Source organism: Hwangdonia seohaensis, assembly GCF_031932625.1.
In the GTDB taxonomy this organism is placed as follows: domain Bacteria; phylum Bacteroidota; class Bacteroidia; order Flavobacteriales; family Flavobacteriaceae; genus Hwangdonia; species Hwangdonia seohaensis.
The window spans coordinates 173,014-382,480 of record NZ_JAVSCK010000005.1; the positions used below are offsets into that span (position 1 = coordinate 173,014).

The 209,467-nt window shown below is 36.3% G+C and carries 173 protein-coding genes, 1 other RNA gene and 1 pseudogene (1 of these 175 cut by a window edge); 94 read left to right on the forward strand and 81 right to left on the reverse strand.

Annotation, left to right across the window (positions count from 1 at the left end):
• Together RNZ47_RS15355 and RNZ47_RS15360 are read left to right on the forward strand one after the other, a co-directional pair.
• Positions 1 to 366, forward strand: the 3' end of a protein-coding gene (locus RNZ47_RS15355) for an arylsulfatase (protein ID WP_311942371.1). 1,203 nt of this gene lie to the left of the window's left edge; only the last 366 of its 1,569 coding nucleotides appear in the window; its start codon lies off the left edge, out of view; it ends in the stop codon at positions 364 to 366.
• A 14-nt stretch (positions 367 to 380) separates the two neighbouring features.
• Positions 381 to 1,979, forward strand: a complete 1,599-nt coding sequence (locus tag RNZ47_RS15360; RefSeq protein ID WP_311942374.1) for a sulfatase family protein — start codon at positions 381 to 383, stop codon at positions 1,977 to 1,979.
• Between the two features lie 182 nt (positions 1,980 to 2,161).
• Here RNZ47_RS15360 and RNZ47_RS15365 read toward each other — a convergent pair whose 3' ends face one another.
• Together RNZ47_RS15365 and RNZ47_RS15370 are read right to left on the reverse strand one after the other, a co-directional pair.
• Positions 2,162 to 4,354 carry a beta-N-acetylglucosaminidase gene (locus RNZ47_RS15365; RefSeq protein ID WP_311942377.1) on the reverse strand — a complete coding sequence of 731 codons (2,193 nt, stop codon included), beginning with the start codon at positions 4,352 to 4,354 and terminating at the stop codon, positions 2,162 to 2,164.
• Positions 4,355 to 4,411: 57 nt separating this feature from the next.
• Positions 4,412 to 6,037, reverse strand: coding sequence for a beta-N-acetylhexosaminidase (locus RNZ47_RS15370; RefSeq protein WP_311942381.1), 1,626 nt, complete (start codon positions 6,035 to 6,037; stop codon positions 4,412 to 4,414).
• A gap of 420 nt (positions 6,038 to 6,457) precedes the next feature.
• Between RNZ47_RS15370 and RNZ47_RS15375 the strand changes: the two genes are divergently transcribed.
• From RNZ47_RS15375 to RNZ47_RS15535, 33 genes are all read left to right on the forward strand, one after another.
• The gene (locus tag RNZ47_RS15375; protein WP_311942384.1) at positions 6,458 to 9,067 is read left to right on the forward strand and encodes a sodium:solute symporter family protein; all 2,610 of its coding nucleotides are present in this window, start codon (positions 6,458 to 6,460) and stop codon (positions 9,065 to 9,067) included.
• 417 nt (positions 9,068 to 9,484) lie between these two features.
• Positions 9,485 to 9,610 (forward strand): hypothetical protein, encoded by a 126-nt coding sequence (locus tag RNZ47_RS15380; protein WP_311942387.1) that lies wholly within the window; start codon positions 9,485 to 9,487, stop codon positions 9,608 to 9,610.
• A complete protein-coding gene (locus RNZ47_RS15385; RefSeq protein ID WP_311942390.1) occupies positions 9,603 to 14,981 on the forward strand; it encodes a DUF7379 domain-containing protein in 5,379 nt (1,792 codons plus the stop codon). The genes RNZ47_RS15380 and RNZ47_RS15385 overlap by 8 nt, the downstream gene beginning before the upstream one ends.
• A gap of 4 nt (positions 14,982 to 14,985) precedes the next feature.
• Positions 14,986 to 16,221 carry a peptidoglycan-binding domain-containing protein gene (locus tag RNZ47_RS15390; RefSeq protein ID WP_311942393.1) on the forward strand — a complete coding sequence of 412 codons (1,236 nt, stop codon included), beginning with the start codon at positions 14,986 to 14,988 and terminating at the stop codon, positions 16,219 to 16,221.
• 39 nt (positions 16,222 to 16,260) lie between these two features.
• Positions 16,261 to 16,611, forward strand: a complete 351-nt coding sequence (locus RNZ47_RS15395; RefSeq protein ID WP_311942396.1) for a hypothetical protein — start codon at positions 16,261 to 16,263, stop codon at positions 16,609 to 16,611.
• 4 nt (positions 16,612 to 16,615) lie between these two features.
• Positions 16,616 to 18,220: an FAD-linked oxidase gene (locus tag RNZ47_RS15400; RefSeq protein WP_311942399.1), complete on the forward strand. Its 1,605-nt coding sequence runs from the start codon at positions 16,616 to 16,618 to the stop codon at positions 18,218 to 18,220.
• A 10-nt stretch (positions 18,221 to 18,230) separates the two neighbouring features.
• Complete coding sequence (locus RNZ47_RS15405; RefSeq protein WP_311942402.1) at positions 18,231 to 18,872, forward strand: hypothetical protein; 642 nt, start codon at positions 18,231 to 18,233, stop codon at positions 18,870 to 18,872.
• Positions 18,873 to 18,894: 22 nt separating this feature from the next.
• Positions 18,895 to 19,929 (forward strand): hypothetical protein, encoded by a 1,035-nt coding sequence (locus tag RNZ47_RS15410; protein WP_311942405.1) that lies wholly within the window; start codon positions 18,895 to 18,897, stop codon positions 19,927 to 19,929.
• 21 nt (positions 19,930 to 19,950) lie between these two features.
• Positions 19,951 to 20,361 (forward strand): hypothetical protein, encoded by a 411-nt coding sequence (locus RNZ47_RS15415; RefSeq protein ID WP_311942408.1) that lies wholly within the window; start codon positions 19,951 to 19,953, stop codon positions 20,359 to 20,361.
• A 28-nt stretch (positions 20,362 to 20,389) separates the two neighbouring features.
• Positions 20,390 to 21,427: a patatin-like phospholipase family protein gene (locus tag RNZ47_RS15420; protein WP_311942413.1), complete on the forward strand. Its 1,038-nt coding sequence runs from the start codon at positions 20,390 to 20,392 to the stop codon at positions 21,425 to 21,427.
• Positions 21,428 to 21,706: 279 nt separating this feature from the next.
• A complete protein-coding gene (locus RNZ47_RS15425) occupies positions 21,707 to 22,288 on the forward strand; it encodes a contractile injection system cap protein (protein ID WP_311942417.1) in 582 nt (193 codons plus the stop codon).
• Positions 22,288 to 23,112: a hypothetical protein gene (locus RNZ47_RS15430; protein WP_311942421.1), complete on the forward strand. Its 825-nt coding sequence runs from the start codon at positions 22,288 to 22,290 to the stop codon at positions 23,110 to 23,112. Before RNZ47_RS15425 ends, RNZ47_RS15430 begins: the two co-directional genes overlap by 1 nt.
• Before the next feature lie 11 nt (positions 23,113 to 23,123).
• Positions 23,124 to 24,551, forward strand: coding sequence for a contractile injection system sheath protein (locus tag RNZ47_RS15435; RefSeq protein ID WP_311942425.1), 1,428 nt, complete (start codon positions 23,124 to 23,126; stop codon positions 24,549 to 24,551).
• Positions 24,552 to 24,589: 38 nt separating this feature from the next.
• Positions 24,590 to 25,021 carry a phage tail protein gene (locus RNZ47_RS15440; protein WP_311942429.1) on the forward strand — a complete coding sequence of 144 codons (432 nt, stop codon included), beginning with the start codon at positions 24,590 to 24,592 and terminating at the stop codon, positions 25,019 to 25,021.
• A 2-nt stretch (positions 25,022 to 25,023) separates the two neighbouring features.
• On the forward strand, positions 25,024 to 25,485 hold the full coding sequence (locus RNZ47_RS15445) for a phage tail protein (protein WP_311942433.1): 462 nt from the start codon (positions 25,024 to 25,026) through the stop codon (positions 25,483 to 25,485).
• Positions 25,486 to 25,497: 12 nt separating this feature from the next.
• Positions 25,498 to 25,659 (forward strand): DUF5908 family protein, encoded by a 162-nt coding sequence (locus RNZ47_RS15450; protein WP_311942437.1) that lies wholly within the window; start codon positions 25,498 to 25,500, stop codon positions 25,657 to 25,659.
• A gap of 3 nt (positions 25,660 to 25,662) precedes the next feature.
• Positions 25,663 to 26,352 (forward strand): CIS tube protein, encoded by a 690-nt coding sequence (locus RNZ47_RS15455; protein WP_311942441.1) that lies wholly within the window; start codon positions 25,663 to 25,665, stop codon positions 26,350 to 26,352.
• Between the two features lie 3 nt (positions 26,353 to 26,355).
• Positions 26,356 to 28,101, forward strand: coding sequence for a type VI secretion system tip protein VgrG (gene vgrG, locus RNZ47_RS15460; RefSeq protein ID WP_311942444.1), 1,746 nt, complete (start codon positions 26,356 to 26,358; stop codon positions 28,099 to 28,101).
• Positions 28,102 to 28,163: 62 nt separating this feature from the next.
• Positions 28,164 to 28,451 (forward strand): PAAR domain-containing contractile injection system baseplate protein, encoded by a 288-nt coding sequence (locus RNZ47_RS15465; protein ID WP_311942447.1) that lies wholly within the window; start codon positions 28,164 to 28,166, stop codon positions 28,449 to 28,451.
• 2 nt (positions 28,452 to 28,453) lie between these two features.
• Entirely contained in the window at positions 28,454 to 28,864 is a 411-nt protein-coding gene (locus tag RNZ47_RS15470) for a gp25 family contractile injection system sheath assembly initiator (RefSeq protein ID WP_311942450.1), read from the forward strand.
• Between the two features lie 15 nt (positions 28,865 to 28,879).
• Positions 28,880 to 32,257, forward strand: a complete 3,378-nt coding sequence (locus tag RNZ47_RS15475) for a baseplate J/gp47 family protein (protein WP_311942453.1) — start codon at positions 28,880 to 28,882, stop codon at positions 32,255 to 32,257.
• Between the two features lie 12 nt (positions 32,258 to 32,269).
• Positions 32,270 to 35,101, forward strand: a complete 2,832-nt coding sequence (locus RNZ47_RS15480; RefSeq protein WP_311942455.1) for a contractile injection system baseplate wedge protein — start codon at positions 32,270 to 32,272, stop codon at positions 35,099 to 35,101.
• Positions 35,102 to 35,112: 11 nt separating this feature from the next.
• Positions 35,113 to 39,066 carry a PKD domain-containing protein gene (locus tag RNZ47_RS15485; protein ID WP_311942458.1) on the forward strand — a complete coding sequence of 1,318 codons (3,954 nt, stop codon included), beginning with the start codon at positions 35,113 to 35,115 and terminating at the stop codon, positions 39,064 to 39,066.
• A 6-nt stretch (positions 39,067 to 39,072) separates the two neighbouring features.
• The gene (locus RNZ47_RS15490; RefSeq protein WP_311942461.1) at positions 39,073 to 40,467 is read left to right on the forward strand and encodes a contractile injection system tape measure protein; all 1,395 of its coding nucleotides are present in this window, start codon (positions 39,073 to 39,075) and stop codon (positions 40,465 to 40,467) included.
• A gap of 13 nt (positions 40,468 to 40,480) precedes the next feature.
• A complete protein-coding gene (locus tag RNZ47_RS15495; protein WP_311942464.1) occupies positions 40,481 to 41,575 on the forward strand; it encodes an eCIS core domain-containing protein in 1,095 nt (364 codons plus the stop codon).
• 31 nt (positions 41,576 to 41,606) lie between these two features.
• Complete coding sequence (locus tag RNZ47_RS15500; RefSeq protein ID WP_311942467.1) at positions 41,607 to 42,284, forward strand: hypothetical protein; 678 nt, start codon at positions 41,607 to 41,609, stop codon at positions 42,282 to 42,284.
• Positions 42,285 to 42,290: 6 nt separating this feature from the next.
• Positions 42,291 to 42,740 (forward strand): hypothetical protein, encoded by a 450-nt coding sequence (locus RNZ47_RS15505; RefSeq protein ID WP_311942470.1) that lies wholly within the window; start codon positions 42,291 to 42,293, stop codon positions 42,738 to 42,740.
• Positions 42,741 to 42,744: 4 nt separating this feature from the next.
• Positions 42,745 to 43,071, forward strand: coding sequence for a hypothetical protein (locus tag RNZ47_RS15510; protein WP_311942473.1), 327 nt, complete (start codon positions 42,745 to 42,747; stop codon positions 43,069 to 43,071).
• Positions 43,072 to 43,081: 10 nt separating this feature from the next.
• Complete coding sequence (locus RNZ47_RS15515) at positions 43,082 to 44,782, forward strand: eCIS core domain-containing protein (RefSeq protein WP_311942477.1); 1,701 nt, start codon at positions 43,082 to 43,084, stop codon at positions 44,780 to 44,782.
• A gap of 4 nt (positions 44,783 to 44,786) precedes the next feature.
• The gene (locus tag RNZ47_RS15520; protein ID WP_311942481.1) at positions 44,787 to 49,472 is read left to right on the forward strand and encodes an eCIS core domain-containing protein; all 4,686 of its coding nucleotides are present in this window, start codon (positions 44,787 to 44,789) and stop codon (positions 49,470 to 49,472) included.
• On the forward strand, positions 49,469 to 50,773 hold the full coding sequence (locus RNZ47_RS15525; RefSeq protein WP_311942484.1) for a hypothetical protein: 1,305 nt from the start codon (positions 49,469 to 49,471) through the stop codon (positions 50,771 to 50,773). The genes RNZ47_RS15520 and RNZ47_RS15525 overlap by 4 nt, the downstream gene beginning before the upstream one ends.
• 27 nt (positions 50,774 to 50,800) lie before the next feature.
• The gene (locus RNZ47_RS15530; protein ID WP_311942487.1) at positions 50,801 to 52,129 is read left to right on the forward strand and encodes an ATP-binding protein; all 1,329 of its coding nucleotides are present in this window, start codon (positions 50,801 to 50,803) and stop codon (positions 52,127 to 52,129) included.
• A 229-nt stretch (positions 52,130 to 52,358) separates the two neighbouring features.
• A complete protein-coding gene (locus RNZ47_RS15535) occupies positions 52,359 to 53,045 on the forward strand; it encodes a LuxR C-terminal-related transcriptional regulator (protein ID WP_311942490.1) in 687 nt (228 codons plus the stop codon).
• A gap of 187 nt (positions 53,046 to 53,232) precedes the next feature.
• Here the strand turns inward: RNZ47_RS15535 and RNZ47_RS15540 are convergent, their stop codons facing one another.
• The 9 genes from RNZ47_RS15540 to RNZ47_RS15580 form a co-directional block, all read right to left on the reverse strand.
• A complete protein-coding gene (locus tag RNZ47_RS15540; RefSeq protein WP_311942494.1) occupies positions 53,233 to 54,891 on the reverse strand; it encodes an alpha-amylase family glycosyl hydrolase in 1,659 nt (552 codons plus the stop codon).
• 38 nt (positions 54,892 to 54,929) lie between these two features.
• On the reverse strand, positions 54,930 to 56,810 hold the full coding sequence (locus RNZ47_RS15545; protein WP_311942497.1) for an alpha-amylase family protein: 1,881 nt from the start codon (positions 56,808 to 56,810) through the stop codon (positions 54,930 to 54,932).
• Positions 56,811 to 56,879: 69 nt separating this feature from the next.
• Complete coding sequence (locus RNZ47_RS15550; protein ID WP_311942500.1) at positions 56,880 to 58,049, reverse strand: alpha/beta hydrolase; 1,170 nt, start codon at positions 58,047 to 58,049, stop codon at positions 56,880 to 56,882.
• Positions 58,050 to 58,106: 57 nt separating this feature from the next.
• Entirely contained in the window at positions 58,107 to 60,059 is a 1,953-nt protein-coding gene (locus RNZ47_RS15555) for a glycoside hydrolase family 13 protein (protein WP_311942503.1), read from the reverse strand.
• A 30-nt stretch (positions 60,060 to 60,089) separates the two neighbouring features.
• The gene (locus tag RNZ47_RS15560; RefSeq protein WP_311942506.1) at positions 60,090 to 62,207 is read right to left on the reverse strand and encodes a glycoside hydrolase family 97 protein; all 2,118 of its coding nucleotides are present in this window, start codon (positions 62,205 to 62,207) and stop codon (positions 60,090 to 60,092) included.
• A gap of 37 nt (positions 62,208 to 62,244) precedes the next feature.
• The gene (gene mdxK, locus RNZ47_RS15565) at positions 62,245 to 64,551 is read right to left on the reverse strand and encodes a maltose phosphorylase MdxK (protein WP_311942509.1); all 2,307 of its coding nucleotides are present in this window, start codon (positions 64,549 to 64,551) and stop codon (positions 62,245 to 62,247) included.
• 80 nt (positions 64,552 to 64,631) lie between these two features.
• Entirely contained in the window at positions 64,632 to 65,330 is a 699-nt protein-coding gene (gene pgmB, locus RNZ47_RS15570; RefSeq protein ID WP_311942512.1) for a beta-phosphoglucomutase, read from the reverse strand.
• A gap of 3 nt (positions 65,331 to 65,333) precedes the next feature.
• Entirely contained in the window at positions 65,334 to 66,695 is a 1,362-nt protein-coding gene (locus RNZ47_RS15575) for an MFS transporter (RefSeq protein WP_311942515.1), read from the reverse strand.
• A 154-nt stretch (positions 66,696 to 66,849) separates the two neighbouring features.
• A complete protein-coding gene (locus tag RNZ47_RS15580; RefSeq protein ID WP_311942518.1) occupies positions 66,850 to 67,923 on the reverse strand; it encodes a LacI family DNA-binding transcriptional regulator in 1,074 nt (357 codons plus the stop codon).
• 251 nt (positions 67,924 to 68,174) lie between these two features.
• Here RNZ47_RS15580 and RNZ47_RS15585 point away from each other — a divergent pair, with 251 nt between their 5' ends.
• From RNZ47_RS15585 to RNZ47_RS15605, 5 genes are all read left to right on the forward strand, one after another.
• A complete protein-coding gene (locus tag RNZ47_RS15585; RefSeq protein ID WP_311942521.1) occupies positions 68,175 to 71,087 on the forward strand; it encodes a SusC/RagA family TonB-linked outer membrane protein in 2,913 nt (970 codons plus the stop codon).
• 11 nt (positions 71,088 to 71,098) lie between these two features.
• Positions 71,099 to 72,700 (forward strand): RagB/SusD family nutrient uptake outer membrane protein, encoded by a 1,602-nt coding sequence (locus tag RNZ47_RS15590; RefSeq protein ID WP_311942523.1) that lies wholly within the window; start codon positions 71,099 to 71,101, stop codon positions 72,698 to 72,700.
• A 21-nt stretch (positions 72,701 to 72,721) separates the two neighbouring features.
• Positions 72,722 to 73,849, forward strand: a complete 1,128-nt coding sequence (locus RNZ47_RS15595; RefSeq protein ID WP_311942526.1) for a SusE domain-containing protein — start codon at positions 72,722 to 72,724, stop codon at positions 73,847 to 73,849.
• 17 nt (positions 73,850 to 73,866) lie between these two features.
• Entirely contained in the window at positions 73,867 to 75,543 is a 1,677-nt protein-coding gene (locus RNZ47_RS15600) for a SusE domain-containing protein (RefSeq protein ID WP_311942529.1), read from the forward strand.
• A gap of 66 nt (positions 75,544 to 75,609) precedes the next feature.
• Positions 75,610 to 78,381 carry an alpha-amylase family glycosyl hydrolase gene (locus RNZ47_RS15605; RefSeq protein ID WP_311942532.1) on the forward strand — a complete coding sequence of 924 codons (2,772 nt, stop codon included), beginning with the start codon at positions 75,610 to 75,612 and terminating at the stop codon, positions 78,379 to 78,381.
• Positions 78,382 to 78,484: 103 nt separating this feature from the next.
• Here RNZ47_RS15605 and ssrA read toward each other — a convergent pair.
• Positions 78,485 to 78,880, reverse strand: a transfer-messenger RNA (tmRNA) gene (ssrA, locus tag RNZ47_RS15610).
• Between the two features lie 297 nt (positions 78,881 to 79,177).
• On the opposite strand from ssrA, the gene RNZ47_RS15615 reads away from it, so the two are divergent.
• Complete coding sequence (locus RNZ47_RS15615; RefSeq protein WP_311942970.1) at positions 79,178 to 80,383, forward strand: NAD(P)-dependent oxidoreductase; 1,206 nt, start codon at positions 79,178 to 79,180, stop codon at positions 80,381 to 80,383.
• A 3-nt stretch (positions 80,384 to 80,386) separates the two neighbouring features.
• On the opposite strand, the gene RNZ47_RS15620 is transcribed toward RNZ47_RS15615, so the two are convergent.
• From RNZ47_RS15620 to RNZ47_RS15650, 7 genes are all read right to left on the reverse strand, one after another.
• On the reverse strand, positions 80,387 to 81,277 hold the full coding sequence (locus RNZ47_RS15620) for a hypothetical protein (protein ID WP_311942536.1): 891 nt from the start codon (positions 81,275 to 81,277) through the stop codon (positions 80,387 to 80,389).
• A 46-nt stretch (positions 81,278 to 81,323) separates the two neighbouring features.
• Entirely contained in the window at positions 81,324 to 81,995 is a 672-nt protein-coding gene (locus RNZ47_RS15625; RefSeq protein WP_311942538.1) for a DUF1361 domain-containing protein, read from the reverse strand.
• Positions 81,996 to 82,222: 227 nt separating this feature from the next.
• Positions 82,223 to 82,633: a ribosomal maturation YjgA family protein gene (locus RNZ47_RS15630; RefSeq protein WP_311942542.1), complete on the reverse strand. Its 411-nt coding sequence runs from the start codon at positions 82,631 to 82,633 to the stop codon at positions 82,223 to 82,225.
• Between the two features lie 532 nt (positions 82,634 to 83,165).
• Positions 83,166 to 84,545, reverse strand: coding sequence for a cell envelope integrity protein CreD (gene creD / locus RNZ47_RS15635; RefSeq protein ID WP_311942545.1), 1,380 nt, complete (start codon positions 84,543 to 84,545; stop codon positions 83,166 to 83,168).
• Positions 84,546 to 84,647: 102 nt separating this feature from the next.
• Positions 84,648 to 85,409, reverse strand: coding sequence for an oxygenase MpaB family protein (locus RNZ47_RS15640; RefSeq protein ID WP_311942547.1), 762 nt, complete (start codon positions 85,407 to 85,409; stop codon positions 84,648 to 84,650).
• A 22-nt stretch (positions 85,410 to 85,431) separates the two neighbouring features.
• Positions 85,432 to 85,725 carry a winged helix-turn-helix domain-containing protein gene (locus RNZ47_RS15645; protein WP_311942550.1) on the reverse strand — a complete coding sequence of 98 codons (294 nt, stop codon included), beginning with the start codon at positions 85,723 to 85,725 and terminating at the stop codon, positions 85,432 to 85,434.
• Between the two features lie 70 nt (positions 85,726 to 85,795).
• Positions 85,796 to 86,404: a hypothetical protein gene (locus RNZ47_RS15650; RefSeq protein WP_311942552.1), complete on the reverse strand. Its 609-nt coding sequence runs from the start codon at positions 86,402 to 86,404 to the stop codon at positions 85,796 to 85,798.
• 160 nt (positions 86,405 to 86,564) lie between these two features.
• On the opposite strand from RNZ47_RS15650, the gene RNZ47_RS15655 reads away from it, so the two are divergent.
• Together RNZ47_RS15655 and RNZ47_RS15660 are read left to right on the forward strand one after the other, a co-directional pair.
• Complete coding sequence (locus RNZ47_RS15655) at positions 86,565 to 87,299, forward strand: slipin family protein (RefSeq protein WP_311942555.1); 735 nt, start codon at positions 86,565 to 86,567, stop codon at positions 87,297 to 87,299.
• 179 nt (positions 87,300 to 87,478) lie between these two features.
• A complete protein-coding gene (locus tag RNZ47_RS15660; protein WP_311942558.1) occupies positions 87,479 to 87,847 on the forward strand; it encodes a DUF1801 domain-containing protein in 369 nt (122 codons plus the stop codon).
• A 1-nt stretch (position 87,848) separates the two neighbouring features.
• On the opposite strand, the gene kdsA is transcribed toward RNZ47_RS15660, so the two are convergent.
• On the reverse strand, positions 87,849 to 88,667 hold the full coding sequence (kdsA, locus tag RNZ47_RS15665) for a 3-deoxy-8-phosphooctulonate synthase (RefSeq protein ID WP_311942561.1): 819 nt from the start codon (positions 88,665 to 88,667) through the stop codon (positions 87,849 to 87,851).
• Positions 88,668 to 88,814: 147 nt separating this feature from the next.
• Here kdsA and typA point away from each other — a divergent pair, with 147 nt between their 5' ends.
• The 7 genes from typA to RNZ47_RS15700 all read left to right on the forward strand — a co-directional run bounded on the left by typA (position 88,815) and on the right by RNZ47_RS15700 (position 96,999).
• On the forward strand, positions 88,815 to 90,614 hold the full coding sequence (typA, locus tag RNZ47_RS15670; protein ID WP_311942564.1) for a translational GTPase TypA: 1,800 nt from the start codon (positions 88,815 to 88,817) through the stop codon (positions 90,612 to 90,614).
• Between the two features lie 343 nt (positions 90,615 to 90,957).
• Complete coding sequence (locus tag RNZ47_RS15675) at positions 90,958 to 92,256, forward strand: O-antigen translocase (protein WP_311942568.1); 1,299 nt, start codon at positions 90,958 to 90,960, stop codon at positions 92,254 to 92,256.
• Between the two features lie 38 nt (positions 92,257 to 92,294).
• A complete protein-coding gene (locus tag RNZ47_RS15680) occupies positions 92,295 to 93,263 on the forward strand; it encodes a GNAT family N-acetyltransferase (RefSeq protein WP_311942571.1) in 969 nt (322 codons plus the stop codon).
• Entirely contained in the window at positions 93,260 to 94,360 is a 1,101-nt protein-coding gene (locus RNZ47_RS15685) for a DegT/DnrJ/EryC1/StrS family aminotransferase (RefSeq protein WP_311942574.1), read from the forward strand. Before RNZ47_RS15680 ends, RNZ47_RS15685 begins: the two co-directional genes overlap by 4 nt.
• A 6-nt stretch (positions 94,361 to 94,366) precedes the next feature.
• Positions 94,367 to 95,851, forward strand: coding sequence for an oligosaccharide flippase family protein (locus RNZ47_RS15690; protein ID WP_311942577.1), 1,485 nt, complete (start codon positions 94,367 to 94,369; stop codon positions 95,849 to 95,851).
• Complete coding sequence (locus tag RNZ47_RS15695; protein ID WP_311942579.1) at positions 95,852 to 96,592, forward strand: acyltransferase; 741 nt, start codon at positions 95,852 to 95,854, stop codon at positions 96,590 to 96,592.
• 5 nt (positions 96,593 to 96,597) lie between these two features.
• Positions 96,598 to 96,999 (forward strand): sugar 3,4-ketoisomerase, encoded by a 402-nt coding sequence (locus tag RNZ47_RS15700; RefSeq protein ID WP_311942582.1) that lies wholly within the window; start codon positions 96,598 to 96,600, stop codon positions 96,997 to 96,999.
• Between the two features lie 6 nt (positions 97,000 to 97,005).
• On the opposite strand, the gene RNZ47_RS15705 is transcribed toward RNZ47_RS15700, so the two are convergent.
• Positions 97,006 to 97,935, reverse strand: a complete 930-nt coding sequence (locus RNZ47_RS15705) for a glycosyltransferase family 2 protein (protein ID WP_311942585.1) — start codon at positions 97,933 to 97,935, stop codon at positions 97,006 to 97,008.
• 96 nt (positions 97,936 to 98,031) lie between these two features.
• Between RNZ47_RS15705 and RNZ47_RS15710 the strand changes: the two genes are divergently transcribed.
• Both RNZ47_RS15710 and RNZ47_RS15715 read left to right on the forward strand, forming a co-directional pair.
• Positions 98,032 to 99,126: a glycosyltransferase gene (locus RNZ47_RS15710; protein ID WP_311942588.1), complete on the forward strand. Its 1,095-nt coding sequence runs from the start codon at positions 98,032 to 98,034 to the stop codon at positions 99,124 to 99,126.
• A 4-nt stretch (positions 99,127 to 99,130) separates the two neighbouring features.
• Positions 99,131 to 100,210 carry a glycosyltransferase gene (locus tag RNZ47_RS15715; RefSeq protein ID WP_311942591.1) on the forward strand — a complete coding sequence of 360 codons (1,080 nt, stop codon included), beginning with the start codon at positions 99,131 to 99,133 and terminating at the stop codon, positions 100,208 to 100,210.
• A gap of 1 nt (position 100,211) precedes the next feature.
• Here the strand turns inward: RNZ47_RS15715 and RNZ47_RS15720 are convergent, their stop codons facing one another.
• The gene (locus tag RNZ47_RS15720) at positions 100,212 to 101,105 is read right to left on the reverse strand and encodes a glycosyltransferase family 2 protein (RefSeq protein ID WP_311942594.1); all 894 of its coding nucleotides are present in this window, start codon (positions 101,103 to 101,105) and stop codon (positions 100,212 to 100,214) included.
• 2 nt (positions 101,106 to 101,107) lie between these two features.
• Positions 101,108 to 101,791: a cell division ATP-binding protein FtsE gene (locus RNZ47_RS15725; RefSeq protein WP_311942596.1), complete on the reverse strand. Its 684-nt coding sequence runs from the start codon at positions 101,789 to 101,791 to the stop codon at positions 101,108 to 101,110.
• 228 nt (positions 101,792 to 102,019) lie between these two features.
• On the opposite strand from RNZ47_RS15725, the gene RNZ47_RS15730 reads away from it, so the two are divergent.
• The 5 genes from RNZ47_RS15730 to RNZ47_RS15750 all read left to right on the forward strand — a co-directional run bounded on the left by RNZ47_RS15730 (position 102,020) and on the right by RNZ47_RS15750 (position 110,076).
• Positions 102,020 to 105,061 (forward strand): tetratricopeptide repeat protein, encoded by a 3,042-nt coding sequence (locus RNZ47_RS15730; protein ID WP_311942599.1) that lies wholly within the window; start codon positions 102,020 to 102,022, stop codon positions 105,059 to 105,061.
• A 98-nt stretch (positions 105,062 to 105,159) separates the two neighbouring features.
• Positions 105,160 to 106,887 carry a TonB-dependent receptor gene (locus tag RNZ47_RS15735; protein WP_311942604.1) on the forward strand — a complete coding sequence of 576 codons (1,728 nt, stop codon included), beginning with the start codon at positions 105,160 to 105,162 and terminating at the stop codon, positions 106,885 to 106,887.
• Between the two features lie 56 nt (positions 106,888 to 106,943).
• Positions 106,944 to 107,522: a DUF1287 domain-containing protein gene (locus RNZ47_RS15740; RefSeq protein WP_311942607.1), complete on the forward strand. Its 579-nt coding sequence runs from the start codon at positions 106,944 to 106,946 to the stop codon at positions 107,520 to 107,522.
• Between the two features lie 70 nt (positions 107,523 to 107,592).
• Positions 107,593 to 109,206: an amidohydrolase gene (locus RNZ47_RS15745; RefSeq protein ID WP_311942610.1), complete on the forward strand. Its 1,614-nt coding sequence runs from the start codon at positions 107,593 to 107,595 to the stop codon at positions 109,204 to 109,206.
• 69 nt (positions 109,207 to 109,275) lie between these two features.
• A complete protein-coding gene (locus RNZ47_RS15750) occupies positions 109,276 to 110,076 on the forward strand; it encodes a hypothetical protein (RefSeq protein ID WP_311942613.1) in 801 nt (266 codons plus the stop codon).
• On the opposite strand, the gene RNZ47_RS15755 is transcribed toward RNZ47_RS15750, so the two are convergent.
• Complete coding sequence (locus tag RNZ47_RS15755; RefSeq protein ID WP_311942616.1) at positions 110,073 to 110,774, reverse strand: class I SAM-dependent methyltransferase; 702 nt, start codon at positions 110,772 to 110,774, stop codon at positions 110,073 to 110,075. The genes RNZ47_RS15750 and RNZ47_RS15755 overlap by 4 nt on opposite strands.
• 73 nt (positions 110,775 to 110,847) lie before the next feature.
• On the opposite strand from RNZ47_RS15755, the gene RNZ47_RS15760 reads away from it, so the two are divergent.
• From RNZ47_RS15760 to RNZ47_RS15780, 5 genes are all read left to right on the forward strand, one after another.
• Positions 110,848 to 111,342 carry a YkgJ family cysteine cluster protein gene (locus RNZ47_RS15760; protein ID WP_311942973.1) on the forward strand — a complete coding sequence of 165 codons (495 nt, stop codon included), beginning with the start codon at positions 110,848 to 110,850 and terminating at the stop codon, positions 111,340 to 111,342.
• Positions 111,343 to 111,383: 41 nt separating this feature from the next.
• Positions 111,384 to 112,220, forward strand: coding sequence for a sterol desaturase family protein (locus tag RNZ47_RS15765; RefSeq protein ID WP_311942619.1), 837 nt, complete (start codon positions 111,384 to 111,386; stop codon positions 112,218 to 112,220).
• 43 nt (positions 112,221 to 112,263) lie between these two features.
• Positions 112,264 to 113,091 carry a glycerophosphodiester phosphodiesterase family protein gene (locus RNZ47_RS15770; protein WP_311942622.1) on the forward strand — a complete coding sequence of 276 codons (828 nt, stop codon included), beginning with the start codon at positions 112,264 to 112,266 and terminating at the stop codon, positions 113,089 to 113,091.
• A 161-nt stretch (positions 113,092 to 113,252) separates the two neighbouring features.
• The gene (locus tag RNZ47_RS15775; protein WP_311942625.1) at positions 113,253 to 114,488 is read left to right on the forward strand and encodes an ABC transporter permease; all 1,236 of its coding nucleotides are present in this window, start codon (positions 113,253 to 113,255) and stop codon (positions 114,486 to 114,488) included.
• 275 nt (positions 114,489 to 114,763) lie between these two features.
• Positions 114,764 to 116,122: a pyridoxal-phosphate dependent enzyme gene (locus RNZ47_RS15780; protein WP_311942630.1), complete on the forward strand. Its 1,359-nt coding sequence runs from the start codon at positions 114,764 to 114,766 to the stop codon at positions 116,120 to 116,122.
• Positions 116,123 to 116,225: 103 nt separating this feature from the next.
• Here the strand turns inward: RNZ47_RS15780 and RNZ47_RS15785 are convergent, their stop codons facing one another.
• The 4 genes from RNZ47_RS15785 to RNZ47_RS15800 all read right to left on the reverse strand — a co-directional run bounded on the left by RNZ47_RS15785 (position 116,226) and on the right by RNZ47_RS15800 (position 120,674).
• On the reverse strand, positions 116,226 to 118,583 hold the full coding sequence (locus RNZ47_RS15785) for a TonB-dependent receptor plug domain-containing protein (protein WP_311942634.1): 2,358 nt from the start codon (positions 118,581 to 118,583) through the stop codon (positions 116,226 to 116,228).
• Positions 118,576 to 119,472 carry a FecR family protein gene (locus RNZ47_RS15790; RefSeq protein WP_311942639.1) on the reverse strand — a complete coding sequence of 299 codons (897 nt, stop codon included), beginning with the start codon at positions 119,470 to 119,472 and terminating at the stop codon, positions 118,576 to 118,578. The genes RNZ47_RS15785 and RNZ47_RS15790 overlap by 8 nt, the downstream gene beginning before the upstream one ends.
• Positions 119,473 to 119,647: 175 nt before the next feature.
• Complete coding sequence (locus tag RNZ47_RS15795) at positions 119,648 to 120,148, reverse strand: hypothetical protein (protein ID WP_311942643.1); 501 nt, start codon at positions 120,146 to 120,148, stop codon at positions 119,648 to 119,650.
• A 10-nt stretch (positions 120,149 to 120,158) separates the two neighbouring features.
• Positions 120,159 to 120,674, reverse strand: coding sequence for an RNA polymerase sigma factor (locus tag RNZ47_RS15800; RefSeq protein WP_311942648.1), 516 nt, complete (start codon positions 120,672 to 120,674; stop codon positions 120,159 to 120,161).
• A 147-nt stretch (positions 120,675 to 120,821) separates the two neighbouring features.
• On the opposite strand from RNZ47_RS15800, the gene RNZ47_RS15805 reads away from it, so the two are divergent.
• The 4 genes from RNZ47_RS15805 (at position 120,822) to RNZ47_RS15820 (ending at position 126,243) form a co-directional block, all read left to right on the forward strand.
• Positions 120,822 to 122,573, forward strand: coding sequence for a hypothetical protein (locus RNZ47_RS15805; protein WP_311942651.1), 1,752 nt, complete (start codon positions 120,822 to 120,824; stop codon positions 122,571 to 122,573).
• Positions 122,574 to 123,119: 546 nt separating this feature from the next.
• Complete coding sequence (gene ffh / locus RNZ47_RS15810) at positions 123,120 to 124,448, forward strand: signal recognition particle protein (protein ID WP_311942655.1); 1,329 nt, start codon at positions 123,120 to 123,122, stop codon at positions 124,446 to 124,448.
• A gap of 123 nt (positions 124,449 to 124,571) precedes the next feature.
• Positions 124,572 to 125,444: a bifunctional 5,10-methylenetetrahydrofolate dehydrogenase/5,10-methenyltetrahydrofolate cyclohydrolase gene (locus RNZ47_RS15815; RefSeq protein ID WP_311942659.1), complete on the forward strand. Its 873-nt coding sequence runs from the start codon at positions 124,572 to 124,574 to the stop codon at positions 125,442 to 125,444.
• Positions 125,445 to 125,478: 34 nt separating this feature from the next.
• A complete protein-coding gene (locus tag RNZ47_RS15820) occupies positions 125,479 to 126,243 on the forward strand; it encodes a YwaF family protein (RefSeq protein ID WP_311942663.1) in 765 nt (254 codons plus the stop codon).
• Here the strand turns inward: RNZ47_RS15820 and RNZ47_RS15825 are convergent.
• The 10 genes from RNZ47_RS15825 to RNZ47_RS15870 form a co-directional block, all read right to left on the reverse strand.
• Positions 126,212 to 126,628: a VOC family protein gene (locus RNZ47_RS15825; RefSeq protein WP_311942667.1), complete on the reverse strand. Its 417-nt coding sequence runs from the start codon at positions 126,626 to 126,628 to the stop codon at positions 126,212 to 126,214. The two genes, RNZ47_RS15820 and RNZ47_RS15825, sit on opposite strands and share 32 nt — an antisense overlap.
• Positions 126,629 to 126,665: 37 nt before the next feature.
• Complete coding sequence (locus tag RNZ47_RS15830; protein ID WP_311942669.1) at positions 126,666 to 127,226, reverse strand: hypothetical protein; 561 nt, start codon at positions 127,224 to 127,226, stop codon at positions 126,666 to 126,668.
• Positions 127,227 to 127,302: 76 nt separating this feature from the next.
• Positions 127,303 to 128,055: a pseudouridine synthase gene (locus tag RNZ47_RS15835; protein WP_311942673.1), complete on the reverse strand. Its 753-nt coding sequence runs from the start codon at positions 128,053 to 128,055 to the stop codon at positions 127,303 to 127,305.
• A gap of 19 nt (positions 128,056 to 128,074) precedes the next feature.
• A complete protein-coding gene (locus RNZ47_RS15840) occupies positions 128,075 to 128,914 on the reverse strand; it encodes an alpha/beta hydrolase (RefSeq protein WP_311942676.1) in 840 nt (279 codons plus the stop codon).
• Between the two features lie 2 nt (positions 128,915 to 128,916).
• The gene (locus RNZ47_RS15845; protein WP_311942680.1) at positions 128,917 to 129,285 is read right to left on the reverse strand and encodes a cupin domain-containing protein; all 369 of its coding nucleotides are present in this window, start codon (positions 129,283 to 129,285) and stop codon (positions 128,917 to 128,919) included.
• Positions 129,286 to 129,303: 18 nt separating this feature from the next.
• Positions 129,304 to 130,278, reverse strand: a complete 975-nt coding sequence (locus tag RNZ47_RS15850; RefSeq protein ID WP_311942686.1) for a YitT family protein — start codon at positions 130,276 to 130,278, stop codon at positions 129,304 to 129,306.
• Positions 130,279 to 130,304: 26 nt separating this feature from the next.
• On the reverse strand, positions 130,305 to 130,865 hold the full coding sequence (locus RNZ47_RS15855) for a hypothetical protein (RefSeq protein ID WP_311942691.1): 561 nt from the start codon (positions 130,863 to 130,865) through the stop codon (positions 130,305 to 130,307).
• 67 nt (positions 130,866 to 130,932) lie between these two features.
• The gene (locus tag RNZ47_RS15860) at positions 130,933 to 132,474 is read right to left on the reverse strand and encodes a helicase HerA-like domain-containing protein (protein ID WP_311942694.1); all 1,542 of its coding nucleotides are present in this window, start codon (positions 132,472 to 132,474) and stop codon (positions 130,933 to 130,935) included.
• 71 nt (positions 132,475 to 132,545) lie between these two features.
• Positions 132,546 to 133,271, reverse strand: coding sequence for a phage tail-like protein (locus RNZ47_RS15865; RefSeq protein WP_311942700.1), 726 nt, complete (start codon positions 133,269 to 133,271; stop codon positions 132,546 to 132,548).
• A 47-nt stretch (positions 133,272 to 133,318) separates the two neighbouring features.
• On the reverse strand, positions 133,319 to 134,095 hold the full coding sequence (locus tag RNZ47_RS15870; protein ID WP_311942705.1) for a phage tail-like protein: 777 nt from the start codon (positions 134,093 to 134,095) through the stop codon (positions 133,319 to 133,321).
• 140 nt (positions 134,096 to 134,235) lie between these two features.
• Between RNZ47_RS15870 and RNZ47_RS15875 the strand changes: the two genes are divergently transcribed.
• Positions 134,236 to 134,865 carry a 7-carboxy-7-deazaguanine synthase QueE gene (locus tag RNZ47_RS15875; RefSeq protein ID WP_311942711.1) on the forward strand — a complete coding sequence of 210 codons (630 nt, stop codon included), beginning with the start codon at positions 134,236 to 134,238 and terminating at the stop codon, positions 134,863 to 134,865.
• Positions 134,866 to 134,945: 80 nt separating this feature from the next.
• Here the strand turns inward: RNZ47_RS15875 and RNZ47_RS15880 are convergent, their stop codons facing one another.
• Positions 134,946 to 135,488 (reverse strand): DUF2911 domain-containing protein, encoded by a 543-nt coding sequence (locus RNZ47_RS15880; protein WP_311942716.1) that lies wholly within the window; start codon positions 135,486 to 135,488, stop codon positions 134,946 to 134,948.
• Positions 135,489 to 135,756: 268 nt separating this feature from the next.
• Here RNZ47_RS15880 and asnB point away from each other — a divergent pair, with 268 nt between their 5' ends.
• Positions 135,757 to 137,421 carry an asparagine synthase B gene (gene asnB, locus RNZ47_RS15885; protein WP_311942719.1) on the forward strand — a complete coding sequence of 555 codons (1,665 nt, stop codon included), beginning with the start codon at positions 135,757 to 135,759 and terminating at the stop codon, positions 137,419 to 137,421.
• 336 nt (positions 137,422 to 137,757) lie between these two features.
• Positions 137,758 to 139,707, forward strand: a complete 1,950-nt coding sequence (gyrB, locus tag RNZ47_RS15890) for a DNA topoisomerase (ATP-hydrolyzing) subunit B (protein WP_311942722.1) — start codon at positions 137,758 to 137,760, stop codon at positions 139,705 to 139,707.
• A gap of 96 nt (positions 139,708 to 139,803) precedes the next feature.
• On the opposite strand, the gene RNZ47_RS15895 is transcribed toward gyrB, so the two are convergent.
• The 5 genes from RNZ47_RS15895 to RNZ47_RS15915 form a co-directional block, all read right to left on the reverse strand.
• Positions 139,804 to 140,262 (reverse strand): hypothetical protein, encoded by a 459-nt coding sequence (locus RNZ47_RS15895; protein ID WP_311942726.1) that lies wholly within the window; start codon positions 140,260 to 140,262, stop codon positions 139,804 to 139,806.
• Between the two features lie 163 nt (positions 140,263 to 140,425).
• Positions 140,426 to 141,019 carry a porin family protein gene (locus RNZ47_RS15900; RefSeq protein ID WP_311942731.1) on the reverse strand — a complete coding sequence of 198 codons (594 nt, stop codon included), beginning with the start codon at positions 141,017 to 141,019 and terminating at the stop codon, positions 140,426 to 140,428.
• Between the two features lie 31 nt (positions 141,020 to 141,050).
• A complete protein-coding gene (locus RNZ47_RS15905; protein WP_311942735.1) occupies positions 141,051 to 141,836 on the reverse strand; it encodes a zinc metalloprotease in 786 nt (261 codons plus the stop codon).
• Positions 141,837 to 141,928: 92 nt separating this feature from the next.
• A complete protein-coding gene (locus RNZ47_RS15910; RefSeq protein WP_311942738.1) occupies positions 141,929 to 142,981 on the reverse strand; it encodes a hypothetical protein in 1,053 nt (350 codons plus the stop codon).
• A 207-nt stretch (positions 142,982 to 143,188) separates the two neighbouring features.
• Positions 143,189 to 144,241: a hypothetical protein gene (locus RNZ47_RS15915; RefSeq protein ID WP_311942741.1), complete on the reverse strand. Its 1,053-nt coding sequence runs from the start codon at positions 144,239 to 144,241 to the stop codon at positions 143,189 to 143,191.
• 245 nt (positions 144,242 to 144,486) lie between these two features.
• On the opposite strand from RNZ47_RS15915, the gene RNZ47_RS15920 reads away from it, so the two are divergent.
• The 7 genes from RNZ47_RS15920 (at position 144,487) to secDF (ending at position 154,790) form a co-directional block, all read left to right on the forward strand.
• On the forward strand, positions 144,487 to 145,002 hold the full coding sequence (locus RNZ47_RS15920) for an RNA polymerase sigma factor (RefSeq protein WP_311942744.1): 516 nt from the start codon (positions 144,487 to 144,489) through the stop codon (positions 145,000 to 145,002).
• A gap of 53 nt (positions 145,003 to 145,055) precedes the next feature.
• Complete coding sequence (locus RNZ47_RS15925; RefSeq protein ID WP_311942747.1) at positions 145,056 to 145,970, forward strand: FecR family protein; 915 nt, start codon at positions 145,056 to 145,058, stop codon at positions 145,968 to 145,970.
• Positions 145,957 to 148,503, forward strand: a complete 2,547-nt coding sequence (locus tag RNZ47_RS15930; protein ID WP_311942750.1) for a TonB-dependent receptor plug domain-containing protein — start codon at positions 145,957 to 145,959, stop codon at positions 148,501 to 148,503. Before RNZ47_RS15925 ends, RNZ47_RS15930 begins: the two co-directional genes overlap by 14 nt.
• 108 nt (positions 148,504 to 148,611) lie before the next feature.
• Positions 148,612 to 149,649, forward strand: a complete 1,038-nt coding sequence (locus RNZ47_RS15935) for a DUF6588 family protein (protein ID WP_311942753.1) — start codon at positions 148,612 to 148,614, stop codon at positions 149,647 to 149,649.
• A gap of 262 nt (positions 149,650 to 149,911) precedes the next feature.
• Positions 149,912 to 150,838 (forward strand): malate dehydrogenase, encoded by a 927-nt coding sequence (gene mdh / locus RNZ47_RS15940; RefSeq protein ID WP_311942757.1) that lies wholly within the window; start codon positions 149,912 to 149,914, stop codon positions 150,836 to 150,838.
• Positions 150,839 to 150,910: 72 nt separating this feature from the next.
• A complete protein-coding gene (locus RNZ47_RS15945; RefSeq protein ID WP_311942761.1) occupies positions 150,911 to 151,525 on the forward strand; it encodes a hypothetical protein in 615 nt (204 codons plus the stop codon).
• A 271-nt stretch (positions 151,526 to 151,796) separates the two neighbouring features.
• Complete coding sequence (gene secDF, locus RNZ47_RS15950) at positions 151,797 to 154,790, forward strand: protein translocase subunit SecDF (RefSeq protein WP_311942765.1); 2,994 nt, start codon at positions 151,797 to 151,799, stop codon at positions 154,788 to 154,790.
• Between the two features lie 124 nt (positions 154,791 to 154,914).
• Here the strand turns inward: secDF and RNZ47_RS15955 are convergent, their stop codons facing one another.
• From RNZ47_RS15955 to RNZ47_RS16000, 10 genes are all read right to left on the reverse strand, one after another.
• Entirely contained in the window at positions 154,915 to 156,015 is a 1,101-nt protein-coding gene (locus tag RNZ47_RS15955; protein WP_311942768.1) for a DUF6920 family protein, read from the reverse strand.
• Positions 156,016 to 156,105: 90 nt separating this feature from the next.
• Positions 156,106 to 157,146 (reverse strand): zinc-dependent alcohol dehydrogenase family protein, encoded by a 1,041-nt coding sequence (locus RNZ47_RS15960; protein WP_311942771.1) that lies wholly within the window; start codon positions 157,144 to 157,146, stop codon positions 156,106 to 156,108.
• 91 nt (positions 157,147 to 157,237) lie between these two features.
• A complete protein-coding gene (locus RNZ47_RS15965; protein WP_311942775.1) occupies positions 157,238 to 157,693 on the reverse strand; it encodes a pyridoxamine 5'-phosphate oxidase family protein in 456 nt (151 codons plus the stop codon).
• A 76-nt stretch (positions 157,694 to 157,769) separates the two neighbouring features.
• A complete protein-coding gene (locus RNZ47_RS15970) occupies positions 157,770 to 158,987 on the reverse strand; it encodes a metallophosphoesterase (protein ID WP_311942778.1) in 1,218 nt (405 codons plus the stop codon).
• Positions 158,987 to 159,595, reverse strand: coding sequence for a CDP-alcohol phosphatidyltransferase family protein (locus tag RNZ47_RS15975; RefSeq protein WP_311942781.1), 609 nt, complete (start codon positions 159,593 to 159,595; stop codon positions 158,987 to 158,989). The genes RNZ47_RS15970 and RNZ47_RS15975 overlap by 1 nt, the downstream gene beginning before the upstream one ends.
• 113 nt (positions 159,596 to 159,708) lie before the next feature.
• Positions 159,709 to 161,676 carry a heavy metal translocating P-type ATPase gene (locus RNZ47_RS15980; protein WP_311942785.1) on the reverse strand — a complete coding sequence of 656 codons (1,968 nt, stop codon included), beginning with the start codon at positions 161,674 to 161,676 and terminating at the stop codon, positions 159,709 to 159,711.
• A gap of 116 nt (positions 161,677 to 161,792) precedes the next feature.
• Complete coding sequence (locus RNZ47_RS15985) at positions 161,793 to 162,704, reverse strand: mechanosensitive ion channel family protein (protein ID WP_311942788.1); 912 nt, start codon at positions 162,702 to 162,704, stop codon at positions 161,793 to 161,795.
• 8 nt (positions 162,705 to 162,712) lie between these two features.
• Entirely contained in the window at positions 162,713 to 163,009 is a 297-nt protein-coding gene (locus RNZ47_RS15990) for a chaperone modulator CbpM (RefSeq protein WP_311942791.1), read from the reverse strand.
• Positions 163,009 to 163,902 carry a DnaJ C-terminal domain-containing protein gene (locus RNZ47_RS15995; RefSeq protein ID WP_311942794.1) on the reverse strand — a complete coding sequence of 298 codons (894 nt, stop codon included), beginning with the start codon at positions 163,900 to 163,902 and terminating at the stop codon, positions 163,009 to 163,011. The genes RNZ47_RS15990 and RNZ47_RS15995 overlap by 1 nt, the downstream gene beginning before the upstream one ends.
• A gap of 169 nt (positions 163,903 to 164,071) precedes the next feature.
• Positions 164,072 to 164,479 carry a hypothetical protein gene (locus RNZ47_RS16000; protein ID WP_311942798.1) on the reverse strand — a complete coding sequence of 136 codons (408 nt, stop codon included), beginning with the start codon at positions 164,477 to 164,479 and terminating at the stop codon, positions 164,072 to 164,074.
• Between the two features lie 137 nt (positions 164,480 to 164,616).
• Between RNZ47_RS16000 and RNZ47_RS16005 the strand changes: the two genes are divergently transcribed.
• The 15 genes from RNZ47_RS16005 to RNZ47_RS16075 all read left to right on the forward strand — a co-directional run bounded on the left by RNZ47_RS16005 (position 164,617) and on the right by RNZ47_RS16075 (position 181,610).
• Entirely contained in the window at positions 164,617 to 165,732 is a 1,116-nt protein-coding gene (locus tag RNZ47_RS16005) for a PAS domain-containing sensor histidine kinase (protein ID WP_311942802.1), read from the forward strand.
• A 100-nt stretch (positions 165,733 to 165,832) separates the two neighbouring features.
• A complete protein-coding gene (locus RNZ47_RS16010; protein ID WP_311942806.1) occupies positions 165,833 to 166,894 on the forward strand; it encodes a response regulator in 1,062 nt (353 codons plus the stop codon).
• An 84-nt stretch (positions 166,895 to 166,978) separates the two neighbouring features.
• Complete coding sequence (locus RNZ47_RS16015) at positions 166,979 to 167,827, forward strand: universal stress protein (protein WP_311942809.1); 849 nt, start codon at positions 166,979 to 166,981, stop codon at positions 167,825 to 167,827.
• Between the two features lie 6 nt (positions 167,828 to 167,833).
• Positions 167,834 to 168,220, forward strand: coding sequence for a hypothetical protein (locus RNZ47_RS16020; RefSeq protein ID WP_311942813.1), 387 nt, complete (start codon positions 167,834 to 167,836; stop codon positions 168,218 to 168,220).
• Positions 168,221 to 168,835: 615 nt separating this feature from the next.
• Entirely contained in the window at positions 168,836 to 169,684 is an 849-nt protein-coding gene (locus RNZ47_RS16025) for a universal stress protein (protein ID WP_311942818.1), read from the forward strand.
• Between the two features lie 24 nt (positions 169,685 to 169,708).
• Positions 169,709 to 170,563 carry a universal stress protein gene (locus RNZ47_RS16030; RefSeq protein WP_311942821.1) on the forward strand — a complete coding sequence of 285 codons (855 nt, stop codon included), beginning with the start codon at positions 169,709 to 169,711 and terminating at the stop codon, positions 170,561 to 170,563.
• 11 nt (positions 170,564 to 170,574) lie between these two features.
• Complete coding sequence (locus RNZ47_RS16035) at positions 170,575 to 171,405, forward strand: universal stress protein (protein ID WP_311942823.1); 831 nt, start codon at positions 170,575 to 170,577, stop codon at positions 171,403 to 171,405.
• A 77-nt stretch (positions 171,406 to 171,482) separates the two neighbouring features.
• On the forward strand, positions 171,483 to 172,325 hold the full coding sequence (locus RNZ47_RS16040; RefSeq protein WP_311942826.1) for an ATP cone domain-containing protein: 843 nt from the start codon (positions 171,483 to 171,485) through the stop codon (positions 172,323 to 172,325).
• Between the two features lie 5 nt (positions 172,326 to 172,330).
• Positions 172,331 to 173,704, forward strand: a complete 1,374-nt coding sequence (locus RNZ47_RS16045) for an MBL fold metallo-hydrolase RNA specificity domain-containing protein (RefSeq protein ID WP_311942829.1) — start codon at positions 172,331 to 172,333, stop codon at positions 173,702 to 173,704.
• Positions 173,705 to 173,724: 20 nt separating this feature from the next.
• Positions 173,725 to 174,138, forward strand: a complete 414-nt coding sequence (locus tag RNZ47_RS16050; protein WP_311942835.1) for a hypothetical protein — start codon at positions 173,725 to 173,727, stop codon at positions 174,136 to 174,138.
• A gap of 119 nt (positions 174,139 to 174,257) precedes the next feature.
• Positions 174,258 to 174,776, forward strand: a complete 519-nt coding sequence (locus RNZ47_RS16055; RefSeq protein ID WP_311942840.1) for an Hsp20/alpha crystallin family protein — start codon at positions 174,258 to 174,260, stop codon at positions 174,774 to 174,776.
• 74 nt (positions 174,777 to 174,850) lie between these two features.
• Positions 174,851 to 175,519 (forward strand): hypothetical protein, encoded by a 669-nt coding sequence (locus RNZ47_RS16060; RefSeq protein ID WP_311942843.1) that lies wholly within the window; start codon positions 174,851 to 174,853, stop codon positions 175,517 to 175,519.
• A gap of 124 nt (positions 175,520 to 175,643) precedes the next feature.
• On the forward strand, positions 175,644 to 176,042 hold the full coding sequence (locus RNZ47_RS16065; protein ID WP_311942847.1) for a hypothetical protein: 399 nt from the start codon (positions 175,644 to 175,646) through the stop codon (positions 176,040 to 176,042).
• Positions 176,043 to 176,125: 83 nt separating this feature from the next.
• The gene (locus RNZ47_RS16070; RefSeq protein ID WP_311942853.1) at positions 176,126 to 180,454 is read left to right on the forward strand and encodes a CusA/CzcA family heavy metal efflux RND transporter; all 4,329 of its coding nucleotides are present in this window, start codon (positions 176,126 to 176,128) and stop codon (positions 180,452 to 180,454) included.
• Positions 180,455 to 180,464: 10 nt separating this feature from the next.
• A complete protein-coding gene (locus RNZ47_RS16075; protein WP_311942859.1) occupies positions 180,465 to 181,610 on the forward strand; it encodes an efflux RND transporter periplasmic adaptor subunit in 1,146 nt (381 codons plus the stop codon).
• A 132-nt stretch (positions 181,611 to 181,742) separates the two neighbouring features.
• Here the strand turns inward: RNZ47_RS16075 and RNZ47_RS16080 are convergent, their stop codons facing one another.
• From RNZ47_RS16080 to RNZ47_RS16150, 15 genes are all read right to left on the reverse strand, one after another.
• Positions 181,743 to 181,967, reverse strand: a complete 225-nt coding sequence (locus RNZ47_RS16080; protein ID WP_311942865.1) for a YgaP family membrane protein — start codon at positions 181,965 to 181,967, stop codon at positions 181,743 to 181,745.
• A gap of 32 nt (positions 181,968 to 181,999) precedes the next feature.
• Positions 182,000 to 182,305, reverse strand: a complete 306-nt coding sequence (locus tag RNZ47_RS16085; RefSeq protein ID WP_311942869.1) for a hypothetical protein — start codon at positions 182,303 to 182,305, stop codon at positions 182,000 to 182,002.
• Positions 182,306 to 182,396: 91 nt separating this feature from the next.
• Positions 182,397 to 185,591, reverse strand: a complete 3,195-nt coding sequence (locus RNZ47_RS16090; protein WP_311942872.1) for an efflux RND transporter permease subunit — start codon at positions 185,589 to 185,591, stop codon at positions 182,397 to 182,399.
• Between the two features lie 239 nt (positions 185,592 to 185,830).
• On the reverse strand, positions 185,831 to 186,907 hold the full coding sequence (locus RNZ47_RS16095; RefSeq protein ID WP_311942878.1) for an efflux RND transporter periplasmic adaptor subunit: 1,077 nt from the start codon (positions 186,905 to 186,907) through the stop codon (positions 185,831 to 185,833).
• 107 nt (positions 186,908 to 187,014) lie between these two features.
• Complete coding sequence (locus tag RNZ47_RS16100; RefSeq protein WP_311942882.1) at positions 187,015 to 188,322, reverse strand: TolC family protein; 1,308 nt, start codon at positions 188,320 to 188,322, stop codon at positions 187,015 to 187,017.
• Positions 188,323 to 188,454: 132 nt separating this feature from the next.
• Positions 188,455 to 189,576 (reverse strand): ABC transporter permease, encoded by a 1,122-nt coding sequence (locus RNZ47_RS16105; protein ID WP_311942887.1) that lies wholly within the window; start codon positions 189,574 to 189,576, stop codon positions 188,455 to 188,457.
• On the reverse strand, positions 189,576 to 190,682 hold the full coding sequence (locus RNZ47_RS16110) for an ABC transporter permease (protein ID WP_311942890.1): 1,107 nt from the start codon (positions 190,680 to 190,682) through the stop codon (positions 189,576 to 189,578). Before RNZ47_RS16110 ends, RNZ47_RS16105 begins: the two co-directional genes overlap by 1 nt.
• A 43-nt stretch (positions 190,683 to 190,725) precedes the next feature.
• Complete coding sequence (locus RNZ47_RS16115; protein ID WP_311942892.1) at positions 190,726 to 191,112, reverse strand: GxxExxY protein; 387 nt, start codon at positions 191,110 to 191,112, stop codon at positions 190,726 to 190,728.
• Between the two features lie 106 nt (positions 191,113 to 191,218).
• Positions 191,219 to 191,947 carry an ABC transporter ATP-binding protein gene (locus RNZ47_RS16120; RefSeq protein ID WP_311942895.1) on the reverse strand — a complete coding sequence of 243 codons (729 nt, stop codon included), beginning with the start codon at positions 191,945 to 191,947 and terminating at the stop codon, positions 191,219 to 191,221.
• Positions 191,947 to 192,849: an ABC transporter ATP-binding protein gene (locus tag RNZ47_RS16125; protein ID WP_311942898.1), complete on the reverse strand. Its 903-nt coding sequence runs from the start codon at positions 192,847 to 192,849 to the stop codon at positions 191,947 to 191,949. Before RNZ47_RS16125 ends, RNZ47_RS16120 begins: the two co-directional genes overlap by 1 nt.
• Positions 192,850 to 193,338, reverse strand: coding sequence for a hypothetical protein (locus RNZ47_RS16130; protein WP_311942902.1), 489 nt, complete (start codon positions 193,336 to 193,338; stop codon positions 192,850 to 192,852).
• 12 nt (positions 193,339 to 193,350) lie between these two features.
• Positions 193,351 to 194,256, reverse strand: coding sequence for an HlyD family secretion protein (locus RNZ47_RS16135; protein ID WP_311942905.1), 906 nt, complete (start codon positions 194,254 to 194,256; stop codon positions 193,351 to 193,353).
• Positions 194,257 to 194,266: 10 nt separating this feature from the next.
• Entirely contained in the window at positions 194,267 to 195,517 is a 1,251-nt protein-coding gene (locus RNZ47_RS16140) for a TolC family protein (protein ID WP_311942909.1), read from the reverse strand.
• 2 nt (positions 195,518 to 195,519) lie between these two features.
• Positions 195,520 to 196,134 (reverse strand): TetR/AcrR family transcriptional regulator, encoded by a 615-nt coding sequence (locus RNZ47_RS16145; protein ID WP_311942912.1) that lies wholly within the window; start codon positions 196,132 to 196,134, stop codon positions 195,520 to 195,522.
• A gap of 143 nt (positions 196,135 to 196,277) precedes the next feature.
• On the reverse strand, positions 196,278 to 197,621 hold the full coding sequence (locus RNZ47_RS16150; RefSeq protein WP_311942914.1) for a rhodanese-like domain-containing protein: 1,344 nt from the start codon (positions 197,619 to 197,621) through the stop codon (positions 196,278 to 196,280).
• A gap of 172 nt (positions 197,622 to 197,793) precedes the next feature.
• On the opposite strand from RNZ47_RS16150, the gene RNZ47_RS16155 reads away from it, so the two are divergent.
• Both RNZ47_RS16155 and RNZ47_RS16160 read left to right on the forward strand, forming a co-directional pair.
• Positions 197,794 to 198,195 (forward strand): hypothetical protein, encoded by a 402-nt coding sequence (locus RNZ47_RS16155; protein ID WP_311942917.1) that lies wholly within the window; start codon positions 197,794 to 197,796, stop codon positions 198,193 to 198,195.
• A gap of 66 nt (positions 198,196 to 198,261) precedes the next feature.
• The gene (locus RNZ47_RS16160; protein ID WP_311942920.1) at positions 198,262 to 200,364 is read left to right on the forward strand and encodes a TonB-dependent receptor; all 2,103 of its coding nucleotides are present in this window, start codon (positions 198,262 to 198,264) and stop codon (positions 200,362 to 200,364) included.
• Between the two features lie 72 nt (positions 200,365 to 200,436).
• Here the strand turns inward: RNZ47_RS16160 and RNZ47_RS16165 are convergent, their stop codons facing one another.
• The 4 genes from RNZ47_RS16165 to RNZ47_RS16180 all read right to left on the reverse strand — a co-directional run bounded on the left by RNZ47_RS16165 (position 200,437) and on the right by RNZ47_RS16180 (position 203,259).
• A complete protein-coding gene (locus tag RNZ47_RS16165) occupies positions 200,437 to 201,024 on the reverse strand; it encodes a methyltransferase domain-containing protein (protein ID WP_311942923.1) in 588 nt (195 codons plus the stop codon).
• Positions 201,024 to 201,320: a thioredoxin gene (trxA, locus tag RNZ47_RS16170; protein ID WP_311942926.1), complete on the reverse strand. Its 297-nt coding sequence runs from the start codon at positions 201,318 to 201,320 to the stop codon at positions 201,024 to 201,026. The genes RNZ47_RS16165 and trxA overlap by 1 nt, the downstream gene beginning before the upstream one ends.
• A gap of 11 nt (positions 201,321 to 201,331) precedes the next feature.
• Entirely contained in the window at positions 201,332 to 201,928 is a 597-nt protein-coding gene (locus RNZ47_RS16175; RefSeq protein ID WP_311942928.1) for a Tll0287-like domain-containing protein, read from the reverse strand.
• 188 nt (positions 201,929 to 202,116) lie between these two features.
• Positions 202,117 to 203,259, reverse strand: coding sequence for a saccharopine dehydrogenase family protein (locus RNZ47_RS16180; RefSeq protein ID WP_311942933.1), 1,143 nt, complete (start codon positions 203,257 to 203,259; stop codon positions 202,117 to 202,119).
• A gap of 247 nt (positions 203,260 to 203,506) precedes the next feature.
• Between RNZ47_RS16180 and RNZ47_RS16185 the strand changes: the two genes are divergently transcribed.
• The gene (locus RNZ47_RS16185; RefSeq protein WP_311942937.1) at positions 203,507 to 203,866 is read left to right on the forward strand and encodes an immunoglobulin domain-containing protein; all 360 of its coding nucleotides are present in this window, start codon (positions 203,507 to 203,509) and stop codon (positions 203,864 to 203,866) included.
• Positions 203,867 to 203,943: 77 nt separating this feature from the next.
• Here RNZ47_RS16185 and RNZ47_RS16190 read toward each other — a convergent pair whose 3' ends face one another.
• The 8 genes and pseudogenes from RNZ47_RS16190 to RNZ47_RS16220 all read right to left on the reverse strand — a co-directional run bounded on the left by RNZ47_RS16190 (position 203,944) and on the right by RNZ47_RS16220 (position 209,157).
• On the reverse strand, positions 203,944 to 204,066 hold the full coding sequence (locus tag RNZ47_RS16190; protein WP_311942939.1) for a hypothetical protein: 123 nt from the start codon (positions 204,064 to 204,066) through the stop codon (positions 203,944 to 203,946).
• Between the two features lie 36 nt (positions 204,067 to 204,102).
• Positions 204,103 to 204,258, reverse strand: a pseudogene (locus RNZ47_RS16300) (exonuclease domain-containing protein); the annotation flags it as partial.
• A gap of 834 nt (positions 204,259 to 205,092) precedes the next feature.
• The gene (locus RNZ47_RS16195; protein ID WP_311942942.1) at positions 205,093 to 206,253 is read right to left on the reverse strand and encodes an iron-containing alcohol dehydrogenase; all 1,161 of its coding nucleotides are present in this window, start codon (positions 206,251 to 206,253) and stop codon (positions 205,093 to 205,095) included.
• A 36-nt stretch (positions 206,254 to 206,289) separates the two neighbouring features.
• On the reverse strand, positions 206,290 to 206,922 hold the full coding sequence (locus tag RNZ47_RS16200; protein WP_311942946.1) for an NAD(P)H-dependent oxidoreductase: 633 nt from the start codon (positions 206,920 to 206,922) through the stop codon (positions 206,290 to 206,292).
• A gap of 12 nt (positions 206,923 to 206,934) precedes the next feature.
• A complete protein-coding gene (locus tag RNZ47_RS16205) occupies positions 206,935 to 207,381 on the reverse strand; it encodes a DoxX family protein (protein WP_311942949.1) in 447 nt (148 codons plus the stop codon).
• 6 nt (positions 207,382 to 207,387) lie between these two features.
• Positions 207,388 to 208,062, reverse strand: a complete 675-nt coding sequence (locus tag RNZ47_RS16210; protein WP_311942952.1) for an NAD(P)H-binding protein — start codon at positions 208,060 to 208,062, stop codon at positions 207,388 to 207,390.
• A 2-nt stretch (positions 208,063 to 208,064) separates the two neighbouring features.
• Positions 208,065 to 208,643 (reverse strand): TetR/AcrR family transcriptional regulator, encoded by a 579-nt coding sequence (locus tag RNZ47_RS16215; RefSeq protein ID WP_311942955.1) that lies wholly within the window; start codon positions 208,641 to 208,643, stop codon positions 208,065 to 208,067.
• Positions 208,644 to 208,785: 142 nt separating this feature from the next.
• Complete coding sequence (locus RNZ47_RS16220; protein ID WP_311942959.1) at positions 208,786 to 209,157, reverse strand: transposase; 372 nt, start codon at positions 209,155 to 209,157, stop codon at positions 208,786 to 208,788.
• Positions 209,158 to 209,467 lie beyond the last annotated feature (310 nt).

Here is a 209,467-nt window from a genome sequence, read left to right on the forward strand (position 1 = left end):
ACATTCAATGAGATTGCAAACGTAGAAACCGATTACAAAAGTGATGGCATTAGTTTTTATAATGCCCTTACAAATCCCGATAAACAAAAAGAACACAACTATCTGTATTGGGAATTTGCAGGTTACCAAGGGCAAGTAGCCGTAAGAATGGGCAAGTGGAAAATGATTTGGAAAAACATTAAAACAGGCAATAAAGAGGTTGAGTTGTATGATTTAGATGCTGATATAAAAGAGGAAAACAACATGATGGACAAGCACCCGGAAATGCTTGAAAAATTCATTGAAATCGTTAAAAAAGAACATCAAACACCCGAAAACGAATCCTTTGTGATTGAAGCTGTAGAAAACCTTGTTAATCAAAAATAAATAACAATCATATTATGAAATTATTAAACCATTTGGCTATAATCGGTTGCATCTTTTTGCTTGTCGGATGTAAAGACAAAGCAACTTCAAAGGAAACTGATAAAAAACCCAACATTGTTTTTATCATGTCCGATGACCATGCCTATCAAGCCATTAGTGCTTATAGTGATAAGCTGATACAAACCCCAAACATCGATCGTATTGCCACCGAAGGCATGCTATTTACCAATGCCACGGTTACTAACTCGATTTGCGCACCATCGCGAGCTGTAATATTAACCGGTAAACACAGTCATATAAACGGTAAAATTGACAACTTAAGTAAGTTTGATACTACTAATGTGACCTTTCCCCAAATGCTTCAAAAAGCGGGTTATCAAACAGCAATGTTCGGTAAGCTTCATTTTGGAAACAATCCAAAAGGCTTTGATGAATTCAAAATTTTACCCGGACAAGGAAGTTATTACAACCCGAGGTTTATCACCCAAAAAGGCGACACGATCATAAAGGGGTACGTCACCGATATTACTACGGATTTAACCTTGGATTGGATGAAAAACCGCAGGGACCCCAACAAACCTTTCATGCTCATGTATTTGCACAAGGCGCCACATCGTGCGTGGTTGCCCAACAAAAAGTATTATACAGAATTTACCAAAAAAACATTCCCGTTACCGGAAACCCTGTTTGACGATTATAAAACACGGGGAGCGGCTGCCAAAACTGCCGAAATGGGTGTTTTTAAACACATGTCGTTAATTAACGATGTTAAGCTTAGGCCGGAAACCGTAAAAGAACTCGGTATTGAACAATGGAGCAAATTGGGGCAAAGCATTGGTAGATTAGATTCGGTGCAGCGTGCCGATTGGGATGCGGTTTATAACCCTATTGATGAAGATTTCAAAAAAAGATACCCAACCATGAACGACTCCACTTTTACGGTTTGGAAATACCAACGTTATATGCAGGATTATTTAGGCACCATTGCATCGGTTGATGATAATGTGGGACGCGTATTGGATTATTTAGATGAAGAAAAACTCGCTGATAACACTATTGTAATTTATACCTCCGACCAAGGGTTTTACCTCGGCGAACACGGTTGGTTCGATAAGCGTTTTATGTATAATGAATCTTTTAAAACCCCACTTTTAATCAAATGGCCAAATAAAATTACCGCGGGCATTACTGAAGATGAAATGGTGCAGAATCTGGATTTTGCACAAACCTTTCTGGAAGTTGCAGGTGTAAAAGCACCAAAAGAAATGCAAGGTGAAAGCTTAGTGCCTTTGTTAACAGGAAAAAAAGAGGCTTGGGATAGAGAGGCTGTATATTATCATTATTATGAATATCCCGCAGAACACGCCGTAAAAAGGCATTATGGCATTGCAACCAAAGATTATAAATTGATACATTTTTATCACGATGTAAACGAATGGGAACTCTACGATAGTAAAAATGATCCTAACGAGGTAAACAACGTGTACAACGACCCTAATTACGCAGATGTGGTTAAAGAGATGACCCAAAAACTAAAAGATATTAGGGAAAAATACAAAGATTCTGAAACCTTGGATAATCACTATATAGAGCTTTATAACAAGAAAAAGTAGTTTAATTAACAGATGTAAAGCATGATTATTAATTAAAAATTTTCTGAATATAGATTAAATAAAAAATCCCGTTTGGTTTATTTTTAACCACACGGGATTTTTTATAACACGCTTTAAAACTAGTTTTGATAGGTTTTTGAAACTATTATTCTACTTTAAAACGAACTGTTTTTCCTTTTGATTTACTTAATTTTAACCGTAAATTTTTCAATTTTAAGGCTTAGAGTTTCGCTTGTTGTGTTTTTAATACGAATGTATTTTACAATGGTGTTTATAGATGCTTGTAATGATGCGTCTTTTTGTTCTGTTTTTATAGCTGTCCAATCGTTTCCATTTACTGAAACTTCCAATTCCAAATTGCTATAACCGGAAACTGGAGAGAGTTTAAAATGTAATTTACTGGCACGAGTGGTACTTTGCAATTCAAATCCAAAATAGGCTTGTGGCGATATGTGAATGACTTCCAACGGCGGATTTAGTGCCAGTGTTCTATCTCTCAAAGTGATTTGTTGATTTTTTAACTGGGCTATGTTGGTAAAAAGTTTATGCGGATTGTAATTGGCTTCTACTTCCAGGTTTTTACCAAACGCTTTATTATAGGCTTGGGTTAAATGCTCAAAACTTTTATCGATTAAAGGTGTGATTACCAAAGTTGCCGTTTTGATCCCCGGTTGATACGGGTTTTGATTTTCTTGACGATCAATGCTGTACATTTCTACTTTAATGGCTTTCAGTGCATGATAGCTTCGTTCAAAACCATCATTGTCTTTCTCTTTTAAGGCAGTGTGCATGTTTAACATGGCTAATCCCGATTGCCCCAATAATTTAAACTGCTCAACCCAAGGGCGGATTTCATCTAAAAGCACAGGATTGTCTGTGCTATGCAATAAAATATAAGAAGCTTCAACCATGGCTTGAAATTCTTTTTGCACCGTATCGAAATTTTCAATAGTGCTGTCGGCTTCTAGATCTTTTAAAAATGCATCCGCTTTTGGTGCAAAACTAACAGATTCACTTCTTCTGTAACGGTGCCCGTTTGGTCCTAAATCACTGTTATGTGTCGCAAAAATTTCCAAAGCTTTATAACTTTTGGGCATCACAACCTGTAGTGCTTTTTTCCAATTACTTTCGGGTTGATATTCAGACATATTCCAAGTATAATCGGCAACACCGTAAATGGCAATTTTAGAGGCTTCGGCATGCTCCATTGGGTTTGATACAAATCCAGATACATCTTGGGCAATATCTGTTCCATTACCATAAGCTGGCCCTAAAAGCATGTGGTTTCTAACATAATCTGAAACGGGAAAATTCCACCAAATAAAGGCATTACGATTTATTTTCGTGTTAATCCAATTCATGGTTTCCTTATCGATATCAGCCACTACGGTGTTGCCGGTCCACATAATTCTTACGGATGGATGCAGTTCTTTCCCTAAAGTTTCTAAATAGCCACCTTCGGGTTTAGACCAACCTTTGTTATATTCCGTAGGGCACATAATTAAAGGTTTAACATCTGTTCTCTTTTTGATAAATTCAGCATGTAAAAAATTCAATAATTCGGCTTGTTGCTTGGGATTGGTGCCTTCTCCAGAAATATCATCAAAAAATACGGCATAAGCGCGTACGCCTAAATCGTACATCAATTCAAATTTATGGAGTAGAGCTTTTCGGTCTTCATTATGCCATTTAATATCCTTTCCTGGATGAATGGCCCAAACAAAATCTACGTGGTTTAATGCTGCTCTATCAATTAATTTTTTTAGTTGTGCTGCTTCATTTTCAGGATAGGGTTTTCTCCAATGTGGAGAGCTGTGGTACGGATCGTCTTTAGGGCCGTAAATGTATGTGTTCAGCTTATTTTCACCATAAAAATCTATTTGACGCATACGATGCTTAAAACTCCATGGGGTGCCATAAAACCCTTCAACGGTGCCACGAGCAGCTATATCTGGGTAGTCTGAAATGTATCCTAAAGGAATTGTCTCATTTTTTAGTAGCGCCATTAAGGTTCTAACGCCATAATAAGCGCCTCTGGCATCACGACCAATAACCGAAATCTGTTTTTTGGATATATTAATATGATAGCTTTCAGCCTTTTTTGGCACCTTGTTTTTTAGTTTTTTGGGAAATCTATCATTGACGTTGCCTATTTGAATTGAAAAGCCTTTGTTTGAGATGTTATCATTTGTAAAATAGGTAGATAACAAATTTTGTGTGGCTTTATCCGTGCTTTTTTGCTGAATATGAAATAGGGCAGGCGTATCAAAATAGTCGCCAATAACCACATGCTGAGGTTTGGGATTGATGTTTATATTTTGTGCAAAACCAAATCCAACGGTTAAAATTAGAAGTATAAAAAATGAATGACGCATGGTTGTAAGCCTTTGTTTATATGAATATATTAGGGTTAATAATAGTAGAATTTTGTTTTATTTATAATCCTTGTAATAGTTAATGCCCAAAGCGTCCCAATGGGTTTGTATTTTTTTTAGGGCTATTTTAAAACTGTTGTAATCTTTGTTTTCAAGCGGTGTCCAGCCTACTTCGGCATATGCCGCAATTCTTGGGAAACTTTGTCGTTCAACATCTGCATTTGTTGGTGTCCATTCGCTCCACATTTGGCAACCAAGGCCGTAAATATTATCGTGGTATTGCGCATCTAAACCGTCGGGAATTGGGTTAAAATTATAAGCTTTTTCTAGCGGGATGCTTTTGTAGCTATAATCTAGATAAGTACTGCTATGTAGTGAGTTAACGATACTATAGCCTTTTTTTGCGGCATCCGTCAATAATTCTAAATCGCCTTTCCAGAAATGCACAATCACGTTTTTAGCGAGTTCGGTTTCAGCCTCTTTGTCGTTTTTCTTTTCACCAAAATCTTTATGGATATTTTTACCTAAAATTTCGTTCCAGCCCATCATACGCCGGCCGTTTTCTTCTATAAATTTAGATATTTTATTGGTAAAATCTACTTGTAAATCGGCTGGTGTTTTAATGTTGTTTTCTTTCATGTATTTTTGAACAGATTTGGATTTTTCCCATACCTCGTAACCCACTTCATCACCTCCAATATGTATCACTTCCGATGGGAACAATTCAAACAATTCCATTAAGACATCTTTAATAAAAGTAATGACTTCGGGTTTTGTGACATCGTAGTTATCATATAAACGCCCAAATTTAACAGGTACGTCAATATCAACCCCTGCAGTACCCAACCATGTGTAGGCGGCAATGGCGGCGCTGGAGTGCCCGGGCATTTCAAATTCCGGAACTATATTTATATGTCTTTCGGCGGCATACGCCACAATGTCTTTTATCTGCTTTTGGGTATAGAATCCGCCATGGGGTTCGCCTGAAGTTTTTCCACTTTTCCAAGTGCCTATTTCGCTGTCTTTTCTAAAGGCGCCGACTTCGGTCAATAACGGATATTTTTTTATTTCCACGCGCCAACCGGCATCGTCAATTAAATGCCAATGGAAGGTGTTCATTTTAAGTAATGCCATTTGGTCCAGCATTTGCTTAACGAATTCCTCGCCATGAAAATAGCGCGATTCGTCCAACATGTAAGCACGCCATTTAAAACGCGGATTATCGTTTATGGTAACAGAGGGCACCAAGTATTTTGTGGTGTTTGTGGTTTCGGAGGTTTCGTTGGAAATTAACTGTTTTATGGTTTGTACGGCGTAAAAATATCCCGCGTCATGATTGGCGTAAACCGTTATGTTTTCAGGCGTAACAACCAATTCGTAGGCTTCTTTATCCAATCCTTCCTTTTGTTGAAAGACGATTGATGCATTTTTATCGCTGCTTGTTTTCAGTTTAAAACCCGTGGATTCATCAACAAAATCTTGAAGGTATTTTGCTGCGGCTTGTTGTGCTTTGGTATCGGCAAAAATCTGTTGGCCGTCTTTAAGGGCAAAAGAGGCTTCGGACAAATCCATTGATGCCGGTTTTGGCAGTAGTGCAATTTCGGATGTCGTAAAGGTTTTGTTTTTTTCTGTACAACTAGTCAATGAAATAAGTCCGATTAAAGTATAGATAAAGAATTTCATTTTGAATATTTTAAGGGTTTTAATGATTGATAAAAATAGTTAAATAAAGCGTTTTAAATAATGAATGCCTTCCCGATTTTTTGAATTGAACAGATTTTTAAGGTTTCTTTGGAAAAGCAAGATTTAAAGATGAATTTTGAAATAAATAACCAGTATATTTATAATTTTAATAGTTTTTTGAGGCTACTAATTTTATTTAGGAATCTAATTTCCTTATTGTCCTTAATATAAAATACAAAGGTAACCAATAAATTATTATGTTATACATAATACATATAACTTATTTTTACTAACTTAGTCGCAAAATTTTATTTTAAGAAATCTAATAGTTTGATTTTAAAGTCATAGTATTTCAGAAAATAAAGCTTGATAGAATTTTAATTTGGAACAAAAAAGTCTCTTATTTAAACGTATTTTAAAATGAAGAAAATCCAGAATGCCGTCATATTAATACTTATAGTTTTAACGTTTATTCCGTCTTTTGGTCAAGAAATTTCCAAATTAAGTACTTCGGACTTACCTAGTTTACCAGCAGAAAAACCAAACATTGAATCGCTTGGTTTTGCGGGCATGTTAGGAGGGGCACACAATGGTGCGATCATTGCGGCAGGTGGTGCAAATTTTCCTAACGGCTTGCCTTGGGAGGGGGGCAATAAAGTATGGAGCACAGATATCTATATTTTTGAAAACGACCAATGGCGTTTATCAGAAACGCAATTGCCCATGCCACTTGGATATTCGGCTTCGGTATCAACGGATAAAGGCATTTTGTGTATTGGCGGCAATAATGAGACTATGGTAAGCGATAAGGTTTTGCTTTTGGCCTATGATGCATCTTCGAAAAAAATAAATATATCTGAATACCCGGTTTTGCCAGAACCTTTAGCATTTTCATCTGCCGTTGTAAGCGATGATTTTGTATATGTTGTGGGCGGTAAAAACACAAAACAGAGTACCAATTCATTTTACAGGTTAAACCTAAAAGACCCTAAGGGTTGGGAGAAATTAACCGATTTCCCTGGGCCTCCAAGAGCGCTCCATTGTATTGCAACCCAAGAAACGCAAACCAATAAAAAGTTGTTTGTAATTGGAGGTAGGAATGAAGTGTCCGGGAAAAAATCCGAAACGCTCACTACATATTTATCTTACGATTTTAAAAACAAAACCTGGCAAGACGAGGGCAACCTTGAAATAGATGGTAAAACCAGAGTATTAATGGGAGCTTCGGCAGAAACCATGGGTTCCATGCACATTATGGTTTACGGCGGGAGCGATGAGCTGCTTTTTGATGAGTTGGAACATATTGGTTTGCAATTGCGAACGGTACAAAACGATTCTATAACCACCGCACTTACAAATAGGAGAGATGACATTTTAAATGAACACCCCGGTTTCTCAAAAGAAATTTTGGCTTATAATTCCATAACCAAAAAGTGGTTTGTTTACGATTCCCTTTCAACAAAAATTCCCGTTACGGCATTATCATTTAAAAACAAGGACGAGTTTTTTATTGTTTCGGGCGAGGTTTCACCCGGTATCCGCACACCCAAAGTACAAAACTTTAAAATCGCAGATGCGGCACATCCATTCGGAATTATAAACTATAGTGTACTTGCGTTATATCTTTTAGTATCGGTTTTAATCGGAATTTATTTTGCCCGTAAACAGAAATCTACGGCAGACTATTTTACCGGAGGCGGAAGAATACCTTGGTGGGCTTCGGGTTTAAGTGTTTTTGGTACGCTGTTAAGTGCCATAACATTCATGGCGATTCCGGCAAAGGCTTTTATAACTGATTGGTCTTTCTTTTTTCTTAACATAACCGCCATTTTAATAACACCCGTTATTGCTTTTATTTTCATTCCGTTCTTCAACAAATTAAAAATAAAAACGGCTTACGAATATCTTGAAGACCGTTTTAACTATACCGCCCGTGCTTTCGGGAGTTTGTCTTTTATTTTGTTTCAATTGGGGCGTATAGGCATTGTGTTGTTGTTGCCCTCGTTGGCCATTTCAATTGTAACGGGAATTCCTGTGGAAACCAGTATTCTTATTATGGGCGTACTGTGTATATTTTATACCACTTTTGGAGGGATTGAAGCAGTAATTTGGACAGACGTTATGCAGGTTATAGTGCTTCTTGGTGGAAGCATTTTGGCCGTAGTATGGATTATGCTACATACCGAAGCCTCATTTGGCGAGATGATAACTTATGCCTCCGAAAGGGATAAGTTTAATATCACCAACATGGAGCTTAACTTTACAGAATCTACATTTTGGGTGGTCTTTATTGGTGGGCTCGCCTCTGCGATGGTAACACAAGGTACAGACCAAACCATTGTACAACGGTTTTTAACGAGTTCCAGCATTAAGGATTCTCAAAAAACCCTTTATACCAATGCGGTACTTACTTTACCGGCCACCATTATATTTTTTGGTTTAGGGACGCTTTTGTTTATATTCTATACCGAAATGCCTAACGAACTTTCTCCTGCCATTTCCAATAATGATTCGATTTTTCCGTGGTATATTGTTCGTGAATTGCCTATAGGGGTTTCCGGTTTGTTGGTTGCAGGTATTTTTTCTGCGGCCATGTCCAGCATCAGTAGTAGTTTAAATTCAGTTTCAACAGCGTATTGCAACGATTTTCATGCACATTTTAAGCCCCAAGTGGCCGATGTGAAGTTATTACGTATTGCACGATTGGTAACCATGATAACCGGTATTCTTGGAGTTTTGTTGGCGCTTTGGATGGCAAGTTCCAATATTAAATCGCTTTGGGATCAGTTTTATCGTTTCCTAGGCCTTTTTACAGGTGGTTTAGGTGGTATGTTCCTTTTGGGAATGCTTACCAAAAAAGCCAATGCCAAAGGCACTTTATTAGGCTTGTTGGTTAGTGCCGTCTTAATATGGTACATCAGTGTTTTCACCGATATTAGCTTTTTGATGTACTCCTTTTTTGGTGTTGCTTCATGTTTTATTTTTGGATATATTTTTAGTTTATTGTTTCCTTCAAAGGAAAAAGCATAAAATGCGGATTGATTCATTTGTTGGCACGACCCGTACTTTATTCTAAAATCTTAACATCCAAAAGCATTTATAATGCTTGGAAACCATTCTAGTTTTGATAGAAATACGGTGTCCTAAAACCTCGTATACTTCAGAATAATATACATTATCGGTTTTGCGTATATTTACATATTTAAACGTAACCGTTTGATTGTTAGTTATTTTTTGTTAACTTTATAAATTATATTAATGTCTCTTACGCAGCATTAATCTCCCTATTGAATTTTTTTATTAGTATTTATATACCCTAAATCATCCATTTAAAAGGAGCGGTTTTTATAATCATTCAATGTTATAAACCACCCTTTTAATTTGAAGATGATGTACGTAGGTGTATTTGGTAAGTATTTTATTTCATCACAATAAAACCTAAATACTATGATTCTCAAACACGCTACCCATACTCCGCTAAACGAAGCTGCATTTACGGCCTTGGCTTTAAATGATGCAGATGCACATAATTACACTGAAGGTTCCATCACCAAAACCATAAACCATGACTAAAAAAGCCAAAATAATAGGTGTAGAGCGAGAAGTTGCAAACATAGATTACATTGTACCAAACACCTTGGGCCAAAAATTCGAATTAAAATCTTATATCGAAGTGTCTTCGAAGCGCTCAAAAAACACATTGAATACGGTAGTTTTTGAAGAGAACGATTTGGTGGCCTTGCAATTTACCGATAATACGGAGTGGATAGGGCACCCCGAGGATGTTCAGGCCATTTACGATAAAAAAACATTATCAAAACGTTCGCTTTCCAGTGAAGATTATGTTTTTGATATTCAAATCATTTCTGAAGATGCCAATCGTGGTTTCATTAAACGTGCCATGGTAAAGGTTTTTAGTGTTTTTAAACCCATAGCAAAAGCTAAAAATTCGGTCGAAATCGGGATTCATAAATTGGCGGAATCTTATGATAATCGGATGCAATCGCATCCGGGATTGTACCAGATTAACGACAAATTCACCAGAATAGAATACACAAAAAACCTTGATACAACCCGCCCTATTTTACTCCTTTTACACGGTACTTTATCAACCACCAACGATGCGTTTTTTAAGCTTAACGACAATAACGATACCTGGAACGACATAGTGTCGATTTACGATAATCAAATTTTGGCCTTGGAGCACTATACGCTGTCTGTAAGCCCGTTGCAAAACGCATTGGACTTTTTAAAGGATTGCCCCAAAGGCTGTAATTTAGATATTTTAAGTCATTCCCGTGGCGGTTTGGTAGCCGATATTTTAGCGAAATGCGACCATCGGAACCCTATTATTGGCTTTAGTAAAAATGAAATAGGAATATTAGGTTCTGACGAGGGTGAAGCGGGCAATCAAGAATTGATGGATGCTATCAATAAACTGGCCAAGACAAAGAAAATTACAGTAAATAAAGTGGTTCGGGTAGCGGCACCCGCCAGCGGAACAACCATTTTATCGCGTCGTGTAGACCACTTTTTCAATCTGTTTTTAAACGCTGTGTCTTTGGCATTTGGTATTGGCAATCCTATTTACCATGCCGTTAAAGCCTTTTTATTGGAATTGGTAAGCCAAAAGGAAAACCCCGAAGTATTGCCCGGTTTAAATGCGATGATGCCCGAATCGCTGTTCCAAAAAATGATGAATGCTTCAGATACCTCGGTGGTCAGCGATTTATACAACATTGCTGGCGATGCCGATATTGGTGGCATTAATTTTAACTCGTTAAAGGTTATTTTGGCGAATCTGTTTTATAAAGCCGACAACGATTTGGTAGTCGATACCAAACGTATGGAGCACGGTGTAAAACGAAAAGAAGGCATTTATAAATTTTTGGCGGAAGGAAGCAGCACCAACCACTTTAATTATTTTTCTGCCGATAATTCCAGTGCCGCCATTATTGAAGCTTTAAGGGCCAACGAAAACAATCCCACTACATTATTTACCAAACACGTTTACACCGAAGGTGAACGCGGTATATTATTAGATGCGCTGTCTTTAGAAGGGGTAAGCCTAAAACCAAAAATTGAAGGTATTACCAAGGATATTGTAATTATCGTGCCAGGAATTATGGGCTCCACGCTTACCAATAATAAGGAAGACCAGTGGGTAGATATGCGCGAATTGAATCGGGGAGCTATTGTTAAAAAACTCAATATCGAAGCCAAAAAAGTGGATGCCAGTGGTGTTATAAAAAAATATTATTACCAATTGGCAGAACATTTATCTGAAAAATATGATGTGATTACGTTTGAGTTCGATTGGCGAAAATCGGTGCAAGAGGCTGCCAAACAATTGCAAACACAGCTTGAAGATTACATGCAATCTACCAGTGGTAAAATTCATATTATTGCACACTCCATGGGCGGTTTGGTAGTACGCCAGTGCATGATCGACCATGCCGATACTTGGTCTAAATTCAAAGAAAACGTACAAAACCGATTCGTTATGTTGGGCACACCTTGGTTGGGTTCGTATTTAATTATGGAAGTGCTCACCGGTCATAGCAAACGCGTTAAGCAATTGGCATTTATTGATTTTAAGCACAACCGTAATGAACTGTTAAAGGTTTTTTGGAAATTCCCAGGGGTTTTTGAATTATTACCTATTGAAAATGATGATGTAAAACGACCATTTTGGCAACAAAACTTTTGGAAATCGATTGATTCGAAAACCAATTTAAAGCACATGCCGGAGCCCAAGGATAACGCCCAATCGCTAAAAGATTTTAAGGCTTACCGCGATAACGTTAAAAAGTTTTTGGAAGAAGATTTAACCAACGACCATTTTAGGAATATTTATTACATCTGTGGCCAATCAGACCAAACGGTTTTTGATTACGAATTCAAGAATCGTTTTCTGTCGAAATATGAAAAACTGGTTTATAAAGCCACGTCTCACGGCGATGGAAGTGTCACCTGGAAAACAGGCATTCCAAAGCAATTGCTAAACACTTCTAATTTATATTATACACATACTTCTCATGGCGATTTGGCCAACGAAGCTTACATATTCCACGGTATTTCAGACATTTTGGAAACCGGTAGCACCAACAGATTGAGCAACCAACAGCCCGCATCGCGAAGCGGAGAAATTATTTCGGAAGTTTTTGAATCTCCAGAACCGCTTTACGATTCAAAGGCCGTTGTTGAAGCACTTTTCGGTACCCATAAAAAAAGCGAGCCAGAAACGGAATTCTTCAATGTAAAAGTAATCCACGGCGATTTAAAAATGTCGGCTTACCCCGTTATGGTTGGCCATTTCTTTATGGATCTAATTTTAAGTGCGGAAAAAGCTTTAGATGGCTATTTGGACAACCGATTGTCGCAACGTTTAGGTATTGGCTATTACCCCGGCGAAATAGGCGAGAGCGAAGTGTTTTTCAACCTTAAAACACAACCCAAAGGGGCTATTGTTTGTGGCTTGGGCAGCACAAACGGTTTAACGTCTTATGTCCTTTCCAAAACGGTAAAGCAGGCAGTACTTAAATACGCCATGTTTATGCGCGACAATTACACCTTGCCACAAGCCAAAAAGTACGCCACCGGAATTTCGTTTGTTTTAATGGGAATAGGTTACGGTAAATTGCCCATTGAAGATTCCATAAAAGGTATTTTATTGGGTGTTGCAGAAGCCAATAAGCAAATTAAAATAACAGGAGAAGGCTTAAAGCTAATCGAGAATATTGAAATTGTAAACTACTACGAATCCATTGCAAGTGAAGCCTATTTTAGCTTAACCAGACTGTACAATATCGATAACCGCGTGGCATTTAATTACACCAAAGGCATTTCGAGGCGTCCCGGAGCAAAGAAGAGAAAAATATTTCAAGATGAAGCTTACGAGAGATGGTTTAATCTTCAGATAACCAGTATTTTGGATACCGATGAAAACATAAAGGACACCGAAACGGTAACAGGGTTTAAGTATGATGCATCCTATGGATTGGCAAGGGTTGAACAAGAAATGGTTAATGTTGGTTTACATAAAATAAACCATTTATTGGAAGAAATGTCAGTCAGTTCAAGTTGGGACCAAAGGTTATCTAAATCCCTTTTCGAGATGTTGATTCCGAATGATTTTAAAAACACCTTCAGAAATCAAAATAACTTGGTTTTAAAACTGGATAAATGTGCTGCTCAAATTCCATGGGAATTACTGCACGATTACCATATTACCGATGTCCCTGCTTCGGTAGACTCTAGTTTTATTAGGCAATTGGTTACCGAAGACACCACGCGTTTTAACCAGGTGGCGTTAAACAATATAGAGGCTTTTGTAGTGGGCGACCCTATTTACAATCAAGAAAATTTGCAACAACTTCCTGCCGCAAAAGCAGAATCTGAGTGGGTATCAAATCAACTGGCAAAAGATGGGTATCATGTTAATGTGCTTTTAAATTCCAACGCAAAACATATTATGATGGAGTTGTTTAGCAAACATTATAAGATGATGCACTTTGCAGGTCACGGCATTTACGATCCCGAAAATAATAACGTAGGCATTGCCATAGGTGGCGGTATTTGTATTGACCCAGCTATGATAAATCAAATAGGCTATGTGCCCGAGTTTGTGTTTATAAACTGTTGTTTCTCAGGTGTTGTTGATGCCCAAGACGATAAATACAGTCAAAACCGATACCGTCTTGCGGCCAATATAGGCACCCAGCTTATCGAAATGGGCGTAAAAGCTATTGTAATAGCTGGTTGGGCTGTTGATGATGCGGCTGCCAAGGTATTTTCAGAAACGTTTTATAAGTGCATGTTAAAGGGTTGCGATTTTGGTAGCGCCGTAAAATCCGCGAGGTTTGAATGTTATCAAGAACACAAACACAGCAATACTTGGGGCGCTTACCAATGTTATGGTAATCAGTTTTATAAGTTCGATACCAGACAAAAATCGAATAGACAACATCAAGAATACGTGGTGTCTTCTCAGGTACACACCGATTTAGATAATTTACTGATTTCCATTCGGGATAAAAAAGTAGATGAAAAAACGGCACTTATCAAATTGGATGCCTTTATCGACAAAGCCGAAGCCTCCAACCTGTTAGATGCGATGGTGTTGGAAAAAGAAGCCCTTATTTATGATGAATTGGGCAATACCGAAGTGGCGTTTCAAAAGTATAAAGGCCTATTTGAGTTTGATAACGGCAACTACTCCATAAAAGCCTTGGAGCAATATTGTTTAGTACAATCGTACAGGTTAGAAAGTATTATTGAATCTATTATGGAATCAGATGGAAAAGACGGGGTTGCCAAGGCCGTTAACACATATCTTGACGAAATACGGTTGCTCACCTTGGCCGGTAGAAATGCCAGCAGGCTAAACATAGTAGGAAATGCCTATAAAATTTCTGCGAAATATTTAGATGGTGCAAAGAAAACCGATCAATTAAAAACGGCTTATGCTTATTATAACGAAGCTATGGAAATGGCATCAGATAAGCACAGCGGGCAGTATTTAAATGCGCTATCAAACATGTTGTTTGTTGGTTTTATCCTCGAAAAGTTGGGTGGTGAAAAGCTTTTGGACCGCTTGCAAACCAATAAAGCTTTCGAAAAAGTAACCGATTTATCAAAGTACTTAAAAGATTTCCGTCAAGAATTAGATGATTTTGATAAGGAAGACCTGGATATTTCAGTGCTCATTGGAATGACCGAAATAAGCTATGCTATTTTACTGGTTTCTGAAAACAATGATGACCACCAAGACCAACAAATATTACGATGGTATAAAGATATTTTCAATCAAATATACAGTCCGCGCTATATAAACATTGAAATCTCCCAAATCGATTTCTTGTTGGAATATATTGAAAATCAAGATATTGTAGAGTGTTTGGGCATTATTAAAACCGAATTAAAAAACCTTTTAAAACAATAAACTTATGGCTGTATTATATTTAGGAAGTTGTGATGCTGGAAAAACACCTAGTAGCAGGAAAGATTTTCTTAAACCGTATCATATCGATGGTTTGCTTATCAATAAAGTGTCCTTTAGAGATGACGACAGAACCAAATGGCGTTCCTTTCGAGAAGGCACAGGTGATGATGTGTTGAAGCTTCAGCGATTTTTGTTCAATGCCGGTTTTATGCCTCGCAGTGCTTTTGATGGTGTTTTTGGTTATGTTACCCAAGCTGCGGTAAGGCTGTTTCAAGAGTATGTGCGTTCCATGGAAGGCGTTACCAATATGGTGCCCGATGGTATGGTGGGCAGCGGTACGATGGATCACATAACGCGTTGGGAGAGAGAAAACAAGGTTTCAGACTGGGGGAAAATGTCCAGTCAAAATCCATCTAAATCATATTCAGATTGGATGCAATTGTTGCAACAAGCCAAACAACATTACACGAATAATCCGGGACCTATTTTACAGCATTTGAATAAGTTGACAAATACCTATTCAACAAAAAAACCTGCCGATTGGACGTTTAACACTAGCGATATTCATCTTATAGGCATCCGAAGAAAACAAACCGAAAGTGCCGTTAGACGGGAAAATGATGATTTGTTTGTCTTGCTCATCAATGGGATGGCGTTTACCTTTTGGGGTTCCACCGATGCCAGCGTAAATATGGCAAAACGGAAAGACGAAGCCTTTTTAATAGAAGGACAACATCTTTATCGTTTCGGGTGGCATAAAATATCGGTTGAAAGTAAAATTTACCGCGCTTTAAAACCTAAAAATCCTAAAGGTGTTATGATTATTAGGGATTGGGATAATGACAATGCCTACACCGACAAAGACATACAAGTTAAAGACAACCAAGGTAATGTAAAAGGCTTGCGCGTAAATCCGTCCATTAATATCCATTGGACCGGGATAGGGCGCTCAAATTTCTCGGCAGGCTGTCAGGTAATCGCTGGTAAAAGCTATCTAAACCATAAAAACGAATTACAGGATTGTTCCAAATTTGCTTCAAGTAGTTATAGCGGATTAACGACTTCAAACAAAAAAACCAAGGGCGCTTACAATGTGTTTACCGATTTAATATTGTGTTACGCGCCAAAACAGGTTACGCATTTGTATTATACGCTGGGGCGCGAAGCTTCATTGGATTTGTCGCATAATTTTGGAAGCCAATATGCCGAAGAGGTGCTAAATAGATTAAAATCTGTTTAAGTTTTTTTAAATGAATATCAAATCAAACTTAAAAAAATCATGAAAAACACAATCAAAATAATCACTTTAATAAGTATGTGCCTGTTTTTTGCATCTTGTTATTCCGTAAGGCTCCGAAGCATAAATGGCGCGCCGCAACCAGATCCGTTAATGTTGGGTGACGATTATTATCGCGGTATGGAAGTGGTAACGCTCGATACCGTAATTAAAATTGATATTACCTCAAAAGATTTTACATATCTGATAAAAGAAACCGATAAATGCAAATCGGGCAAGCTGCACACCGTAGAATTTAAAAACACCTTTGGCGGTTCGCTTTTAAGTTTGGTAACTTTTGGAAGAAAACGCAAAATGAAAGTAAAATACGTTTGTATGAAACCAACAAATTAAAGTTATGGCAACCACAAGAACACATGCATTAAAAGAATGGGATACGCTGCACAACAATGGCCCGTTTCCGTTAAAAACGCTTTATGTAACCGAGTTGGAAGGCGATGGAAACATACCCGATAAAATAGATCGTTATAACGATGCCGCCACAGAAATTCAAAGACTTATAAAAGAAACGAACACAGACAACCAAGGGTTTCGAGCTTATGGGTCGGCCTGGTCCATGAACCATATTGCACATCATAAAGACCGAATGCACTACAATGGGTTTATGAATATTCATGTGCCAATGGTTGCAGAGCATCTTCACACAAACACCCGTTTTGATGCCTCAAACTTATTTTTATTTGAGTGCGGAACGATTATTAAACGGGTATCCGAAGTGCTTTCGACTCATGGTAAATCATTAAAAACTACGGGTGCCAGTAATGGGCAAACCATTGCGGGCTGTATTTCTACGGGTGTTCACGGTTCGGCATTACAGGTTGGCGCCGTACAGGATTATGTGGTGGGGCTTAATTTGATTATTGGTCCTAACGAAAACGACATCGTTTATTTAGAGCGCCACACAGACCCCGCATTAAACGATAATTTTGCGAAAAGAATAAGTAAAAGAATCATCCGTAACGATAAACTGTTTAACGCCGCATTAGTAGGTTTAGGGTCGTTTGGGTTTATTCATGGTATTGTGATGGAGGCAGAGCCCCGATTTTTGTTAAAGCGTTACGTTAAAAGAATAAATAAAAATATGGCACTTCAATTAGCCGATACCTTAGACTTTAAAAATTCATCATTTAAAATCCCCGAAGAAACCGATGCCCAAGGCTTTGGTCTTACACCTTATCATTACAAAGTATTTATCAATCAATATAGCAACGAACAAAATTATGTGGTAGAATTAATGTATAAGAAGCCTTATAAAGCTGATTATAAAGATCCATTTCCCATCATCAAACAATCCTTGTATCGCGATTTAATTCACTTATTTACCAAAATGGCCGAACATTTCCCCAAAAGTATTCCTTGGTTGGTAAAACGATTGCGAAAAACCATATTACCAAAAGTAGATGAAGAATTAACGGGAACACTTCCAGAAATTTTTTGGGATGCGCCATACCAAGGGCCAGCCTATGCCTGTTCGGTTGGGGTAGACCATAAAAATTCATCAAAGGCTTTAAAACTGCTTGCCGATTTAACAAACAACGAAGGGCCTATTCCCGGGATATTCGCCATGCGCTTTGTAAAACAAACAAAGGCAACTTTGGGTTTTACAAAATTCCCCGTAACCTGTATGCTGGAAATTGATGGCGTGCTTTGGAATAAAACCAGAAAAATTATGAGCCTCACAGAATTTTCCAGACGCATTATTGAGGTTTTAAAAGAAAACGACATTCCGTTTACCATACATTGGGGAAAAAATAGCGATTGGGCGTTTCCGGGTTTGGTAAACCACATGTTCGATGCCGATAAAATTAATGAATGGAAAGCGTGCAGAAGTGCATTGTTGAGTGACGATATGGCGGAATTATTCTCAAATGAATTTTTAAAAACCATTGGGTTGGCCGATAAAGAATTACCCATAAATGAGGATTTAATAGCATCATTATAAAACAAAAACCATGGAAGCCAAACCAAATTTTCCGTTCAAAACATTAATCTGGGCCGTATTTGCTGTATTGGCCATTTTAATGTTCAGAACCGAACTGAGACAACTTATTACCAATACGGAAGAATTCAGCCTTTTTGGTGTGGAATTAAAGGCGAGTGAAGAAAAAGCAAATAAACTGAATGATTCCATTCAGAATTTTGAGACTACAATTGCCGAATTATCAACCCAATTAATCAGCCAACAAAATAAAATCAACGATTTGGATAACCTTAAAGCGCAATTGCAAAAAGATTTAGAGAATTGTCCGGATGCTCAAGCAGCTTCAATGAAATTTAATGCGCAGGTTACCAAAATATTTAATACCAATAAAGATTTAAAATATAAATCGGATAAATTGATAAATACAAAAATCTTAAAAGGCATAAGCTATAGTGTCAAGCTGATTGTGCCCTCAAATATGGTAAACGCTGATGTTTTTGTAGATGGAAAGCAAGCGAATATTGTAAGCAAATCGGGAATTTTTATAACCGTTAGCGTCGTTAAGAAAAATAGCAGTCACCGTTTTGAGTTAAAAGATGGAACCAAACGCTGTGTTACCAACCAGTTGATTACAAAAAACGAAACAGAGTTACCAATGGTTTGTAATTCTTAAATCTGATTTAAAAGTTTGAATAATGAAATTAAAACCCATGAGAAATAATGTTAACATGTTCATTAAAAGCTTAGGCCTTATACTAATTGTGGCAACCCAGTTGGTTGTTACGGTACAAGCTCAAAATTCAAAAACTAACGTGTACGTATGGGATTTTAAAACCGGCGACGAAACCATTGAAAAATATGCCGAAAAATTCACAGACGACTTTGAAACCGAACTTATTAAGTTGGATAAATACACCGTATTGCAACGTCGGAATCACAATTTGGTTTTGGCCCACCGAAACATGGAAAACGCTATTTCCAACGTTAAAAATTTGCCCACCGAAACAGTTGACAAATTAAAAACCATAAAAGCGGAAATGGTGGTTTTTGGCGAATTAATGGAAGATACGGATAGCGGCATTTACGAAGTCACGGTGTTTTTCCAAAATTTAGGCAACGGCGAAATTCCGAAAAAAGAAAGTGTCATCATTCAAAAAGCTTTGATAAAAAGCAATACGCACCGAAAGGATTATATGAAAAATTTAATAGGAAAACTTCATGCAAAAGAAATTATAGAAGCGAAAAACAAACAGTTCGGTTTTATTTCAAAAAAAATGGACACTTATATGATTAGGGTTAAGGATGTTCAAACAGCGTTTGATGATACTATCGTTAATGCTTTAGATTATGAAGAATACTTTAAAGATTTAGAAAACACGATAAAAGCGTACAACAGCATTTTTTCTGATTTAAATGATAATGGTGAAAAATACCTTTTGGATTTTGAATCGGTTTTCGGAAAAGCCTATGGAAAGGATTTTGAATCAGTTTATAAAGGCATTATAGACAATATTCATAAAAAACACATCCTTAAACTAAATGACATCAGAAAAAAAATATGGGATTATCAAAAAAAACAGAACAACAAAAAAGAACGTGAAAGGATAAAGAAAGACATAATAAGAGATTCAAAAAATTCAACCATAGGATTAAATACGGCAATTGATAATGTTGAAAACGACATGGACAAGCTTTTTTCTAAAATAAAAGAAGACTTGAGAGAATCATAAAATTAACTAAAACGCACAAACATGGAAACGCTTAATGTAATTAAAAAATCAATCGTAATTACCTTTGCAAGTATTATTTTGGCTTGTGGTGCAGAAACCCTAGCAGCTATTGTTTTTATTCCAGCCTTTACCGCAGGATGGCCAGTTGTTGGAGTTCCTGATTACACTATTAATTTGCAGAGCGATGATGAAGGCTTAGAATCGGGCGTTATTTTTGGCGATGAATCAAATCACCCAACAGATGCCGATAAACAATTCAATACATTGGATGGCAGTTTTAATGGACTTAATATCGAATTTACCATTAATAGACCAAATGATGTGAAAATGAAATATACTGGTAAAATGATACCTATTAGCGATGAGAACCATACCATAATACGAATGGAATTAAATTCATCTGAAGGTGCATTGGTTTTGGGTTCCGAATAAAAAGCACTGCTTTAACCACTAATTATATATGAAAAAAATACGTATTCTATCTATAGATGGCGGCGGTATAAGAGGCATTGTTCCCGGTATTATCCTATCTTATATTGAAACCCAATTAAAGGAAAAAACAGGCGACCCCAAGGCATCGGTTGGTGCGTATTTCGATTTTATTGCTGGAACAAGCACTGGAGGCATTTTATCTTTACTATATGTGTGCCCCGATAAAAATGGAAATTTTAAATACGGGGCCAAAGACGCTCTTGGTATTTATTTGGATTTAGGAGATGACATTTTTGAGTTGTCCTTAATGAAACAAATACAAAGTGTAGGAGGTATTACTGATGAAAAATATTCAGAAGTGGAGCTCGAACATGCTTTGGATTTGTTTCTAGGAAACACAACCCTAGGTAAAGCATTGCGACCTTGCCTGATAACAAGCTACGATATTGGCAACCGAAAAAGCTTTTTCTTTTCAAGTATTAATGCCAAAGATGAGGTCTGCGATTTTTTAATGCGCGATGTTGGAAGGGCAACTTCGGCAGCTCCAACTTTTTTTGAGGCGGCAAGAATTAAATCGGTTTTTGGTGGCCCTTACGCACTTGTTGACGGTGGCGTGTTTGCCAATAATCCCTCGTTGTGCGCTTATGCAGAGGCCAGAACCATTAATTTTTCTGAAGTATTGAACAACCCTGAAAAGCCCGATAAACCAAGCGCTAAGAACATGCTAATTGTGTCCATTGGGACGGGCTCAGTAAAACGGCCCTATACATACGACGAGTTTAAAGATGCAGGCATGGTAAAATGGATTAGGCCGCTAATTGATATTATGATGAGCGGCAATGCCGAAACGGTAGATTACCAATTAAAAAAAATATTTGAAACCTTGCCCAAAAAGCACTGTCAGGATTATTATCGCATTCAACCAAAATTGATAAATTCCAATCCGGAAATGGATAAAGCCGATAAAGAAAACATCATAGCACTGCAAGAAGATGGTTTTTTAGCCGTAGCCGATAATAAAATACTGCTCGACGAGATTGTTGATAAGCTTATTGCTAATGAGTAGCCTTTACTCATAAAATTTTTCGTTCAATACAATAGTCATTTGAGACTTGAATATATTGGTGATTTAGCCATGAAAACTGAAAAATAATAGGTTGATAAAAATCATTCCTTTATAATATCTTTTTATTCGTATTAAATACACAATTCCCTCTCCACTTATAGCATAACAACCCCATAAATCCCTAAAAATGGGGATTGATAAACTTACTTTTAATAAATACCTTTCAAGGAGTGAAAAAAATGCTTTGTTCCAGCGTATTCGCATGTAAAATCTAACGCAATGATTTTTGAAGTACTACAAATTATAACTGAAGATGTTAATAATTTTTTTGGAGACAGTCCCGTGTCGCTCGATAATATTGCGTCGGTAGCTTCAGAGCAAGGCGATAATACGGGAGCTTCATCAGATATCATTTTATCCCTACTTAATTTACAGGAAGAAGCTACGCTTAAAAACAAACCCAATTACGCGGTTGAAGGCACGCGGATTTCCTATAAAAACAACATTGTAAACCTTAATCTCTATGTCCTTTTCAGTGCCACTAACGATAAATATGATGAGGCTCTAAAAAACCTATCGAAGATTATTGAGTTTTTTCAAGGAAAAAAGGTGTTCACCCAAGGCAATACCGTTTATAATAGAGATGATGTGTCGATGAGTAAAATCACCAATTTTAGGTTTGTGGTCGATTTGTTTACCCCAACTTTTGAGGAGCTCAATTTTGTTTGGGGCACATTGGGCGGCAAGCAAATACCGTCCGTAATGTACAAAGTGAGTCTGGTTGAAATAGAACGAGAAGCCATTTTGGGCAAAGGCGGTTTAATAAGTCAGGTAAATGGCGATTTAACACACAAAAACTAATGGCATTTAGTACCACATATAAACCGTTGTTTGAAGTGGAGTTACTGCATGATTATTTTTTGAATGATGGCACTACGGCTTTTTCAACATTAAGTGATGCCGACAAAAAAAAGCGCCTGAAATTAATCGATATTTCAGAGTTTATTGAGATTGTCCCGTCTCAAGGCACCCTTGATAAAATGGCTGGTCACAAGATCGTTTTTAAAAAACATAAAAGCGGATTGTCGGCCTATTGTAAACTGGTGAACGCATCGCAAAACACACCATTTATACCGATACCGAGCGACTTTAAATTAACTTTTATAATTAGGGTTGCCGACTCGTTTTTTGGCAACTATACCGAACTTACTGTTGGCGGTACTAATATTTTCTTTTTTGGAAACACAAAACCAAGTACCGAAGGAGCAGGTTTCGAGTACATCGCTAAAAGCACCGATAGCACTCATGTAACAGATGCTTACCAATTATCTGCCGCAGGGACAACGGCACTATTGGAAAAATTAAAAGACCAAAATAAAATAGGGGTTTTCGGGATTATTGAGTTAACCATGACCGGTGATAACAGCGATTTAAGCATCTTAACCACACTTGGCGATTTAAGAAGCCAATTGCCCACATTTAAAATTCATTTTAAAAACAGAGAGACGTTTTGGCGTTACAAACGCGTTTCAGACGATTCGGAAATTTTCACAACGGCTACGACAAATCCATTGACCAAATACGGTTTTATTGAGGTGAATCATGCCGGTGATAAATTTCCGAATCCAAGCGCCAATCATCTCATTCCAGATAATAATAACTTTTTTTCAGAAATATACATTTAAATTAAGAAACCATGGCAAAAACGTACAGAACACCAGGAGTTTACGTCGAGGAAATTTCAATATTTCCTCCGTCGGTAGCTCAAGTAGAGACCGCAATACCTGCATTTATTGGCTACACAGAAAAAGCAGATAAAGATACCAATAGCTTAGTGCTAAAACCCACAAGAATAACGTCGCTTCTGGAGTACGAAACGTACTTTGGCAAAGCGTTAAACGAAGCCAATATAACCGTAACTATTGACGATGAAATTGATAGCACCGGACCAACACTGCTCAATCGCAGAATAAGTGTCGCCGAAGGTGCTACCCAACCGTATTTAATGCACTACGCCATGCGTATGTATTTTGATAATGGCGGTGGCCCATGTTATATAACCTCTGTAGGAGATTATACGGCAAGCATTAGCTTAACCGATTTAACCAATGGGCTTAATGCCGTTAAAGCATTCGACGAGCCCACGTTATTTGTTTTTCCAGATGCCATTAATCTTGGTACGGCTGCGAACTATTATACCTTAATTAATAGGGCCATGACCCAATGTGTCGATTTAGGTGATCGCTTTACCATTATAGATATGTATGGAAACGATAGTGCTAATTTAAGAAGCAGCAATACCTTGGGTAGCGGCACCGACCTTTTAAAGTACGGCGCTTCGTACCATCCCTTCCTTAAAACGGTATATAATTTTGTTTTTGATGGAGCCGATGTTACCATATCGCATAACACGGTTGATGAAACTGCAACTGCCGGAACGGGACAATTTGATGGCGGCAATTTAAGCGATTTGGAAGATAGCACTTCGGCGTCTTTTGATTTGGTAGCCTTCAATCAAATTAAGTTGGAAATCAACAAAAAAACAGTCACTTTACCACCAAGTTGCGCTATGGCCGGTATTTACGCTAAAGTAGACAGCAATCGCGGTGTTTGGAAAGCACCCGCAAATGTTTCGGTAAGTTCCTGTTTAGAGCCCACCATAAAAATCACACACGAGCAACAAGAAGGTTTGAATATTGATACCTCGGGCAAATCCATTAATGCCATCCGCACCTTTGCAGGAAAAGGCGTTATTGTTTGGGGCGCGAGAACACTAGCAGGTAACGACAACGAATGGCGATACGTACCCGTAAGACGCTTTTTTAACATGGTTGAAGAATCTGTAAAAAAAGCCACCGAGCAATTTGTTTTCGAGCCAAACGATGCCAATACATGGATTAAGGTACGGGCAATGATCGAGAATTTTTTAACCCTACAATGGCGCGCGGGTGCTTTGGCCGGTGCAAAACCCGAGCAGGCTTTTTACGTTCGTGTTGCTTTGGGTGAAACCATGACGGCACTCGATATTTTGGAAGGCCGCATGAATGTTGAAATAGGAATGGCCGTTGTGCGTCCAGCAGAATTCATCATTCTTAAGTTCTCTCATAAAATGCAAGAAGCATAATTTTTAATACATCATAATAATTTAAAAAATACAAAATCATGGCAGATTATCCGTTAGCAAAGTTTCATTTCTCAGTAGATTGGGGAGGAACAAAAATAGGTTTCACCGAAGTTTCAGGACTGGATGTAGAAACAGAAGTCATCGAATATAGAGAAGGCTCAAGTCCTGAATACAGTAAAATAAAAATGCCCGGGATGCAGAAATTTTCAAATATTACTTTAAAACGAGGTACGTTTAATAGTGATAACGAATATTTTGACTGGTGGAACACCGTAAAATTAAATACCATTGAAAGACGAGACATCACCATCAATCTTCTAAATGAAGAGCACGAACCAGTGGTTACATGGAAAGTAAAAAATGCATGGCCTACAAAAGTACAATCCACAGACCTAAAAGCCGATGGCAATGAAACCGCTATAGAATCGGTAGAAGTTGTGCACGAAGGCTTGGTTATCCAAAATGATTAAATATGGGATTGTTACCGCCTATTACGAGCTTTCATTTTTCGGTGATTTTTCTCGATTTACAGCCTAATATCGAAATTGGTTTCCAATCCGTTAGCGGACTTTCGGGTACTATTGAAACAGAAACGGTTGCCGAAGGTGGAGAAAACCGATTTAAGCATCAGCTTCCAACCGGCATTACGTTTCCTAATTTGGTGCTAAAACGAAGTTTGCAAATAAGTTCAAGCGTTACGACTTGGTGCGAAGATGCTATCGAAAAATTCATCTTTAAACCCATCGATCTGTTGGTTATTCTTCATAACGAGCAACACTTGCCGTTGTATTCATGGAAAGTTGTACATGCCATTCCGGTGAGTTGGTCGGTGTCCGATTTTAACGCGGAGAACAGCGAATTGGCCATTGAAAGTTTAGAGCTTAAATACCAATATTATCAGTCCATTTCAGCAAACGACGTTATACCATTTTAAGTTTTCAAAATTATGCCCATTGAAATTAAAGAATTACATGTTAAGATTAATGTCGATAACGATGTCGATAAAAAGTCAAATACCAGAGCGAATCCAAACGGTAATAAAGAACAAATCGTTGCAGAATGTGTGGATCAGGTTATGCAAATCATATCAAATTTTAAAGAACGATAAACCATGTTTTCTACAGGCGAACTTACAAAATTGAAAATCATTGCTTATAGCGACGACACGTTTGAAAACGAGGTTAGCGATGGCGAATTTACCACGCTAATCAATCCGGAAAAATACGCCTTTAATTATAAAATTGAACAAAACGAAGACCAAGCACAGGGCACCAGCGCAACTGCGCCAAGGTTTAACAAAATTCTGCCAGAGCATCTCGATATTAATTTTGTTTTCGACCGCACGGGTGCTATAAAAACCTCCGAAGCCTCAGAAGATGGTGTTATTGAGGACATCGAGCAATTTAAAAAAGTGGTGTTCGATTATAATGGCGAGCAGCACAAACCCAATTATTTAAAAATTGCGTGGGGCACGTTGCTTTTTAAAGGAAGCTTAACCGAAATGAGTATTGAATACAAGCTCTTTAATCCGGATGGCACACCAATTAGAGCTATGGCCAATGTTAAGTTTCAGGGTACGGCCGAAGAAGATTTACGATTGGCAAAAGAAAACAACCAATCGCCGGATTTAACACATCTAAGGACTGTAAAGGACGGCGACACCTTGCCGTTGATGTCCTACAGGATATATGGCGATTCCAAATACTATTTGGAAGTAGCAAAAGCTAACGGTATTACCAATTTTAGGCAATTAACCATTGGGCAGCAACTTGTTTTTCCGCCGATACAGAAAACCTCGTAAATTATGAACAACAGCAGAACCATACAAACCTCAAAAAGTCCCGACCTTATCACGTTTAAAGTGCTTGTTGAGGGCGAGGAGCTTTCAAAAAAGTATCAGGTTAAACACATTCTGGTCAATAAAGAAGTGAACAGAATTGCGTCTGCAACAATAACCTTGATTGATGGTGATGCGGCAAAACAAGACTTCGAATTAAGTAATGAAGATTTGTTGATTCCAGGAAAAAAAATAGAGATTACTGCGGGGTATCATTCTGATGAAGAAACCATTTTCAAAGGTCTGGTCATAAAACATAATTTAAAAATCAGAGCCAATTCCTCGTTGCTCATAATTGAATGTAAAGACGAAGCCGTTAAACTAACCATTGGTAGAAAAAGCAAATATTATTACGAGAATACAGATAGCGATATTTTCGAAACCATTATAGATACGTATGGTTTGGAAAAGGATGTAGAAACCACCAACCAAACACATAAAGAACTTGTACAATACCATACTTCCGATTGGGATTTTATGGTGTCGCGAGCACAAGCCAACGGTAAATTGTGTTTTACTGATGATGGTAAAATAACGATTATGAAACCCAAGGTGGATGACGAAGAGATTGAAACCATTAGCTTCGGGGCAACTTTATTGGATTTTGATGCCGAAATCGATGCCAGAAGCCAAGTAAAAAAAGTGTCGAGTTATGGTTGGAATCCTTCCGATCAGGAAATCATTGAAATTGAAGCCAACGATCCAAACATTCAACTTAATGGCAACCTGTCGTCGTCAGATTTGGCATCTATTATAGATTTAGACAATTTAGAATTAAGGCACGGTGGCGAGGTAAGCGATGTTGAGTTGCAAGATTGGGCAGATGCCAAAATGCTGTTTCAACAACTGGCAAAGGTTCGGGGCAAAGTAAAATTTCAAGGTATTCCTGCCGTAAAACCAGGAACCTTGTTAAAGCTTGAAGGTGTGGGCGACCGTTTTAACGGAAAAGTATATGTAACGGCCGTAAGGCATCAAATTGCAGAAGGCAATTGGACTGTCGATGCGCAATTTGGATTAAACCCAGAGTGGTTTTCCGAAACTTTTGACATCAGTCCGCAACCCGCATCGGGCATTATTTCAGCAATCAACGGACTGCAAGTGGGCATCGTTTCCCAATTGCAGGACGACCCCAATGGCGAAGATCGCATTTTAGTACAATTGCCCATAATCAATAACGAAGAACAGGGCATTTGGTGTAGAGTATCCTCGTTAGATGCGGGTGATTCCAGGGGGGCATTTTTCAGACCCGAAATAAGCGATGAAGTGATTGTGGGTTTTATAAACGACGATCCTAACGATGCCATTGTTTTAGGCATGCTTCACAGTAGCGCGAAACCAGCGCCCATTGTAGCATCGGATGATAATCACGAAAAAGGATTTGTATCGCGCAGCGACATGAAAATTATGTTTAACGACGATATAAAATCAATCACCATTGAAACTCCGGCAGGTAAAAAAATTACCATGGATGAAGACGCGGGAAGCATTATTATTGAAGATGATAACTCCAATATACTCACTATGGATTCCAGCGGTATTGCCATGGAAAGTGCTGGGGATATTCAAATAAAAGCGAGTGGCGATGTTAATATAGAAGGTAGCAATGTTAGTGCCAAAGCGAACATTCAATTTAAGGCAGAAGGCTCTGCGGGTGTTGAAATGTCGTCTAGCGCAACAGCCGTTTTAAAAGGCTCATTGGTGCAAATTAATTGATGCCTCAAACCTATAAATAAAAGACATAGAAAATATAGAATAACAATAAACAATAAAAATATATGCCAGCAGCAGCAAGAATAGGAGATATGCACACTTGCCCTATGGTAACGGGGACAGTGCCACATGTTGGCGGTCCCATTTTACCAGCGGGCGCACCCACTGTACTTATTGGTGGTATGCCCGCAGCACGGGTTGGCGATATGGCAGTTTGCGTTGGCCCACCGGATACCATTATTGCGGGGTCTGCAACGGTACTTATTGGTGGTATGCCGGCCGCACGCATGGGAGATTCTACCGCGCATGGCGGTGTAATAGTATTGGGCTTACCCACGGTTTTAATAGGATAATTATGGATAATAATAAATCATTTTTAGGGACAGGTTGGAGTTTTCCTCCAGAATTTGACAAGGCTAAAAAAACAGTGGTCATGACTTCGGACGAGATAGATATTAAAAAAAGCCTCGAAATTCTATTGGCTACAAGATTGGGCGAACGCATCATGCAACCCACTTATGGCTGCAACCTCGAAGAATTGATGTTTAAACCTTTAAATACCACCTTAAAAACATTTGTTGTCGATTTGATTAAGACCGCTATCCTGTACCACGAACCTCGAATTGATGTTGAAAAAATAGATATCGATCCCACCAACGAATTACAGGGCGAACTGCTAATTGTAATAGATTATCGCGTAAGAGCCACAAATTCCAGAGCCAATTTGGTGTATCCGTTTTACAAAGCCGAAGGTACTGAAACCTAAAACCCAAAATAACCTATGAGTAAAGATTGCAACCATAACAACATCCTTTTAAAGCGAAACGGAACCAGCCAGAGCCAAAGGCATATTAATGCGCTCAGTCCGGACTCCGCAAAGCTTCACGATCTCAGCATCGAGGATTGGATGGCGTTTGCTCATGCGTTTGCAGAACACGTTAATTATTTTGATACCGAAACCCATACCACGGATGGAAATTGGCAGCGATTCTTTGTTGAGAAAGAGGCTATTCAAAATCTTTTGCTCGACACCGAAACGAACAAAGATTTAAATCCGCATCTCACATTATTCGTTTGCTTTTTAAGACTGATTGAATTAAGCCAAGACCGATTAAATAACCTCTCTAAACGGCATTTGGATTTTTATTATAAAGAAGTCCTTAAACTCAGTAATAAAGAGGCTGTGCCCGATAAAGTACACCTGCTTTTTGAATTGGCTAAAAATGCTTCGGATGTTAGGGTTAAAGAAGGCATTGCAACCGATGCCGGAAAAGACGCCAATGGTAACAAAAGAATTTATAAAACACAAAACGAACTCATTGTTAACAGCGCTAAAGTAACCGCGTTAAAAAACGTATTACATAAAAAAGGTACGGGTGTAAAATATTCCGAAATCGCCAATTCCTTTGATGGATTGGGAGGCGATTTTCCGGACGATAATATAAAATGGTGGCCATTCGGTCATCCTAATTTTAAAGATTCAGAGGGTATTCCCAACCTCCCCAATGCAAAACTGGGTTTTGCCATGGCATCGCCCATATTGCTTTTAAAAGAAGGTATTCGAACCATTACCTTCAGCATAACTTTCGGTTCTAAATTGCCATCAACGCCATCAAATAAAATACCGGATAATGTTTTTGATGTGTTGCTAAGCGGTGAAAAAGAATGGATTTCGGCTCAAATAAACACGGTTACTTCTTCCGTAGTAAACAATACATTAAAATTGGTTGTTGAAATTCCGGAAGCAACCGATCCCATTGTGCCTTATGATAAAACCGTTCTGCTGGAAAATTTTACTTCCACAAACCCCATAGCGCGTTTTTTATTTAAAACCGGCGATGATGATTTGGGCTATAATTTTTATGAGTTTTTAAGTGGTGCCATTGTAACATCAATTAAAATAGATGTGGACGTTAAAAACATGCAGGATGTTCTGCTTGAAAACGATTTGGGCCGATTGGATGTATCCAAACCTTTTTTTCCGTTTGGGCCGCAACCCGTAAGGGATTCCAAATTTTATATTGGCTGTCAGGAAGCATTGAACAAGCCGTGGACAGAGGTTAAGGTAAACCTACAATGGAAGGACACTCCGTTTTACGAAAACGCTTCTGAAAACGACCATTTTAGAGAGCATTATTTGGCGTATCGAAAAAGTCATCTACAAAATCTATCAAAGGATAGTTACAAGCTTGATACCAATCCGCCAGAAGATCCTGTTGATGATAGCGACTTAATTGTCCCGGATTCAAACGTTTTTAAAATTGATTTAGAAGTGCTTGCGGATAAGAATTGGGAGCCAAAGATAACTGGAGGCGCATTATTTAACCAAAACGAAATCGGCAGCTACAGTTCTAATTTTACAATTTCGAATACACAGAATGCCAGTACAAGTTCTAGGGTTCCAAAAACTTCTTCAAAGTCAAAAAAAACAAGTGGAGGCAGTTTTATGGAACGTATTGCTGGATTCAACAAATTGCGAAACAATACTATTTATAACGATGTTTTAAAGGTTTACAACAATTCATTTTTCGATTTTAGGGATGCCATTTCCGAAGGTGTATCAGGACTTTTTGATAACCCGATCCAACAGGAAAATTTTTCTTCAAATGCCAAAAAAGGATTTATTAGAATATCGTTATTGCAATCTTTTCTGCACGATTTCTTTCCTAGGATTTACGCCGTGGCGCTGTCTAAAGATAGTGAAACAGCGTTAATTCCCAACGAACCCTACACGCCATTGGCTGAAAACATGAGCGTTGATTACAAGGCATCGGTTACCAAAACTTTTAATTTGTCAGCATCTTCCGATAGCTTAAAACAAAACCTGACCAATTATTTAGATGAGTCTTTGGAGCTGTTCCACGAGCATCCGTTTGGGCAGTCCGAACAGCATACGTATTTAAAAACCAAACACGAGTTTTTAAGCACGAAAGTACAATGCACATTAGTGCCAAAATGCGAAAAAGGCGAATTGTTTATAGGCCTTGAAAACGCAAAACAGCTTCAACAAATATCGTTTTTAATACAGGTTTTAGAAGGTAGTGAAAACCCCGAATACGAAGGCGATCAAACCTATCAAGGCAATGAAAAGTTAGCCTGGTACATTTTAAGTGAAGACGAATGGAAACCGCTAAACAATGATTTTATCGTTTTTAACAACACCGATAATTTCCTGAAATCCGGTATCGTAAAAGTAGCGGTTCCAAAAGAGGCCACGAGTAACAATAACAGGATTCCGGGAGATTTATTTTGGTTAAAAGTCACCAATATAAAAGCTTTTGATGCGGTTTGCCAAATGGTAAACATCCATACCCAGGCCGAAATCGCAGAGTTTTACAATAATGGCAACGAACTTTCGCATCTCGAAAACGGCTTGCCCGAAAAAACCATTTCGAAATTAGTTGAACGAATAGCCACTTTAAAAGGCGTAACACAGCCTTACAGTTCGTTTGGTGGTGTGCCAAAAGAAACCGACGCCCAGTTTTATCGGCGTGTTAGCGAACGTTTGCGCCACAAACAAAGAGCCATAACCATATGGGATTACGAGCAATTGATCCTTCAGCAATTTCCGAAAATTTATAAGGTGAATTGCTTAAAACACACCTTTGGCGACTCTGAGTTGGCACCCGGATTTGTAACCGTAATCGTGGTTCCCAACATCATCAACCAGAATATTTTTGATGTTTATAAACCGCGAATAAGTAAGGCAAAGCGTAACGAAATACAAGATTTTATCAATGCCATTAACACTTTGCATGTTGATGCATTGGTTGAAAATCCCATGTACCAAGAAGTTAAAATCGCATTGAAAGTAAAATTTTATGAAGGAAAAGATGAAAATTTTTATAAAAAACAACTGCAAAAAGATATTTCGAAATTCTTGGCACCATGGGCTTACGAGGAAACTGCCGAAATCAATTTTGGTTTAACCCTGCACGAAAGCGTGGTGATTTATTACATCGAACAATTGGATTATGTCGATTATATAAAAGATTTCGAATTGCTTGAAGAAACCAATAAAACCGACAACAAGGGCGAGGTGATATTCAGCCCAGTGCGTGCCGTAGTGCCGGCTAACCAAAAGGTGATTTTAACCTCTGTGAAATATGAAAAACATCGTGTTGAAACTATAAGTACAAACGAATGTGTAACGACCTAAAGTATTGATTGAATGAACGAATCTGTTACCATACCAAAGCAAGTAAATACCAATAACGATTTGGATTTTGGCTTTCTGCGAGAACTTGGACTTAAACACCTCGAAAGTTTAGGAAGCAAAATTTGGACCGATTACAACACCCATGACCCTGGAATTACCATCATGGAAATGCTCTGTTATGCCATTACCGATCTGTCTCAACGTATCGATATGCCCATTGAAAACCTGTTGGCATCAGAAACCGATAATTTTAAAAAGATGCATCAGCAGTTTTTGTCGGCTGTAAATATTTTGCCATCAAAACCCGTGTCGGCGTTGGATTATCGCAAGCTATTCGTTCATATAAAAGAAGTGAAAAACGCTTGGATTGTTAAGCACGAACAACAGGTTTATTTGAATTGCGAAAACCATCAGATGGCTTACAACGCTTTTAAGGTTGAAGATGAAAATCAGAAAAACTTCGCTTTAAAAGGCTTAAACGATATTTATATCGATTTTGAAGATGAGGTTGAAGACAAGGAAGCGGTATTCAAAAAAGTAAAAAAACTGTACCATAAAAACAGAAATCTTTGTGAAGATTTAGTAAACGTTTGTGAAATACCCGAGCAACACATATCGGTTTGCGCGTATTTGGATATTAGTCCGGATGCTGACGAGGAGCGTATTCAAGCCTTGATAATTAAGGCGATTGGACATTACTTGGCACCATCCGTTTCGTTTTATTCACTCAAACAAATGTATGATAAAGGTTATACAACCGATCAAATATTTGAAGGGCCCGTACCTTTTGAAAAAGGCTGTATCGAGCCCGAGGATTTTCAAGGTGGATTTATTGATACCGAAGAACTTCGCAATGCGTCTTTGCGACAAGACATTCGGCTTTCGGATATCATCCAAATCATTATGGGTATTGCGGGGGTTGTAACCATTAAAGATATCTCCATAAAAACCTGCGACGATGACGAAGCCAATAAAGATGCTTGGATAATCTGTGTGAAAGAGAACCACAAACCCGTGTTATGTTGGGATGAAGAAGATGAGGACTGTAAGGATTGCGGTAACAGTATTTTTAATTTCAGTAAAGGGTTTTTGCCCATTGGCGTCAACAAAAAACGGGTAAAAATCATTCTCGAAACGTTAAATAATGAGGAACAGAAACAACTCGAAAATATTAAAACGGAAGATGTCGTTTTTCCGTTGGGTGAATATTCAAGTGCCGATGCCTATACGAGCATCCAAAAGGATTTTCCGGAAACCTACGGCATTTCTCCAAATGGTTTGCAAGCCAATGCCGATAAACAGCGCAAAGCCAAAGCGAAACAACTAAAAGCATATTTGTTGTTTTTCGACCAAATTTTGGCCAATTATTTTGCGCATCTTTCAAAAGTAAAAGATTTATTGGCGGTTGATGAGAGCCTAAAAGCACTGTACGGCGTTAATGCGATTTCAGAACTTTCAGAGGCCAACAAGCAAACCTATTTCTCGCAAACGGTTACCGATATTCCTGAAATTGACGAATTGGTTGACTCAGTAAATTACAACGCTAATTTGGTTAATATCTTCAACAATTTAAAAAATGATACGACCAATTCCGCCGAAAACACATTTTACGAACGCCGAAACCAATTATTGGATCATTTAATCGCCCGATTTGCCGAACGGTTTAGCGACTATGCCTTTATTATGAAAATGATTTATGGCGATGCCAATGCGAAATACGAAATTTTAAAGGCAAAAACCAGGTTTGTTGAAGATTACAAAACCATAAGTTGCGAGCGCGGTATCGGTTTTAATTACTGCAATCCCGAGGTTTGGGATACCGAAAATGTCTCAGGCGTGCAAAAGCGAATCGCTAGACTTATTGGGGTTTCAGATTATAGTCGCAGAAATCTTTTGGGCGATGCCATTGAAATTTATGATGAAAAAGATAAAACAGAAGACAACCTCACCGAATACCGATGGCGGATAAAAAATGGAGACGATATTCTGCTCTCGTCAAGCAAGCATTACCACAGACTTACCGAAGCTTTAAAAGAACTCTTTTTGGCTTTTGAGCTTGCAAAAAGCACCGAACATTATGAGTTGAAAAAAACCAAAACAGGCCGGACGTATTTTAATATCATCAATCCCAAAATAACAGATAAGCAAAGTGAAGATTACATTGTCGCCCGCCGCATAGCCTATACGGCAACCCAAGAAAAGTCTGAACAAAAGCGCGACGAAATTATCGCCTATTTAAAAGATTTAAGCGCTTACGAAGAAGGCATGTATTTGGTAGAACACGTATTGTTACGGCCAGATACTTACAATGCCACCAACGCCGATAAAAAACGAAGAACACCAAAAACCGAAATTCCGGATGCGCCAGCAGAAACCTTTATGCCCTCATGTTTGGACGGCGATTGCGAGAGCTGCGGACCAACAGATCCGTATTCGTTTAGGGTTTCGGTCATATTACCGGGTTGGACCACGCGATTTTCAAACAAGGATTTTAGAAATTATGCAGAAAAAATAATTCGCGAAGAAATACCAGCGCACGTATTGGCGCGTATCTGTTGGATTGGTCATGTAAAAGGCGTAAAACCAGACGCTGAAAACGACATGCTTCAAATGCAACTTAAATACCGCTTGTTTTTGGAGCAGTTACAAATTAAATGCGCAAACCATCCTTTGAGTAAAGCAGAAATCACAAATTATAGAGCTGTTTTAAGCGATTTTATTCCAACGTTAAATGGTATTCACACGATTTATGATTCTGGAAATCTACACGATTGCGATAACGACGCTACCGAAACAAAAGGTAATAAAATAATATTAGGAAGAACAAATATTGGCAACCTCTAAATAACAATATCATGGCAACAACAAAATTAGATAAAGAGATAAAAGACCCAGCATACAGAAGATTTGTACCCGACCAAGTGCTAACGGCATCGCAGCTTAACGATGTAATCGATCATTTTGAATGTCAGGACCGTTTTACGCGTATTTGCCTTAGCGGTGTTGGTATTGTTTGCGGATTGAACGTGAGTTACACAAAAAACACATCGATTAAAGTTAGCAAAGGTTGTGCGGTAACCACCGATGGCGATTTGGTGCCGTTTCCCGGGGCCACTTTCACGCACGCCAAAATATTTGATGATGTCGAGGCTAAATACGGTCATTTTAATGGTGTTAATTTAATGGAGTTGTTTACAAAAGCGGCAGATGAAAGTAATGCAAAACCCTTAAACACTATCGCCAATTTAGAGGATATGGTTGTGGTGCTGTATTTGGAATATTTCTGTAAAGAAGAAACCCCGTGCACATCAACCGATTGTGACACCCAAGGTGAAGGGCAAACCGCAAAAGTAAGGGTGCTTTTAATTGAAAAAGAAGATGCCAAACGCATTAGCAACAAAGACAACGACCCCATTTTTGATGCGCATAATAACACAAAAAAGCTTGTTGATTTGCCAAATGTCCATCTTAAAAAGGTAGTTTTAAAAAACACGTATATAACACGGAATCGGGTGCAGGTTATAGAGCAAAACTCCAATACGGCCAGTTATTTCAGGCTAAAGGATAGCTACCGAAAAGCCATGCAAGACACTGCAGTTATTGCCAATCTTAAAAGCGGCATCGATAAACTGTTTACCGATTTTAAGGTGCTTTTGGATACCGATTCGGTGGGTACCAAAGCCAGTATCATCAACACAAAAATAACGTCGCTTTTTAAATTATCGTCCAGAAATTTGCCTTTGGATATTCAATACCGTTACGATTTGCTTAAGGATTTGATTGATACTTACAACGAAATAAAATGCCTTCTTTTTGATTTAAGAGTGGTTTGCTGTCCGGAAATTAGCTCGTTTCCAAAGCATGTTTTATTGGGCGAATTGGAGCCGGTTGAAGCGTATGTTCAATGCCGACACAAATTTTATCCGTCGCCAATAATTCCGCACGGCAAGGAAAAATTCGAAAAAATAAGAACCCTGATTTTAAGGATTCATTTTATGCTGAATGAATACAACATCCCGAGTTCTTCAGCAACAATAAAAGTAACACCATCAAAAAAACCATCGGACGAACTCGGTAAAAGAGCACTTCCGTATTATTACAAAACATCGTTGAATCTGATTAAAAATTGGGATTACGATAAAACCAAAAAACATAAGTCTGATGAAAATCTAGGTTATCAATCCGCTAATTTATCAGAAAGCGATGCCATTCAAAACCCTTTAGATTACGACCTCGATGACTATGATTTTTACAGAATTGAAGGTCATTTAGGTAAAGATTACCGCGATGCCATAAAAGATTTGGATACTTTAAAAACCGAAAAAGGATTGGCTTTTGATGTTAAGGTGCTAAGCATCGACGAAACTATTGAAAACATCAATCCAAACGATTACGAGTGCGAATTTGAAGATATTAATGCCGTGTTAAAAGCGTGGCGCGCTGAGCAAAATTGCTTAAATGCCGGGGTTTCCAAATTCTTTTCGGGCTTTAGTTTAAAGCAACAAGGCGAACATAAATTTTACAAACTCTCCAAGCAAAGTAGGGTAGTTTCGAGAGATTCGGCATCAACCGATGCAGCTTCATCAGGTCGTACTGCAACCGGAACTGTTTCCAATATTTCAACGGCATCCATTAAACCAACTTTCTCAGGGTCTACACGCTCTTTTTTGGCCTCAGGCACAGGGTTTACTGGATTTGGAGCCATTGATACCAAAGCTATTCTTGGTAGTTTTAAAGCCTTTCCCGGATTGAAACTTTATAATTTGGATACCGTAGTTTTGGATAATTTGGAAAAAGACGAGGATGTTTTGGGGAGTATTGTTGATAAGGCGATGCGCGAAAAACCAGAAGGTTCGGCTGAGGATATTGTAAATCTGGTTAAAACCAAAATTGATGAAGACGAAACTATCGCCACTTGGGATGCAGATATTAAAAAAGTGAATTTGCACCACGCCGCAGAAATATTGGCTTCTACTAAAATAGCGTCTCGTTTTATCCCGAACGACATTACCGAAATCGATCCCGATAGAGTTGATAAATACAACACCACCATTAAAGACCTTTGTGCCCGAGTAGAGCGGTTTAAGAAAAACATGACCTCGCTGTTGTATAAACCCGAAACCACATATAGAAGGTTTGGACACGAGCAACAGTACGCGTTGCTGCTCAACCAATTGTCGGTTAATTGCTGTTCGGCCGCGAAAATGAAATCGCTTTTAGCCGAAATTGAAATCCGTAAAAAGAAAATCTTGGAGCAAAAACTGCTTTCAAAATTCGTTGAAAAACATACGGGATTAGAGCACAAAGCGGGCGTAAAACCGGGAGGTACTTTTGTTATGGTTTACAAAGGGGGCATACCAAAAAGAAGTCCTGCTTTTCCTTTTAATCCGTCGTTTGGCAATGTGCTAAGCGATGCCGTGATAAACCCCAATATTGGTGCCATAAGAAACCCTGCTATAAATATATTACCGATTAGAAATCTTGGAAATCCAGTTATAAAAGACAGCCTAACCAGAAATTTCGATTTTACAAATATTAACCCGAGAATAACCGATAGATTGGATTTAGGTAACCTTATAAACCCCAATATTCTGGATACTTTATCGGATAGATTTATTTTACCGCCCATTTCCAATATCTCTGAAAATACGGTCGTGGCAGATTTTACGCTGCCGTATATCTGTTGTTCAGATTGTTCCCCGGTGGCTTTTATCGTTCCAAAAACACCAATTTCATTGAGGTTGCCGGTAGATTTTGTCTGCTTAGGCGAGGACACCGAAAAAATTGCCTTCGAGGTATCGCCATCTGATGGCATTGTTACTGCCGATGTGGCTTCGGGCCTTAATGGCGGCGTTATACAAGAAGATGGCAAGTATTTGTTTGATGCCAGTGCCGTTAGCGAATCGTTACACGGTACCGAAATTAAATTTAAGGTTAACGACCAATTTACTGATGCTCGGATTACGGTATTTAAAAAACCAAACTTCGATTTTGTTGCTTCTGAGCCCGTGTTCTTTAAAGAGAACACCATTGCCAGGGTAAACTTTAATGTGAAAGACGATGAATTGCCAGATAATGTAATATTCGAATGGAATTTTGGCGATGATTCCCTGCCAGATAATATCAATGAAGAAAACCCTAAACACGTTTATCAATTAAATCTTGGAGATGATGGCAACCAAACATTTAAGGTTACATTAAGAGTAACCAACGGCCGATGCAGTCACACCGTAGAACACGATGTGACCATTGCACCTGAGATTTTTGAATTGAATATTGCCAATGAAATATGCTTAACAGGTGGTGAAAATAGCGATACCCAAATACCGTTTGAAATTTCACCGGAAGATGCCACTGTAAAATTGGCAAAACCTGTTGAAAGGGTGACCATAAAAGAAAACAATCTCATTTTCCAGACTGGTTTTAAGGCATTTAACAGACCTATTAGATTTACGGTTAACGGACAAGCTGTTAGCGCCGAATGTATAGCGCGAATTAATCCCCAAGCACGAATTATTTTGCCTCCAGCTGAAAAACTGGTAATTAATGCGGCTTCAGATAGAATTGATGTGCCTTTTAGAATGCACAATGTAAACGAGTTTAGTGAAGATACACAAGCTTATGAATGGACTTTTGGCGATGGCGGAACAAGCACACTTAAAAACCCAAGACATGTTTATCGAGCGCCCAGAAATGCCGAAAACGGACAGGTTTTATCATTCGATGTTGGCCTGAAAATAAGCAGCAAAGCTTGTGGCTCCAAGACCTTTAAAACAACGGTAAAAATCCGTGTGCGACGCTTAATTTAATTTAAAATGAAGGAAGCAACACATATTATTAACAAGGTTTTTCTTGAGGTCAATACCAACTCAAGCAAAAAGGCCTTTGCCCTAAAGGATAATCTTGGGGTGTTTTTAAGGCATCAATTGTTTCCTATGATTGAACGTTATTTTGAAACTAAAAACACCGTTTTATCTGGTTCGACATTGCGATTCAATAAAATTGAAATTGAAATAAATCAAACGGATGTTGAAAATTTAAACAGTCTTAAAAACAACATTTTCAATTCATTCAAAGAAAAGATTGATTCCGAAATTAAAAACGCATCAAATTACACCGAGGACCAAAATAAATTGTTGATACTATCTAAAAACAAGAGTAAACAAGATGCTTTTATATATTTTCTGCAAACAGGAGAAAAACCTTGGTGGCAAATAAACACATCGACCTTGTTTGACGAAGTTGGTATAAAAAGCATCATTAGTGACGAAGGGTTTTCTGCAAGATTCATAAAAGCTTTAGCCCATCAAAAAGCAAGACAACGACTCGTAAACCAGTTTAACGACAGCATTTTAACACTGCTTTTAGCTACGCCCAATTCTAAAAAAACAACAGCTAACCGCAAGATATTTAGTGTCTTACAGAGTGACAAGCAATTACGACATACCTTTTGGATGGCAATCATGAAGGCTTACCGATATAAAGATACCAGTGAGGTTAAAATTATGGTAAAACAACTAACAGTATTTAAAACCATCAATTTAAAGCAGATTGAAGCGCTAGAAAACTTTGCGAGTGGCTTGGTAAATAAGCCTTTAAATAAGAAAAAAGAAATTGAGCCTTCAAAGGAAAAAGACCTGTTTTTAAAAACAAATATAACCGAAGAAAAAGAGGCCAACGAACAAGAAAAAGAAGTAGCTACAACAACTGAAAAAAGCCTATACATAAACAACGCTGGATTGTTGCTTATGCATCCTTTTTTAAAACAGCTTTTTATTAATGCAAAATTGGCAGATTCTAAAGGCAACTTGATAGATTCGAAAAAAGAAAAGGCCATTCATTTGCTGCATTATCTGAGTACCAAACAAGAGCAACAGTTAGAAAGCGAACTAGTATTGGAGAAATTTTTATGCAGATATCCTATAAACCAAACAATGCAACGTTTTATAGCATTGCCACAAGATTTAAAACTCATGGCAGAAGAGGTGTTGCAATCTGCCGTAACACATTGGAAAGCACTAAAAAACACATCGCCAGATGGTTTACGAACTGGGTTTTTACAGCGCGAAGGCAAATTAATAGTTGAAAATAAAAACTGCAAAATTATTGTGGAGCGTAAAGCACAAGATATTCTTTTGGATAAAATTCCGTGGAATATCCACCTTATAAAATTGCCTTGGCTTGAACATTTAATATTTGTAGAATGGTAATAACTAACGACTTATGAAAATTTTTAGACGTTATAAAGAACGAGCAACCGACACACCACATACACCGTTTATTCAGCCCAAATTGAATATTGGCAAACCGGGTGATAAATATGAAGTTGAAGCAGATGCTATGGCCGATAAAGTGGTAAATAACAAAAATACGGGAGACACCATTCAAAAAGCTGAAGGCACAGAAGAAGAGTTGCAGAAAAAACCATTGGCGGCATCAATTTCGCCTTTGGTACAAAAGCAATCCGAGGCGACTGATGAAGAAAACGTACAAACCAAATGTGCTGACTGCGAACAGGAAGAAAAGGTGCAACGCGTGGAGGAAGAGGAAGAAAGTTTACAAATGAAAACTGAATCATCCAACAGCGCCCCAACAAATATTGAATCCTCTTTAAAAAGCTCGAAAGGAAGCGGACAAAGGCTTTCACAACCAATCAAACAATCAATGGAAACCGGTTTTGGCGCCGATTTCAGTCATGTAAATATCCACACGGACAATCATGCCGTTCAAATGAGCAAACAAATTAATGCGCAGGCCTTTACCCATGGCAACGATATTTATTTTAATAACGGGAAGTACAACCCATCATCACGGTCAGGTAAACATTTATTAGCTCACGAGCTAACGCACACCATTCAGCAAAAATGCATGGTTCAGAAAAAAATACAAAAACTTTCTTACGGAAGTGGCAGTGCGCCACATAGCGATTACAGTGTGGTTCCTAACAAAGAAAAGGGTAGAATTGACAGGGCCATGGGCATAGTGAAAAAAATTGCTGATAATCCAAAAGGTTTTCCTGTGTGCCACAATTTTTTTAAAGATAATACCCCGAGCGGTACTTCAAAAACGCTTAAAGAAGTTTATGACAGAATGAATGTTTGGTTCGATAAAGACAACGCCGTTTACGGTTCGAGTATAGTTCCAAACGATTTGGCTTACACCTCCGAAACATGGCGTTGGGGCAGATGGTCTCTTGCGGGTATGTTTATCCACGAAATGATGCATCTCGCTGGACAGGATAACGAAGCCACCAACGATTTGGCTACTAAAAAATGTCGACTTCCGGATATTCAAGAATTTAAGGATAAAAGAAAATAAATCAGAAATATGGGTTATTAATAAAAAAGCCATGGAAAAACTATTTGAAAACTTATTTATATACGAAATCGTTCTGCTGTTTTTAGGCGTCTTTCTGTTTATGATTTTATGCGGATCGTTGGTCTATTCCATAGCCAAAAAGCAAGATATCAAGAAGTTTTTGTATTTTTTTATTATTCCAATCATAATGATAGCATATCCCAGTATTCAAGAAATTCAAATTGAAAAGGATAAGCTGGCCATTGTAAAGTATCAGGATAAAGTTAAAAACGATCCCGATGACGAGGATGCAAAAGAAAAACTTGCAAAAGTCACTGATAAATTAGAAAAAAGAGCGTCAACTCCTGCGGATTTGGCGGTAATCAGTAAATCGTATCTCCTTCTTGAAAAACCCGAAAAAGCTATTTCATTTGCTGATAAAGCGATTTCCGCCGATACAAAAACATTGGATATTAAACCGCCAGCAGATAAAACGCCTCAAACCGATTTAGATAGAAATTATGCCGTTGAAAATAGAGTTGAGGAATTGAAAGGCATCAAAGAATTGGCCGATATTCAAAAAGACATAAAATCAGATTCTACGGTTTTAAAAGATAGCTTACTGCTTAAAGCGCGAATTCAGAATGTTAAAACAACCAACCCTAAAATTCAGCAATATTTCAACAAAAAATATGTACAAAGAAAATTATCAACTATTAACAAAAATTAATTCATTATGAAAACACTCAAAAAAACTTTTATCGCCTTTATGGCAGTAACCCTGGTAAGTTGCACAAGTCTTTACGATCATTTTACTTATACCGAAACCATTAAAACCAAACTGGACGCCATTAGTCTTATCGATAAAAGCGATGCGCCCTATAGCGATTCGGAGGTACAGATAACAGACCTAAAAAACCAAATGAAAAAAATGGTTATTTACGAAAAAGGCAAAGATAAAAACCAACTTACCACAAAAATGTGGGAGCTTATAAGTAGCGATAAACATTTAATGGGAAGCTATCTCAAGCTTTGGGAAGAAAAAGGGTCGCTCAATACCGCATTTAAAGAACAAGCAAAACCCCAAATTGAAGAAGCTTTTAATTTGATGATTTTCTATGAAGAAAAGAAAGACAAACAAAGCCAGAACGCGTTAACTCAATTTATCAACCAATTTAATTTGTAATATCATGGATTTTGAAAAACTATTAAAAGAGCTAAAAGAAGAAATTGTTGCCGATGCCAAAGATAAATTTGGAGAAGAAGGCAAGCTTATTGTTAGCGATATGAAAGATTATCTTAAAACTTCAGAAGAAAAACTAAAAAAGTGGGCAGGCCTTTTTATTGCCGGTGCCATTGATAAAGACGAGTTGGAGTGGTTGCTAAAAAGCCAAAAAGATCTGTTGGTAATGAAAGCACTTGTAAAAGCTGGAGTTAACAAAATAAAAGCGGGACACTATAAAAACAGAGTCATTAATATTGTATTAAATAAGCTTGTGGGACTCGTCGTTTTGTAAAAACATAACTATGTTTAGGTCGGCAATATTAGATAGGGCATATGCCAAACCAGGCAAATCATCTCCATTTCTACGGGAATCGGAGCATGAGGCTTTTATACAGCCCAAACTTAAAGTCGAAAAGCCCAATGATAAATATGATGTGGGCGCGGATGCGATTGCCGATAATTCTGTGCAAAGGGCAGAAGAGGAAGAGGTCTTGCAGACAAAATCAGAAAGAAGTACAAAGGGACACCCTCATATCGAAAAAACCTTGAACAGTTCAAAAGGAGGTGGAAACCCTTTATCCAATTCCGTTAAATCTGAAATGGAAACCGGTTTTGGGACCGATTTCGGTAAGGTGAACATCCATACAGATGCTAAGGCCATACAGATGAACAAACAGCTTAATGCACAGGCCTTTACCCATGGTAACGATATTTATTTCAATCAAGGGAAGTACAATCCTTCCTCATCACAAGGCAAACATTTATTGGCCCATGAGTTAACGCATACGGTACAGCAGGGAGCCGTTAACACCAGTGTACAGCGCAAACTCACCGTGGAGGACGAATACCCACAGGGCCATATAACAGAAGTAGGCGAACGATCGGGGGCTGGGAAATTGATAGGTGAAGACCCATCCAAAGCCCTTTCCAACCAAGACCGACTTGATTTGGTTAAAACGCAATTGGGTAAATTAACACCACATTTTGAGGTAAAGGGCTCGGGAGAAGTACGACCCACTTCAGAAAAGACAAAATCGGAAAACGAATTGGCTAAAGATGCTAAGGCCACCGCTTCGTGTTGCCTTAATGTATTGACAAGAAAAAAGTCAACAAATGATTGGCAGATATTGATAACCGACCATTTATTTCCTCATACAGATGATAGCAGACATAAAATAATCATCAATTCCAACAAAAGCCCTTTTGAACTGGGTTTCCACAATAAAGCTGGAGAAAAGGTTTCTTATAAGAGCCACCCAGAACGTGTTCTGGGGCACGAATTGTGCGGTCATGCAGCCATGCAAGAAATAGATGCCCATGCCGAAGGAAAGCGTGCCGTAACCAACGTTCATGACTCTACAATTAATATTGAAAACGAGATAGCAAAAGAGAGCCTTGGTTTAACGGACGAAAAACTTCAGAGAGGCCATGCAGGAGACGGGCCACATAAAGGGGAATCCTTTGGTCATTCACAAGTTATCGATTTCGAATTCAACAAATCGGAAATCGATAAAAAAGGAAAGGAAAAGTTGAAGCTTATCTCAGATATGGTAAGGATTTTTGACCTTTTCGTCGAGATTCGAGGACATTCGGATAATGTGGGCAGCGAAAAGGCCAAACAGGACATTAGTGATGCCAGGTCTTTTAGGGTTCTTAAATTTCTAACGGATTTAGGTGTTTCCGATAAAGCTTCGGTAAATGTCGGTGCACCAGGGGAAAATAATGTAATTAAGGTCAAGCGGTTTTTACGTAAAGGCATGTCGGACAAAGAACCTCGAAAAGAGAATGGCGCCGTTGTCGAACAGAAAGATTTAAGACGGGTAGATGTAATTGTTGCTTCTTTTCCGGCTGGACTTTCCAAAATTCGTGCTGATATTCCTAAAAGCCAAAAAGTAGAATTGGCTAAATTCGATGACGTAAAAGAACCGCCCAAGGTTAAAGGCCTCAGGAAAGGGACCCCCTGTGAACAATTGTTGGTAGAAAAAGCTTTCCCAAAACCTTAAATTAATGTTTACTGCAAAACAACATAATGGGCCACAAAAAACCTCAAGCACACTTTTTGCATCTGCGGGCAATTCCTTTATACAGCCCAAACTAAATATTGGAAAGCCTAACGATAAATACGAAAAGGAAGCCGACCAAGTTGCCGATAAAGTGGTAAACAAAACCAGTATGTATGGTAAGTCTCCGTTTTTTTCTCCATTAACGACTATTCAAAAGAAGGACATCCAAAAACAAGAAGACACCGAAAGTATTCAAGAGAAACCTATTGCAGAAACCATAACTCCAGTGGTTCAGTTAGAGACCGCCGAAGAAGAGGAGACCATCCAAGAAAAATGCCACAACTGCGAAGACACTGATACCATTCAGAAATCAGAAAACGACGAAGAAGAAAACGTACAAGCCAAGGCTGAAAAACGAACCAATTCCTTTGCAAATCTAGGAAGCCGAATCCAACAAAACCGAGGAAAGGGCAAGCCGCTTGATAAACCTATTTTGTCCAAAATGCAACATGGCTTTGGGGCAGACTTTAGCGGTGTTAAAATCCATACGGATTCACAATCGGTAGCCATGAATCGCGATCTTGGCGCCAGGGCATTTACCAATAAAAACGACATCTTTTTTAATGAGGGCGAATTCAATCCGCAATCAAAAGACGGACAAACATTATTGGCCCATGAGTTAACACACACTATTCAGCAAGGAGCTTCCACACGCATGAAGCCTGATGTTCAAAAGAGTGAAAGGGTGGTTGATATGGCAGAATTGATTAAGCAAATAATTCTCAGTAATCAAGAACAAAAAGACGCATTCGACCCCACAAAAGCTAACAAAACTCGGAAAGATGCCGCTGAAAAAGGAATTGAAGCGGAAGAACTGGCGAATTCTAAAATACCTGAAGTTATCCCTTCGGAACCCGATTTACCAGAAACCGATGTGGACACCGAAACCCCAAGAGTTGCAATACCCATCCCTAAAGAGCCGGATGTTGTGGTGCCATCATCTCAAAAAAAACAAGAAACATCTTCACCGTCAGAAAATATACCAAAAGAATCCGTTACCGCTACCGAGTCAACGAAAGCTTCTTCAAATGATGCCGCTAACAAAGCATCAGATGTAAACCCCGTTGTTTCTACACCAGCACCAATTAACAATTCAAATAATCAAAATGAAGAAGGTGGCGAAACCTTAAAATACTTAGAGAAAGAAAGTGCAGGCGTGTGTGCAAAAGGTGCTGAAAAAGCACAAAAATTAGCGGATAATGAATCGGCGCATGATACTGCTAAAGACAAAGCGGATCAAACCAAGGTTGCGGTGGTACCACCCGAAAACGAAGGACAATCAAGAGGGAACGCAGACCAGGTTAAAACACTTGAAAAGGCTCAAGCTCCTAAGTCTAACGACCAGATTATTAAACGAGAAATGGACAAAGCCATCTCTGATGCTGTGCCTAAAAAAATAAAAGAACTCAATGAGTTTGAATCGGAGAAAAGAGCGCAAGTCATAGGCAATAAAGTTTTGGCGAGCACAGCAAAACAGGTTGGTGAAGTTAAGGGCACTTATAATGAAATAGAAAATAAAGCCGATGCCCAAGAAAGTGATACCCCTGTAGTTTTACCAAATATCGAACAATCACCAAACACCCCTACGCTAAACCTAGGCAAGGGAGCTGTTCCGTCGGTGCCTCAGGAACAAACCGATTTGTCCAATTTTGAAGAAGAAGCCGATGGTATTTATGAAAAAGAAGGCATTTCGCAGGAGATGCAAGCTGAATTTGAAAATGTAGATAGTGGTGATATTGCTGAGGCGAACAAAGAGAAAAGCGTATTGAAAGACAAGGTAGCCGATGCGCCTTCGAGCTTACAAAATTTTGCAACACAAAAGCAAAACAAGGTTGAAACCGAGCTTCAGGCTGAAGAAGCAGTGGTTAAATCTTCAATGACAGATAAAAGGCATAAAGAATTGCAAAACGCTAAATCCAAACAGGTTAAATCCAAAACCGATATGGAGAAAAAACGTGAAGCCGTAACCAAATGGATAAACGACAGATATACAAAAGCAAAGGATTTTGTTGCCGATAAACTGAGTAAACTCGAAACACAAGCGCTAACCAAATTTGATGCCGGCCAAAAATTACATGCCATACAATTTGAACAAAATGTGAAGCGTCGAGTAAATGCCTGGAAATCCGATCGCTATTCCGGGTTTTGGGGCGGTGCAAAATGGCTAAAGGATAAAATTGTGGGCATCGATCATTTTCCGGAGATCAAAGCAATTTTCACCACAGAACGTGCCACTTTTGTTAAAGCCATTGATCTTTTGATTTTGAATATCAATCAAGAAAACGAAAAAACAATTCAGTTTTGCAAAGACGAAATTTCCAATGCCAAAACCAGCATTCAAGAATTTATCGATAAACTCGGTCCCGAACTTATTGATGTTGGTGACAAGGCGCAGGAAGAGACAACAAAAAAACTTGCAGAACTTGATAATCACATAGAAAAAGAGAAGAAAAAACTACAACAAAAATTATGTGATAAAAAGGACGAAGCCATAAAAGCCATTGATAAGAAGATTGAAGAGATGAAAGCGGAAATGAGCGGATTGGTAGGTAAATTAGGTGCCTTATTACTTTATGCTGCCAAAAAGTTCTTTAAATGGGCCATTTCAAAAATTGGCGGAAGTGCCGATAAGATCATTTCGGTATTGGATAAGGGCGCTATTGTTCTTAAAAAACTATTTACAGACCCCATTGGTTTCTTCAAGAATTTAGTGAAAGCTGTAGGAGGTGGTATAAAAGGCTTCGTTAAAAACATTGTCTCCTGGCTTAAAAAAGGCCTGGTAAGTTGGCTCATGGGGCAAATGGGCGATAGTGGTTTAGAGTTGCCCAAAAAGTTTGATATGAAAGGCATTGTATTCTTGGGGCTTCAGGTAGCGGGCCTTACATGGAATGTTATTCGCGCTCGCATCGTTAAGTCCCTTGGGCCAAAAGGAGAAAAAATCATGTCGGTCGCAGAAAAAACGGTAGATGTTATAAAACGTGTTATTACCGAAGGGCCTATAGCACTTTGGAATATCATTATGGAAAAGGCCGGTGAGATTAAAACCAAGGTTATGGAAGGCATTCGCAATTGGTCTATTACTCAAATCATAAAGAAAATGTCTTTTAAATTACTGAGTATGCTCAATCCCGCAGGAGCCATTGTGCAGGCCATAGTATTGCTTTACGATGTGGTTATGTTTTTTATTGAAAACTGGAACCGTATTGTAGATTTTGTAAAATCTGTATTTGATTCCATTGGAGAAATTGTGAATGGCGCCTTAGGTAAAGCTTCTCAGTTTATAGAGAATACACTTGGCAAAACAGTACCTATTATATTGTCGTTTGCCGCACGATTTGTTGGGCTTTCGGGAATTGGAAAAGCCATACGTAAAGTTATTGAGACCATCCAAAAACCTTTTAAAAAGATTTTGGACAAGATGATTAAGTTTTTGGTTAAACAAGTTAAAAAGCTATTTAAGTCTGGAAAAGCCAAGGTTAAGGGAGCTGTGGCGGCGGTTTTTCAATGGTGGAAAAAGAAAAAGAAGTTCACTAACAAAGGAAAGGAAGAACATGAGTTAAGTTTTAGAGGAACTGGCTCTAAAGCTAAATTATTCATTGCAAGCGACAATCCACAGGATGTGATACAATATATTGAACAACAAAAAAAGAATCCTAACGCGGATAAGGACACATTGAAAACTGCCAAGAAAATCCTAAACAAAAAATTATACGTGAATATAAAGGGATCGAAAAAATCATCGAGTGAAAAGGCAGAAAAGAAGAAAATGAAGGAGGTAACCAATTCTTTGAACGATATCAGTGAAGCATTAAGCAAATTAGCAGGAAATCCATCGAAACCCGATAATGTCAACTATAATTATTCGGGCGACAAACCTACTAAAGTGTCGGTTGATAAGCTTCATAACAATTCCAAAAACAAAAATGGGACAAAGCCAAAAACGAGCAAGAATTCTGGAACAACTGGTTGGAAAGAGATAAAAGAAGGAGGGTTGTCGAAAATATCTGATAAATGGGTGCAAATGCACTTAATAAACATGAAGTTCGGCGGGCCAGGGGAACCAAAAAATCTCGTGCCAGGGCCAAATAGTATCAATAAAGGAGCCAAACAAGAGCGATTCGATTCATCCGTCAAAAAGCTCCTTCAATCTGGTGGAAAAACTACAGATAGTGTGGTGTGGATAAATGCTGACTTATCTTATCGTAATGGTACTGTCGCTGACAACAACGGTAATCAGATAGACCTATCAAAGTTTGGAGATAAATTAAAATTGGAAGCTGGCTTGCATGTGCCTGAAGGCAACAATTGGGATAAAAAATCATCAAGTAAAATAAAAACTAACATAACTATCCCAGAGCCTGATTTCAAGAAAAAAGATAAAATCTCGTTGAATAATTCCACTGGAACTAATATGAAAAATTCTGGCATTTCACTTTTTAATAGTTCTAAAACCAGTTATGCCAGTTCACTTATTAGTTTCATAAAGAGAGAAAGACCTTTTAATAAATGGAAAGGTTTTATTGATAAGTTGATGGTATTTGCCAGAAAATCATCTTCTAATGTGCCACTTACAGATGTCAATAGTATTTATAATATATTAAAAAATAATAAAGGGGTGAAGCTTAAATGAACAATCGAAAAAAAATAAAAGAAAAGTTATTGAAAAACTTACTTACAGATTTCGATAGTATGGGTATATCGATAATACCTCCTGACAGTAAAGTTGCTGTTAAAAAATTAGAGAAGAGGATTTTGGGCTCATTGAATGAAACCTTAAAAGAATTTTATTCTCAATGTGATGGCTATATGTTGAACTGGCAAGGAAAATTGGATGGCTTTAAAATTAAAGGACAGACATCGATAAGACCTGTTTCTATTTTAGATAACTTGAGTATTGGTAACAACAAAGTTCTGTCGTTCTCAAACCTTGAACATGCTCCGAATTTTTCGATTGATTCGTTGATGATTTTCGACATAATAGACAATTTGGGCAATTATGTATTGCTGCGAATTGACGTTGACAATTCCTCATTGTACTTATATACATACGGTAAGAAACTGAATAAAATGGATTTAACAATTGCCGAGTATTTATTAAAAGCTGAGGATTATTTTGGAACAGAATTATGGCAACAGTTCTATATTGAAAAGGCTGATAATATTTCAAATTACTATTGCATTTATAAAAACAACATAACTTTTTATCAACATTTATTGGAGCCAAATGAATTTAAACATGTTAAAGATTCAGTAAAAAATATTTTAGAGAAGTTTAATATTTCAAACATCAATTTCAACTATAAAAATGCAATTAATGACAAACTGGAAGCACTAAAAAAGCAAAGCACATTTTATTTATCTGAATTTAATTTGGGAACCAATGTCAGTGCCAATAGTTTAATGAAAGCCCAAGAATCGATTTGTCAAGCCCTCCCACAGCCAATGATAGATTTTTATGCCCAAATCAATGGGCTAGAAATAGAATGGGAGATAAACAACATTTCTGGAAATTTGAATTATCTATGCTTGGAAGAAATTTATGGAGGAAATGAATGGTATAATGAAAATGATTGGAACAAAACCAATTATCATAATGCTATTATCTGGATAGGTGAAGACCCTAATGACGAATTTTATCAAATCTCGAGAGAGCTTCGACCTTTAGAAATATTCAGTGGAGATTCAAGCTATGTTGGATTCAGGTTTAGTGACGCAAATATTTTTGAGATTTATTATGCATTCAATAGAGATGAGTTAATAAAGCTGCCAATTTCAATAGAAAAATATCTTCACTTAAATATTCGTTTGTTCGGACTTGAAGGTTGGCAAGAATATTATCGCTCAGGAAAACATGCTAAAATAGGTGAGGACTATTTAATAGACCATATTAATACAATCTTTCCTGATTTTAAGATTGAGGAATTTCATTAATATGACATTAATTAATTTCGATATGTAATGAACCAAACCACAGAAAAAAACACCAACAAAACATTAGCCTACCTAAAACGTGTTATCCAATACCGCTTAGATAGCGAATACGGGAACTCCACACCCATACCACCAAAAGCGGTAACCATTGAAGATTCCTTACTTTCAACTTTTATTTCAACCCATAACCTAACCGAAACAGAAACCATAATCCTGCTTATCGCTTTAGTTCCGCACATATCTCCAAATTTTTTTAACACAATCATTTCAGAATACTTGCCCAAAGGCGGCGAGTTTCCAGAATTTGGCGGTATAAAGGGAAAAAATCATCGAGGGATATTACCAACTGGAGAAACCGTGCAATTCATTATAGCGGGTAACGATATAGAAAAACGCAATGCATTGTGTAACCTATTTAGCGAAGACCATGTATTTGCCAAAGCTGGCATCCTTTATCTTGACGATGTCCCTAAAGGCGAACCGGTAATGAGCGGTCGGCTGATTATTGAAACCGAGTTTGTACAGTTACTCACAACAGGCACTGTTTTAAAACCAAAAATGTCCAGCGATTTCCCAGCGCAACGTATCGAGACCGATTTGGTGTGGAAAGATCTTATCCTTAACAAAAAAACTCTACAACAAATAAAGGAAATAGAAACTTGGCTTCAATATAACGATATTTTGCTTAACGATTGGAACATGAAAAGCCGTATAAAACCTGGCTATCGTGTTATGTTTCACGGGCCTCCTGGAACTGGTAAAACCTTAACCGCCAATTTACTTGGTAAATATACACAACGCGATGTGTACCGCATTGACCTTTCATTGGTAGTCTCAAAATACATTGGTGAAACCGAAAAAAACCTATCCAAACTTTTTGACAAGGCAAAAAGTAAGGATTGGATTCTGTTCTTTGATGAGGCCGATGCCATCTTCGGGAAACGAACCAACGTGCGCGATGCCCACGACAAATATGCCAACCAAGAGGTTTCGTATTTACTGCAGCGCATCGAAGCGCATCCGGGGTTGGTAATTTTAGCATCTAATTTTAAAAGCAATATAGATACGGCGTTTACAAGGCGGTTTCAGTCTATGATTGAATTTGAACTGCCAACGTCCATCGAGCGTTTGGCTCTTTGGAAAAATAATTTGCCGTCCAAGATTACCGTTGAAAAATCAATGGATTTGGATGAACTTGCCAAAAAATACGAAATCACCGGCGCTAATATTGTAAACGTAATCCAATATGCCTGTTTAAAAACCATTTCAGAGGACAATAAATCCATTTTAAAATCGCATATTCTTGAGGGCATAAAAAAAGAATACCAAAAAGAAGGCAAATCTCTGCACCTGTAATTTTTTATTATAATATTTGTTCAAGTAGTTGTAAGTCAGTATATTTACACTCATGTTTGGGTTGGTTTTTGGAGAATTTTACAGACTAGCTTTTCAAAACATGAAATTTCTCTCAACTTTATTTTAGATTTCCCTATAAATCTACAAATTATTACAACTGATTTAATAGCTTAAAAATTAAGAATGCTTTGTTTTTTCAAAGCCATTTGCTAGTTGTAAATTTAATTTTATGAGCCCTAAAGGTAACCATACCGCACTTAATCGTTTTAGTAATAAATCTGACCAATGTAAAATTTCAGATTTAACCAAAGCCTGCGATTGCCTTGATAATTTACAGATAGCGATTTATCAACTTAATATTGAAAAGTTCATTTACAGTAATTTGGCTTTAAAAAGAATTTTAGGAAACCACGCTACTGAAATTATAAATAAGAGTTGGGATTATTGGTTTGATATGGTGAGTGATGACGAAGTTTTGTCGGTGAAAAATAAAGTAAATAACTTTTTCTCAATGCCTTACATCAATGCACCTTATGTTTTAAAGTATCATATTATAAATGAAAACGGCAAAAGAATTTTGTTAAGACATGAATTATTACTTCATTATTTGGAAGGTAATGTTTTAGCTATCAATTATTTTTTTGATATCACCGAAAAGGAAAAAATTGAGGATTACTTTAAGCTAGCCAATAATACAGCTAAAGATACTTATGAAAAAAAGAACTTGATTTCGCCAAGGGAAGAAGAGGTGTTAAAACTGGTAGCCGATGGATTTTCGTCTAAGCAAATTGCCGATAAGCTTTTTATAAGCAATCATACGGCCATAACACACCGTAAAAACCTCATTGAAAAGTTTAAAGTAAAAAATACAGCTCAATTAATTAAAAGGGTGTCAAGAAATATAGAATTATGGTGATTTACCCTTCAAAAGATTAACTAAATTCTAATTCAAAAAATTGAGGCTATCCAAAAAGTCAATGTCCATTCTAAATATCGCATTGAGCGCAGTCGAAATGCTTTGGTTTTCAGAATATTAAAAATGATATTATGCTCAGTTTGACACGGGACAATCACTTTTCAGACAACCTCATTAAAACTTGAAATCATTTAGCTTTTTCCAACAACACGATATCGTAAGTTGTGTTTAATGTTATCACACCTTTATTTACTGTTGCGGTTTTACCACTGTAAGCATCGTATAAAATATCCGCGTCTTTAAAAACTTTAGAAACCTCTAAAACTTTTTTACCCTTTGGCAAATCTAAACCGATAACGACCAAATCGATAAAATTATCTTTTGAAAAACTTCTGCTAAACAAATAAGGTGTTTTCGAAATCATTTGATGATTTCCTGCGCCCACAGCGGGATGATTTGCTCTAAATTGTCCTAATTTTTGCCAATGATATATAATGTTTTTGGTTTCGGAATCTTTTTCAATAGCCGTCCAATTCATATTAGAACGCAACGTGGCATCGCCCACTGTACCTTCAATGATCAATGAACGTGCCGATTCATCGCCGTAGTATATTTGAGATGTTCCCGGGGCAAGTAGCAGTTTTGTTGCTGTTTCGAAAGGTTTGTTGCGAGCAGCATCAAAAGGTTGCCCGTCATCGTGCGACGACAAATAGTTTACCGTGCCGTATCCTTTTAAATCGTTATTTAAGTAGTTTGAATAATTAGCAAACAAGGTTTCGTAATCTTGTTGTGAAGCATTCCATTTGAATTGAAAATTGATGAGACTTTGAAAAGCATGATCAAAATAATCTACTTTTTTATCTCCAAAATCGAAGTATTTTCCTGTATTAATGCCGTAATTATAAACCTCGCCCAATAAATAAAATTTATTATCATCTAAAATATTATCGGGATTTTGCTTTTTGAATGCCGCGAACGCATAGTCGCATTGGGTTTTAAATTCTTGCCATACATATTCCTCAACATGCTTAACCGTATCGACCCGATAACCATCAATTCCAAATTCCGTGATGTAATCGGTCAACCATTTCATGATGTAAAATCGAGGCGCTCTCGGGTATCCCGTTCTTGTAAAAAAGGCATCGAGTTCAGCTATTTCCTGTTCGTAGCGACCTTCTGATTTCCATTTTTTAACCAGTTGTGGTGGCAGTTCAACGGCATCATTGCTTTCTGTTTTTATATCCGGAAGATTTTCTACTAGGGTACAGGTTATGGTATTTTTGTAGCTATCGTAAGTACAATTAGGCTCGGTGCGCACCCAACTTGATGGCCAAACAGGGTCTTTTTCAGTAACAGGTCCGGTGTGATTGATAACGGCATCCAATAAAATCCGGATACCATTTTTATGGGCGACTTGCACCAGTTTTTTTAAATCTTCCTTGGTCCCGAAATTGGGGTCGATGGCAGTCCAGTCTTTAGTCCAATAGCCATGAAAGCCATAGGTAGCACCAGTACCTTCGTCTGTTCCACCATGAATTTGTTCTACAATTGGCGTCATCCAAATGGCATTAACGCCTAAATTGGTAAAATAGCCAGATTCGATTTTTTGAGTAATGCCTTTTAAATCGCCACCTTCAAATCCGCGAAGTTTGCCCGTTTGCTTTGTTCTGTTAAAATTAATATCGTTGGATGCATCGCCATTGTTAAACCGATCGGTTAAAAGAAAATATATGTTTGCCGATTCCCAAACAAATGGCGTTTTCACTTTTTCTTTTAATGTGTTTTCTTTTGAATTGTTACAATTAAAAAAAACAAAAAAGGATATTAAGATTAATACATACTTCATTTTGTTTGCGTTTTTAAAACCTCGAAGGTCTGATTAACTTATTTGATTTTTAATATGAAAGATTCCAAAGCATTTACATTTATATTAATGGTGGCGTGGTCTTCTTCAATCATTAAATTTCTTGAAAACTGATTGTATAACTGGTCTTCAACTTTGTAATTGGCTTCGCTCAAATTCCACGATTCAATGATGTTTTTTGGAATTTTTAAGTTGAAGGAATGGCTGCTTTTGGTATCAAAATTTGAAATTATAATGAGTTTTTCAGTAGCGCTCCAACGCACAAATGATAGGACTTTGTCGTTATATCCAGAAGTGTGCTTTCTGTTGTACCAATGAATATCTTCATACTTATCGGTAAGAGCCGAACTGGTAATGGTAAAGTTTAATAAGCGCTTATAAAAATCCCGTAATGCTTTTTCTTCATCAGTTAATTGCCCGCCATCAAATTGTTTGTTGTTCATCCAGCGTTGGTGTGCCGGTACGCCGATATAATCGAAAATCGAGGTACGTGAAGGTTTGCCAAATCCAGCATCTTCAGAGCCATCTTCTCCCACTTCCTGTCCAAAATAAATCATGGTTGGCGAGGTGCTAATGGTAGCGGAAACCACCATGGCAGGCTTGCCTTTTTCGGCACTTCCAGCAAAACCTGGACTTGCAATACGCTGCTCATCATGATTTTCAAGAAAGTGAAGCATTTGGTGTTCGATATCTTTTAAATCATCAATTATGGGTGGGATATGATCTGTTTTACCTCGCCCTTGCATCACGCTTTTTATGGTATCGTATAATTGGACTTTGTCGTATAAATAATCCATTTTCCCTTTATGAATATAAGCTCTATAAAGTGTGGGATTATAAACTTCGGCCAATAGAAAAGCATTGGGTTTTTTCATTTTTATTGCCGAATTCATGTAGCTCCAAAATTCAACCGGTACCATTTCAGCCATGTCGTAACGAAAACCATCAACACCCATATCGATCCAATACAATGCAATGTTTTTGAATTTTGTCCACGAATTCGGCACCGTTTTATCTTGCCAAAACTGAAAGTGTTTTTTATAATCTTCATTTTCAAACCCATTGGGAAGGGTGTCAAAATCTTTTCTTCCATCGGGGCTAACGCCATAATTGATTTTTACGGTTTCGTACCAATCGTTCATTTTGGGTTGCGATAATCGAGACCCGTTACCTGTCCATTTTGCAGGAACTTCATCAAACTCACCATCTTCCAATGGATGTGTTTCGTCGCCTAATGGCGAATAACCGTGCTCCCAATTGGGAACTTTAAAAGCTTCGTTTGTGTTGTAATAAAAATTATTATTTACATGATAAACAACGGATTTATCGTCGGATGCACCAAAATCCTCCACACCTTTTGGATTGGTTAAACTTTGGTAATTACGAGCCACATGATTGGGTACAATATCAATAATCACCTTTAAACCAGCGTTATGGGAACGTTTAATTAGGGCTTTAAATTCTTCTAATCTGTGCTGTGGGTTTTCGGCTAAATCTGGATTAACATTGTAGTAATCCTTTACGGCATAAGGCGAACCTGCTCTCCCTTTTACAACGTCGGGATCGTCATTTGAAATGCCATATTCGGTGTAGTCTGTAATCACACCATGGTGCGGTACGCCTGTGTACCAAATATGTGTTACGCCCAAATCCTTTATTTCGCGGAGTGCTTTGTCTGTAAAATCGTTGAATTTGCCAACACCGTTTTCTTCAATCGTTCCCCAAGGTTTGTTGGTTGTATTTGTGTTTCCAAACAAACGTGTAAATACTTGATAGACGACTTTTTTACTTTTTAACCCTTTTTTGTTTGTTGTTGATTCTGCAACTTGGTTAGCTTCTTTTTTACATCCCATTACTATCGAAAAAAGGAGCATTATAATAAATATATTTTGCTTACTCATGCTGCTCTTTTTAATTTTTTTATTGATTTATTTCTTTTAAATTGTTCCATATTAATAAGCATAAATTGGTTATTCGTTAACAAACAACCAAGAAACAGCTTGCTTAAATTCGGTTTTCCAAAACGATTCGCTGTGCGTTCCATTTGGCACTATTTTTTTATGGATATGCTCTGGTAAAAATCCGTTGGACTGCATCAGTTCAACCATTTTATTGGTGCCATTTACCATTTCTTCGCCTTCTTTTTCCCCAACTAAATAATAGAACTTTGAATGGTTTGGTTGCTCTTTTGTAAACTGAAAACTAGTTTCGGCATACCAAAACGATGGGGAAAATACAGCGGCTTTTCCAAATATATCGGGCCTTTTTACTGCTGCGTAATGCGCAAACAAACCGCCCATTGATGATCCGGAAATACCCGTATTTTTGTTATCGGTTTTGGTTCGGTAAACGCGGTCGATTTCTGGTTTTAAGTGGTTTACCAAAAACTCTAGATACTGTTCACCTTCGCCTTTGCCATACTTTTTATTGTCCCAGGCTGAATATTCATTTATGCGTTTATCTCCACCGTGGTCAATAGCTACAACTATAAGTCCAAACCCAGTTTCATCAAATATTTCATTTAAGGTTTCATCGGCTTCCCATTCGCCACTGTACGAGGTTTTTTCATCAAACACATTTTGGCCGTCTTGCATGTACAAAACAGGATAACGTGCTTTGGCCGATTGGTAATTTGGTGGTAAATACACGCTTATTTTCCGCTTTCGTTGCAGTTGTGGTATTTCAAAATTTTCAGCGAAAACATGCACGTTTTTGGACGCTGTAGATGCTTTGCTTTTTTGATTTGGATGACTCCAATTAACAATATTTACTAAAACCGTATCCCTGGTTTTTATAAAAGAATGGGTTCGGTTTTCTATGGGATTACCGTTGATTTTACACTCTACTTTGTCCCAATGTCCTAATGTGAATTTATAGCTTATAGTTTTAGCTTTTTTTGTAATGCTTATACTATATTGATTGTTTTTTTTATGGAGTTTGAATGGTGCTTTGCCACCAGACCAACCTTCGAAATCACCAGAAATGTAAATATCGTCATCAAAATTGTGAGCTTCTGGCAGGTCGTTAATTACAAACGTAACAACCGCTTTATCCGATAGCACCGTATCATCTTGTTTTTTCTTATTTGAACAAGACAAAAATGCCATGCTTAAAAATAGGACGATAAGTTGCTTTTTCATTCTTTATTTCTCTCAGACCCAGACCTGTCAGGTTTTTAAAACCTAACAGGTCTTTTATTATAATTTTGTACTTAAAATGGTGCTTCCTTTTTCATTCAATAAAAGACTGTCTTTCCATACTACTTTAGCATCCGTAATAACATTAACCAAGGTTTTTTCCGTTAAACCCATTTCCTCAAATCTGTGTAAATCCAATTGTGTTGGTTCTTCATTTTTATTTAAAATATGCACTACAGTTTCATCTTCAAAAACCCTGAACATCACATATACGCCTTGTTCCGGAGCAAAATGAATGGTTTTCCCCTCGTGGATGGCTTTACTATGTTTTCTGTAATTCAACATGTTTTTAAGGAACAATTGCATGTCCTTTTGCTCATCAGTTAGCCCTTCGCCTGTAAAGGCATTAACGGTATCGTTTGCCCAACCGCCAGGGAAATCGGAACGGATTAAACCGTGGTCTCCGGGGTTATCAAAATCGTGCATTAGTATTTCCGTACCGTAATAAATCTGAGGGATTCTTGGTAAAGTCAGCACATAGCTTAAAGCCATTTTGGTATTTGTAACATCGCCTTTTAGCTGTGTAAAAATGCGACTCATATCGTGATTGTCTGAGAAAATCATAAAATCTTGTGGGTTGGCATAATGAAAATCGTTAGCCAAACCTTCATATATTTTAACGAAGCCTGTGTCCCATGATTCCTCTTCATTTAAAGCTTCAACAATTAATCGTTGCATGGGGAAATCCATCGGGGATTTTAAATTCGATTTGTAACCATCCCTATTATTAGCACCATCTTGCCAATATCCAACTATTAATGGATTTAAACTCCACTCTTCGCCAACAATGTTAAAGTTTGGGTATTCGTGCATGATTGCACCCGCCCATGTACTCATAAAATGTTTATCGGGATAAGGATAGGTGTCTTGACGAATACCGCCTAAGTTTACAGTTTCAATCCACCAAATACTGTTTTGAATGGTGTATTTAGCCATAAACGGGTTGCGTTGATTCAAGTCTGGCATCGCCGAGACAAACCAACCCACATTCATGTTTTTTTTGTCTTTTTTTGAGGCATACATATCTTGGTTTACGGTTCGCCTATGATTGGTGGTAATACTTTTGTCGCCGCTCCAATCATCTCTATTTTTTTCATAGTTTTCTTGATAATTTATCCAATCTTTAAAAGGTAAATCTTTCATCCACCAGTGTTCCAAACCACAATGATTGGCGACTTGGTCCATGATTAATTTCATGCCTTTTTCAGACATTTTTGAGGACAAGGTTTTATAATCTTCCAAGGTGCCGTAGCGCGGATCGACCTGATAATAATCGGTAATGGCATATCCATGGTATGAGCCTTGAAACATATCATTGGTTAATAACGGACAGGACCAAATGGCTGTAAATCCTAAATCGTCAATATAATTTAAGTGGTTTATAATGCCTTGAATATCTCCGCCGTGGCGTGCATAATCATCGGTTCTGTCAATGGTTGTTTCGCGCAAGGTTTTGTTGTTATCGTTCGTAGGATTTCCGTTTGAAAATCTATCGGGAGTAATCAAATAAATGGCATCACTACTGTTAAACCCTACATAATCTTCAGGATTTTTTTCTCTGGATTTAAGCTCATAAGTATAAACCAAATCGTCATGGTTTTCTTGTTTAAAAGCGATATTGAATTTGCCTGCTTTTGTGGTTTCAGAAATATTCAAATCTATAAACAGATAATTTGGGCTATCTGCTTGATTCACCTTTTCAATAGAAACGCCGTGATAAGAAATCTCTGGAGTCCATTTTGAAATATTAGGATGATGCACCAAAAGTTGTAATGATGAATCCTTAAAGCCTACCCACCAATTAATAGGCTCAATGCGGTTAATATCGTGCTTTTCAATTATTGAATTGTTTTTATCAACCTCATTTTCAGTCATATTACTTTCTTTTTTACAAGATAAATTTAAGCTAAATACACATAGCAACCCAACTGTTATGGCATAGATATTAGTCATTTTATTTTTAAGATAGTAGCCCATGAGAATTTAATTTATAGGTTTAATGCTTATGGCGTATCCACCGGCAGGAACTGATGTTAACGATAGTTTTGATTTATTGGTTACCTTTTTGGTTGTAATGGTATAAGCTTGCGGATTGGTTTTGTAGTGCGCATCTTTAGCATCGGCATAAATAGTTGCTGTATATTTTTTTCCTTTTTCAAGGAAATCCAACTTGATGTTTGATGTTCTTTGATGGTTGCCATTAACATTGCCAACAAACCAATGGTCACTCCCTTTTTCCTTTCGGGCCACGGTAATGTAATGTCCGGGTTCTGCCTCTAAATATATGCTTTCGTCCCAATCAATGGCCACATCTTTTATAAACTGAAAAGCGTCCATAAACTGCTCGTAATGCTCAGGTAAATCGGCCGCCATTTGCAACGGGCTATACATGGTAACGTACAAGGCCAATTGGTTGGCAATGGTACTGTTTACATGCGAATTGTTATTAGGGTTAAGTTTGCTAATGTCCATTTCGAAAATCCCTGGCGTGTAATCCATGGGGCCACCAATTAATCGTGTAAATGGCAAAATGGTAACGTGGTTTGGTTTTGAGCCACCAAAGGCTTGAAATTCTGTGCCTCGTGCCGATTCGTTGCCAATTAAATTGGGGTATGTTCTACTAATTCCCGTTGGTCGAACCGCTTCGTGGGCGTTCACCATAATTTTATAATCCGCCGCTTTTTCAATGGCATATTGATAGTGGTTTACAACCCACTGGCTGTAATGGTGCTCGCCTCGTGGCAATATATTGCCCACATAACCACTTTTAACAGACTCATAACCGTTATCGTTCATAAATTGATAAGCCTTGTCCATGTGGCGCTCGTAATTGCGTACCGATCCGGAGGTTTCGTGATGCATCATCATTTTTACACCTTTGGATTTCGCATATTTATGAATTTCCTGAACATCAAAATCTGGATATGGCGTAACAAAATCGAACACGTAATCTTTAGATTTTCCGAACCAATCTTCCCAACCTTCGTTCCAACCTTCAACTAAAACGGCATCAAATCCGTGTTCCGAAGCAAAATCGATATACCGCTTAACTTTGGTGTTGTTCGCAGCGTGCGTTTTGTTAGGTTTTACTTTGGTATAATCGGTAACACCCAATTGAACCGAAGGCAAATCATTGGTATAGGCCCACGAGCTTTTTCCGGTGATCATTTCCCACCAAACACCAATATATTTTACAGGTTTAATCCATGATGTGTCTTCAATTTCACAAGGGTCGTTTAGGTTTAACGTTAATTTTGAAGCCAAAATATCCCGAGCGTCATCGCTTACCATTATGGTTCTCCAAGGGGATTTGCATGGGGCTTGCATATATCCTTTGTCGCCAACGGCATCAGGGGTTAAGTGCGATTGGAAAATCAAATTTTCTTCATCTAAATTTAAGTGCATACACGAGTAATCGATTAAAGCGGCTTCATGCAGGTTGATGTACAGACCTTCGGAAGTTTTCATCATTAAAGCAGTTTGCACGCCTGTTTTCGAAAATTGTTTTTGAGAGGCGTTATCGGTAACGGCTGCATCAAAATTATCGCGTATTGCGGATAGTTTGGATTCGGTGTAATCGTACTCTTGGGTGTCGTAATCTCCGGGAATCCAAAATGCGGTATGGTCGCCCGTCATGGCAAATTGTGTTTTTTCTTCTTTTATGATGAAATACACCAGGTTTTCTTGCTGTGGAAACTCATAACGAAACCCTAATCCTTCATTAAATAGTCTAAAACGAATCAGCATCATTCTATCCGTTTCGTTTTGTTTTAAGTGGATGGCTAACTCGTTGTAATGGTTTCTGATTTGTTTTTCTTCGCCCCAAACCGGTGTCCACGTATCATCAAAAGTTGCTGTTTCGGTTTTAAGAATGGTGAAATCATTCAACAGTGATTTTTCATCGTTTTTAAGAGCCAAACCTAAAGCGCTTGGATTTATAACCGCCTTGTTTTTATAGCTTAGTTGATAGGTTGGCGTACCATCATTTTTAAGCGAAAACTGCATGGTCAATTCACTGTTCGGTGATTGTAAGGTTTGCGAATAGGCTATGTTGAAAACTGAAAATAAAACCGTAAAGCTTAATACAAATAATGATTTCATCTTTTTAAATTTTTATGTTATTGTGTTTAAATATAATCTATACAGCTTGTAACTGTTTGGTTGTAAGCAATATAGACTTGTTGTTTACAAGAATTTCGAGCTCGCTGCCGCTTAAAATTTCAAAATGGGTTTGTTTATGGCCAATATCTACTTTTAAAATATGGTTTCTAAAATTGATTTTAAACGAATAGGCCTCCCATTGCTTTGGTATTTTTGGTGTAAACGACAGTTTGTTGTCTTTAATGCGCATACCCCCAAAACCTTCAACAATACTCATCCACGTACCTGCCATTGATGTAATGTGCAAGCCTTCGTGTACTTCGTGATTGTAATCGTCTAAATCCAATCGCGAGGTGCGTAAATAAAACTGATACGCTTGATCCATTCTGTTTAGTTTAGCGGCTTGAATGCTGTGCACACAAGGCGATAGTGAACTTTCGTGAACGGTAAAAGGTTCGTAAAAATCGAAATGACGCTCTAATGATTCTGTAGTAAATTGATCTTCAAAAAAGTAAAAACCCTGTAAAACATCGGCTTGTTTTATATACGGTGAACGCAGGATCCTGTCCCATGACCATTTTTGATTTATAGGGCGCTGCGATTTATCTAAACTTGAAACCGCAATGAGTTCTTTATCTAAAAAGCCATCTTGTTGTAAATACACTTGGTGCTTTTCGGAATACGGAAAATACATGTTATCGGCAACGGTTTTCCATTGCTCTATTTCAAGTTTATCAAGTTTTAGCTTATCTATAATTCTAATATAATCAGCTGGATACTCAAGCATTATTTTTTCGATGTTTTCAATTGTATAACTAATGCACCACTGGGCAATATAGTTGGTGTACCAATTGTTGTTTACATTATTTTCATATTCATTTGGCCCTGTAACACCCAAAATAACGTACTTGTTTTTATCGGTTGAAAACGAAGCGCGCTGTTGCCAAAAACGTGCAATTCCTATAAGCACTTCCAAGCCTTTTTCGGGGATATAACTATAATCTCCAGTATATCTGTAGTAATTGAATATAGCAAATGCAATGGCACCGTTTCGATGGATTTCCTCAAATGTGATTTCCCATTCGTTATGGCATTCTTCACCATTCATGGTTACCATAGGGTACAAGGCTGCACCGTTTTTAAAGCCTAATTTTTCGGCGTTTTCAATAGCTTTTTCCAAATGATTATAACGGTACTCCAATAAATTTCTGGCTACTTTTTCATCTTTAGTCGCCATGTAAAAAGGAATACAATACGCCTCGGTATCCCAATAGGTACTGCCGCCATATTTTTCGCCTGTAAACCCTTTAGGGCCAATGTTTAATCTGGAATCTTTACCCAAATAGGTTTGGTTGAGTTGAAAAATATTAAAACGAATACCTTGTTGCGCTTTTACATCGCCAGTAATATTGATGTCTGCGCGTTCCCAAATGTTCGCCCAAGCTTCTTTTTGCTTTTTTAACAGCCCATCAAATCCCAAGGTTATAGCTTTGTCTAAAATTTGTTTAGACACTGAGACCAATTCGGTTTTATCGTAGTTTCTGTCTGCAACGTAACCTCCGAATTTTTGAATGGAGTAGGTTTCGCCTTTTTTTACGTGATGGTTATAATCAAAAGAAATATAATTATGTTCTGAATTGATATCAGGGTTTAAAAACAACCCTTTATTATTTAGATAGACCTTGGATTCCATAAATGTGGAAACATAAAAAAACGTTTTCATGGTTTTCGTTTCAATAAAAGCCCGATTATTTTCGTGACTGACCTTTAAGATATCCCAAAATTTATCGTCCCAATTGGTGTCTTCGTTTGTAATACCGCCGTCCAAATAGGGTTGAAATTGAATTTGGGCATCGTTATTTATTGGTGTGATATGATATTCTATAGCGCCTAATTCTTCCAAATCTAAACTTAGAAATCGTTTGGTTTTAACCTCTATTTGAATGTTGTTCTGTAAAGTAGCCGTAAAACTTCTTGACAACCAACCTTCTTGCATGTTAAGTTCCCTTTTGAAGTTGTCAACCTTTTTGCAGGTAAACAAATCCAATTGCTCGCCATTAACAGACACGTTTATACCAATCCAATTTGGTGCGTTAAGTACTTTGGCAAAATATTCGGGATAGCCATTTTTCCACCAACCTACTTTGGTTTTATCGGGGTAATACACACCGGCTATGTAACTGCCTTGAAACGTTGGTCCGGAGTAATGCTCTTCAAAATTGGCACGTTGCCCCATAGCACCATTACCAATGCTAAATATACTTTCGGAAGATTTAACACGATGTGTATCGAAACCTTCTTCAATGATGGACCAGCTATCTGGTTTTATATAATCTTGATTCATTTTATTTTAGATGATAGAGAATAGACATTAGGTCGGTTTGCTATTAAACCCCACTAACTAATGACCCTATTTCTCCAATATTATTTGTTTTCTATTTTCTCTACTCTTTGTTCTTTTTTCTCTTTTATTGTACTGAGCTCTTTGATGAAATCTGAACTAATTTCGGTTAAATCCTTAAAATTAAAATCGGCTTTTTGAAGCGTTTGTTTATCACCAATCCCAATGGAAATCATATTGGCAGCATTTGCCGCTTCAACACCCGCGATGGCATCTTCAAAAACAATGCATTTTTCCGGTTTTAGTTTTAGCATTTTTGCTCCCAATAAAAACACTTCGGGGTCTGGTTTTGCTTTAGAAACACTGTTCCCGTCAACAATTCCAATAAACCTCTCAAATAAATTTACTTTCTTTAAAATTAATGTCGCATTCTTACTTGCAGAACCCAATACATATTGAATTCCCAAACCATCCAAAGTATCTAAAAGCGCTGTTACACCCGGAAGAATTTCTTCAGGCCCCATTTTGGTGATATAGCTTAAATAATCTTCATTTTTGCTAATTAAAATCTCTTGCTTTTTTTCTTCTGAAAGCTTAATATTTCCTATGTCCAGAAGAATTTCCAAAGACCTTACGCGACTAACCCCTTTAAGCAATTCGTTATGTGTTTCGGTAAATTCGAAACCCAAATCATCCGCGAGGTGTTTCCATGCTAAAAAATGGTATTTTGCGGTGTCTACAATAACACCGTCCAAATCGAATATGATTCCTGTTTTGTTCATTTGTTAAGATTGAATTACATCGTCAACATCCTTGACCTTATAAACTAAAGATGCCGCGATTAAAAAGCTTACGCCACTCATCATTAGGGCATATACGGCATGATTGTCATAGGCATATTTTACAAGCGGGCCGCCAATTAAAGCGTTGATTATTTGGGGGATAACAATAAAGAAATTAAAGATCCCCATGTAAACACCCATTTTCTTTGGGGAAATCGAGCCAGCTAAAATAGCGTAGGGCATAGCCAAAATACTTGCCCAAGCAATACCAACGGCAATCATGGAAACAATTAGCCAATTTTCATCTGGCATAATGTAAATGGATAGCAAGCCCAAACCACCCACAATTAACGATATGGAATGCGTTTTTTTACGTCCGATTTTCTTAGCGATATAAGGCAGTGCAAAAGCATAAAATGCAGAAATTAGGTTATAAACCCCAAACAGAATCCCTACCCAATCTCCGGCATCTTGATAGGTTGAGCTGCTACTATCGGTATGTGGCAACCCGTAAATGTGTTGCGCAATTGCCGGTGTAGCAAATACCCACATGCCGAAAAGTCCGAACCAAGAAAAGAATTGCACCCAACTTAATTGGCGCATTGTTGTTGGCATTTTTTTGAAATCCTCAAAAATATCCATCAAACTGGATTTTACCTCGTCACCATCAGTACTTATAGTATCAGCGTGTTTTTGTTCATCTTCAAAATTTGCTAATTCTTCGGGCGAATATTCCTTAGTTGTTAGTACGGTTACTAAAATTGAAGCGATTAAAATGATAGCGCCAATAATAAAGGACAGGATTAAATTATATGGCACAGCGCCCTCGACGGTTTCATTAGAAACACCAAACCAATTGGTTAAAGCATAAGGCAACCACGAGCCAATAACGGCTCCAAAACCAATGAGTGCCGTTTGCACGCTAAAACCCAATGTACGTTGGTCTGTTCTTAAGTTATCGCCAACCAAAGCGCGAAATGGCTCCATGGCAATATTGAACGATGCATCCATAATCATGAGCATGCCTGCGCCAACCCAAAGTGCGGGTAAAAAGGCAATAAACATATCGGCCTGTGGCATTAATACCAAACCAATAGATGCTAAAATGGCACCCACCAAAAAGAATGGTTTACGCCTGCCAAATCTTCCCCAGGTTTTATCGCTATAATGCCCAACGATGGGTTGAACAATTAAGCCCATTAAAGGCGCAATTATCCAAAACCATGATAGTTCATGAACATCGGCTCCGAAAATTTGAAGTATTCTACTGGCGTTGGCATTTTGGAGTGCAAAACCCATTTGTATTCCCAAGAACCCGAAACTCATGTTCCAAATTTCCCAGAAACTTAATCTACGCTTTTCCATTAATAGTATATTTAAATTAATACTATTTCGATAAGCGATAACTTATCAAAACTTATTGTGAGAAGTGAAAATATAAGTTTTGAATCGGCATCAAAGATATAAAAGAATTTTATTATTCCTAATAATTTTTTTGATTCAATAGGATGTTACGAAACTATTTAGTTGATTCTCTTTCAATAATATCGGTTTCGATTACAACTTTTATAAAGTCTGATTTTTTATCGCCATTTTTAAAATATTGGGGACTTTCTGTATCTGATGCTTCCAGTCTGTCTATCAATAAATTTGCGGCCTGTTCGCCAATTTTCTGACCGTGCTGGCTTACCGTTGTTAAACTTGGTGTGGCATGTTTTGAGAGTACGCCATCGGTAAAACCAATAACCTGAACATCCTCGGGAATACTAAGCCCCAACTTTCTTGCCACCTTCATCGCGGTTACCGCGTAAAGTTCGTTAACGGCAAAAACACCATCAATGTTACCATTGGATTTAAAGAACTGTTCTATTTCTTGTTCCAAACCTTCAAATTGATTTTCCACATCCAAACTATCATCAATTTTCAATATCAAATTAGGTTCTGCAATTATTTTATTTTGCTCCAATGCTTCAATATAGCCTTGGGTTCTCAACCGCCCCACACTTACGTAGTCCATAGTGGTTATTAGCGCAATGTTTTTACAGCCGTTTTCAATAAGCTTTTTTACGGCTTTAACCGACCCGTTAAAATCGTCGACAATAACTTTGTCGCAATCCACTTCATTAACAACCCTATCAAACATAACAATGGGCATGCCTTGGTTTATGGTGGCATTAAAATGGTGGTAATCTTGTTTGAGCAACGTTTCTTTTGAAATGGAGAGAATAAACCCATCTATACTACCATTGGCAAGCATCTCCATATTGATGATTTCTTTTGCAAACGACTCGTTGGACAACCCAACAATAACGTTATAACCCCTTCTGTTGGCCACGCGTTCTATGCCTCGAATAACGGTAGAGAAGAAGTGGTGCACGATTTCGGGTATTAAAATCCCAATGGTTTTTGTTTTTCTGTTTTTTAAGCTGAGCGCAATGTTGTTGGGTTTATAGTTGTAAAATTTGGCGAATGCCTGAATTTTTTGGGTGGTCTCTTCGCTAATTTCTTTACTGCCACTAAGTGCTTTTGAAACGGTTGAAATGGAAACATCCAATTCGCGTGCTATTTGTTTCAGTGTAATTTTTCTTTTCATGAGAATCTGTTAAGGAGATTTTGGTGCTATGTAATTAAGTTCTTAAAGATATTACATTATTTTATAATCGTTCATTCTTGCACATTTTTCAGTATATGATAAAAAACATAAAAAGTTGTTAACACGAAAACGTTTTCGCTGAGAATTTCGTAATCCAAAATTGTTTTCTTATCAAGAGTTTGACTAATTTTAACCCTGAGAAGTGAAAATATAAATAAACTAAACTATTACACTAATTTTAATAAAATTGTATGAAGACAACTACTAAAAGCTTATTGTTTTTTCTGTTTTTTGTACCCATACTCATGTTTGGGCAAACGACACTTACAGGAACAGTAACCGAGCAATCAACCTCTATTCCGCTTCCAGGGGTGAACGTCGTTATTAAAAACACGACCACAGGAACGGCAACGGATTTTGATGGTAATTATCGAATTGAGGTTAACAACGGAGACATATTGGTATTCTCTTATGTGGGCTATCAAACCATTGAAATTACCTATTCTGGGCAAGCCTCATTAAATGTTCAATTAAATGAAGATGCTGCCCAATTAAACGAAATTGTTATCATTGGTTATGGTACAACCACTAAAAAAGATGCTACGGGATCTGTGGAAGCCATTACTTCTGAGGACTTTACTAAAGGAAACATTGTTACACCAGAAAACCTATTAAGTGGTCGTGTAGCTGGTGTAAGCGTTACAACCAGTGGAGCACCGGGTTCGGGTTCTCAAATCAAAATTCGTGGTGGATCCTCCATTAACGCATCAAACGATCCGCTTATCATTATTGATGGATTGCCTATTGATAATAATGGTGTTAACGGTTCCAGAGGTGTTTTGGCAAGTATTAACCCTAACGACATTGATTCGTTCTCTGTTTTAAAGGATGCTTCGGCTACGGCCATTTATGGATCGAGAGCATCAAACGGTGTTATTATTATTGTAACCAAAAAAGGTAAATCTACCTTTAGCGCTACTTACGATGCCCAATACAGTTTTGGTGAACTAACGGACAGAGTAGATGTTTTTACTGGAAATGCTTACAGACAATTAGTGGCATCGCAACCTATAAACGGTACCACGCTTGATGAAAGCTTATTGGGTACAGCAAACACCAATTGGCAAGATGAAATTTTTAGAAATACCGTTTCAACTCAGCATAATTTATCTATGCAAGGATCGCTTTTTAAAGTGTTGCCGGCAAGATTTTCATTTGGGGTTACCAATCAAGAAGGTGCTGTGTTAACATCAGAATTTGAAAGAAGAAACTTAAGCTTAGCCTTAAACCCTAGTTTTTTTGATGACCATTTAAAAATCAACTTGAACGCAAATTTATCATTTGAAGATAACCGATTTGGTGATTCAGGGCAGATAGGCGCAGCGTTACGCTACGACCCTACGCAACCAGTTTACGATCCGTCGTCTCCATTTGGAGGTTTTTACCAACATATAGTTAGCGGTAATTTGGCAAATGGAACAACAAACCCTGTTGCAGAATTACTACAAAGAAATAATACGGGAGACTCCAACAGATCTTACGGGAATTTGAATTTTGATTACAAATTTCATTTCCTACCCGATTTAAGAGCGGTATTAAATATTGGTTTTGATGAAACAGAGGCTAAAATTATTGATTTTACCTCACTAAGTTCTCGTATACAGAATTTAGATAAAGTGAACTCGTCAAGAGGTTTTCAAAAAAGAACCAATAAATTACTTGATGGGTATTTAACCTATAATAAAACATTTGATAACATGCGCACGGAATTTACCGTGGGTTATTCTTATCAAGAATTTACCAATGAAGGCAGCAATACTGGGAATGTTAGGGATGCCTTAAGTCTTCCAAGTACCTTTGCAGACCCCGATGTGGTTTTAATCGGCTTTTTTGGTAGAGCCAATTTAACATTTCTTGATAAGTATTTATTAACCTTAACCTACAGACGAGATGGCACTTCGCGCTTTAGTAAAGACAACCAATGGGGCGATTTTCCAGCGGCAGCATTAGCGTGGAATTTAAGTGATGAAGATTTCTTAAAAGAATCTAAAACCATTTCTAGTTTAAAATTAAGAGCGGGTTACGGAATTACCGGACAACAAGCGTTTTTTGGTGCAAACGATATTTATTTAAACCGATACAGAGGTGGCGATTCTAATTCGCAATACCAGTTTGATAATATTGTGATCCAATCGTTGATAGCCTCAGAAATTAACCCAGATTTAAAATGGGAAGAAACGGCAACCATGGAGTTTGGTATAGATTACGGATTGTTTGATCAACGCGTTTCGGGCTCGTTGAACTTCTTCCAGAAAAATTCAACCGATTTATTGTTTACGGCCTCTGTGGCAGATGGTACTAACTTTTCAAACAGTATCATTCAAAACATTGGAGAGTTGCAAATTCAAGGTGTTGAGTTTTCTTTAAATGCCGATGTAGTTAAAAAAGACGATTTTACGGTAGACTTTAACTTTAACGCTACTTTTTTAGATAGAGAAATTAAAGAGTTGGCTTTAGGTCAAGATGTAAGAACCGGTGGTATTTCTGGTGGTACCGGAAACAACATTCAATTGTTGAGAGAAGGATTTTCGCCTAATTCATTCAGCGTTTTTAAACAGTTATATGACAATTCAGGCAATCCTATTGAAGGTGCTTTTGTAGATTTAAATGGTGATAACGTTATTAACGACGACGACCGTTATTTAAAGGAAAACCCAGGAGCGGATGTTATTTTAGGATTTCAATCTAACATCAATTACAAAAACCTGGATTTATCTTTCAACTTAAGAGCCAACTTAGGAAACTACGTTTATAATAACGTAAACTCTTCAAGAGCGCAATACGAGTTATTACAAGACAATGCGGTTTTAGGTAATGTACCAACATCGGTTTTGGAAACAGGATTCCAACGAACCTCTGATGTTATTATTTCGGATATTTATGTTGAAGACGCTTCATTCTTAAAAATGGATAACATAACTTTAGGATATACGTTTAGCAACATCTCTAAACATTTAAAAAGTTTAAGACTGTGGGGCGGTGTTCAAAACGTATTTACTATAACCAATTATAGTGGATTAGACCCAGAAGTATTCAATGGAATAGATAACATTATTTACCCAAGATCGAGAACCATTTTAGCTGGAGCTAATTTTAAATTTTAAAAAAAACAACTATGAAAACAAGATTTAAAATATACAAAACAATTGGGCTTATAGGTCTTTTTATCGTGGCACTTACATCGTGTACCGATGACTTGAATATTACACCTAATGACGATCAAACCACACTTAGCGAAGATCTTTTTAAAGATGAGGCCGCCTACAAACAAGTATTGGCAGGTGTTTACGCTAATTTGGCTTTAACAGGAACCGATGGTGCAGGAAACTCAAACCTTAAAAACATTGATGCGGGAACGAGTCAATTTGGACGTGTACTTTTATATGTACAAACCCTGTCGGCAGACCAAATGATTTGGTCTTACGAAAACGACCCGGGCACCAGGGAAATCCAAAGAAACTTATGGACGGCGCAAAACCCATTGTTATTGGGTATGTTTAGTAGAGCACACCTTTCAATCGCCTTGGCAAACAACTTTTTAAGAGAAACCACGCCTGAGAAATTAGACGCGAGAAGTGTGTCTACAGCTGTTAGAAACGAAATGCCAGCATATAGAGCAGAAGCAAGATTAATGCGAGCTATGGCTTATTATTACATGATGGATATTTTCGGAAAAGCAAATTTTGCAGACGAAACAACGCCTATTAACTCGCAACCAGACGTATATGAAAGACCTGAATTATTTTCTTTTATTGAAAGCGAATTATTAGCAATTGATGCAGATTTGGTTGATGCAAAACAAAACGAATACGGCAGAGCAGATAAAGCTGTTGCTTATATGATTTTGGCTAAAATGTATTTGAATGCACAAGTTTATATTAATGCAGATCGATATGCGGATTGCCTAAGCTATTGCGAAAAAATAATTGGAAGTGGCTATACGTTAGCGAACAATTACCTCCACAATTTTATGGCAGACAACAATACAAATTCTGCTGTAAACGAAATTATTTTCCCTATTATCTCAGACGGATTCACAACTCAAAACTATGGACCTACCACGGTAATGATTAATGGTTCGGTTGGTAGTTTAGAAGTAAATGGTTCAGAAGTTGGCGTTAGTGCTGGCGGATGGGGCGGCGCGCTTAGAGTTAGAAAGCAATTTGTAGAATTGTTTGATGGTTCGTTTAACACAGATACCAGAAACACGATTATTTCTGAAGGCAGACCTGTTGATATTGACGATATATCCGATAAAGATTCAGGGTACATTATTCAAAAATATTCAAATGCCACGTCAACGGGCGGTTTTGGGGTCGATCAAACTTTTGTTGATACCGATTTCCCATTGTTCAGATTGGCCGATGTATATTTAATGTATGCCGAAGCCCATTTAAGAGGTGGCGGTGGCAGCTTAACCACGGCGCTTGATTATGTAAATGCATTGAGAACCAGAGCAAATAACCCAAATACGGTTGCTGCAAACGATTTAACTTTAGATTTTATTCTGGACGAAAGAGCTAGAGAACTGCATTGGGAAGCCCATAGAAGGCAAGATTTAATTCGATACAATAAATTTACTGGTGGTAATTACAATTGGGCTTGGAAGGGCAACGGAAGCAATGGTATTTCGTTACCGGCACATTTTAAAGTGTATCCTATTCCAACAGCAAGTATGGCTGCAAATCCTAATCTTACTCAAAACGAAGGATATTAAAATTAAAAACAAATTAAGACGATGAAAAAAAATAAAATACTTTCAGCAGTTAGCATTATTGGTTTAGTTTTTCTATTCCTAAGTTCTTGCGACGATACTACTGACACATTCCAAATATCGGCTCCAACGGCGCCCATATTGGCAGATTTGAATTTTACCAGCATAGAGCTGGATGCCGTAAACACCTCTAATCCTGCACTAACATTAAATTGGGTAGAATCAGATTACGGACAACAAACGGCTGTAAATTACGCCATTCAGTTTGCTAACGACGAAGGGTTTACAAACCCGGTAACCGCAGCATCGATAACAGGACAAAGCGCACTTACATTATCTATAAGCGAAATTAATGCCGCAGCGGGTAATGCCGGTTTAAATCCTTTTGAATGGGCCACTTTATACACAAGAGTTGTGGCATCATTAGGATCGCAAAACAGCGAGCCCATAAACTCCAACACACTTCAATTTGAGGTGTACCCATATTTCAACTACGTGTTTAACGACTATTATTTAGTTGGAAACGGCACAGCGCCGGGGTGGAATAACAATGCTAACAACCCACCTTTATTTAGAGACGAGTCGAATCCAAATCTTTTTTACTACACCGGATATTTTGCAAAACCAGGTGGATTTGATGAAGGCCGATTTAAAGTTTTGGAATCAAGAGGCTTATGGCAACCGCAATGGGGTGTTACAGAAAATGAAGGGAGCGACACGCCAAAAACCGAAGGAGATATTGCCGGAAACCCCGGAACACAATCTAACGACCCCGGACGTTTTGGTGTACCAGAAACAGGGTTCTATACCTTTACCATAGATTTTTCAACAAAAAAATACACCACGCTGCCTTTTGATGCTTCGGGAATTACAAGTCCTGTAACTTTATCAATTCAAGGCTCTAGCGTAGCAACAACAGCTATGACACCTTTAGCTTTTGATGGGCATATTTGGTATGCATCAGGGTTACGATTAACACCTGGAGACGTTACGTTTATTACAGACGGAGGCGCAACATGGGGTAGCACAACTTCTTTTTCGGGGGTAGCTACAGTTGGCGGCGGATCTATTCCTGTAATTGTTGAAGACGATTACGATGTTTGGTTTAACGATTTAACGGGTCGTTATATCCTCATTCCGTTGAATTTATAATCATAAAAAAAATAGATATGAATTTATATATTAAAAAAATAAGCTTTCTTTTACTGTCATTTGCCTTTTTGTTCACAGCTTGTGAAACCGAAGAAAGCCTTACGATAACAACCCCGGAAGCCAAATTTGTTTTAAACACACCGGGTATTAGTACCGTGTTTTTAAATTTCGCTTTACCGGACAATCCAGCATTTACCATTTCATGGAATGATGAGGTAACTGGTGGGGGCACTTATAATGTAGAAATGTCTACAGACGAAGCTTTTACGGCTCCGGTTACTCTGGGAACGACTGATTCCAGTAACTTTTCAATGACGGTTGCCGATTTTAACAATGCTATTGCTAGCGCAGGCGTAAGCACTTTTAAAGATGTTGCCATTTACATGAGGGTTTCGGCTGGAAGCCAGCTTTCCAACAACATTTTACTTTTGGTTACAACCTATCCGGTTAATGCGCCAGAGATAAATAATGTAAATAACGGAGATGCTTTTGTGTTATCGCTAGACAATAACGATGTAACTGCCTTAACAGTAGAATGGGATGATCCTATTTTATATTCTTCATTAAATCAAGATGTTAGTTATGTTTTAGAAGGCGCAACGGCAGGTACCGATTTTGCAATGCCCATTGAAGCTGGTAATGTTACTAATCATAATGCCATAGCACTAACAAACGCGCAATTAAACGCCTTGGCTATACAAAGTGGCATTGCCGTAGATGCTACTGGAAATGTAGATTTAAGAGTAAGGGCAACGATTACCGATAGTGCTTCTGGTTCTGTTTTAGAAAGAATTTCATCAACGGTTACCATTTCTGTAACTACTTATTTAACCGTATTGGATTTATCAACAAACTGGGGCGTTGTAGGTGCCGTAACTGGTTGGGGAGGTTCACCGGATTTACCGTTCTGGACCACAGATGTTGATGGTGTCTTAGTGGCCTATGTTACGCTACCAACTGGTGAAATTAAGTTTAGAGAAAACATGGATTGGGCAAACAATTATGGTGATAATGATGCAGACGGAACGCTTGATGACGGTGGTGCAAACATTAATATTACAACCGCAGGCTCGTACAAAATCACTATGGATTTAAACAACCTAACTTATACCATTGAAAGCTTTTCATTAGGTATTGTAGGTGGTGCCTATAACGAATGGGGCGCAACACCGGATTTTATGTTGGAATACGATCAATATTCTGATGTGTTTAGAGGTATTGTAACTCTAATTGACGGTGAGATGAAATTTAGAATGAACAACGATTGGGGCACCAATTGGGGTGATGATGGTGTAGATGGTACTTTGGAAGAAGGTGGAGCAAACATAGTTGTAGCTGCTGGTATTTATATTGCCACTGTAAACATGAATGATTTAACGTACACTTTAGAACCCATAGATTATGTTTGGGGATTAGTTGGTGGTGCCTATAATGAATGGGGCGCAACTCCAGATGCTCAATTTACAAGAGATTGGTCACGACCATTCAATGATATTTGGATTCTTAACGATGTGACTTTAATTGATGGCGAATACAAATTTAGAGCCAATAACGATTGGGGCGTAAATTATGGAGACGATGGAGGAGATGGCGTTTTAGAAGCCGGAGGTGCTAACCTTGTTACAACCGCAGGAACATATTCTTTTGTGCTGGATTTCTCAGACCCTGCAAACCCAACGTATACTAAGAATTAGATTTATTTTATACTTAAAAAAAGGCTGATGTATATCAGCCTTTTTTTTCCTAAAACAAAATAGATAATGAAAAAACTACTATACTCATTTTTTTTATTCATTACGGTATTAACACAGGCTCAAGTGGTTACTACATCGCCTGTAATACCAACAGCTTCCGATATTATAACTATTACATTTGATGCAACCGGAACGGAATTGGACGGTTACACCGGAGATGTATATGCACATACGGGTTTGCTCACTTCTGCATCGGCAAATAATACCGATTGGAAACACGTTATCGGTTCTTGGGGAAATAATACCAATCAGCCACAATTAACACCTACAGGCACAAACACTTATCAATTGGTAATTACGCCTGATATCCCAACTTTTTATAACTCTGGTTCATCAACCGTAACCGATATTGCTATTGTTTTTAGAAACAGTACTGGAACTGCACAATCAAGACCCGATATTTTTATTCCCATTTATGCGGCTGGTTTAAATGTTAGCATTACCAATCCTTCAGATGAATCGGTTTTTGATTTGAACGATAATATTACCATAAGCGCAGAATCTAGTATAAATGCAGATTTAGAATTAAAGGTAAATAACGTTTCCGAACAAACAGCAACAAACACCACTACAATTTCCAAATCTTATACATTTATTTCAACAGGAAATTATACCATTGAAGCCATTGCAACCGAAAACAGCGAGACTAAAACAGAGCAAATTTCGGTTTATGTAAAAACACCTACTCAAAACGAAACCTTACCAACTGGCTTAAAAAATGGTTTTAACGATAATGGCGATGGCACCGTAACATTTGTTTTACAAGCGCCACTAAAAAGCGATGTTTTTTTAATTGGTGGATTTAACAATTGGACGCTCAACCAGGCTTATCAAATGAAAAAAGACGGCGATACGTTTTGGTTAACCGTAAATGGTTTAGATCCCAATACCGAATATGCCTATCAATATTTCATAGATTATAGTATAAAGGTTGCCGATCCTTATTCAATAAAGATACTTGACCCTGATAACGATCAGTATATATCAAACACAACATACCCGAACTTAATGGCATATCCAACGGGAGAAACCACGGGAATTGTTTCTACCTTTAAAATAAATGAAACAGAATATGTTTGGCAAAACACAACATTTACACGGCCCAACAAAGAAAACATTATTATATATGAAATGCTTTTGCGGGATTTCACAGAAAGCAGTTCGTATCAAGATGCCATAACACACTTAGATTATTTACAAAACCTAGGTGTAAATGCCATAGAACTAATGCCAATTAACGAATTTGAAGGCAACATAAGTTGGGGTTACAACCCATCTTTTTACATGGCATTAGATAAAGCTTATGGTACAGCAAACGATTTAAAAGCATTTGTTGATGCCTGCCACCAACGCGGTATGGCCGTAATTACAGATGTTGTTTTTAATCATTCTTATTCGCAATCGCCTTTATTGCAAATGTATTGGGATAGCGCAAATAATCGACCCGCCGCAAATAGCCCTTATTACAACCAAAACCATAATTTAGTTGATAATACGGCTGCGCATTGGGGTTACGATTTTAATCACGAATCCAATTATACGGTTAACTTTTTTAATGATGTATTGAGCTTTTGGATGGAAGAATATAAAATTGATGGTTTCCGTTTCGATTTCACTAAAGGATTTTCAAACACCATATATTCAGGTGCCAATAATTGGGCTAGTGCTTACGATGCTTCTAGAATTCAAAATTTAAAGGCTTTTGCAGATCATGTTTGGAATGATTCTCCAGGAAATGAAGCTTATGTTATTTTTGAACATTTATCCGATAACACAGAAGAAACAGAATTAGCAAATTATGGTATTTTGCTTTGGGGAAATTTAAACCATAGTTTCAATCAAAATACTATGGGGTATGCCACAGGTGCAGATATTTCATGGGCATCGTACAGCAACAGAGGCTGGAACAATCCGCATATTGTGGGTTATATGGAGAGCCATGACGAAGAACGTTTAATGGTTAAAAATTTGGCCTACGGAAATGTTAACGGTGGTTATAATGTTAAAGATTTAGGTACTGCTTTAGATAGGCAAGAAGCGGCTTCGGTTGTGTTTTATGGAATTCCGGGGCCAAAAATGCTATGGCAATTTGGCGAATTAGGATACGACAAAAGCATTAATTGTGATGGCGATATTGAAAACGGCGCTTGTAGATTAGATAAAAAACCCGTGGCTTGGACTCTAGGTTACGATTCGGATTCAGACCGATTGGACTTGTTCAATGTTACTGCAAAAATGATTCAGTTAAAAAAGCAGTTTCCTTCAACATTTAATACCAATAATTTTAATCTTGACGTTGGTGGATTGGTAAAACGTATCAATCTTTATGACAATGTTGGTAGTTTAGACGTGGTAATTATTGCTAATTTTGATGTCGTTACGCAATCTGTTAATCCTAATTTTCCGGCAACAGGAACTTGGTATGATTCATTTTCAACCACAAGCATAAATGTTGCCAATCCTACTGCGGCTATAAATTTACAACCCGGTGAATACCGTTTATATTCGCAAACCCCAAGCCTAAGCGTTGCAACAGCTGAAAAAACAAATGTTATTAAAGCCTACCCAAATCCAACTTCAGAGTTTTTTCAGATAAATACATTTGTTGAATCGGTTTCGATTTTCGACTTAACAGGAAAACAGGTAAAAACCTTTAAAGGGGATTTTAATAAAGAACACCCTTTTGATATATCTGATTTAGCACCAAATGTATATTTAGCTAAGATTAATAGCAATTTAAATGAACAGTTCACATTGAAAATCGTAAAATTGGATTAATCTAAAAAGCGGTTTTATCTGATGTTACCCAACATTAGATAAAAAATAAAAACCCTTCATATCATTGATTTGAAGGGTTTTTTAATACGTTTCAATACGCAATAAGTGGAGTCGGAGAGAATCGAACTCTCGTCCAAACAAGTAACCAAAGGGCTTTCTACACGTTTATTCTTTTCTTGTTTTTTCGATTAAAAGCTGGTTAAAGACAACCCACTTTTAACTTAGCTTCTTTAGCTTCAAAAGGGCATCAAAGCACTGCCCAATCTATATTGACATTTACGATGCCTCAAAATGGAACGCCGTCAATCAAGGCTTTCCGGAGACATAAAGCTTGTACACCTTGTGTACCTAGGCTAATCTTACTATAAATTCAGATTATGCAGCTAAAGCGTAGTTATTCTCGCCGTTTAAAATTTGGTCTAGCCTTTTACGTGTTTCAATGCCATTACACGACGTGCTTACCGTTCAATTAATCTCGCTGTCAAAACCAGTCGACCCCTTTATTAATTTGTCACTTCGAGTGATTTTTATTTAAAAATCGTATCGAGAAGTGGGCGTTACCCACTTTTGCTTTTAATGGCAAAAGTGCGTCAGGCTTTCGGCAGTCGCTTTTTTTGCGAAAAACAAAAAAGAGCTTCAACAAATGCCTCAATCCTTAACGCGGGCTGCAAAGGTATCAAAAAGTTTTAATAACTAAACAGATACCGTATATTATGTACAAAATTTATACCAAATTATTAGTTGTCAGTTAATAAAAATTTTATCAAATTAGCACAAACAAATTAAATAAATGTACATCAAGTTTGCCATCATCAAAGAACGTAAAAACCCACCAGACCGACGGGTGGTATTCTCTCCCGAAAAATTTGCAGAAACCAAAACAAAATTCCCCCAAGGAGAATTTAAGGTGGAAGCGTCCAATATACGTGTCTTTCCAGACCATCAATACAAAAACAAAGGTTTTAAGGTAACAAACGATGTGTCAGATTGCGATGTGTTAATTGGCGTAAAGGAAGTGCCCATTAAAAATTTAATACCCAATAAAAAATACTTTTTCTTTTCGCATACCATAAAAAAGCAACCCTATAATCGCAAATTGCTAAAAGCTATTCTAGAAAAAAACATAGAACTTTACGATCACGAAACCATTGTAAATAATGAGGGATTTCGGTTAATAGGCTTTGGGCGTTATGCGGGTTTAGTTGGTGCTTACAACGGGTTTAGAGCTTTGGGTTTAAGAGATAACCTGTTCAATCTCCCAAAGGTGGAAACCCTTGCGGACTTAGATGCCGTAAAAGCAGAATTAGATAAAATCGAGCTGCCAAATATTAAAATAGTACTCTCCGGAACCGGAAAAGTAGCCCAGGGCGCCAAAGAAATTCTGGACCATTTAAACATCAAGCAAGTTAGTGATGCTTTGTATTTAACCACAAAATTTACCGAACCGGTGTATTGTATGGTCGATGTTATGGAATACAACAAACGTAAAGACGGAAAAGTAGGCGACAAGGCCGAGTTTTATGCAGACCCAACAGATTACGAAAGCAATTTTATGCCCTACGCCAAAGTATCCGATTTTTTTATAGCAGGTCATTTTTACGGGAACAATGCCCCCTTTTTATTTACCAGGGAAGATGCCAAAAACCCCGAATTTAAAATCAATTTGGTTTCCGATATCTCTTGCGATATTGATGGCCCCATAGCTTCAACCATACGGGCATCGACAATTGCAGATCCGTTTTATGGCTACGACGCGCAAACCGAAAGCGAGGTGGCTTTTAATGCTGCAAACGCCATAACCGTTATGGCCGTAGATAATTTACCCTGCGAACTCCCAAAAGACGCCAGCGAAGGGTTTGGCGAAATGTTTTTGGAACACGTTATTCCTGCATTTTTTAATAACGATGCCGATGGAATTTTGGAACGCGCCAAAATTACCGAAAATGGAAAGCTCACCGAACGCTTTGCTTACTTACAGGATTATGTTGATGATTTGGAATAGTTTTTAATTGACTATTTGTTTTCCAATAGCTTTTATGGTTTCTTGAACTTCTGCGTTTAAGTCCAAAAAACCTTTTTGGTCCGGCGTATCAAAACCGCTTGGGAGCAAATAGGAGATGAGGGCGATAACATCATTTTCTTTTTTGGCCAATTCGTAATAACTGTTTGCCATCTGTATTAAAACCGATTCCTTAAAACCTTCATCGCTGTAATAATCCAGCCATTGCGATTCCATTATCAATACAAGTCTTTGGTTGCTATTGGTTCGTTTCGATTTTACAAGCTTCAATCGGTTTAAGTATTCGGGGTCGTTTAAAGGGTCTAAAGTGGCATATCTGTCAAAGCCAATCCAACCTATATCATCGGTTATCTCTAAATTATCGATAACATCGGGTGCTTCAATAACCATAATGGGAATGTTAGGAAATGCCTGTTTTATAAATTTGGTGATGGTGGCTAAATCGGCCATATTCATGTTGTTCCAAGCAGGTTCGTCGGCAACGGTAAAAGCTGCAACTTTTTCAGAAGAAATAAACGTGTTATTAGTTTTCCAAGTATTGAACAATTCAGCATAATTGCTTAATAATTCATATCTAATTCCTGTTGGAGAACCCGAATCTACAACAGGATTAATAAATAACCCTTGAAGATGAATAATAACTTTATTGTTGTTTAGCGTGTTTGTTTCTACTCTATTTTTCAAGCTAGTTAAATCTGTGGTGCACATATCTACAAGGTTTACAAAATCGTCCACATGGTTTAAATAATTAGCGCCACAATCTGTAATGGCAAACCCAAAGTATTTTAGGTGCGCGGTGTTTTGGTTTTTGTTATGTTCGTTTTTAGAGCAAGAAACGAGCAGCAAAAATGAGACTATATATAGTTTAACTGTCATTTATTGTTTTTTACTTAAATATAAGACGAAAATTATTGGGTTTTAGTTACAGGCTATTTTTATTGGTATTATTCAAATTTTTAAACACCAATAAGCCAACGGTTAAAAAAGCGCCAAATAATAAAACAAATAACCACGCCAATTTATTGGCGTAGGGTTGTATAATCATATTTAAAATATCGGTTATTAAATATTTTGAATGGCTTAAAATTTCCCAAGAATTGTAACGTAAAAAACGCCCTAAATACACGCCGAAACTAGATAAAAACAGAATAAATATTACGCCGTAGTTTAATAATTTATCTTTAAAAAAAGGTTTTAAAATAACTTTCATATCTAAAATGGATAAATAAAACAATAGCAATCCGTTAGCGGCAAAGGCACTCACCATTAGTATATCTAACCAAATAATAGGAGCGGAGCTGAGTTGTAAATGAATTAAATCGGTAACTATATAAGGGGCATTGGGTAAAAAAAGCAGCCAAACGCAAAACCAAACCAAGAGTGCAAATTTATTAAGCTTGGGGAGGCTTAACAAATATGTGGTTATGGCAAATGGAACGGCTGCTAAAAACAAGTTCCAGACCAAAAACAAGTAGAAAAAGGAATGCGTCAACTTCATTCTAAGCATAAGTAATACAATGCAAAAAGCCATTGAAGTACTTAACAGTGCGAAGGTTTTAAATCGGTTTATAAAGAGGTGTTTTATGTTATCCATGGTTGTGATTTTAATGAGACCTGTCAGGTTTTAAAAACGTTACTGTTCGAAAGTTAAAAACTTACGATAAGCTGTTCCCGTCCGCGGAGGGGCTAGGGGTGGGTTTTATATTTTCACTTCTTTAACTGACCGGTTGTGTTAATTTACCCACCCCTAACCCCTCCAAGGAGGGGAATTAAATGCGGTTTGGTTTTAAATAAAAAACTAGCTGTTTTCATATATTATGCTCATTTTTTTGCCAATATTTCGTCTTCCGAACTCTTATGTTTTAAAAACCTGAAAAATCTGGTTTCTATAATTAATACAGTAATGATGCCCAACGTATAAGCCACTAAATCTGAAACATGAAATGTGCTGCCCAAAACAAGTTTTGCCAATTGGTTATTTTGAAGATTGAGCAGTTTTAAAAGATTTACTAATTGTAATAATTCAATAGTAAAAGCAAATACCAAAACCAGAATGGCAAGCTTAAAGGAGTTGATTTTTATGAAGCTTTTAAAAAAACAATAGATTAAAATAACAACCAAATAATCGCCAAAGGTATGGCGTATAAATCCGCTTTTTAGAAACATGGCAATACCTATTTCTGTAATAAACAGAAGAATGGTTATGGTTAAATAGGTTTTGTTGAGTATCATAAAGTTTCAATTAAAATATAGAAATATAAAATGGCTATTGGAATATTTAATAAAACAAGACCGCAAGTTTTTAACAATTCTAATCTTTGATTTATATAGCCTATTAATGAAAAAACTAAAGCTATTAGTAATATGGAATTTATTATTACTGCTATTAGAATGAATATGATTCCTGGGTATATGAATACAACCGATTTTCTAAAATATAATTGAAGCACAAATAATATAGTGCCAATTGCAAAACTTATTATAGCTATGGCTTTACTTGAATTTATTAAATCTTTCATTTTTTTATGGTATGACTTTTCAAATATGTTTTTGACTGTCGATTTATCACTATACCCAGCAAACAGGTGCGTTAGCGATTGAAACGGCATCCTTTTTAAACTTGAGGGAAATGCATTATTGATAGTGCTAAAATTTGGCAGATTGCCGTGTCCTTCGTCCTCGTAATGACGTTTAAAAAGATATAGTGTAAAGCGCGACCCCGATGTTTTCGGGGTAACGCCCAAATAATTAGTGTTTAATGAAATCATCCGTTGTTCCAATCTATTTTTCGTGATACAAACATGACGATGGCGAGTATTAAAAACAGGCCGATACTGCCTACTAAAAGCGCGTAGTTTTCCAATTGGATGATGACGTAAATAAAGGTGTAAAGTGCGGTTAGCGATAGCCCGATGAATAGCGGGAACTTAAATGTTTTTAATATGGATTTTGAGTACAGGGTGATGAGCGCGATTACCGAAATGCCTGCGATGACGTAGGCTTTTAAAAAGTTGCTGTGTTCAGATATGGAGACGAGCAGCGTGTAAAACATGGTGAGTGCGAGCCCAATCATTAAATACTGAAACGGGTGGATGTTTATTTTGCTCAGGGTTTGAATGAGGAAAAATATTAAAAAGGTAAGCCCGATAACCAGGAATCCGTATTTTGCGGAGCGTTCGCTTTTTTGGTATTCGTCGACCATAACCATGAATTTTGTGCCAAATGCAAACTGATTTAGCTTTGGTATGTTGTTTAAATGCAGTTGCGAAAAGGCTCGGTTTATGTGCAGCACTTTCCAATGGGCCTTAAAGCCATCTTTGGTTATTTCCTTGGTTTCGTCGTTGGGCAGATAATTGCCCATAAAACTGGGGTCTGCCCAATTTGATGTCATGTCCATGGTGGTTGTTTTACCAATAGGAATTATTTCTATTTGCTCGCTTCCGTTAAAAGTCATATCGAATTCGAAATTTTTTGGGGCTTCAAATGGCAAATCTTCTTTTTTAATGAATGCGGATTCCAATTCGTTTAAATAGGAATTGTTGGTGTTGTTGAAATTGGTTTCGAAAGCGTATTTTGAGTGATTTAAACTGATGAGCATTTCGTTTTTAATGCCTTTTAAATTTGAGGTTTTAATGATGATTGTGGCTTTGTTCCAAACAATATCGGCGTCTTTAATATCTTTTAATGCGAGTTGGGGTTTTATGTAGTTTCCTGAAAAATTCATTTTAGAGGTATAAACCGCCGACTCGAAATTGCCGCGTTTTAGGGTTTTTGAATCTACCGAAACCTTGGTGTTTAAGCTTTCGGGAAAAATGTAAGCATACTTTATGTGGGTTTGCGTTTCGGTGGAATAGGTGTTTGATTCTTTATTATAAATGGTGGTTTCTTTATAGGTTTTGTACGGCAATTTTAAAATAGGGCCATAAACCAAAACATGGTTTCCCCATTTATCGTTTATCTCGTTAACCACATCAGCTTGCCTAAAAGCACGTTCGTTAATTAAACTGTTTATGTAAGACAGTGGTATGAGTAAAATAATGACTAAAAACCCTACCATAAGCATACGTGCCGTAATGGAGGTTTTTAACCAGTTGCCGAATTTGTTTTGCTGTTTGTTTTCCTGTGGTGTGTTTGAGCGTTCCATAATGCGTGTTTAATTTGTTTTTTATTGTTTTAGAAATGGTGTTTATCACATTTAAAAGTACTTTGTTTTTCAAAGTATAAGATTAAAAAAATATGTTCGTTCTCAATTGGTTTGATTGAGGGCTCTAATTTGGGTTTTGTATTCCAGTGGTAAAATGATGGCTTTTAAAAATGTATCTAGATTGATGGTTCGGCTTATTTTGTATAGCGGTATCAGCGGTTTTAATATTGAAAAGGATTTGAGGTGCAACAATTCCCGAACCGGTTTTGGTGTGATTAGTATTTGTGATTCCAATAGCAACCTATACCTCAGTAAACCTAAATGTTTTCGGTATTGTTTAAGTAAATCTTTGGTAAATGAACCATGGTATAAATTTTGATTGAGATGCAATAAGCGCATGGCTTTAAAACCCTCATAGGTTTTTGGTAAATCTTTTATTTCCATCTGTTGGCCGACTTCTAAAAAAACATGAAATACGTCTTCTTTTTCGTGTGTTTTTAGCGGTCGTTCTAAAATTTCAAACGATCTTATAGAGTAGTCTATCAACATAAAAAGTACATCTTTATAAGCCCAATTTGGTATGGGTTTTCCGCGTTTTTTTTCTACCGAACGGTGTATGGCATTAATATGCTTGATGGTTTTAAATGCCGTTTCCTTTTCTGAAAACACAATGCCTCGTGCGTAAGCCACCGTTGAAAACAATCGTCCTAAAGGATCTTTTGGAAGCTTGCCGGTAAAATACAACCAATCCACAGCTTTGTTAAGCGCAAATTCTGCCGAAGCTCCAGCAAAAATTAGGAGAATAGTATCGCTCTTTCCCCATATTTCCCTAACTATTGAATTTTTGTCTACGAAATAATTCATCTTTTTTCGACTTTATAAGCCATTATTGTTTGTTAATCAATTTTTCAAGGGCGTCAATATGCTTTTTAAATTCCGCTCTTCCCAGTTTGGTGGTTGAATAACGCGTGTTTGGTTTTCTGCCAATAAATTGTTTTTCTACTTTTATATATTCCGCTTTTTCCAAGGCTTTGGTGTGGCTTGCCAAATTGCCATCGGTGGCGCCCAAAAGTTCTTTTAGCATATTAAAATCGGCATACTCGTTAACCATTAAAACAGACATGATGCCCAGTCTAATTCGGTGGTCGAATGCTTTATTTATGTTGGTTATAATGCTCATTTTTTAATATTCAGTCAACAGTACTCAGTTTGCAGTCTTTCTTTTGCGACTTAGCGTCTTTGCGAGAACATTACGTCCTGTCATATTTAAAATGCATCCAAGTGCCATAAACAATATGCATAATACCAAAACCCAATATCCAAAGCCAAAATCCGTATCCGGGAAACCAAGCGCAAATTAAGCCTATAATAATTTGAATATAACCTAAATACCGGATATCGCCTATGCTGTATTTTGAGGCGTTTACCAATGCCAATCCGTAAAACATGAGCATTAACGCAGCAGTTTGACCGTATTTTTGCTGATTTAAAATGATTAAAATATACAAACCACCAACTACCAAAGGAATTAAAAAGTTAATTACCAATCGTTTTGATGTGGCGTTCCAAATTTTCGCTCCCTGTTGTTTTGCTTTTTTGGTGGTTAAAAAGATGCCCGTTAAAATACTTAATGCGGCAACCAAAAATAAATCGAGCATAACCAGTCTGAAAATTTTACCATCTAAAATTAATGTACCATTGCTGTATGCCATAACGAGCCAATAGGCTATGGCAGCGCCAATAAGCGCATAAATGCCAGCAAGGATACCTGATAATCCGCTAAGTGATATAAAACGAGAGGATTTGTTCATTAAATCCTTTATCTCGCTAATGTCTTTTAAATAATCTTTTGATTCCATATAAAAGTACTTTGAATTGCAAAGTAAATAAATTATTTCAAATAGAACAATAAAAGTTTTCTTAATTTTTGTTTTTCGACCTTATAATTGTTTTAAAGATGGGTCCTTTTTTCGTTGAAATTCATTATCTTATAGTGTTATTAATTTAAAATAAAGTGTCATGAATCCAATATTAATATTTACGATATTTATTATCGTATTCATACTTTCGGGGATACGGATAATTTATGAGTACAAACGAGCTTTAAAATTTAGGTTTGGTAAATATATTGAAACACTACAGCCTGGGTTTAGATGGATTATTCCGTTAATAGAAACCATACAAGTTGTTGATATTAGGGTTATTACCATTAATGTGGTTTCTCAAGAGGTTATGACCGAAGACAATGTGCCTTGTAGTATTGACGGGGTTGTTTTTTTTAAGGTTATCGATCCGGAAATGGCGGTGTTAGAAGTTGAAGAATATACCTTTGCCATTACACAGTTGTCGCAAGCGGCCTTACGGGATGTTTGCGGTAAGGTTGAATTGGATACCATTCTGTCTAAACGTGAAGAAATGGGGAACAATATTAAAAAGATAGTAGAAGTTGAAACCAAAGATTGGGGTATAGATATTATAGATGTGAAAATAAAGGATATCCAACTACCCGAAAACATGAAGCGCATGATGGCTAATCAGGCAGAAGCAGAGCGTTCTAGACGGGCGCGTATTATTTTGGCCTTGGCAGAAGAGCAGGCTGCAGGTAAATTACTAGAAGCAGGAAAATTAATTGATCAATCGCCATCAGCCATAAAGTTGAGGTTGTATCAAACCTTGTCTAATATAGCAGCAGAGAAGAATTCTACCATTTTATTCCCTTTTCCTGAAGAAGTATTGCCAAAAAAATCGAAGTAAAAAAAGACAAATTACATGCTTTTTTTAAGAGAACGAAATTGAAAAATTATCGAAAAAGAAAACAATTATGTTGTCTTTTTCTTTTTTGATAGGTTTTACATAACGGATTTCAATAAGTATTTACGCTAAAAACATACCGCTTTATTTAGTGTTTATGCTTAAATTATTAAATTAGCATTGTGAATCCTGCCGAAGTCTATATATTAAACCAACCCGAACCCTTTCGTTCAATTTTGATGCATATTCAGGTGATTATAGAGCACACCATTCCTAATGCAGCATTAAAATACAAATGGCGGATTCCTTGTTATTACTTAGGGGAAACACCGGTTTGCTACTTAAATGCCAGTCATAAAAAGCAATTTGTAGACGTGGGTTTTTGGCATTCGGCGTACCTCTCAAAATTTGATGAACACCTAGTTAGCGAGAATCGTAAAGTAGTGAAATCGCTGCGTTACCACACTTTAGAAGATATAGATAATGATATATTTATAGCCATTCTAAAGGAAGCTGAAAAACAAAAAGGGAAATCGTTTTATAACAAATAGTTTAAAGACTATTTATTGTTTTTCTGATAGCCACTAAATTGGTTAACAGACCTTCCAAATTATCCAAATGCAACATATTGGCGCCATCACTTTTAGCATTTGCGGGATCAAAATGTGTTTCAATAAACAAACCATCAACGTGGTTAACAATACCCGCACGAGCAATGGTTTCAATCATATCCGGTCTGCCGCCTGTAACGCCAGCACTTTGGTTGGGCTGTTGTAGCGAGTGCGTAACATCTAAAACCGTTGGTGCGTATTGGCGCATGGTTGGAATACCTCGAAAATCCACAATCATGTCTTGGTAGCCAAACATAGTGCCTCTATCGGTTATCCACGCTTTATCGCTACCAGCATCCTTTACTTTTTGTACGGCGTGTTTCATAGCTTCCGGACTCATGAATTGCCCTTTTTTTAAATTGACCACTTTACCGGTTTTGGCAGCGGCAACCACCAAATCGGTTTGGCGTACCAAAAAAGCAGGAATTTGCAGTACATCAACATACTGCGCCGCTAAAGCAGCATCGCTGGTTTCATGAATATCGGTAACCGTGGGCACATCAAATTTTTCTGAAACTTTAGCTAAAATCTCTAAAGCTTTTTCGTTTCCAATACCTGTAAAACTGTCAATTCTACTTCTATTGGCTTTTTTAAAGCTGCCTTTAAAAACGTATGGAATGTCCAGTTTGTTGGTTATGTTAACTACTTTTTCGGCAATTCTTAAAGCCATGTCTTCGCCTTCAATGGCGCAAGGGCCACATAAAAGAAAGAAGTTATTGGATTGTGTGTGTTTTATTTTTGGGATATCTTGAAGCTTCATAAAAAATGGTTTCAGCAAATTTAAGGCTACAAAGATACTAATTCAGAATTCTAAATTCAGATTTTTTGAATTTTCAATGAATAAACACAATAATATATTCATTATTTATAAGTAACTTTGCACGCCCAAAAAAAAGGAGCATATATTATGGCTAACATTAAAAACATTGCAATCATTGCGCACGTCGATCATGGTAAAACCACTTTGGTCGATAAAATCATGTACCACTGCCAGTTATTTCGTGAGAACGAAAACACGGGTGATTTAATTTTGGATAACAATGATTTAGAACGTGAAAGGGGAATTACCATTACCTCAAAAAACGTATCTGTAATTTATAAAGACACCAAAATTAATATTATCGATACGCCTGGTCACGCCGATTTTGGAGGTGAAGTGGAGCGTGTTTTAAATATGGCCGATGGTGTTTTGCTTTTAGTTGATGCCTTTGAAGGCCCAATGCCACAAACTCGTTTTGTATTGCAAAAAGCCATAGATTTAGGTTTGAAGCCATGTGTGGTAATTAATAAGGTGGATAAAGAAAACTGTACACCAGATGAGGTACACGAAAAGGTTTTTGACTTAATGTTTGAGCTTGGCGCCGAAGAATGGCAATTGGATTTTCCAACCGTTTACGGTTCGGCAAAAAATAATTGGATGAGCGATGATTGGCAAAATGAAACCAAAAACATTGAGCCTTTGTTGGATATGGTTATCGAACATATTCCAGCTCCTAAATTACCAGAGGGCAATACGCAAATGTTGATTACATCTTTAGATTTTTCGTCGTTTACTGGACGAATTGCTATTGGGCGTTTAACGAGAGGCGAATTAAAAGTAGGACAAAATATTTCGTTGGTAAAGCGCGATGGTTCTATTGTGAAAAATAAAATTAAAGAACTGCATACTTTTGAAGGTTTAGGGCGTTTAAAAGTAGACGAGGTTCAAACGGGTGATATTTGCGCCATTGTTGGTCTTGAAGGTTTTGAAATAGGCGATACCGTTGCCGATTTTGAAGCGCCAGAAGGTTTAAAAACCATTGCTATTGACGAGCCTACGATGAGTATGTTATTTACCATTAACGACTCGCCGTTCTTCGGGAAAGACGGAAAGTATGTAACATCTCGTCATATAAAAGACAGATTGACTAAAGAATTGGAAAAGAATTTAGCACTTCGAGTTGAAGAAACCGATAGTGCCGATAAATTTATGGTTTTTGGTCGTGGCGTTTTGCACTTATCGGTTTTAATTGAAACGATGCGTCGCGAAGGTTACGAATTGCAAATTGGGCAACCCCAAGTAATCATAAAAGAAATTGATGGAGTAAAATGTGAGCCAGTTGAAGAAATGACGATTGATTTACCCGAAGAAGTTTCAGGTAAAGCCATTGAAATGGTTACCCTGCGTAAAGGCGAAATGCTAAGTATGGAAGCCAAAGGAGACCGTATGGTTTGCGAGTTTATCGTGCCGTCAAGAGGTATTATTGGTTTGCGTAATCAGTTGTTAACCGCTACGGCTGGAGAAGCTATTATGGCCCACCGATTTAAAGAATACCAACCGTTAAAAGGCGGTATTCCAGAGCGTCAAAACGGAAGTTTGGTATCTATGGAGAAAGGACAGGCCATTCCGTATTCTATTGATAAATTACAGGATAGAGGTAAGTTTTTTGTTGATCCGGGTGAAGATATATACGAAGGACAGGTCATTGGTGAAAACTCTCGTGGTGATGATATGACGGTTAACGTAACCAAAACCAAAAAGTTGAGCAACGTGCGTTCTTCAGGGGCTGACGATAAAGCTAAAATTGTTCCGGCAATTAAGTTTTCTTTAGAAGAAGCTTTGGAGTATATTCAAAAAGATGAATATGTTGAGGTAACACCGAAGCACATACGTTTACGTAAAATATTTTTAACGGAAGTTGAGCGTAAAAGAAATAAATCCATCTAATGTCATGCATTAGCAAAAAAAATAAAGAGAAATTCTAATTAGGGTTTCTCTTTTTTTATGGCTTAAAAAAAAAGGTTTTTGGGAACTACGGAAACGGCGTATATAGGCAACCGTTTTGCCATTACCCGTTTTCAATAAATGTATTTCACTTGGTTATATGGCATGGGCAGCGTTTCTTCCTAATAATTTCACAGGTTTTTATCTATACTATTATTAAACTAAATACGTTAAATGATTTTGTATATTTGGTTCATTCAGAAAACACACATTTCATAGTGGTGTTTTTAAATAAAAAATGGCATTAAATTATAAACCTTTTTAAGAAAAAGTAAATTCATATTAATTGAAGAAATTAATAGATTACATAAACAATAACGTTTTAATAAAAATTACTTCGCTAAAAACAGCTGCCATTTTAACTAGAATGATTGCTGGTATATTAACATCAAAAGCCATTGCTGTTTTTATTGGGGCTGAAGGTCTTGCGTTAATAGGTAATTTACGAAACTTTGTTGGTTCTGCCCAATCTGTAGCTATACTGGGGCTATATAAAGGCTCTGTAAAGTATATAGCGGAATATAAAGATAACATAGTTAGGTTAAGCAAAACCATTTCTACGGTTTATTATTTTGGTTTTGTATCTTCAATTTCGGTGTCGCTTTTATGTTATTTTAATGCAGAAAATATCAATAATTTAATCTTCCCAAATTACAGCAACTATGCTTATGTAATTAAAATATTTGCTTTTGTACTGCCCTTTTATGCTTTGAATATGTTTTCGTTTTCCATAATGAATGGCTTTTCAAAGTATAAAATACTCATTATAATAAACATTATAGGTCAGATTTTAGGTGTGTCCATCACCTTGCTATTGATTTATCAAAACAATATAGATGGGGCCTTAATTTCGGTTGTCATTGCAGAATCCTTAATATTTTTAATCACTTTGGTAGGCATTATAAATAGGCGTAGTTTAACACCGCTTATTCAGGTGAAGCAAGTTAGTTTTGCCTATTTTAAACGGTTGAGCTCGTACTCGATCATGGCGTTGTTTTCGGCTGTTTTGTTACCCCTTGTTGCTTTGGCAATTCGATCGTACATAATTGAAAACATAGGTTATAAAGATGCTGGTTTTTGGGAGGCTATGACGCGCATATCCAAATACTACTTAATGTTGGTTAGCTCGTTAATGGCACTTTATATTTTACCCAGATTTACTGAAATCGATACGGTTAAGGAATTTAGAAAAGAAGTTTTTGGATTTTATAAAACCGTAATACCCGTATTGGTGCTTGCTTTATTTTTGATATATTTATTAAAGCCATTTATTGTAACGCTTGTTTTTACTGAAGAATTTAAACCCGTTGAAGACTTGTTTTTATGGCAATTATTGGGCGACTTCTTAAAGGTTTTATCTTTGGTGATAGCCTATCAGTTTTTAGCAAAAAAAATGTTTTGGCACTATGTGGTAACCGAAACATTTTTAGTGGTTATTTTGTATATAACAAGTGTGTACTTTATTAATATGTTTGGCGTAGTAGGAGCAGTGATAGGGCATTTTGTGAGTTACTTAATGTACTACGGCATCATTTTATTAATATTCGGAAGCTCGCTTTTTGGGGTGGAAGTTGAAAAGGATTAAAAACAAGGCTATAATTGTTTCTTGTCAAAACACTAATAATGGAAGATTACAAAGTAGTTAAATATTCATCATCAAATTATAAGGAATGGAATGATTTTTTGGATACATCTAGAAATGCAACATTTTTATTTCATCGTGATTTTATGGAATATCATTCTGATAGGTTTAGGGATTTTTCGTTGCTGGTATATCGTAAAAACAAATTGATTACGATATTGCCCGCTAACTTAGATGGCGAGTTGCTTTATTCTCATCAAGGTTTGAGTTATGGCGGATTTTTATTGCCAAATAAAGTTGCTTTTAAAACTGTTTTTGAAGCTCTCAAATGTGTTTTGGTTTTTTTAGAACGTAACGACATAAAAAAAATTATTCTTAAACAAATACCCAAGATATATTGCAATAAACCTTCAGATGATTTAGATTATCTCATGTTTATTTTGAAAGCCAAATTATTTAGACGTGACCTTTCAATGACCATAAAATTAGATAAAAAAAATCAGTATTCTACACTAAGGAAACGAAAAATAAAAAAAGCCCAAAATTTAAAGTTTGTAGACGACACTGACTTGCCCTCGTTTTGGAATTTAATATTAATACCGAATTTAAAAAAAAAATTTAACGTAAAGCCCGTCCATTCCCTTGAAGAAATAACAAGGTTGAAACAAACTTTCCCCTATAATATTAAACAGTTTAATGTTTTTGATGATGACGGTTTATTGGCAGGGTGCACTGTTTTTGAAACTGAAAAAGTAGCGCATTTGCAGTATGTTTCAACCAAAAAAAATATTAAAGACGGTGCATTAGACTTTTTGATTCATCAACTTTTGACAACAGTTTATAAAAACAAGACGTATTTCGACTTTGGGATTTCAAATGAAAACCAAGGAAAGAATATCAATTTGGGGTTGCTCAATTGGAAACAAAGTTTTGGAGCATCACCCATAGTTCATGATTTTTATGAGATAAAAGTCAACAGCCATCCTTTGCTAAACAATGTGATGCTATGATAAGGTTTTTAGATTTAAAATTAGTAAATCAGCGTTACTACGACGTTTTTAAAAAATCATTCGATAATTTTTTAAACAACGGACACTATATTTTAGGAGAGCAAGTTATCGGCTTTGAAAAAGAATTTGCAGCTTATTGTGGCACTAAGCATTGTATTGGGGTGAGCAATGGATTGGATGCTTTGGAACTTATCTTTGAAGCTTATAAAACCTTGGGTGTTTTAAAGGTAAATGATGAGGTTATTGTACCGGCCAACACCTACATTGCCAGTGTTTTATCTATTAGTAATTCAGGTTTAAGGCCAGTTTTGGTTGAGCCAAACATAAACACGTTTAATATTGATCCTTCTCTAATTGAAAAGGCAATAACCTCAAAAACTAAGGCTATCTTGGGGGTTCATTTATACGGACGACTTTATGATGTTGAGCAGTTGGAAAAAATAGCAATAAATAATAATCTGGTTTTAATCGAAGATGCAGCACAAGCGCATGGAGCTGCTACTATAGATGGTAGAAAAGCAGGAAATGTTTCAAATGCTGCGGCTTTTAGTTTTTACCCCACTAAAAATTTAGGTGCTTTGGCTGATGCTGGAGCGGTTACCACAAATGATAAAGCGCTTGCTGATGTTATTTTTAAAATGAGACATTACGGAAGAGCATCCTCTTATGAAAACGATATAAAAGGGCGCAATTGTCGATTAGACGAAATTCAAGCTGCATTTTTAAGGATTAAATTAAAACACCTTAAAACAGACAACATTAGAAGACAGGGCATTGCAAGAACATACTTTGAGCTAACAAAAAACGAAAAAATTATACTTCCTCACTGCAAAATCCTTAGTCAACATGTTTTCCACCTGTTTGTTATTCGGAGTAATAAAAGAGATTTACTTAGAGAATATCTTTATAAAAATGGTGTGGAATCCATAGTTCATTACCCAATACCAATACATCATCAAAAAGCGTATCAAGAATTTGGCAGTTTAAAACTGCCAATTACAGAACAAATCCATAATGAAGTCTTAAGTGTACCTTTAAATACAGGATTGAATAGTGAACAGGTTCTTAAAATAGTAAAGCTAATTAACAGTTTTTAATTCTTGGTGGACAGCGAAAAAAACGCATATAAGCAAATTTTAAAAGCAACGTCATTATTTGGTGGGGTTCAGTTTTTAAATATCATTATTTCTGTTATTAAAACAAAGGTTGTAGCCCTAATATTAGGCCCTTCTGGTATTGGTATTTTAACGCTTTTAAATACATCTTTAAATGTTTTGGGCAGCGCTACAGGTTTTGGGCTAGACTCAAGTGGGATTAAAAGCATTTCAGAATCTTTGGGCATAAAAAACGATGAAGCCTTAAAAAAAAAGATTCTAATCTTTAAAAAATTGATTTTATTTACGGGTGTTTTTGGTGCATTGATTACTCTTGTTTTTTCACCATATTTAAGTCAAATAGCTTTTGGTAGTAAAGATTTTACAGTGTCCTTTATTTGGTTGTCCCTAGCCGTTTTATTTAGGCAGATAACACAGGGGTATTTAACAATATTAGAGAGTTTAAGTAGATTAAGGTTATTTGCAAAAAGCAATTTGTTTGCCAATTTTGCGGCTCTAATCGTTACATTACCCATGTATCTTTATTGGGGTTTTGATGCCATTGCCCCAGCCATTGTAGCTTCAACATTTATCAGTTTTGTTTTTTCATATTTTTATGTTAATCCTATATATAAAAGTAAAGAGAAAATAGCTTTTAAGCCCACTTTTGTTGAAGGCAAAGAGATGATATATTTAGGCATGGCATTAGGGTTGAGTGGATTGACAAGAACCCTGTCTGAATATTTGGTCCAAACGGGAATTAGTTTTCAAGGAGGGATTGATGAAGTAGGGTTTTATGGCGCAGGATTGCTAATTCTTAATTCTTATGTTGGCATCATTTTTTTGGTTATGAGCAAAAATTATTTTCCTAAACTTTCCTTGGTATGTAATGAAAATGATAAAATAAAGAAATTAACATTTCAACAGGCATTTATTTCTATTGTTTTAATAACCGTGATTATTATCTTTTTTATAATTTTTGCACCGTTACTAGTGAAACTGCTCTTTTCTGAAAAATTCAGTTCCATAGTACTCATGATATCAATAGGTGTTCTAGGGATGCTTTTTAAGGCAATATCATGGAGCCTTGGCTATATTATTATTGCTAAAGGAGACTCAAGAGTTTTTATAAAAACAAGCCTAGGGTTTAGCTCACTTTACCTTATTATGCTTTTGTCTGGGTATTACTTATTTCAATTAAATGGTGTTGGTATAGCTTTTTCACTCTATTATCTTTTTCATTTTATTGGAATAAAAATTATAGTGGAAAATAAATACGGCATATCTTTAAATAGCGAAATTTATAATATACTTTTTAAATGTTTGGTTATTTGTCTTGTGGTTTTTTCATTGTCTTTTTTAGAAAAATCCATATTAAAGCATGTAACTATGGCTGTGGCTGGTGTTTTGTCACTCATTTATTTATTTTATATTTTTAACAAAAAGGTTCCTATTAGGGAATTTCTTATGTCATTTAACAAGAAAAGCAAATAAATGGATAAGCCACTTCGGAAGTTATATTATTGGTTAAAATTTCAATTATCTGTTAATTGGATCAAGACGTTGTATTTTAATTTTAAGAAATTCCCTTTTAAAGTAGCCATTAAATTACCCGTGTATTTTTATGGTAGTGTTAAGCTTACCTGTTTAAAAGGCAAAATTATTATTGATGCACCTATAAGAAGAGCAATGTTGGGTTTTGGCCAACAATTTGAGTTGGGAACGCGACAAAAAAGTGTCGCTGAATTAAATCTATCAGGTCAACTTGTTGTTAAAGGGCATGTTCATATTGGAAAAGATAATTTATTGTACATTGGTTTAGGTGCGTACTGCGAGTTTGGACACATGACCTGTTTGGGGTCTGATGTAAAACTTTTTTGCACCAATAAAATTGTATTGGGTCAATGGGCAAGAATTGGCTACCAAAGCCAGCTATTAGATACTAATTTTCATAGTATGTTTGATACGGTAACCAAAAAGAGGCTTCCGTTGAGTGCGCCAATTTATATAGGCAATTACAATTCAATAGCAAACAGAAACAGTATTATGCCAGGAACCAAAACACCAGACTATTGTGTGGTGGCTTCTAATAGCTTGTTAAATAAGGATTATGCCTATTTAGGCCACAACATTCTCCTGGGTGGTGTGCCCGCTAAAGTAATTAAAAGGAACTTTAGTAGGGATTGGGAAGGAGAGCGTAAGGGAATAGAGGATTTTTTAATACGTAAAAAATAGATTAAGTGAATTTAGAACAGGTCAAAATCATCGAGATTCCAAAAATTAAAGACAATAGAGGCAACCTTTCTGTTATAGAGAAGGATTTGTTGCCGTTTTTATTTAAACGAGTTTATTATTTGTACGATGTGCCCAGTGGAGCCTATAGGGGTGGTCATGCCCACAAAGAGCAAGAAGAATTTTTAATTGCTTTAAGTGGTAGTTTTAATGTAGTGTTGCAAGATAGGACTGGAAAAAAAAGAACATTTACCCTTAATAAACCCAATCAAGGTTTACTGGTTAGCAATATGATTTGGCGCGAATTGGAAGGTTTTTCATCTGGGGCGGTTTGTTTGGTGGTGGCTTCTGATGTTTATGATGAAAGTGATTATATAAGGGATTTCGAAAAATTCATGGAAATGGAATAATAATATCTATAGCATTGATACTAATTTCCTAAAAAACGGGCTTTGGCTAGCTAAGAAGTGAATATAATCTCTTATGTTTTTAGATTCTATCTTTTTAAATGTTTCTTTTCCAAGCTGTTTTTCTTCAAAATACCCACTTAAAAACAATAGTTCTTTAAAGTAATCTTTATTGAATGTTTTAATTAAGTTATTGTCATATTGATATTTTTCAGAAAAATAGTCAAATAATCGTTTCATTTGATTTTTTAAAAAATAATGACTTTCAAAAGTTCTTTTGTGCGAATAAGAATTATCGTGTACTCTGTAAATATGTAATGATTCTTTAATCATATCAAAATTAGTATTCATAATTAAATCTACTAAAATAGGATAGTCTTCAATAGTAATTCCCATATCTATATAAGAATCAAAATCTACGTACTTATATAAGTGATTTCTATTATAACAAATGCCAATTGGAGCAACCTGCCCTAACAATACTTTTTCTTTATAAACTTCTTTAGAGGCTACAATATGTTTTTTGTTATTGTATTTCCTTATCGATTTATTTTCCACAGTTAATTTATCAAAGCCGCTATCAACAAACCCCAAACTAGAATCGGTATTTAAAACATTAATCATTTTTTGCAGCGTGTATTCATGTTTTAATATATCATCGCCGGCTATGTCAAAAATATAGTGTCCTTGACATCTATCAAGTGTCGTTTTAAAATTCCTTAAAATACCCAATTGGGTCTCGTTCTTTTTTACCTTAAAGAGCTGCGGATGATTTTTTTTATACTGGTTTATAATGTTTAATGTATTGTCTGTAGAGCAGTCGTCTCCAACTATAATTTCATAATTAAACTCAACTTTTTGTTTTAAAATCGATAGGATGGTTTCTTCTATATGTTCCTCGTTGTTGTAAGTAATGAGATGTACTGAAGCCGTTATCATATTTTTTGATTAGTGGAAATAGATTAAAAACATAAATTTGGGTAAAGTAAACGCAATAAACAAATTAATCATTTATTTTTGAATAAATTATTTAGGTTGAAACCAAAAAAAATAGCACTTGTCGGATTTCATTTAAGCGGGGGCGGTACTGCACGTGTTATGGCCAACTTATCGGAATACTTTCACGATAAAGGCATTGAACTGCATATAATTATAATTCACGACGAATTAGGTTATGACTATTCAGGAACTTTATATAACCTCGGAAAACTAAAAAGTGAACCCAATACTGTTTTTAATAAAATAAAACGTTTAATTCATTTAAGGAGTTATGTAAAGCAAAATGATTTTGATTTTGTAATCGACTTTAGGTTTAGGAAAAGAATAATTCAAGAATATTTAATTTCCCGACTGGTTTATAATCAAAAAAAAACCATATACACGATTCACAGTTCGCAACTGGCAATATATTTGCCAAAATCAAAATACTGGGCTAATGTAATTTACGGCAAAGCCTATAAAATAATAGCTATTACAGAATCTATGAAAAATTTGGTAGAAACCATTTACCCCTTTTTGGATAATGTTGGCATGGTTTATAATCCAATTATACTAAATAAAATTAAAGAAAAAAGTATAGAGGCTCTTGAAATCAATTTTGAATATATTATTGGGGTTGGACAGTTTGACACAGATCAAAAACAATTTGATAAACTTATTGAGGCTTACTCAAAGTCAATACTGCCCCAAACACGAATAAAATTAGTGATTTTGGGGAGAGGTAAAAAGAAATCGGAATTGGAGGCAATCGCCAAAAAACTAAATGTTGACGAAAATGTACAATTTTTAGGATTTAAGGAAAACCCATATAAATACATGGCAAATGCAAGATTTTTTGTGCTCTCTAGCTGGCATGAAGGGCATCCAATGGTTTTAATAGAAGCTTTGGCATGTGGCACTCCGGTTGTATCTTTCGATTGCCCAACAGGACCTAAAGAAGTTGTTAACCAAAGTGACAATGGATTGCTAATTGAAAACCAAAATATTGATGCCCTTATTAATGGCATGAACATTATGCTGACCAATGAAAGTTTATATTCACACTGTAAGAGCAATGCCTTAAAAAGTGTAGAAAAATTTTCAGTTAAGCAAATAGGTAAGCAATGGTTGAAACTAATGAAAATTAATTAAGGAATTGCTAAGACTTCTATATATAACAACCAATTTAAATTCTTCTGGTGGAGTAGCCAAAGTGTTATCTGTAAAGCTTAATTATTTAATTAAAGAATATTTTTATGACATACATATTATAAACACCCATGGAGATTCGAATAATTTATTCTATGTTTTTGATGATACAATTTCTATTCATTCATTAAGTCTAAAAGATTCTAAAACAAAAAGACGACTTTATTATTTCAAAGAACTAAACAAAAAAGTAAAGGAAATAAATCCAGATATTATTATTAACTGTGACAACGGTTTAAAAGGTGTGTTATTTCCATTTTTTTACAAAGGAAAAGTACCATTGATTTTTGAAAATCATGGCAGTAAAAATGTAAGAGAAAATACAATACTTGGCAATTTGAAATTACGACTTAAAGATTTGTTTTTTTTATGGAGTGTCAATAGGTACAATAAAATAGTTGTATTTCAACATTTGAAAGATTCTTGGAAATCCGATAATATAAAAGTAATTCATAATCCTTTAGGATTTGACATTCCAATAAAAAGTGCTTCTTTAAATAAAAAAGTGGTTATCGCTGTTGGTAGAATATCTTATGAGAAGGGGTATGATTTGTTGATTGAAATTTGGAGTTTAGTTGTAAAAAAACATCCACAATGGCAACTGCATATCTACGGAGAAGGAGATTACAAACCCTTACAAAAGCAAATTCAAAAGCTTAGTATTACAGGTAATATATTATTTTTTAAACCTACATTAGATATAATTGAGGTCTATTTGAATGCATCAATACTATTAAATACATCAAGACATGAATCTTTTGGGTTGGCGTTAATTGAAGCTATGGCTTGTGGCTTACCCGTATTAGCATTTGAAAACACATCAGGGCCAAGGATTTACATCAAAAATAAAAAGAATGGTTACTTAATTGAAAAAGATAATTTAATTGAATATGCAAATCAAATTATATCACTAATAGATGATAAAAATAAAATGAAAAGAGTTGGTCAAGCGGCTAGAGAAAGCATGAAGATATATCAAATTGAAAATATTATGAAGCTTTGGCACGAATTATTTCAATCCGTTTAATTCATTCTTTTTCTAAATCAAAATGGCACATATAGGCTATTTTATAAAGCTGAAGCAATTTAATTGAAGGACTTTTACCAAGTAAGTTTTTTGTCATTGTATTTTCGAAAAGCTTAAAAAACAAAGAAAGAGCATAATTAAACATTGTTTTTTTAGACAAAACAAAAATTTTAAGTAAATCATTTTCGTGTAATTTAATCTTTTTGGTATGATTTAACCTTAAAAGCGTCTCTACCGCTAGTCTTGTTTTTTTTAAATAAGTTTTACTACTTTCTAAACCTAAGTGAAAAACTTCATTGTTAATGTGTAAAACAGGAATGTTGTTAATTTTCAATTGAGGACCAAAAAAGATATCCATTCCATAAGAATGTCCAATACTATTTAAACCAAAACGTTTGTAAACTTCTTTTTTTATAAGCATATTAGCGGCAGATGTAATTTTATAAGGTGTTTTATTTCTTTTTTTTGCATCAATAGCCTCACAATGAACGCCATATTTCCATCTTAGTAGAATTTTAGAATCAGGTGCTTCATTCTCATACTTGATACCACCAAAAATCACTTCATAATTTCTCTCAATGGCATCTATATAATTTGAAATAAAAAGAGGGTCTTTTAATTTCATATCGGCATCGAGCAATAAAATCCAATCAAATTTTGCTTTATCACAAAGCAATTGTCTATTAACGGCTATTCCTCCGTTAGTTTTGGATACCAGATAACGCGTATGCTTTAAAACATTTATTTTAGAGTTTTGTTTTATGGTATCAGCATTTGATACATCATCTAATGCTATGATCTCAAATTCAATATTAGATTTAGTCGCTTGCTCATGAATGTCATTTACAAGATGGACAATATCATAATTATATGTTGGAATTAGTATTGAAAGCATAATTAACCCTTCCGCTGCACCACCTCATAAACGGCATTCTCATCGCACTTAAGCGTTTTGCTTGGGTATTTAAGTAGCAAAGCATAATCGTGGGTGGCCATTAAAATGGTGTTGCCGTTTTTATTGATGTCTTGTAAAACCTCCATCACTTCAACGCTGGTTTGCGGATCCAAGTTGCCCGTAGGCTCGTCGGCCAATATTAACTCGGGGTCGTTAAGTAAAGCCCTTGCAATGGCAATGCGCTGTTGCTCGCCACCGGAAAGCTCGTGCGGGAATTTAAACCCTTTGGTTTTCATGTCCACTTTGTTTAAAACGGCTTCAACCCGAGTTTCCATTTCCTTTTTGTCTTTCCAGCCCGTCGCTTTTAAAACAAACAGTAAATTCTCATTTACGGTTCTATCTGTTAATAATTTAAAATCCTGAAATACCACGCCCAATTTCCGTCGTAAAAACGGAATCTCTTTTTCTTTAAGGGTTTTTAAATTATAATCTACAATATGCCCTTCGCCTTCGGTTAAAGGCAAATCGCCATAAAGGGTTTTCATAAAACTACTTTTTCCCGTGCCGGTTTTTCCTATTAAATACACAAAATCACCTTTGTTAATTTCAACATTAACGTTGGCAAGCACCAAACTATCGCCTTGGTAAATAGCAGCATCTTTTAATTGCAATATAGGTTTCGACATAAAAATAGGTGTAAATTTAAAGTGTTGTAAATGTATTATTAATAAGTTAAAAGTGAAAAGCTAAACGCAAAAACTTTAATATAGCTGCAGTTAAAACTTCGTGCTTCGACCTTCAGTCTTCTGTCTTTTTCAATATTTAATAACTCGGTTTATAATTATGGCACGATTATTACGTTATAAGTTTCATATTCAATTATCTTTGATTTTAAATTAAAAAACGAATCGTTAATGACTAAAAATAATATTGTTTTCCTTTTGGTAGCCATAAGTTTTAGTTTCCAAATCATGGCACAACAGTCTGCAACTTACACCAGTAATATGGCAGACTATCAAAAAGCTCTCTCGCTGTTTAACAATCAACAATATCTTGCTGCACAGTCGCTGTTTAGAAGTGTTAAAAAGGACGCAAAAGAAGACCTTCTACAGTCTGAATGTGCTTATTACATAGCCAATTGCGCCGTTAGGTTAAATCAGCAAAATGCCGATCAGCTTATAGAGGATTTTGTAAAAGACTATCCCACAAGTACCAAGCGCAATACAGCGTTTGTTGATGTTGCCGATTATTATTTTACAAACGGAAAATATCCGCACGCTAGAAAATGGTACGATAAAGTAAACGAAGGCGCCCTTGCCAGAAAGGAAAAAGAAAAATTCAATTTTAACAACGGCTATTCAGCATTTTCGGTGAAACAATATAAGGTTGCAAAAAAGTATTTAACCCGGGTTGAAAATTCTCAAGAATACGGTTCGCAGGCCAAGTATTATTTAGGTTTTATGGCTTATGAAGGGGATGATTACGATGAGGCTAATGAGTATTTCGATCAGGTGAGCGATCAAGAGCGTTACCAGGAAAAGCTGTCGTATTATCAAGCCGACCTTCATTTTAAACTCGGAAAATTTGAAAAGGCTATCGAGCTGGCAAAAGACAGATTGGACACCAGCGACGAAGCCGAAGTATCTGAGCTCTCTAAAATTATTGGCGAAAGTTATTTTAATTTAGAAAAGTACGCCGAGGCGATTCCGTATTTAACCGCTTATAAAGGTAAAAAAGGAAAACGGGAACGAACGGCAAAATGGAATAACACCGATTTTTACCAATTGGGATATGCGTATTACAAACAAAAGGATTACGAAAATGCCATTTCAGAATTCAATAAAATAGTTGGCGGAACTAATGCCATTGCCCAAAATGCCTATTATCATTTGGGTGAAAGCTATATTCATTTAGATAAAAAGCAGGAAGCTTTAAATGCGTTTAGAAATGCCTCGCAAATGAATTTCGATTTAAAAATTCAAGAAGATGCGTGGTTAAATTATGCAAAAATCAGTTACGAAATTGGTAATCCGTATCAATCTGCGCCACAGGTTTTAGCCGGTTATTTAGATAAATACCCAGACACACCTTATAAAGAGGAGATTGAAACCCTTTTGATCGATTCGTACATTACGTCTAAAAACTACAAAGAAGCCCTAAAGCTTTTGGACGGTAAAAAGAGTTTTGAAGATAAAGTAGCGTATCAAAAAGTAGCGTTTTATAGAGGTGTTGAATTATACAACGAAACAAAATACTTGGAAGCCGAATCGCTTTTCGATGCATCTTTAAGCGAGCCACGAGACCCAAAATACACCGCTAGGGCTACATTTTGGAAAGCCGAAGCCGATTATAATTTAACAAATTACGACGATGCTTTGATAGGCTATAAGCAGTTTCAACAGCAGTCATCGTCTGATTCAACGCCTGAAATTGAGAATATAGATTATAATTTGGCCTATACTTATTTCAAACAAAAAAACTATCCGCAAGCTATAAAGCATTTCAATCAGTTCATCTCCAATAAAAAAGACGATAAAGTAAGACTGAACGATGCGTATTTACGTTTAGGCGACGGGCATTTTGTGTCTAGCGATTATGGCAATGCTATTAAAGCATACGAAAAAGCAATTGAGATGAATGAAATCGATTCCGATTACCCATTTTTTCAAAAAGCGATTAGTGTGGGCTATACCGGGCAATCTTCAAAAAAAATAGCAGCTTTAGAACAGTTTATTGAAACCTATCCGAAGTCTAAATTACGTGATGATGCCATGTACGAATTGGGGAATTCCTATGTAAAGGCAAACGAAAAAAATAAGGCAATGAACATATACAACCGCCTGAGTAGCGAGTACAGAATGAGTTCTTTCGTGCCAAAAGCGTTGTTGCGTCAAGGCTTGGTGTATTATAACGACAGTGAAAACGAAGAAGCGCTTAGCAAGTTTAAAAATGTAGCCATAAATTACCCCGGAACACCGGAAGCGGTTCAGTCGGTGTCCACAGCGCGTTTAATTTATATCGATTTAGGTCGGGTTGACGATTATGCACGTTGGGTTAAAACCTTGGATTATGTTGAGGTTACCGATGCCGATTTGGACAATGCCACTTACGAAGCTGCCGAAAAACAATATTTGGATAATAATACCGATAAGGCCATCAAACAATTTAATGGCTATTTAACTGAGTTCCCCAACGGAATTTATGCGTTGCAGGCACACTTTTATGTGGCCCAACTGTATTACAAAAAAGATTTATTGGCCAATGCAGCACCGCATTATAAATACATTGTTGAAGCATCGCAAAGCGAATATACCGAGGAAGCCTTATCCCGTTTATCGCAGTATTATTTAGAAAGCAAAAGCTGGAACCAAGCCATTCCGTTATTGTTGCGATTGGAAACCGAAGCCAACTTCCCGCAAAACGTGGTATTTGCACAATCTAATTTAATGAAGGCCCATTATCAATTGGATAATTACAATGAAGCCGTGTCTTATGCCGAAAAAGTGCTGACCAATGCAAAAATCGACAATAAGATTAAAAGTGATGCACATATTATAATTGCACGTTCGGCCATTAAAACGGGCGACGAAGATAAAGCCAAATCCGCTTTTGCAAAAGTAGAAAAAGTGGCAACAGGTGAAACTGCGGCAGAGGCGTTGTATTACAATGCGTATTTTAAAAATAAAGAAGGCAAACATGCGGCATCAAACGAATCGGTTCAAAAATTGGCCAAGGATTTTTCAGGCTATAAATATTACAGTGCCAAAGGATTGGTGTTGATGGCGAAAAATTATTACGCCTTAAAAGATGCGTTTCAAGCCACTTATATTTTAGAAAGCGTTATTGAAAACTTTGCGGAATTTGATGATGTTGTTGAAGAGGCCCAAGAAGAATTGCGCCAAATAAAAGCAGAAGAGGCCAAAACAAATTCATCCATTGAAACTGATGAAAACTGATTATGTTAGAAGTTAGAAGTGTCATGCAGAGCGCGGTCGAAGTGAAGCACATTAAAGCAAATCATAAAACGTCAATCGTAAATCAAAAATTAAAATATATGCGAAAGCACACAACATACATTATATTAGTAATTGCATCGTTAAGTATAACCTCTGTTTTCTCACAAAACAGAAAGAACGATACCATCACTACAGGAGTAATTGATGTAGTTAAACCATACACACCCTCAATTTCCGATGCCTTTAAAGTCAAAGAAATTCCGTCGTTAGACGACGAAGAAACCGCAACAAAAAAGGAAATTAAATACAATATTTTTTCGTTTCCGGTGGCCTCAACATTTACGCCGGCAAAAGGAAAAGCTGCGGTTGTTGAAAAGGCAAAACCAGTAAAATTATACGATAATTACGCCACTTTGGGCGTTGGCACCTATACCACTATTTTAGGCGAAGTCTATTTAAACCACGCCATTAGCAGAACCGAGAGTGTGGGCGGTTACGTGAGCCATCATTCATCTCAGGGTGGTATTGATGGTTTGGCTTTCGATGATAATTTTTCAACCACTAAAATCAATGCGAATTACTCCAGCCGATTACGTGATTTAGCTTGGCATGTTGAAGGTGGTTTTCAGCAACAAATGTACAACTGGTACGGTGTGCCACAATCTCAACTGGCCGATGCACAAGCTAATAATATTGATGTAGACCACTCGTTTTATAGCGCGCATTTTGGTGGCGATATCACATTCGAAGACACCTATATTAATTCCGGAAGCTTCTTTTTCAGACGCTTTGGAGATAACCAAGGATCTGGTGAAAACCGATTTATCGCCAAGACGAAAATCGATATACCCATTAACGGCGAAGAAATTTCAACCGATTTTAAATTCGATTATATAAATGGCACTTTTGATAGAAATTACAGTTCGAATACTGAATTAAAACACGGCAATTTTATAATAGGGGCTTCCCCGACATATCAATTAAAAGAAGACGATTTAACGCTTAATTTGGGCATTTCGGTGTCCTTTTTAAGAGATTCGGAATCTAAGGAAAACAACTTTTATTTATACCCAAACATTACCGCAACTTACCGATTGGTTAACGATGTGTTGATTGCTTATGGCGGAATTCAAGGCGAGTTAATTCAAAATTCATACCACGGATTTGCCACCGAAAACCCGTTTGTGTCACCAACTTTAGTGGTAATGCCCACTGATCAGCAATACAACGCATACATTGGTTTAAAAGGGAAATTATCAAGCAACATGAGTTATAACATTAGCGGGCGTTATTTGGCCGACAGAAATAGAGCGCTGTTTAGAAATAATGAAATAACACTGACAAATCAGAATTATGCTTACGGTAATTCCTTTGGAATGGTGTATGATGATGTGGATACTTTTGGTGTTGCCGGAGAGATTAATGTGGATGTTAACCGCAATTTCAAACTCGGAATAAAAGCTGAATATTTTAAATACACTACAAATAACGAAGCTGAAGCTTGGAATTTACCAGATATTAAAGGCACACTGTTTTTAGACTATCAAATAGACGAAAACTGGTTTGCCGGCGCCAATTTATTTTATACCGGCGAGCGTAAGGATCAATTTTATTTAAATGATGACGTAACGGTAACGACACCGTTTACCATGGTTATAGAGAGTTATTTTGACGCTAATGCCCATTTAGGATATCATATTAACGATAAAATTTCGGTATTCGCAAAAGCCAATAATATTAATAATAAAGCCTATCAGCGTTGGCAAAATTTCCCGGTTCAAAGCATACAGTTTTTGGCTGGTGCTACGTTTAAGTTCGATTTTTAATGTCATTACGAGGAGTGTAACGACGTGGTAATCTTTTAAATTGAAATTTATACTTAATGAAAAACCTACTTTTCATACTATTCTTATCCTTCAACCTTTGCATTTCACAAAGTGAAGTTCAAATATTAAATCTTTCCGAAGCTGCACTGGAATTAACGCATCAAAAAGTAACCTACGATCCTAGTTACTTTTCAATCGATTATCCAAATGGTGACGTTCCAAACGACAAAGGGGTTTGTACAGACGTAGTCATTAGAGCGTACAGAACATTGGGTGTCGATTTACAAAAGGAAGTCCACGAAGACATGAAGGCTAACTTCAATGCGTACCCAAAAATATGGGGCTTAAAAACAACCGATAAAAATATTGACCACCGACGCGTGCCCAATTTAATGACTTATTTTAAGCGCCAAGGTGCTGAAAAACCCATCACCAATAACCCCAGTGATTATAAACCCGGAGATGTGGTGTGTTGGGATTTAAAAGATGCTGCATCGCACATTGGTATTGTGGTCAATAAAAAATCGAACGATGGAAAACGCCATTTAATCGTTCATAATATTGGCAGTGGACAAGTTTTGGAAGATTGCCTTTTTAGTTTTAAAATCATAGGCCACTATCGGTTTGTAAAATAGAATAAAGAATAATAGCACAGAAAAGCGTTCGGTTATGCACACTTTTTTTATTTTTATAAAAAAACAAACCATGCAAAAACTAATCGTTCTTTTATTCGCTTTAATTACAGCTAGTTGTTCAACAAAACATCAGGTAGATGTAATCGTTACCAACGCTAAGGTGTACACCGTAAACAATGCTTTTGAAAGAGCAACAGCTTTTGCCGTTAAAGACGGAAAATTTGTTGATGTTGGAAATTCCGAAGCCATAGCTTCAAAATACGCAGCCACAAAAACAATAGATGCCGAAGGAAAAACCATTGTTCCGGGTTTTATCGATGCGCACTGCCATTTTTTAGGTTTAGGATTTAATCAGCAAGCAGTCGATTTGGTGGGCACAACCAGTTTTGATGAGGTAGTACAGCGTGTCGTCGATTTTCAAAAAAAGCATAATTTAAAATTTATTAAGGGCCGCGGATGGGACCAAAACGATTGGGACGAAAAAGTCTTTCCGAATAAAAAACAATTGGATGCCTTATTTCCAGATACCCCAATTTCTTTAACCCGAATTGATGGGCATGCGATACTCTGTAATCAAGCCGCATTAAATTTAGGAAACGTTACTAAAAACAGTAAAATTGATGGTGGCGAAGTGGTTGTTGAAAACGGCGAATTAACAGGGGTTTTAGTTGATAATGCCGAAAGTTTGGTGCTTAATCATTGGCCAAAACCATCACGCGAAGACATGGCAAATGCCCTATTGGAAGCCCAAAAAATATGTTTTGATTATGGATTAACCACCGTTGACGATGCGGGGTTGGGTATTGAAGCTATTGAGGTAATTGACAGCTTGCAACAAGCGGGCGATTTAAAAATGCGTGTTTACGCCATGGTTTCGGCCTCAAAGAAAAACTTGGATTATTATTTAAACAAAGGCATCATAAAAACCGAAAAACTTAATGTACGTTCGTTTAAGTTTTATTCCGATGGCGCTTTGGGCTCCAGAGGCGCGTTGTTGCGAAAACCGTATAGCGACAAACCCAGGCATTTGGGTTTAGCGGTTACCGATTTGGAAACCTTTAAGGCTTCGGCGAAAGCTATTGCAAATTCAGAATATCAAATGAACACCCATGCCATTGGCGATTCTGCAAATCATGCGGTATTAAACGTTTATAAAGACGTTTTAAAAGACAAAAAGAATAGGCGATGGCGCATAGAACATGCTCAGGTTATTTCGCCCGAAGATTTTAATTTGTTTGATGATATTATTCCGTCGGTGCAGCCAACCCACGCCACAAGCGATATGTATTGGGCCCAAGATAGGTTGGGGAATGAACGCATAAAAGGTGCGTATGCATATAAAGATTTACTAAATAAATACGGAAAAATTGCATTGGGAACCGATTTTCCCGTGGAGCATGTGAGTCCGTTTTACACCTTTTATGCAGCGGTTGCTCGACAAGATTTAAAAGGCTATCCGGAAAATGGCTATCAAATTGAAAATGGATTGGGTAGAGAAGAAACTTTAAAAGGCATGACGATTTGGGCAGCTTATTCCAATTTTGAAGAAGATGAAAAGGGCAGTATTGAAGCCGGAAAATTTGCCGATTTTATAATACTGGATAAAAATATAATGGAAGTTGAAGCTTCTGAAATCCCAAATATTAAAGTGATTAGTACGTTTATTGATGGGGAGAAAATGTGATTTATGTTTAGGAACTTGTTTTCGGAATATTATTTGTGGTGTTTTACTAATTTACTTCTCATTCCAAAAATGAAAAGATTAATCATATTCTTAATACTTACTGGGTTTTTCGGGAATTCTCATGCCCAAAAAACAGAAGTTGAAAAATATTATGTAAGAGCTGATACATCTTTTATTGATAAGCTAGCTAATGCTTATAACATTTCAACCGATACATTACTTATAACTTTAGGAGTAAATGATAAAAAAAGAGAATATCTAGGGTTTGGCTATGAATTTAAAGAGAGTGGGAAGGGAGCAGGCAGCATGTCTTTTGATTATCAAATTTTATATTATAAAAACAAAGTCGTTGCTTACACTATTTCGACTTCAATACCCAAAAAGTCAAAGAAATTAAAAAAGATTTATAGAAAGAAGTTGTCTAAAATATTTAGAGTTGATGATGATTTTAAGGTTAGTCCAATTAAATTTAACCATAAGAATGCAGAAAGTCCATTGCCCGGAATTGAAGTTGATAAATCTCCAGAATTTAATGCCGTTATGAGCCCTTTTAGTGGTATTTTTTTTGGTGATTATTGTGGTAATAGTATGAGTTTATTAAACAATAGAAAGTTATTTGACGAATTAATTAATTCAGAAAACTGCAATTACTTTTTGTATAGTAAAAACCCGGCTTCACGAATGATGGCTATTGAATATTTTTATAATAATAAGTTAAAGTTTGACTCCACTGAAGTAATACAAATAGAAAATAGAGTCCAGGAAATAATTAAGTATTCTCCGTACATAAGACATTGTCAAGGGTGTATAGTTTATCCGGAAAACACTAACAAAATAATATCGAAATTAAAAAAGCATAATCAATTTTAACCCAACCGCGCCAAATAATCAAAATGCTCACCTTCAAAAATCAATTCACATTGAAGCCCAACAGAAGTGCAAGCAGTTAACAAGGTGTTATAATCTAAATACAGCCATTTCATGGGGTATTCGTTTTCACCTTTATAGCTCAAAAAATAATCGAGTTCCCCATAATAATTTGCATTTATATTTTGCCAAAAACCACCATCTTCGTCTTCGTACATATATTTAATATCCGACGAATCGATTAAAATTTGTCCCTTAGGTTTTAAAAGACGTTTTAAATGCGTTAAGTATTTTGAAACCTGTGCCAATTCTTGAAAAATCCCGGTACCATTCATCAATAATAAAATGGTATCAAATGTCCCGGTTTCATCTATAATATTTTTGACTTCGGCATGCAAAACACCGCGTTGTTTCGCCACGTCGATAGCACCTTTTGAAACATCGATGGCTTTCACTTTTAAACCTTTTTCCTGTAAATACAAACTATGGTTTCCGGCGCCACAACCCACATCCAAAACCGAACCTTTTGCAAGTTTTAAAGCCTTTTGTTCCAACTTTGGCATGTCTTTAAAACCGCGAAACAAATAGGGTAGAGGCAATACATCGTCATCAGAAATACTGGTTGAAGTCATAATGTCTTCGGAGTAGTTTCCGTTTTGGTAATCCAATAAAGCGTTTCCGAAAAGGTCTTTTAAATTCAATGTTTAAAGTTTAAAATTCTGGGTTGCATAGTTTTCGTAATTTAGCTCCAATTATAACCATCGAATATTGAATATTGAATCCAAAATAGAAAGCCTTCCAAAGCGCGCCAAAGATAAGCATAACGAAAACAAAAAATTCTTTGCAAAGCTAAAAAAGAAACCACCAAAAAATTTGGATTATGTGATGCAGGAATTGCACGATGCCGAGTTTGAAAAAACCGATTGCCTAACCTGCGCCAACTGCTGTAAAACAACGGGCCCATTGTTTACCGATAAAGATATTGGTAGAATCTCGAAACATTTTAAACAAAAACCACAGCAATTTATTGAGCAGTATTTGCGCGTTGATGAGGACAACGACTATGTGTTGCAAACGGTGCCCTGCGCATTTTTGGGCGCCGATAACTATTGCTCGATTTACGAGGTGCGCCCAAAAGCATGCCGAGAGTTTCCGCATACCGATAGAAAAAAGTTTCAGCAGATTTCCAATCTCACGTTAAAAAATGTGGCGATGTGTCCGGCGGCTTTTAATATTGTTGAGGAAATGAAAAAAAGAGTTAAGATTTAACTTCCAACTTTTTACTATATTTAATATCTAAATTTACTCTATTGGAAACCCTATTACAATATTTTGAAACCATTCCGCCACTACATCGCGGACTTATAATTGTTGGAGGTTTAACATTTTTCTGGCTTTTAGAAGGTGCTTTACCCTTATTCAATTTCAACTATAAAAAATGGAAACACGCCGTTCCCAATATCTTTTTTACCATAACTACCATACTCGTTAATTTGCCTTTGGCATTCCTTTTATTAATGGCATCCGATTGGGTTTTCGCCAATAATTTTGGCATTTTAAACTGGTTGCCTGACATGGCTTTGGGGCTCTATATTTTTATAGGTATATTGTTAATGGATTTTTTCGGAGCCTATTTGCCACATTTAATCGAGCATAAAGTACCACCACTTTGGATGGTGCATTTGGTACATCATTCCGACCATAAAGTCGATGCCACAACAGCCAACAGGCACCATCCCATTGAGAGCGTTATCCGTTACCTGTTTACCCTAATAGGCGTTATTATAATTGGTGCGCCCATTGGTATTGTTATGCTGTATCAGTCCCTATCCATTGTTGCCACACAGTTTTCCCACTCCAATATCAAGTTGCCAAAAAAGGTTGATAAACTTATTAGTTATGTGTTTGTTTCCCCGGATATGCATAAGGTGCACCATCATTATAAAATGCCGTACACCGATTCCAATTACGGCAATATTTTTTCTGTTTGGGACAGATTATTGGGCACGTATATGGAACTGGACACCGATAAAATTGTGTACGGCGTTGATGTGTTTCCCGATGAAAAAGAAAACAGCAATATTAAGGATTTGTTGAAGCAACCCTTTCAGAAATACAGAAAACCAACCGCTAAACTTGATGATTGATAAATTGAGAATTGTATTAATTATTTTCTTTTGTAATTTTTTTATGAACTGTAACGAATCTAAAAGTATAGATGTTCAAGGGCATCGCGGTTGCCGAGGTTTAATGCCCGAAAATACGATGGAAGCCTTTAAAAAAGCCATCGAATTAGGCGTGCAAACACTGGAGTTGGACGTTGCAATTTCAAAAGACAATATAGTTGTTGTGTCGCACGAACCTTATATGAATAGCGTTATTTGTTTAGATGCGAATGGTTTGGACATACCTAAAACCGACGAAAAAAAATACAATCTGTATCAAATGACTTTTGATAGTATAAAGCAGTTTGATTGCGGTACAAAGCACCATCCAAGATTCCCAAATCAACAAAAAATAAAAACCAATAAACCGGCTTTAAGCGAGGTTATTATAGCATCGAAAAAATTAAATCCTAATATTAAATTCAATATCGAAATAAAATATCTTCCCGAATACAATTCTGTTTTTACGCCCAATCCAACAGATTTTGTCCGTTTGATTTTAAAGGTTATCAATAACAATAATGCGTTTAACGAAACCAATTTGCAATGCTTCGATTTAAGTGTTTTAGAAGAAATTAAAAAGCAATCGCCAAAAATGGAAGTGGCGCTTTTAGTGGATGAAAATGAAGATATTTGGAACAAAATGAATAAAATGAGTTATGCACCGGAAATTATAAGTCCGTATTACAAACTTTTAGATGCTAAAACCGTTAGAAATTTGCAAGTCGAAAATTTTAAAGTGATTCCGTGGACGGTGAATAACGAAACAGATATGCAACAAATAATTGATTTTAAAGTAGATGGCATCATCACGGATTACCCCGATATTTTGATAAATTTACTCGAAAAATAATTGCATCGTTCGATTAAATTCCATCACCTCAAAAATTTAAAAGCATCGAATGGTTTCTGTTTTTTTATAGCTTACAAGCACGACAAATCATCATTAAAAAATCGCGATAATTATCGGGAATAAAACTGTATTTTTGAACGAATTTAAAGTCGTCATATAAATTGAATTACGAGTTTTTTATAGCAAAACGCATTATTGGTAGCAAAGCCTATAAAAGCAGCATATCGGCACCCATTATAAAAATTGGTATCGCAGCCATAGCCATAGGAATCATAGTTATGATGATTGCCATTGCAACCGGCATTGGTTTGCAGCAAAAAATCCGTGATAAAGTCGTGGCGTTTAACGGGCATATAAATATTACCAATTACGACAGCAACAATTCGCAAGAAAGTATATTCCCAATATCCAAAAACCAAGAGTTTTATCCCGAGTTTAAAGCGGTTGAAGGCATCAATCACATTCAAGCCGTGGCCACAAAGTTTGGTGTAATCCGTACCGAAACCGATTTTGAGGGCGCCGTTTTAAAAGGCGTTGGAAACGATTATAAATGGAGCTATTTTCAGGAATTTTTAATAGAAGGCAGATTACCGGATTATAGCGGAAAACGTAACGAAGAGGTTTTAATATCGCAATATTTGGCAAACCGGTTGCAGTTTAAGTTGGGCGATAAATTTCAAATGATATTTAAAAAAGACGACCCCAACAAACTCCCAAACATCATCACATACAACATTGTTGGCATTTACAACTCCGGTTTTCAAGATTTCGATGCCACCTATTTAATAGGCGATATTAGGCATTTACAACGCATCAATAAATGGAAAGAAGATCAAATTGGCAGTTTCGAAATTTTTATAGATGATTACGGCGAGCTTCAACAAAAAGGTATTGAAATATATAAAAACACACCCTCAACATTAAACACGCAAACCATAGCCGATAAATACTATTCCATTTTAGAATGGATCAAGATTTTCGATAAAAACATATACGGCATCATCGGCATCATGATACTCGTAGCGGGCATTAACATGATTACCGCACTACTCGTTTTAATACTCGAACGCACCCAAATGATAGGCGTTTTAAAAGCCTTGGGCAGCAACAACTTCAGCATCCGCAAACTGTTTATTTACAACGCTTCCTATCTTATTTTGTTGGGCTTGTTATGGGGAAATATCATAGGTCTGGCCCTATTGTTTGCGCAAAAATACTTTAAACTGTTGTCGCTCGATCCAAGCATATATTACGTTACCGAAGCCCCGGTTTACATCAGTTTAAGCTACATTGTCGCCCTAAACATCGGCACGCTCATCCTGTGTTTGCTCATGCTTTTGGTGCCCTCGTACATCATCACAAAAATATCGCCGGTAAAAGCCATGCGTTTCGAATAAGTAATTTGGGCGTTACTTTTTGAGAAAAACAAAAAGTCGGGCTTTCCGCTATATCTTTTTTTCGTGCCTCAAAAAAGGATGCCGCATCAATCCCTAACGCAAAGCAGAACAAATATTAAAATTTAGTATTAACATTAACTTATAAAAATAGTCGTAGCAAAACCTTAAATTTGCATAACAAAAGCACATTGCGAATCGAGCCGAATTCAAGATTCAAAAATACAGTTGAATTTTTCAAGGGCGAACACATGCCCTTAAAAAATATAAAAACAGAAATGAAATACGCTAAAAACATACTGGAAACCATTGGCAATACACCCTTGGTAAAAATAAACACCTTAACCAAAGACTTGCCATGTTTGGTGCTGTCAAAATACGAAACCTTCAATCCGGGCAATTCAACAAAAGATAGAATGGCACTAAAAATGATTGAAGATGCCGAAGCCGACGGACGCCTAAAACCCGGTGGTACCATCATTGAAGGCACATCGGGAAACACGGGCATGGGGTTGGCCTTGGCAGCCATTGTAAAAGGTTACAAGTGTGTTTTTGTAATTAGCGATAAACAATCCAAAGAAAAAATGGATATTTTACGTGCAGTTGGTGCCAAAGTGGTGGTGTGCCCCACCAATGTTGAACCCACCGATCCGCGGAGTTATTATTCGGTTTCAAAACGATTGAGCGAAGAAACGCCAAACTCATGGTACGTTAACCAATACGACAACCCCAGTAATGCCGCAGCGCATTACGAAAGTACGGGACCGGAAATTTGGGAGCAAACCGATGGTAAAATCACCCATTTTGTGGTGGGCGTAGGTACGGGCGGCACCATTTCTGGCGTTGGTAAATATTTAAAAGAACAAAACCCGAATATTAAAATTTGGGGCGTAGATACGTACGGTTCGGTGTTTAAAAAATATCACGAAACAGGAGAGTTCGACGAGAATGAGATTTACCCGTACATTACCGAGGGCATTGGCGAGGATATTTTACCGGAAAATGTAGATTTTAGCCTTATTGACGGCTTTACCAAAGTAACCGATAAAGATGCCGCGATTTACACCCAAAAACTGGCCAAAGTAGAAGGTATGTTTTTAGGAAATTCGGCGGGTTCTGCCATAAAAGGCGTGCTTCAATTAAAAGAGCATTTTACAAAAGACGATGTGGTTGTAGTTCTGTTTCACGATCACGGAAGCCGCTACGTTGGTAAAATGTTTAACGACGAGTGGATGCGCGAACGCGGATTTATTGAAGATAAAATTACCACAGCCGAAGACCTCGTTAAAAATACCGAAGCTCAAGATTTGGTAACCGTTAAAACCGAAGAGTTGGTATCGCATGCCATCGAGCGCATGAAAAAATATAAAATATCCCAGATACCCGTTGAAGATTCTACAGGGTTTGTGGGCGCCATCGACGAAGCCGATTTACTCCGCATGTATATTGAAAATAAGGATATCTCAGATTTACCCATAAAAGATGTCATGCACAAACCGTTTCCGGTAGTTGGCAAATCGACGGCCATCGAAGATATTTCTAAACTATTCAATAGAGACAATAATGCGGTTTTGGTAAAACTGGAAGATGGTACACATCAAATTATTACAAAGTATGATATTATAAGTGCGTTGTAGTTTTTAAGTATTTTGTTTAATTGGTTCATTTTAACCAATTAAACTTGAAAAAAGCAATTTGATATAGCATTTTCAGTAATGATTAAAACCGGAGTAAGTTGTTCTAAAAACTAACCCGAATACTCACATTGGGCGTAATGCCCAACGATATGTTTTCAATGGGAACAATGTTGTTGTCTCCATCTAAAGTATAATAGGCGTTGATTATGTTTTTTCGGTTAAAAATGTTCCAAACCGAAAGACCAACAATAGCTGTGGCTGTATCGGACACTTCAAGTGAATAAGTCGCCGAACAATCGGCACGTAAATAATCGTTTAAATTGCTGCCATTTGGTGTGGCGTAGGTAATGGTATTATCGTCCGGATTATCATTTGCGTAATCTGGCAACGTGGTTGGTTTTCCTGAGTGCCAATTTAAGCCCAAAGCCAATTTAATGTCGTTATAAGTATAAATACCCGAAAGCGCCAAAGCATGTCGAATATCGGCATTATTAGGAAACGAAATGCCATGGTTTAAATCAGGAAATGTATAATCGTTTTTGCTGTAAGAATAGCTTAGCCAAGTGCTGACCACATGACTGAATTGCTTGTTTATTAAAAAATCGACACCTTTAATTTGATAACTTCCAATACTATTTACAAACTGATATTGGTTTTGAAAACCTTGACTGCGCGTTGTTATACCATCCACTTTTTTTAGATAGCCTTCGGCACTAATGAGTAGTTTGTTCATATTGTAATGCAAACCAACCGATACTTGTTTGCTTTTTAAAATGGGGACAGGTTGAATCTTTTTATTGTTAATCGTTATTACCTCTGGGTTGTTGTTCGATAAAATCCATCGTCGGTTTTCAATCCCTAAAAAATCGTTTTGCAAATCGATAATTTGAGAGGTTGTTTGGCTTTTAAGTTCGCCCAATAATTCAAATCTAAAATGGTTTAAAAACCGTTGGCTAAAGCTTAATCGCGGTTCGCTAATCATTATATCAAATTTGGGAAAGTAGTTTAATCTGGTTCCAAATTTTAAATTGGTTTTGGCATCATTTGATAAAAAGGCAGTTTCGGCATAAAGCGCATGACTGCGTACCACATCTCTAATATAACTCCTAAAAACAGGGTTGTTAACATCTTCAAGATTGCTAATGCCAACTTCAATAAACTGGTAACCACCGTTGAATTTTAGCAGGTTGCTGTGTTTGTAATCGATATCTAATTTTGCAGAACCATCGATAACTTTGTTTTCCTGAATTAAGCGTTGGTTATTTATAATATCGAAGTTGGTGGCATCCAAATCGTAATTGGAAACATTTACTTGGGCCGTTGTAGCAAGTTTGGAATTCCAATCTCTGGTGTACGAAAATCCCAAAGCCAGATTTTGCTGCGACAGTTTGCTGTTTAAAGCCTCGTTTCTATCATTAATATTGGCTTGTTCTTCGTAATTTAATTTGTTGTTTACGTTTAAAAAGTGAAGTCGGATTTTATCTTTTTTAGTAATATCGAATAGAAATTTGGCCGTAATATCATAAAAGTAGAATTCCTCATTTTTATCGATAGCATTGTCATTTTGATTAAAATTGGTTAAATCGGAATCCTGAAACACACGCTTTTTATAAAGATCGTAAGTTGGTGTTGTAATCAAATCGGTAACCGAACGACGGGTGGAAATTTGCAATTCGGTATTGTGCGTTAGTGGGATTTTAGCAAAAACATCGGCATTAATCAAGTTGAATCCACCACCGGCTTTAAAGGTGTTGTCTATTTTGTTGGGCAGTTGCATATCAATAATACTGGAAATACCATCGCCATACTTTGCAGGCGTGCCGTTTTTCGAGACGTTTACTTGTTTTGTTGTGTACGGATTGAACGCTGAAATCAATCCGAAAAAATGCCCCGATTGATACATTTTAATGCCATCCCAAAGCAGTAGGTTTTGGTCGTGCGTACCGCCGCGGATATTAATGTTCGACACGGTTTCGTCTATACTTAAAACTCCTGGAAGCGATTGGATGGTTTGCAGAACATCGGGCTCAATTAAACCCGGAAGAATACCAAAGGTTTCGGGTTTTATGGTAATAATGCCATCATTTAATTTGGTAATACCCGAGGTTAAATAATTGGTTATTACAATTTCATCGAGCCTTTGCGTTTCATTAAATATACTGAGGGGTTTACCGGCTTTAATGGCCACAAATCTATTGCTTAGCAGCTCAAAATCCAGTGCCGTTTCTTCTTTGAGAATTTCTAAAACCTCGGCTAAAGTTAAGCCTTCATCGGGAATGGTTGTTTTTTTATTTTGAATAGTGGCATCGGCATAAGAAAAACTAATGTTGTACCGTGTTTCAATAACTTTTAAAACAACAACAAGTGAGTGTTTTTCTTTTTGAATGTTTTGCGCGCTTAACGCCGCCACATTCAAAAAAAACAATAGTATAAAGATAGAAAGTGTACCTTTTCTACTCACGCTTTAATGTTATAGTATTGTTGGTTTTGCTATGTGTTAATTGTAAAGGTAAGGTAATGTTTTTTATGGCGATATCTAAACTATCGTGCGGAAAACCACCTGTAAATAGTTGATTGGTGTCCACATTGGTAACGTCAAATGTAACGTTGTATTGTCTTTCAAATTCGGCAATAACTTCTTTAAAAGGTAGGCTTTCAAACTGGCTTTCGTTATTTAACCACGAAGGAGTTGTGCGGTTTTCTTTTTCTTTAGCAATTAGTTTCCCATCGATAATTAAAAAACGGTCTCCCGGATTTAATTTTGTTTCATGAGAGTTGTACGTAACGCCAACCAGTCCTTCGTAGCAAATAACCTCAAAATAATTGTCCCGTTGTTTTACATTAAATTGAGTACCATAAACCGTAACGGTTCCTGATTTTGTGATAACATGAAATTTTGAGCCTTTGGCCACTTTAAAAAAAGCTTCGCCATTAAGCTCGACTTCGCGCTCCTCTTTCCAATCTTTTTTGTTAAAAGCCAACAACGATTTGGCATTAAGCGAAACACTCGAAGCGTCTGGTAATTCTATAGTTGTTTTTTGGGCAAATTCGGTAGTAATCGTCGTGTCTAAAGTAGTGGTGTAATAGTATAAACCAAAACAAACGGCAAGTATAGCAGCAACACGCATTAATGGTTTTATCCAATGCGTTGTTTGCTTTTTAGTGCTTTTAATTTTAGATAATACGTTTTCTAATTCAGCCGAGGTATTAAAATCTTCAGCCTTAAAAGCTTGCACGCTGGTGTTTAACTTTACTAAATCATCATTATCTTCAAGCTTTTTGAATGCTTCAAGTTCTTGTGGATTTAGGTTGTTATCTAACCATTTCGATATGAGTTCTTCTCTGTTCATGATTTCTTATTCAATTATATAACAGTTCACTTTTGTTTTTTCCTACCCCAAATAATAAAAAAGACAAAATTCAAAAACTAAATTCCAAAATATTGCGCTGAGATTCGCAGAGTTTTCGCAGAGATTCATAGAGGGAAAACTTTGCGTCTTAGTGTCTTTGCGCGAAAAAATATTTTCATTTTCTCTCAACTATATCCGAACGAAACATTTTTAATATTCTATTTCCTAATTCAGATGGTTCACAATGAGCGGAAATTGTACTTGTTAACTCTATTTGTATTGGTAAATTTTTAACACTCTCAATTCTTAAAGAATTATTTTTGTCTGTAATGCCTGTAATATAAAAGCGACTATATTTTTCTAGGAATCTGCGACCACTTTTCTCTCTACTAGCTTTCAAAGCAGACCAATCAGATATTTTTCCCATTCCATCTTTCTTCTCCTTAATATTAAATTTATTAAAATTTCTTTTAATAGTTTCTCCAATAGTTTTTAAAGAAGATTTCAAATCAATTACTTCACATTTTTCTTGTTCATAATGATAACTGTCTTTTGGTTCTTTAGAAATAGGAGCAACAATAATTTCCGAATGTTTTTCAGAAATATAAACTGTGACAGATTTTATTACTTTCAATTTGGGTTCTGGTGGTGTAAATGAAATACTTCTGATTTTCATGTAAATAATTTTATAACTCCTTAATATCCTCCCGCAGTTTCTTCAACGCCCCATAAATACGTTTTTCAACCGCTTTGGTCGAAATATCCAAAAGCGCCGCAATTTCCTTAAAACGTTTCCCTTCAACACGGTTCATCATAAATGCAACACGTTGGGCTTCGGTTAAATTTGCAAGTGCTTTTTGTAGTTTATCGTTATACTCTGTTTCCTGCATTAAAAATTCAGGATTTTCATTGGTGTATGTTTTGGGTTTCGTTTGCTGATGCTTTAAAACCACTTTTTGGTGTGCCGCTTCATTCAACATTAAATTATTGGCGGTGGTAAATAAAAAACTTTTGGCTTTATCGGGCGAGATCTTTGCGCAATTTTGCCATAACTTAATAAAAGCTTCCTGTACTTTATCTTTTGGGTTTAGCAGTTCGCCAAACTTATAGTATAAAAAGTTGTGTAAATCTTTAGCGTGCTTATTAAAAATAGATGAAAAAATACGCTCTTCGCAAATATTTTCATGTAATTGTTTGCTCATTATTATTGGTAGTTGGTGCCACTAAAATAGCTTTTTTGGAATTTAGTTTTTGGTTTTTTTTGAAATTTCTCGTTGTTGGGGGTAGGAATTTTTAAAGTTATCCTGTTTTATAATCAAAATGCTATGTTTAACCCAAATTCCAATATTATGAAAACTAAAATCAGTACATTATTACTATTACCTTTTTTTGCTCTTTTAATGTTTACGTCTTGTCAGCAGGAAGTTGTGGAAATATCACCACCTGCCGATTCTGAAGCGCTTTCAGCAAGTTCTCCATTAACTGCTTTAATGAGTTCCGCTTCTAAAATGGACGGTTCTAAAGACAATATTATTGATAACGCCAGTTGTTTGTCAATTGAATTGCCAGTAACTGTTGTGGTTAACGGACTTGAAATTATAATAGATTCGGAAGAAGACTATAAAGTTATCGAGGCCATTTTTAATGAGTTTGAAGAAGACGACGATTATTTGGAAATTATCTTTCCCATTACAATCATAACTGAGGAACACGACGATATTGTAATCAACAATGCCGCCGAATTAAAAGAATTTGTTGATGAATGCAAAGGTGAAAATGAAAACGACGACGATATAGAATGTATCGATTTTAAATACCCCATTTCGTTTTCGGTTTATGATGTAAACTTCCAGGTTGTTGATGTAATTACTGTTGAAAACGACAGACAGTTGTACAAATTTCTTAAACGTGTTAAAAATTCAGATTTTTTAGCTAGTCTTAACTTTCCGGTAACTATGTTGTTGTCCGATGGCACAGAATTAGTTGTTAATAATAACGAAGAGTTGGAAAACACTATTAACGATGCAAAAGATGCCTGTGATGAAGACGATGATAACGATTATGGCGACGACGATTTTACAAAAGAACGTTTAGACGAGTATTTACAAATTTGCCCATGGGTTGTACACGAGTTTAAAAGAAACAACCAAGATAACACGGTAGCGTATAAAGAGTATGCGTTAAACTTTAAAGAAGACGGTGTTGTTAGAATGCGAGCTAGAAATGGCGATATCTTAACTGGTACTTGGAGCACACGTGTAACCAAAAGAGGTGCGCTTTTAAAAATGGAATTCGACACCTTGGCAGACTTTACTTTAGAATGGATTGTTTACGATATTGAATACGGTAAAATTAAACTGTACGAAGAAGGTGGTAACAGAATCATCATGAAAAAGAACTGCGATGTTGTAATTGATATAACCAAAGAGCGTATAGAAAACTACTTGCAAGAGTGTTTATGGCGAGTTGCCAGATTACAGGTTGATGGTACAAATAATGAGAAAGATTATATAGGCACCCCATTAAAGTTCTTTGCAAACAACATTGTTAAAATACGTATAAATGGTGAGTTTGTTAACGGAGAATACGAAATTGGGGTTAGAAACTCAGGGTTCTTTTTGCAAATCTTTTTACAGGACAGACCAAACTTAAAACTAGAATGGTTAATCACGTTCCTTGAGCCAGGGTTGATTAAGTTGGAAAACGAGAACAACCAAATGATATTGAGAAGACATTGTCCAGACGGCGACGACGATATAAACTATATTGAAGATGTGCTGTTAACATGGGAGTGGGAAGTTGCTTTATATAAAGATGGCGATGTAAATAAAACAGAAGATTACTTTATGTACACCATCGATTTCTTGGAAAACGGTTGGATTAAGGTAACCGATCCAAACAACGGTATCATTGATGGTAACTGGTTGGCTTACCGACACGAAGGCCTGCATTTAGGAATGCATTATGGTATCGAGCCGCCATTTCAAGTATTAAACCACAGATGGAAAATTGCCGAAATCACTCAAAATAGAATCGAGTTGAAAGATTTAAGCGCAAACGGAGAAATAGAACGCATATTAGTCCTTGAGAAAAAAGAATAATTGAAGAATGTTTCCTCGGAACTTTTAGTTCCGAGGTTTCAATTAAAACTACCATTCCCGTGCAAACGGGAATCAAAATAAAAAAATCTATCGAATTTATTATGTTTTTGGTGAAAAGGAAACCCCTCTTTTCGGTTGGTTAGGTTAATTAATAAGTAAGTTTCCTTTATAAAAGCTGTCAAATTAAATTTTGGCAGCTTTTTTTGTTAAAACCAGATATGTTTTATTTTTGGGCGTTACCACAACCCTTCGGCTGCGCTCAGGGCAAGTGGTCGGGCTATCCGCTACAAGTCCTCGCTCGTGCCTCGCTGTGGGCTTTCCACTACTATCCCTAACGCACCAATCCGCAGTTGGTGGTAATCAGCCTGCAGCCAGCTAGCATATTTGTAACGTATTAAAAAAAACATTCCTTTTTAGCTTAAACTAGTTTAAGTAAAAGGGCAATTCAAGCCTATAAAAACGAAATATTTCGTTATTTTTGCAACTTAAATTTTAATTATAGAGCAGACTGTATACAGCAGGCTGCCCACAGAATACTTAAAAACCATGTTTAATAATTTAAGCGATAAATTAGATAAAGCCTTACACGTTCTTAAAGGACATGGAAGCATTACCGAAGTAAATGTAGCCGAAACATTAAAGGAAGTACGTCGTGCCTTACTTGATGCCGATGTTAACTTTAAAATAGCCAAAGATTTTACCAACCGGGTTAAAGAAAAAGCCTTGGGGCAAAACGTTTTAACAACGCTTCAGCCTGGGCAACTTATGGTTAAAATTGTTAAAGACGAGCTTACCGAACTCATGGGTGGCGATGCCGAAGGCATTAACCTTTCGGGCAATCCAAGTGTTATTTTAATGTCTGGTTTACAGGGTTCTGGTAAAACCACATTTTCTGGTAAATTGGCCAATTATCTTAAAAACAAAAAAACAAAAAAACCGCTTTTGGTTGCTTGCGATGTGTATCGTCCTGCCGCCATAGACCAATTACACGTTGTTGGAGACCAAATTGGTGTTGAGGTTTTTAGCGATAGGGGAAATAACGATCCCGTTGCCATATCGCAAGCAGGTATTGCCCATGCCAAAGCAAACGGATTTAATGTGGTTATTATCGATACCGCAGGTCGTTTAGCTGTCGATGAGGTAATGATGACCGAAATATCGAACATCCATAAAGCCATCCAACCGCAAGAAACCTTATTTGTAGTCGATGCCATGACAGGGCAAGATGCCGTAAACACAGCAAAAGCCTTTAACGATACCTTGAATTTTGATGGTGTTATCCTTACCAAATTAGATGGTGATACCCGTGGTGGAGCTGCCATTTCAATTAAATCTGTAGTTAATAAACCCATTAAGTTTATTGGTACGGGCGAGAAAATGGAAGCTATCGATGTGTTCTATCCATCGCGTATGGCAGACCGTATTCTCGGGATGGGTGATGTGGTGTCGCTCGTTGAGCGTGCCCAAGAGCAATTTGATGAGGTTGAAGCCAGAAAACTCCAAAAGAAAATCGCCAAAAACCAGTTTGGTTTTGATGATTTTTTGAAGCAAATTCAGCAAATCAAGAAAATGGGAAATATGAAAGACCTTGTGGGCATGATTCCCGGCGCCGGTAAAATGATGAAAGATGTTGATATTGACGACGATGCCTTTAAAGGAATTGAAGCCATTATTCATTCCATGACGCCAAAAGAACGAAGCAATCCATCCATAATTAATGCCAGTAGAAAAAAGCGTATTGGTAGTGGTTCGGGAACCTCGGTACAACAAGTGAATCAGTTGCTAAAACAATTCAATCAAATGAGCAAAATGATGAAGATGATGCAAGGTGGCGGCGGTAAAAAAATGATGCAAATGATGAAGGGGATGAAATAAGTATTCAGTTGGCAGTATGCAGTCAACAGTTGCAATTTTCAAAAAAAAATAAAATAAACTTTGCGCCTTTACGACTTTGCGAGAAAAAATTATTCGTGAATTCGTGGCAAAAATGAATAAGACATGACAATTTTAGACGGAAAAAAAACAAGTAACGACATTAAAGAGGAAATAGCGAATCATGTAAAAGCTATGGTTGAAAAAGGCGAAAGAGTGCCGCACCTCGCTGCGATTTTAGTCGGGTCTGATGGCGCAAGTATGACCTATGTTAACGCCAAAGTTAAAGCTTGTAAACGTGTTGGGTTCAACTCCACACTTATCGAGTTGCCCGAATACACTACCGAAGAAGATTTACTTGAAAAGATAAACGATTTAAATACCAACGATGCCATTGATGGCTTTATCGTGCAGTTGCCATTACCCGAACAAATTGATGAACAAAAAGTTCTAATGGCCGTAAACCCGGATAAGGATGTGGATGGTTTTCATCCCACAAACGTTGGAAAAATGGCTTTAAGTTTACCAACCTTTTTACCAGCAACACCTTATGGAATTCTTGAATTGTTAGAGCGCTACCAGGTAGAAACTTTAGGTAAAAATGTTGTGGTTATGGGACGAAGCCATATTGTAGGCCGCCCAATGAGTATATTAATGAGCCAAAAAAGAAAAGCTGGCGATGCTACGGTAACCGTGGTACATAGCCGATCGAAAAACTTGGCGGAAATAACTAAAGAAGCCGATATAATTGTTGCTGCCATTGGAATTTCAGAATTTTTAACGGGAGATATGGTTAAAGAAGATGTGGTTATTATTGATGTGGGCATAACGCGTGTGCCAGACGCAACAAAGAAAAACGGCTACAGACTAGCTGGCGATGTGCATTTTGAAAGTGTTAGTAAAAAAGCGAGCTATATTACGCCGGTTCCCGGAGGTGTTGGCCCCATGACGATTGCCATGTTGCTTAAAAATACTTTATTGGCAAGAGAAAGGCACTAAAATTGATGGTTGAAATTTTATTAAATTGCGCTCTATGAATTTCCTGATTTATAACGCAATTTTTTTATTTAAAAGAGTTGCCATTGGTAGTCTAGAACATATCCTGCCTATTCTTTTTTCGGTGCTGTTTTGTATTCTATTTATTAAATACAACAAACGAAAATTTAGCAAAAGCCAGCAAGAAAAGGCGTTGCACAAATTTGGGTGCTTGGTTTCTTTTGTTGTATTGGCATTCCATTTATACCAAATAAGTTTGGGAGACTACAATATCAAAACAGATTTACCTTTGTATTTGTGCAGTTTTATAGCCTTATTAATTCCTGTTTTTACCTATTATAGAAAGTTTTGGATGTTCGAAATATTGTTATTTTGGATAATTGCAGGAACCACACAAGGCGTTTTAACACCAGATATTCCCCACGGATTCCCAGCCTTTGATTACTTTAGATATTGGACTGTTCACTTGGGGCTATTAATTATTGTTTTTTATGCCATTTTTGTTTTTAAAATGAAACCTACACTTAAAAGTGTTTTTAGGTCGTTTTTTGCGTTGCAGCTTTACGTTGTTTTTATGGTGAGTATCAATTTTATTTTAAATGCCAATTATTTTTATTTGAATGAAAAACCAGAGTCTGCATCATTGTTGGATTATTTCGGTCCTTGGCCCATATATATTATCGTCGTTCAAATCATCATTATTCCTTATTTTTTACTGATTTATTTGCCTTTTTATTTAGTTGAAAGAAAGCGAAAAAAGGAGTTATCTGCTATTGAGCAAACAGTTGGTCGGTGTCTTTAAAGGCTTTAAATTCTAAAGCATTGCCCGATGGATCGTAAAAAAACATGGTGGCTTGCTCGCCAACCAAACCTTCAAATCTAATATATGGTTCAATATTAAATTCAATGTTTTTGCTTTTTAAATCTTCCGCGAAAGCGTGAAACACATCCCAATTTAAAACCACGCCAAAGTGGGGCACGGGAACAGATTTTCCATCAACCGCATTGGTGTGTAAATCGGTGTCTGTTTTGGGTTTGTAATGAATTACCAATTGGTGCCCAAAAAAGTTGAAATCCACCCAATTGTCGCTGCTTCGCCCTTCTTCGCAATTTAAGATATCGCGATAAAATGTTCTGCAAGTTTCTAGATTGTAAACCGGAATGGCGAGATGAAAAGGAGGTAGCATATTTGAAGTTTTGTTAAATGTTATATAAAAATAGTATTTATTTTTTGCATTCAATTTTCCAAGTTGGATAAACTATTTTTTCGGTTTTATCAACCCATTCTCCAATCCATTTATAACCCAATTTGCTAATATCGTAAAAGGTTAATCGGAAAAAACCATCCATTCCGTTGGGTGCTTTTTGTTCGCGATACAGTACAATGTTTCCGTTTTCCTGTTTGTTTCCAGTCCATGTTGATAATGTGGTGGAAGGTGTTTTAGACGAATAATAATGAACGTACCATTTACTGCAATCGGCAATAAATTGCCTGATGCTTCCCGAATGTCCGCCATCTGCTTTTAAAGTTTCGTCTTGTACGCCCATACCATTCATAATATATTTCCACCGCCAAATCATATCGATGGCATCATTCCAAGTGCCGTCTGGTTTTCTGGATGTCGATTTACAATGACATTCACCAATAAAGGGATCGAAATCTTTAATTTGTTCCGGCGAATTTGGATGGGCTTGCCCAAAAGGAAATGCTTCCGATACATCGTAATTATACTGAGCAAAAGCACAGCAGGATATTAATAGAAGCAAGGTAGTTATAGGTTTCATAATTAACGTTTTTCTAAAGTTAACCAAGAAATGAAAGAGCAATAAAGGTTTTATGATTAAATTAACAAGCTACTTATTATTTTTTGCGGCTATTTTTCATGTGGACTTTGGTGGAACCGTCCAAAAGATTATTTAATTCCCTAAACTCATCTTTGGTCAATTCGCGATGTTTTCCAACGGGCATATCCAGTTTAATGTTCATAATCCTAATGCGTTTAAGCGTTTGCACCTCGTAATTTAGGTATTCGCACATACGGCGAATTTGCCGGTTTAGGCCTTGGGTTAATATGATGCTAAACGTATGCGAATTTATTTTTTTAACGACACATTTATTGGTCGATTTCCCTAATTCTTCAAGATAAATCCCGCCAGACATCCGTTCAATAAACGTTTGGGAAATAGGCTTATCAACCGTAACAATATATTCTTTGTCGTTGTTATTGCTGGCTCTAAGGATTTTATTTACAATATCGCCATCGTCCGTTAAAAGTATTAAACCTTCGCTGGGTTTGTCCAATCTGCCAATAGGAAAAATGCGCCTTGGGTAGTTGATAAAATCGATAATATTATCTTTTTCTACACTCGTATCTGTGGTGCAAACTATACCTACGGGCTTGTTAAAAGCCAAATACACAAAGGCTTCTTTGGTGTTTTTAATTTCTTCGCCGTCAACATGCACCACATCGTTGGGCGCAATTTTTGTACCCATTTCTGGCACCACGCCGTTAATGGTTACTCTGCCAGCTTCAATGAGTTTGTCTGCTTCTCTGCGCGAGCAATATCCAGCTTCGCTTAAAAATTTGTTGATACGTTTTAATGATTCGCCCATGCTGCAAAAGTACAACAATCTATGGTTTTAAAAATTCAATAATATGGTTGTGCACCACATCGTTATTTAATGAATGTCCGTAACCGCTAGTTTGGATAAGTTTACTGTTTTTGAGGTTTTTATGAATGGCTTCGGAATCGTTTATGGGAATGATTCTGTCTTTTTTATCATGAATAATTAAACCATCAACATTAATTAATGTACTGTGTTTAGCCGATGAAAACGTGTTTGCCGGTGCTCCAAAACGTTTAAGAATTAAATCTTCAAGCGCATTGATTACTTTAGAGTTGTAACTTAATAGACTGGTGTAGTTTTCAAAAATGTCTGTAAATTCATTTGGGGCTCCAAGTAATATCATTTTCTTTAAACTCGGTAATTGGTGTTCTTTTTGAAAAAAGATAGACGCCATACCACCAACCGAGTGCCCAATAATTATTTCTGGCTGAAATTTTTGCGTTACCACATGAATAAATTCGGCATATAAAATGGCATTAAAGGTGTCACCACCTGAGTTGCCATGAGCTGGCGCATCTAGGGAAACAATGTTGTAATGGTGTTTTTGTAGAACAGAAATAAGGTTTTTCCATCGTGCCGTATTGCTCTCCCAACCATGAACCAGCAAAACGGTTTTGCCTTTGCCTGCCCAATGATAGGTTGCAATATTCAAACCATCGTACTCCATATTTAAGGTATTGGCAGATTTTAAATATGCGGATTGCTCAGGGGTTATTTTTCCTTTTCTCGGTGTTGCAAAAAGAGCCATGGCCTTATTTGCAGCATATGTTTTTGAAACGTAGCTGCTTGTGTTTATTAATTTGCCAACTATTTTAGGTAGCGCTTTTTCAATTTTCTTTTTCATTTTTATCCTTCTCTATTTACTAAATCGATGGAAAACGCAGGTGTGCAAATGGCAATGTATTCGCATACTTCGGTAAACGGATTGGAATATTGTACCCTCGTGTTTTTTTCTATTTTAATAGATTCGCCAGCATTTAAAACTACGGTCTCACCATCAATAATAAACTGCTTTTTGCCCCTGATGATAAACGTGTACTCATCAAATTCAGGCGTTTGAAATGGTTCGCTCCAACCGGCAGGTGCTTTCATGTGGGCAATGCTTATATTGGTATTTCCATTGGTAGCCTTTCCAAAATGTTCGTTTATAATCTTGCCATCGGTAGTTGGAACAACAAAGGGTGAGTTTTGAATGGTATATTTTTTCTTGGACATATTTAATTTTTTTAACTTCTAACTCTTCATCGGTTTCTTCTTAATCATGCCGCCTTTTAAATCTTTTACAACGCCCATAATAACAAAGGCTTTTTCGTCAATTTTATCAATTTCAGTTTGTAATTTCGCCAGTTCTAAACGGGTTACAATGGTATAGATAATGTCTTTATCGTAGCTTTCGCCGTTTTTACCAAAGCCACCTTTCCCAGCATAAATAGTGCATGCACGTCCTAGTTTTTTTGTAAGCATAAGTCGTAATTCTTCGTGCTTGTTCGAAATTACAGTAACGCCCACATACTCTTCAACACCGTCAACAACAAAATCAACGGTACGTGCGGCAGCTAAATAGGTTAATATGGCGTAAAGCGCGGTTTCCATGGATAAAATATAACCACCCACAGAAAAGATTATGATGTTAATAAGCAGCAATACATCGCCAATGGTAAGCGATAATTTTCGCCCCAAATAAATGGCTAAAACCTCGGTGCCATCAATAACGCTACCACCTCGCATAGACATGCCAATGCCCAAGCCCAAAAAGAAACCGCCAAAAACGGCTATTAGTAATTTATCCTCTGTAATAATGGGATAGTCTACAAAATGGACTACAAATGCCAAAAAAGTGATGGCGGCAATACTTCTTAAGGCAAATTTAGTGCCAATGGTTTTTGATGCCAAAAACAAAAAAGGAAGATTGACAAGTACCAGTAACAAACCTAAATTTAATGAGGTAACATGCTCTAATAATAACGAGATGCCTGTGGCGCCGCCATCTATAAATTTATTGGGCAGTAAAAAGCCTTTTAACCCAAACCCCGCAGAAAACACACCAACTATGATAAAAAAATATTCTTTAACGGCGTGCGATAATTCTATTTGAAGGTTTCTAACCGTTGGTGCAAGGTCGTTTTTTTCAAACGAACTATCGGCGTTTTTACCTTTAAGCTTTTTGCGAGCTACGTTTACTAAAAGCTTTGAGATAAAAGGGATCATAGGTTTTGTTTTGGAATTTTTATTTATTAAATTTTACTCCAATTTAAGAAAAAATATTTCAATTTGGCATCATCGGGAATATGAGCCGCTTCAATGCTTAAATTCATATCAAAACGAAGGTTGGCAGGTAATTCTTTTTTATCAATAGTAAAGGCTGCGTTAATTTCGTTTACAGAAACAACAATGGAGTTTATTAAATTGTCTATCCTCGTAATAGTATAATTATTGGCAATATCTTTAAAAGTGCTTAATGTGGTTATGTTTTTGTCGGTTTTAAATCGAGCGTCGAAAATTTGAACACTTTCAATAACCGATGTTGAATCCAATGATTGCCTAGGCGTTAAGGACAATAGCTTTTTACCACCCTTTTCAAAAATTTTAATATCATTACTGTTGCCCGTAAATTCGTCACCACTGATAAACTTAACGATAGAATCGTTGCTGAAAACGCTTTCTAAATCTTTAACTTGGGTAGAGTCGGTTAGCATACCAATATGGTGCTTGCTAATTTGAAATGGATCTTGTTCTTTTTTGCAGCTGGTTAAAAGTAGGGTTAAGATAGTAAGGATTAAAATTGATTTATTCATGTGTTAATTTGGTTTTACTTGTTGTTTTTATCCCTTTGGGGGAGATGTCGTTTAGTGACAGCGGGGACTATTTTTTCATCAGTTTTGTAAGAATCCCAAAAGCACTTCTTATAAAGGTGGCGCTTGTAAGTACTTTAACTATCGGATTGATACGAGTGCTTCGTCGTCTGGTGGTTGACGCTCGTTGTTTAGATTCTGCTTTTTTAAGGGCTTCTTGTTCTTGGCGCGCTTTTTCCTTGGCTTCTTCGGCTTCGGCTTGTTTTATTTTTTCGTTAAGCATTTCATAAGCGCTTTCCCTATCAATGGTTTCATTATATTTTTTAACCATTTTAGATTGCGATAATAAGTTGCTCAACTCGCTATCGGTCAATACATCCATTCTGCTCATAGGCGCGCGCATCATGGTAGCGGCAAGTGGTGTGGGGCGTCCTTTTTCATCTAAAGCAGAAACTAAGGCTTCCCCGATGCCTAATGATGTTAAAACTTCGGCCGTATCGTAATACTCCGAATCCGGATAATTTTGTGCGGTTAGTTTAATGGCTTTCCTGTCTTTTGCCGTGAAAGCCCTTAAGGCATGTTGGACCTTTAATCCCAATTGGCTTAAAACCGCTTCGGGAACATCGGTGGGGTTTTGGGTTACAAAATACAATCCGACACCTTTACTACGTATCAATTTAACGATACTTTCAATTTGATTTAACAAGGCTTTTGACGCTTCATTGAAAATTAAATGCGCCTCATCAATAAACATAATAAGTTCTGGTCTGTTACTATCGCCTTGCTCCGGGAAAGTTGAATAAATTTCAGCCAATAAACTCAGCATAAATGTTGAAAACAGTTTGGGTCTGTCTTGTATATCGGTAAGTCTGATAATGTTAATGTAGCCCCTGCCGTCTTCATCAATGCGCAATAAATCCTGTACATCAAATGATGTTTCACCAAAAAACAAATCGGCACCTTGCTGTTCAAGTTCTACGACTTTACGTAAAATGGCACCAGTTGATGCGGTTGATATCCTGCCATAAGCTTCAGTAAATTCTTTTTTACCTTCATTGGTAGCGTATTGCAGTATTTTTTTAAAATCCTTTAAATCGAGAATGGGGTATTTGTTGTCGTCGCAATACTGAAAAATAACGGCAACAACACCAGATTGGGTTTCAGATAAATCTAAAATACGCGACAATAAAACGGGGCCGAATTCGCTAACGGTTGCTCTCAATCTTACGCCATCTTGTTCAGAAAGGGTCAAGATTTCAACTGGAAATGATTTGGCTTCAAACGGTAATCCAATCTTTTCATGGCGCTCATCAATTTTCGGGTGCCCGGGGCTTGGTTGTGCCAATCCGCTTAAATCACCTTTAATATCCATCAGTAAAACAGGAATCCCTTTATCGCTTAAATTTTCGGCTAAAACCTGTAACGATTTTGTTTTGCCGGTACCGGTAGCTCCCGCAATTAAACCATGGCGGTTCAAGGTTTTTAAAGGGATTTTTACATGAGCACCAGTAACGGTTTCGCCGTTTAACATAGCGGCCCCAATAGGAATGTAATCGCCTTTTGTGGTATTGCCGTCGGTAATGTATTTAAAAAAAGTATCCTTATGACTCATGGTTTAAAAATTTGCATAAAAGTAAAGGAAAAATAAAGAAGAAAAAAATAGTGTTTAGGGTGAAACAAACGCTATTTTATTTTTTCAACATAAATGTTTGAGGTGCCAACACTTCTAAAACGTGCAGGAGCAGAATTGCCACCTCTAATAGTTTGCACACTAATGGTTTGTCCAGCTGTGATATTGAAAACCTCGGTTATATGAAGAGAGGCTTCGGTATGGCCGTTAGCATGTCTTACATAACCCGTGTTGCCAATGGTTCCGGTTGGTGTGCCGTTAATGGCTATTTGTGCCTCGACCGATACACGTGTATCAGTACTTCCACCTACTGTTGGGACTCGATAAGAGATGTTGGCTGTAATTCTGTACCTGCCCGTAGTGTTGATGGTTAAAACATTGCCGGCAACGGTGTATAAACTGGTGTTATCGTTCCAATCTAACGAACCAAAAATAGGGATATTGGAATAAGCCCCGGAATTTAAATTTGCTGTTGTATTAGTGTTGCTATATTTTACAGAACTACCATGGGAAATTTGGCTCCAATCTGGTATGGCAGGGCTACCGCAATTAAACTGAAATTCATTCAAATCGGTGTTGTATACCACTAATCCATTTGCAGGATTAACTATAGCATTAATTTGAACGGTTGTAAGTCTGGGGATGAGAACACCTTTGTCCGTAGATTCAACATCAAGAATGGATGATGTGTCTGGAGTTGTTGTGCCAATGCCAACTTGTGCGGCACTAAAATAAAAACTGCCACAAAGCAGCATAATTGAAAACGCTATTTTTTTCATTTGAGAGAGTTTGAGAGGGATTTATTTTTGCTTTGAACATATTATACTTATCTGTAAGCTTCATATATCACTACAATATTTTCAGTATGATTGGTAACGTTAATAGTAAAACCATTACTGTTAAAACTGATTACAGAAGCGGCTGTTAATCCTAAATTGTTACCGTTTTGATTGGAATATCTGATACCAATCGCTCTAGAATTGGATGCGTATCTGGAAATATTGTTTATTGAATTGCCATTGCCACCAACATATATAGCTTGTTGCTGAATGCTGCCACTATAATGCGTGGCATAACCTTGCATAGAGCCAAAAGCATTCTGAAATGTATTGTTGTTGTTTCCTACGCCGTTATTCGCATTGACATTATAACTTTCAACATTGGCATGGGCAGAGAATTTTATCGAAGTTGGCCTAAAGGGTAAACCCGTAATACTCTGATGTCCGGTACTGGAAATTATAAAACTACCAATGTATGTGGTAGCGCCCAAATAAGCGGCAGAATCTGTGCCTGGGGAAATGATATTTCCCGTATCCGAGCTGACCGGATTTGAATTTAAAGGAAACCAAATTGGTGTCGCCGCAGTGCCGTAGTTGTATTCAAACCGATTAGTAGTGGAGTTGAAAACAAGTAACCCATTGGCTGGATTAACAATTGCATTAATTTGAACGGTTGTAAGTCTGGGGATAAGAACACCTTTGTCTGTAGATTCCACATCAAGAATGGATGACGTGTTTGGGGTTGTTGTGCCAATACCAACTTGTGCGGCACAATAATAATAACTGCCACAAAGCAGCATTATTGAAAACGCTATTTTTTTCATTCTTTAGAGAGATTGCCGTTAGCAATTTACTTGTATTAATTGTAAGCTAGGGATTACAAATTTATCAAAGTTTGATTGAATACCAAAAAATATAATATAAATTCGAGGAATGTGTATCTTTGTCCGTTGTAATACTTGCTATGGATAAAAAAACACAATTATTAGTTGACAAAGGCGAAATGCTGCCCTTAATGGAAGAGTTTTATACCATTCAAGGCGAAGGCTATCATAAGGGCACTGCGGCTTATTTTATTCGCATTGGAGGCTGCGATGTAGGTTGCCATTGGTGCGATGTAAAAGAAAGTTGGAATGCCAATTTACACCCGCCAACCGACACTCTCAAAATTGTGGAAAACGCAAAAAAATACAGCGATACCATTGTAATAACCGGTGGCGAACCATTAACTTGGGACATGACGCTTTTAACCGATAGGCTGAAGGCTGAAGGCTTGCAAACGCATATTGAAACCTCGGGTGCCTATAAACTAACGGGCACTTGGGATTGGATTTGCTTGTCTCCAAAGAAATTAAAATTGCCAACCAAAGAGGTTTATGAAAAGGCCCACGAACTTAAAGTGATTGTTTACAATAAAGACGATTTTCGTTTTGCGGAAGAACAAGCGGCCAAAGTAAATAAAGACTGTATTTTATATTTACAGCCCGAGTGGAGCAAACGCGACAAAGTGGTGCCGGAAATAGTAGAGTATGTTATGAAAAACCCCAAATGGAAAGTATCGTTGCAAACCCATAAATATTTGAATATTCCTTAAATTCAGGATTAAATAAAAAATGTTCCAATGGTATAAAAACTATTGGAACATTTAATTTTGTCTAAAGTCTTGCGAGCGTCTTATTTAGTAAACGGAACCGTTACTCTCGCGGTGCCCCAACCCAAATGCATATTTACACCGTTGTCGGCTTCATCAAAAGCAATTGAGAAAGCCTCTAAAGATTCTCCAGTCGATGTTGGTACCGATAAACGCGCTACATCATTGGCTTCATTATAAAAATAAGAACCCCAAACATTTAAGTCGGTACTAATAATGGCAGTCCATTCTTTTTCACCAGGAATCACATAAAACGTGTACGTTCCAGCTTTTACGGTAGTGCTGCCTAATTTCATATCGGTATAAAGCGTTAATTCTGCCGCTTCATTAGCTCCGGTTCGCCATACTTTTCCGTTTGGAGCCAAAGTGGCTAAGTCCCTTCCATTAAGTTGCGGTCTGCTATAAACAATCTTAATTAATTTGTTCGAATCTTTGTAATCCGTTGGAAATGCCGCGGCATCCATTGGGCTTTTATCCAATTTACTAAATTTTTGAGCATTCACATTAGTGGTTAACAGCATAACAAATGCAAAAGCAATGGTTGTAATAAGTGTTGATTTTTTCATAATGTTTTTTAGGTTTTTAGAATGATTTAAAGGTAATGCGATATTGTCTTAATATTTTTATAAAAGTCGTTCCGGTATGTTAAAGTTTACAATCTTCAAGAATATCTTTTAGAAATTCATCAATATAGTTTCATATTTATATTAATAACAAATACTTGGTTTCAAATTATAACCAATTTTACACTTTGTGTTTTTATAATAAAACTATAATGGCATTTTTGTACCGTTAATTAGAATAAAATATATTATAAAGATAAAGATAAAGATTATGTGTGGAATTGTATGTGCATTCGATTTAAAACAGAAGGCTGAAGATTTAAGATCTCAAATATTAGAAATGTCTAAAACTATTCGTCATCGCGGACCAGATTGGAGCGGTATTTATAGCGATGATAAAGCCATTTTAGCTCACGAGCGTTTGGCCATTGTTGATCCGGCTTCGGGAAAACAACCCTTATTTAGCGAAGACAAAAAACTGATACTTGCCGCAAACGGTGAGATTTATAACCATCGTGAATTACGCAAGCAGTTTGATGGCAAGTACAGCTTTCAAACCGAAAGCGATTGCGAGGTGATTTTAGCATTGTATAGAGAAAAAGGCGTTGATTTTATTGATGAAATGAACGGTATTTTCGGATTTGCTATTTACGATGTAGAAAAAGACGAATACTTTGTGGCCAGAGATCACATGGGCATTATTCCATTATATATCGGTTGGGATAAACACGGAACGTTTTATGTTGCTTCAGAATTAAAGGCTTTGGAAGGTGTTTGTACAAAAATTGAATTATTTCCTCCAGGGCATTATTTAAGAAGTAAAGACGGCGAGTTTGTAAAATGGTACAACAGGGAATGGACGGAATATGATGCAGTTAAAGACAACGAAACCAGCATAGCAGAAGTAAAACAAGCTTTGGAAGATGCCGTACACAGACAATTAATGAGCGATGTGCCTTATGGTGTTTTACTTTCGGGAGGATTGGATTCTTCGGTAACATCGGCAATTGCTAAAAAGTATTCTGAAAGACGTATTGAAGCTGACGATAAAGAAAAAGCATGGTGGCCGCAATTGCACTCATTCTCTGTAGGTTTGGAAGGTTCGCCAGATTTAGCCGCAGCAAAAAAAGTAGCGGACCATATTGGTACCGTGCACCACGAAATAAAGTTCACCATTCAAGAAGGTTTGGATGCGATTAAGGATGTTATTTATAACATTGAAACGTACGATATTACTACCATACGTTCGTCAACACCAATGTACTTAATGGCGCGGGTTATTAAATCCATGGGCATTAAAATGGTATTATCCGGTGAAGGTGCCGATGAGATTTTTGGAGGTTATTTATACTTCCATAAAGCACCAAATGCTAGAGAATTTCACGAAGAAACCGTGCGTAAATTAAGCAAGTTACACATGTATGATTGTTTACGGGCCAACAAGAGTTTGGCAGCTTGGGGAATTGAGGGGCGCGTGCCATTTTTAGATAAAGAGTTTATTGATGTGGCGATGCGCATCAACCCAGAAGATAAAATGATTAACGGAGAGCGCATGGAGAAATGGGTGATTCGTAAAGCGTTTGAAGACATGATTCCAGAAAGCGTGGCATGGAGACAGAAAGAACAGTTTAGCGATGGTGTAGGTTACAGTTGGATTGATACCTTGAAAGAGTTGGTTGAAAAAGAAGTATCCGACGAGCAAATGGAGAATGCGAAATACCGTTACCCAATTCAAACGCCAATAAACAAAGAAGAGTATTATTACAGAACCATTTTTGAAGGACATTTTCCGAGTGATGCTGCCGCATTAAGTGTGCCACAAGAACCAAGTGTGGCCTGTAGCACAAAAATAGCTTTGGAATGGGATGAGGCTTTTAAGAATATGAACGACCCGTCGGGTAGAGCAGTTGCAAAAGTGCATGATGATGCTTACTAAATAGTAATCGGTTATTTTGTTATATAAGTAAAGACTAGCATTTTTTGTTGGTCTTTTTTTAAATGATAAAATCTAAAAATATGCGATTTAAAAGGATTTGTAAATTTTATTATTTACAAAAGATTGAAAAACCATCAAAATCAATTTTAAGGTGCTTTTTAAGCGATTTAAGAGCGTTTTGAGTAATTAACAATTGTTGATAATTATTAAACAAACTCGTTAAAATGCTTTTTAAAGGCTTTGTAATTTCGTATATTTGTTTGTATTCAAAAGGATGCTAAATAGCATCTTTTTTTGTGTAAAAAATAATTAGAAAAAGTTTATAAATAATATCATATGAGCGAAAAAAGAGAAGAATTTAATAAGGACAATTATTCGGCAGACAGTATTCAGGCTTTAGAAGGTATGGAGCATGTGCGCATGCGTCCTTCCATGTATATTGGAGACACTGGCACCAGAGGTTTGCACCATTTGGTTTATGAGGTTGTAGACAACTCAATTGATGAAGCTTTAGCAGGTCATTGCGATAATATTACAGTAACCATAAACGAGGATAACTCCATTACTACAGAAGATGATGGTCGTGGTATTCCAATAGATTTACATAAAAAAGAAGGCGTTTCCGCACTTGAGGTTGTAATGACCAAAATTGGTGCCGGTGGAAAATTCGATAAAGATTCTTATAAAGTTTCCGGAGGATTGCACGGTGTTGGTGTAAGTTGTGTTAACGCATTATCCATACATTTAAAAGCAACCGTCTATAGAAAAGGTGAAATTTGGGAACAGGAATACGAAAAAGGGAAACCTATGTATCCTGTTAAAAAGGTTGGTGAAACCGATAAAAGAGGAACTACAGTAACCTTTAAGCCAGATCCAAGCATTTTTACACAAACACTAGAATATAGCTACGATACTTTGGCAAGTAGAATGCGCGAACTGGCTTATCTTAACAAAGGAATAACTATTCATTTAATAGATAGACGACATAAAAAAGATGATGGCGAATTTGAAGGCGAAACATTTCATTCTGAAGAAGGTCTAAAGGAATTTATCAAGTTTTTAGATGGAAACCGCGAGCCATTGATTAATAAGGTTATAGCTTTTGAAGGTGAAAAAAATGGCGTGCCTGTTGAGGTGGCCATGATTTATAATACATCGTATGCTGAAAATCTGCATTCTTATGTAAACAATATTAACACACACGAAGGTGGAACGCATTTATCGGGTTTCCGTCGCGGATTGACCCATACCCTTAAAAAGTATGCCGATGAATCTGGGATGCTTGATAAATTGAAATTTGATATAGCCGGTGATGATTTCCGTGAGGGGTTAACAGCCATTATTTCGGTAAAAGTTCAAGAACCACAATTTGAAGGACAAACAAAAACCAAATTAGGTAACCGTGAAGTTTCAGCATCTGTTAGTCAAGCTGTTTCTGAAATGTTAACCGATTATTTGGAAGAACATCCCGATGATGCTAAAATCATTGTACAAAAGGTGATTTTGGCAGCTCAAGCACGTCATGCAGCTCAAAAGGCCCGAGAAATGGTGCAGCGTAAAACCGTAATGAGCATTGGTGGTTTGCCTGGGAAATTAAGTGATTGCTCCGAGCAAGATCCTGCAAAATGTGAAGTGTTTTTAGTTGAGGGTGATTCGGCAGGTGGAACGGCTAAACAAGGTAGAGATAGAGCTTTTCAAGCCATTCTTCCGTTGCGTGGAAAAATCTTGAATGTTGAAAAAGCCATGACTCATAAAGTGTTTGAAAATGAAGAGATTAAAAACATCTTTACAGCTTTAGGGGTTACCATTGGAACAGAAGAAGACAGTAAAGCGCTTAACCTTTCAAAATTACGTTACCATAAAGTTGTGATTATGTGTGATGCCGATATTGACGGTAGCCACATTGCCACCTTAATTTTAACGTTCTTCTTTAGGTATATGAAGGAATTGATAGAGAATAATCATATCTATATTGCAACACCTCCGTTATATTTAGTTAAAAGAGGAGCAAAGAAGCAATATGCTTGGTCTGATAAAGAACGCGATGAGATTGTTGAAGAATTTGGAGACGGTTCAAAAATTCAACGTTATAAAGGTCTTGGTGAAATGAACGCTGAGCAACTTTGGGATACCACCATGAATCCTGAGTTTAGAACCATGCGTTTAGTTCAAATCGATAACGGTACAGAGGCAGATCGAATTTTCTCAATGTTAATGGGTGATGAAGTACCACCACGTAGAGAATTTATAGAGAAGAATGCTATTTATGCTAATATTGACGCATAATTAATATTTATTTATAGAATTAAAAATGTCGCTTAATTTAAGCGACATTTTTTATGGATATGATTGAGGTGTTTTAGGATTAATTAAAATGCTTGTTTAAATCCCTAATCCCAAACCAATCCTTGGAGTACTTACGTTTATTCTTGTGGTCACGGTGTTTCTTCTAGGGTATCTGTGAGAGTAGTGCCCATCGTACCTATAATAATAAACCGTGGCATGATGGTAATAATAATCACTATGATGACAATGGTGGTTGCAATGCTCATAATGTTCGGCATAGGCATCTCGCTTTCCCTTCATATAAGCTTTGTGTGCTTTTCTGTCTCTTCTTTTTAAATCTTTTTCATAAGCTTTTTGTTCTTTCCAAAATGCCTCTTCCTCGGCTTCAGTTTTGGCACTAAACTCTTGCTCGAATTTAGCGTCTTCTTGAGCCCTTTTCTGATAATAGGATTTTTTATCCATCTTTGTTTCATTCGAAACCTCAGCTTCCTGGGCTTGAATTGCAAATGAAAAACTTAACGCTGCTATTAATACTATTGATTTAAATAAGGTCATAACTTTTAATTTTAAAATTTAATAAATGCACTTTACAGGTGCTTTCATAAATAAGACAACCCTAAAGTTTTTTACCCTACCTTCAATTCTATTATTTTTAGATCATTGAATTGTTAAAAAAAAAGCTGCCTAATTTTTTTTAGACAGCTTTTTTTATTGAGGATTAAAAATCAAACCCTATGGAGAATTGCCATACCCTGTTTTGCGGACTTCCTTCGTCGTATACTTCGCCCATTCCGAGATGATATCTTACGCCCAATGATACGCCCGAACTTGTTTTAAAGCCGCCTCCAAAGTTAAAACCCCAATCGAGTGTATTAGGTTCAAATTCTTGAGAGGTATCAAATAGTCCAAAGTTACTATCAAATTCTTCCTTATGTGAAATCGCTAAACCTATTTGTGGGCCCGCTTCTAAAAAGAAACTTTCGCTTGGATATAGTTTTAATGATAACGGAAGATTTAAATAATCTAATTTTTGGGTAAATGTGCCGCCATTATCTCTAAGTTCGTAGCCTTGTTGTGAGTATAAAAATTCAACTTGAAGGGCCGCACTTTCGCTTAAAAACGATTCGCCATAAAAGCCTAAATGAAACGCGTGACGCTGACCGGTTTCGGTATCGCCATCAAAACTTACAGCAGCTAGGTTGTAGCCAAATTTTATCCCTGCGTTGGAATTGTTATTGCTATTGTTTTCTTGTGCTTGCAAGCTAAATAAAGTTGTAAAAATTAAGCTTAATGTTAAAAATGTGTTTTTCATTGTTTGTAGGGTTAATAGTTTTCTTGATATTTTATTTTCCGCCATTGGCTTGTAAATCGGCAATACATTGGGCATCTAATTCGGGTGCTTTGCTGCTTCCAATTAAATTGGACAAACCATCGCCGGTTTCGGCAGACCAGTACATTAAACAGCTTTCAACGTTACAATGTTTAGGATGTGAGCTGTCTTCGTGGTTGGTCACCATTGCTGTTCCTAGATTTGTTAACCCCAAAATATGTCCGAATTCATGTGTAATAACCGTTGTTTCTAAAACACTTCTGTTGGGTTCAAAAGCACTATTGCTTAAATCTTCAATGGTTTCTTGAAAAATAACAAATGAGGTGTTTCGGTAGGCAGTACCTAAAACAACACCGTTTTCGGTATTTTTGTTTGATTCGCCGTCTGCAAAAAATGCCCAAACCGCAATTTGATTGTTGGTGTTGTATTTTGTTCTTTTGGATTCTTCAATACGTATTATATCCTCAGTACTGTATTTGGCTTTACCTGTTGGTGCAATGGCTCTTTTTTCAACTGTAATGCCTTGGGGCTTAAAGGTTCGCGTTTCAATAAAAGACTTTAAATTATTTACCGAAGTTTCTGAAGGTTCAAAACCGTCTACATAAACAAGCTCGATAACCATACTTTTAAAGGTGTTGCTGGATAAAAGATCGTTGGCCGAAGCTCCCGTTGATTTTTGGTTTGCAACTTTGTTCGATTCTGTGCCTCCATTATTGGGGTCTTGATTCGTGATTTCTTCTTTAGAACACGCATTTAAAAAAAGAATGAGCAAAAGTGCTATTAAAAATCTGTACTTCATATTGAAAATAATTGTTGTTTATATTTTAAAAACAGCTGCTAAATTTTAGCAGCTGTTTTACCATAACATACGTAACAAATGCCAATCTAGTTTTATATTTGGGCTAACACTAGAGTTATTCCGGCATTTGTTGTGCTTTGCAGAGAGATAGAACTTTGCGAGTAGCTTGTAACTTCCCAAGTATGGTTTAATAATTCGAAAGTAGCATTACCCGTAAAAGTTAAATTTAAGAATACTTCAAGCTCTGATGTTACAGCGTATGTCCCTTCAACATCGCTAATGGTTGCATTTACCGTGTGTTTTGCTAAGCAGGTTAAATCGTTGGCAAAATCTATAGAATAGTTTGCATAATCATTTGCGGTATCGACACCGGCAACTACAAACGATTCAACTTTAAAAGCGCCTTCAACTAAAATGGTTTCTAGGGATTTAGCGTTTTCTTCGGCTTCATCTTTAATGTCATCAGTAGCTAAACAATCTGTAAATTGAGTTTTTAAATCCAAATCACTAGCAATTTCTACAACGGTATCTCCATTAACAGTTGCCGTTATTGGATAGTTGATAGCAAATCTATCATTGCTTTCTAAGTTATCCATGTAGGTATATAACTGTTGTTCAGATTCTATAACCACGCTACCTGTTTGCTCTAAATTTAAGTTGTAGGTTAGAATGGTTATAGGAAAATCGATGTCTAAACAATTAATAGCGGCCTCACCTTGTTGTTCGGCTTGCTCACAAGCGTTTAAAAGGGCATCGTATTCGGTTTGATTGGCTATTTGAACTTCGGTGTAATTGCTCGTCATTACTGATAGCGGAAATTGAAATTCAATGGTGTCATTATCGTTAATAAATTCTCCTAAAATACTTAATACCAAATCGAATTGCGCTTCGCTAACAATGGTTAATTCTGTGCCGTTAATAGTGGCTGTAACAGGCAATATTATTGATGAGCATGAAATGCCATCTAAAAAGTCATCAAAACTGCCATCGTGCATCGAGGAACGCTCTAGGTTACTTGCAGTTTCAGAGTTTGGGGAATTGGTATTTGGATTTTGACCATTTTCACTATCAATTTCATCTTGACAAGAGGTTAATCCTAAAAATGAAAGAAATAAGATTGCTGTAAATAATTTTAAGGTTTTCATAATACTATTTTTTGTGTTTGAATTTTTTTATTTTTTGGCGAATGTTTCGCCTTTCTATAAATAAGACAACTACATTTAAATTTACCCTACTTTAAATTAATGTTTTTTTATTTTAATCTTCTTTTAGCATGTTTATAAGCTTAAAAAAAACAGCTGTCTTGAATTAAGGCAGCTGTTTCATAACATAAGTCACAAATGCAAACTTAACTATATTTGGGCTAAAATTAAAGTTACTGCTGCATTTGTTGTGCTTTGTAAAGAGATGGAGCTTTGTGAAAAACTTGTTACTTCCCAATTGTTGTTTAGTAACTCAAAAGAAGCGTTTCCGGAGAAGGTTAAGTTAACAAATACTTCTGTTTTAGAGGCTACATTGTAGGTTCCTTGAACGGCATTGATGGTAGTATCTGCTTTATTTTGAGCAGTACACGTTAAGTTGCCAGCGAATTCAATTGTGTAGTTGGCGTAATCATTTGCTTTTTCAACGCTAGAGTCAATAAAAGATTCTACTTTAAAAGCGCCTTCAACTAAAATAGTTTCTAAGGTTTTAGCATTTTCTTCAGCTTGCTCTTCTTCGTCTTCTGTTGCAATACAGTCTGAAATTTTTGACTGCAATTCTAAATCACTTGTAATAGTTACCAAAGTATCGCTATTTAATGTCGCTGTAATGGGGTAGTTTACTGCGAAATACTCATCGTTACCAAAGTTAGTCATGTACGTGTATAAAGCCTTTTCAGACTCTATTACTACACTGCCTGTTTGTACGAAGTTTAAATTGTACGAGAAAACAGTAATAGGAAAGTTAATACCTAAACAGTTTATAGCCTCGTTAGTGGTGCCTTCTGCTTGATTACATGCCGATATTAAGGCGTCGTACTCAATTTGATTAGTTATTTCAACCTCGGTATAGTTACTAAGTTTAACCGATAATGGGAAATGTAATATAACTTCATCTTCATCATTGTTGTATTCTGATAAAATATCAATTACAGTTTCGTAATCAGATTCATTAACTACATGAACTTCGGTGCCATTAACAGTGGCGGTAACTGGTAGTAAAATAGAGGAGCAAGATACACCATCTAAAAGGTCGTCAAAACTACCGTTGTGCATAGACGATTGTTTTAGTTGTTTGGCCGTTTGTGAGTTGGCAGCATTGGCATTGGGGTTTTCTTCGTTTAGATGGTCATCTTGATCTTGACAAGAAGTAAATCCTATAAAGCTCAGTAATAAGATTGCAGTAATAAATTTTAAAGTTTTCATGATAATAAATTTTGGGTTTTAATATTTTTCTTTTTTGCGATTTTTTCGCTTTCTGTACTTAAGACAATCCTTTTTAAATTTACCCTACTTAAATTTTAATAATTTTGTTTTTTTAGTGTTTTGTGTAATTGTTTAAAGCTTGTGTATATATAATTTGCGTAAGTTTTATGGGGTTCAAAACATAATTTTATACTACTTTTGTGATTGTTTTTTAAATTATAAATATTGAACAATCTGCTTTAAACATGGCAACCAATAGCTCCAAACTTTGTGAAGAAACCCACTTTAATGCCTTTTATTTAGAGCACATTCAGCATGCCAGTAATTTTGCATACTATAAATGTGGAGATAAGGATAATGCCCTGGATTTGGTGCAGGACGCCTTTTCTAAAATATGGGAAAACTGCTCTAAAATTGATTTTACAAAGGCAAAAACGTATTTGTTTACCACCGTTAATAATTTGTTTTTAAATAAAGTAAAGCATAATAAAGTGGTTTTGGAATACGCCAAAGCTGCACCTTACATTGATAAAACCAATGAGAGTCCAGAATATTTATTAGAGGAAGAAGAGTTTAAAACTAAGTTGCAAAACGCCATAGCTTTACTATCAGAAGCGCAACGCGAGGTGTTTTTATTAAACAGAATAGACGGTAAAAAGTATCGAGAAATAGCAGAAATGCTAGAAATCTCTCAAAAAGCAGTTGAAAAAAGAATGTCTGGCGCACTAAAAATTTTAAGAGCACATATAGAAAATATTTAACTCGGGTAGGGTAAACTTATATATAGGTGTCTTAATTGTATAAAAGACAAAAAATGAATAAAGAAAACGACATATTAAAATGGTTTGATGGTGACATCTCTACCGCGGAGATTAAAAAGCTGTATCCCGACGAAGACTTTTCTGCATTGGTAAAAACTGCCTTTTATGCCAAACAAATTGATGTGCCTAAAGTAGATGCACAAAAGGCTTTAGCAGATTTTAAAACTAAATCTTTTAAAAAGAAAGAATCTAAAGTTATTCCCTTAAATTTCAAATCATTTTTAAAGGTGGCTGCCATTTTGGTGGTTATGCTTACGTCGTCCTATTTTTTATTCTTTAACAATACAAAATCCTATTCAACAGCTATTGCACAAACAGAAACTTTTAATCTACCTGATGATTCTCAGGTAATTTTAAATGCACAGTCCAAACTGTCTTTCAATAAAAAAACTTGGAAAAAAAGCCGAAGTCTTGATTTAAATGGCGAAGCTTTTTTTAAGGTAACCAAAGGCGAAAAATTCACCGTTAATACAAACGCCGGAAGCATTCAAGTTTTAGGCACACAATTTAATGTAAAAAAACGCCCGAATTATTTTGAAGTACAATGCTACGAAGGTTCTGTAAGTGTTACACACAACAAAGAAAAAACGATATTAATCCCAGGGAAAACGTTTAGGGTTGTAAATAACCAAATTGTATTGGCCAAGGATTTTAACGCAGAAACACCATCGTGGTTAGCCAAGGAATCTTCGTTTGATAATGTACCGCTTTGGCAAATTGTTAACGAATTGGAAATTCAATACGATATAATCATTGATGCATCAAAAGTAGATGTTGCCAAAACATTTTCAGGTAGTTTTACACACACCGATAAAAATATAGCATTACAATCTGTAACCATTCCGCTTAAATTAAGTTACAAAATAAACGGTAATAAAGTTGAGTTATATAACTATGACAAAAACTAAACACTTCATCGTTTTATGTTCTGTCTATTGCTGCTTTTCTTTTGGTTTACAAGCACAAGAAAAACTACCGTTATTAGATGTATTACAGCAATTAGAAAATCAATTTGATGTCAAGTTTTCCTATTCGATAGATGATGTTAGTAATGTTTTGGTAGATATACCAAACAAATCAGACACATTAAAACAAATCATTGAAAATTTAAACGCTACCACACTTTTAAATTTTAAGTTTCTTAACGAGCGCTATATCACGGTTTCCACAATTAACAAAACCATTGCTATTTGTGGTGTTTTGGTTTCAGAAAAAACTAAAGAACCTTTGCCTGGGGCTTCGGTTTTAATTGAAAATTCTACAAATGGTGTTATCACAGATATAGAAGGCAGTTTTACTTTGAATGAAGTAGATGTCAATAAATCGATAATTATTTCTTTTTTAGGATTTGAAACACAGGTGTTTAAAGCTGCGGATTTAATGTTGTTAAATAACACGTGTAAAACCATAGAAATGCAAGTTAAAAGTGAAGCACTCAATCAGATTCTAATCACCAAATTTTTAACCACAGGTTTACAAAAACGCATTGATGGTAGCACGATTTTAAATACCGAAAAGTTTGGTATTTTACCCGGGCTCGCAGAACCGGATATTATGCAATCCATTCAAGCTTTACCAGGTGTTGAAAGCATTAATGAAAGTATCGCAAACATTAATGTTCGTGGGGGTACAAACGACCAAAACCTCATACTTTGGGATAATATTAAAATGTATCATTCGGGGCATTTTTTCGGGCTTATCTCAGCTTACAACCCGTATTTAACAAACCAAGTTTCGGTGACCAAAAACGGAACCTCAAGCGAGTTTAGCGATGGCGTGTCCAGCACCATTAATATGTCTACAAAAAACAAGATAAATGAAGGCTTTAAAGGCGGCGTAGGCGCTAATTTAATACATGCCGATGCTTTTTTGGAAATACCATTAAGTAAAAAACTGGCCGTTCATATATCGGGTAGGCGCTCTTTTACCGATGTTTTCAGTACACCGACTTACGATACGTATTTTGAACGCAGTTTTCAAGATAGCGAGCTCACCACAAATAGCGATAACATAAGCGAGAGTAACAAATCGTCCGATTTTTTCTTTTACGACTATACCGCTAAATTGCTTTTCGATTTTAATGAGAATCATAAATTTAGGGCTAACATTATTGGCATAAACAATAACTTGGATTATACTGAAAGTTATACCAATTCCGATGATGAAACAGATTCAAAAACCAGTAATTTAAAGCAACAAAACTTGGGCGCTGGTGCAAACTGGAACGCGAAGTGGCATGCTAAATTTTCAACTGAAATCAATGCTTTTTATTCAAAATATAATGTGGATGCTGTTGATTATAGAATTGAAACCGATCAAAAATTAACCCAAGCAAACGAAGTTCTTGAAACGGGAGTAAAGCTTAAAACCAATTTTAAGATTAATGATAATCTGAATGTTTTAAATGGCTATCAATTCAGTGAAATAGGCATTTTGAACGAAACCACGGTTAGCGCACCGTCTTACGATAAAACCAAAAAGGACGTGTTGCTCAACCATGCGCTTTTTAGTGAAATAGAATTTAATAAACACAATACGTATTTGAGGTTGGGTGTTCGGGGGAATTATTTTCAGAAATTCAATAAAATGATTATTGAGCCCAGGCTAAATGTTAGACAAAAACTAAATAATCGCTTTGCATTAAAGTTACAAGGTGAATTTAAAAACCAATCTGCCACACAGATTATCGATTTTCAAGATGATTTTTTAGGCGTTGAAAACCGCCGCTGGATTTTGGCAAATAACAGTTCGATTCCTATTTCTGAAAGTAAACAAGGGTCTTTCGGTTTCGAGTTTAATCAAAACAATTTCGTAATTGATGTTGAAGGGTTTTATAAACTAGTTGATGGGATAACCGCATCCAACCAAGGTTTTTATAATAATTTTCAATATATAAATGCCGCTGGAAGCTATGCTGTAAAGGGTGTTGAGTTTTTAATGAATAAAACGGCTGAATCCTATAGTGCTTGGGTGAGTTATACCTACAGTGTTAATGATTATGAATTTGAAAGTATAACGCCCTCCGTTTTTCCAAACAATGTGGATGTCAGGCATTCGATGTCCATGGCCTTTAATTATGATATTAGGGATGATTTAAAAGTATCCATAGGTGGTATTTGGAGGTCTGGTGCGCCATATACAAAACCCGTTGAAGGGAATGAAACCATACAAAATGGCAATAATACGGTTGTAAATTACGACCTTCCGAATAATGAAAACTTAGATGATTTTATCCGATTGGATGTTTCCTTAAAATATAATTTTAATATAACAAACACATCTAACGGAGCTATAAGTTTAGGAGTTATTAATGTAACGAATAAAGAAAATAGCATCAATAGGTATTACGAAGTGCACCCTGAAGATTCAAATTCAGCCATACAAATTGATAATAAATCACTTGGTTTAACGCCCAATTTAAGTTTTAGAATCAATTTTTAGAATAGCGAATCCATATTAAAAAATCGATAAAACGTATTATTTTTACGATTAAATGTTGTTTTATTCGATGTTTTTTATATTTTTGTCAAACCCAAATCTTAAAATAAAATGAAAAAGTTAACTCTACTTATGTTGTTTTGTATAGCAACAATTACTTCAAAAGCTCAAAATGATTTAGATGCGCTTCTTGCCGCAGGTGTAAAAAACGCAGAACGTTTTGCCAACGATTATTTAATGTCGGGAACAGATGGTTTAATGCACAGCATGAATGCTGGTTGGTTTAATACGGCAGACGCCAAACCACTTGGAGGTTTTGAAATTTCAATAATCGCCAATGCTTCAACCATACAGAATGAGCACAAATCGTTTTTAATGAATATTGCAGATTACAATAACGACCCAGATCAAGATTTTGTGGTGTCATTTACAGATGCTTCAACATCAAAATCTGTGGCAACTGCTTTAGGGGAAAACGAACCGGATATTGATATAGTAGTTACTTATGACGACCCGATTTTAGGGCCTCAACAGGAAACCATAACCTTACCTAGTGGCATTGGTTCAGATACGGCAAACCTATTGCCAACTGCCTTTATTCAAGGTGCCATTGGACTCAGTAAAGGTATTGAGTTGAAAGCGCGTTTTGTGCCCAAAATTAATACTGATGATGTAGATATTAGCATGTATGGCGCTGGATTGCAAATGGAGTTTACCAAATGGTTGCCTGCCGATAAATTACTGCCCGTAGCCATTTCAGGTTTGGTAGCTTATACCCATTTAGATGGTACTTATGATATATCTGGATCTACCGGAATTAGCGGTAGTAATCAACGTATAGAAAATGATACAAATACGTGGTTGTTCCAATTAATAGCATCAACCAAATTGCCCGTAATCAATTTTTACGGCGGTTTAGGGTATATAAAAGGTAAATCGGAATCGGATTTATTAGGAAGTTATACCGTTTCAAATGGGCCATTATTTTCTCAAACCATAACCGATCCTTTTTCAGTATCAAGTGAAGCATCGTCTGTTAGGGGAACGATTGGTACCAAATTGAAATTAGGCTTTTTCAGATTAAATGCCGAATACCATTTAGCCGAATTTAATGCCTTTTCAGTAGGTTTAAATTTCGGATTTAGATAATGGTTTTTTAAATTCATTTTCATATAAATGAATGATTTAATATTCAAATAATTTATGTTTTAGTTAGTTTATATAATTAGTTGCGTTAAAAGTGCAGGATTTTAATCTTGCACTTTTTTCGTTTACAGCATTTTAATTCATACTTTTGTTAACCAAAATTTTTAGCGGTAAAACAAACAATAGTCATGTTTTAAATCAAAATAAATGATGACTTTTGGCTAGAATTTATAACATATCACAAATCTTTTAAAAAAATAATTTTATGAAAGTTACAGTAGTTGGAGCAGGGGCAGTAGGGGCTAGTTGCGCAGAGTACATTGCGATTAAAAACTTTGCTTCTGAAGTTGTATTATTAGACATTAAAGAAGGCTATGCCGAAGGTAAAGCGATGGATTTAATGCAGTGTGCATCTTTAAACGGGTTCGATACCAAAATTACAGGCATCACAAACGATTATAGCAAAACGGCAAATAGCGATATTTGTGTCATAACTTCGGGTATTCCGCGTAAGCCGGGAATGACTCGCGAAGAATTAATTGGTATTAATGCCGGTATTGTAAAATCGGTTTCATCCAGTTTAATTGAGCACTCTCCAAACACCATTATTATTGTGGTGAGTAACCCAATGGATACGATGACGTATTTGGTTCATAAAACAACAAATTTACCAAAAAACAGAATTATAGGCATGGGCGGCGCCTTAGATTCCGCACGTTTTAAATACAGATTAGCCGAAGCTTTAGAAGCTCCAATTAGCGATGTAGACGGCATGGTTATAGGCGGTCATAGCGATACCGGCATGGTGCCATTAACATCGCACGCCACACGAAATAGTGTTAAGGTTTCTGAGTTTTTATCTGACGATAGACTAAATCAAGTAAAAGAAGACACTAAAGTTGGTGGTGCTACTTTAACCAAATTATTAGGTACGTCGGCTTGGTATGCACCAGGTGCAGCAGTTTCCGGATTGGTACAAGCCATTGCTTGCGACCAAAAGAAAATGTTCCCTTGTTCAACCTTATTGGAAGGTGAATACGGTTTAAGCGATTTATGCATTGGTGTACCGGTGATTTTAGGCAAGAACGGAATTGAAAAAATAGTGGATATTCCGTTAAGCGATGCTGAAAAAACACATATGCAACAAAGTGCCGAAGGCGTTAAGAAAACAAATGGTTTACTGGAATTGTAAACTTTAATATTACAAATTAGATTTTATAATAAAGACTGTAGAAATACAGTCTTTTATTATTATATTTGGCGCATGAATTCAAAATGGTACTTTAGTGCTTTAATAGTTATTATCACCTTGTTTGGTGCTTTTTCGCAGCAGCAAACTATTGTGCCAAATCAAGAAATTGTTCTTCAATTTACAGATGCTTCCATAACACCCGATGAATCACAAAAAACCATTGCTATTGTAAAACAGCAATTGCAGGATTTAGGTGTTAGCAATATTCAAATAAAGGAAGAAGAAGGCGGTAAGCTAAAAATCACGTATCACAGTGATGCCGATGTTGCGAGTATTAAAAAGACCTTTTCAAAAGAAAAGAACCTCATTTTAGATGCTGCTTTAAACAATGAAAACGAAGATTCTTCAAAGCTTCCTTTTGATGAAAACACCGTTAGCTATAAACTCGATGTTTATGAAATCCAAAACGGGCACGATGCGCCATGGGATTTAAACGGGACTTCGGTTGTTGAGTTAAAACCCGAAAGCAAAAGATTATCAAATCCAAATTTATATGCTTTTATCAATGCTTTTGATGTGAATGAAAGCGGCGAAAAAGTAGCCTATAAAACACATTACAATATTGCCATTGCAATAGATAATACGTCACACAAAATCCCCGAAGTTAGAGCGGGACCTTTAGCTTAAATTACTTCAAAAAAACAGCTTTTATAAACAACTGGCACCAAACCGGTTTCAGTACAAAAAGCTAACAAAATTATTAAAATATAAAATTGTTAAATCCTACGAGAAAATTCTATATTTGCTCGTTTTAAAATAAAAACAATTTTTGAACAAGGTAAAACCTTGTGAATCATTAAACTTGTCATTCCCACAAAATCGGAGATTCATAAATACCATAATTATGAATTTAGAATCAATGAATAAAGCGGGAAACTAAGACACAAAAAATTACAAAATGCAAAATAAAGGATTAGTAAAATTATTTGCGCTCTTGTTTGGTTTGGTAAGTATTTACCAATTATCATTCACATTTAAAGCCAATCAAATTGAGAGTCAAGCCCAAGAAATCGCTATAAATAAAATTCCAGATACCGAGGAAGATTTCAGGGAAAAAAGAAGTGATGAAGAAGCAAACTACCTAGAGTCCATAGCTAATGATACCGTTTATAATATCGGTATTGCAAAATTCACGTATAACGATGTGAAGCAAAAAGCCATGAATCTTGGTTTGGATTTAAAAGGTGGTATAAACGTAATCTTACAAGTATCGGTTAAGGATATTTTAAAAGGATTGGCCAACAATACCAAAGATCCGGTTTTTAATAAGGCATTGGACGATGCTACCGAGCTTCAAAAAAACAGTCAAAATACCTATTTAGAAGATTTCTTTATAGCATTTGATAAAATTAAAGGCGATACCAAATTAGCGTCTCCAGACATATTTTACACCAAAGCTTTAGATGGTGAGATTAATGGAAGTATGACAGATAGTGATGTTAAAAGCATTATAGAAACAAAAATAGACGAGTCGATAGTATCAGCTTTTGAAGTATTGCGTAAGCGTATTGACGAGTTTGGTGTAACCTCGCCAAACATTCAACGTTTAGGGAATTCTGGTCGTATTTTAGTGGAATTGCCAGGTGTTAAAGATGTTGAGCGTGCTACAGGATTATTACAAAGTACGGCACAATTAGAGTTTTGGGATGCTTATAAAGGGGAACAGTTTTTCCCGTTTTTAGTACAGGCCAACGAGGTTTTAAAAGACATTGTTAAAGTTGATGTGACTGATGAAGAGGTAGAGCCTCAAGATGAAGAAAACGCTGAAGACTCGCAAATTGATGCCCTTTTGGGTGAAGCTGAAACCGATTCGACTGCTGTTTCAAGTGTAAATCCAATATTCGATCTAATTAAAGGTCAAGGTTACCAAGGCGGACCGGTAATTGCAAGTTTCGAATTAAAAGATAAAGAAACCGTTTTAAATTATTTAAACCTACCACAAGTAAGAGCTTTATTGCCAGCAGAACACCGTTACGCAAAATTTGCTTTTGGCAAACCAGATAAAAATAGCGAGCTGGTAGATTTATACGCTTTAGTGGGTAACAGAGAAAACGTGCCGCCATTAAGTGGTGCCGTTGTAACCGATGCGCGTAACCAATTTGGACCAACGGGAAAATCTGAAGTGTCTATGCAAATGAATTCCAAAGGCGCTAAGGTTTGGGAAGAAATGACGGGGAATGCATTTAATCAAGGCAGTCAAATTGCCATTGTTTTAGATAATATTGTGTATTCTGCCCCAGGTGTAACTACAGGGCCAATTGCCGGAGGAAGCTCTTCAATTTCTGGAGATTTTACATTAAACGAAGCCATAGATTTAGCAAACGTACTGCGTGCTGGTAAATTACCGGCATCGGCAGATATCATTTCAAGTGAAGTTGTTGGGCCATCATTGGGTCAAGAAGCCATTGATAGTGGTACCAAATCGTTTATGATTGCCTTGGCATTGGTATTGCTTTGGATGATTTTCTATTACGGAAAAGCAGGTGGATTTGCAGATATCGCCATGGTTTTAAACATCTTATTAATCTTTGGTATTTTATCTGGTTTAGGTGCCGTACTAACTTTACCGGGTATTGCTGGTATTGTGTTAACTATTGGTATGTCGGTTGATGCGAACGTGCTTATCTTTGAGCGTATTCGAGAGGAAATAGTTAAAGGTAAAGGACAAAAAGAAGCTATTCAAGATGGATTTAGTAACGCTTTGTCTTCTATTTTAGATGCCAATATTACAACCGGTTTAACGGCCTTAATCTTATTTATTTTTGGAACAGGGCCTATTAAAGGATTCGCAACTACCTTATTAATTGGTATTGGTACATCGTTATTTACGGCTATTTTTATCACCAGATTATTGGTAGACTGGTATATTAACAAAGGCGGAAAACTGGATTTCTCAACCGCATTAACTAAAAATCTTTTCAGAAACATTAGTATTGAATTCTTAAAGAAACGTAAGGTAGCTTATATGGTTTCTGCTGTATTCATTGTGGTAAGTTTAGGTTCGTTGTTTACAAATAGCTTAGATCAAGGTGTCGATTTTGTTGGAGGTAGAACCTATCAAGTGCGTTTTGCACAGGATGTTAGTGCTTCAGAAATTACCGATGTACTTTCACAACCAGAAATTTTTGGAAGTGCAGATGCTAAAACTTTTGGTAGTGCCAATCAATTAAAAATAACCACCAAATACAAGGTTAACGAAACAGGATCTGAGGTTGACGAAGAAATTAGAAAGGCTTTATATGATGGACTTGTTCCTTATTTAGAAGGTATATCATATGAGAAGTTTTTAGATTTAAACGATGTGAACAAACAAGTTGGATTACTTGAATCTTACAAAGTATCTCCAACCATTGCCGACGATATTAAACAAGCCTCGGTTTGGGCTGTATTGGGCTCGCTAATAGTAGTGTTCCTTTATATCTTATTCCGATTTAAAAAATGGCAGTACTCATTGGGTGCGGTAGCAGCGGTTTTCCACGATGTACTTATTGTATTGGGGGTATTCTCGCTAACCTATAAATTCATGCCGTTTAGTATGGAAATAGACCAAGCTTTTATCGCCGCCATATTAACGGTTATTGGTTACTCGTTAAACGATACCGTGGTAGTATTCGATAGAATTCGTGAGTTTTTTAACGAGCATACTTCTTGGAAATTCGATAAAGTAGTAAACGTGTCATTAAGCAGTACTTTAAGTAGAACACTAAATACATCGTTAACAACGTTAGTAGTGTTGTTATCCATCTTTATTTTTGGTGGCGATTCAATTCGAGGCTTTATGTTTGCCTTAATTGTAGGTGTTATAGTGGGTACGTATTCATCGCTGTTTATTGCAACACCGATTATGTACGATTCAGTAAATAAATTAGAAGGAAAAAAGAAGAACGACTAACTCAAATTTTTTCTTTAAATGAGAAGCCTATCATGTATTTGATAGGCTTTTTTATTGTCTAGTAAAGCTGCGGTTATATACTGTTTTTAAAAGTTATTCGTAATTTCTTAAGGTTGAAATTCAATCAATAAGTCGTGAAAATATTATATTCCAATTCTGTAATTTCAAGGTTTAACCAATTAAAATCACCTTCCTTTAATAGCCAAGTAACACTGCTTTTATTTGGGATTTTAACACCATTAAACACTTTGTAGCCATCCATTTTTACAAACCATTTTTCAAGTTTTGAATTGTCTTTACCGCTATAATAGCGTTCTGCTTCAAAGGATACCAAATCGCCTTCTTTTGAAAATGTAAATACGCCCGAAACACTTTGGTCGTTTATGGTTAATGTCGCTTTCGCGGAAGAACTATCAACAGGTTTCCAAACGATATAATCATTTAAAACCGCCGAAGGAAACCAACACATTTCGGCCAAATACCGAACCATGGCACCTTGGTTTATTTTGGTGTTTTTACCTTCATTTACAACGGGGAAAATTGATGCCAACTTAATTAGCATGTCGCCTTCGCCCGCGTACAGTTTATCGCGACCTGTCATATTTATTATTGGCATGGCATTGACTTTGGTTGTCCAAATAAATGCGGGATTTTCAACATTAAAATGCTGTGTCGCTGTAAAAGGCATCCACTTACTTTCAGGCTTCGTTCGCATTTCACCTTTTTGTTTCAAACGCACAGTAATTATTTTTTCGTTTCCAACAACCCCAGAGGTTTGCAACCACTTTCGAACCATTTCAGGTAAATGTTTTATATCGTTATCAGAAATTATAGGCAGGTTATCAATTGGGCTATGTTGCAGTATTTGCTTTGATTCTTTTTCAACCATGCTTTGGAACTGATAATTGCCAAACGCCGATATGCTCACTATCAAAATAATAATATTCGGGATGGTACCATATTTCGCATCTTTCCACAATAGAATAATTAGAATTTGTGAAATGATTAGCGCAACCAAAGCCACAACAAACCACCATTCTTTTTTCATGAAAAACAACACTGCTGAAAGCACAAACAGTAGGGCCGTAAAAAACCAAAGCATTCCTATTGGCTTAGAAATGCTTTGGGTTAATTGATTTATGTTGGCCAACTGAAATGCTTTTGCAAAGCCCATTAAATGAATGAGTGCATGTATTAATAATATGCCTCCAAAAATAAAATTCATTTTAAAAAAAATCACATAATATCAAGTTTCACTCTAATAAAAAAGTGAATACCAGATGAGGTTACAAGTAGTTGCATGAGTTAGCCATAGTTATTCATTAGTAATAATAATTTTCATTGCCTTTTCCTTAGCACCATTTAAAAACACCTGATAGGCATGCTCAAGTTCTGAAAGCGGGAAATGATGTGTAATCATTTTTTTTAAATGCGAATTATTAGCAGCTGTTGTTTTTAATAGCATTGGTGTTGTGTTTGTGTTAACAAGACCTGTGGTAATCGTAAGGTTTTTAATCCAAAGTTTCTCAATATTAAAATCTACTTTTGTGCCATGTACACCTACATTAGCGATATGAGCTCCTGGTTTTACTATTTTTTGACACATATCCCAAGTTTGCGGGATTCCAACAGCTTCTATGGCAACATCAACACCTTCTTTCCCAACGATTTCTTTAACGGCTTTTTCTACGTTTGTAGTGCCAGAATTAATGGTATGTGTAGCACCTAATTCTTTGGCTAGTTTAAGTCTGTTTTCATCTAAATCAATCATGATAATTTTAGAAGGTGAGTAGAACAGGGCTGTTAAAAGTACAGACATCCCAATAGGACCAGCACCAACTATAGCAATATCATCACCTGGCTTTACATTTCCGTATTGCGTACCTATTTCATGGCCAGTAGGCATAATATCACTTAGCAAAACCGCGATGTCATCGGATATGCTTTCTGGAATTCTATGTAAGCTATTGTCGGCATGGGGAATTCTCACGTATTCAGCTTGAACACCGTCTATCATATAGCCTAAAATCCAGCCGCCATCTGTACAGTGTGCATACAATTGTTTTTTACAATATTTGCACGAACCACAAGACGTAACACATGAAATTAAAACTTTATCTCCTTTTTTAAATCGGGTAACACTATCTCCAACGTCTTCAATAATACCTACGCCTTCATGCCCAAGAATGCGTCCACTTTCAATTTCTGGGTTTTTACCTTTGTAGATACCTATGTCGGTGCCGCAAATGGTTGTTTTTAATACTTTTACAATAACATCTGTAGGCTTAATGATGGTTGGTTTTGGTCTTTCTTCCAAAGCGATATTATGATCGCCATAATAAACTAATGCTTTCATTTTCCTTATATTTAAGATTAAATACTAAGGTATGTATCAATATGAAGTTTTGAAATGATAAATATCAGTATAGCAGACTGTTAACAGGTAATTAACGCTTTCTTTTTTTACCTGTGATGTGTTCTATCTTAATTAAAAAAACAATTGGGGTGTCTCCTTTAAAAATTTTACTGGAAAACTCGCTGATAAAATCTAGTTTGGTTTGCTCTTTTTCCATAACCACATCCTTAACACCCAATGAAAACGCATGAAGATACGCCTTGGCACCGCTACCAAATTGCTGCTCGAATTTACCGTGGACCAATACCGATTTCCAATGGTTAACCGTTGAGATTTCTGCAACCTGAAGGGATACGGCGTTGTTTTTTCTCATGGCTATTATTTTATGGCCTTCTCCCGAATAACAAATAATAGCGTTGTTAACCTGATCGAAATAATAGGTAATGGGCACCATATAAGGCTTGTTTTGATAGATGTACGACAAATGCCCTATATAATTGTTTTCAAGGATAAAGAGACTTTCTTTTAAATCTAAATTTTTTATCATTGCATTTTTATTTTAAGGCGACACACCTAGTTAGACTCAAGTAAGTTATTCAATATTTGGGTTTTAGAATATGATATTAATCAGTTTTAATTTCTATTAACGTAATTTCCGGTCGCATGCCCAACCTCCCGGGAAACCCTAACCAGCCCAAACCACGATTAACATGTAAGTATTGGTCTTTCTCATTGTATAAACCCGCCCAATGTTTGTATTTATATTTTATGGGGCTCCATTGCAGGTTTTTATATTTAAAAGCGGCTTGCATGCCATGTGTGTGTCCGGATAAGGTTAACGCGATATCGGTTTTGCCAACCACTTCCTCTGTCCAATGCGAAGGGTCGTGGGATAATAATATTTTAAACGGAATGGTTTCAACGTTTTTAATGGCTTTTTGCAAATCGCCATATTGCTTAAAGGGCGGATTCCCCCAATTTTCGACACCTATGATGGCTATTTTATCGTTATTGTCTTCAATAATTTCAGATTGATTGAGCAACAGGTTAAAATCGATGTCTTTAAAAAAAGCCTTAATCGCATTAAAATTTTCTTGCTTTTTTTTTTTGGAGTTCCACCTGCTATAATCTCCGTAATCATGGTTGCCCAAAACGGCATATTTGCCCATAGTTGCCGATAATTTCCTGAACACTCTACTCCATCCGCGTAATTCCCAAGCATAATTGTTTACCAAATCTCCAGTGAATAAAATTAAATCTGGTTTCAACTGGTTAATCTTACTTACGGCACGATTTAAAATATGAAAACGATGGTTGAAACTACCTAAATGCGCATCCGAAATTTGAACAATTCTTAAGTTTTCGAAGGCTTTTGGTAAGTGATTGAATTTAATTTCGACGTGATAAATTTTAAAATTGTAAAGCGATTTAAAAATGCCAAAAGCAATCACGAAAAAAGGTAAAAATCCGGAAAATAAGGCTATAAGCGGAATGATTAATAGCGATTCTTTTTCTGAAAAAACAAAGTTTGTAAAGAATAAAATCGATATCACAATAACAAAAATTATTTTAGGGATAAATGAAGATATGGTTAAGCCGTATAGTGACGATATTAGCAGTTGTTTTCTTCTGGGGTCAATAGCGTTCAACCTCACTTTTAATATGATTATGGATATAATAAGCCCTATGGTAAATACCCAAAATGTGATGTGGATAGCGTGTCTTAAAAATGCCGATGTAATAAGTTTGGTTATAGATTGCAGCCAATAAAAAGCAAAAACATCTATTAATAAGATGGCCAAACATAAAAGTAAAATGGTAAATAGTGAGTAGCTTCGCATTATAGAGTGTTACGTTTTTTATCTTCTTTTTTAAGTCGACGTTTGTCTTTGAATGCCCAATAAATCCCTTTGACATCTGATGCCCAATTATCGTACATTAAAATAAGCATAATTTCTTCAAAAGTTTCTAAAAGACCAATACCTATCATAATATAAAACAAAGCGTACTCTGGTGAAAAAAATAATGCCCATAAAATAAAAACACTTTGCATTATCGCCGATAGTTTTGCCAAATATGTATGAAACGCTGTTGCTTTTCCATACTTTAAATAGGCCATTATCATTTGAACCACGTATGGCGTAAAGGCAATAATTATAAGCACGAGGTTGCTTTTGATAAAATCGGATTCAAAATAAAACAGACCAATAAGACCGACAATCAATGTAATCTGATCGCCAAAGGAATCCAACTGCGAACCTCTAGGGCTTGTTATTTTGAGCCTTCTGGCCAAATAACCATCAACGGCATCGGTTATATAACTAATCAGTAAAAACCACGCAAAAAGCTGCCGTTCATCAAGCCATAATAATAACACAAGAAAAGGTGCCGCTACAACTCTATAAAACGAAAACCAATCCGCAATATTAAAGTTCTTAAAGGTGAGCATACTATTATTTTTTATAAAATTAATGGATACCTTCTGGTTTTAATATGAGAGATATCAGTTTAACCCTAAAAAAATCAATAGTAGTGGTAGAGTTATTTTTTGATTTTTGATGGTCAACGCATATCATAGCGAAGTAATCGCAAGGCGTTTAAAACTACCACGATTGTGGATCCTTCGTGAAAAGCTACGGCCAATCCAATGTTTGTCAATCCTAAAATAGTAACCGGAACCAATACTATAACCACCCCCAAACTTATTAAAATGTTTTGTTTTATAATTTGTTTGGATTTTCGGCTTAGTGCAATGGCATAAGGTAATTTCTCGATTTTATCGGACATTAAAGCCACATCGGCAGTTTCTAATGCCACATCGCTGCCTGCGGCTCCCATGGCAATGCTTACCGTACTTAAGGCCATGGCGGGGGCATCATTTACACCATCGCCAACCATGGCTACCTTTTTGTTCTGTTCTATGAGTTTTTGTATTTCTGAAACCTTGTCCTCGGGCAATAAATTCCCTTTAACATCTGTGAGTCCTATTTGTTTAGCAATGGCATTACCTACGTTTTGATGGTCTCCCGTAAGCATTATCATGCGTTTAATACCTATTTTTTTCAATCGTATTAGGGTTGCCGCTGCGGTTTTTCGGGGTAGGTCCATAACACTAATTAATCCTATAACCTCATTTTTAAAGGCTACAAGCATGACGGTATGGCCATTTTCCAAAAGGTTTTTCATTTTTGAGATAACCGTTTTGCCCACTTTAATGCCGGCATCTTCCATGAGCTTTACATTTCCTATAAATACTTCTTCATTTAAATAAATAGCGCGAATTCCTTTTCCTTGAATGGCATTTACATGCGAAGCTTTATTTTGAGACTCGATATGATATTGGGTTTTTATATCCTTTGAAATGGCCTTTGCCAGCGGATGATTGCTTAAACTTTCAACATTTAAAACGAGTTTGACAAATGCTGTCTCATCAAAATCATTAAGCGGAATTACATGGGTTAATTTAGGTTTTCCTTCTGTTAATGTTCCGGTTTTATCAAAGGCAATGGTTGTGATTTCCCCCAAATCTTCCAACGCTTTTCCACCTTTAATCAATATGCCTTTTTGAGCCGCCCTAGCGATACCACTTAACACAGCGCTAGGGGTTGAAATAGCTAAGGCACAAGGGCTTGCGGCCACCAACACCGTTATGGCTCTGTACAGACTGGTTTCAAAACTTTCATCGAGAATCACATATGCGAAACACAATAGGAAAACCACCAATATTACTATGGGAACATACCACTTCTCGAATTTTTTTGTTAGTTGCTGTGTGGGTGATTTTTGGGTTTCAACATCTCTAACCATTTTAATTAAACGGGATACCGTAGAGTCTTTGCTTAATTTTAAAACTAGAATTTCAAGAACATTATCTCCATTAATGGTACCTGTATAAACCACATGGTTTTTATCGATGGCATTAAATTCTGGCAGATGGGTTGTATTTTCAATAGGTGTTTTGTCAACAGGGATACTTTCTCCGGTTATTGGTGCTTGGTTTACGCTGGAACTACCACTTATTACAACACCATCGGCTGCGATTTTTGTATGGGGTTTTACAACAATAATATCGTTTATTTTTAAGTCGTCTATAGCGACTTTTATAAGTTTTCCATTTTTTTTAATATGAGCGGTTTTAGGAGATAATTCGTTAAGGGCTTCAATAGATTTTTTAGCTTTGTTCATGGCGAAATGCTCTAAAGCATGCCCAAGGCTAAACAAGAACAACAATAGCGCTCCTTCTGCCCAACTACCAATATAGGCGGCACCAGCAGCAGCGGCAATCATTAAAAAATCGATATCAAAACCGCCTTTAATGATTTTTTTTGAGGCCTCAATGGTTATAAAATAACCACCAAAAAAATAAGCTATCATATAGCCCGTTAAAGCCAACCATTCGTTTACATGAGTTAGCCTTTCTATTAAAAACCCTATCAACATAAAAATGCCACTTAAAATAGCAAAATAGAGCTCTGATTTATTTCCGAAAATTTTACTGTGATTGTGACCTTTCTCTTTGTTGTTTTCCATTAAAAGCGTGTTCCTATTGGTTTAAAAATAGGCAATTTTTAAAGATTTCAATAATAAAAAATCATTCGTGTTTAGAAGGTTCATTTTAAGCTGTTAGGTTAAAAAAACGTGCTGTATTATGTATTGCTTTTCCCATCAAGATTAACTTTTAAGTCTGGAATCTTAATGAGTTCTATGGTTGTAGATGCTAAAACAACTTTGTTATTGGTGTTTTTAATGGCTTCACCAATTTTATCGTTTAAAATATGTTTTGTGTGGCGTCTTTTTTTGTAATCAACAATGTACCTCAGGTTGAATTGAATCCAATTATCGGTTAATGTAATTGCTAAAGTAGGGTCCACCACGGCATCTTCAATATAGTATTTGTTAACTATTTCTTTCCATTTTGATTTTGAATTCTTTGTAAAATCAAAAAGGGTTTCCGAAGCAATTTTAATAACGATGGATTTTGCCAGTTCAATATCAGACCCGTATTTAATTGGTAAGTTGAATTCATCCCAAATAAAAGGAAAGTCTTGCGAATAATTGTAAACCGGCCCTTTAAAAACAAAGGCATTACTCAGCTTTACAATGCGCCCACTATAGTTATCGCTGCTTACCCATTGCCCAATTTCCATCATGGTGGTGTACATGCTATCAATATCTATAACGTCTCCTTTAATACCATTGATTTCAATGCGGTCTCCAGGCTTGTACACTTTTACAATAAAGATGTATAAAGACCCAGCAATGCTTAAAATGAGCTCTTGTAGCGTAAAGGCAATACCCGCTGAAAACAGGCCTATAGCCAATGTAAAGTCTTTGATGTTACCTGTAAAATAGGAAAAGGACAAAATGACCAAAACAATGTACCCAATAATTTCTATGCCTTTTTGGGACTTGTAACGCGCAGAGGTATCGGTGACGTTTTTTCTTAAAAACCGCCTTACAATTTGAATTATAATAAGTACAAAAGCAACCAGCAGGATATATTTAAATATGCTGTAAAATGTTGGGTTGGCATCAAGCCACTTTAGTAATTGTTCCATTTTGTTATTTATAAATCTTCATAAAATCGCAATTTGTTATGCAAGGTATTTATTTCGTTTTTTAAACTTTCAACTTGTTTTAATAAATTGTAAATAACATCGACACCTTCTAAATTTATATCCAAATCGTAATGCAAGCGCATCATTTTTTCAACCTCTTTTATTTGGGTGGTATGGATATAAAAAACATCTTTTTCAACAATTATTTCTATAAGCTGAAATTCTTGCAGCGTGTTGATAAATGAAACAGGAATGTTATAACGCTTACAGATTACTTGTATGGGTATTAAATCTTGTGTTTCCATTACGAACGCAGTTTTTGTAATTGTTTGATGAGGGCCTTCTCTTCCGAAGTTAGATTTGTGGGTAGTTTAATTCGATAGGTAATGTACAGGTCTCCAAATTGCCCTTCTTTTTTGTATTTAGGAAACCCTTTGCCTTTCAGTTTTACCTTTGCACCGTTTTGGGTTTCTGGTTTGATGTTTAATTTTACTTTTCCGTTAAACGTATCAATCATAAGCTCTCCGCCCAATAGGGCTTTATATACATCCAAATCTACGGTGGTGTGAAGGTTGTTTTTGTCTCTTTTGAAATTGGAGTGGTTTACAATGGAAAACTGTATGTATAAATCGCCATTGGGTCCATCATTTACCCCTTTGCCACCATGCCCTTTTATTTTAATGATTTGCCCATTTTCAACACCGGCAGGAATGGTAATCCTGATGTTTTTATTATTTACGGTTAAAGTGCGTTTATGGGTGGTGTAAACATCTTTTAGGTTTAGTTGTAATTCGGCATTAAAATCCTGACCTCTAAATTTTACCTGTCTGCCACCACCGCGGGACGATCCGCCACCAAACATGTTTTCGAAAAAATCTGAAAAATCTTCTTTATTGTAGCCTCCAAAGTCTCCTTGAGTGCTGTATTGTCGTGAATGTTGTTGTTGCTGTTTTGCCTTGTCGTAGGCTTCACCGTGTTGCCAATGCTCGCCATATTGGTCGTACTTTTTTCGGTTTTCGGGGTTGCTCAACACCTCATTGGCTTCGTTGATTTCCTTGAATTTTTTTTCTGCAACCTTATCGTTTGGGTTTAAATCCGGATGGAATTTACGCGCCAACTTTCGGTAGGCTTTTTTTATTTCGGCTTCGGTAGCTTTTTTTGAAACTCCCAATATTTTATAATAATCTATAAATGCCATTGATTTGTTTTATAGGTTTAAGTTTTTTTATTGATAATAAATGCTAGAACGTCTTCATTGGGTTGCTCGCTTTCAATTCTAAATTCTGTAGTGTTATAAATATAAGCATCTTAAATGATTTTGGCAATACTTCCCAAATGGTTTAAATGCACTGAAGCGCTTCTAATAGTTATGTTCTTAATTCAATATCAAGTTTGGCAAGTAGTATAAGCTCAGATTTGTTTATGCCGGAAAAAGCATGTGCAATCTCCGAAGCCGTTTTTAAAATCAAGCGTTTTACTTTGTTTGTAAATAAGTGTTTTTGTTCGTTTTTATAGGCTATAAAATCATTAAAACACGCCTTGGCATCTAATTTGTTTTCATTATTCAACCAGTCAAAAACAATGTCTATTTGGTAAGCCGCATCGGTTTGGTTAGCGTCTTTGGTAACATCAACATTTAGCCAATGTTTTTTTACCAATTCCTTTAGTGTGTCGTACTCGGCGTCTTCCACTTTTTTGTCTGCAGCAGCAATGGCATAAAATAGTTTACCGAGGTTTTGGTAAAAATTAATAAAGGTCTTTTTTTTGGTTTCCATTTTTGCGTTTATCAACTAATTAATGGATTAAAGTTACATAGTAATTGTATATTTAGCTATGATATAAATCAGTAGAAAGCAAAAAATATGAGAATTTTCTCCTACCTTTGAAACACTGTCCGTAAAGCTCCAGTTTTATGTTTAACCAAGATCAAGAAATATTTAATATTCTGCTCGAAGCCGTTTCCGAGGGTGTTATTATAGTTGATAACCATCAAAAAATCATGGAGGTTAACTCATTTGCGGAAACAATTTTTGGATATGCTAAAAATGAAATCTTAGATAAAGAACTCAATTTACTGATACCTTCTCATTTCCATTCGAGCCATTCCGTATATTTTGAAAAATTTGTTAAAAGAGGCAAACGCAGAAAAATGGGCGAAGCGGTAGATATTTTTGGCTTAAAAAAAGATGGCACCGTTTTTCCTGTAGAGGTTGAATTAAACCCGTTTACCATATATAACAAAACCTACGTTATGGCTATGGTTAGGGATATTTCCGAAAAGCAAAAGATAGAAGAGAGAACCCAACAACTGAAAACCGCTTTGAGCAAAGAGAAAGAATTAAATGAGTTGAAAACTCAGTTTTTATCCTTGGTGTCGCATGAGTTTAAAACACCGTTAAGTGGCATTTTAACCTCTAGCCAATTATTGGGCAAGTATACCTTAACCGAACAGCAGGAAAAACGCGATAAGCATATAAAAACGATTACAGATAAAGTACACTATTTAAACAATATTTTAAACGATTTTTTATCATTCGAAAAATTAGAATCGGGTAAAGTAAACTACAGGTTTGCCCATTTTAAATTAAGCAAAGTGATAAATGAAGTGGTCTATAACGCCAACATGCTTTTAAAGGAAGGCCAGCAAATAAACTACCCGCAGGACATTGATGATTTTTCGATGTTTCAAGACGAAAAAATCACTGAATTAATACTGTCCAATTTATTGTACAATGCCATTAACTATTCGCCAGAGCATACTACCATAGATATAGAGGTTAAACAAAACAGCGAAACAACAACGTTTAAAATTAAGGACCAAGGTATAGGCATACCGGAAAAAGATCAGAAACATATTTTTGAACGTTATTTTAGAGCAGAAAACGTTCTAAATACCCAAGGCACCGGAATTGGATTAAATATTGTTAAAAATCATTTGGAAAATATAGGCGGCACAATAAGCTTTTCGAGCAAAGAAAACAAAGGTTCTACCTTTATAATAACGTTTCCAAATACAGCACAGCAATAAAATGCGACTAACTAAAACGCGATTAAATCAACATAATTATTATATTTATATTGTGTAATTTCTGATGGGTGTCGGGATAAAAAACAACAATTAATAGCGCATGAAAACAGTTTTACTTATTGAAGATGATGCTGTTTTAAGAGAAAATACGGCAGAACTTTTAGAACTATCAGACTATAAGGTTATTACAGCTTCAAATGGTAAAGCGGGCGTTGTTATGGCGAAAAAGCATGTGCCGGATATTATTGTTTGCGATATTATGATGCCCGAAATGGATGGCTATGCGGTGCTTAAAACCCTGTCAAAAAGTAAAATCACAAAATACATTCCTTTTATATTTTTATCAGCCAAAACAGAACGCAGCGATGTTAGAAAAGGCATGAATCTGGGCGCAGACGATTACATAACTAAACCGTTTACCGAAAGCGATATTATTAGCGCCATTGAAAGCCGTTTGGCAAAAGTTTCCATTTTACAGGAAATAAAGAGTAATCAAAAAAAACAAGTATATCTACCCAATGAAAATGAAATAAAAACATTAAACGATTTAAAGAATTTTTTTGAAGACCACGGCACTGCATTCACCTTTAAAAACGAAACTGTTATTTACCGCGAGGGCGAGCACTCAAATTATATTTATTTAATAAGCAAAGGTGCTGTAAAATGCCACCAAATTAACGAGTTGGGCAAAGAACTGGTTACGGCTCTATATAAAGAAGACGACTTGTTTGGATACCATTCCTTTACCCAAAACACGCCCTATAAAGAAACCGCAACGGCTATTGCCGATACCAAGTTGATTGGAATTTCAATGGTAGCGTTTAAAACTTTGCTCGACCAAAACCAAAAAGTTGTTATGGAGCTTATAGAGCTGTTGGCAAATAATCTTTCATCAGTAAAAGAGGAATTATTGCAAATGGCATACAGCACGGTTAACCAAAAAACGGCAGCCACTATTTTAAGGTTTGCCGAAAAAATAAACCGCAAACCCGACGATGTTATAAAAATTTCCCGAAACGATTTAGCTAGTGTTGCGGGTATTGCCCCGGAAACCTTTATTCGAACTTTGGCGCTCTTTAAAAAACAAGGCATTATAAAAGCAGATGGTAGAAATATTAGCGTAATTGATATTGAAAAATTAAAAAACATCAATAGCAGTTAAATATCAAACGCGGCTAAAAATGATTAATATCATTTCGTACCTAGGGTTAACCATGTAATTTAGTGTTTGTAAAGATGATTTCAGATGAAAAATATATTACTTCCCACAGATTTTTCAGAAAATTCATGGAATGCTATTAAATACGCTATTAATTTTTTTGAAAAAGAAGCTTGTAACTTTTACATGCTGAACGTAAGTAGGTTTGATAATTTTATGAATAGCGACAGCCCTTATGTAGCTCCAGGAGAAACTATAGAAGAGGCTTATACCAAACCGGCAAAATTGCAGCTGCGTAACATTTTAAAACGCATTAACAAAGAGTTTTTACCCAATAAAAAACATAAGTTTTATACCCTTGCGGATTATAATTTTTTTATAGAATCTGTTAGAAAACAGGTTGAAGAAAAAAAAATAGATTTTATTGTAATGGGCACCAAAGGCGCTTCGGGTTTAAAAAAAATTATTGTTGGAAGCAACACGGGCGATGTTATTACCAAAGTAAAATGTACCACTTTGGCAATTCCTGAACAGGCCAAATTTGTTAGGTTGGAAGAAATAGCGTTTCCAACAGATTTTTCGCTAACCTACGATATACAAATACTGGAACCGCTTTCAGAAATTTTAGAAAACCAACAATCTACATTGCGCATCCTTCATATAAGTAAAAAACGAGCAGACCTGGACAGCGATCAGCATAAAAACAAAGAACTGTTAGAAGATTATTTTATTCATTTTAAGCCTAGTTTTCATTATTTAACTAATAAAAAAGTTGAAGATGCCATACAATGCTTTGTAGAAAGCCGAAGTATAAACATGATTTGCATGGTGGCAAAAAACCTAAATTATTTTCAGCAAATATTGTTTCACTCTAAAGTTGAAGCAATAAGTTATCATACAGAAGTGCCGTTTTTGGTACTGCACGAAAAAAACTAAAACACTATGGACCATTCAATTTTTTTAGCCAAATTTTGGGGTTGGTATCTTATTATTTTCTTTTTAATATTAAGTTTCAAACCAAAACGCATTAAACAGTTTTTTAATAATTTGAACGATGAAAAACATCTAACCATCTCATCGTTTATTGCCATAATTATGGGTTTGTTAAATATTTTGTTTCATAATATTTGGGAGCCTAATTGGAAACTTATAATTACGCTTATGGGATGGATAACGCTTTTAGTTGGCTTGTCATTGTTTATAGTGCCAAAGCGTACCATTGCGGTTTTAAAGTTTATTAATATAAAACTGGTACAGCTTATTTACACCTTGTTATTTCTAATTGGATTGTTTTTACTTAATATGGTTTATGGTATTGTACCCGTTTAATTTTCAAACTGATATATATCATTTCCTATTTAAAAATAGCAACCTAAATTGGCATTATAATTAAGGAGTTCTTTTACAGAGTTATAAAAATATAGGTAGTGTTGTTGAAAAACGGCACTATCGAAACAAAGTGTTTCAAGCTATTATTTGGCAGGAAAACCGCAATGTTGCCTTTAGCAATAAAGGGTATGTTGTAGAAAACCGAAAGTTAGATGATGACATTAAATACTTTGGAAAAACAGGAAGCTTGGGTTTCCTGTTTTTTATACAAAATAGCGTTTTCATTGGAAGATGTTTAACGCTGATTTAGAAATATTTGATACTATTTATAACCGAAGACTTAGTATAACTAGCGTTAGGTATATTAATCATTAGGAAGGTTTATTGCTGAAATCAAATATTTTTAATGAGAAACAGGAAGTTTATGCTTCCTGTTTCTGTTTTATGGTGGCTATTAATCAGTTTGCATTTTTACTAATGTGAATTGAAAAAGGGGATGTTAATAAACAGCCCCTTTTTTAGTTTATGTCAAATCCAATCCAACGGGTTTTAATCTGATATATATCATTGTATTGGCACAATATAGTATTTAACTTTAGTTGTAAATATAACGCCATGAGAAAAATACTAATACCTACCGATTTTTCTGAAAACGCCATCAACGCCATACAATATGCCGTAGAATTATTCAAATATGAAATTAGCGAGTTTTACTTTATGCATGCCTATCAAGATGATATTTATGCAGACGAAGATTTATTGGACCAAGAATCTTTGGATAACGTTACAGCAATTATTAGCAAAAACTCCGAAGAAAAATTAAAAAGCACCTTAAAGTTTACCCACAGTGTGTCTCCAAACCCAAGGCACACGTACCATAGTATATCGTCCAATAACTTGTTGGTTGACGAGGCCAATAAAATTGTGGATGAGCAAAATATTGATATTGTTGTAATGGGAACCCGTGGTAAGACAAACGATAGAAAACTAACTTTTGGAAGTCACACTTTACAGGTTTTAAAATATGTGCAATGTCCGGTTTTGGCCATTCCGGAAAATTATAAATACTCCCAACCAAGGCATATTCTTTTCCCAACAGATTACATGATACCGTATAAAAGGAGAGAGCTAAAATTACTATGCGAAATAGCAGTTCCTTTTAGGGCCGTAATAGATATGCTTTACATTTCTACGAGCAATAAATTATCATTACGGCAAAAAGACAATATGGCGTTTATTGAAAGGGAACTGTGCAAAAACACCATTAATTTTAAAATAGAAAACAGCAAGCATATTATTAATGCCATTTACAAATACATTACAGAAAACAACACCGACATATTGGTTATGGTAAATACTAGATATTCTTTTTTGGAGAGTATGCTGTATCAATCTACCATAGACGAGTTGAGCTTAAATCTGAACATTCCGTTTTTGGCATTGCAAAATATGAGACGCAGTTAACAATCCATTAAAATTTTAAAAGCCATGAAAAAAATACTTCTTCCCACCGATTTTTCTGAAAATTCCTGGAATGCCATATCCTATGCTTTACAGCTTTTTAAAAACGAAACCTGTAAATTTTATTTGCTGAATACCTACACGCCAATAATCTATCACGTAGAATATGTATTGGTGCAACCGGCGCAATTTGGTTTGGTCGATGCGGTTAGGGAAAACTCCTTAAAACGGCTAAACGATTTTAAGGAGAAAATGACAGCAACGTTTAAAAATCCAAAGCATAGCATAGAAACTATGGCGGTTTTTAACACGCTTATTCCCGAAATTAAGGATGTTGTTGAAGAAAAAGAGATTGATTATATAGTTATGGGAACCAAAGGCGCAACGGGTGCCAAAGAGGTTTTGTTCGGAACAAATACCGTACATGTTTTTAAAAACGTAAAATGCCCGGTAATAGCCATTCCTGATGGCTTCGATTTTGAAATACCGCAAGAAGTTCTATTTCCAACAGATTATGAAATCGACTATAAATACCATCATATAAAACCCATATTAAACATCGTGTCACTTTATAATTCCCGTGTAAATGTTTTAAATGTGTCTTATGGTTACGATTTGTCAGAAACCCAAAAATCACATAAAAAAACATTGGAAACCTATTTTTCGGATAATGAATGCTTATATCACAGTGTAAGTAATCAAAAGGTTCCGGAAGCAATAACTAAATTTCAATTAAGGAAAGAAGTGAACTTATTAATAATGATTAACAATAAACGGTCGTTTTTCGAGAATTTGTTTTTCAAATCCAAAATAAACCAAATCGGGTTTCATTTAAACGTTCCGTTTTTAGTCATTCCAGCAAAAACAATAAAAAAACATTAAAATAAAAAACAATGAAACGCCATATTTTACTTCCAACAGATTTTTCGGATAACTCATGGAGTGCCACAGTGTACGCCTTAAAGCTTTATGCCAACGAACCGTGCACCTTTTATTTTTTAAACTCCGTGAATATTAAGGTTTCTAAGCTATCCAACCTTTCAAACAAATTATTGAAAATAATGCGAGAAGACGCCAAGACCGAGTTAAAAGATTTAAAGGCATTGGCCGAAACCAGTACTGCCAACCCAAATCATGATTTTAAAACCATTTTAAGTTCAGAAGATTTATTATCCGCTGTAAAAAATGCGGTTAAAAAATGGCAAATCGATCTAATCGTTATGGGAACAAAAGGCGCCACCGGTGCAAAAGAGTTTTTCTTTGGCAGTAATACCGTACGGGTTATTAATAGCTTTAGAAATTGTCCCGTTTTAATTGTGCCGGAAGAGTACGATTTTATCACACCAAAACAAATTGCTTTCCCAACAGACTACAACCGCTTTTATGGAATGGATGAAATAGAGCCGTTAACAAAACTAGCAGATTTACACGACTCTAAAATTAGAATTGTACATATAAATGAAAAAGAAGAACTCAGCGATATCCAGGAATATAACCTGATGATTTTACAAAGCCATTTAAACAATCACGATTACAGCTTGCATTGGATGCCTAAGTATGATAAAAAAACGGCAGAAATCAACGATTTTATTGAAGAACTGGATATAGACATGTTAGCTATGGTGAACTATAAACAAAGTTTTATAGAAAAAATAGTAAACGAACCCATTATAAAGAAGATAGGATTTAAACCCACCATTCCGTTTTTGGTGATACCGGAATAAGTTGATTGGGTCACGTTCACCAACTTGTCAAATTACATTAAAACGACTTAACAACCTTAAATTTTACAGCCTTGACCATGAAACCAGCTTCAATAGAAATTATTAAATCCTCTGGTGAAAAAGTAAAGTTTTCATTGGATAAATTAAAAGCATCCTTAAAACGCACTGGCGCAGATCATCAAACGGTCAATCAAATAGTTGATAAGGTTAGGGACGAACTTTACCAAGGCATTTCAACAAAAGAAATCTATAACAGGGCGTTTTCATTACTAAAAAGAAAGAAAAGCCATTTTGCATCAAAATACAAACTTAAAAAAGCCATTTACGAGCTGGGACCAACGGGTTTTCCTTTTGAGCGTTTTATAAGTGCCATTTTGCAATATTCTGGTTATGAAACCGAGGTTGGTAAAATTTTACAAGGCAAATGCGTAACCCACGAAATTGATGTTATAGCGCAAAAAAACAATGAAACCACGGTAATAGAGTGTAAGTTCCATAATGAAGAAGGCCTTAATTGCAATGTAAAAATACCGCTTTACATAAATTCACGCTACAACGATATAAAGTCCCATTGGCATGCCAAAGATAAAAACAAATCCACGCTTACCAAGGGTTGGGTGGTAACCAACACGCGTTTTACAACAGATGCGATACAATATGGCAATTGTGCAAATTTGTATTTATTGAGTTGGGATTACCCCGAAAATGATGGCTTAAAAGATAGAATAGACCGATTGGGATTGTACCCAATTACGGTTTCAACATTGCTAACCAACAGGGAAAAACAGTTTTTGTTAAGTAGAGATGTGGTGCTGTGCCGATCACTAATTGGCGATGCGTTTTACTTGGACCATTTAGGGGTTTCTGAAATACGAAAAGAAAAAATACTGAATGAAATAAAAATGCTTTGTAATCATTAATAGCTATGGAAAAGTTTGTTAAAATCAATTTTTTGGGAGCAGCAGGTGTTGTAACGGGTTCTAAATTTCTTTTGGAAACCTCGGAAAAAAACATATTGATCGATTGCGGCATGTTTCAGGGCTTAAAGGAATTAAGGGAGCTTAATTGGAGCAATTTACCTATTAATGTTGAAACCATTGATTTGGTTTTGCTTACGCACGGCCATTTAGATCATGTTGGGTATTTGCCACGATTAATAAAACAGGGGTTTACAGGTAAAATTATAGGAACGGCACCAACTTTGGCTATTGCTGAAATTATTTTAAATGACAGCGCTAAAATACACGAAGAAGAAGCCAAAAAAGCAAACCAGGAAAAATACACAAAACACCATCCGGCTTTACCTTTTTACACCAAGTTTGAAGCAGAAAAAACCATTGCGCGGTTTCAAGTTGGAATACCCGACAAATGGGTTACCCTATCCGGAAATATATCGTATCGATTTAAGTACAACGGGCACATTATTGGCGCTACTTTTATCGAATTGGATATTAGCGGAAAACGCTTCGTGTTTTCGGGCGATATTGGCAGACCAAACGATTATTTGTTGGATAGCCCCAAAAAACCAGAATGGGCAGACTTTTTATTTGTTGAAAGTACTTATGGCAATAAATTGCACCCAGATGAAAATATTGAAGCCCTTTTATCCAAACTCATCAAAGAAACCATTCATAAAAAAGGGAATTTAATCATTCCAAGTTTTGCGGTAGAACGCTTGCAAACACTCATGTATTTACTTTGGAAACTCTACAGGGAAAACAAAATACCCAACATTCCTATTTTTATAGATAGCCCTATGGGAAATAATGTTTTGGAGGTTTTTAACCGATTTCCGAAGTGGCACAAATTATCAATGGCCGACTATAACGCCATGTGCAATCATGTAAATATTATTCAATCTTATAAAGAAACTTGGGAAACTATTGACGATAAACGCTCTAAAATAATTATTGCAGGTAGCGGCATGGTAACGGGTGGTAGGGTGCTTACCTATTTGCAACAACTTATAGACGAGCCTTCAACAACCGTATTATTGGTAGGCTATCAAGCCGAAGGAACCAGAGGCAGGCAGTTACAGGAAGGCGCTCACGAAATACGCTTTTTCGGAAAATACTATCCGGTAAAAGCTACTATTAAGTGTGTTGAAAGTCTATCGGCACATGCCGATCAAAAGGATTTGCTCGATTGGATGGGCAACATAAAAAACATACCGGAAACCGTGTATTTAATTCACGGCGAATCAACTGCTTTAGATGCCTTTCGGGTTAAAATACAAGACACGTATGGTTGGCAGGTTAAAATACCGAAACTCACTGATGTTGAAAAAGTAAGGCTATAATTTTTAAAATCATTACCAAAATGAAAAAACAACAAACATATACCAGCTTTAGTCGTACTAAAACCATTGAAGAATTGCATTACCATATTTTGAGAGATATAGCCAATCTTGAAAATATACAGTTTGAACTAAAATTTTATAAATCTTTACTAAGCAAATCCATTTACAAACCCCAAGAAATGAATTTATATGAAAACTTGGTTAAATACAAACGAGAATTACATGTTTTAAAAAAAGACAATAAGGCTTTGCTGAGCGAGTTAAATTTACATACCAATCAAATTGAAAAGATGAAGTTTGAGGGTTTGGTTTGTGATAACATTGTCATAAAAAAGCACGACGATTTAGAGCTAAATATATTCAATTTTAAATCTGAAATTTTCGACTTTAAATTTAGACTGTTTCAATATCTAGAAAGTGTTTTTATTCCTTAAACAAACGTCGTAAAATACATAAAAAACGCTGTAAATGGCTGATATATATCATTGTAAAACCACTTTGCTATAAATATATTAGTGTTGTAATTGTACGTTTAACTTAAAAATATAATGTTATGTCAACACTTTTAAAACGCAGAAAACGAAATAGATTATCGCCATTTGAGAGCAGATTATTAACGCCTTGGAACCATAATTTATTAAGACCTTGGGGAAGCAGATTGTTTAACCCAAATTTGAATAACCTTTCAAGATTTGACGATGTTTTTGATGATGCATTTTTTGCAGATGATAGTTTAATGCCAGCTTTGAACGTAAAAGAACAAAAAGAAGGTTTTGAAATTGAATTTGCAGCTCCCGGGTTTAACAAAAAGGATTTTGAAGTTACCATTGAAGATGATGTGCTTCATGTTTGCGCAGAAAAGGAAATGGAAGACGAGCAAAAGGAAGATGATTATTCCCGTAAAGAGTTTAGTTATGAATCCTTTAAAAGATCAATGATGCTTCCGCCTTCGGTAGATTTAAACCAAGATGTAAAGGCATCATATAAAAATGGCATTCTAAAATTAAAGTTATTAAAGCAAGACAATGTTTTGGAAAAAGAAATTCCTAAAAAAGTTATTGAAGTGCTTTAGCAGCTTGTTTAAGGCAGAACGTAATTGGCTTATAAATTACTTTCTGCTTTTTTTTAATCTTAAAATAACTTAAAATGAAATACTTAAAACTATTCGGGGTTTTCTTATTGCTTGCTAGTTGCTCAACAACACAATTGGTTGAAAACTGGAAAAATCCAGATATTGATATTTACAACCCAAGTAAAATTTTAATTGTGGGTGTGACTTCAAATTTAGAAGCGAGAGAACAATTTGAAAACAAATTAAAAGCAGAATACGAATCTAGAGGCATAGAAGCAGTAACGGGTTTAGAGCAATTTGAAGCGTCGTTCACCTCAGAAAAACAGTCGGAAGAAGAATTAAAACGGTTAGAGAACAACCTTATTGCAGACGGGTTTGATACTATTTTATTCACAAAGGTAATTGGAGTAGAAGACAAAATTTCGTACAGAAATGATTATCACCAATATGATAATACATATAGGAGGTTTAGTGAAGATTATTTAAAATATCAAGATGCCTTTTACAACCCGGAGTATTATAACGAATATACCGTTTATCATGCCGAAACATCTATGTATTGCATTTGCCCTACAAAAGACAGGGAATTAATTTGGAAGGGTTATATAGATATTATCGATCCAGAATCTGTGAAAGAAACCGTAAACGATTACGTTAGGTTGGTTATGGTGGTTTTAGAAGAACAACAACTTACCAATCCAAAACCATTAATTGATGAAACCAATACAGAAGCTATTAAATAATAATTGAGGTAATGATAAACAGCACGATTGCCCTCAATTTTAAAAATTTATAAAATATATGGATATGTATAATTTATGCTTATTTTGAGTACTGAATTTTTCAAAAACCATTATCTTTACAAAAGTGAGTAAGCTAATATCCATATCGTTGTCTTTTGTTATCCTGATGCAAAGTTTTGGGTTTCATATTAATGATATTGCTCAGATAGATGAATTTATTGAGCATGCGAAATTCCATAATGAACAATACGGAGATAACGTTTTTGTGTTTATCTCAAAACATTACGGAGAGCAAAAAAAAGACCATGAAAAAGAGCAGCATGATGGAAATGAAGATCATGAGCAATTGCCTTTTCAGCATCAAACCCACATAGCTTCAATAACGGATTTTGTATTAAACACCTATATTCAAGTATTGAAAACACCCGAGTTTTCTGAGTTTAAAACACATCATTTTTACTATCAAGCAACTTCCTCTTCACTTCACGTAGACGGACTTTTTCAGCCACCACAGTTGGTATAAATAATCACAGGCCTTTTTATTTTTTGTTGCAAGTCAATTCCCCCGACCTGTAACTGTTCATTTTGATTATTTTATAAAAAAGTATGCTTTCACAAATCATTAATTTCAGTATAAAAAACAAGTTTATTGTTCTCCTATTTACCTCTTTTATCGTAGGTTTTGGGATATACTCCTTATCGCAAATCCCCATTGGTGCCGTACCCGATGTAACCAATAATCAGGTGCAGGTTATTACAACTTCCCGTAACCTTTCTACGGAAGATATGGAGCAGTTTATTACCTATCCCGTCGAGCTGGAAATGGCCAATTTGCCGGGTGTTGTCGAGATTCGCTCTATTTCAAGATTCGGGCTATCGGTAGTCACCATCGTTTTTGAAGACGATATGGGCACCTTTTTGCCCAGGCAACTTATTGCCGAAAAAATAATATCGGCTTCCGAGAAAATCCCCGAAGGTTTTGGAACCCCCGAAATGGGACCTATTACCACGGGATTGGGAGAAATCTATCAGTACATTCTTGATGTAAAACCCGAATTTAAGGACCAATATGATGCCGAAGATTTAAGAACCATTCAAGATTGGATTGTAAAACGCCAATTATCTGGAATTCCGGGTGTGGTTGAAGTGAACACTTGGGGCGGATTTTTAAAACAATACGAAGTTGCCATCAATACCGAAAAACTAAACGCGATGAATATTACGGCGCGCGAAGTTTTTACGGCTTTACAAACTAATAATAGTGTTTCTGGCGGTGGTTATATTGAAAAAGTAAATCAGGCCTTTTTTATTCGTGGCGAAGGGCTTATCTCATCGTTAGATGATATTAACAATATTGTTGTAAATAACAAAGATGGGAATCCTATTTACATAAAGGATGTGGCAAAAGTAGGTTTTGGGAGTGCCACCCGATTTGGGGCGATTACCGGTAATGGCGAAGGTGAAAAGGTATTGGGGCAAGTTATGATGCTTAAAGATGCCAACTCCAAAAAAGTAATTGAAGCCGTAAAAGAACGTGTTGCCGAAATCTCAAAATCTTTACCGGAAGGGGTATACATTAATGCCTTTCTTGATAGAAGCGAACTGATTGCAAAAACAACTTATACGGTAACCGAAAACCTGATTTTGGGCTGTTTAATTGTTGTTTTTGTCGTGGTATTGCTGTTGGGCAATCTACGTTCCGGACTGGTTGTAGCTTCGGTTATTCCATTGTGTTTGCTTTTTGCATTGTCCTTAATGTACCTATTTGGCGTTGATGCGAATTTGATGAGTTTGGGAGCCATAGATTTCGGAATAATAATCGATGGCGCCGTAATCATCGTAGAGTTTATTGCTTTTAAAATCACCAAACAGAAAGTTGGAATTAATGCTTTGGCAAAAGCAGACCGACAAGTGTTAAAGGATAAAATAACGTTTTCTGGAGCTTCAAAAATGATGAGGTCGGCCATCTTCGGTCAGCTCATTATTCTTATTGTATTCATCCCAATTTTATCGTTAAGCGGGGTAGAAGGGAAGATGTTCAAACCCATGGCATTAACATTTAGTTTTGCGCTTATTGGCGCCATGATTCTATGTTTTACGTATGTTCCCGTTGTGGCATCCATGTTTTTAAAACCATCGAATGCTACGGACAAAAACATATCCGTAAGGTTGATGAAATGGCTAAATAAAATGTACGAGCCCGTTATTCATTGGGCATTGCAAAGTAAAAAACTGGTGCTGGGTATAGCCGTTGCGCTTTTGGCTATGTCTATATATTTATATGCAACCATGGGTGGCGAATTTGTACCAACCTTAGATGAAGGCGATTTTGTAATTCAACCCGTGTTAAAAACAGGAACCTCATTAAGTAACACCGTAGAAATTACAACTGAAATTGAAAAGATACTTTTAGGGTTTCCTGAAGTTAAGCAGGTCGTTACCCGTATTGGCGCTGCCGAGGTGCCTACAGACCCTATGTCTATGGAGGAAAGCGATGTGATTATTATACTAAATCCCAAAGGCGAATGGACCACGGCAACATCTAAAGATGAATTGGCAGACAAGTTTAAAGAAGCCTTGGCCGTTATTCCCGGCATGGAAGTAGAATTTACCCAACCCATAGAAATGCGTTTTAACGAGCTTATCACAGGCGTACGGGCAGATATTGCCATTAAGATTTTTGGCGACGATTTAGAGATTTTGGCAAAAAAAGGAAGCGCTATTGGTGCTTTGATACAAAACGTTCCCGGAGCTGCAGATATTTCTGTTGAGAAAATCGCAGGATTGCCAGAAATGAGCGTGGAATACAACCGTTCTAAAATTGCCAGATACGGACTCAATATTCAGGAGTTGAATGATATGATTTCCATGGGATTTGCAGGAAAATCTGCTGGAAGTGTTTTTGAAGGTGAAAGACGTTTTGATTTGGTCGTGAGATTAGAGAAAGAAAAACGCAAGGATATTGATAATTTAAAAAACCTGTATGTCGATTTACCTTCCGGTGGAAAAATCCCGTTAAGCGAATTGGCAACCATAAGTTATAAAAAAGGCGCTGCACAAATTTCTCGCGATGACACCCGACGCCGAATAGTTGTTGGTATAAACGTTCGGAACCGCGATTTACAATCTGTAGCAGACGATGTGCGAGCCTTAATAAACGAAAACATAAAATTACCTGCGGGTTATTCGATTACTTACGGCGGTCAGTTCGAGAATTTACAAAGTGCCAAATCCCGATTAATGGTTGCCGTACCTGTGGCACTCATCTTAATATTTCTGTTATTGTATTTTGCCTTTAAATCGGTTAAGGAAGCCTTAATGATTTACTCGGCCATTCCGCTTGCAGCGGTTGGAGGCGTGTTGTTATTATGGATTCGAGACATGCCATTTAGCATATCGGCAGGCGTTGGTTTTATCGCGCTTTTTGGCATTGCCGTACTTAATGGCATTGTTTTGATAGAACATTTTAAAGAACTTAAACACCAAGGATTTGAAAATATGGAAGCTTTAATAAAACAAGGTACCAAAGACAGGTTGCGCGCGGTATTGTTAACAGCATCTGCAGCAGCCTTGGGCTTTTTACCTATGGCAATTTCAACCAACGTAGGCGCCGAAGTACAGCGTCCGTTGGCAACGGTTGTTATAGGCGGTTTAATAACGGCTACATTGTTGACTTTAATCGTGTTGCCCGTGTTATATGCGTATCTCAATACACCACAAGAAAAGAAAAATGGGGCCAACAAAAGCAATGTAGTAGGTTTGGGTGTTATGGCCTTATTGTTTTCAATGCCTGCAATGGCGCAGCAAGCACCTAAAACATTAAAAGAATTAATGCCTTTGGCCATTGAGAATAATGAAGGATTAAAGGCAAACCGACTTCAAACGGAACAATTTAACGCCTTAATAAATTCGGCTTTTAGTTTCGATAAAACTCAGGTTTATTATGAATTTGATGAAAATAATTTGGCAGCAAACAACGAGCCCTTACAGATTTTTGGAATTCAACAAGACTTCAAATTTCCAACGGTTTATTTTTCTGAAAAGAAAGTGAATCAAGCGCGATATAATATAGCATCCAGCCAATATAATATTCAAGAAAAAAGCATAAAACGTAAAGTAACTGCTGCTTATTACGAGTATCAAATCGCGCGGGAAAAAGAACGGGTTTTTAAAAGACTGGACAGCCTATACACTAATTTTTCCGAAATTGCAGGACGACGGTTCGAGTTGGGCGAAACCAATTATTTGGAAAAAATTACGGCAGCCTCCAAGCAAAAACAAATCAATCTAAACTATACACAAGCACAAAAAGATGTTATGTCCGCTTATGCCAATCTATTAAAAGTTGTTCAGGTTGATGAGGCTATTGTAATTGCCAGTGAACCTTCGCTTAAAATGCCCATGGATTTTTTAGATATTAACGAAAGTGAAGAATTGGCATATTACCAAAACAGAACCCTGTTGTTTCAAGCCGAACGCCGTTTTGAAAACCAAAAATTACTGCCCGACATCAGTCTTAATTATTTTCAGGGCACAAATTCAGAATTAAACGGAAATCTTTACGGATATCAATTGGGTGTTAAAATACCCGTGTTTTTTGGTGGACAGGCATCTCGAATTAAAGCGGCTAAAATTGCTGAAGATGTTGCAATATCTGAATCTAATGAGTATGAAATTCAGCTTAATTCAAAATTCAATGCGCTTAAGTTAGCTTTAACCCAACTTCAAGACGCCTTGTATTATTATGAAAATGAAGGCGAAACTCTTTCAGAAGAAATTTTAAAAACAGCGCATAGTAGTTTTAAAAACGGTGAAATCGATTTTTATCAATACATCCAAAGTTTGGAAAGTGCTTACGATATAAAATTGAGTTACTTGGACAAGCTCAATGCGTACAATCAAACCGTTATTGCCATAAATTATCTAACCTTATAAATAAATTGTAATGAAACACAGCACATATAAAATACTCATGATAAGCTTGGTTTTTGGTCTATTTAATTGTGGACAAAAAAACAGTGAACAATCAGAAATGGAGTCTGAAAACAATGTCATGAAAAATGAAACCGTTGAAGTGACGAAAGCACAATTTGAACAAAGTAAAATGACCTTGGGCAATCTTGAAGACAAGCCGTTTCCAACAGTTGTGAACGTAAACGGAATGATTGATGTTCCACCTGCAAATAGGGCAGTTGTAAGCGCCACTATGGGCGGCTATATTAAAACAACGCCATGGCTAATAGGCGATAAAGTGCGCAAAGGAGAAGTATTGGTCAGCATAGAAAATCCGGAGTTTGTTGCTTTACAACAACAGTATATGGAAATTAATGAGCAGCTCACTTATTTAAAGGCGGAATACGACAGACAGCTAACCATGAAAGCTGAAAATATCACGTCTCAAAAAAGTTTTCTTAAAGCAGAGAGTGATTACAAAACAGCTGTGGCTACACACATGGGATTAGATAAGCAATTGCGGATGCTAAACATTTCACCATCAAAAGTTCGTGTGGGCATAATCAGTTCGGTTGTAAATATTTATGCCCCAGTTTCTGGCAGTATAACCAAGATGAATGTTACAAAGGGCGCTTATGTTTCGCCAGCAACCGAGATTTTGGAAATTATTGATAACAAGCATATCCATTTGGAGCTTTCGGTTTTTGAAAAAGACATTATGAAAGTAAAAAAAGGGCAGCACATCGACTTTAAAATCCCTGAGATTTCAACAGAGCCATTCAAAGCAAGTGTTTATTTAGTGGGCACCAGCATTCAAGAAAACAGAACGATTAAAGTGCATGCACATATTGAAAATGAAGCGGATAATACCTTTTTAACGGGCATGTTTGTGGAAGCCGCCATAGTGACGGAATCGACTTCCGCGAAAGCGTTACCAAGCGAGGCTGTTATTGAGGTCGATGGCGCATTTTATGTTTTGGTATTGCACAAAAAAGAAGCCGACACCTACTATTTTAGTCAGGAAAAAGTTGAGGTTAAAGAAAGTTATGATGGTTTTTCAAACATAGAAAATACAGATGGTTTTACTGAAAACACACAATTTTTAACCAAAGGCGCATTTAGTTTATTGGGCGGGTAATGTTATTAATTGCAGAAGCCAATATTGTAAAATCAAACCTGATTATCAAACAGAGATGATGTTTTTTAAGACCTAACAGATTTTTGAAACCTGTTAGGTCTTATTAATTTATGGTTTCTAAAAAAACAAAGATTAACTTTCTTTCGAATTTGGCACGGCACAACTTGCAGGACCTTTTTTAATCCCTAATTTCATAAGAATAGTTTCCAACAAACACCATTTGGTGAAGGCCGACTGAATTAAATTCACGCCAATAAATACCGTAAACCACATCCAGTTTTGATTGACATAAAAGGTGAGTATTACACTTAATAATACCATTGTACCTACAATAACTCTAAAATATGTATTTAACATTTTAATTAATTTTTTAGGATTAAACTTTTACTTTATATAAATTTTTCAATAGGAACCACAACCGCTCTCACCGCATTATTGGTTTCTACATTCGAATTAAATTCTTGTATTAATTGGAATAAGGTATCAATGTTTTCGTCTTCTGTAAACGAGAAGAATAAACGGGATTCATTTCCAAACTTTTCGCTAGGAAACCAACTTGAAGCCATCATAACGGATGAACCATTTTTGTATCCATCAATATCGGAACTACTAAAGCTATGAATATTCGCTTTTTTGAAGAGTTTCAAAACCTCTTTTTGAAATTCCTCGACTGCTGTAACTATGACTAATTTCATTATTTCTATTTTTTATTTCCTGTAGATTTTTAGTTTTTTATAACCTACAAGGTTTTCAAAACCTTGCAGGTAATCTAAACCGAGAAAATGATTACTTATAATTCTTCTTTTCTATCATATAATAAACCAACGGCACAACCAACAGCGTTAACACCGTTGAAACAATAGTACCTCCCATTAACGAAATGGCTAAGCCTTGAAAAATGGGATCAAACAGAATCACGAAAGCACCTATAACAACTGTACCAGCCGTTAATAAAATAGGTGTTGTTCTCACAGCTCCGGCCTCAATGGCCGCTTGTTTTAATGGTACACCATCGGCAGTTCTTAAATTGATAAAGTCGATTAGTAATACCGAATTTCGAACCATAATTCCTGCTAAGGCAATCATGCCGATGAACGATGTTGCTGTAAAGAATGCGCCCATAATCCAGTGTCCTAAAATAATTCCGATTAAGGATAACGGTATGGCAACCATCATCACTATTGGTGCTTTAAAGTTTTGGAACCAACCAACAATTAAGATGTAAATCAAGATGATTGCACCTAAAAAGGCGATGCCTAAATCCCTAAAAACTTCCAGCGTAATTTGCCATTCACCATCCCATTTTACGGTATAATTATCTTCATAATCTGGCTGACCTAAATACATTTCGTTAAGCGCGTAGCCTGGTGGTAACGGAATGTCTTTCAACTTTTCTTCCATACCCAAAATAGCGTATGCAGGACTTTCCAACTCTCCAGCCATATCTGCCATCACATAAACCACGCGTTTCTGGTTTTTACGATAAATGCTTTTTGCTGCTGTAGTTTCACTAATGGTTACCAAATCTGCAATGGGAATCATACGGCCTTGATTCGATTTCACTTTCAATTGTGAAATATCAGAAATGGTTGATTTTTCCTTTTCGTCTAAAGCCAAAATCAATCCAATTTGACTCACAGCATCCTCATCATACAAATTGGTTATGGCCCTGTTTGATAATGCCATATTCATCGTATAGGCAATCTGTTGTGGTGCAACACCATACAGCATCGCTTTTTCTTTATTGATTTCGAACTGATACTCGGTTTGGTCGTCTTCAACCATCCAATCGATATCAACCACATCATCTGTATTTCTTAAAATATCTTGGATGTTATCGGCAATTCTAATTTGCTCGTCGTAATCAGGCCCGTAAACTTCAGCTACAATCGTAGATAAAACAGGAGGTCCCGGTGGCACTTCTACTAATTTTACATTTGCATTGTATTTGGCAGCAATCTTTTGAATATCTGGACGCAATAATTTAGCGATATCGTGACTTTGCGCTGAACGTTCTCCTTTACCAATTAAGTTCACTTGAATATCAGCCATATTGCTTCCCCCACGCAAATCGTAATGACGCACCAATCCGTTGAAGGTAATGGGCGCAGAGGTGCCCACATAGTTTTGGTAATTTACCACTTCTGGTCGTGTTGCTAAATATTGTGCAATTTCCTTGGCTACAACTCCAGTGCGCTCTAAGGTTGTGCCTTCTGGCATGTCAATAACCACTTGAAATTCATTTTTGTTATCAAACGGCAGCATTTTTACAGCTACCGAATTGGTGAAAAACAAGGCCATTGTGCCCATTAAGAGTACAAAGGTTCCCGCTAAAAACACATAACGTTTTGTCTTACTTTCTAAAAGTGGTCGTTCTAATTTGTTATAAATTCTATAGATTAAAGTGTCCTCTAAAGGTTTTTCTGCTTTCTTTTTTGCTTCTTTTTTGTCCTTTTCCCTCAAGAAAATTAAACCCAAATACGGTGTAATGGTCAAAGCCACAAATAGTGATAAAATCATCGCGATTGAAGCTCCAATGGGCATGGGTGCCATATAAGGTCCCATTAATCCTGAAACAAAAGCCATTGGTAAAACCGAAGCAATTACCGTAAATGTAGCCAAAATGGTTGGGTTGCCCACTTCGTTAATGGCATATAAGGCTGCCTGCTTAAATGGCAAGCGTTTCATTTTGAAATGCCTGTGCATATTTTCGGCAATAATGATGGAGTCATCAACAACGATTCCTGTTACGAAAACCAAAGCAAACAACGTGATTCGATTTAAGGTATAATCCATCAAGTAGTAGCTCAACAAGGTTAAAGCAAACGTAATTGGAACGGATAAAAACACCACCAATCCACCGCGCCAACCCATGGCCAACATCACCACAATAGTAACCGCAATGATGGAACCTATAAGGTGCAACAACAATTCGGATACTTTCTGCGAAGCCGTTTCCCCATAGTTTCTTGTGATTTCAACATGAACATCATCCGGAATTAAAGTGCTGCGTAAATGTTCTACCTTGTCGATAATCACTTCCGCAATTTTCATGGCATCGGCACCTTTTCGTTTGGCAACTGAAATGGTGACTGCCGGATATTCCGATTTATAATCCGCCGACTTTACACTTCCTTTGCCAAAACCTAAGCTCACATAATTTTGTGGCACTTCTGGTCCGTCAATAATTTTAGCAACTTGTTTTAAATAAATGGGCTGATTCTGTTGCACGCCAACTACCAAATTTTCAACATCGGTAACAGACTCTAAAAACTTTCCGGTGTTTATAAGGAACTCGGTATCGTTCTTAACAAAGCTTCCAGCGCTTAATTGGCTGTTATTCGCCTTAATCATTTCGGAAACCGACAAGAAATCCAATCCGCTTGCCGCCAATTTATCTTTATCTAAAACCACTCGTAATTGACGTTCGCGACCTCCAGTTTTATGCGTAATCGCAACATCGTTCACCTTTTTAATTTCGGCTTCCAACTCCTGTGCCATTTGGCTTAATTGAAAATCGTCATAATTTTCACTCCACAAAGTCAAGCCCAACATGGGCACATCGTCAATGGCACGTGTTTTCACCAACGGAAACGTAACGCCTTGAGGCATTTGGTCCATGTGTTTGTTAATTTCGTTGTATAATTTCACAAACGAGCGCTCAATATCTTCGCCAACATAAAACTGCACAATCACCATGCCTTGCTCTTTCATCGACGTAGAATACACGTATTCCACACCTTTGATATTGGATATTAATTGCTCTAATGGCTTAATCACGCGCGATTCCACTTCCGTAGGACTTGCTCCCGGATAACCCACAAAAATGTCTGCCATGGGCACATCAATTTGTGGCTCTTCTTCACGCGGAATTAAAAACGAACTATAAACGCCAACAACCATAAACACAATCATTAACAACACGGTTAACTTCGATTGCATAAAGATTTTGGCAATTTTTCCTGCGATACCTTCTTTCATTATTCTTATTATTTTTATCCATTTCCACGAAGGTGGAAATCCTTATTTTTTATTTTTGGGCGTTTTAACAGGCTATTCGCTACAATCTTTTTTTGCCATATATGGCAGCAAAAAAAGGATTTCCACTACTATCCTTAACGCGATACATCTTGTTTAATTTATTTTTTTAATACCTACAGGGTTTTTGAAACCTCGCAGGATATTGAATACTGCGACTGTGACTGCCAACTGAAGACTGCCTACTGAAGACTAACCTTAGCTCCATTGTAAAGCTTCCCTTCAGCCGAAACAATGTAAGCTTCATCCGTATTTAAACCCGATAATACTTCCACGTGGTCTCCATAAGTTCTACCCAAACGCAACCAGCGCAACAAAGCTGTATTGCTTTGGCTTACGGTGTAAACTCCCGATAATTGTCCGTTGGTTACAATGGCTTCCGTAGGAATTAAAATCATTTCAGATTTTGCTTTACGTTCCACATGAAACTGAACCGTTGTAAACATGCCAGACAAAATATTGGCATCTGTTTGCTCTAAATCTATTTTTACCAAATATTGTCCGCCGGTGTTTTTAGCTGATGTACTCACTTCGGTAACTTTTCCTTTTAAGGTTTGATTGATTGATTTTACTAAAACATCAACCGAAGTCCCTGTTTTAATGTCTGTAATTTCAGTTTCCGGTGCCATGGCCATCACTTCAAAATTCCCAGGTGTTTCTATACTAATTAAAGGCACGCCAGGATTTGCCATATTACCAGCTTCTGTGTTTCTGCTGGTTACGGTCCCGCTAAAAGGTGCTGTAATATTGCTGTAAGCAAATTGTGCGTTGATTTCGTTTTTCATTTGCTTTGCCGATTCCAATCGTGCTTTTGCCATTTCAAAATTGGCAGTCATATCATCCATTTCTTTTTGCGATGCACTATTGTCTGCAAACAAATTCTTGAAACGGTTATAATCTTTTTGTGCATTATCAAAAGCTACTGTTGCCTCGGCAATTCCTGCCCTTACTTGTGCTCTCTTAGCTTGTAAATCACTGTTGTTGATAGATACCAATAATTGTCCTTTACGTACTTTATCGCCAACATTAACATGAACTTTGTTAACATAACCCATAATTCTGGTGCTTAAATCTGCACTATTGACTGCTTGTATTTTTCCGCTTACAGATAAAAATGGACTATTGCTATTCGTTTCTACTTGATTTGTTTTTACCGTAATTGCTGGTGCATTATCCGCAACTGATTTTTTGTCTTCGTTACCACAACTCGCTAATAATAGCGCTACAGAAAATGTTAGGATTGTATATGTTTTTTTCATCGTTATTATTTTTTTATTTAAGACACTTCGACTGCGCTCAGTGTGACATTTTTATAATTAAGAAACTTTAGAAAACCGATCTTGATTCTATTGTCTTGTTTATCTTTTTATTCTATGGTTAAAAATTGTAAATACGCTTGAGAATAATTGTATTCAAATATGGTTTGATAATATTCTAATTGTTTTTGTGCGTATTGGGTTTCCGCCATTAACAAATCGGATGTTTTTTCTAATCCCTCTTTAAATCTGTTGGTGCGTATTCTTAAGGATTCTTCCGATTGTTCCAAAGCCAACTTGTTTAATTTCAATTTATTTTCAGCATCTATAAAAGCGCGTTTTGCTTTGTTCAACTCTAAATTACTTTGCGATACGTATTGTTGGTATTCTAGTTTGGATTGTTCCAATTCAGCTTTACTTTTTTGTGCTTTACCAAAACGTTTGGAGCCCTGAAAAATATTCCAGCTCAATTGCGCGCCAAATAAATACCCGTTGGCATCGTCTTGAAAGATTTGATCGTCGTACAACTCGTAACTACCAAAGGCATTCAATGTTGGTAAAAAAGCCATTTTATCTGCTTTGTTCATAGCTTCAAAAGCCTTACTTGCCAATTTCATGGCTTTAATATCCGATCGGTTTTCTGAAACGCTTTGGTCTTCCATTGTAAATGTGGCTACTTTCAATTCGTCTGACGGTTTGTAAATAACGTAGGTTTCATCATTCATTAAAAACGACAAATAATTGGATGCGTTTTGCACATTACTCTTTGCCGTTTGTAATTGGTTTTGAACTTCGGTTACCCGCACTTCAACATTTAAAACATCTGCTCGTTGCAGATAGCCTTGTTTAAAGCTGTTTTCTGCTAATTTTTTATTGGCATTGGCAGCATCCAAGGCTTTTTCTAAAACAATAACGGCTTTGTATGCCAATTGTAATTGCATATATGCTTTGTCAACTTCAAACGCTAAATAATCCTGTGTACGTTCGGTTTTTAAAGACATGGCTTCCATTTTTGATTTGGCCGCTTTACGTTGATACATACCATCTAAATTGATTAAAGGTTGCTGAATTTCCAATTTTGTTGCGTAGTTTTCAATCTGCGAAGGGTTATTCAATAAAGCAGGATTAAAATCGCTTTGCGTTAAAATCTCCTGATTCAATTTAGAACCAAAGGCCATTAACGGGTTTGTAGTGGCCATGGCTGTATGACTTAGGGTGATATTTGGCAAAAACACCGCATTGGTTTGTCTGTAATCTGCTCTGGCTTGTTTGAATTCTTCTTCTGAAATCTTAATACTTGAGTTGTTTTCGGATACTTTAACCAAGATTTCGTTTTTGGATATAGGTATTAATTCTTGTGCTTGAATTGAAACGCCGAATGACAAAAAAGTAAGTATTAAAACGTATGTTGTTTTCATTGTTATTTTATTTGATATTGCAAAAATAGGCCTAAGAAATCTGTTGGTCAGTAACAAAGGTTACCTTCAGAAATGAAGTGCTTGATTTATAATGAAATATTAATGGTCTTTTAGTTTAAAGAACAACCTTTATTAGGTCGTTTTTTTATAACTCCAAACTGCTAATCCATTCATTATTAAAGCATAAAGCAATGTCTTTGATAATTGCGGAAGAATATCCATAAAGCCAGAACCTTTCAACATTACCATACGCATCACTTCTACAAAGTATTTTATGGGGTTGAATTCTGTAATAATTTGAGCCCATTCTGGCATACTTTCAATTGGTGTGAACAAACCACTCATTAAAATAAAAATCACCGTAAAAAACCAAGCGATAAACATGGCTTGTTGTTGTGTTTCCGTAAAGTTTGAAATAAACAGACCAATTCCTAAAACCACCAAAATATAGATGGACGTGTAAACATACATAAGTGGCAAACTGCCAACCATAGGCACATCAAAAATGAGTTTGGCTATGATTAAACCTATGGTTAATAAGCCCATTCCTAAAACCCAAAACGGAAAGAGCTTCCCAATAATAAACTGGCTTTTCTTGATTGGTGTCACGTTGATTTGCTCTAAGGTGCCAATTTCCTTTTCTCTAACAATATTCATTCCCGATAAAAACAAGGTAATCATGGTAACTAATAGAACCAAGATACCTGGAACCATAAAGGTTTTATAATTGAGCGTTTCGTTGTACCAAAACAACGGAATGGTATCGATGTTGGATGCTTGTACGTGTTTATCCGAAGGCTGTAGTAAATCAACTTTTATTTGTTGATTAAACCGTTGAATAATTTGTGAAACATAAACGTTCATGACACCAGCGGCTGCACCATCAATCGCATTAATAGTCACACCTAAACGATTGTGCTTTTCGTTTTGTAAATCGCGTTCAAAATACTGTGGAATTTCTAAAACAACATCCACTTCACCTTTTAACATGGCTGAACTTGATAAGGCTTCCGAAGGAAAATCAGTTAAAACATCAAAATACGTTGAGGCATTAAATCTTTCTACTAATGCTCTAGATGTTGATGTATGGTCGTTATCGATATACCCAAATTTGATATTCTTGACCTCAAATGTCGCAGCATTGGATAAAATGACGAGTTGGAGTAGTGGTAACACAAAAATGATAGGAAGCATCCCTTTATTTCTAAAGATTTGTTTGAACTCCTTTTGTATGATGTATAAGATTGTTTTCATTACTCCAGTCTAATTTTATATTTCTTCACACTTAATGCAATAAAAAACACGGTCATGCCTAATAAAATCAGCGTTTCTTTCCATATAAATTGTATGCCTACGCCTTTTAGCGTGATGCCTTTAATAATGATGATAAACCATTTAGCAGGAATGATATTGCTAATCAATTGCAATGGTAAAGGCATACTGGAAATAGGGAAAATAAAACCAGACAATAGTATCACAGGAAGCATTAATCCCATCAAAGAAATCATCATTGCGGTTTGTTGAGTTGCTGAAATGGTTGAAATTAAAATCCCTAATGCTAATGCTGAAATGATAAACAAAATACTCTCCAATGCTAATAAAAACAGGCTTCCTTCAACAGGCATTTTAAAAATGAAAATGCTCAACATCACAATCACTACCGCATTGATAATGGAGAGGAAAATATATGGGAACACTTTACCGATAATGACCTGAAAAGGTTTTAGAGGCGATACCAAAAGTATTTCCATAGTCCCTAATTCCTTTTCTCTGGTAATAGAAATGGAAGTCATCATCGCAGAAACCAACATTAAAATAATGGTCATTACGCCAGGAACAAACATATACACGCTTTTTAATTCCGGATTATAAACCATGCGTGTTTCTGGAATGATTTGATAGACAATGGTAATATCTTTATTTAAACCTTTTTGATATTGTTGAAGTATAGCATTAACGTAATTACTAATAGTATTTGCGGTATTCGGATCTGTGGCATCGGTTATGATTTGAACCGTTGCTTTGTTGTCTTTAATCAGATTTCTACTGAAACCTTTCTCAAAATTTAAAACGGCTTTTACATGACCTTTTTGAAACACCGATTCGATATCGGCTTCTTTTTCAATGATTTGTTTGATACTGAAATATTTTGAAGCTGAAATTTTATTGATAATTTCTTTTGTGGTGGCGTCTTTTGAATGGTCTAAAATGGCAATATCTACATTATTGATTTCATTGGTAATGGCGAATCCGAATAGTAAAATTTGGGCAATTGGCATTCCGAAGAGAATAAACAACGAGCGTCTATCTCTAAAAATATGGTAGAATTCTTTTTTTATGAAGCCTATAAATCTTTTCATCTCTTATTACCGCAGATTTCGCTGATTACCGCAGATTTATGTTTTATAATCCGTTTACTTTTCTGAAAATTCCTTTTGTTATTTCATCTACATTAAAATTTACTAAAATGCCTAACTTCAATTCTGAAATCTTTAAATAAGTTAAAACTTGCTTATGATGTACTTTTGATAAAGTTTCTACAGATTTGATTTCTATAATCACTTTATTATTTACCAATAAATCTAATCTGAATCCTACTTCTAGCTTATGTCCATCATAATATACTGGCAATGGAACTTGGCTTTTTACGTCTAAACCTTGTTTTTGTAGCTCGAAACTTAAAACAGCTTCATAAACGGATTCTAATAAACCTGGACCTAATTCATTATAGACTTTAAATATAGCTCCTCTAATTAAGTAGGATATTTCATTTTCTGTTTTTTGTTCCATGATTTATTTTTTTAGTTTCCCGCAGATTACGCAGATAACCGCAGGTTTTTTTTAAAATTATTTGCCATTATTCTGCGCAAATCAGCGAAATCTGTGGGACATTTTTTCATCCTCTTGCCAGTTTTAAAAACACATCGTTCATATTTTCAGCCTTAAACTGTTCTTTTAGTTTTTTGGGTGTATCTAAAGCTTCTATTTTTCCGTTGACCATAATAGATACACGATCACAGTATTCCGCTTCGTCCATATAATGCGTGGTTACAAAAACCGTGGTACCTTGGTTGGCTGCTTTGTAAATCAATTCCCAAAACTGACGTCTGGTAATGGGATCAACGCCACCAGTTGGTTCATCTAAAAACACAATTTTGGGATCGTGAATCAAGGACACCGAAAAGGATAGTTTTTGTTTCCAACCCAATGGTAAAGCACCAACCAATTTATTAGCAACATTCTGCAAGCCTAATTCTTCAATCAAAGCATCCGATTTTTCTTTAATGCGTTTTCTTGATAAACCATAAATACCTCCAAAAAACGTAATGTTTTCCCTAACCGTTAAATCGTCATACAAGGCGAATTTCTGACTCATATAGCCAATATTCTTCTTAATGTCTTCTGCATTGGTATATACATCAAAACCAGCGACATTGGCATTGCCAGAAGTAGGATTTGAAATGCCAATAAGCATCTTCATTGCTGTGGTTTTTCCTGCGCCATTGGCTCCTAGAAACCCAAAGATTTCACCTTTTTCAACGTCAAATGTAATGGCGTTTACTGCTGTAAAATCACCAAACATTTTGGTTAATCCTTCTACTTGTATGACCTTGTTGTTGTTCATTATTTTGCCAATTCCATAAAGGTGTCTTCAATAGTGGCTATTGTTTTTTCAATGTGTATGTTTGATAAGTTTTTGCTTTCTAAGTATGCTTTTAAAAGGTCTGGATTAAAGTCTGTTCTATTATCGGTATAATGCACAAACTCGCCAAAAGGATACACGCTATGGTTGTGTTCATAGGCATTTAAGCTATTGATTAGTTGAAACATATTGTTAGCACGAACGTTATAAATTGGCTTAGGATAATGTTTTACAATCGCTTCAGGCGTGTCTATTTCCAAAATTTTTCCATCTTGAATCAGTGCAATTCTATCGCATAAAGCCGCTTCGTCCATATAAGGTGTCGAAACTAAAATGGTAATGCCTTTTTGTTGCAACCGTTTTAGCATCTCCCAAAATTCCTTTCGTGACACTGGGTCAACGCCTGTGGTGGGTTCATCTAAAAACAGCACTTTTGGTTTATGAATCAAGGCACAACTCAATGCGAGTTTTTGTTTCATTCCACCAGATAGTTTACCTGCGCGACGGTTTTTAAAAGGTTCTATTTGCACATAGATATCTTTTATTAAATCGTAGTTTTCTTCGACGGTTGTTCCAAAAATGGTTGCAAAAAAATCCAGATTTTCTTTAACGGTTAAATCTTGGTAGAGCGAAAATTTCCCAGGCATGTAGCCAACACTGTTTCTAATGCTTTTGTAATCTTCAACCACATCAAAACCAGCAACGGTTGCTGTGCCTTCATCTGCAAATAAAAGTGTGGTCAAAATCCTGAATAGTGTTGTTTTACCAGCACCATCAGGACCTATGAGACCAAAAAGCTCGCCTTTTTTTACTTCAAAAAAAATACTCTGTAAGGCTTTTACATTTTTATAAGATTTGCTGATATGGCTTACAGTAATACCCATTTATTTGAAATATTCTGAATAGGCATTGATGTTTTCTTCAATACTAGCTGTGATTTTCGAAGCATCTTCAACGGTTTCCACTTTTAAAAGCGCATCAATTTTTTCGATTAACGGATGTAGCCATACGTGCAAATTGTCGTGTGAAGGTCCTTTCATCGTGCAGTTTTTTACCACAAAATTTTTCTCATCATTCAATTGTTTTGCTAGTTGGTGATAGTCTTCCAGTGTACTTGCCGATTGTGTGTTGATTGTGTTTTGTAGCTTTTGTACGCCTTCATTTGTTGTGGCATCGGCTTGCCATTTTTCTCCATTGTTTTTTTGAATTTCGTTTATCCAAGCATTGGCATAAACATTTGAAGCCTCGTTGTCGTGCTGATTGCTGTGACTGTCAGTTGCATGCTCAACGGTTTCCGTTTTTGTGTCTTGGTTTTTGCTGTCTTTACAGCTTACTAACGCCAATAGGCTCAAGGTTAAAATTACATGTTTCATTGTTTTTGTTTTTTATTGATTATTATTTAAGTTATTTATCCATAATTCTGCGGGCATGCCAATTTTTAGGCTGCCATCGTTTTTTACATCTATTTTTACGGCATAAACCAGGGCAACCCGCTCTTCTTTGGTTTGAATGATTTTTGGCGTGAATTCGGCTTCCGAAGCAACCCAACTTATCATTCCTTTATAGGATTTCATGGTGTCTGCATCATCAATCTTTACAGAGACTTCTTGACCAATTTTTATATTTGCCAATTGGGTTTCACTCACATAAACTCGAAGTTGCATGGAGTTTAAATCGGCAATTTTATAGAGTGGCTTACCAAAAACAGTAATCTCGTTGGGTTCGGCATATTTGGTTAAAATCGTTCCGTTTATTGGGTTTATGATTTTACTTTTTTTAATTTGATCGTCAATTTGCTTAAGTTGCACGTCGATAGATTTCAATTCATTAACAACAGGTGCGTTTTGGATTTCCACACTTCTAATCTGATTTTTAATCACATCTATTTCACCCTCAATATCATCCAATTGCTTTTGCGTTCCAGCATGGTCTTTTATTAAATTTTCAACTCTGGTTTTATTGGTATTGGCTGTTTTCAATTTTGCGTCTAAAACGGATATCTGGGACAACACGCCTTTGGATTTTGAGCTAATCACAGCTTTGGAAACCATTAATTGCTCCCGTTTTAATGCCAATGGAATGGTATCGATATAACCAATAAATTGATCTTTTTTAAGAACATCACCTTCATTAACATCAAATTGCATGAGCTTTCCGTTATTTTCGGAAGAAATGGTGATTTCTGTGGCTTCAAAATTACCGTAACCATCTGCTTTATCGTTGCCGTTTCCACAGGAAAACACAGTGGTAGCCAATATGCTTATTCCTAAAATATAATTGTAGTTTTTCATTTTTAAATAGTTATTGTCCTTTAATGACATTGTAATTTGCTTTTGCCAATTGTAATTGAATTTTATGAGTGACCAAAGTGTTTTCATCTTCGTATAAATTGGTGAGTTCTGTGATATATGCCGAAGCCGTAATCACGCCATTTTTAAGTTGAGAATCTGCCGATTTGAGCACCTCTTTTCTAAGTTTGATGATTTCTAAATCGGATGCAATAAAGCTTTCAATTTTATCAATTTCCTTTTGTTGCTGATTCAGTTCTATGTTTGTATTTAACTTAAAGGTTTCGGCCTCTGTATCTACAATATCTTTATTAATGGCCAAGGATTGACGTTGTTTTTTATTGGAATTCCAATCGAAAACATTCCAATTCAATTTAACACCAACCGTATAAAATGTTTGAAAGGAATTATCCAACATATTCAGCCCAGGGTTACCATAGCCACCGGTTGCAAAGCCAAGTAGTTTTGGCGCGTTTTGTTTGGAAATTAATGCCTCAGAATGTGCTATTTCATCTTTTTTAAGTTGAAATAATTCCAATTCCGGTCGGTTTAAATCATGCCGTATTTGGGTGTCTACAAGAGGATTTTGAAATAGGGTAGAAGCGTTTAAGTTTTTACCGATTATGCTCGAAAGCGTTTCAATTAAAGCTGATTTATTACTTTCTACCTCTCTAAATTGTTGATTAAGTTTTAAAAGTTCCGCCTCCAAAACCTTATCGGACGTCGGTAAAATCACACCGTATTTTATACCCGATTGTACTTCTGCCAATTTTGCCCGTAACTGTGTTTGTTTGGCTTTTAGCAATAAATCGGTTTCCTGAGCCAGTAAAATAGAGAAATACAGTTGGTTGATTTGTTGTTTTAATTGATATAAATTAACATCAACCTGTTTTTGTTTTGTTTTGGTTTGTACCGATTTTACATTTAAGGCCGCATTTGTCGCGCCTCCATTATAAATCAATTGATTTACTGAAAGTGTCGCGCGATATTGGTCTTTGTTCAATGGTTCAATATTGGCATTGGGAATGGGAATTTCAATCACGTCGGATTGATAGGTAGCCTGTGCATCTAAATTAAACTGTGGCAATTTTGCATTGGAAATAATAGCTTTATCCAAACTGTTTTGATTTTCAATGAGCTGTGATTGTTTCGCCAGCGGATAATTTTCAGCCACTAAACCGTAACATTCCTCCAATGAAATGCTTTGTTGCCCCATACCGGTAAGGGTTATCAGTATAATTGGAATTATTATGAAACGTTTCATTATTAATGTTGTTTTATTGAATTAATAATAAAGTTGGAAACTTCTGTTTTTCGTTTTTCCACGAAGGTTTTATAGGTCTTTTCATCTTTATTTGTAAATGCTTTAATCAAAGGTTTTCCTAAAAATGGAAAAATGTTGAGTGCAATAATATTTACAAACAATTGATCTGCATCGATGGGTCTTATCATACCTTGGTTGATTTCCTCGGCTACTTTTTCTTTGAATTTTTCGAGGTTTGGAAACCCTGTATTTTCTTTGAGTTTGAGTATAAAATCTTCATTTCTATTTAATTCTTGAATAATGAAATTTGGTAAATACGGATGCTTCATCATAAAGCTTGTGTAATCCATTGTGAAATTTTTAATCTTGTCCTCAAGTGAAGAGTCATCATTTAAAATTGCATTTAATTGAGGCGCCAATAGTGAAAATGCATTCTTAAAAACCGCTTCAAACAATAATTGCTTACTTCTGTAATAATAATGAAGCATAGCCTTGTTAATACCTGCTTTATCTGCTATTTCCTGCATGCGCGCACCATCCATTCCTTTTGATTGAAATACGTTTTTTGCAGCATTTAAAATTTGCTCTTCGGTGTTTTCGTCTTTCGTTTTTTTCATTTTTAACTATATGGTTTAACCATTTGGTTAGCAAATGTACAAAAAATAATCAAACTAATGCAATTTGATTATTTTTGAAGAATTTTATGTCATGTTGTCGGCTCCATTAAATCGATTTCAGTAAAATTTAAACAGCAGTATTTTTAATTAAATTGCTTTACAGCATCACTTAAGTCGTAAACAGAAACCCCATTGATTAGTTTTGAAACAATACTGCTACCGGCTGCACTTCTATAACCGCCAGCACAATGCACCACGATTGGTTTATTTGTTGGGATGTCGTTTTTGGAATCTCTTAATTGGTTTAATGGAATAGCAATGGCATCATCAAATATTTTACCTTCATCTGTTTCGCTTTTATTCCGAATATCTACAATGGTATATTGATTCCTGTTCTTTTTGAAATCTTCAAGATTAAAAGCTTCAGATTTAGTAAATGCCGTTTCGTTTAATGTTATCAATTTTTTTAACTGCTTTTCGTAACCAATTTTCGCTATGCGATTTAAAATGGTTTCTCTGTCTTTTATTGAATTTAGAACAACACAAAACGGTTCTTCAGGCTTTACAATAGCACCTAACCAAGTTTCAAACTTGTCATCATCCGATTCAGCCATGATATTAAAACTCTTGGCTAGATGGTTTCTTTTAAAATCCTTTTCATTTCTAACATCAACGACTAAAGTTTCGCCTGTATCAAGTTCGTCCATCTGAAAATGCAACGTTGGTTTTGCAATACCCAGCTCATAATTATCGGCACCTTCTTTATTGATATCCACATTAAAACCAAAATATGATGGTACAAAAGGTTGGTCTTTTAAAATATGTTCCACAAATTGTTCTTCGGTTAAATTTTTGAATGCCCAGTTTTCCTCACGCTCCCTTCCCAAAGTACTCGAAGCATCGTTGCTCAAATTTTTACCACATAACGAACCCGCTCCATGCGCGGGGTAAATAATGGTGCTATTTGGTAAATGGGTGAATTTGGTTTTCATGGTGTTGTACATGCTTTTGGCCAAATCTTCTCGTTTGGCTTTCATGTTTCCGGCTTTTTCCCTTAAATCGGGCCGACCAACATCACCAATAAATAGGGTGTCGCCCGAGAACATTACCTGTTTTTCATTGTCATCTTTGGCGATAATAGTGATACTGTCTGGAGAATGACCAGGCGTGTTAATGGCTTCAAAGGTTACATTGCTCATTTTAAACGAATCGCCATCATCAAAGGTTTGGTGCGGATAACTTGCGCCAACAAGCTTGCTCGCGTAAATATGTGCTCCGGTTTCTTTGTGTATTTGCAAATGACTACTCACAAAATCGGCATGCGGATGCGTTTCGAAAACCGCTACAATTTTGGCATTGTGTGCTTCTGCCAACTCGTAATAGGGTCTTGCATCTCTTGAAGGATCGACAAGTGCCATTTTATCTTTACTAATTATAGCATAAGAATAATGGGCTAAGGGCTCGTCTTTAAATTGTTTAATAATCATATTTTTTGTTTTATTTAATATAAAATTTTTTTGTGAAATTTTTAAAATATTTGGCACTTTTTTTAAGACCATACTAAGTTGCGTCTGCTAAGGTAATGTCTGAATTAATGCTTTAAACGGACTATGTTTTCAATATTCATTCTAAACATGACAAAAATCAGTTTAAAAAAAAATGCTAGCTATTACTTTTGTTGCAATGAAAAAGGTGGTTTACATATTCGCAGTCGTTTTGTCAATACTGCTTCTATTCAATAGTGCTAAAGTTAGTTTAACTTTTGCCTATTACCATATAGATCCCATTGGTTTTATTGATGCTTTATGTGAAAATAAGGATAAACTGGAATTGGAATGTAACGGAAGGTGCCAATTGGAAAAGGTTGTCAAATCTCAAGATAACGAACAAAGAACACCCATAAATATTGCAGATTTTAAAGAAATCACTCTGTTTTCGCATGTTGCAGAGGCGATTGTTTTAACAGAGATAGACTGCATTAAAGTACAGCAACCAACAGCTTACCAAAACCTTTATTCGTTTAACAACACAAACGATTGTTTTCATCCACCGCGCGTATAATTTCACTTTTACCATTGGTAGTATTAACTATCGCAATCACAAAGTTAAATTATAATAAGCTATAAAATGAAAATACTATATAGTGTGCTATTATGTGCGCTAATTTCAGCCATGTCTTATGGGCAAGAATTAAACGAAACCATAAGCGATACCACAAAACAAAAAATTAATAAACTAGACGAAGTTATTGTTACGGGAAACATTAAAAAAGACCCCATTTTAACAGTTGTTTCAAATAAATATGACGAAGCCATTGTACAGCCCAAAAATGTAGCCGATTTGTTTAATGACATTAATGGGTTTTCGGTTATAAAAAGAGGGAATTATGCCATAGACCCGTCGTTTAGGGCGGCGCAATACGAGCAGTTAAATATTCAGTACGATGGCGGCACCAAGGCCATGCATGCTTGCCCAAATAGAATGGACCCGATTACGACCCACATTATTCCCGAAGAAATCTCTAAAATTGAAATAATAAAAGGCCCTTACACCGTGCGTTATGGCGCTACTTTTGGAGGCATTGTAAATTTGGTAACACAAAAACCAGATTATGAAGATTATGGTTTGCACGGAAAAGTGTCGGCAGGTTACGAAAGCAACGGGAATTCATTGGTAAACTTAGTGCATTTGCAATACATTCAAGAAAAATACGATGTTGTTGCCAACGCTGGTTACAGGGATTTTGGAAATTATGAAGATGGCAATGGTACCGAAATCCCTTCGTCTTTCAGAAGTACAGATTATGGTGTTAAAATGGGCTATAACTTTTCAGACGACCAACGTTTTCAGGCACATTGGAGGCAATCTTTTGGTCGCGATGTGTTGCATGCCGCCTTACCCATGGACACCGATTATGATAATAGCAGCATTATTTCTTTAGATTATAAACTGGATAATATCGGTGAAATAGCAAAAACGTTTACGGCTAAAGCCTATTACAGTTATGTTGATCATTTAATGACGAATACCAATCGGCCTTCTTTTATGATGATGGAAGCTTCTTCAGTTGTTGACGCCACTACCATTGGAGGGAAATTAGAGCTAAACTGGAAACCTACCACAAAACTGAATGTATTTTCTGGTGTCGATGCCATGCATATTGCCAGAGATGGGGGCCGAACCAGATTGGTTAAAATGATGAACGGAAACCCTTTGCCAATGCCCATGACTTTTAACGATAAGGTTTGGCAAGATTCCTATATAACGGATTTGGGTCTGTTTACCGAAGCAAAGTATGCTTTTAATCCTAAAACGATATTTACGATTGGTGTGCGTTACGATAACGTAACATCGGATATTCAAAATCCGGAAGACGATTTTGCTGCCATGTACAACCTTGAAAAACGCACAGAACACAATGTTAGCGGAACACTATCATTAAAAAACAGAGTGTCTGATAACTTTACTTTAGAAGCTGCTTATGGCAGAGGAATAAGGTCTGCCAACATGATAGAGCGTTTTATAAATCACTTTAGCGTTGGTCAAGATCCTTATGAATATGTAGGGAATCCTAATTTAAAGGCTGAAGTGAATAATCAATTTGAAATTGGATTTAAAGGAAAAGAACCTTTAAAAAACGGCTTTAATAACTTTAGCTACCAAACGTCTTTTTATTATTCGTTTTTTGAAAACTATAATGTTGGTATTGTAGATCCAACCATTACTCGAAAGTTTAATCCTATGGCCCAACCAAGGCATGTAAAAGTGTTTCAAAACTTGGATGAATCTTATAAAACCGGTTTTGAAGCTATGGCAAAACTGGACTTTTTAAACGATTATTATTTTAAAACCGAAGTGGCCTATGTGTACGCCAAAAATAAGGATTTAGGCGAGTCGTTGCCTTTAACACCACCATTAAACACCAAATTGAGCGTTGGTTTTCAAAAAGAAAAATTTTGGGGAAACATACAGTACAATGTGGTTTCAAAACAAGAGCACATTTCAAATAGTTTTGGCGAAACAGAAACTGATGGCTATCAAACCATAGACCTTCGTTTTGGACTAAAACCAATTAAGAATGTTACCTTAGGTGTTGCAGTGATTAATGTTTTAGACGAAGCTTACAATAACCATTTAAACTTCTCCTTTACCAATCAAGCAGATTTTGGAAGAACTCCAATTACCGAACCCGGACGTAATTTTTCTGCTTTTTTACAGTATAAATTTTAAAAATTACAGGTGTAATTAAAAAGAGCAGCATATTTAAAGTACGCTGCTCTTTTTATATTATAAATAGCAATGTTATTTTTTCTGTATATTAAAAAACAATTCTTTTCCCAATCTTGACTCGTGAGAATTGGTTGCTTCTTCCATCAAACGAATATGGAAATAAGGTTTAAAATACGCTAAATATTCTTCCTTATTCCCTCCAAAAGGCGGATGTGTTTTGTTTAAGGGCACATTAAAGAGTAATCCAATAATTTTTCCACCGATCTGTAATATTTCCGAAGCCTTTTCAGCATATAAAGCCCTAAGCTCAGGATTTATGGCACAGAAAAAAGTTTGTTCTATAATTAAATCGAAAGTCATGTCCAACTCAAAAAAATTATTTTGAATGAGATGCGATGAAGGAAACGAAGGCACCCGTTTTTTTAGATTACCAAGTGCTGTTTTAGAAACATCTACAACAAAAACATTTTTAAAACCTTTGGAATTGAGATATTCTGCTTCATAGCCATGTCCACCACCCGGAATTAGAATCTTCAGTTCTTTTTCCTTGTGGGAAAGCTGGTCGATATAGGCTTTAATGGGAGGCGAAACTGTTCCTAAATCCCAACCAATATCATTTGTTTTATATTTATTGTCCCAAAACTCTTCTGATAAATCCATTAACTATGTGAGGTTATCAAATTTATAATGTCTTCTTTTTGAACCACACCAGATTGTCGCCACACTTGTTTTCCGTTTTTAAACAAAAGCAATGTTGGTACGCCTTTTACTTGATATTTAGCCGCTAAGGCTTGGTTTTTATCAACATCTATTTTAATGATAGACACACGGTCTCCCAAGTTTTCTTTTACTTGTTTTAAAATGGGATTCATCATTTTACAAGGGCCGCACCACGTTGCAAAAAAATCTACTAAAACGGGTTTGTCTTGATTTATTATGTCTGAAAATTTACTCATATTTACTTCATTTATTTATCAAAAGTAATGCTCCAAATACCTCTAACCTCATTAACGCCGTAACCTATGGCTTTGTCGTTAGGATATAATTTTTTTACTTTCTGTAAAGTTAGCATTTTTAAATCCTCCTGAGGTTTTCCATGGCATTGTAAGCACATCGCATTGGTGGTAATCGGATAATATACTTGCACACGATCTTCCAATTCATCTACAATGGGTTTTGGTTCTATGTTGTTTTTTATATCTTTTTTAAAAGTTTCAATATAGGTTAATTCTTTGTTGTTTGCTTGATTGGCCTCGTTTCTGGGTTTATCTGAAACACGTTTAATGGTAGCGTTATGCACAACAGCCATACTATCGGTTAAAGGATATGCTTTTTCATTGCAAAACGCTAAAGCCTCTATGGTTCCTTTTTTCTGTATGGTGCCCATTAGGTTTTTACCCAATACGGCTTTGGTGCTAAACGCATATTCTAAACCTTTTTCGTGATAGGCAATCGTATCAAAATTAGATTGGGCTTTTTCTACCGGAACATCTTTGGTTTTTTTAGAATTATTACAGCTAAAAGCCATGGCCAATATGAAGCATAATAAGATTGTTTTTTTCATTTTATAAAGATTTAATTGGATGGTTTTTTCAAAATTACATTCAAAATTACATAATCTGTTATATGATAAGTTGACTTATGTTACATATAAACGCAAGCTTGGAGGAACTTTATTAAAAAAACTTAAATGTGCCATGTAGAATTTAAATTTGGCTGAGTGATAAGCGACGGGTTTAAATAAGGCACACTTTAAATTTTACCATAAATAGGCGTTATAAATTCCCCATTTAAAAAGCTCTCGGTCTCTAATTGACTTTGGAGTACAACACCTTGAGGCTTTGTTTCCAACAGCCATTGAATGGCTTGTACCAATGGTGCTGCAGTAGTTGTTTGGATAGCTCGAAGCGTGTGTTTGCCAACCTGTTTGGGCTTAATAGCTTTAGCTATTTCGTGCCTACGCAAAACGCCATTTTTATCCTTGCCCTCTACAGCGGCATAGAGTATTATTTGGTCGTCCTCGATATGTGGAATTTGGTCTTGCATTATCTGTTGTAAATCGGCAATGGGATCTTTGGAGTTGGTTAAATTTTTTAATTGGTCTTTAACCCAAGCATAATGACCTGGGTGACGTAATGTTTTATAATCGAGGTTTTTAACTTTGCCCTCCAAGGCATCGGGTAAATCGGCAGCGCCTCCAGAGGTAAGGTCTTCTTCGTAGGTAATCCCGTTAATTATGATGCGAGCGCTTTCAGAGAGGGCAGGAAGGCTTGTTTTTTTATAATCTCGCAGAACGATGCTATCTTTTAAATACTCAGTGGCAACCCCAACCGGACTCCAAGTAAAACCATAAAAATGAGGCGCAATGGCATGATTGGTAAGTGCTCCAACCTTAAACTCCAAAGTATCTACTTGCTCCACCAAATATTGCTTACAAAATTCTTGAAATAAATGGTTAGCCAATACATCAATATAGCCCGGAGCCAACCCCGTTTGTAAAACAAAACCGGTTTTGGCATTTTTGGCCATGGCCTTTATTTGGTATGTTTCGGCGACATATTCAGTAAGATTGGCATAATACAAGTTATTGCTTTTTGCAAGGGTAGCCATTTTAGGCGCTAAACTACCGGGTAAGCAGTCAAGTAGGGCATCTCCGTTGTTAAAAATGGCAGTTGCTTCATTAGAGATGTCCGAAGGATCTAAATGAAAAGCTATTACCTTACACGGTTTCGTGGTGCCTTCCATAATCCATTTAGCAACGTTTTGTGCTTTGGAAAGCGTGCGATTTCCTATATAGATTGTTGGTGTTACTTTGCTCCATTCTGCCATAATAAGACCTGCGGCTTCTGCAATTCCGCCGGCCCCTGCAATAATAATGTTATAGTGCGTTTTCATAATTAGAAGTAATAAATTGATGTACACTAATTTAAGGATAAATTACCACGTAATATTTAATATTAGTAGCGATTTAATATAAAATGAAGATATAAATTACTTTCATTTGTGTGGATAGCTTTGTGAATAATCAATTTATCATAAAAAAATGATGAACTATGGTTTGGATAGATTTTAAACAAAGGTGTAGTTTATTAATGGTGTTATAAATAAGTAATTTTACCAAACATAAGCAAATCAAAAAAATATGACAATACAACAACTACAAGGCACATACACTGTTATAGGAAACAATCAAGATGAAGAAGGCAATAACTATGAAGGGACATTAAAATTATCGCTCGATGAACATAATAGGATTACCGCAAAGTGGTTAATAAACAATAGTCAAGAGCAGTTTGGTACGGGTTTTTTTAAAAATAACATCTTGGTTATTAATTTTAATTATAAAGGCGACCAACAGATTGTTTATAAAGGTGTTGTTGTTTATAAATGCATTACAAAAGATATTTTAGACGGCTTTTGGTCAGAAAAACATGCTAATCCATTGTATCTGGGTGAAGAGCGTTGCTTAAGAGTTGGCGCACAAAAGGAGGTGGTTAATTAGGGGTTGATATTTTGCAATACACTGCGTAGTATTTTCTGCACATCCAAATTGTCTTTCTGTGGAATTAAAAAGGCTTCCTATTCTTCTGCTGTACTAATCTGTTCTGTTTTATCGATAAAGCCGTAACCTAAATAAACACTGTTTTTAATTAAAACAAACGCCTCTTCTTCGTCATGTCTTCCTTTTTGTTTTAGCACCATGTCTTTTGTGTTTTCAATGGTATATGAAATGGCTGAGTTTACACGTAAATTATAAGAGTTTACTGTTTCGTTATCTGAACATACGCCTTTGCACGTGGTAATTTTGTAATGTGAGCATTGCGAAACACCATCTTGTAAATGACAGAATTTAGGGGTGCAAGTAAAATTGAGCTTTAATTTTTTTATAGGTATTGTTTATTATTCTGAAATAGAGGAAAAAGTTTGGGTTTTTCTAAATTTAGCATAATAGTCTTAAACCATTACGTATTACATTATAATTAAAATTAACACTATGTGGAACAAAGACAGTATTCTATTTTATAGTTAAAATTTCATCGTAGATTTTATGCAAACAAAAGAGTGAGTCGCTGACATAAAAAAAACGGTTTAGAGTGAACTAAACCGTTTGTTTTGGGCACATGTTAGAATTGTAGCGAGAGGGGGGCACGATCCCCCGACCTCCGGGTTATGAATTAAAATTGGATAAATTTAATAAGGTTAAAAAACTGAAAATCAGTGTTTTAAATTTTTTATATTCTAAGCCGTGTTCCAAAACGTGTTCAGTTTTGTGTTCACTTATGTTTATATGGTAAATATAGAAAAATAGAATGATAAATAACCTAATTATGATAGGCTAACATTAAAAATCTGTGGCTAACATTTTGAGATATCGGAAGGGTCTAAGTAACAGATGGATTACTTATATTGGTTTTTATTTTACCATGTTTTAAACACAAGAATATGAGCTTTACATAGTTCTTATCATTTTAGGGTATTTTTAAACAAAATGAGGAAATGTGGTGAGTAATGGTATTTCACGATGCCAAAGATAAAATGTCTAAACCTAAATGGACATCAATCTGGAACTTTCGATTTGAAACGCATTTTTCGCATTATACCCAACCTTAAGTATAAGAGCAGTAGTAGATTTAAAAACTACAACTTTTGAATACCAAGATACATTATTAAAAGCAAAACGGTTTGAATTAAAACCCAAACCGCTGTTATTGCTATACATTTTTAAAGTTAGTAAGCCATTTTTACAATTTTTTTAACTTTTTCCGGTGATAATGACTGATGCTCTCCTAAACCTAACCAACCACGATCTGTAAAACGTTTTGCGATTTCTTCAGCTGTTCCTTCGTAAACGTTAGTATAATCAGACAGTTTAGTGTCGATTCCCAAGGATTTGAAAAATCCGGTTGTTTTTTCGATAGCGGCATAGGCTTTATCGTCGATACTTCCTTCATTAATATTCCAGACGCGTTCACCGTATTGTGCTAATTTTTCTTTTTTAGCTTCAAAATTATATTTGTAATGACTTTCTGTAAGGATAGCTAATGTTCTTGCATGATCTATACCATATAAAGCCGTTAATTCGTGTCCCATGGCATGAATAGCCCAATCTGTAGGCACTCCTTTTTGAATTAATCCGTTTAATGCCATGGTACAACTCCACATAAAATTGGAAGCCGCTTTATAGTCAAACTCATCTTTGAGTATAGTCGGTGCAATTTCAATCAAAGTTTGCAAAATGCTTTCTGCAAAACGATCTTGTAATTTTGCATCTACCGGATAGGTCATGTATTGTTCTAAAACGTGTGTAAAAGCATCGGCCAGACCATTTGCCAATTGACGTTGTGGAATTGATTTTACGACTTCAGGATCTAAAATTGAAAATTGCGGAAACAATCCAGGTCCACCCATAGCAAGCTTTTCTTTGGTTTCTTTACGTGTAATTACAGCACCAGAATTCATTTCAGAGCCTGTTGCCGGCAATGTTAGCACAGTTCCAAAAGGCATTCCTTTTTCGGTTCTAATGTTTTTGGATAAAATATCCCAAGGCGTGTCTCCATCGAATACTGCCGCTGCAGATAAAAATTTGGTTCCGTCAATTACAGAACCACCACCAACAGCTAATAAATGGGTGATATTTTTAGCTTTAATTACTTTTAAAGCCTCTATTAATATTTCATATTCTGGATTTGCAGGAATACCTCCAAACTCAGTTGTATCAACATTTGCTAATGCCGTTTTTACTTGGTCGTAAATGCCATTCTTTTTAATGCTACCTCCACCATAAAGCAATAATACTTTAGCATTTGCTGGAATTTCTTCTTTTAGTTTCTCTATGGTGTCCTTTCCAAAAATAATTTTGGTAGGGTTGTTAAATTCAAAATTTTTCATCTTCTTACTTTGATTAATTTATTTAAAGTGTACCGATTATGCAATTACTGTTACTAAATCTTCTGTACTTTTTCTAACCTTGACTAGATTAACCAACCAATCGCTATCGGCATCTCGGTAACCAATGGGTAGCATGACTGCACTACGTAAACCTTTCGCTCTTAAGTCTAGTATTTCATCTAACTTATCAGCGTTAAAACCTTCTAGGGGCGTTGCATCTACACCTTCGTATGCAGCTGCTGTAATAGCTTGTGAAAATGCGATGTAAGCCTGTTTGGCAGCATGATTAAAGTTTACTTCTGCATCTTGTTGCGGATACATTTGTAATAACTTTTGACGGTAGTTTTCCCAACCTTCGTTTTTGAATCCTCTAATCTCGTTTGTTAAATCGAACATATAGTTAATTCTATCTTCCGTATAGGTGTCCCAAGCAGCAAAAACAAGTAGGTGGGAGCAGTCGGTTATTACAGATTGATTCCAAGCTATTGGTCTAATTTGTTCTTTAATTTTTTGATTCGTAATTACAATTATTTCGAAAGGTTGTAAACCGCTTGATGTAGGCGCTAAACGAGCAGCTTCTATAATATTGTCAATTTTATTTTGAGATACTTTTTTGCCATTCATTGCTTTTGCGGCATATCTCCAGTTTAATTTGTCTAATAATTCCATTTTTTCAATTTTTTATTTATTACTATTCTTTTTCTTTGATATTAAATATTTAAGTGCTCCTGTTGACCACAAAGCCCAGATAATTAAAACGGGTTGAAAAGCCAATCTTATTAACCTCTGATTATCTGTATTTAAGCCAAAAGAATCTATTTCATTTACATATTGATTGATATTTCCAGGGAAAATGAGGACATAGAATATTGCCAATAAAATACCTGTGTTAATTTTTAATCTGCCTCCGTAAATCATTAGTACCCCAAAAATAATTTCTACTACACCAGATGCTAACACGATGAAATCCATAAACGCTAAATCGGTTGTGATCCACGTAGGAACCTGTGCCTGAAACTCTGTCCTAAGGTACGTTAGATGTCCTATGCCTGCATAGAGCATAAAAACGCCTAACACAATTCTCATTATGTTTTGAATGGCACTTGTTTTATTAAAATATTTTTTCATGAGGTGTTATTTTTGGATAGGGCATTCTTCTGCAAGTAACTTGATACTTGGAGATGTTATTATTGTTTTTGTTGAAGTTGAATTTGCTAAGTTTATCATAGCTAGTGCAATATCTTTAGCTTTTGTAATTCTATACTTCTTCAATCTTCCGAAGAAAAAAGGTTGCAGCAGTTTAATTACAAGCAACCCTATTTTTTCTCCAATACGTTTTTCTTGTCTGTCACCACCAATAATAGAAGGCTGTAAAACATGCGTTTTTTCAATTTTTTCTGAAAGCACTGCTTGTTCCATTTCACCTTTTGTTTTGCTGTAAAAAATAGAGCTTTGTGCATTTGCGCCTAATGAAGAAATGACTAAAAACGTAGGTATTCCATTTGCTTTTGCAAGTTTTGCGGCAGTTACCGGAATTCCAAAATCTATCTTTTTATACAGTTGTTTGTCTGGTGTTTTCTTGGCAGTTGTACCGATGCAACAAAATACTTCATCTGCAGTGAAATCCTTCTTAAAGTCATCTAACTCTAAAATATCACCAACAAACTGTTTTACTTTGGTTGGCAGCCCATCAATTTCTTTTCTGGAAAACAATTTTATAGTTGTATACCTATCATCAATTAGTAGTTTTTCTAAAAGTATAGAACCTGTTAAGCCGGTCGCACCTAATATAATTGCTGTTTTTTTCATTTTTAAAGTTTAATACTGTCCCAAGCTGTTAGAAATGCTTCTTCAACATGTGCTTTGGTCAATTGAAATTCGTCCTGTTTTTGAGCGGTCATTAAAAAGGATAAAGGATTTATCGAATAGGCATATAAAATATAATCTGAAATGGGCTTAATAACTCCTTCTTTTTTCCCACGTTCCCATAGGTCGAGTAGGGGTTGTAGATGCCTAATTCCTTCTTTTCTACTAGGTTCATCAATTATTGGAGTGTTATTACATTGGTTTAAAAAAAAAGAATATTCAGATTCATTGATATTAAACTCTGCAATACGTTTCCAGATGAGTTCGAAGCCTGCTTTAACTGAATTATTCTCATTATAAGTCTTAAAAACAAAATCTGTGTATTTGGTTTTTACTTCTAAATACGTTTGGTTTACCAAGTCTTGTTTGTTCTCAAAATATAAATAAATAGTTGCAGGAGAGACATTTGCCATTTTTGCTATTTTGCTCATAGCCGTATCATGGAACCCATTGTTGTTTACTAGTTCTATGGTTGCCTGTACAAGTGCGTTACGCTTATCTATACTTTTTTGAAGTTTGGCCATGATATTCTGTTTTAGGGTACAAAGATATAAATAAAAATGAATGTTCATTCTCTTTTTTCTAAAAACTTTAAAATTATGTAGTTTTTATTCAGGACGGGGTACATTAAAGAAGCATATCCCTTAGACTTTTCTTTAGCTTTAATTAAGGCTTTATACTTAGTTTTTTTTTTAGTTCACGGGCAGATTTATAGCCTAAATCTTCAGCAGCTACTTCTAGATAAGAATCCAATACCATAGCATCTAAATCCTTTTTAAGTAATAGCTTTTTAAGCTGTTCTATTTCCTTTTGAAGTGCTTTAATTCTAGATATTTCGTCTTTTGTTTCCACTTTTACTCTGGTGTTCATTAAGTCTTTACGATTGTACTTTTTAATCCACTCATTTACGGTTGTAGGTGCTATAGAGTAGAGTTTACATAGTTCGCTCTTTGTGTGTTTTCCGGTTGTAAGTTCGGCTAAAATTTTCAGTTTAAAAGGTTCTGAATACCGTCTGATCACTTTGTCATTTCTATACATAATGTTTAAAATTATGTAGCCTTATTTCAGGACGGGTCAAAATTAAACACAACGGTCTTGTGTATGAAACGTAGCGTATAAATAAACGCTTATTTTCGGATTTAGCACGAGCCGAATTTTTTATTTTATGTTTAAATTTCTTTTATAAATATAACCAAATCAAAAATTTGGCGTACTTTGTAAATATACAAAAACCTCTCGGAAATCCTTTAATAGCTATGTTTTATACACGTCTTAAGTTTGCAATTCATTAAATTAGAGTATTAATCAGAAAGAACAAAAGCGCGTAGTAAGGTTACTATACACGGTG

What these genes read in the sequence shown, in the direction of transcription:
- RNZ47_RS15575 (WP_311942515.1), bottom strand. Translation starts at nt 66,695, where the DNA reads ATGGAAAAGCGTAGATTAAGTTTCTGGGAAATTTGGAACATGAGTTTC.
- RNZ47_RS15770 (WP_311942622.1), top strand. Translation starts at nt 112,264, where the DNA reads ATGAACTGTAACGAATCTAAAAGTATAGATGTTCAAGGGCATCGCGGT.
- RNZ47_RS16150 (WP_311942914.1), bottom strand. Translation starts at nt 197,621, where the DNA reads ATGATTATTAAACAATTTAAAGACGAGCCCTTAGCCCATTATTCTTAT.
- RNZ47_RS15405 (WP_311942402.1), top strand. Translation starts at nt 18,231, where the DNA reads ATGGAAGCCAAACCAAATTTTCCGTTCAAAACATTAATCTGGGCCGTA.
- RNZ47_RS15640 (WP_311942547.1), bottom strand. Translation starts at nt 85,409, where the DNA reads ATGAATTATTTCGTAGACAAAAATTCAATAGTTAGGGAAATATGGGGA.
- RNZ47_RS16220 (WP_311942959.1), bottom strand. Translation starts at nt 209,157, where the DNA reads ATGTATAGAAATGACAAAGTGATCAGACGGTATTCAGAACCTTTTAAA.
- RNZ47_RS16145 (WP_311942912.1), bottom strand. Translation starts at nt 196,134, where the DNA reads ATGAAAAAAACGAAAGACGAAAACACCGAAGAGCAAATTTTAAATGCT.
- RNZ47_RS15525 (WP_311942484.1), top strand. Translation starts at nt 49,469, where the DNA reads ATGAACAATCGAAAAAAAATAAAAGAAAAGTTATTGAAAAACTTACTT.
- RNZ47_RS15620 (WP_311942536.1), bottom strand. Translation starts at nt 81,277, where the DNA reads ATGACAGTTAAACTATATATAGTCTCATTTTTGCTGCTCGTTTCTTGC.
- RNZ47_RS15495 (WP_311942464.1), top strand. Translation starts at nt 40,481, where the DNA reads ATGAAAATTTTTAGACGTTATAAAGAACGAGCAACCGACACACCACAT.
- secDF (WP_311942765.1), top strand. Translation starts at nt 151,797, where the DNA reads ATGCAAAATAAAGGATTAGTAAAATTATTTGCGCTCTTGTTTGGTTTG.
- RNZ47_RS16025 (WP_311942818.1), top strand. Translation starts at nt 168,836, where the DNA reads ATGAGAAAAATACTAATACCTACCGATTTTTCTGAAAACGCCATCAAC.
- pgmB (WP_311942512.1), bottom strand. Translation starts at nt 65,330, where the DNA reads ATGAACAAAACAGGAATCATATTCGATTTGGACGGTGTTATTGTAGAC.
- RNZ47_RS16190 (WP_311942939.1), bottom strand. Translation starts at nt 204,066, where the DNA reads ATGGTGCTAAAACAAAAAGGAAGACATGACGAAGAAGAGGCGTTTGTT.
- RNZ47_RS16050 (WP_311942835.1), top strand. Translation starts at nt 173,725, where the DNA reads ATGAAAAAACAACAAACATATACCAGCTTTAGTCGTACTAAAACCATT.
- RNZ47_RS15795 (WP_311942643.1), bottom strand. Translation starts at nt 120,148, where the DNA reads ATGAAAATCAGAAGTATTTCATTTACACCACCAGAACCCAAATTGAAA.
- RNZ47_RS15485 (WP_311942458.1), top strand. Translation starts at nt 35,113, where the DNA reads ATGGCAACAACAAAATTAGATAAAGAGATAAAAGACCCAGCATACAGA.
- RNZ47_RS15830 (WP_311942669.1), bottom strand. Translation starts at nt 127,226, where the DNA reads ATGAAACCTATAACTACCTTGCTTCTATTAATATCCTGCTGTGCTTTT.
- RNZ47_RS15730 (WP_311942599.1), top strand. Translation starts at nt 102,020, where the DNA reads ATGACTAAAAATAATATTGTTTTCCTTTTGGTAGCCATAAGTTTTAGT.
- RNZ47_RS15975 (WP_311942781.1), bottom strand. Translation starts at nt 159,595, where the DNA reads ATGCTCACCTTTAAGAACTTTAATATTGCGGATTGGTTTTCGTTTTAT.
- gyrB (WP_311942722.1), top strand. Translation starts at nt 137,758, where the DNA reads ATGAGCGAAAAAAGAGAAGAATTTAATAAGGACAATTATTCGGCAGAC.
- vgrG (WP_311942444.1), top strand. Translation starts at nt 26,356, where the DNA reads ATGAACAACAGCAGAACCATACAAACCTCAAAAAGTCCCGACCTTATC.
- RNZ47_RS16105 (WP_311942887.1), bottom strand. Translation starts at nt 189,576, where the DNA reads ATGAAAACAATCTTATACATCATACAAAAGGAGTTCAAACAAATCTTT.
- RNZ47_RS15530 (WP_311942487.1), top strand. Translation starts at nt 50,801, where the DNA reads ATGAACCAAACCACAGAAAAAAACACCAACAAAACATTAGCCTACCTA.
- RNZ47_RS15545 (WP_311942497.1), bottom strand. Translation starts at nt 56,810, where the DNA reads ATGAGTAAGCAAAATATATTTATTATAATGCTCCTTTTTTCGATAGTA.
- RNZ47_RS16200 (WP_311942946.1), bottom strand. Translation starts at nt 206,922, where the DNA reads ATGGAATTATTAGACAAATTAAACTGGAGATATGCCGCAAAAGCAATG.
- RNZ47_RS16045 (WP_311942829.1), top strand. Translation starts at nt 172,331, where the DNA reads ATGGAAAAGTTTGTTAAAATCAATTTTTTGGGAGCAGCAGGTGTTGTA.
- RNZ47_RS15930 (WP_311942750.1), top strand. Translation starts at nt 145,957, where the DNA reads ATGACAAAAACTAAACACTTCATCGTTTTATGTTCTGTCTATTGCTGC.
- RNZ47_RS15540 (WP_311942494.1), bottom strand. Translation starts at nt 54,891, where the DNA reads ATGAAGTATGTATTAATCTTAATATCCTTTTTTGTTTTTTTTAATTGT.
- RNZ47_RS15780 (WP_311942630.1), top strand. Translation starts at nt 114,764, where the DNA reads ATGAAATACGCTAAAAACATACTGGAAACCATTGGCAATACACCCTTG.
- ffh (WP_311942655.1), top strand. Translation starts at nt 123,120, where the DNA reads ATGTTTAATAATTTAAGCGATAAATTAGATAAAGCCTTACACGTTCTT.
- RNZ47_RS16100 (WP_311942882.1), bottom strand. Translation starts at nt 188,322, where the DNA reads ATGAAAACAACATACGTTTTAATACTTACTTTTTTGTCATTCGGCGTT.
- RNZ47_RS15550 (WP_311942500.1), bottom strand. Translation starts at nt 58,049, where the DNA reads ATGAAAAAGCAACTTATCGTCCTATTTTTAAGCATGGCATTTTTGTCT.
- RNZ47_RS16095 (WP_311942878.1), bottom strand. Translation starts at nt 186,907, where the DNA reads ATGAAAAAAACATATACAATCCTAACATTTTCTGTAGCGCTATTATTA.
- RNZ47_RS15605 (WP_311942532.1), top strand. Translation starts at nt 75,610, where the DNA reads ATGAAAAAACTACTATACTCATTTTTTTTATTCATTACGGTATTAACA.
- RNZ47_RS15745 (WP_311942610.1), top strand. Translation starts at nt 107,593, where the DNA reads ATGCAAAAACTAATCGTTCTTTTATTCGCTTTAATTACAGCTAGTTGT.
- RNZ47_RS15935 (WP_311942753.1), top strand. Translation starts at nt 148,612, where the DNA reads ATGAAAAAGTTAACTCTACTTATGTTGTTTTGTATAGCAACAATTACT.
- RNZ47_RS15500 (WP_311942467.1), top strand. Translation starts at nt 41,607, where the DNA reads ATGGAAAAACTATTTGAAAACTTATTTATATACGAAATCGTTCTGCTG.
- RNZ47_RS15790 (WP_311942639.1), bottom strand. Translation starts at nt 119,472, where the DNA reads ATGAACAGAGAAGAACTCATATCGAAATGGTTAGATAACAACCTAAAT.
- RNZ47_RS15875 (WP_311942711.1), top strand. Translation starts at nt 134,236, where the DNA reads ATGGATAAAAAAACACAATTATTAGTTGACAAAGGCGAAATGCTGCCC.
- RNZ47_RS15915 (WP_311942741.1), bottom strand. Translation starts at nt 144,241, where the DNA reads ATGAAAACTTTAAAATTTATTACTGCAATCTTATTACTGAGCTTTATA.
- RNZ47_RS16160 (WP_311942920.1), top strand. Translation starts at nt 198,262, where the DNA reads ATGAAAATACTATATAGTGTGCTATTATGTGCGCTAATTTCAGCCATG.
- RNZ47_RS15650 (WP_311942552.1), bottom strand. Translation starts at nt 86,404, where the DNA reads ATGGAATCAAAAGATTATTTAAAAGACATTAGCGAGATAAAGGATTTA.
- RNZ47_RS15695 (WP_311942579.1), top strand. Translation starts at nt 95,852, where the DNA reads ATGGATAAGCCACTTCGGAAGTTATATTATTGGTTAAAATTTCAATTA.
- RNZ47_RS15560 (WP_311942506.1), bottom strand. Translation starts at nt 62,207, where the DNA reads ATGAAATCATTATTTGTATTAAGCTTTACGGTTTTATTTTCAGTTTTC.
- RNZ47_RS16020 (WP_311942813.1), top strand. Translation starts at nt 167,834, where the DNA reads ATGGACCATTCAATTTTTTTAGCCAAATTTTGGGGTTGGTATCTTATT.
- RNZ47_RS15380 (WP_311942387.1), top strand. Translation starts at nt 9,485, where the DNA reads ATGATTCTCAAACACGCTACCCATACTCCGCTAAACGAAGCTGCATTT.
- RNZ47_RS15455 (WP_311942441.1), top strand. Translation starts at nt 25,663, where the DNA reads ATGTTTTCTACAGGCGAACTTACAAAATTGAAAATCATTGCTTATAGC.
- RNZ47_RS15535 (WP_311942490.1), top strand. Translation starts at nt 52,359, where the DNA reads ATGAGCCCTAAAGGTAACCATACCGCACTTAATCGTTTTAGTAATAAA.
- RNZ47_RS15505 (WP_311942470.1), top strand. Translation starts at nt 42,291, where the DNA reads ATGAAAACACTCAAAAAAACTTTTATCGCCTTTATGGCAGTAACCCTG.
- RNZ47_RS15490 (WP_311942461.1), top strand. Translation starts at nt 39,073, where the DNA reads ATGAAGGAAGCAACACATATTATTAACAAGGTTTTTCTTGAGGTCAAT.
- RNZ47_RS15705 (WP_311942585.1), bottom strand. Translation starts at nt 97,935, where the DNA reads ATGATAACGGCTTCAGTACATCTCATTACTTACAACAACGAGGAACAT.
- RNZ47_RS15945 (WP_311942761.1), top strand. Translation starts at nt 150,911, where the DNA reads ATGAATTCAAAATGGTACTTTAGTGCTTTAATAGTTATTATCACCTTG.
- RNZ47_RS15985 (WP_311942788.1), bottom strand. Translation starts at nt 162,704, where the DNA reads ATGGAACAATTACTAAAGTGGCTTGATGCCAACCCAACATTTTACAGC.
- RNZ47_RS15965 (WP_311942775.1), bottom strand. Translation starts at nt 157,693, where the DNA reads ATGATAAAAAATTTAGATTTAAAAGAAAGTCTCTTTATCCTTGAAAAC.
- trxA (WP_311942926.1), bottom strand. Translation starts at nt 201,320, where the DNA reads ATGAGTAAATTTTCAGACATAATAAATCAAGACAAACCCGTTTTAGTA.
- RNZ47_RS15435 (WP_311942425.1), top strand. Translation starts at nt 23,124, where the DNA reads ATGGCAAAAACGTACAGAACACCAGGAGTTTACGTCGAGGAAATTTCA.
- RNZ47_RS15480 (WP_311942455.1), top strand. Translation starts at nt 32,270, where the DNA reads ATGAACGAATCTGTTACCATACCAAAGCAAGTAAATACCAATAACGAT.
- RNZ47_RS16090 (WP_311942872.1), bottom strand. Translation starts at nt 185,591, where the DNA reads ATGAAAGAAGGTATCGCAGGAAAAATTGCCAAAATCTTTATGCAATCG.
- RNZ47_RS15815 (WP_311942659.1), top strand. Translation starts at nt 124,572, where the DNA reads ATGACAATTTTAGACGGAAAAAAAACAAGTAACGACATTAAAGAGGAA.
- RNZ47_RS16035 (WP_311942823.1), top strand. Translation starts at nt 170,575, where the DNA reads ATGAAACGCCATATTTTACTTCCAACAGATTTTTCGGATAACTCATGG.
- RNZ47_RS16185 (WP_311942937.1), top strand. Translation starts at nt 203,507, where the DNA reads ATGACAATACAACAACTACAAGGCACATACACTGTTATAGGAAACAAT.
- RNZ47_RS16215 (WP_311942955.1), bottom strand. Translation starts at nt 208,643, where the DNA reads ATGGCCAAACTTCAAAAAAGTATAGATAAGCGTAACGCACTTGTACAG.
- RNZ47_RS15960 (WP_311942771.1), bottom strand. Translation starts at nt 157,146, where the DNA reads ATGAAAGCATTAGTTTATTATGGCGATCATAATATCGCTTTGGAAGAA.
- RNZ47_RS16115 (WP_311942892.1), bottom strand. Translation starts at nt 191,112, where the DNA reads ATGGAACAAAAAACAGAAAATGAAATATCCTACTTAATTAGAGGAGCT.
- RNZ47_RS15990 (WP_311942791.1), bottom strand. Translation starts at nt 163,009, where the DNA reads ATGGAAACACAAGATTTAATACCCATACAAGTAATCTGTAAGCGTTAT.
- RNZ47_RS15655 (WP_311942555.1), top strand. Translation starts at nt 86,565, where the DNA reads ATGAATCCAATATTAATATTTACGATATTTATTATCGTATTCATACTT.
- RNZ47_RS15390 (WP_311942393.1), top strand. Translation starts at nt 14,986, where the DNA reads ATGGCTGTATTATATTTAGGAAGTTGTGATGCTGGAAAAACACCTAGT.
- RNZ47_RS16000 (WP_311942798.1), bottom strand. Translation starts at nt 164,479, where the DNA reads ATGGAAACCAAAAAAAAGACCTTTATTAATTTTTACCAAAACCTCGGT.
- RNZ47_RS15805 (WP_311942651.1), top strand. Translation starts at nt 120,822, where the DNA reads ATGAAAACTAAAATCAGTACATTATTACTATTACCTTTTTTTGCTCTT.
- RNZ47_RS16085 (WP_311942869.1), bottom strand. Translation starts at nt 182,305, where the DNA reads ATGAAATTAGTCATAGTTACAGCAGTCGAGGAATTTCAAAAAGAGGTT.
- RNZ47_RS15820 (WP_311942663.1), top strand. Translation starts at nt 125,479, where the DNA reads ATGAATTTCCTGATTTATAACGCAATTTTTTTATTTAAAAGAGTTGCC.
- RNZ47_RS16070 (WP_311942853.1), top strand. Translation starts at nt 176,126, where the DNA reads ATGCTTTCACAAATCATTAATTTCAGTATAAAAAACAAGTTTATTGTT.
- RNZ47_RS16080 (WP_311942865.1), bottom strand. Translation starts at nt 181,967, where the DNA reads ATGTTAAATACATATTTTAGAGTTATTGTAGGTACAATGGTATTATTA.
- creD (WP_311942545.1), bottom strand. Translation starts at nt 84,545, where the DNA reads ATGGAACGCTCAAACACACCACAGGAAAACAAACAGCAAAACAAATTC.
- RNZ47_RS15800 (WP_311942648.1), bottom strand. Translation starts at nt 120,674, where the DNA reads ATGAGCAAACAATTACATGAAAATATTTGCGAAGAGCGTATTTTTTCA.
- RNZ47_RS15925 (WP_311942747.1), top strand. Translation starts at nt 145,056, where the DNA reads ATGAATAAAGAAAACGACATATTAAAATGGTTTGATGGTGACATCTCT.
- RNZ47_RS15365 (WP_311942377.1), bottom strand. Translation starts at nt 4,354, where the DNA reads ATGCGTCATTCATTTTTTATACTTCTAATTTTAACCGTTGGATTTGGT.
- RNZ47_RS15740 (WP_311942607.1), top strand. Translation starts at nt 106,944, where the DNA reads ATGAAAAACCTACTTTTCATACTATTCTTATCCTTCAACCTTTGCATT.
- RNZ47_RS15860 (WP_311942694.1), bottom strand. Translation starts at nt 132,474, where the DNA reads ATGAGTCATAAGGATACTTTTTTTAAATACATTACCGACGGCAATACC.
- RNZ47_RS15410 (WP_311942405.1), top strand. Translation starts at nt 18,895, where the DNA reads ATGAAATTAAAACCCATGAGAAATAATGTTAACATGTTCATTAAAAGC.
- RNZ47_RS15585 (WP_311942521.1), top strand. Translation starts at nt 68,175, where the DNA reads ATGAAGACAACTACTAAAAGCTTATTGTTTTTTCTGTTTTTTGTACCC.
- RNZ47_RS16110 (WP_311942890.1), bottom strand. Translation starts at nt 190,682, where the DNA reads ATGAAAAGATTTATAGGCTTCATAAAAAAAGAATTCTACCATATTTTT.
- RNZ47_RS16040 (WP_311942826.1), top strand. Translation starts at nt 171,483, where the DNA reads ATGAAACCAGCTTCAATAGAAATTATTAAATCCTCTGGTGAAAAAGTA.
- RNZ47_RS16140 (WP_311942909.1), bottom strand. Translation starts at nt 195,517, where the DNA reads ATGAAACGTTTCATAATAATTCCAATTATACTGATAACCCTTACCGGT.
- RNZ47_RS16195 (WP_311942942.1), bottom strand. Translation starts at nt 206,253, where the DNA reads ATGAAAAATTTTGAATTTAACAACCCTACCAAAATTATTTTTGGAAAG.
- RNZ47_RS15630 (WP_311942542.1), bottom strand. Translation starts at nt 82,633, where the DNA reads ATGATACTCAACAAAACCTATTTAACCATAACCATTCTTCTGTTTATT.
- RNZ47_RS16130 (WP_311942902.1), bottom strand. Translation starts at nt 193,338, where the DNA reads ATGAAACATGTAATTTTAACCTTGAGCCTATTGGCGTTAGTAAGCTGT.
- RNZ47_RS15580 (WP_311942518.1), bottom strand. Translation starts at nt 67,923, where the DNA reads ATGAAAAGAAAAATTACACTGAAACAAATAGCACGCGAATTGGATGTT.
- typA (WP_311942564.1), top strand. Translation starts at nt 88,815, where the DNA reads ATGGCTAACATTAAAAACATTGCAATCATTGCGCACGTCGATCATGGT.
- RNZ47_RS15470 (WP_311942450.1), top strand. Translation starts at nt 28,454, where the DNA reads ATGGATAATAATAAATCATTTTTAGGGACAGGTTGGAGTTTTCCTCCA.
- RNZ47_RS15590 (WP_311942523.1), top strand. Translation starts at nt 71,099, where the DNA reads ATGAAAACAAGATTTAAAATATACAAAACAATTGGGCTTATAGGTCTT.
- RNZ47_RS15510 (WP_311942473.1), top strand. Translation starts at nt 42,745, where the DNA reads ATGGATTTTGAAAAACTATTAAAAGAGCTAAAAGAAGAAATTGTTGCC.
- RNZ47_RS15895 (WP_311942726.1), bottom strand. Translation starts at nt 140,262, where the DNA reads ATGACCTTATTTAAATCAATAGTATTAATAGCAGCGTTAAGTTTTTCA.
- RNZ47_RS15595 (WP_311942526.1), top strand. Translation starts at nt 72,722, where the DNA reads ATGAAAAAAAATAAAATACTTTCAGCAGTTAGCATTATTGGTTTAGTT.
- RNZ47_RS15440 (WP_311942429.1), top strand. Translation starts at nt 24,590, where the DNA reads ATGGCAGATTATCCGTTAGCAAAGTTTCATTTCTCAGTAGATTGGGGA.
- RNZ47_RS16180 (WP_311942933.1), bottom strand. Translation starts at nt 203,259, where the DNA reads ATGAAAACGCACTATAACATTATTATTGCAGGGGCCGGCGGAATTGCA.
- RNZ47_RS16175 (WP_311942928.1), bottom strand. Translation starts at nt 201,928, where the DNA reads ATGAAAAAAACAATCTTATTATGCTTCATATTGGCCATGGCTTTTAGC.
- RNZ47_RS16005 (WP_311942802.1), top strand. Translation starts at nt 164,617, where the DNA reads ATGTTTAACCAAGATCAAGAAATATTTAATATTCTGCTCGAAGCCGTT.
- RNZ47_RS15425 (WP_311942417.1), top strand. Translation starts at nt 21,707, where the DNA reads ATGATTTTTGAAGTACTACAAATTATAACTGAAGATGTTAATAATTTT.
- RNZ47_RS15955 (WP_311942768.1), bottom strand. Translation starts at nt 156,015, where the DNA reads ATGAATTTTATTTTTGGAGGCATATTATTAATACATGCACTCATTCAT.
- RNZ47_RS15880 (WP_311942716.1), bottom strand. Translation starts at nt 135,488, where the DNA reads ATGAAAAAATCAACACTTATTACAACCATTGCTTTTGCATTTGTTATG.
- RNZ47_RS15905 (WP_311942735.1), bottom strand. Translation starts at nt 141,836, where the DNA reads ATGAAGTACAGATTTTTAATAGCACTTTTGCTCATTCTTTTTTTAAAT.
- RNZ47_RS15400 (WP_311942399.1), top strand. Translation starts at nt 16,616, where the DNA reads ATGGCAACCACAAGAACACATGCATTAAAAGAATGGGATACGCTGCAC.
- RNZ47_RS15725 (WP_311942596.1), bottom strand. Translation starts at nt 101,791, where the DNA reads ATGTCGAAACCTATATTGCAATTAAAAGATGCTGCTATTTACCAAGGC.
- RNZ47_RS15920 (WP_311942744.1), top strand. Translation starts at nt 144,487, where the DNA reads ATGGCAACCAATAGCTCCAAACTTTGTGAAGAAACCCACTTTAATGCC.
- RNZ47_RS15515 (WP_311942477.1), top strand. Translation starts at nt 43,082, where the DNA reads ATGTTTAGGTCGGCAATATTAGATAGGGCATATGCCAAACCAGGCAAA.
- RNZ47_RS15600 (WP_311942529.1), top strand. Translation starts at nt 73,867, where the DNA reads ATGAATTTATATATTAAAAAAATAAGCTTTCTTTTACTGTCATTTGCC.
- RNZ47_RS15870 (WP_311942705.1), bottom strand. Translation starts at nt 134,095, where the DNA reads ATGAAAAAAATAGCGTTTTCAATAATGCTGCTTTGTGGCAGTTATTAT.
- RNZ47_RS15910 (WP_311942738.1), bottom strand. Translation starts at nt 142,981, where the DNA reads ATGAAAACCTTAAAATTATTTACAGCAATCTTATTTCTTTCATTTTTA.
- RNZ47_RS15555 (WP_311942503.1), bottom strand. Translation starts at nt 60,059, where the DNA reads ATGACTAATATCTATGCCATAACAGTTGGGTTGCTATGTGTATTTAGC.
- RNZ47_RS15840 (WP_311942676.1), bottom strand. Translation starts at nt 128,914, where the DNA reads ATGAAAAAGAAAATTGAAAAAGCGCTACCTAAAATAGTTGGCAAATTA.
- RNZ47_RS16030 (WP_311942821.1), top strand. Translation starts at nt 169,709, where the DNA reads ATGAAAAAAATACTTCTTCCCACCGATTTTTCTGAAAATTCCTGGAAT.
- RNZ47_RS15445 (WP_311942433.1), top strand. Translation starts at nt 25,024, where the DNA reads ATGGGATTGTTACCGCCTATTACGAGCTTTCATTTTTCGGTGATTTTT.
- RNZ47_RS15430 (WP_311942421.1), top strand. Translation starts at nt 22,288, where the DNA reads ATGGCATTTAGTACCACATATAAACCGTTGTTTGAAGTGGAGTTACTG.
- RNZ47_RS15900 (WP_311942731.1), bottom strand. Translation starts at nt 141,019, where the DNA reads ATGAAAAACACATTTTTAACATTAAGCTTAATTTTTACAACTTTATTT.
- RNZ47_RS15385 (WP_311942390.1), top strand. Translation starts at nt 9,603, where the DNA reads ATGACTAAAAAAGCCAAAATAATAGGTGTAGAGCGAGAAGTTGCAAAC.
- RNZ47_RS15720 (WP_311942594.1), bottom strand. Translation starts at nt 101,105, where the DNA reads ATGCTTTCAATACTAATTCCAACATATAATTATGATATTGTCCATCTT.
- RNZ47_RS15735 (WP_311942604.1), top strand. Translation starts at nt 105,160, where the DNA reads ATGCGAAAGCACACAACATACATTATATTAGTAATTGCATCGTTAAGT.
- RNZ47_RS15520 (WP_311942481.1), top strand. Translation starts at nt 44,787, where the DNA reads ATGTTTACTGCAAAACAACATAATGGGCCACAAAAAACCTCAAGCACA.
- RNZ47_RS16135 (WP_311942905.1), bottom strand. Translation starts at nt 194,256, where the DNA reads ATGAAAAACTACAATTATATTTTAGGAATAAGCATATTGGCTACCACT.
- RNZ47_RS16015 (WP_311942809.1), top strand. Translation starts at nt 166,979, where the DNA reads ATGAAAAATATATTACTTCCCACAGATTTTTCAGAAAATTCATGGAAT.
- RNZ47_RS15865 (WP_311942700.1), bottom strand. Translation starts at nt 133,271, where the DNA reads ATGAAAAAAATAGCGTTTTCAATTATGCTGCTTTGTGGCAGTTTTTAT.
- RNZ47_RS15845 (WP_311942680.1), bottom strand. Translation starts at nt 129,285, where the DNA reads ATGTCCAAGAAAAAATATACCATTCAAAACTCACCCTTTGTTGTTCCA.
- mdxK (WP_311942509.1), bottom strand. Translation starts at nt 64,551, where the DNA reads ATGAATCAAGATTATATAAAACCAGATAGCTGGTCCATCATTGAAGAA.
- RNZ47_RS16155 (WP_311942917.1), top strand. Translation starts at nt 197,794, where the DNA reads ATGCTAGCTATTACTTTTGTTGCAATGAAAAAGGTGGTTTACATATTC.
- RNZ47_RS15980 (WP_311942785.1), bottom strand. Translation starts at nt 161,676, where the DNA reads ATGGAAAACAACAAAGAGAAAGGTCACAATCACAGTAAAATTTTCGGA.
- RNZ47_RS15395 (WP_311942396.1), top strand. Translation starts at nt 16,261, where the DNA reads ATGAAAAACACAATCAAAATAATCACTTTAATAAGTATGTGCCTGTTT.
- RNZ47_RS15750 (WP_311942613.1), top strand. Translation starts at nt 109,276, where the DNA reads ATGAAAAGATTAATCATATTCTTAATACTTACTGGGTTTTTCGGGAAT.
- RNZ47_RS16010 (WP_311942806.1), top strand. Translation starts at nt 165,833, where the DNA reads ATGAAAACAGTTTTACTTATTGAAGATGATGCTGTTTTAAGAGAAAAT.
- RNZ47_RS16060 (WP_311942843.1), top strand. Translation starts at nt 174,851, where the DNA reads ATGAAATACTTAAAACTATTCGGGGTTTTCTTATTGCTTGCTAGTTGC.
- RNZ47_RS15370 (WP_311942381.1), bottom strand. Translation starts at nt 6,037, where the DNA reads ATGAAATTCTTTATCTATACTTTAATCGGACTTATTTCATTGACTAGT.
- RNZ47_RS15995 (WP_311942794.1), bottom strand. Translation starts at nt 163,902, where the DNA reads ATGGCATTTATAGATTATTATAAAATATTGGGAGTTTCAAAAAAAGCT.
- RNZ47_RS16210 (WP_311942952.1), bottom strand. Translation starts at nt 208,062, where the DNA reads ATGAAAAAAACAGCAATTATATTAGGTGCGACCGGCTTAACAGGTTCT.
- RNZ47_RS15680 (WP_311942571.1), top strand. Translation starts at nt 92,295, where the DNA reads ATGGAAGATTACAAAGTAGTTAAATATTCATCATCAAATTATAAGGAA.
- asnB (WP_311942719.1), top strand. Translation starts at nt 135,757, where the DNA reads ATGTGTGGAATTGTATGTGCATTCGATTTAAAACAGAAGGCTGAAGAT.
- RNZ47_RS15685 (WP_311942574.1), top strand. Translation starts at nt 93,260, where the DNA reads ATGATAAGGTTTTTAGATTTAAAATTAGTAAATCAGCGTTACTACGAC.
- RNZ47_RS15475 (WP_311942453.1), top strand. Translation starts at nt 28,880, where the DNA reads ATGAGTAAAGATTGCAACCATAACAACATCCTTTTAAAGCGAAACGGA.
- RNZ47_RS16205 (WP_311942949.1), bottom strand. Translation starts at nt 207,381, where the DNA reads ATGAAAAAATATTTTAATAAAACAAGTGCCATTCAAAACATAATGAGA.
- RNZ47_RS15835 (WP_311942673.1), bottom strand. Translation starts at nt 128,055, where the DNA reads ATGGGCGAATCATTAAAACGTATCAACAAATTTTTAAGCGAAGCTGGA.
- RNZ47_RS15855 (WP_311942691.1), bottom strand. Translation starts at nt 130,865, where the DNA reads ATGAATAAATCAATTTTAATCCTTACTATCTTAACCCTACTTTTAACC.
- mdh (WP_311942757.1), top strand. Translation starts at nt 149,912, where the DNA reads ATGAAAGTTACAGTAGTTGGAGCAGGGGCAGTAGGGGCTAGTTGCGCA.
- RNZ47_RS15420 (WP_311942413.1), top strand. Translation starts at nt 20,390, where the DNA reads ATGAAAAAAATACGTATTCTATCTATAGATGGCGGCGGTATAAGAGGC.
- RNZ47_RS15450 (WP_311942437.1), top strand. Translation starts at nt 25,498, where the DNA reads ATGCCCATTGAAATTAAAGAATTACATGTTAAGATTAATGTCGATAAC.
- RNZ47_RS16055 (WP_311942840.1), top strand. Translation starts at nt 174,258, where the DNA reads ATGTCAACACTTTTAAAACGCAGAAAACGAAATAGATTATCGCCATTT.
- RNZ47_RS16120 (WP_311942895.1), bottom strand. Translation starts at nt 191,947, where the DNA reads ATGAACAACAACAAGGTCATACAAGTAGAAGGATTAACCAAAATGTTT.
- RNZ47_RS15360 (WP_311942374.1), top strand. Translation starts at nt 381, where the DNA reads ATGAAATTATTAAACCATTTGGCTATAATCGGTTGCATCTTTTTGCTT.
- RNZ47_RS15825 (WP_311942667.1), bottom strand. Translation starts at nt 126,628, where the DNA reads ATGCTACCTCCTTTTCATCTCGCCATTCCGGTTTACAATCTAGAAACT.
- RNZ47_RS15850 (WP_311942686.1), bottom strand. Translation starts at nt 130,278, where the DNA reads ATGATCCCTTTTATCTCAAAGCTTTTAGTAAACGTAGCTCGCAAAAAG.
- RNZ47_RS16075 (WP_311942859.1), top strand. Translation starts at nt 180,465, where the DNA reads ATGAAACACAGCACATATAAAATACTCATGATAAGCTTGGTTTTTGGT.
- kdsA (WP_311942561.1), bottom strand. Translation starts at nt 88,667, where the DNA reads ATGAAGCTTCAAGATATCCCAAAAATAAAACACACACAATCCAATAAC.
- RNZ47_RS15970 (WP_311942778.1), bottom strand. Translation starts at nt 158,987, where the DNA reads ATGCGAAGCTACTCACTATTTACCATTTTACTTTTATGTTTGGCCATC.
- RNZ47_RS16125 (WP_311942898.1), bottom strand. Translation starts at nt 192,849, where the DNA reads ATGGGTATTACTGTAAGCCATATCAGCAAATCTTATAAAAATGTAAAA.
- RNZ47_RS16165 (WP_311942923.1), bottom strand. Translation starts at nt 201,024, where the DNA reads ATGGATTTATCAGAAGAGTTTTGGGACAATAAATATAAAACAAATGAT.
- RNZ47_RS15645 (WP_311942550.1), bottom strand. Translation starts at nt 85,725, where the DNA reads ATGAGCATTATAACCAACATAAATAAAGCATTCGACCACCGAATTAGA.
- RNZ47_RS15625 (WP_311942538.1), bottom strand. Translation starts at nt 81,995, where the DNA reads ATGGATAACATAAAACACCTCTTTATAAACCGATTTAAAACCTTCGCA.
- RNZ47_RS15375 (WP_311942384.1), top strand. Translation starts at nt 6,458, where the DNA reads ATGAAGAAAATCCAGAATGCCGTCATATTAATACTTATAGTTTTAACG.
- RNZ47_RS15465 (WP_311942447.1), top strand. Translation starts at nt 28,164, where the DNA reads ATGCCAGCAGCAGCAAGAATAGGAGATATGCACACTTGCCCTATGGTA.
- RNZ47_RS15415 (WP_311942408.1), top strand. Translation starts at nt 19,951, where the DNA reads ATGGAAACGCTTAATGTAATTAAAAAATCAATCGTAATTACCTTTGCA.